This is a genomic window from Cedecea colo (assembly GCF_011808225.1).
Lineage (GTDB): Bacteria > Pseudomonadota > Gammaproteobacteria > Enterobacterales > Enterobacteriaceae > Dryocola > Dryocola colo.
Window position 1 is genome coordinate 57,125 of record NZ_SOYS01000007.1, and the last position, 177,955, is coordinate 235,079.

Annotated in this window: 157 protein-coding genes, 2 tRNA genes, 2 other RNA genes, 9 pseudogenes and 1 other annotated feature (1 of these 171 only partly in view); of the genes and pseudogenes, 97 read left to right on the forward strand and 73 right to left on the reverse strand. The window is 53.8% G+C overall.

Annotated elements, in window-relative coordinates:
* Positions 1–23, reverse strand: partial view of a YceK/YidQ family lipoprotein gene (locus E2L00_RS14885; RefSeq protein WP_201279448.1) — the 5' end (the start) only. The gene continues 298 nt to the left of window position 1, outside the view; only the first 23 of its 321 coding nucleotides appear in the window; the start codon lies at positions 21–23; the stop codon falls past the left edge of the window.
* 249 nt (positions 24–272) lie between these two features.
* Positions 273–347: a sequence feature (ROSE (Repression Of Heat Shock gene Expression) occurs in the 5'-region of heat shock genes and acts as an RNA thermometer to modulate expression.), on the forward strand.
* Between E2L00_RS14885 and ibpA the strand changes: the two genes are divergently transcribed.
* The 3 genes and pseudogenes from ibpA to E2L00_RS14900 all read left to right on the forward strand — a co-directional run.
* Positions 341–754 (forward strand): small heat shock chaperone IbpA, encoded by a 414-nt coding sequence (ibpA, locus tag E2L00_RS14890; protein WP_167612972.1) that lies wholly within the window; start codon positions 341–343, stop codon positions 752–754. Its footprint overlaps the feature before it by 7 nt.
* A 108-nt stretch (positions 755–862) precedes the next feature.
* Positions 863–1,294, forward strand: coding sequence for a small heat shock chaperone IbpB (gene ibpB, locus E2L00_RS14895; RefSeq protein ID WP_167612974.1), 432 nt, complete (start codon positions 863–865; stop codon positions 1,292–1,294).
* Positions 1,295–1,492: 198 nt separating this feature from the next.
* Positions 1,493–1,685, forward strand: a pseudogene (locus tag E2L00_RS14900) (aspartate-alanine antiporter-like transporter); the annotation flags it as partial.
* Positions 1,686–1,712: 27 nt separating this feature from the next.
* Here E2L00_RS14900 and E2L00_RS14905 read toward each other — a convergent pair.
* Positions 1,713–2,567, reverse strand: a complete 855-nt coding sequence (locus tag E2L00_RS14905) for an AraC family transcriptional regulator (RefSeq protein WP_167612976.1) — start codon at positions 2,565–2,567, stop codon at positions 1,713–1,715.
* Between the two features lie 168 nt (positions 2,568–2,735).
* On the opposite strand from E2L00_RS14905, the gene E2L00_RS14910 reads away from it, so the two are divergent.
* The 8 genes from E2L00_RS14910 (at position 2,736) to E2L00_RS14945 (ending at position 10,379) form a co-directional block, all read left to right on the forward strand.
* The gene (locus E2L00_RS14910; RefSeq protein WP_167612978.1) at positions 2,736–4,448 is read left to right on the forward strand and encodes a solute:sodium symporter family transporter; all 1,713 of its coding nucleotides are present in this window, start codon (positions 2,736–2,738) and stop codon (positions 4,446–4,448) included.
* On the forward strand, positions 4,448–5,947 hold the full coding sequence (locus tag E2L00_RS14915; RefSeq protein ID WP_167612980.1) for a sulfatase-like hydrolase/transferase: 1,500 nt from the start codon (positions 4,448–4,450) through the stop codon (positions 5,945–5,947). Before E2L00_RS14910 ends, E2L00_RS14915 begins: the two co-directional genes overlap by 1 nt.
* 202 nt (positions 5,948–6,149) lie before the next feature.
* A complete protein-coding gene (locus E2L00_RS14920; protein WP_167612982.1) occupies positions 6,150–6,497 on the forward strand; it encodes a YidH family protein in 348 nt (115 codons plus the stop codon).
* Complete coding sequence (locus E2L00_RS14925; protein WP_167612984.1) at positions 6,487–6,846, forward strand: DUF202 domain-containing protein; 360 nt, start codon at positions 6,487–6,489, stop codon at positions 6,844–6,846. The genes E2L00_RS14920 and E2L00_RS14925 overlap by 11 nt, the downstream gene beginning before the upstream one ends.
* A gap of 211 nt (positions 6,847–7,057) precedes the next feature.
* Positions 7,058–7,990 (forward strand): cellulase family glycosylhydrolase, encoded by a 933-nt coding sequence (locus E2L00_RS14930; RefSeq protein WP_167612986.1) that lies wholly within the window; start codon positions 7,058–7,060, stop codon positions 7,988–7,990.
* Between the two features lie 134 nt (positions 7,991–8,124).
* The gene (locus E2L00_RS14935) at positions 8,125–8,862 is read left to right on the forward strand and encodes a basic amino acid ABC transporter substrate-binding protein (protein ID WP_167613267.1); all 738 of its coding nucleotides are present in this window, start codon (positions 8,125–8,127) and stop codon (positions 8,860–8,862) included.
* 43 nt (positions 8,863–8,905) lie between these two features.
* The gene (locus E2L00_RS14940; protein ID WP_167612988.1) at positions 8,906–9,670 is read left to right on the forward strand and encodes an amino acid ABC transporter permease; all 765 of its coding nucleotides are present in this window, start codon (positions 8,906–8,908) and stop codon (positions 9,668–9,670) included.
* On the forward strand, positions 9,657–10,379 hold the full coding sequence (locus E2L00_RS14945; protein WP_167613269.1) for an ATP-binding cassette domain-containing protein: 723 nt from the start codon (positions 9,657–9,659) through the stop codon (positions 10,377–10,379). Before E2L00_RS14940 ends, E2L00_RS14945 begins: the two co-directional genes overlap by 14 nt.
* Before the next feature lie 36 nt (positions 10,380–10,415).
* On the opposite strand, the gene emrD is transcribed toward E2L00_RS14945, so the two are convergent.
* A complete protein-coding gene (gene emrD, locus E2L00_RS14950) occupies positions 10,416–11,600 on the reverse strand; it encodes a multidrug efflux MFS transporter EmrD (RefSeq protein WP_167612990.1) in 1,185 nt (394 codons plus the stop codon).
* 243 nt (positions 11,601–11,843) lie between these two features.
* Entirely contained in the window at positions 11,844–11,933 is a 90-nt protein-coding gene (locus E2L00_RS14955) for a type I toxin-antitoxin system toxin TisB (protein ID WP_167612992.1), read from the reverse strand.
* A gap of 578 nt (positions 11,934–12,511) precedes the next feature.
* Between E2L00_RS14955 and E2L00_RS14960 the strand changes: the two genes are divergently transcribed.
* The gene (locus tag E2L00_RS14960) at positions 12,512–13,129 is read left to right on the forward strand and encodes a hypothetical protein (RefSeq protein WP_167612994.1); all 618 of its coding nucleotides are present in this window, start codon (positions 12,512–12,514) and stop codon (positions 13,127–13,129) included.
* A gap of 32 nt (positions 13,130–13,161) precedes the next feature.
* On the opposite strand, the gene E2L00_RS14965 is transcribed toward E2L00_RS14960, so the two are convergent.
* The 3 genes from E2L00_RS14965 to E2L00_RS14975 form a co-directional block, all read right to left on the reverse strand.
* Entirely contained in the window at positions 13,162–13,461 is a 300-nt protein-coding gene (locus tag E2L00_RS14965; RefSeq protein WP_167612996.1) for a hypothetical protein, read from the reverse strand.
* Positions 13,462–13,598: 137 nt separating this feature from the next.
* Positions 13,599–14,036, reverse strand: a complete 438-nt coding sequence (locus tag E2L00_RS14970) for a hypothetical protein (protein WP_167612998.1) — start codon at positions 14,034–14,036, stop codon at positions 13,599–13,601.
* 167 nt (positions 14,037–14,203) lie between these two features.
* Positions 14,204–14,734 carry a hypothetical protein gene (locus E2L00_RS14975; RefSeq protein WP_167613000.1) on the reverse strand — a complete coding sequence of 177 codons (531 nt, stop codon included), beginning with the start codon at positions 14,732–14,734 and terminating at the stop codon, positions 14,204–14,206.
* A gap of 133 nt (positions 14,735–14,867) precedes the next feature.
* On the opposite strand from E2L00_RS14975, the gene E2L00_RS14980 reads away from it, so the two are divergent.
* The 4 genes from E2L00_RS14980 to E2L00_RS14995 all read left to right on the forward strand — a co-directional run bounded on the left by E2L00_RS14980 (position 14,868) and on the right by E2L00_RS14995 (position 18,011).
* Positions 14,868–15,059: a toxin-antitoxin system HicB family antitoxin gene (locus tag E2L00_RS14980; protein WP_167613002.1), complete on the forward strand. Its 192-nt coding sequence runs from the start codon at positions 14,868–14,870 to the stop codon at positions 15,057–15,059.
* A gap of 103 nt (positions 15,060–15,162) precedes the next feature.
* Complete coding sequence (locus tag E2L00_RS14985; RefSeq protein WP_167613004.1) at positions 15,163–16,050, forward strand: sce7726 family protein; 888 nt, start codon at positions 15,163–15,165, stop codon at positions 16,048–16,050.
* Between the two features lie 3 nt (positions 16,051–16,053).
* On the forward strand, positions 16,054–16,986 hold the full coding sequence (locus E2L00_RS14990; protein WP_167613006.1) for a sce7725 family protein: 933 nt from the start codon (positions 16,054–16,056) through the stop codon (positions 16,984–16,986).
* A 2-nt stretch (positions 16,987–16,988) separates the two neighbouring features.
* Positions 16,989–18,011, forward strand: a complete 1,023-nt coding sequence (locus E2L00_RS14995) for an RES family NAD+ phosphorylase (protein WP_167613007.1) — start codon at positions 16,989–16,991, stop codon at positions 18,009–18,011.
* Between the two features lie 34 nt (positions 18,012–18,045).
* On the opposite strand, the gene E2L00_RS15000 is transcribed toward E2L00_RS14995, so the two are convergent.
* Positions 18,046–18,140, reverse strand: a tRNA-Sec gene (locus E2L00_RS15000).
* Positions 18,141–18,429: 289 nt separating this feature from the next.
* Between E2L00_RS15000 and E2L00_RS15005 the strand changes: the two genes are divergently transcribed.
* The 7 genes and pseudogenes from E2L00_RS15005 (at position 18,430) to E2L00_RS15025 (ending at position 24,909) form a co-directional block, all read left to right on the forward strand.
* Positions 18,430–19,824, forward strand: coding sequence for a glycoside-pentoside-hexuronide family transporter (locus E2L00_RS15005; protein ID WP_167613009.1), 1,395 nt, complete (start codon positions 18,430–18,432; stop codon positions 19,822–19,824).
* Between the two features lie 11 nt (positions 19,825–19,835).
* A complete protein-coding gene (yicI, locus tag E2L00_RS15010) occupies positions 19,836–22,160 on the forward strand; it encodes an alpha-xylosidase (protein WP_167613011.1) in 2,325 nt (774 codons plus the stop codon).
* A gap of 338 nt (positions 22,161–22,498) precedes the next feature.
* A pseudogene (locus E2L00_RS21690) lies at positions 22,499–22,744 on the forward strand (hypothetical protein); the annotation flags it as partial.
* A gap of 71 nt (positions 22,745–22,815) precedes the next feature.
* A pseudogene (locus E2L00_RS21695) lies at positions 22,816–23,149 on the forward strand (RNA polymerase sigma factor); the annotation flags it as partial.
* A gap of 345 nt (positions 23,150–23,494) precedes the next feature.
* Positions 23,495–23,740: a hypothetical protein gene (locus tag E2L00_RS15020; protein ID WP_167613015.1), complete on the forward strand. Its 246-nt coding sequence runs from the start codon at positions 23,495–23,497 to the stop codon at positions 23,738–23,740.
* 79 nt (positions 23,741–23,819) lie between these two features.
* Positions 23,820–23,941 (forward strand): annotated as a pseudogene (locus tag E2L00_RS21700) (IS5/IS1182 family transposase); the annotation flags it as partial.
* 284 nt (positions 23,942–24,225) lie between these two features.
* Entirely contained in the window at positions 24,226–24,909 is a 684-nt protein-coding gene (locus tag E2L00_RS15025) for a GntR family transcriptional regulator (RefSeq protein WP_167613017.1), read from the forward strand.
* A gap of 136 nt (positions 24,910–25,045) precedes the next feature.
* Here E2L00_RS15025 and E2L00_RS15030 read toward each other — a convergent pair whose 3' ends face one another.
* From E2L00_RS15030 to E2L00_RS15055, 6 genes and pseudogenes are all read right to left on the reverse strand, one after another.
* Positions 25,046–25,501, reverse strand: a complete 456-nt coding sequence (locus tag E2L00_RS15030) for a nuclear transport factor 2 family protein (RefSeq protein WP_167613019.1) — start codon at positions 25,499–25,501, stop codon at positions 25,046–25,048.
* Positions 25,498–26,532: a zinc-binding dehydrogenase gene (locus E2L00_RS15035; protein ID WP_167613021.1), complete on the reverse strand. Its 1,035-nt coding sequence runs from the start codon at positions 26,530–26,532 to the stop codon at positions 25,498–25,500. The genes E2L00_RS15030 and E2L00_RS15035 overlap by 4 nt, the downstream gene beginning before the upstream one ends.
* 15 nt (positions 26,533–26,547) lie before the next feature.
* Complete coding sequence (locus E2L00_RS15040) at positions 26,548–27,348, reverse strand: HpcH/HpaI aldolase family protein (RefSeq protein WP_167613023.1); 801 nt, start codon at positions 27,346–27,348, stop codon at positions 26,548–26,550.
* A gap of 108 nt (positions 27,349–27,456) precedes the next feature.
* Positions 27,457–28,662 (reverse strand): cytochrome P450, encoded by a 1,206-nt coding sequence (locus E2L00_RS15045; RefSeq protein ID WP_236127764.1) that lies wholly within the window; start codon positions 28,660–28,662, stop codon positions 27,457–27,459.
* 70 nt (positions 28,663–28,732) lie between these two features.
* Positions 28,733–29,695 (reverse strand): PDR/VanB family oxidoreductase, encoded by a 963-nt coding sequence (locus E2L00_RS15050; RefSeq protein WP_201279443.1) that lies wholly within the window; start codon positions 29,693–29,695, stop codon positions 28,733–28,735.
* Between the two features lie 489 nt (positions 29,696–30,184).
* Positions 30,185–30,685: pseudogene (locus E2L00_RS15055) on the reverse strand (DUF4158 domain-containing protein); the annotation flags it as partial.
* Between the two features lie 37 nt (positions 30,686–30,722).
* Here E2L00_RS15055 and E2L00_RS15060 point away from each other — a divergent pair.
* A pseudogene (locus E2L00_RS15060) lies at positions 30,723–31,252 on the forward strand (recombinase family protein); the annotation flags it as partial.
* 27 nt (positions 31,253–31,279) lie between these two features.
* On the opposite strand, the gene E2L00_RS15065 reads toward E2L00_RS15060, so the two are convergent.
* Together E2L00_RS15065 and fdhE are read right to left on the reverse strand one after the other, a co-directional pair.
* Positions 31,280–31,465, reverse strand: coding sequence for a DUF6500 family protein (locus E2L00_RS15065; RefSeq protein WP_167613027.1), 186 nt, complete (start codon positions 31,463–31,465; stop codon positions 31,280–31,282).
* 129 nt (positions 31,466–31,594) lie between these two features.
* Positions 31,595–32,524: a formate dehydrogenase accessory protein FdhE gene (fdhE, locus tag E2L00_RS15070; RefSeq protein WP_167613029.1), complete on the reverse strand. Its 930-nt coding sequence runs from the start codon at positions 32,522–32,524 to the stop codon at positions 31,595–31,597.
* 522 nt (positions 32,525–33,046) lie between these two features.
* Here fdhE and E2L00_RS15075 point away from each other — a divergent pair.
* Together E2L00_RS15075 and E2L00_RS15080 are read left to right on the forward strand one after the other, a co-directional pair.
* A complete protein-coding gene (locus E2L00_RS15075; protein ID WP_167613031.1) occupies positions 33,047–34,438 on the forward strand; it encodes an OprD family outer membrane porin in 1,392 nt (463 codons plus the stop codon).
* A gap of 28 nt (positions 34,439–34,466) precedes the next feature.
* Positions 34,467–35,231, forward strand: coding sequence for a histidine phosphatase family protein (locus tag E2L00_RS15080; protein WP_167613033.1), 765 nt, complete (start codon positions 34,467–34,469; stop codon positions 35,229–35,231).
* A 51-nt stretch (positions 35,232–35,282) separates the two neighbouring features.
* Here the strand turns inward: E2L00_RS15080 and fdoI are convergent, their stop codons facing one another.
* The 3 genes from fdoI to fdnG are packed head-to-tail and all read right to left on the reverse strand — an operon-like array spanning position 35,283 to position 39,883.
* Positions 35,283–35,918: a formate dehydrogenase cytochrome b556 subunit gene (gene fdoI, locus E2L00_RS15085; protein WP_167613035.1), complete on the reverse strand. Its 636-nt coding sequence runs from the start codon at positions 35,916–35,918 to the stop codon at positions 35,283–35,285.
* Entirely contained in the window at positions 35,915–36,820 is a 906-nt protein-coding gene (fdxH, locus tag E2L00_RS15090) for a formate dehydrogenase subunit beta (protein WP_167613037.1), read from the reverse strand. The genes fdoI and fdxH overlap by 4 nt, the downstream gene beginning before the upstream one ends.
* Before the next feature lie 12 nt (positions 36,821–36,832).
* Positions 36,833–39,883 (reverse strand): formate dehydrogenase-N subunit alpha, encoded by a 3,051-nt coding sequence (gene fdnG, locus E2L00_RS15095; RefSeq protein WP_167613039.1) that lies wholly within the window; start codon positions 39,881–39,883, stop codon positions 36,833–36,835.
* A gap of 208 nt (positions 39,884–40,091) precedes the next feature.
* On the opposite strand from fdnG, the gene fdhD reads away from it, so the two are divergent.
* The 9 genes from fdhD (at position 40,092) to E2L00_RS15140 (ending at position 47,431) form a co-directional block, all read left to right on the forward strand.
* The gene (fdhD, locus tag E2L00_RS15100) at positions 40,092–40,880 is read left to right on the forward strand and encodes a formate dehydrogenase accessory sulfurtransferase FdhD (protein WP_201279449.1); all 789 of its coding nucleotides are present in this window, start codon (positions 40,092–40,094) and stop codon (positions 40,878–40,880) included.
* Between the two features lie 584 nt (positions 40,881–41,464).
* Entirely contained in the window at positions 41,465–42,445 is a 981-nt protein-coding gene (locus E2L00_RS15105) for a 6-phosphofructokinase (protein ID WP_167613041.1), read from the forward strand.
* A gap of 11 nt (positions 42,446–42,456) precedes the next feature.
* Positions 42,457–42,771, forward strand: coding sequence for a PTS sugar transporter subunit IIB (locus E2L00_RS15110; RefSeq protein WP_167613043.1), 315 nt, complete (start codon positions 42,457–42,459; stop codon positions 42,769–42,771).
* Positions 42,764–44,131 carry a PTS sugar transporter subunit IIC gene (locus E2L00_RS15115; protein WP_167613045.1) on the forward strand — a complete coding sequence of 456 codons (1,368 nt, stop codon included), beginning with the start codon at positions 42,764–42,766 and terminating at the stop codon, positions 44,129–44,131. The genes E2L00_RS15110 and E2L00_RS15115 overlap by 8 nt, the downstream gene beginning before the upstream one ends.
* Positions 44,118–44,960 (forward strand): class II fructose-bisphosphate aldolase, encoded by an 843-nt coding sequence (locus tag E2L00_RS15120; RefSeq protein ID WP_167613047.1) that lies wholly within the window; start codon positions 44,118–44,120, stop codon positions 44,958–44,960. Before E2L00_RS15115 ends, E2L00_RS15120 begins: the two co-directional genes overlap by 14 nt.
* 69 nt (positions 44,961–45,029) lie before the next feature.
* On the forward strand, positions 45,030–45,299 hold the full coding sequence (locus tag E2L00_RS15125; protein ID WP_167613049.1) for a hypothetical protein: 270 nt from the start codon (positions 45,030–45,032) through the stop codon (positions 45,297–45,299).
* A 9-nt stretch (positions 45,300–45,308) separates the two neighbouring features.
* Positions 45,309–45,746: a PTS sugar transporter subunit IIA gene (locus E2L00_RS15130; protein WP_167613051.1), complete on the forward strand. Its 438-nt coding sequence runs from the start codon at positions 45,309–45,311 to the stop codon at positions 45,744–45,746.
* Positions 45,743–46,324: a P-loop nucleotide/nucleoside kinase family protein gene (locus E2L00_RS15135; protein ID WP_167613053.1), complete on the forward strand. Its 582-nt coding sequence runs from the start codon at positions 45,743–45,745 to the stop codon at positions 46,322–46,324. The genes E2L00_RS15130 and E2L00_RS15135 overlap by 4 nt, the downstream gene beginning before the upstream one ends.
* 141 nt (positions 46,325–46,465) lie before the next feature.
* Positions 46,466–47,431: a chemotaxis protein gene (locus E2L00_RS15140; protein WP_167613055.1), complete on the forward strand. Its 966-nt coding sequence runs from the start codon at positions 46,466–46,468 to the stop codon at positions 47,429–47,431.
* Between the two features lie 69 nt (positions 47,432–47,500).
* Here the strand turns inward: E2L00_RS15140 and rhaM are convergent, their stop codons facing one another.
* The 9 genes from rhaM to rhaB form a co-directional block, all read right to left on the reverse strand.
* Positions 47,501–47,815: an L-rhamnose mutarotase gene (gene rhaM, locus E2L00_RS15145; protein ID WP_167613057.1), complete on the reverse strand. Its 315-nt coding sequence runs from the start codon at positions 47,813–47,815 to the stop codon at positions 47,501–47,503.
* A complete protein-coding gene (fucO, locus tag E2L00_RS15150) occupies positions 47,812–48,960 on the reverse strand; it encodes a lactaldehyde reductase (protein ID WP_167613059.1) in 1,149 nt (382 codons plus the stop codon). Before fucO ends, rhaM begins: the two co-directional genes overlap by 4 nt.
* 340 nt (positions 48,961–49,300) lie before the next feature.
* Positions 49,301–50,305 carry an ABC transporter permease gene (locus E2L00_RS15155; protein WP_167613061.1) on the reverse strand — a complete coding sequence of 335 codons (1,005 nt, stop codon included), beginning with the start codon at positions 50,303–50,305 and terminating at the stop codon, positions 49,301–49,303.
* Positions 50,302–51,306: an ABC transporter permease gene (locus E2L00_RS15160; RefSeq protein ID WP_167613063.1), complete on the reverse strand. Its 1,005-nt coding sequence runs from the start codon at positions 51,304–51,306 to the stop codon at positions 50,302–50,304. Before E2L00_RS15160 ends, E2L00_RS15155 begins: the two co-directional genes overlap by 4 nt.
* Positions 51,306–52,817: a sugar ABC transporter ATP-binding protein gene (locus E2L00_RS15165; RefSeq protein ID WP_167613065.1), complete on the reverse strand. Its 1,512-nt coding sequence runs from the start codon at positions 52,815–52,817 to the stop codon at positions 51,306–51,308. The genes E2L00_RS15160 and E2L00_RS15165 overlap by 1 nt, the downstream gene beginning before the upstream one ends.
* Before the next feature lie 111 nt (positions 52,818–52,928).
* On the reverse strand, positions 52,929–53,921 hold the full coding sequence (gene rhaS / locus E2L00_RS15170; RefSeq protein ID WP_167613067.1) for a rhamnose ABC transporter substrate-binding protein: 993 nt from the start codon (positions 53,919–53,921) through the stop codon (positions 52,929–52,931).
* 77 nt (positions 53,922–53,998) lie between these two features.
* A complete protein-coding gene (gene rhaD / locus E2L00_RS15175; protein ID WP_167613069.1) occupies positions 53,999–54,823 on the reverse strand; it encodes a rhamnulose-1-phosphate aldolase in 825 nt (274 codons plus the stop codon).
* Between the two features lie 111 nt (positions 54,824–54,934).
* The gene (gene rhaA / locus E2L00_RS15180) at positions 54,935–56,194 is read right to left on the reverse strand and encodes an L-rhamnose isomerase (RefSeq protein ID WP_167613071.1); all 1,260 of its coding nucleotides are present in this window, start codon (positions 56,192–56,194) and stop codon (positions 54,935–54,937) included.
* A complete protein-coding gene (gene rhaB, locus E2L00_RS15185; RefSeq protein ID WP_167613073.1) occupies positions 56,191–57,663 on the reverse strand; it encodes a rhamnulokinase in 1,473 nt (490 codons plus the stop codon). The genes rhaA and rhaB overlap by 4 nt, the downstream gene beginning before the upstream one ends.
* Before the next feature lie 302 nt (positions 57,664–57,965).
* Between rhaB and rhaS (E2L00_RS15190) the strand changes: the two genes are divergently transcribed.
* Both rhaS (E2L00_RS15190) and rhaR read left to right on the forward strand, forming a co-directional pair.
* Positions 57,966–58,802 (forward strand): HTH-type transcriptional activator RhaS, encoded by an 837-nt coding sequence (gene rhaS / locus E2L00_RS15190; protein WP_167613075.1) that lies wholly within the window; start codon positions 57,966–57,968, stop codon positions 58,800–58,802.
* Positions 58,803–58,877: 75 nt separating this feature from the next.
* Complete coding sequence (rhaR, locus tag E2L00_RS15195) at positions 58,878–59,726, forward strand: HTH-type transcriptional activator RhaR (protein WP_167613076.1); 849 nt, start codon at positions 58,878–58,880, stop codon at positions 59,724–59,726.
* Here the strand turns inward: rhaR and rhaT are convergent, their stop codons facing one another.
* Positions 59,727–60,761, reverse strand: coding sequence for an L-rhamnose/proton symporter RhaT (gene rhaT, locus E2L00_RS15200; RefSeq protein WP_167613078.1), 1,035 nt, complete (start codon positions 60,759–60,761; stop codon positions 59,727–59,729).
* Between the two features lie 392 nt (positions 60,762–61,153).
* On the opposite strand from rhaT, the gene sodA reads away from it, so the two are divergent.
* Together sodA and yiiM are read left to right on the forward strand one after the other, a co-directional pair.
* Positions 61,154–61,774, forward strand: coding sequence for a superoxide dismutase [Mn] (gene sodA / locus E2L00_RS15205; protein WP_167613080.1), 621 nt, complete (start codon positions 61,154–61,156; stop codon positions 61,772–61,774).
* A gap of 75 nt (positions 61,775–61,849) precedes the next feature.
* Positions 61,850–62,524 carry a 6-hydroxyaminopurine reductase gene (yiiM, locus tag E2L00_RS15210; RefSeq protein ID WP_167613081.1) on the forward strand — a complete coding sequence of 225 codons (675 nt, stop codon included), beginning with the start codon at positions 61,850–61,852 and terminating at the stop codon, positions 62,522–62,524.
* A 75-nt stretch (positions 62,525–62,599) separates the two neighbouring features.
* Here yiiM and cspE read toward each other — a convergent pair whose 3' ends face one another.
* A complete protein-coding gene (gene cspE, locus E2L00_RS15215; RefSeq protein ID WP_121264842.1) occupies positions 62,600–62,812 on the reverse strand; it encodes a transcription antiterminator/RNA stability regulator CspE in 213 nt (70 codons plus the stop codon).
* A gap of 250 nt (positions 62,813–63,062) precedes the next feature.
* On the reverse strand, positions 63,063–63,773 hold the full coding sequence (locus E2L00_RS15220) for a DUF3053 domain-containing protein (RefSeq protein WP_167613083.1): 711 nt from the start codon (positions 63,771–63,773) through the stop codon (positions 63,063–63,065).
* 409 nt (positions 63,774–64,182) lie between these two features.
* Between E2L00_RS15220 and E2L00_RS15225 the strand changes: the two genes are divergently transcribed.
* Together E2L00_RS15225 and uspF are read left to right on the forward strand one after the other, a co-directional pair.
* Positions 64,183–64,473, forward strand: a complete 291-nt coding sequence (locus E2L00_RS15225; protein WP_167613085.1) for an HTH-type transcriptional regulator — start codon at positions 64,183–64,185, stop codon at positions 64,471–64,473.
* A gap of 200 nt (positions 64,474–64,673) precedes the next feature.
* Complete coding sequence (uspF, locus tag E2L00_RS15230; protein ID WP_167613087.1) at positions 64,674–65,108, forward strand: universal stress protein UspF; 435 nt, start codon at positions 64,674–64,676, stop codon at positions 65,106–65,108.
* A gap of 67 nt (positions 65,109–65,175) precedes the next feature.
* Here the strand turns inward: uspF and glyS are convergent, their stop codons facing one another.
* From glyS to E2L00_RS15245, 3 genes are all read right to left on the reverse strand, one after another.
* Positions 65,176–67,245 (reverse strand): glycine--tRNA ligase subunit beta, encoded by a 2,070-nt coding sequence (gene glyS / locus E2L00_RS15235; protein ID WP_167613089.1) that lies wholly within the window; start codon positions 67,243–67,245, stop codon positions 65,176–65,178.
* Positions 67,246–67,255: 10 nt separating this feature from the next.
* The gene (glyQ, locus tag E2L00_RS15240; protein WP_167613091.1) at positions 67,256–68,167 is read right to left on the reverse strand and encodes a glycine--tRNA ligase subunit alpha; all 912 of its coding nucleotides are present in this window, start codon (positions 68,165–68,167) and stop codon (positions 67,256–67,258) included.
* 118 nt (positions 68,168–68,285) lie between these two features.
* Complete coding sequence (locus E2L00_RS15245) at positions 68,286–68,597, reverse strand: YsaB family lipoprotein (RefSeq protein ID WP_167613093.1); 312 nt, start codon at positions 68,595–68,597, stop codon at positions 68,286–68,288.
* Between the two features lie 116 nt (positions 68,598–68,713).
* On the opposite strand from E2L00_RS15245, the gene E2L00_RS15250 reads away from it, so the two are divergent.
* Entirely contained in the window at positions 68,714–69,709 is a 996-nt protein-coding gene (locus tag E2L00_RS15250) for an acyltransferase (RefSeq protein ID WP_167613095.1), read from the forward strand.
* On the opposite strand, the gene E2L00_RS15255 is transcribed toward E2L00_RS15250, so the two are convergent.
* The 4 genes from E2L00_RS15255 to xylA all read right to left on the reverse strand — a co-directional run bounded on the left by E2L00_RS15255 (position 69,706) and on the right by xylA (position 74,201).
* A complete protein-coding gene (locus E2L00_RS15255; RefSeq protein WP_167613096.1) occupies positions 69,706–70,623 on the reverse strand; it encodes a helix-turn-helix domain-containing protein in 918 nt (305 codons plus the stop codon). The two genes, E2L00_RS15250 and E2L00_RS15255, sit on opposite strands and share 4 nt — an antisense overlap.
* Positions 70,620–71,162, reverse strand: a complete 543-nt coding sequence (locus E2L00_RS15260) for an isochorismatase family protein (protein ID WP_167613097.1) — start codon at positions 71,160–71,162, stop codon at positions 70,620–70,622. Before E2L00_RS15260 ends, E2L00_RS15255 begins: the two co-directional genes overlap by 4 nt.
* Positions 71,163–71,351: 189 nt before the next feature.
* Complete coding sequence (xylB, locus tag E2L00_RS15265; RefSeq protein ID WP_167613098.1) at positions 71,352–72,806, reverse strand: xylulokinase; 1,455 nt, start codon at positions 72,804–72,806, stop codon at positions 71,352–71,354.
* 72 nt (positions 72,807–72,878) lie between these two features.
* Positions 72,879–74,201: a xylose isomerase gene (xylA, locus tag E2L00_RS15270; RefSeq protein WP_167613099.1), complete on the reverse strand. Its 1,323-nt coding sequence runs from the start codon at positions 74,199–74,201 to the stop codon at positions 72,879–72,881.
* A gap of 372 nt (positions 74,202–74,573) precedes the next feature.
* Here xylA and xylF point away from each other — a divergent pair, with 372 nt between their 5' ends.
* From xylF to xylR, 4 genes are all read left to right on the forward strand, one after another.
* Positions 74,574–75,566: a D-xylose ABC transporter substrate-binding protein gene (xylF, locus tag E2L00_RS15275; protein WP_167613100.1), complete on the forward strand. Its 993-nt coding sequence runs from the start codon at positions 74,574–74,576 to the stop codon at positions 75,564–75,566.
* Positions 75,567–75,624: 58 nt separating this feature from the next.
* Positions 75,625–77,166: a xylose ABC transporter ATP-binding protein gene (locus tag E2L00_RS15280; RefSeq protein ID WP_167613101.1), complete on the forward strand. Its 1,542-nt coding sequence runs from the start codon at positions 75,625–75,627 to the stop codon at positions 77,164–77,166.
* Positions 77,144–78,325 carry a xylose ABC transporter permease XylH gene (gene xylH, locus E2L00_RS15285; protein ID WP_167613102.1) on the forward strand — a complete coding sequence of 394 codons (1,182 nt, stop codon included), beginning with the start codon at positions 77,144–77,146 and terminating at the stop codon, positions 78,323–78,325. Before E2L00_RS15280 ends, xylH begins: the two co-directional genes overlap by 23 nt.
* Before the next feature lie 93 nt (positions 78,326–78,418).
* Positions 78,419–79,597 carry a D-xylose utilization transcriptional activator XylR gene (gene xylR / locus E2L00_RS15290; protein WP_167613103.1) on the forward strand — a complete coding sequence of 393 codons (1,179 nt, stop codon included), beginning with the start codon at positions 78,419–78,421 and terminating at the stop codon, positions 79,595–79,597.
* Positions 79,598–79,672: 75 nt separating this feature from the next.
* Here xylR and E2L00_RS15295 read toward each other — a convergent pair whose 3' ends face one another.
* Complete coding sequence (locus E2L00_RS15295) at positions 79,673–80,536, reverse strand: protein bax (RefSeq protein WP_167613105.1); 864 nt, start codon at positions 80,534–80,536, stop codon at positions 79,673–79,675.
* Between the two features lie 313 nt (positions 80,537–80,849).
* On the opposite strand from E2L00_RS15295, the gene E2L00_RS15300 reads away from it, so the two are divergent.
* The 3 genes from E2L00_RS15300 (at position 80,850) to yajD (ending at position 84,730) form a co-directional block, all read left to right on the forward strand.
* Complete coding sequence (locus tag E2L00_RS15300; protein WP_167613107.1) at positions 80,850–82,871, forward strand: alpha-amylase; 2,022 nt, start codon at positions 80,850–80,852, stop codon at positions 82,869–82,871.
* Between the two features lie 166 nt (positions 82,872–83,037).
* A complete protein-coding gene (gene avtA, locus E2L00_RS15305; RefSeq protein ID WP_167613109.1) occupies positions 83,038–84,288 on the forward strand; it encodes a valine--pyruvate transaminase in 1,251 nt (416 codons plus the stop codon).
* A 97-nt stretch (positions 84,289–84,385) separates the two neighbouring features.
* Complete coding sequence (yajD, locus tag E2L00_RS15310; protein WP_167613111.1) at positions 84,386–84,730, forward strand: HNH nuclease YajD; 345 nt, start codon at positions 84,386–84,388, stop codon at positions 84,728–84,730.
* A 56-nt stretch (positions 84,731–84,786) separates the two neighbouring features.
* Here the strand turns inward: yajD and E2L00_RS15315 are convergent, their stop codons facing one another.
* Positions 84,787–85,611 (reverse strand): AraC family transcriptional regulator, encoded by an 825-nt coding sequence (locus E2L00_RS15315; RefSeq protein WP_167613113.1) that lies wholly within the window; start codon positions 85,609–85,611, stop codon positions 84,787–84,789.
* Positions 85,612–85,853: 242 nt separating this feature from the next.
* On the opposite strand from E2L00_RS15315, the gene E2L00_RS15320 reads away from it, so the two are divergent.
* The 3 genes from E2L00_RS15320 to E2L00_RS15330 all read left to right on the forward strand — a co-directional run bounded on the left by E2L00_RS15320 (position 85,854) and on the right by E2L00_RS15330 (position 90,183).
* Positions 85,854–87,257, forward strand: a complete 1,404-nt coding sequence (locus E2L00_RS15320) for an MFS transporter (protein WP_167613115.1) — start codon at positions 85,854–85,856, stop codon at positions 87,255–87,257.
* 9 nt (positions 87,258–87,266) lie between these two features.
* Positions 87,267–89,234 (forward strand): glycoside hydrolase family 127 protein, encoded by a 1,968-nt coding sequence (locus tag E2L00_RS15325; RefSeq protein ID WP_167613117.1) that lies wholly within the window; start codon positions 87,267–87,269, stop codon positions 89,232–89,234.
* 94 nt (positions 89,235–89,328) lie between these two features.
* Positions 89,329–90,183 (forward strand): restriction endonuclease, encoded by an 855-nt coding sequence (locus tag E2L00_RS15330; RefSeq protein WP_420808857.1) that lies wholly within the window; start codon positions 89,329–89,331, stop codon positions 90,181–90,183.
* Between the two features lie 126 nt (positions 90,184–90,309).
* Here the strand turns inward: E2L00_RS15330 and exaC are convergent, their stop codons facing one another.
* On the reverse strand, positions 90,310–91,848 hold the full coding sequence (exaC, locus tag E2L00_RS15335; protein WP_167613119.1) for an acetaldehyde dehydrogenase ExaC: 1,539 nt from the start codon (positions 91,846–91,848) through the stop codon (positions 90,310–90,312).
* Positions 91,849–92,037: 189 nt separating this feature from the next.
* Between exaC and E2L00_RS15340 the strand changes: the two genes are divergently transcribed.
* Complete coding sequence (locus tag E2L00_RS15340; protein WP_167613121.1) at positions 92,038–92,910, forward strand: ROK family protein; 873 nt, start codon at positions 92,038–92,040, stop codon at positions 92,908–92,910.
* A gap of 80 nt (positions 92,911–92,990) precedes the next feature.
* Here E2L00_RS15340 and selB read toward each other — a convergent pair whose 3' ends face one another.
* The 3 genes from selB to E2L00_RS15355 all read right to left on the reverse strand — a co-directional run bounded on the left by selB (position 92,991) and on the right by E2L00_RS15355 (position 97,043).
* Positions 92,991–94,841, reverse strand: coding sequence for a selenocysteine-specific translation elongation factor (gene selB, locus E2L00_RS15345; protein WP_167613123.1), 1,851 nt, complete (start codon positions 94,839–94,841; stop codon positions 92,991–92,993).
* Entirely contained in the window at positions 94,838–96,229 is a 1,392-nt protein-coding gene (selA, locus tag E2L00_RS15350) for an L-seryl-tRNA(Sec) selenium transferase (RefSeq protein ID WP_167613125.1), read from the reverse strand. Before selA ends, selB begins: the two co-directional genes overlap by 4 nt.
* A 205-nt stretch (positions 96,230–96,434) precedes the next feature.
* Complete coding sequence (locus E2L00_RS15355; RefSeq protein WP_167613127.1) at positions 96,435–97,043, reverse strand: glutathione S-transferase; 609 nt, start codon at positions 97,041–97,043, stop codon at positions 96,435–96,437.
* A gap of 474 nt (positions 97,044–97,517) precedes the next feature.
* On the opposite strand from E2L00_RS15355, the gene E2L00_RS15360 reads away from it, so the two are divergent.
* The 6 genes from E2L00_RS15360 (at position 97,518) to E2L00_RS15385 (ending at position 102,608) form a co-directional block, all read left to right on the forward strand.
* Positions 97,518–99,437 carry a PTS mannitol transporter subunit IICBA gene (locus tag E2L00_RS15360; RefSeq protein ID WP_167613129.1) on the forward strand — a complete coding sequence of 640 codons (1,920 nt, stop codon included), beginning with the start codon at positions 97,518–97,520 and terminating at the stop codon, positions 99,435–99,437.
* A gap of 181 nt (positions 99,438–99,618) precedes the next feature.
* On the forward strand, positions 99,619–100,767 hold the full coding sequence (mtlD, locus tag E2L00_RS15365) for a mannitol-1-phosphate 5-dehydrogenase (RefSeq protein WP_167613131.1): 1,149 nt from the start codon (positions 99,619–99,621) through the stop codon (positions 100,765–100,767).
* A gap of 47 nt (positions 100,768–100,814) precedes the next feature.
* Positions 100,815–101,354 carry a mannitol operon repressor MtlR gene (gene mtlR, locus E2L00_RS15370; protein WP_167613273.1) on the forward strand — a complete coding sequence of 180 codons (540 nt, stop codon included), beginning with the start codon at positions 100,815–100,817 and terminating at the stop codon, positions 101,352–101,354.
* Between the two features lie 81 nt (positions 101,355–101,435).
* On the forward strand, positions 101,436–101,798 hold the full coding sequence (locus tag E2L00_RS15375; RefSeq protein WP_167613133.1) for a YibL family ribosome-associated protein: 363 nt from the start codon (positions 101,436–101,438) through the stop codon (positions 101,796–101,798).
* A gap of 217 nt (positions 101,799–102,015) precedes the next feature.
* Positions 102,016–102,294, forward strand: coding sequence for a type II toxin-antitoxin system RelE/ParE family toxin (locus tag E2L00_RS15380; RefSeq protein WP_167613135.1), 279 nt, complete (start codon positions 102,016–102,018; stop codon positions 102,292–102,294).
* Complete coding sequence (locus E2L00_RS15385; protein WP_167613137.1) at positions 102,294–102,608, forward strand: HigA family addiction module antitoxin; 315 nt, start codon at positions 102,294–102,296, stop codon at positions 102,606–102,608. Before E2L00_RS15380 ends, E2L00_RS15385 begins: the two co-directional genes overlap by 1 nt.
* A 35-nt stretch (positions 102,609–102,643) precedes the next feature.
* Here E2L00_RS15385 and ghrB read toward each other — a convergent pair whose 3' ends face one another.
* The 6 genes from ghrB to E2L00_RS15415 all read right to left on the reverse strand — a co-directional run bounded on the left by ghrB (position 102,644) and on the right by E2L00_RS15415 (position 108,651).
* Positions 102,644–103,618 carry a glyoxylate/hydroxypyruvate reductase GhrB gene (gene ghrB / locus E2L00_RS15390; protein ID WP_167613139.1) on the reverse strand — a complete coding sequence of 325 codons (975 nt, stop codon included), beginning with the start codon at positions 103,616–103,618 and terminating at the stop codon, positions 102,644–102,646.
* Between the two features lie 61 nt (positions 103,619–103,679).
* Positions 103,680–104,963: an MFS transporter gene (locus tag E2L00_RS15395; protein WP_167613141.1), complete on the reverse strand. Its 1,284-nt coding sequence runs from the start codon at positions 104,961–104,963 to the stop codon at positions 103,680–103,682.
* A 69-nt stretch (positions 104,964–105,032) separates the two neighbouring features.
* Positions 105,033–105,971 (reverse strand): sugar kinase, encoded by a 939-nt coding sequence (locus E2L00_RS15400; RefSeq protein WP_167613143.1) that lies wholly within the window; start codon positions 105,969–105,971, stop codon positions 105,033–105,035.
* 3 nt (positions 105,972–105,974) lie between these two features.
* Complete coding sequence (locus E2L00_RS15405; RefSeq protein ID WP_167613145.1) at positions 105,975–106,724, reverse strand: sugar phosphate isomerase/epimerase family protein; 750 nt, start codon at positions 106,722–106,724, stop codon at positions 105,975–105,977.
* A gap of 112 nt (positions 106,725–106,836) precedes the next feature.
* Positions 106,837–107,856: a LacI family DNA-binding transcriptional regulator gene (locus E2L00_RS15410; protein WP_167613147.1), complete on the reverse strand. Its 1,020-nt coding sequence runs from the start codon at positions 107,854–107,856 to the stop codon at positions 106,837–106,839.
* Positions 107,857–107,991: 135 nt separating this feature from the next.
* Positions 107,992–108,651, reverse strand: coding sequence for an OmpA family lipoprotein (locus tag E2L00_RS15415; RefSeq protein WP_167613149.1), 660 nt, complete (start codon positions 108,649–108,651; stop codon positions 107,992–107,994).
* A 153-nt stretch (positions 108,652–108,804) separates the two neighbouring features.
* Between E2L00_RS15415 and E2L00_RS15420 the strand changes: the two genes are divergently transcribed.
* Positions 108,805–111,135 carry a molybdopterin guanine dinucleotide-containing S/N-oxide reductase gene (locus E2L00_RS15420; RefSeq protein WP_167613151.1) on the forward strand — a complete coding sequence of 777 codons (2,331 nt, stop codon included), beginning with the start codon at positions 108,805–108,807 and terminating at the stop codon, positions 111,133–111,135.
* Here the strand turns inward: E2L00_RS15420 and E2L00_RS15425 are convergent.
* Both E2L00_RS15425 and tag read right to left on the reverse strand, forming a co-directional pair.
* Positions 111,104–111,544 (reverse strand): N-acetyltransferase, encoded by a 441-nt coding sequence (locus tag E2L00_RS15425; RefSeq protein WP_167613153.1) that lies wholly within the window; start codon positions 111,542–111,544, stop codon positions 111,104–111,106. The genes E2L00_RS15420 and E2L00_RS15425 overlap by 32 nt on opposite strands.
* The gene (tag, locus tag E2L00_RS15430) at positions 111,541–112,104 is read right to left on the reverse strand and encodes a DNA-3-methyladenine glycosylase I (RefSeq protein ID WP_167613155.1); all 564 of its coding nucleotides are present in this window, start codon (positions 112,102–112,104) and stop codon (positions 111,541–111,543) included. Before tag ends, E2L00_RS15425 begins: the two co-directional genes overlap by 4 nt.
* Positions 112,105–112,246: 142 nt before the next feature.
* Here tag and E2L00_RS15435 point away from each other — a divergent pair, with 142 nt between their 5' ends.
* The 14 genes and pseudogenes from E2L00_RS15435 to dppF all read left to right on the forward strand — a co-directional run bounded on the left by E2L00_RS15435 (position 112,247) and on the right by dppF (position 125,773).
* Positions 112,247–112,963, forward strand: coding sequence for an autotransporter domain-containing protein (locus tag E2L00_RS15435; protein WP_167613158.1), 717 nt, complete (start codon positions 112,247–112,249; stop codon positions 112,961–112,963).
* 11 nt (positions 112,964–112,974) lie between these two features.
* Positions 112,975–113,229, forward strand: a pseudogene (locus tag E2L00_RS21705) (ethanolamine permease); the annotation flags it as partial.
* A 42-nt stretch (positions 113,230–113,271) separates the two neighbouring features.
* The gene (locus E2L00_RS15440; protein WP_167613160.1) at positions 113,272–114,645 is read left to right on the forward strand and encodes an ethanolamine ammonia-lyase subunit EutB; all 1,374 of its coding nucleotides are present in this window, start codon (positions 113,272–113,274) and stop codon (positions 114,643–114,645) included.
* An 11-nt stretch (positions 114,646–114,656) separates the two neighbouring features.
* Positions 114,657–115,433, forward strand: coding sequence for an ethanolamine ammonia-lyase subunit EutC (gene eutC / locus E2L00_RS15445; RefSeq protein ID WP_167613162.1), 777 nt, complete (start codon positions 114,657–114,659; stop codon positions 115,431–115,433).
* Positions 115,434–115,680: 247 nt separating this feature from the next.
* Positions 115,681–116,889 carry an L-lactate MFS transporter gene (locus E2L00_RS15450; protein WP_167613164.1) on the forward strand — a complete coding sequence of 403 codons (1,209 nt, stop codon included), beginning with the start codon at positions 115,681–115,683 and terminating at the stop codon, positions 116,887–116,889.
* 257 nt (positions 116,890–117,146) lie between these two features.
* On the forward strand, positions 117,147–118,829 hold the full coding sequence (eptB, locus tag E2L00_RS15455; RefSeq protein WP_167613166.1) for a kdo(2)-lipid A phosphoethanolamine 7''-transferase: 1,683 nt from the start codon (positions 117,147–117,149) through the stop codon (positions 118,827–118,829).
* 100 nt (positions 118,830–118,929) lie between these two features.
* Positions 118,930–119,006: transfer RNA gene (locus E2L00_RS15460), tRNA-Pro, on the forward strand.
* 32 nt (positions 119,007–119,038) lie between these two features.
* Positions 119,039–119,156, forward strand: a non-coding RNA gene (locus tag E2L00_RS15465) — RtT sRNA.
* Positions 119,157–119,188: 32 nt separating this feature from the next.
* Positions 119,189–119,320, forward strand: a non-coding RNA gene (locus E2L00_RS15470) — RtT sRNA.
* Between the two features lie 810 nt (positions 119,321–120,130).
* Entirely contained in the window at positions 120,131–121,738 is a 1,608-nt protein-coding gene (dppA, locus tag E2L00_RS15475) for a dipeptide ABC transporter periplasmic-binding protein DppA (RefSeq protein ID WP_167613168.1), read from the forward strand.
* 109 nt (positions 121,739–121,847) lie between these two features.
* Positions 121,848–122,867 (forward strand): dipeptide ABC transporter permease DppB, encoded by a 1,020-nt coding sequence (gene dppB, locus E2L00_RS15480; protein WP_167613170.1) that lies wholly within the window; start codon positions 121,848–121,850, stop codon positions 122,865–122,867.
* Between the two features lie 9 nt (positions 122,868–122,876).
* Positions 122,877–123,776 carry a dipeptide ABC transporter permease DppC gene (gene dppC, locus E2L00_RS15485; protein WP_167613171.1) on the forward strand — a complete coding sequence of 300 codons (900 nt, stop codon included), beginning with the start codon at positions 122,877–122,879 and terminating at the stop codon, positions 123,774–123,776.
* 10 nt (positions 123,777–123,786) lie between these two features.
* Complete coding sequence (gene dppD, locus E2L00_RS15490; protein ID WP_167613173.1) at positions 123,787–124,779, forward strand: dipeptide ABC transporter ATP-binding protein; 993 nt, start codon at positions 123,787–123,789, stop codon at positions 124,777–124,779.
* Entirely contained in the window at positions 124,766–125,773 is a 1,008-nt protein-coding gene (gene dppF / locus E2L00_RS15495) for a dipeptide ABC transporter ATP-binding subunit DppF (RefSeq protein WP_167613175.1), read from the forward strand. The genes dppD and dppF overlap by 14 nt, the downstream gene beginning before the upstream one ends.
* A 74-nt stretch (positions 125,774–125,847) precedes the next feature.
* Here the strand turns inward: dppF and E2L00_RS15500 are convergent, their stop codons facing one another.
* Positions 125,848–126,162 carry a type II toxin-antitoxin system RelE/ParE family toxin gene (locus E2L00_RS15500; RefSeq protein ID WP_167613177.1) on the reverse strand — a complete coding sequence of 105 codons (315 nt, stop codon included), beginning with the start codon at positions 126,160–126,162 and terminating at the stop codon, positions 125,848–125,850.
* On the reverse strand, positions 126,150–126,428 hold the full coding sequence (locus tag E2L00_RS15505; RefSeq protein WP_167613179.1) for a CopG family ribbon-helix-helix protein: 279 nt from the start codon (positions 126,426–126,428) through the stop codon (positions 126,150–126,152). The genes E2L00_RS15500 and E2L00_RS15505 overlap by 13 nt, the downstream gene beginning before the upstream one ends.
* A gap of 602 nt (positions 126,429–127,030) precedes the next feature.
* Between E2L00_RS15505 and bcsO the strand changes: the two genes are divergently transcribed.
* From bcsO to E2L00_RS15555, 10 genes are all read left to right on the forward strand, one after another.
* Positions 127,031–127,579, forward strand: a complete 549-nt coding sequence (gene bcsO, locus E2L00_RS15510) for a cellulose biosynthesis protein BcsO (protein WP_167613181.1) — start codon at positions 127,031–127,033, stop codon at positions 127,577–127,579.
* Positions 127,570–128,376 carry a cellulose biosynthesis protein BcsQ gene (gene bcsQ, locus E2L00_RS15515; RefSeq protein ID WP_167613183.1) on the forward strand — a complete coding sequence of 269 codons (807 nt, stop codon included), beginning with the start codon at positions 127,570–127,572 and terminating at the stop codon, positions 128,374–128,376. Before bcsO ends, bcsQ begins: the two co-directional genes overlap by 10 nt.
* Positions 128,377–128,394: 18 nt before the next feature.
* Complete coding sequence (gene bcsA, locus E2L00_RS15520) at positions 128,395–130,515, forward strand: UDP-forming cellulose synthase catalytic subunit (protein WP_167613185.1); 2,121 nt, start codon at positions 128,395–128,397, stop codon at positions 130,513–130,515.
* Positions 130,516–130,520: 5 nt separating this feature from the next.
* Complete coding sequence (bcsB, locus tag E2L00_RS15525; protein WP_420808859.1) at positions 130,521–132,848, forward strand: cellulose biosynthesis cyclic di-GMP-binding regulatory protein BcsB; 2,328 nt, start codon at positions 130,521–130,523, stop codon at positions 132,846–132,848.
* A gap of 13 nt (positions 132,849–132,861) precedes the next feature.
* Complete coding sequence (locus E2L00_RS15530; RefSeq protein ID WP_167613189.1) at positions 132,862–136,722, forward strand: cellulose biosynthesis protein BcsC; 3,861 nt, start codon at positions 132,862–132,864, stop codon at positions 136,720–136,722.
* Positions 136,722–137,189: a cellulose biosynthesis protein BcsD gene (bcsD, locus tag E2L00_RS15535; protein ID WP_167613191.1), complete on the forward strand. Its 468-nt coding sequence runs from the start codon at positions 136,722–136,724 to the stop codon at positions 137,187–137,189. The genes E2L00_RS15530 and bcsD overlap by 1 nt, the downstream gene beginning before the upstream one ends.
* 10 nt (positions 137,190–137,199) lie before the next feature.
* On the forward strand, positions 137,200–138,192 hold the full coding sequence (locus E2L00_RS15540; protein WP_167613193.1) for a family 8 glycosyl hydrolase: 993 nt from the start codon (positions 137,200–137,202) through the stop codon (positions 138,190–138,192).
* Between the two features lie 325 nt (positions 138,193–138,517).
* On the forward strand, positions 138,518–140,512 hold the full coding sequence (gene hmsP / locus E2L00_RS15545) for a biofilm formation regulator HmsP (protein ID WP_167613201.1): 1,995 nt from the start codon (positions 138,518–138,520) through the stop codon (positions 140,510–140,512).
* Between the two features lie 176 nt (positions 140,513–140,688).
* Positions 140,689–141,975, forward strand: coding sequence for a dicarboxylate/amino acid:cation symporter (locus tag E2L00_RS15550; protein ID WP_167613202.1), 1,287 nt, complete (start codon positions 140,689–140,691; stop codon positions 141,973–141,975).
* A 215-nt stretch (positions 141,976–142,190) separates the two neighbouring features.
* Positions 142,191–143,672, forward strand: a complete 1,482-nt coding sequence (locus E2L00_RS15555; protein WP_167613203.1) for a M16 family metallopeptidase — start codon at positions 142,191–142,193, stop codon at positions 143,670–143,672.
* 155 nt (positions 143,673–143,827) lie between these two features.
* On the opposite strand, the gene kdgK is transcribed toward E2L00_RS15555, so the two are convergent.
* Entirely contained in the window at positions 143,828–144,760 is a 933-nt protein-coding gene (kdgK, locus tag E2L00_RS15560; RefSeq protein WP_167613204.1) for a 2-dehydro-3-deoxygluconokinase, read from the reverse strand.
* 232 nt (positions 144,761–144,992) lie between these two features.
* Here kdgK and pdeH point away from each other — a divergent pair, with 232 nt between their 5' ends.
* The 4 genes from pdeH to E2L00_RS15580 all read left to right on the forward strand — a co-directional run bounded on the left by pdeH (position 144,993) and on the right by E2L00_RS15580 (position 148,528).
* Positions 144,993–145,766 (forward strand): cyclic-guanylate-specific phosphodiesterase, encoded by a 774-nt coding sequence (gene pdeH / locus E2L00_RS15565; RefSeq protein WP_167613205.1) that lies wholly within the window; start codon positions 144,993–144,995, stop codon positions 145,764–145,766.
* A gap of 64 nt (positions 145,767–145,830) precedes the next feature.
* Positions 145,831–147,897, forward strand: a complete 2,067-nt coding sequence (locus E2L00_RS15570; protein WP_167613207.1) for an AsmA family protein — start codon at positions 145,831–145,833, stop codon at positions 147,895–147,897.
* Between the two features lie 80 nt (positions 147,898–147,977).
* A complete protein-coding gene (locus tag E2L00_RS15575; RefSeq protein WP_167613209.1) occupies positions 147,978–148,217 on the forward strand; it encodes a type II toxin-antitoxin system CcdA family antitoxin in 240 nt (79 codons plus the stop codon).
* A gap of 2 nt (positions 148,218–148,219) precedes the next feature.
* Positions 148,220–148,528, forward strand: a complete 309-nt coding sequence (locus tag E2L00_RS15580) for a CcdB family protein (protein WP_167613210.1) — start codon at positions 148,220–148,222, stop codon at positions 148,526–148,528.
* Positions 148,529–148,712: 184 nt separating this feature from the next.
* Here the strand turns inward: E2L00_RS15580 and E2L00_RS15585 are convergent, their stop codons facing one another.
* The 3 genes from E2L00_RS15585 to E2L00_RS15595 all read right to left on the reverse strand — a co-directional run bounded on the left by E2L00_RS15585 (position 148,713) and on the right by E2L00_RS15595 (position 152,313).
* Positions 148,713–150,038, reverse strand: a complete 1,326-nt coding sequence (locus E2L00_RS15585) for an MFS transporter (RefSeq protein ID WP_167613212.1) — start codon at positions 150,036–150,038, stop codon at positions 148,713–148,715.
* A 262-nt stretch (positions 150,039–150,300) separates the two neighbouring features.
* Positions 150,301–151,362 (reverse strand): inner membrane protein YhjD, encoded by a 1,062-nt coding sequence (gene yhjD / locus E2L00_RS15590; protein ID WP_167613214.1) that lies wholly within the window; start codon positions 151,360–151,362, stop codon positions 150,301–150,303.
* A gap of 51 nt (positions 151,363–151,413) precedes the next feature.
* Positions 151,414–152,313: a LysR substrate-binding domain-containing protein gene (locus E2L00_RS15595; protein ID WP_167613216.1), complete on the reverse strand. Its 900-nt coding sequence runs from the start codon at positions 152,311–152,313 to the stop codon at positions 151,414–151,416.
* A 119-nt stretch (positions 152,314–152,432) separates the two neighbouring features.
* Here E2L00_RS15595 and E2L00_RS15600 point away from each other — a divergent pair, with 119 nt between their 5' ends.
* Positions 152,433–153,191: an SDR family NAD(P)-dependent oxidoreductase gene (locus E2L00_RS15600; RefSeq protein ID WP_167613218.1), complete on the forward strand. Its 759-nt coding sequence runs from the start codon at positions 152,433–152,435 to the stop codon at positions 153,189–153,191.
* A gap of 41 nt (positions 153,192–153,232) precedes the next feature.
* Here the strand turns inward: E2L00_RS15600 and E2L00_RS15605 are convergent, their stop codons facing one another.
* From E2L00_RS15605 to E2L00_RS15615, 3 genes are all read right to left on the reverse strand, one after another.
* Positions 153,233–153,631: a YdeI family stress tolerance OB fold protein gene (locus tag E2L00_RS15605; protein ID WP_167613220.1), complete on the reverse strand. Its 399-nt coding sequence runs from the start codon at positions 153,629–153,631 to the stop codon at positions 153,233–153,235.
* A gap of 81 nt (positions 153,632–153,712) precedes the next feature.
* Positions 153,713–154,042, reverse strand: coding sequence for a DHCW motif cupin fold protein (locus E2L00_RS15610; RefSeq protein WP_167613221.1), 330 nt, complete (start codon positions 154,040–154,042; stop codon positions 153,713–153,715).
* Positions 154,043–154,134: 92 nt separating this feature from the next.
* Positions 154,135–154,308 (reverse strand): DUF1127 domain-containing protein, encoded by a 174-nt coding sequence (locus E2L00_RS15615; RefSeq protein WP_167613223.1) that lies wholly within the window; start codon positions 154,306–154,308, stop codon positions 154,135–154,137.
* Positions 154,309–154,484: 176 nt separating this feature from the next.
* Here E2L00_RS15615 and E2L00_RS15620 point away from each other — a divergent pair, with 176 nt between their 5' ends.
* Both E2L00_RS15620 and E2L00_RS15625 read left to right on the forward strand, forming a co-directional pair.
* On the forward strand, positions 154,485–155,903 hold the full coding sequence (locus E2L00_RS15620) for an aminotransferase-like domain-containing protein (RefSeq protein ID WP_167613225.1): 1,419 nt from the start codon (positions 154,485–154,487) through the stop codon (positions 155,901–155,903).
* A gap of 174 nt (positions 155,904–156,077) precedes the next feature.
* Positions 156,078–157,718 carry an STY4199 family HEPN domain-containing protein gene (locus tag E2L00_RS15625; protein ID WP_167613227.1) on the forward strand — a complete coding sequence of 547 codons (1,641 nt, stop codon included), beginning with the start codon at positions 156,078–156,080 and terminating at the stop codon, positions 157,716–157,718.
* An 87-nt stretch (positions 157,719–157,805) separates the two neighbouring features.
* Here E2L00_RS15625 and E2L00_RS22010 read toward each other — a convergent pair.
* The 5 genes and pseudogenes from E2L00_RS22010 to E2L00_RS15650 all read right to left on the reverse strand — a co-directional run.
* Positions 157,806–157,934, reverse strand: a pseudogene (locus E2L00_RS22010) (Tn3 family transposase); the annotation flags it as partial.
* A gap of 137 nt (positions 157,935–158,071) precedes the next feature.
* Positions 158,072–158,839 (reverse strand): ABC transporter ATP-binding protein, encoded by a 768-nt coding sequence (locus tag E2L00_RS15635; RefSeq protein ID WP_167613231.1) that lies wholly within the window; start codon positions 158,837–158,839, stop codon positions 158,072–158,074.
* Entirely contained in the window at positions 158,836–159,894 is a 1,059-nt protein-coding gene (locus E2L00_RS15640) for a FecCD family ABC transporter permease (protein ID WP_167613233.1), read from the reverse strand. Before E2L00_RS15640 ends, E2L00_RS15635 begins: the two co-directional genes overlap by 4 nt.
* A gap of 18 nt (positions 159,895–159,912) precedes the next feature.
* On the reverse strand, positions 159,913–160,902 hold the full coding sequence (locus E2L00_RS15645) for an ABC transporter substrate-binding protein (RefSeq protein WP_167613235.1): 990 nt from the start codon (positions 160,900–160,902) through the stop codon (positions 159,913–159,915).
* A 10-nt stretch (positions 160,903–160,912) separates the two neighbouring features.
* Positions 160,913–163,084, reverse strand: a complete 2,172-nt coding sequence (locus E2L00_RS15650) for a TonB-dependent receptor (protein ID WP_167613237.1) — start codon at positions 163,082–163,084, stop codon at positions 160,913–160,915.
* Positions 163,085–163,324: 240 nt separating this feature from the next.
* On the opposite strand from E2L00_RS15650, the pseudogene E2L00_RS15655 reads away from it, so the two are divergent.
* A pseudogene (locus tag E2L00_RS15655) lies at positions 163,325–163,863 on the forward strand (transposase); the annotation flags it as partial.
* A gap of 28 nt (positions 163,864–163,891) precedes the next feature.
* On the opposite strand, the gene gorA reads toward E2L00_RS15655, so the two are convergent.
* Positions 163,892–165,247, reverse strand: a complete 1,356-nt coding sequence (gene gorA, locus E2L00_RS15660; RefSeq protein ID WP_167613239.1) for a glutathione-disulfide reductase — start codon at positions 165,245–165,247, stop codon at positions 163,892–163,894.
* Between the two features lie 485 nt (positions 165,248–165,732).
* Between gorA and E2L00_RS15665 the strand changes: the two genes are divergently transcribed.
* Positions 165,733–166,242 (forward strand): bactofilin family protein, encoded by a 510-nt coding sequence (locus E2L00_RS15665; protein ID WP_167613240.1) that lies wholly within the window; start codon positions 165,733–165,735, stop codon positions 166,240–166,242.
* 20 nt (positions 166,243–166,262) lie between these two features.
* Here E2L00_RS15665 and E2L00_RS15670 read toward each other — a convergent pair whose 3' ends face one another.
* A complete protein-coding gene (locus E2L00_RS15670) occupies positions 166,263–167,105 on the reverse strand; it encodes a 23S rRNA (adenine(2030)-N(6))-methyltransferase RlmJ (RefSeq protein WP_167613242.1) in 843 nt (280 codons plus the stop codon).
* Between the two features lie 169 nt (positions 167,106–167,274).
* On the opposite strand from E2L00_RS15670, the gene prlC reads away from it, so the two are divergent.
* Both prlC and rsmJ read left to right on the forward strand, forming a co-directional pair.
* Positions 167,275–169,317 carry an oligopeptidase A gene (gene prlC, locus E2L00_RS15675; RefSeq protein ID WP_167613243.1) on the forward strand — a complete coding sequence of 681 codons (2,043 nt, stop codon included), beginning with the start codon at positions 167,275–167,277 and terminating at the stop codon, positions 169,315–169,317.
* An 8-nt stretch (positions 169,318–169,325) separates the two neighbouring features.
* Positions 169,326–170,090: a 16S rRNA (guanine(1516)-N(2))-methyltransferase RsmJ gene (gene rsmJ, locus E2L00_RS15680; RefSeq protein WP_167613245.1), complete on the forward strand. Its 765-nt coding sequence runs from the start codon at positions 169,326–169,328 to the stop codon at positions 170,088–170,090.
* Positions 170,091–170,206: 116 nt separating this feature from the next.
* Here rsmJ and uspA read toward each other — a convergent pair whose 3' ends face one another.
* A complete protein-coding gene (uspA, locus tag E2L00_RS15685; RefSeq protein WP_167613247.1) occupies positions 170,207–170,644 on the reverse strand; it encodes a universal stress protein UspA in 438 nt (145 codons plus the stop codon).
* Positions 170,645–170,972: 328 nt separating this feature from the next.
* Between uspA and uspB the strand changes: the two genes are divergently transcribed.
* The gene (gene uspB / locus E2L00_RS15690) at positions 170,973–171,308 is read left to right on the forward strand and encodes a universal stress protein UspB (RefSeq protein ID WP_167613249.1); all 336 of its coding nucleotides are present in this window, start codon (positions 170,973–170,975) and stop codon (positions 171,306–171,308) included.
* Between the two features lie 69 nt (positions 171,309–171,377).
* On the opposite strand, the gene pitA is transcribed toward uspB, so the two are convergent.
* Positions 171,378–172,880, reverse strand: coding sequence for an inorganic phosphate transporter PitA (gene pitA / locus E2L00_RS15695; protein ID WP_167613251.1), 1,503 nt, complete (start codon positions 172,878–172,880; stop codon positions 171,378–171,380).
* A 229-nt stretch (positions 172,881–173,109) separates the two neighbouring features.
* Here pitA and E2L00_RS15700 point away from each other — a divergent pair, with 229 nt between their 5' ends.
* Positions 173,110–174,306: an aminoacetone oxidase family FAD-binding enzyme gene (locus E2L00_RS15700; protein ID WP_167613253.1), complete on the forward strand. Its 1,197-nt coding sequence runs from the start codon at positions 173,110–173,112 to the stop codon at positions 174,304–174,306.
* A gap of 247 nt (positions 174,307–174,553) precedes the next feature.
* Here the strand turns inward: E2L00_RS15700 and E2L00_RS15705 are convergent, their stop codons facing one another.
* From E2L00_RS15705 to E2L00_RS15715, 3 genes are all read right to left on the reverse strand, one after another.
* Positions 174,554–175,387 (reverse strand): PRD domain-containing protein, encoded by an 834-nt coding sequence (locus E2L00_RS15705; RefSeq protein ID WP_167613255.1) that lies wholly within the window; start codon positions 175,385–175,387, stop codon positions 174,554–174,556.
* Positions 175,388–175,415: 28 nt separating this feature from the next.
* Complete coding sequence (locus E2L00_RS15710; protein ID WP_167613257.1) at positions 175,416–176,867, reverse strand: glycoside hydrolase family 1 protein; 1,452 nt, start codon at positions 176,865–176,867, stop codon at positions 175,416–175,418.
* The coding region (locus E2L00_RS15715) for a glucose PTS transporter subunit IIA (RefSeq protein ID WP_167613259.1) at positions 176,864–177,955 on the reverse strand (1,092 nt) is incomplete at its 5' end. The genes E2L00_RS15715 and E2L00_RS15710, both read right to left, overlap by 4 nt.

The following is a 177,955-nucleotide window of genomic DNA, read 5'->3' on the forward strand; positions in this document are numbered from 1 at the left end:
TTTGGAAGATAGCTTTTCATCATCACGGCCATGTTCATTTTAAACGACCCTCTTTGGGCCAGGCTGCACGGTGGTTATAGCACTGATGCAGAGAAAAAATATGCTGAACTCACCGCTCTGTGGCGGCTGTCGCAGATAACTCTGATTTATTTTCTTCTTCAGTCTATGTACTGACCACAAAAGCCGCAAAAAATTTCCTTTTGTTCACCTTGAAAAAGAAGGCTTCGACTCCATTTTAAGAACGTGACCAAAAGAGTATGCCGGAAGGGTGCTCTGCAATCCCGGCCTGTCCATGATGGAAGGCTAATATAATCCTCGCTGATTTCAGGAGTTTTTATTTATGCGTAATTTCGATTTATCCCCGCTTTATCGTTCAGCCATTGGTTTCGACCGCCTGTTCAATTTGCTCGAAAATAATCAAAGCCAAAGCAACGGCGGCTATCCTCCGTATAACGTTGAACTGGTCGACGAAAATAACTATCGCATTGCGATTGCCGTTGCGGGTTTCGCCCAAAGCGAGCTGGAGATTACCGGCCAGGATAATTTACTGGTGGTGAAAGGCGCCCATGCAGGAGAGCCGCCAGAACGCACTTACCTTTATCAGGGTATTGCCGAGCGTAATTTTGAACGCAAATTCCAGCTGGCTGAAAATATCCATATTCGTGGTGCCAACCTGGTTAATGGCCTGCTTTATATCGATCTTGAGCGCGTCATTCCCGAGTCGATGAAACCACGCCGCATCGAAATAAACTAATTATCTTCGGGCCGTTTACGCGGCCCTGACATCCGGCTCGCCGACCGGGAGCCAATGGCAATCCGCATATTGCCAGGTATTAACTCGCTTCAAAGAAGGAGAAGACTTATGCGTAACTACGATTTATCACCTCTGCTGCGTCAATGGATTGGTTTTGACAAACTGGCCAACGCCCTGCAAACCGCCAACGAGAGCCAGAGCTTCCCGCCTTATAATATTGAAAAAGGCGACGACAATCATTATCGCATCACCCTTGCGCTGGCAGGCTTTCGTCAGGAAGACCTGGATATTGAACTGGAAGGCACTCGCCTCGTCGTAAAAGGCACGCCGGTGAAGCCAGAGAAAGAAATTAACTGGCTCCATCAGGGGCTTGTCACCCAACCCTTCAGTTTGAGTTTCACTCTGGCTGAGCATATGCGCGTTTCCGGCGCGAGCTTCACCAATGGGCTGCTGCATATTGATTTAGTGCGCGAAATCCCGGAAGAGATAGCGCCGCAGCGTATCGCGATTAATGTGGAACGCCCTGCGTTAGAAGGCTAAGTTTACTTCCTTCCCTGAGCCCCCAAAAATGGGGGCTTTTTTGTGGTGTGCCGGGCATGATCAGCAGCTCGGGGGTGAAAGTCCCCGTCCAGCCTGATGGTGGCGAAGGACCAGCGAAGCGCAAGGGCGTCGTCGCGAGGCGGGGTCTGAAGGAAGCGCGTAGCAAAACCATGACCTGAAGAACAGAAATCCTCTATCAGGATGAACTACCTGACGCTGTGCGGCATGCTGGCCGGATCGATGACCGATTCCCCGGCGCTGGCCTCGCCCATGGCTTACGTACCACAAACGGCGCTGCGGCGCTTTCCTGCGCCACCGTTTATCCGCTGGTGATGTTCCTGAGTATTATCACGCCGCAATTGTGGCGGTGATGTTCTGGGGTGTAATGTGATTATCCGCCCTGCGGTTTTCAGAGGGCTTATCTGCCTACCGCAGAAGGCGCATAGCCAAACTTCTGCTTAAACGCCTTGCTGAAGTGAAACGAATCGAAGAAGTTCAACGTATCCGCCACCTGGCTCACGCTATAATTCCCCTGCCTTAACAAGGACAACGCCAGTTCCAGGCGTGCGTCAAGATAATACTCTTTCGGCGTTTTTCCCGTGTATTTCAGAAATAATCGCCGCAGATACTGCTCGCTGCACTGCATCCAGTCGGCCATTTCGCTGACCGTCCAGCGTTTCTGGATATCGGTATGGATCAGCGAAAGCAGTTTTTCTATCTGCATCAGCTGCTTGTCTTTGGTGCCGGTTTGCACAATCAGGCAAACCCACTGGTAAATAAGTTTGGTAATAAACGCGACGGCGAGATTTTTACTTAATGCTTCATCACTGGTGATCAGCGCTGTAATTTCGCCCAATTCTTTGTTAAAAGTATCACCGTTATAAATTATAGCCTGTTGCGATAACGGAATTTCCATTGCACCGGTAGGAATAAATTCCATCCAGTATTGCTCCCAAAGTAAACCTTCACAGTGATAAGATTTTATATCCGTTGGTTTTAAGAATATAACGCAATTGCCATTCAGGGTGATTTTTGAATTATCTCTCAGGATTATCTTTCCGCAGCCCTGTAGCGTATATACCACTATCCATGAATTTTCAATCAGCGGTTTCTTTTTATCACGCGGCCAGACAACCTGGTAGCTTTCATCGGCCAGCGTATGCCATAGCGAGATAAGCGATATCCCGCTTGAGATCACATTTTCGTCAATAACCAGCGGAATATTGTAAGTTGTTTCGTTTTTTACATCGCAGAGATCGGTTTTTCCATTCATTTATATTCTCCGCCAGCGTTAGATGCTCATTTCGGGCGGTGTAAATGTATCAGAGTTTTGCCGCGACGGTTAACAATGCATATCTTAAACAGCCTATGACCCGTATCAGGCGTAATTACCCTACAGATAACAGCGCGCCGGGACATAATCATAAATAAGGGCAGTGAGATGAATATTCAACAAATTATGAGCTTCTTCGCTTTTACCATTCTGGTGGCGTTAATTACCTGGTGGAAGTTGCGTAAAGCGGATACGGGGTCACAACAAGGTTATTTTCTTGCCGGGCGTTCTCTGAAAGCTCCGGTGATTGCCGCATCCCTGATGCTGACCAACCTCTCCACCGAACAACTGGTGGGGCTGAGCGGGCAGGCGTATCGCAGCGGGATGTCGGTGATGGCGTGGGAAGTCATCTCGGCCATTCCGCTTATCTTCCTGGCGCTGATTTTCCTGCCGAAGTATCTGCAACGCGGCATTGCCACTATTCCGGACTTTATCGAGGAGCGCTATGACAAAACCACGCGCATCATCGTTGACTGCTGCTTCCTGATTGCCACCGGCATCTGCTTTCTGCCGATTGTGCTGTACTCCGGCGCGCTGGCGCTAAACAGCCTGTTCCACGTGGGTGAATCGCTGGGTATTTCCCAGGGTGCGGCTATCTGGGTGATGGTTGTCCTGTTGGGGCTGGCGGGCATCGCTTATGCCGTGGTGGGCGGTCTGCGCGCCATCGCAGTTGCGGATGTGATCAACGGCATCGGACTGGTTGTCGGCGGCCTGATGGTGCCGGTTTTTGGCCTGATGGCGATGGGCGGCGGCAACGTGCTGCGCGGTATTGAGCAACTCACTACGGTGCACAGCGAAAAGCTTAACTCTATCGGCGGCAGCAACGACCCCGTTCCCATTGGCGCGGCGCTCACCGGCCTGATTCTGGTGAATACCTTCTACTGGTGTACTAATCAGGGAATTGTACAGCGCACGCTGGCTTCAAAAAGCCTCGCCGAAGGGCAGAAAGGCGCGCTGCTAACGGCGGTACTGAAAATGCTCGACCCGCTGATTCTGGTGCTGCCGGGGCTAATTGCTTTCCATCTGTTCCAGGATTTACCGAAGCACGATATGGCGTATCCGGCGCTGGTGAACAAAGTGATGCCGCTGCCGCTGGTGGGCTTCTTCGGCGCGGTGCTGTTTGGTGCCATCATCAGCACGTTTAACGGCTTTCTGAACAGCGCCAGCACGTTATTCAGCCTCGGCATTTATAACCGCACCATTAATCAGACTGCATCATCTGAACAACTGGTGAGCGTCGGGCGTAAGTTTGGGCTGGCGATTGCGCTGGTTTCCGTGCTGGTTGCGCCGTGGATCGCCTACGCGCCGGAAGGGCTATATAGCTGGATGAAACAACTCAACGGTATCTACAACGTGCCGCTGGTAACTATCGTGATTATGGGCTTCTTCTTCCCGCGCATTCCGGCAATTGCCGCGAAAGCCGCGCTAATGTTCGGGATTTGCAGCTATATCGTCATCAACTATCTGGTGTCGTTTAACTTCCACTTCCTGTACGTGCTGTTCTTCACCTTCTGCGTCAACGTGTTGTTAATGCTGGCTATTGGCTTTGTGAAGCCTCGCGCCACCCCGTTCAAATTTCACGATGCCTTCGCCGTGGATATGGTGCCGTGGCGCAACGCTAAAATCGCATCGGTGGGCGTATTGTTCGCCATGATTGGCGTTTATGCGGGCCTTGCGCAGTTTGGCGGCTATCAAACGCAATTCATCACCATCGCAAGCTACGTGATTGTCGCAGCGGTGGTGGCTTATCTCATCTACAGTAGCTGGCGGCAGCGCCAGGCTTCCCGTGTTGTCTATTCTTCCGCACCTGAGGATAAGTAATGGAACGCCCTAATATCCTGTTTATTATGACCGATACCCAGGCCACTAATATGGTGGGCTGCTACAGCGGTAAGCCGCTTAATACCAATAATATCGACAGTCTGGCCGAAGAAGGTATCCGCTTTAACTCGGCCTATACCTGCGCTCCGGTTTGTACGCCAGCGCGTGCCGGGCTGTTCACCGGTATCTATTCGAACCAGTCCGGGCCGTGGACGAACAACGTCGCACCGGGCAAAAACATCTCCACCATGGGGCGTTACTTCAAGGATGCGGGCTATAAAACCTGTTACATCGGTAAATGGCATCTGGATGGACATGATTACTTCGGCACCGGCGTTTGCCCGCCGGAGTGGGATAAGGATTACTGGTTTGACGGGGCGAACTACCTCGCAGAATTAACAGAAAAAGAGATCGGTCTGTGGCGCAACGGTTTAAACAGCGTGGAAGATCTGGTGGAGAACGCTATCGATAAAACCTTCACCTGGGCGCACCGTATCAGCAATCGCGCCATCGATTTTCTCGCCCAGCCGCAGCGCCAGGATGCGCCTTTCCTGATGGTCATCTCCTATGATGAGCCGCACCATCCGTTTACCTGTCCGGTTGAGTATCTTGAAAAATATAAAGATTTTCATTACGACCTCGGCGAGAAGGCGTTTGATAATTTAGCCAACAAGCCGGTGCATCATCGCTTATGGTCTGAGGCGATGCCGTCCCCGGTTGGGGCCGACGGGCGCTACCACCATCCGCTCTATTTTGCGTGCAATGATTTTGTCGATGATGAAATTGGCCGCGTGGTGAATTCGCTTACGCCGGAACAGCGGGAAAATACCTGGGTGGTTTATACCTCCGATCATGGTGAGATGATGGGCGCGCACAGGCTTATCAGCAAAGGGGCGGCGATGTATGATGACATCACGCGTATCCCGCTGATTTTCCGTCCGCCAACCGGACAGGCACAGCCCATGCAGGTTGATACACCGGTCAGCCATGTCGACGTGCTGCCAACGCTAATGAAGCTGGCAGGTATTCATCAGCCGGACATCCTGGCTGGAGAAAATATTCTTGATGTCGAGGATGAGCGCGGCGTGATGGTGGAGTTTAACCGCTATGAAATTGAGCATGACAGCTTCGGCGGTTTTATCCCGGTGCGCGGCTGGGTGACCAACCGTTTCAAACTGGTGCTCAACCTGTTTACCAGCGACGAGCTGTACGACAGGCAAAACGACCCGGACGAAATGCACAACCTGATAGACGATCTGCGCTACGCTGAAAAGCGTGACAGGCTGCACGATGAGCTTATGGATTATATGGATAAAATCCGCGATCCTTTCCGCACCTATCAGTGGTCGTGCCGCCCGTGGCGCAAAGAAGCGAAACCGCGCTGGATGGGCGCATTCCGCCCGCGACCGGCAGACGATTATTCGCCAGTGGTGCGGGATTACGACACCGGTATGCCGACTCAGGGTGTTAAGGTGGAAGAGAAGAAGCAGAAGTTTTAATGGCTTTTACCCTCTCTCTGGAAGGGAGAGGGTACAAAGAGATGGTCCGGTTTTCTTCCTCAGCCCTTTGGGAGAGGGAATAAAAAGCCAGCCCAATTTTTTCTCTCAGCCCTTTGGGAGAGGGAACAAAAAGCCAGCCCGATTTTCTCTCTCGGCCTTTTGAGAGAGGGCCGGGATGAGGGGCAATGAAAAAGGATGTTAAATGAAAATAGCCAAAGTAGGCGAAGCGCCAGACTACCGTTTCTCGCTTGCTAACGAACGTACCTTCCTGGCGTGGATCCGCACCGCGCTGGGCTTTCTGGCCGCGGGTGTCGGGCTTGATCAGTTCGCGCCCGATCTCGCCACGCCGCTTATTCGCGAAACCATTGCGCTGCTGCTGTGTATGTTTGCCGGCATGCTGGCGATTTACGGCTACCTGCGCTGGCTGCGCAATGAAAAAGCGATGCGTCTGAAACAGGATCTGCCCTATACCCGCAGCCTGCAGGTTATCAGCCTGGTGATGGTTATTATTGCCGCTGTCGTGATGCTGATGGTGGTGTATGCCGGATAGCCGTATGCAACGGCGCAGCGTCGATCCGGGCCTGCAGCCCGAGCGCACGTCTCTGGCATGGTTTCGTACGCTGCTGGGATATGGCGCATTGCTCGCTCTTGCGCTACGTCATAGCTGGCATCATGCCGGTATGTTTTTCTGGATGGCCTTTATCTTGCTGGCCGCCGTGGCGGTGGTTATCTATCGCTATGCCCGCGAGCGTAACCTGATGGATATCGCTATCAGTGATTTTGCTGATAAACGTACCATGCGCGCCAAATTGCTTATTGCACTGGCGGTCTGCTGCCTCGCTTTGCTGTTTGCGACGGCGCATGTGCAGCAAATTGTGGCGCTGACGGGAGGCCTGTAATGCGTGGCTGTCATGTTATGACTAAACCCACCCGTTCACGCTGCAACATCCAGTGCCGGTACTGTTTTTATCTCGAAAAACCACAGCAGCGCTGATGGGGCTGTTATCAGTGAGGTCCGAACGGTTACTTTTTATTGCAATCCGCATTCCCCGCGTTGCGTAAACCATGCTAAATATTAGGTTTTCCCCTTCATCAGAAAGTTACAGGACAATGCTGAAGCCGATCGTTGTTGTGGCAGCGCTGAGCATAAGCATCAGTGCCCTGGCGTCAACGCCGCCCGCGTTAACGCCGCAAACCTTGTCCAGCAAGTTAGGCGTGGGGATGATCGTCGACTGGGCGATTACCGAACGCGGCATTCGTGAGTTCGATCCGCTGGCGGTGAAGGATTTTCAGCAGCGCGGCATCGGGCACGTTCGCATTCGCGTGGCGGGCGAGCCTACGCACCAGCGGCTGGTTCATCTGCAAAAAATCGTTGAGGCCTGTCAGCAATATCACGTTGTGCCGATTATCAGCTATCAGGCGGGGACGGAAAACGAAGGTAAAATCGTAGCCTGGTGGACCACCGTGGCGCGCTATTTTGCGCAAAGCAGCCCGCTGCTCGGGTTTGATATTCTCTATGAGCCTTCCGAAAAACTGACCCACGCGCAGCTCAACGCGCTTTATGAGAAAGCCGCAAAGGCCATTCATAAAATAAGCCCGCAGCGCACGATCTTTATCGCTCCGCACGTGCATGCCCAGCCCGACAGCCTGAAATGGCCGGAGCAAAGCCACGCGCCGGTGCTGGTTGACTGGCATTTGTTCCCTTACGGGCCGGTGGCGGTCAACGGCAAACGAGGCTGGACGACGGGGACGCCTGCGGAAAAGGCCGCAATTCGTGCACGTATCAATAGCGTTCTGCGCTGGCAGCAAAAATCCGGGCACAGTAGCTGGGTGGGCGCGTGGTCGGTGGGCGAAATCGATAAAAATATGCCCGCAGCGCAGCAAATTGCTTTCGCCACTTTTGTCGCCTGTGAACTACAGAAAAGCCATCTTCCTTACGCGGTGAATAAAGACAGCAAATTTTACGACGGCGAAGAAGGAGCTTGGCGGCCGGAAATGCAGCTGCTGCTGGAAGCGATCCTTAAACCGCAGTGTAAAAGCTGACCCTGTGCATAATTTTAAGTTGCTGCACTTCGTCAAATTATGTATTTTTATGCAAATTAAATGCATAAATACGGAATATATCGGAGCGCAATATGATCAGAACGTTAGCTAAAACAGTTATTCTCGCCGGGTGTATGGCCTGCTCCGTTTTCTCCTCTGCTTATGCCGCACAGCAAACCTACGTGGTCGGCTCCGGCGGCACCTATCGTCCGTTTGAATTTGAAAACAGCCAGAAGCAGCTTGAAGGGTTTGATATCGATATCATTAAAGCCGTCGCTAAAGCGGAAGGGTTTGACATCAAGCTGGTGAACACGCCGTGGGAAGGAATTTTCGCCACGCTGAATTCCGGCGATCGCGACATCATTATCTCTGGTATTACCATCACCGATAAGCGTAAAGCGATGGTTGATTTCTCCGTGCCTTATTTCCCGGCGGAGCAGTCCATTGTGGTATCAACAGACTCTAAAGTAGATTCCATTAACGCCCTGAAAGGCAAAAAGGTTGGCGTGGTTAACTCCAGCGCGGGCGATATTGTGGTTTCCGACACGCTGGGCAAAAACAGCACCGATATTAAGCGTTTTGATAACACGCCGCTGATGCTTCAGGAGCTGGCCGAAGACGGTATCGACGCCGCCGTGGGCGATGTAGGCGTCATTAAGTACTACATCAAATCCCATCCTGAAAAAGCGCTGAAAACGGTATCCGATGCCAAATTTGAGCGCCAGTATTTCGGTATCGCCGTCGCGAAAGACAACCAGGAGCTGCTGGGTAAAATCAATGCAGGCCTGAAGAAAATCATTGCGGACGGGACCTACGCGAAGATCTATACCACCTGGTTTGACAGCAACGTTCCAACGCTCCCCGCTGAATAATTTTGTATGACTCGGGGCCGCCCCGGCCCCAACAAGGACAGGTATGACCGGATTTCGCTGGGAGATAATCTCAGAATACGCGCCGCTGTTTATGCAGGGTGCGCTCATGACCATCAAATGCACCATCATCTGCGTAATTTTAGGCACCACCTGGGGCCTGCTGCTGGGGCTTGGCCGTATGGCGCATGCCGAAGACGGCCCGTGGAAACACGTGCTGCGCTATGCCGTCCAGTGGCCGGTGCGGGTTTACGTCAGCGCTTTCCGCGGTACGCCGTTGTTTGTGCAGATCATGGTCGTACACTTTGCGCTGGTGCCTCTTTTCATCAATCCGCGTGACGGCATACTGGTTACCAGCGGCCTGATGTCGATGGATTTTGCCCGCGAACTGCGTTCCGAATACGGCGCGTTTCTCTCGTGTGTGGTTGCCATCACGCTTAACGCCGGGGCTTACGTTTCCGAGATTTTCCGGGCGGGTATTCAGTCCATCGACAAAGGTCAGATGGAGGCCTCGCGCGCGCTGGGCATGGGCTGGGGTAAAACGATGCGCAAAGTGATTTTGCCGCAGGCGTTCCGCCGCATCCTGCCGCCGCTGGGCAATAACGCCATCGCGATCGTGAAAGATTCCTCGCTGGCTTCGGCGATTGGCCTGGCCGATCTGGCTTATGCCGCGCGTACCGTTTCCGGCGCTTACGCCACCTACTGGGAACCCTACCTGACTATCTCGCTGGTTTACTGGGTGCTGACGTTCCTGCTCTCGCTGCTGGTGCAACACATGGAAAAGAGGTTTGGCAAAAGTGATTCACGTTAAGAATTTACAGAAAAATTTTGGCAAAACTCATGTGCTGCGCGGCATCTCCTGCGATATCGCGCCGCAGGAAGTGGTGTGCGTTATTGGGCCATCTGGCTCGGGGAAAAGTACCTTTCTGCGCTGCCTGAACGCGCTCGAAAAGCCCGACGGCGGCGAAGTTTTGGTGAACGGTTTTGCGGTCCACAATCCTAAAACCAATCTGAACAAGCTACGCGAAGGCGTGGGCATGGTATTTCAGCGCTTTAATCTTTTCCCGCATATGACAGTGCTAGAAAATCTGATTATGGCGCCGATGTCGCTCAAAGGGCTGTCGAAAGCCGATGCGGTATCGCGTGCGGAAAAGCTGCTGCACAAAGTTGGGCTGACGGACAAAACCAACGCCTGGCCAGCAAGCCTTTCCGGCGGGCAGCAGCAGCGCGTGGCAATCGCGCGAGCGCTGGCGATGGAACCTTCTATCATCCTCTTTGATGAGCCAACCTCCGCGCTGGATCCGGAGCTGGTGGGTGAAGTGCTGGCGGTGATGAAACAGCTGGCGCTGGAAGGCATGACGATGGTTATCGTCACCCATGAAATGGGCTTTGCCCGTGAAGTGGCAGACCGGGTGGTGTTTATCGATCAGGGCGTGATTCAGGAGCAGGGCCCGCCTTCGCAGTTGTTTACCGCGCCGACTAACCCGCGTACGAAAGAGTTTTTGAGCAAGGTGCTTTAAATTATCCCTTTCCCTTTCAGGGAGAGGGTAAAAACATCACACCGCTTCACCATGCCGCTGGAATTTATGCGCAAGCGGCAGCCAGCAGAACAGAATCAGCACGCCCATCGCCGTCATCAACATCCCGAGGCTGAACTGTCCGGTTTGCGGCAGCAGGGCAGAAAACCATGCCATCGCGCCGGAACCGATGTTTTGCAGCCCGCCAACCAGAGCCCCGGCCGTGCCTACGAGAAACGGAAACGGCTCCATCGCGCCGCTGGTTGCCAGCGGAAACAGCATCCCGGCTCCAAAGAAAAACAGGGCGGCGGGCACGATCAGCGTCCAGATATTCATCACGCCAAACCAGCCCGGCAGCCACATCAAAATCCCTGCAAACAGACAGCTCAGCACCGCCTGCCACATAAGCGCCGAGAAGCGCGCGTTCTGACGGCCCGCGTACCAGGAGCCAAAAAAGGCCGCCGGGATCGGCAGAATAAACAGAATGCTGACCACTACACCGTTCAGTCCCAGTACGCCGCCCATCAGCACGCCGGAGCAGGCTTCAAATACCGCAACGCCCGCAAGACCGCCTGTTAGCATCAGCAGATAGCAGTTAAACGAACCGCTGCCGAGCAGCGTTTTATAACTTGCGGCTAAACGTTGGGGCGCGGCCTGAACCGGACGTGTTTCCGGCAGCCAGCGCAGCATACAGAATGCGACAAGAGTGCAAAGTACAAGCAGGAAGCCATAGCAGGCTCGCCAGCCCCAAACGGAATCGAGCATGCCGCCAATAACCGGCGCCAGCAGCGGACTGACCAGAATCCCCATATTCAACAGGCTGTTGGCATGACGTAAATCACGGCCTTCATAAAGATCGCGCGGCATGGTTCGCGCCATCACCCCTGCAACACCCGTTCCCATCCCTTGTAAGGCGCTGGCAATCACCAGCACGGACAGGCTGGTAGTAAATAACGCCCAGAGCGTGGCGAGAATAAATATCGCCATCCCTGCAAGGATCACCGGACGGCGGCCAATACGATCTGAAATGGGCCCATAGAAAAGTTGAGATATGCCATAGGTCAGCAGATAGGCAGCCATCACCTGCTGAACCGCACCATTACGCACGCCAAGCGTGTGCGCCATATCCGGGATCGAGGGAATATAGATGGTCTGGGTCATCTGCCCGACGGCAACCAATAGAATTAACATTATCAGCAGGTGGGTATTGGCTAACTTTTTCATCTTCTCAGCGTGTGACAGAGGTTATATGACGTTTTATCAGTACAGGTATCTAAATGATGTTGAAAAATGAGAATAATCTACCATATAAGGACGTTATTTCCTTATGTTGTAAGAATTATTCCGGGAGGAAAAAAGAGGTGGATTGTAAAGGCCGGGCGGCAATTTTTATTGCCAGGTTGAGGGGAGCCTGTTTATTAAAGGGAGACGGTTACCCGCCTCCCTTTGGTGCGACTTGAACATGAACTACCGAATGTACTTCATGACGACTTCAAGCAGTTGCAGTAACGCAACTATGAGTTTCAGAACCTGAGCGATCAGCTCCATCCAGCCCATACGCTTCTCCTGTGGCCAGGAGCACTTCAGCCAGCGTACCTTTCCGCTGCCTGTAACTGGCTGATTTTGTTGAGACTACATGGTGTGCCCTCAGAGGTTAAGGCGCTGACGGCACCACCCGTTTCAGCCAGGACTTGTATTCCGCGGCGGATTGCGGCCTCAGAGCACATCACCATCAACACAAAGAGTATATCAATTTTACTGTATATATAAACAGTTGTTTGTGGCAAAAGCGAACGGCTTCACAGAATGAAAATTTATTTTTTGCTTAAAATAGCAGCAATAATTTGCGCCACTACAGCTTTTCGTCGTATATTACGAGGGTTGAGATTACGTGGTGTGCGAAGTTAAAAGGCATGACGTAGTAAAGACAAAAAACCTCGCCTCACCAGCGGGGTTTTTTGTTTTCGGGCCTTGCTTACGGACGGATGGCTCCAGTCTCTGCGTAATATCCGGCCCAGACAGCGACACGAAACGTTTAAACACACTCTTTCCCGCCAGATTTCTCCCGAGCTTTCTACCCTTAATATTCCGGCTAATTATTTATTGCCTGCAGCCTGTGAGCGTTGGAGAGAAACATGATTAAGTCTCGATTTTCTGTGTTGTTACTGAGTGCGCTGTTACTGAGCGTCAGCGCGGGCGCTGCGCCAGCAGAAAATGTGATTAAACCTGTGCGCGGTACCATTGATGCGGTGAACGGAAACTCGTTGCAAATCACCACGCGGCAGGGTGAAAAATTCTCGGTCGGGCTGACGGATAAAACGAAAGTAAACGGCGTCAGCCAGGCAAAAATGAGCGATATCAAGCCCGACAGTTTTATTGGCACCGCCGCGGTGCAGCAGGCTGACGGTTCGCTGAAAGCGCTGGAAGTCCATGTCTTTGCGCCCGATCTGCGTGGCTCCGGTGAAGGATTTAACCCCTTTGAATCCGCTAATGGTCAGGTGAACACTATGACCAACGGCACGGTCGGCAAACTGGTGGAAAGCAATGGCCGCACGATGACGGTGAAGTATCACGACAAAGAAAAAACGATAACCGTGCCGGATGACGTGCCGGTGGTACTGATAGCCCCCGGCGACAGATCGCTATTAAAGCCCGGCACTAAAGTGGTGCTGTTTGCGATGAAAGATGATAAAGGCCAGCCCGTGGCGCGTGGTATTTCAGCGGGCAAAGATGGGCTGACGCCGCCGATGTAACTGCCTGGCTTGATTCAGGTGCTGCAAGGCTATTAATTAAAATAGCCGCGCGGCACCGCCTGCCCGAATCCGTCGCCGCTATCGGTGCTGTTATCCCTTCTTCCTCTTGCTTCAAGCCTGTCTGCACGAAGCCGTTCGCTTATTGCCCGGCGTTGATCCTGGCTCAGATATTCTTTGTTGTAGTACGGGTCGGGATACGGCGTGCGTATGAAGGTATCCTCGGCACCCGGTGAGTTCAGGGCGCGATGTCCTTCGTGGTCTGAGTTATCCAGCGAGGAGCAACCGGCAAGCATGAGCGGGACGAACAATGCGATAGCGTGTTTGTAAGCCATAATTCTTCCTGAGAGGGCACAAAACAACGGGCCAGGGGAGCGTCATTATCACCCATCAACTTATTGATGTGCTTTATGAATAACGGATATTGCGTAGCGTATCACGGATAATTACTGGCGAATGTCGGCCCTGGTTATTACCAACAAATATAATTAAACGGCCCGCGCTCACAAGGGCACATCCACGTATTGATTCTGTCCGCCTTAAACGTATACATGCCGCCAAAGAACGGATCGACTACCAGCCAGCCCGGCACGCCGAAGAAAATAATATTTCCGAAGGTGTACCAGTGGCTGAGACGGTATTCGAGCGGCAAGCTCGTCGAATAATAACCTTCTTTCTTTAGCGTCAGCGTATCGATCACTTTGCCAAAATAGCTGCCGTCCGCTTTCGTCAGGGTGATGGATTGCGGCGTGAAGCTCGCCACGGCGATTTGGCCGGAGCCGTCAGTAATCACAAAGGGCACGTTCGCAGGCGCGCTGTCGATATAAACCGTTTCTTCATTATTGCCCACGATATTAGCGCAGCCCGTCAGCAAAAACGGCAATAAAAGCAGCAACATTAAATTTTTCATCCTGAGCGCCCCGGCTCTTCCTGTATGTAGCGAACAAGAGCGACACGGGCGGCGGTGAACTTTAGATCGCGGAGACACAATATCGTAAGCCGCTTTTCTTTTCCCTGAAGAATATTGCCAGAATGAGGGCGTGTAGCCTTAAATATTCTCGCCGCCCTCAGCTTTCCTCAGTGGATCTCGCGCGTCGCATCTCCACCGATCATCATTAATCCAGCATCCGTCTTAATAAATCGCGGAGCCTTTAAATCGTCGGCCAGCACGGTCACTATCTCGAACAATAAGCCGGTGATATGTTCTTCCTGCTCAATCGACGGCTGGCCCTGCAAAAGCAGCATCGTTAACGCCGCGCAATATTCGCGTAACGTTTCAGAGTCCGTAGTAAGCGGGCAGCGGTAATTGTCTGGTTCCGCCGCGTCTACCGTCAGACGCTTAATTAAATGCTTGGGCAGCGGCGCTTTAAGCACGACCCTTAATAACTCCAGCCCGGCACATAAGCGGCCACACAGCGCCATGCGTTCGGTATGGTCGTCATTCTCTGTCAGGCTGTCGGCAAAATACTGGCAGTAGTCCAGCACCTGAAACAAATCCAGTGCGTTATGCAGCGGGGTTTTTAACAGCGTAGTGATAGCCGACTCACGAACCGGCAGCGGGAGGGTGATTTCAGCGGTAGGGGTTGTGGTACTATTCGTGTTAGCCATGGCGTTAGTCTCTGTTAACGTTGTGGTTAGCCCTCGTCTGGTACTCGCAATACCTTTCGGGGGCGTTCTTTTTCAGGTAACCCTATGCTAGGGTGTGTACCTTGTCTGCCACACTAATTCTAAGGGTACATACATGTCAACGGTCAAATATGATGCTAAGCAGTCCAATTCCGGTAAAAATCCAGCATTTCAGATCCGGATCTCACCAGAACTGAAAGCTCAGTTTGAAGTTGCAGCGAAAGATGCGGGAATGAGTCTTGGAAATTGGTTAAAGACGCTTGGGCGGAAAGAATTAGAGAGATTAAGGATTGAGATTAATAGATAATGGTAATAAATTAGTTAGTTGTGCCATAGTTAGTATTACTAGTTTTTTATGATTTATATTGTTGAAACTGTTGTTGGATGCAGGTTCTAACGTGAGGATCAGAATGTTAAATCCTACACAAATCTCAGCATTGTCGAGAATTTTTTCGGCAGCTGTATTCAGTGAGATGGCTCTGAAAGGGTATTCGGCTCTCTTTACCCGTTTGTTATGGGAATCAGAATTACTCCCTGATTTTAGCCGAAGCGAAACCACAATAGGCGATGCATTTGATAGTGCATTTACGTTATTAAGGAAGTCTGGGATACGTAATGAATACGTATATCGCGCGGCATTAACTCATAATTTACTTTTGGGGAAGCACTCTTTACGCACAGCGAGCCTATTAACAGAGTTTAGGATTGGTTCTTGTAAAGCGGATATGATCATCCTCAATGGTACAGGAACAGTATATGAAATAAAATCAGATCGGGACTCGTTGGTACGATTAGATAATCAAATAATTAATTATAAGAAAGCATTTTCAAAAATATATGTGATCGCCGGTTCTGCGCATATAGATGAGATATTGGATAAAACTCCAAAAGATATCGGTGTGTTAAAATTAGTTAGGTGGAATAGAATAAGTACTATTCGAGAGGCCATTGAAAATACAGAATCTATTTGTTCTTCAACAATATGTGAGTCTTTACGCTTGCAAGAATCGTTGGAAGTTCTTAATGACTTAGGAATAGATATTCCACAAGTTTCAAATATTAAGATTAGAGGAGTGATAAAAGATTTATTTGCAGACCTAGATCCCAAAGTAGTGCACCAATCTATGATAAAAACACTAAAAAGGACGCGTAACTTGGCCCCTTTGAGAGAGCTATTGGCTCAATTGCCAAAAGCACTTCAACCAGCAGCATTGTCAGCTCAGTTACGCACAAAGGATCATGAACGCTTGATCAAGACATTAAACCAACCTCTTGATGAAGCTTTAAAATGGGTTTAAATTATGTATCATCCATATTTTAGAGGTAAGCAGTTTGATTTAATTACTATTAGAGAAACTGCTAATTTAATGGCTTCTTCTAACTTCGTTCCTATTATTGAACCTGTACGAGAAACACTTAATGGTCTAGAAAAAACACTTGATGCGATATGTGATGCGAAGGGTAAGGCAATAGTGATAATTAACCCTTTATACGGGGACCACTCAAATGATGGGCAGTGTATTTCTCAGTTGCTTCGAGAGAAATACCTTAGTAGAATTAATATTTCAGCAGGTATTTTATTACATGAAGGACTAAGCGTTGCGGAATCATTAGATTATCTTAATGAGCACAAAGATCATAACCCATGTCTCGTGCATGCAGGATTTGCGGAACCTAAGTTACTTTCAGAAAAAATAGACGTTAAAATTAATAAGAATATATTTTTAGAGCAGCATTGCGGAAAACTATATCGTAAGCATTTTAAAGGCTGTGAAAGAGTATTAATCCGTGACGGCTTTAAAAAACGGCGAAATGCTGATTATCCTGAGTTAGAGGAGTTTTCGGATTTACATATCACATTTTCTGAAGAAGATATGGATGGTTTCGGGGATTTTCTGATCGTTGGTGATGATTATAGTATAGGTGGTGGTCCAGCATATGCCGTAGCTATACATATTACTTTTATCGATGAAAATAAAGATGATGTTATGTATATATATCATTTTGTTTCAACGACTAAAGATACTCCTACAGACCCAGCTGGTAAATTTGGACAAGCTTTAGATAAACTAATAAATAAATTAGATAACTCTAATTCACATGTTTACGAAACAAGAGCTATTTTAGAGTTTCGAGCATTACATAACAAAGGGCATTTTCCTGGGCTGGGAACAGTGAAAAAGCTTTCAATGATTCATCATATAGAAACTTTATCTATCTATCTTCAGGGGTAATCATGGACGAAAAATGCTGCCCAGAATGTTTTAATGATAATGGACTCAGAAGAAGCATTATACCAAGCCTAGAACCGATTAAAGGGACATGTTCATACTGTAAAAGTGAAAATGTCGACATAATCGAACCATCTAAGTTAGCAATTTTTTTTGAAATGCTTATAAATGTGTACGAACCTAATGAAGATGGTAAGGGGTTAGTTGAGTGGATGCGTGATGATTGGGGACTCTTTACTCATCATCATATGGATAATGCTCATGCTAAAGAACTGCTTAGTGAAATACTTGATGACGGAGAGATCGTTAGGAAAAATTATATTCCATCGAGTGCTTATAAAAGTGAAGCATTAGCTCAGTGGGATACTCTTAAAGATGAATTACTTTACAAAAATCGCTATTTTTTGGATCAACAATTTGATACAGAACGGCTTACAGAGCTTTTGGGTCATTTGAAAGCTTACGAAATTCCTGAAGAGTGGTTTCGTGCAAGAATAATGTTAAGTGATAAGTCATATGATATTGCAGAAATGGGGGCTCCTCCCAAAAGATTAGCAAGCCACGGCCGGGCTAATCCAACAGGCATTCCTTATTTATATTTGGGATCATTTCCTGAAACGGCGATTGCTGAAATAAGGCCACATACCGGAGAAAAGGCAACTGTTGCTAAGTTTAAAATTCCCGAAGGATTAATTGCAATTGATCTTCGTAATCCACGTGAACATGTTTCACCTTTTCTTTTATCAGACGCAAGTGAAATAGGAAAAATGAGATCAGATATACCTTTCTTAGAGCGACTCGGGGAGGAGTTAACACGACCTGTTTTGCCCCGAAGTGCTGCAATTGACTATATTCCAAGCCAATATTTGTGTGAGTTTATAAAAAAGAAAGGTTTCCAAGGTGTTATATATAGAAGCTCAGTTAGCCATGGTATAAATCTTGCTTTATTTGACCCAACACAAGGAAAACCTATTTCAATTACTCAATATAATGTTAATTGTGTAAGTGTTGAGGTAAGTTTAGGTTAAGGAGTTTTGGGATTAAATTTAAAATTAAAAAACTTGGCGGAAGATCACAGGAGTCGAACCTGCCCGGCACCGCTGGCGGCACCAACTGGAGTTGAAGTCCAGCCGCCTCACCGGAGACGACGATCTTCCCAGCCTCGATTGCTACATGGAGGCGGGGCGGATTATACCGGGTTTTTACCAACCGCCAAACAATGCTTTCCCCTTTCCTCAATCATTCCGCTATAACCCTTAGCTAAATCAATTATTTCACACATAAACCAGTCGCTTCCCGTTTCTTAGCCTGCTAAGAGAGCGACCCGGCTCACAGATATCAAGAAACGTAACCTGATAACCAGAAAACAGAATTCCCGCTCCTTGCCCAATGCACTAAAACGGAAGATATCAAAAAGTTAACGCCGCAAGGTAGAGGAACGTAAAGATGACAAGTCAGGTACTTTCCGCGAAGGAAAAGTTTGGCTATGGCCTCGGCGACGCCGCCAGCCATATCGTTTTCGATAACGTCATGATGTACATGATGTTCTTTTACACCGACATCTTCGGCATTCCAGCCGGATTCGTCGGCACCATGTTCCTGCTGGCCCGCGCGCTGGATGCGATTTCCGACCCGTGCATGGGGCTGATTGCCGACCGCACCCGCAGCCGCTGGGGAAAATTCCGGCCGTGGCTTTTCTTTGGCGCTGTTCCATTCGGTATCGTCTGCGTGTTTGCTTACAGCACGCCTGATTTCAGCCTGCACGGCAAAATGATTTACGCAGCCATCACCTACACGCTGCTGACTCTAATGTATACCGTGGTCAACATTCCTTACTGCGCGCTGGGCGGCGTAATCACCAATGACCCAACGCAGCGCATCTCCCTGCAATCCTGGCGCTTTGTGCTGGCGACGGCGGGCGGCATGCTCTCCACCGTGCTGATGATGCCGCTGGTTAATCTGCTGGGCGGCGAAGACAAAGCCTTTGGTTTCCAGGCCGGTATTGGCGTGCTGTCGGTGGTGGCGTTCATTATGCTGGCGACCTGCTTCTTCACCACCAAAGAGCGCGTTGAAGCGCCGCCGAGCACCACCTCCGCCCGTGAAGACCTGCGCGATATCTGGCAGAACGATCAGTGGCGCATCGTTGGCATCCTCACCATCCTGAACATCATGGCAGTCTGTATTCGCGGCGGTGCGATGATGTATTACGTCACCTGGATTATGGGCTCCCCGCTGCTGTTCACCGCGTTCCTCACCACCTACTGCGTCGGCAATCTTATCGGCAGCGCCGCCGCCAAGCCGCTCACCGACTGGAAATGCAAAGTCAGCGTATTCTGGTGGACCAACGCCGCGCTGGCGGTGCTCAGCGTTGCCATGTTCTTCGTGCCGATGAGTTCCGTCGTCACCATGTTTATTTTCATCTTTGCGATTGGCGTACTGCATCAGTTAGTGACGCCAATCCAGTGGGTAATGATGTCCGACACCGTGGACTACGGCGAGTGGACCAACGGTAAGCGCCTCACTGGCATCAGCTTTGCGGGTACGCTGTTCGTGCTGAAGCTCGGCCTGGCTATCGGCGGCGCGCTGATTGGCTGGATGCTGGCAGGCGGCGGCTACGATGCCGGTGCCGCTACGCAAAACAGCGCCACCATCAGCATTATCATCGCGCTGTTCACCGTTGTGCCGGGTATCTGCTACCTGATTAGCGCCGTGGTCGCCAAACGCTACTACACCCTGAATACGCCGTTCCTGAAGAAGATCCTCGGCGAACTGGCGGCAGGCGTGCGTCGCAATCAGCAAGAATTTGAAAAAACTCCCGTATCGAAAGAATTTCAGCAGTAGAGGATTAGGTAATGAAAATTAGTGACGGTAACTGGCTGATTCAGCCTGGCCTTGCGTTGATTCACCCGATTCAGGTGTTTGACGTGGAACAGCAGGGCAGCGAGATGATTGTCTACGCAGGGACGAAGGACGTGAGTGAGCGCGCAGGCCAGCTTGATACGCCTCTGTTTACGCTGCGCTTCTTCTCCCCGCAGGAAGGCATTGTCGGCGTGCGAATTGAGCACTTCCAGGGCGCGGTTAACAACGGCCCGCACTATCCGCTGAACGTGCTGCACGATGTGAAAGTGCAGATGCAGAACACCGCCGAGTTTGCCGAGCTGAAAAGCGGCAATCTGAGCGTGCGCGTTACCAAAGGCGATGCCTGGGCGCTGGATTTTCTGCGCGACGGCGTGCGCATCACCGGCAGCGCTTTCAAAAATAACGGCTATGTTCAGGATGCGAATACGGGCCGCACGCACGTGTTTGAGCGCCTTGATTTGGGCGTGGGCGAGGCGGTTTACGGCCTCGGTGAGCGCTTTACCGCGCTGGTGAAAAATGGCCAGACGGTAGAAACCTGGAACCGCGACGGCGGCACCAGCACCGAGCAGTCCTACAAAAACATCCCGTTTTACCTCACCAATCGCGGCTACGGCGTGCTGGTTAACCATCCGGAATGCGTTTCTTTTGAAGTGGGTTCGGAGAAAGTTTCGAAGGTGCAGTTCAGCGTCGAGGGCGAATATCTCGAATACTTCGTGATCGACGGCCCAACGCCAAAAGCGGTGCTAGATAAATACACCCGCTTCACCGGCCGCCCGGCGCTGCCGCCCGCATGGTCGTTTGGCCTGTGGCTAACGACTTCGTTCACCACCAATTACGACGAGGCGACGGTCAACAGCTTTATCGACGGCATGGCGGAGCGCAGGCTGCCGCTGCACGTTTTCCACTTTGACTGCTTCTGGATGAAGGCCTTCCAGTGGTGCGATTTTGAGTGGGACCCGGCGACCTTCCCGGACCCGGAAGGCATGCTCAAACGCCTGAAAGCGCGCGGCCTGAAAATCTGCGTGTGGATCAACCCATACATCGGCCAAAAATCCCCGCTGTTCCGTGAGGGGATGGAGAAAGGTTATCTGCTTAAGCGCCCGAACGGTGCGGTGTGGCAGTGGGATAAATGGCAGCCGGGGCAGGCGATTGTCGATTTCACCAACCCGCAGGCTTGTGAGTGGTATGCCGGACACCTGAAACGTCTGGTGCGCATGGGCGTGGACTGCTTCAAAACCGACTTCGGCGAGCGCATTCCGACGGACGTGGTGTGGCACGACGGCAGCGATCCGCAGAAAATGCACAACCACTATGCCTTCATCTACAACGAACTGGTATGGAACGTGCTCAAACAGGAGCTGGGCGAAGAAGAGGCGGTGCTGTTTGCCCGCTCGGCGTCCGTGGGGGCGCAACAGTTCCCGGTGCACTGGGGCGGCGACTGCTACGCCAACTACGAATCAATGGCGGAAAGCCTGCGCGGCGGCCTGTCGCTGGGCATGTCCGGTTTCGGGTTCTGGAGCCACGACATCGGCGGCTTCGAAAACACCGCGCCCGCACATGTCTACAAGCGCTGGTGCGCGTTTGGGCTGCTCTCCAGCCACAGCCGTCTGCACGGTAGCAAATCTTACCGCGTGCCGTGGGCGTACGACGATGAAGCCTGCGACGTGGTGCGCCACTTCACGCAGTGGAAGTCGCGCCTGATGCCTTATCTGTATCGCCAGGCGGCGCTGGCAGCCGAGTTTGGCACGCCGATGATGCGCGCCATGATGCTGGAGTTTCCGGACGATCCGGGCTGCGACTATCTTGACCGTCAGTACATGCTGGGTGAGTCAGTCATGGTGGCACCGGTGTTCAGCGAGGCGGGCGACGTGCAGTTCTACCTGCCGGAAGGCCGCTGGACACACCTGTTCACCAATCACGAAGCGCAGGGCAGCCGCTGGCATAAACAGCAGCACGACTTCATGAGCCTGCCGGTCTATGTGTGTGACAACACGCTGCTGGCGCTGGGCAACAACGACCAGAAGCCAGACTATGCGTGGCACGAAGGCACCGCCTTCCAGCTGTTCAACCTGGACGATGGCAATGAAGCGCGGTGCGAAGTCCCGGCGGCGAACGGCACGGTTATCTTCACGCTGAAGGTGAAGCGCGAAAGCAGCACGTTGACGGTGCACGGAGAAGGCCAGGCGAAAGACTGGACGCTGTGCCTGCGGAATGTCAGCGGCGTGAAGAGCGTACAGCAGGGCCGCAGCACGGCAGGCGAACAGGGCGTGGTAATTTCGCCGGATTCAGCCGAGTCCGGGCTGGTTATCGAGCTTTAACCTTGACAGTCTCCTCTCTCATCAGAGAGGAGACTGTTGCGCTATACATTCTGGCTATTAGCGGCTTTGGTTGCGGATCGTAACCCAGCGAATTTCTTAGATAGCTCAGCAGCTCTTCTTTCGTGAGGTGCCGGGCGTTATTTTGTCTTACTTGCTGGCGTAGAAATCAGCGCTGCACTACCGCTAAACAAAAATTTTTCGCTTTTCTGGCAATATTCCGTTCCTTATTCGTCTGCCTCACCAGAAGTAATAATCAGGTAATCTGGCGATGAGTAAAAACGATGAGAGATTTTGATATGCGTGGAGATGGACGCGGCCATGGATTTGGCAGATAACGGCTGGCTAAGCCACTGCTGCCAGGCGTTGTGCTGATTGCGGTGCTGGGTCTGCCGGTCATGTCCCTGTGGAATGCGCTGCTGCCTGCGATTAACGGTTTGAAAAGCATTGGTTTCTGGTAAGCGCTGTGCCGTATTTTGTTCGGCGGCCCGGGCTTTTGTCCGGGCATCTCCGGTATGGGCCATGAGCGTTGCTGCATGCATGAACGCTGGATGCAAATGATGCCGGAGGAGCGCGAGCAGTTCGTTTAGCTGCGTCGAGGAGAGTTCTGGCGTCACGGCCACGGGCATTGCCATCGTCACGATGAGCTCCACGGTGAAAACACGAGCTGCTGCTTTCCGATTACTATGCTGACGATGAGAATAGCGATTTTCCGCAAGACGAACTGGCAGAAACCCTGTTTGGCGTGCCGCAATCTCTGGAAGATGGATATCTGCGTGAGCTGGTCTGGAGTGAACTGGGGGACGTGCTGTGGAGCTTCCTGCGGTGCAGCATGAAGCGTCCGAAAAAATCGAACTACACGGCTACAGTTTTAAAGAACTAGCGGAAGAACCGGCGTCAGGGTGCAGGCGTTGCTTTCCCGTAAGCACAAGGCTGTATTTTATCTCCGGACGCGTCTTCGCCATCTTCATGATGAGCTGACGGAAGGCTGAGGGGACGGAAGTTGACCAGGAAGTAAGGTGGATGAGCGCAAGCGCCCTCCACCGCTAACAGGGGTCAGTTTGGATATAGAAAGTTATTGTACGGAAGGACTGTTTTTTGCACAGGCTTACCTATAGCAATAGGTCTCTTATTGGTGTGGTACTTCCCATTCATCAAAGCATTTCAGCATGGACTGATATGGTGAAAGATTCGCTGGGGTGAAAAAACTGGAAGGACCAAACCGGCCAGTGCAGGCCTGAGACGCAGACAAGACGGGCGTCCGGTCCAGAAGAAGGCTCTCACCTCCGGGGAGTGCCTGAGGGTATTCTGGGACCGGCTGAGCACACGGATCCAGAATGCGAGGGCACGAAATAGATCATGTGCTGCTCAACCGACAACGAGTAGATATTCTCTCCCAGTTCTGCCCGGTGCGTATCGACGTCGTGGCTGGCCAGAACGCCGAACACTGCAGCCAGCCTGCCGATATACGCATCTACTTTTTCCAGTCCAAACTGCCGGAAGCTGTAGTTGCAGATGGCCTCCATATCCGCTTCTGCTTTCGGGGTCAGCTTAATCTCTTTCATTTGCTACTCTGGCCCTGACCTTCTTCAGGAAGGCATCCTGCTCCCAGGGCACCGTGTCATCCGTCTGCCCCGCGATCTGGATTTTGAAGGGGTGAGTATCTGCGCTGACCTGTCCCTGAACAACGTGACAGATGCAGAGGCATTCCCGGACTTATACGCCAGAGGCACAGGAAAATCAGAGCACCGTTCCCGCCGCGAAAACGCGCCGGTTACTGTCCGGTTCCAATAGTCTCGACATGTGCAACGTGGTACAATCCAGACCTCTCGGGGTGAGGGATGAGGGCTGGGGAAATCATCCGCTTTCGCTGTGCCGGCGAGCCCATCCTACCTACAGATGGCCGGATGAGATCCCAGCTTGCAAGTGCGCCATTTCCCACGCGAACGATTCACAGTTGCCGGTGCCTTCGCCGCCCCACGCGGTTTTCCGTCCGGACGCCCAGGCTCCGAATCACGAACTGCCGACACGCACCCCGGGAATGCAACGAGATCAAAGGAGATCACACTTGAGCAACACCAGCAATCGCCCTCAGCTTCGCACGGTCACCGTCGTCCAGGCGACTGCAGAGCATCTTCGCGGTCAGATCCTCGACGGTTCCTACAACAGCGGCGATCGCCTCCGCGACTCTCGCCTTGCAGAGGAGCTGGGCGTCTCACGCAACACTGTCCGCGCATCGTGCTCGATTCTCGAGAACGAGGGGCTGCTGATTCATCGTGACAATCGAGGATGGGCGATACCGGAGTTCGAGCACGCAGAGGTCGAAGACGTCTTCTTCATGCGAACAGCGATAGCTCGCACTGCCTATTCGACTCTCATCGAACGTGGCATCACGCCGACCTCTGATACCGACGTCCTCCTCAACAAGATCCTGGAGGTGACCGAAGATATCGAATGGAGCGACAGGCTTCGGCTGGTCGACAGGCTGCACGAAAATCTCGTCAGCCTCGTCGGTAGCCGCCGTCTGGCAAAGGCCTACCACGCGAATGCACTAGAGTATCGCCTCGCCAGGCTCCAGATGCGGTCATGGTTGGCTCCCATTGCTCTGCGCGATTTCAAGCTCATCCACATTCAGCTCGTCGACTGCATCCGGAAGCGCGATCGCGAGCTGCTTGAGGACACTCTTAAAAGCCTCTACGTCACTCCGTGGGAGAACGGTGCCGGCGAGGTGTGGATGGTCGACAAGGCCTGACACCCTTCGGCAGTCGCTGCCGAACCGCCCCACCACACAGGCTGGAAGCGACAGAGTCCTGTCAGCTTCCCAGCCTCTCAAGGCCGCCGTGCGGTGTGAGTTCTCAGCGAGCTGCAATTCGGTCGACAGCCGTCGACTATCTGGTCGGCAGCAGAGGCGAGTCCCTCACGAGGAATCGCAGTCCCCTGTGCGCAAACCTCCATCCATCCGACGTCAGCACTATCTCATCACGGTAGGTACCCAACATCGTCACCGCGGGGGCACCGTTCGACTCGTCGACGTCGACTACCATCAGGTAGGCCGTGCCGATGACGAGGTCAGGAGATTCGCGGGTGAGGACGATGTTGTTGTTCCAGTGCTGTCGTCGTCCAGAGAGACTCCCAGCGGTTCTGCGGGCAATAAGATCCTCTCTTCCGCGTGAGATCACCTCACCATCTACGCACAAATCGCCATCAGAAGTGAAGCAGTCTGCCCACGCCTCGGCCGCATCAGCGTCAGCAGACTGGCAGTACCGGGCGTACAGCTCAACAATCTCCTGATGCGCGACCGGTTCGACGACGGACGTCGCTCGTTTCTGAGCTCTATCCATCATGGGGCAACCCCTCCCTTCGCTGACGGCGCTTGAGCGCTGTCGTCGCCTGTGCCATTAAAGCCCGGGCGGGTGAAGTATCTCTGACCATTGGATGTCCGGCTTTTCAACCGATCCAATGCGTCGTTAAGCTCAGTCAACGGGACCTCGGTCACATTGGGCGCGAGGTACCCGTCCTGCAGGGCCGTGAACACTTCGCTGAGCGTCCCAGGACTGCCGCCATGCGAACCGACGACCGTCTTTTCACCAAGGATCAGATCATACGTATCCAGGCTCGCGCTCTTCGTCTCCATACCGACGATGACCAGTCTGCCGCCGAATCCCAACGCCAGAGCAGCCTCGTACGATGTGGTTCCCGCACCCGCGAAATCGACGATCACATCCGGCTGCACCTTCCCGAGCTCGGCAATTGTCGTGAAGCACTCACGCGCACCGATCCGTCGGGCTGAGGCGAAAGTTCCCGGGTTAACGTCGACCCCGTATGTCTGAGCGCCGAGATAGCAGGCGGTCGCGAGACCGCTGAGACCGAGCCCGCCCAATCCTACGATCCCCACCTTGAGGCCGGAAGTGACCTGTCCGGCTACTTTGACGGCAGAATAGCTCGTGTTGATCGCATCTGTCGCCACGGCCGCCACTTCGAAGGGCAGCCCGTCGGGGATCGGCATGAGGCGCTGAGCAGGAATCGCGCAGTACTCCGCGAAACCCCCGTCAACGGTGTTTCCAGGGGCACCGAGTGTCAGCCCGGGCGGCATCGGTCCGGACACGACTCTGTCGCCTACGTACCAGCCCTCGACATCGGAACCGATTTCAGTGATGACCCCAGCGACTTCATGACCGAGGGTCAGCGGAGGCGTACTGGCAAGAGAGGCACCGTTCGACGAGGCGAACTGGGCACCTGCGAGGATATGATTGTCCGTATGGCAGATCCCTGCCGCCTCGACTCTGATGACCACCCATCCAGGCTGTGCAGTCGGAATCGGGACCTCCTGGAGTTGCAATGGTGCCCCGATTTCGACGAAACGCATCGCTTTCATCTTCTCTGTCTCCTCTCAGTTAGCGTTATTCGACTGGGCAACGGGCTTTCCGTACGCCGGGTACTTCTCGCGTAGAGCTGTGAGCGCATCGAACATGATCATGTAATCCATGTTCAGGCACATCGCATCTCCTCCTTCAGGTGTGAAGAGAGTAACCATGAGTTGCTTGCCGGCATCGCGCACGGCCTTCTCCACCTTCGCCTGTGCTTCGAAGACAGAAGGGTGATCAACGGGAACACCCATCTCACTCGACAGATCGCCGGGACCGAACAGCACCATGTCGATTCCATCGACAGCGACGATCTCTGCAATGTTTTCGACCGCCTTCGGAGATTCGATGATCGGAATGACGATGGCACCGTCGTTGATAGTGCCCGCATGAGCGCCCTGATCGCGCCAGTTGAACAGTGAGGCGCGCGCATTCGGGCACATTCCCCGTGATCCGACAGGGGCAAAATGGGTTGCCCGCACCGCTCGCTCGGCATCACCAGCCGTGTCGATGTGAGGAACGAGGAAGCCGGAAGCGCCGATGTCGAGGAACGATTGAAGCGTTGCATCGTCATTCTTTCGGACCCTGACAAGCGCGAAGATTCCGGTTGCCTCGGCTGCTCGAATATGATTGCTGATTGACTGCAGGTCGTTCGTGGCGTGTTCTTCGTCAACGGCGACGAAGTCCATACCGGCAGCCGCGGCGACTTCGGTCATTGCCGGATCGATCGATCCGACGAATATGCCGACCGGACGATGCCCGCGTGAAATAGGTCCACTCATGCGCTCGCGCATGGGGATCTGGTTGGGAAGAATGGATGTTGACATGCTTGTTCTCCTGGTATGATTGGTTTTCATGGGCATAGGCGCGGATGAGTCTGCGAGACGCGCAAACTGCTTGTCTCGCTGCTATTGACCGCTGCACTCGGGACAAAATCAGGTTGCGGGCGTGAGAACGACCGGGACTGTGGTGTGGGCAAATCCCTGCATGTTGTCCGCGATCTCCGACACTCCTGTCGGGCGCATGGTGTCGACGTGACGCAGGAGCGCTCCGATGACGGCTTTGGCTTCCATCCGTGCGATATGCTGGCCCAGGCAGGAGTGGATGCCGACGCCGAAGGTCATATGTCCGTTCGCATTTTTGCGGGTGATGTCGAATTCGTCCGGCCTGTCCCAGAATCTCGGATCGCGGCCACCGCTGAGCCACATGGTCATCACAAGGCCGCCCTCGCGAATAAGATGACCGTCGACCTCGACATCTCTGGTGGCCATTCGGCCCGTGTAACGCACGGGAGGATACAGTCGAAGCACCTCGTCGAAAGCGTTGTCGATTATCGAAGGATCTGACTTGAGCAGGGCCCACTGATGCGGGTTATCGGCGAAGGCCTTGACCGAGTTGGAGATCGAAGCCACGGTGGTGTCAAAGCCGGCGGTGAAAATCATCTTGATGAGCTGCTCGCCGTCTTCTTCGCTCAGACGACCCTCGTCAACCATGGTATAAACGTCTCTGCCCCAGCCGCGCTGCCCAGCCGTTTCACGTTTCATGTTCTTCTCAACCCACTCGAGAGCGGGTGCGCCGATCTCCATTTTCTTATGGAAGTGCTCATTCTTCGGTGCGCTGGAGTTGAGCGCAGCATCGGCATAGTACTTGAGCAATTCGCGTCCTTCTCTCGGAGCGCCCACCGCATCGAGGAAGACTGTGGAGATGAATGGAGTCGCAAGCGAAGACACCGCTTCGATCTCCACCTCGCCGTTGCTCATCAGTTCTGAGATCCGGCGTTCGGCCTCATCGTTGAATGCCGCTTCCAGGTACTCGAGGTTTGCCTTCGAAAAGAGTTCGAGTGCAAGTTTCTTCACTTGCGTATGCTCGGGCGGGTCCTGCAGCTGCAGGAGCGCCGGTTTGTACGCAGAGTTGGGATCCGCGAATGGTCGGCTCTTGTTTGAGAATGTCTTCCTGTCGCGCCCGACTTGATGCAGCTGCTCCTGTCTCGTGATGGCGTAGACGTCGTACTTCTCGAGGTAGGCGACGGAAGAGAATTCGCGCAGCTCACCGTCGTAGTGAAAGGGATCGGCGAGTGCTTCAGGGGCGAAAGGGTCATAATCGGTTGATGGGGCATGATTGCCCGCGAAAGTTGTGGTCATGGTATTCACTGCTTTCCTCCTGGTTATTGTTTTTGCTCGGTTGTCTCAATAGCTGCCTGATTTTCACAACTCAAAGTTCGAGAACAAGCCGAGGGCATGCAGCCCGCGAGACACAGATCATCATCGATTTGTTCGCCGCCTTCTCCTCTGCCGAGAGAACCGAGTCCCTGTGTTCGACTTCGCCCGAGACGATATAGGTCTCACAGGTTCCGCACGTTCCTTCAGCACACGAGGACAGCACATCAATTCCTGCCTCGTCAGCAACCTGAAGAATGGACTTATCAGCCGGCACCTCAAGCACAACCCCACTGACGGCGAATTCGACTTCGAACGCTTCGTTTGGCTTCGCGTCACCGGTCTCGAATGGGACGAATCGTTCGAAGTGCATAGCTCCTGCAGGCCATTCCTCACTGGCACGCTCGACGGCGTTGAGAAGCGGCTCTGGCCCGCAGCAATAGATGAGAGTGTTCTGGTCTGGCTTTTCGAGTAGCGTCTTGAAGTCGATGAAGCCGCGCTCGTCTTCCGGAACGATATCAACGCGGTCGCCGAACTGTCCTTCAAGGCAATCGGCGAAAGCCATTGACGATCGCGACCGTCCTCCATAGGCCAACGTCCACGGGACCCCGCGACGTTCTGCCTCAACGATCATCCCTGTGATCGGCGTGATGCCGATGCCGCCGGCGATGAAGATGTACTTCTGCGCGGGCTCGAGCGCGAAGTGGTTACGCGGTCCGCGAGCTCGCACGATGGTTCCTATTGTTAAGGACTCGTGAATCCGACGGGACCCTCCGCGCCCATCATGCACATTGAGCACTCCGATACGCCAGCAGGTCTCGTTATTGCCGAGTTCCACGAGTGAGTACTGGCGTACCACGTCCTCATCAAGTACTAAGTCGATATGCGCACCCGCGGTCCAATCCGGCAATGGCGCACCGTCTGGACGCTGCAAGTCGAGAGCGACCACTCCGTCAGCGGATTCCTCACGAGCGACGACTTCAAGTTCGTACTCTGTGTGCAATTGTTTATTCATCATTCACTCCCGTTCTGTCGTTTTCACGAGTCTTCAGACCGCGCTGAGGAGACGAGTGCTCCGGCCAGCTATGCACTGTGATCGGATCCACCTACGTTGATCGGTGCTACCGGAGCCTTTCAACGTTCTGTTGATCTGTTCAACAGTTCCAATGTAGAACATAAGAAAAGATTGTCAAGACTCTCCAGTTCAGAGCAATGGGCACGACGTCTGCGTGATCGAATTGTGTCCCGCCCGGATTGGAGATCGCCGTTGAATAGGGATCTGCAATAGGGAAGCGATAGTGAGCCAACCGTAACGGCGACACATGTTCGACGGGGCGACGGCTGCTTCGGCAGCGTCAAGGATTTTGTCTATTCGGAGCACGAGACAGGGTTACAGGTAACGGCGGCTCTCTTTGATAGCGCCCTTCTGCTCATTGCGTCTCGACGGGAGTCCAGGCGCCCGGGGGAATGAGTCATATGAGCGAGGATCGCGATGTGCAGGGTTCTATAACGGGGCACTCAGCCTCTGAAACACGATTTTATCGCCGCCAGCCATGGCCTCCGCACAGGTACGCTCCAAACATCAATCGCGGGGATCGTCACGTTGTTCTGCCGGAGGTAGAGCAGAAGTTCTTCAGCCAGGAGAATGCCTTTATCGGTGCGCGTCCGCCATCGGCAACGGGTATATAATACGATCCTATTGTATTTTGTTGGTGAACGCTTTTACGCCAGGATAGCGGTACAATTCGGTTAAATGCTCGCGCCGGGTAGGAAAGATAATCAGGCCAGAGATCTCCGGTGAGTTTTATTCTCCTGGCGATATGCTTCAGCAGTGTGTCAGAGGGGGAGATTTTTTATCCAAAGCAAAACCGACATTTTTCAGATAGCAAAGAAGGACGGCAAAACCAAAACGGCTGGCGGGTTTACGGTGAGCACTGATAAATGCCAGATCATGTTTACTGAAATACGCCATTTGGGTCAGTGTTAACTCATCGTCTGGTAATACCAGTAATGACTCTCTTTACGACGACGAAAGAATCTGGCTCTACCGGGAGAATATCAGCGGTATGAAACTTGACCGCCCGGAGCTGGGACGTTTACTGATGGACAGTCACCGCAATGATATTTTGCTGGCCGAGCAGATAGAGCGCCTGACACGTCTTAGCAACAGCGACTGGATGACGTTAAAAAAGTAGATAGAACAACAAGAGCTGCGGATTGTAAGCCTGGATGTTCCCACGTCATGGCAGGCGCTATCAGATAAAGCCCCTTCACAGGCTGGCCCGATCACCCGTGCCGTGATAACCGCCATCAATAACATGCTTATCGATCTGATGGCCACAACGTCGCATAAGGGCTGGTTGAGTCGCCGCCAGCGTCAAAAACAGGGAATTGAACGCGCGCATAATCTGGAGAAATATCGGGGTAAACAGGCTGACCAGGAGCGGCACCAGAAAGTACTGTATTACCGTCAGGTAAAAAAGCTGACTATCCGCGAAACAGCCGATGCCACAGTCCCTCTCAGATATATCGAATTCAGGCGCCGCACCGGAAAATCCAGTCAGAAGTGGAATAGCTACGTTACGACTATGCTATACAAGGGTTATGATTTTGCTGGCTTTTCAAAGTGATCCAGCTTCATCTCCATGATCCACCATTGGGCTACTTCCATAAGTAATTCCGGGTCATCATTCTTGTTGGCAAAAAAAGCATAAAATGACACGCCAGCCTCCTCCCCTTTAGCCGCAATCCTGGCTTCACATACCTTCACTCGCATGCTGGCTCTCATTATCTATCCCTGATGGTTGCTGAGGGCCCGTACTATCACACAGCGGCGAACGAGAAGAACCGGTCAAGATTTAGCCTTAACGCATAATAATTTTCGATATCCAAACTGACCGCTAACAGGCCCGAAAAACTATTCCCCTTCACCAGGAAACAGGAAAGGGTTGATCGAGCTACGGGCAAAGCCTTCCTGCTCCATACGCGCATCCAGCACCAGCGAGGCTAGATCGTCCGCTACCGCTTCCACTTTGGCATCTTTTTCCTGATAGAGGATTTTCAGGTAGGTGCCGCAGTCGCCGCAGCTTTCCGCTTTAATCGCCGACTGTTCGCTGTCCAGTGACCAGTAGTTCAAATCGCGGGTTTGTTCGCAGTTGCTGCATTTCACGCGCACCACGTGCCACTCGGTTTCGCACAGGTTGCAGTGCAGATAGCGCAGCCCGCTGGTGCCGCCGATCTGTACGATGCTGGAAACCGGCATCGAGCCGCAAACCGGACAGAACTGGCGCTGTTCGCCGTATTCCGCTTTCGCTTTGCCGGGGATGAGGCTTGCCATTTGCGCCCAGTAGAGTGACAGCGCGGCCCAGATAAACGGCGCTTTATCGCTGGGAACCAGCGCAAAATCTGCGTTGAACAGCGCGGCTGCCATCTCTTCAAGCTCTTGTGTTGACGCTTTTTCCAGATTCTCGATAACCGCCAGCGCCTGGCCGCTCATTTCCGGCTTCAGTTCGGCAATCAGCGAATTCAGCAGGCGCTGCCAGTGCGGATCGCGCGGCAGCACGTGGATATCCAGCGGCGGCTTGCCGGTTTCGGCGGATTTTTGAATCAACGCCGTTAAATCCATCTGCAGCGGGTGATCGTACAGCACTACTTCCTGCGCATGGGCTATCAGGGCCGCAAAGCGCAGGTAGTCACCCAGCGGATTATTGGTGGCCAGTTCGCGCAGGCGTTCGGCGCGGCGATTGTAGAGGTTCTTTAATCTGGGGAACAATAACGGCGGGATCGTTTCTGCCGTGCGTTTATCGCTCTTCTCCAGCTGGTCCTGCGGGATTATGCGAATACTCATTCCGATCGGTTTTCCTGTTACGACGGTATGCGAGCCCGTCTGGTCATAGAATTATCCTGCCGGAGCGTGTCAGACAGGTACTGCGCAGCGTAAAGCAAGCAGTGTGAGTAAGGGTATGATAACCGCAATTCCTCTGTGGGCGGTAAAAAATGCGTTACTTATATGTCGGCCTGCTCGCCGCACTTGAAAAGATGCGCCCGTGGGTTGCCTGCCCTGGCCGGGTGCCAGCGTAAAGCTTCAGCGGATATTTACCTCGCAGCTAATAAGCGTGAAATATCTTATTTTTTCACAATAAGTAACGTTTCTTTTTACAGTTTCATTAAGTAATTCCCTGATGGTTAATTAATTTGCGTAACAGATCACAAAGAGCATTGTTTATTATTTCATCATGTGCCGATATTAGATATAGTCTGCCTCGATAAAAGGATTGTAACCCCTCAGGGCAAAACCTAAATCATTGCAACTGCTGTAGCAGCGTTGCCGTGGTTTAGGTTTTTTTTGTTTTTAAGACAAGGAAAGATAATGAAATGGATAAAATTCATCGTTCCATTAACGAATGGAGACGAAAAGTCTATTACATACGGTAAACATCACTGCTCCACGGCTTTTACATTGCGCGGAATAGTTCTGATAGCAATTCTTGGTTCATTTAATGCGGCAGCACAGAACAGCAGCGCATTTTATAATGACTTTATCGCTCCTTCGCACATGGATTTGTCGTTACGCAATCAGTGGAAATATTTAAAAGAAAATGCCGCTCAGCCTAAAGCCGTACACAATGCCTGGGGCCAGGGCACAACGCTGAACTTTAAATCCGGTTATCTCTGGGACGCTATAGGTTTTGATGCAGGCTATAGCAAAGTCTTTAAGCTTGCGGCCAGCGACTACTTCTCCACACGCGCTTTACTTTACAACGACGGACAGGGGATGGATAAAAATAACGCTAAGGGGTTCGACAGATTCGGACAGCGCTACATTAAGGTAAAATTTGGCGAGAAGTCTCTGGGGATGGAGGCGAAAGGCGGGTGGCAGGAGATGAAAAATTTCGGCGTGCTGACAACGTCCTCAAGGCTGGCTAAAAACAGCTACTTAGGATACAGCGGCTCGTTTGTATTTGATGATGTTGTCCTGCAACTTGGCAGGGTTACCCAGGCCATTAACCGGGATTCGCCAGAAAAAACGCATTTTCAGACCGCAGATAAAAAGAATATCGCCAGTATATTTACAGGCGGGCTGGGTTGGAAAAACGACAAGGTCAGTTTCTCTTATGGCTATGGCGAAGCAAAAAATTACCAGCGTCGTCACGTGACTGAAGTAGCCTGGTATCCCGTCCCGCAATGGACTTTTGCATCACAAATATACGGAAGCCAGGCGCTGGATAAGTATGAACGTATGCCAACCAGCAAAAAGGATTTTGACAACCAGGCCTGGCACTACGTGGGTGAGACGCAATGGAAGAATGCTGACTGGTTATTCAGACTAGCCGCCGGGTATACCCATGCCCGCAAAGAAGGAGGCGTAGGGACTTATAACCGCCATATCGCCAAAAATACTCGCGGGCGTTTTAATGCCTTAACCTCTGCGGGCACGGACTATATGCGACATGGTGAAGCGGCACTGGTGCTTTATAGTCATTACCAGGTAACCCGCAATTTTACCAGCGGCATGCAATGGAATTATGGTCAGTTTAAATATAAAGATAACCTTGTGCGTTCAGGCGAGGCGACGTTAATAAACATCTGGGCGCCGGATAGCGCACTGCTTAAAGACCTGTCGGTGTTTTTCAACCTTGGTTACGGGTGGAGCTATAAGAATGTTCATGCCACCCCTACGTTAACCAACGCCGGGAAATATATGCGTTCGCCGAGCTTATCTTCCGAAATTATCATTGATTATAAATTTTCCCTGTTTTAATCGTTTATTTAAATAGAGGTTTCCGATAATGAAAAAAATATATAGCTGGCTGGCCGGCTTATGTCTGGTCCTGAGCGTTACCCAGAGCTTTGCCGCCGACGTCACCATCTATCTTACGCGCCATGGCAAAACTATGTTTAATACGGTGCATCGCGCGCAGGGCTGGGCCGACACGCCGCTGACAGCACCCGGCATTGAAGTTGCCCGTCACCTGGGTAAGGGGCTGAAAGACGTAAAATTTTACTCGGTATATTCCAGCGATGCCGGACGGGCAAGGGAAACAGCACGGTTAATCATGGATGCTAAAGCGACGCCCTTCACCTTAAATGAAAGACCGGAACTGAGAGAAGTTTGCTTTGGTATCTTCGAGGGTGATTTAGATCCCAATATGTGGGGAGCGGCAGCAAAACAGGCTGGCTTTAAATCTGAGGCCGCGATGATGAAAAGTTTCGCCGCGCGTAAAATTAGTATTGCAGACATGATAGATGCTATCGCAGGGGCAGACTCCAGCGGCGGCGCAGAAAAATACAGCACGGTCGCAGAACGAATGGAGCAGGGCATTTTAAATATCGCACGACACGCGCATGGCAATGAGGCAAGGAATGTGCTGGTTGTTTCTCATGGGACGGCGATTATGGCGCTGCTTAATAAACTTGGTTATCAAGAGTTAACCGGCCCGCTCGAAAATGCCAGCGTGACGAAAATACGCTTCACCGATGAAGGGAAATTAGTCATCGATTCGGTAGGTGATATGAGCTACGTGGCGCAGGGAAAAGCGTGGCTCAAGCCTTAAGAGAAAGCCCTGGAGAATCGGGCAGATGCCGTTTCTCCAGGGCAGAAGAGATCAGTCGAGCTTATTCTCTTCTTTCTGACGCACTTCACGATACCATTTCGGGTGGTGTTTCTTTGCCCAAACGATCGTGACCCAGCCTTCCACCATTGCGGTGATCGAACCTTTTACCCACAGCGCGGCGTAGATATGCACCATAATCACCACAATCAGCGCCACTGCGGCAAAGGAATGCACCATTAACGCTACGCGAATCACCGGAATTGAGAAAACGGGTGCAAAGTAAGGACGCCAGATCACCACGCCGCTTACCAACAGCAGCAGCAGCAGAATAATTGCCGCCCAGAACACGCCTTTCTGGCCGAAATTATAACGTCCGGTATCGCCCACTTCCTCGTTTACCATCACCTTGCGAATATTCTTCGCCCAGAAGATATCGTCGCGATTGATGAGATTATGGTGCCAGTAACGGAAAAACATAATGATAAACGAGGCAAACATCACCACCCCGACAAAGGGGTGAAGGATACGCGCCAGCTGCGGCGTGCCCAGAATATGCATCAGCCAGTTGAAGGACGGGAAGAAAAAACCTAACCCGCTCACCGCCGCCAGCACGAAGCAGAAGGCGGTGACCCAGTGGTTGATGCGTTCAGGCGCGCTGTAGCGCTCAATGGTCACTTGTTTTTTCATGGTTTGCGCACCTCGTCATCCTCATGGTGCAGGTTATCGTCTTCTTCTTCGGCACGGTTCGGGCCGACCCCAACGTAGTGGAACACGCTGGCGGCGAAGGTTGCTGCGAAGCTAATGGCGGCCAGCGGCTTCCAGACGCCTTTCCAGAATTTCACCGTTGGGCTGATGGACGGATTTTCCGGCAGGCCGTGATACAGCGTCGGCTTGTCGGCGTGGTGCAGCACATACATCACGTGAGTGCCGCCAACGCCTGATGGATCGTACAGCCCGGCGTTGTCGTAACCGCGGGTTTTCAGCTCCGCCACGCGTTCGCCTGCCAGGGTTTTCATGTCGTCTTTCGAGCCGAAATGAATCGCCCCTGTCGGGCAGGTTTTTACGCATGCCGGCTCCTGGCCCACAACGACACGGTCTACGCATAGCGTACATTTATAGACACGGTTGTCCTCAGGGTTCAGGCGCGGTACGTCGAACGGGCAGCCCGCAATGCAGTAGCCGCAGCCGATGCACTGTTCAGACTGGAAGTCGACGATGCCGTTGGCGTACTGAATGATCGCGCCCTCTGCCGGACAAGCCTTCAGGCAGCCTGGGTCCGCACAGTGCATGCAGCCATCTTTGCGGATAAGCCACTCCAGCTTGTCGTTCTGTTCCACTTCAGAGAAGCGCATCACGGTCCAGGATTTGGCGGTCAGGTCAGCCGGGTTGTCATACACGCCGACGTTGTGCCCCACCTCATCACGAATGTCGTTCCATTCTGAACACGCCACCTGGCAAGCCTTACAGCCGATGCAGGTGGTGACGTCGATAAGCTTGGCGACCTCTTCCTGATGCTCCCGCGCCTGAGGCGCGGGTGTGAAACCGTTAGTCGCGGAACGACGAATAATGTCCTGCGATTGATAAGCCATAGGTCGTCTCCGTTACACCTTTTCCACATTGACCAGGAACGCCTTGAACTCCGGCGTTTGCGTGTTGGCGTCGCCGACAAACGGCGTCAGGGTGTTGGCGATAAAGCCTTTTTTCGCCACGCCCTCGTAGCCCCAGTGGATCGGTATTCCAATGGTGTCCACTTTCTTGCCGTCAACGTCAAGCTGGCGGATACGCTTGGTCACTACCGCTTTGGCCTTGATAAAGCCGCGGTTAGAAGAGACCTTCACCGTATCGCCCTGAACAATGCCGAGCGAGTTGGCAAGCTTCTCGCCAATCTCCACAAACTGCTCCGGCTGCGCGATGGCGTTTAGCAGCGCGTGCTTGGTCCAGTAGTGGAAATGCTCCGTCAGACGATAGGTAGTGCCGACATAGGGGAATTTGTCAGCCTTACCCATCGCCGCCAGGTCATCCTTAAAGACGCGGGCGGCCGGGTTGGAAACCACGTTCGGGTGCAGCGGGTTGGTGCCCAGCGGCGTTTCAAACGGCTCGTAGTGTTCCGGGAACGGCCCTTCTGCCATTTTGTCGATAGCAAACAGACGACCCAGCCCTTCCGGCTGCATGATAAACGGCCCGACATCGGAACCCGGGGCGGCGGTGCTGTAGTCCGCAATATCTGCGCCACCCCACTTCGCGCCATCCCAGGAAATCAGGCGGCGTTTTTCATCCCACGGTTTGCCCTGCGGGTCTGCGGAAGCGCGGTTATACAGAATGCGGCGGTTAAGCGGCCACGCCCAGGCCCAGCCCAGCGTATTGCCCAGACCGGACGGATCGGCGTTATCACGGCGTGCCATCTGGTTGCCGTCCGGCGTCCAGCTACCGGCGAAGATCCAGCAGCCGCTCGAGGTGGTGCCGTCATCGCGTAGCTGAGCAAACGAGCTGAGCTGCTGACCTTTTTTCACCAGCACCGCGCCGGTGGCCGGATCAAGCACATCTTCCAGCGCCTTACCGTTACTTTCCATAGCCACTTCTTCCGGCACCGGGTTATCTGGCGTCAGGAAATTCCAGGTCATGTTCAGCACCGGTTCCGGCACCGTGCCGCCTTCGCGCAGGTACATATGGCGCATACGGGTGAAGATACCGGCAAGAATTTCGCCGTCGTTCAGCGCCTCTCCCGGAGCATCCGCGCCCTTCCAGTGCCACTGTAGCCAGCGGCCGGAGTTGACGATGGAGCCGTTCTCTTCCGCAAAGCAGGTGGAAGGCAGACGGAACACCTCGGTCTGGATTTGCGACGGATCGACATCGTTCATCTCGCCGTGGTTCTGCCAGAAGTTCGAGGTTTCGGTGTTCAGCGGATCAACGGTGACGAGGAACTTCAGCTTCGACAGGGAAGCTATCACCTTATTTTTGTTCGGGAACGACGCCACCGGGTTAAAGCCCTGGCAGATATAGCCGTTCACCTTGCCCTGGCTCATCATTTCGAAATATTGCAGGACGTCGTAGCCCTTATCCCATTTCGGCAGCCAGTCATAACCCCAACTGTTCTCCGCCGTCGCCTTGTCGCCATAGAAGGCTTTCATCATCGAGACGAAGAATTTCGGATAGTTGCTCCAGTAGTTTACCTGGCCTTCCAGCAGCGGTTTCGGCGTATTGGCTTCCAGGTAGGTCTGGATGTCTGCCTGGCCATCGTTCGGCAGGTTCATATAACCCGTCAGGCTCTGGGACAGCAGGCCCAGATCGGTCAGCCCCTGGATATTGGAGTGGCCGCGCAGGGCGTTCACGCCGCCGCCCGCCATGCCCATGTTACCGAGCAGGAGCTGAATCATCGCCATGGTGCGGATGTTCTGTGCGCCCACGGAGTGCTGCGTCCAGCCCAACGCATAGAGGAACGACGCGGTTTTGTCTTTTACGCTGGTTTCGGCGATGTATTCGCAGACCTTCAGGAAGTCCGCCTGCGGGGTGCCGCAAACGTTCGATACCACTTCCGGCGTATAGCGGGAGACGTGCTTTTTAAGCAGATTCCATACGCAGCGCGGATGTTGCAGCGTCAGGTCGCGTTTAGCGAAGCCGCGATCGTCCAGCTCGTAGTGCCAGGACGTTTTATCGTATTTACGGGTTTGTGCGTCGTAGCCGGAGAACAGGCCGTCGTCAAAGTTGAAGTCCTCCCGCACAATCAGAGTGGAGTTTGTGTAGGCCTCGACGTACTCGCGGTTAAATTTATTGTTGTTGATGAGGTACAGCAGCACGCCCGACAGGAAGGCAATGTCGGTACCGGAACGAATCGGGGTATAGAAATCCGCCACCGAAGCGGTTCGCGTAAAGCGGGGATCGATAACAATCAGCTTCGCGCCGTTATGGATTTTGGCTTCCATCGCCCAGCGGAATCCCACCGGATGCGCTTCTGCCGCGTTCCCACCCATCACCACGACGAGATTGGCGTTTTTAATATCAACCCAGTGGTTGGTCATCGCACCGCGACCAAATGTTGGAGCAAGACTTGCTACCGTTGGTCCGTGTCAGACACGCGCCTGGTTATCCACGGCTAACATGCCCAGCGCGCGGGAAAATTTCTGGGTTAAATAGCCGGTTTCGTTACTGGATGCGGATGCGCACAACATGCCGGTGGAGAGCCAACGGTTAACCGTGGTTCCCTGGTCGTTTCGGGCAATGAAGTTGGCGTCGCGGTCTTCTTTCATCAGCTTAGCGATGCGGTCAAACGCCGTTTCCCAACTGATTTGTTCCCACTTATCTGAGCCGGGGGCGCGGTAAGACGGGAATTTAAGGCGGCTTTCGCTGTGGATGAAGTCCACCAGGCCTGCGCCTTTAGGACAAAGTGCGCCACGGTTAACCGGGTGGTCCGGGTCACCTTCGATATGAAAGATTGATGCTTTGGCATTTTTCGCGCCGTCGCCAAGGCTATACATCAATAGCCCGCAACCAACGGAACAGTATGTACAGGTATTACGAGTTTCACGGGTGCGCAGCAATTTATATTGCCGTGTTTCCGCAAGCGCAACGCCCGGGGCAAAACCCAGTGCCGCTGCCGTGGTTCCTGCCATACCGCCAGCACAAATCTTAAAGAATTGCCTTCTGCTGACCTGCATGAATTGCTCCTGTTTCGACATTTTTCACATGACTTATAGGATTATTTTGCGGCGCTCGCCGCAAAGGTTCACAATCGAACCCTTAAACTGGTTATCACCCTCCTTCCCGGAGGGATAATGCGGTAAGGATACCACATTGGTATTAAGGTTGTTCTTATCCGGTTAATACAAAGTGAATAAATCTGACCAAACTAACGAAAAAATTGTTATGAGCAGCGCGGGTTCACGTTCTGTCAATCTGTGGCAGCGTGGCGATCTGACGACGGCCAGAACGGACTGGATTGCTGAAGAGGTGCCGGTCGCGCTGGTTTATAACGGCATTTCTCACGTCGTGATGATGGCGACGCCTGACAATCTGGCGCTTTTCGCCATCGGCTTCTCCTTATCCGAAGGGATTATTAACTCCCCTGCGGACATTTTCGGCATTGATGTGGTGCCGGTATGCAACGGCATGGAAGTACAGATTGAGCTGTCCAGCCGTCGCTTTGCGGGGTTAAAAGAGCGCCGCCGTTCACTTGCAGGGCGCACCGGCTGCGGCGTTTGCGGCGTTGAGCAACTCAACGATGTGGGTCGTCCGGTTTCACCGCTACCTTTTACCCAATCCTTTGATCTGACTTTTCTGGATGCGGCCCTTGGACAGATGCGCCAGTATCAGCCCATCGGCGAACTCACCGGCTGTACGCACGCGGCGCTCTGGCTGAACGAGCAGGGCGAGATTATGGATGGCAAAGAAGACATTGGCCGCCACGTGGCGCTGGACAAAATGCTGGGCGCTCGTGCGCGGCAGGGCTGGCATACAGGTGCAGCGCTGGTTTCAAGCCGTGCCAGCTATGAAATGGTGCAAAAATCCGCCCAGTGCGGCGTTGAGATTTTATTCGCCGTATCAGCGGCAACGTCGCTGGCGGTTGAAGTGGCGCACCGTTGTAATCTGACGCTGGTAGGCTTTAGTCGCCCTGGCCGCGCGACCGTGTATACACATCCGAGGCGGTTGCTGTAGCCTCCTCGCATTCACTCCGCCTGGCAAGGAACCTTACGTCGCTTACACAGCCACCGCCAAACACGCGTTCTTTCTGTTCTGTTAATACCGTCAACTGCGCGTTGAGCGGCTATGACGATATGTCGCAGAAAACCAGGGCACAGCGGCCCGGACAAATTAATGAGGCGGATAAATCAGCTTTCACAAAATAGTTATCCGCAACACCAATAAAGGATGGGGAGCGCCAGATCCTGTCCACCTGACAAATGTTAAATTTAAAGTCGCATCCCTGCTGTTCGTAGAAAAATGCGCGAACAGTCACATTTTTGAAAGCCCGATTTTCCTCATTAACACCCTGAATGCAGTGGCAAATATTATTTTTTAGCCATTCAGATTAATCGCTTGAAATATAAGACATTTTCTTGGTTTATTTTCAGGTTATATTAACTGTTGTTATGTGATTTAATTCACAGATTTCAACAGTAAAATATCTGTGTCAATAATCTCCTCCGCCTTACTAATCCCATTTTTGTGACCTTGCTTGCAAATTTAAGTCTTGTTTAAAGGGAAAAATACCTGCAAGGAAAATAAACGGGGCAAGGGTCATGAGAATCGGCATGATAATTAGTGGCGGCGATGTCGCAGGAATAAATAACTTCGTTTTTCAGGTTTCCAGACTGACTCAGGCGGAAATCGTGTTGTTTAACGGTGGCATTCCGGGATTATTGCAAAATAAACATCAGACTATTTCCCTGCGCGACTTAGTAGATTTTTCCGTCGCCGCTATCCCAATCATGTCTTCGGGACGAACCAACCGTAAATTAACCGGCGGGGAATATGAAGCTATCGCGAAGCAGCTAAAAGCCCTGCGTATCGATGTGGTTATTATGGCCGGTGGCGATGGCTCTTTACAGTTTCTGAATAACCTTAGCGAATATGGTGTGAATTGTTTCGGTGTGGGCATGACTATCGACAATGACGTTTATGGCAGCGACTATACCATCGGATTTTCCACCGCCTGCGAGCAGGTTATTAAAGAGGTCGCCAAGCTGCGTAATACTGGGCGTGCGCTGCCGGGTCGCGTATTTATGGTGGAATTACTGGGCGGCTACTGCGGTGAATTAACGCTGCAATCTGCCATTAAAAGTAACGCTGACTTTGCGTTGTTTCCGGAATGTCAGCAGGAATTAAATGAACTTGCAAGCAAAGTTAGCGCCCGGCTTGAAAAGCAAAACAGCGTCGTCATACTTTGTTCCGAAGGCTATACCAGAGAATATTCCCCCGGTTTCCAGGGGGCGATAGATACCATGATTAAACAGCTTGAACCAAAAATTGGCGTACGTATCCGTAAATCGATTATTGGTTACAGCCTGCGTAATGGCGATCCAACCTGCGAGGAAATCTATCAGGGAACTATTATGGCAGGCGAAGTCGTACGTTGTATCCAGTCAGGCATGAGAAATAAAGCAATTATTATTAATTCAAGCAACAAACCGATCCCTATAGATTTAATCAGTATGCAAAAACGCCTCGTCGACACTGAAGGGCACCATTATAAATTAGCGAAGCAGCTCAATATTATTTGAGGAGATTTTCAATGCTTAAAATTCTTTGTGTATGTGGCTGCGGTTTAGGTTCCAGTTTTGCCATCGAAATGACAGCGAAAGCGGTACTTAAAAAATTAGAAATTCCGGCAGAAATAGACCATACCACGGTCTCTGAAGCGGGTGCTTTTAAATCGGATATCATATTAACCCAAAAAACCTTTGCTGATATTTTGACCGCTGATGCCAGCGAAGAGGAAATTAAACGGGTCATTGTGCTGCATAAACTCACTGATAAAGACGAAATCGAAAAAAAGATTGTCGCCTTTTTAAAAGCCAGTAACGTGAAGGTATTTGACCATGAATAGCATCGTTAACTTTATTGTTAAAGATCTGCTGGGGCAGGCGTCGATACTGATCGCCTTTATTGCCATGCTTGGTCTTTTACTGCAAAAAAAATCGAAGGGCAAAGTAGCTGAAGGGACGTTTAAAACGCTACTGGGCTTTTTAATTATGATGGCGGGGATCAACATTATTGTTGATACGCTCACTTTCCTGAACGATATCTTTACTCACGGCTTCGGTATGAAGGGCTACATCACCGACGTGGCGGCAATTGCCGGACTGGCAAACCGCGAGCTGGGTTCCGAAGTGGCGCTCACGCTGATGGTAATATTTATCGTCAACATCATTATTGCCCGCCTCACGCCGTTCAAATACATTTTTCTTACCGGACAGGCGCTGCTGTGGATGGCGACCATTGGCGCGGTTATTGGCTACAAAGCCGGGCTTACCGGGCTGCCGTTGATTCTGACCGGCGGAATTTTCGGTGGAATTATGGCGGTGCTAATGCCTGCGCTCGCTCAGCCCGTGGTGCGCCGTATTACCGGCTCCGATGACGTTGCGCTGGGTCACTTCTGTACCATTGGGTATCTGGTGCAGGCGGCAGTGGCGAAGGTGGTGGGTAAAGGTTCGAAATCCACCGAAGATCTGGTGTTGCCGGATAACTTTAAGTTTCTACAGGACACCTACCTCTCCATGGCGGTGGTGATGGTTCCGATGTATCTCATCCCGGCGCTGGCGGCTGGTCCTGAATACATTGCTCAGTACTCCAACGGATTGAATTACCTTATGTTTGCCTTTATGCAGGCCATTCAGTTTGTCGCCGGGGTATTCGTGCTTTACAGCGGCGTACGTCTGCTGCTTAACGAACTGGTGCCCGCTTTTCGTGGTATTGCGATGCGCATTGTGCCGGATGCGAAGCCGGCGCTGGACTGTCCGGTGCTCTTCCCGTACGCCCCGAATGCCGTGATTGTTGGCTTCCTTGCCACTACCGCAGGCTCCATCATCGGCATGATTGTCTTCCCGATGTTTGGCCTGGCGATGATTTTGCCTGGCCTGTTAACCAACTTCTTTGCCGGCGGCACCGCAGGAATTTTTGGTAACGCGATGGGCGGCAGACGCGGTGCGATTATCGGCGGCGTGGTACATGGCCTGTTTATCACCTTCCTGCCCGCCATCCTTGTGCCGATGCTGGAAAGCTATGGCTTCACCGGCGTGACTTTCAGCGATTCTGATGTAATCAGCAGCGGGCTGATTTTAGGACACGTTTTCCAGAATAACTGGACGTTTGTCGGCGTATTCATTTTGTTCGTGGCGCTTATCGCCTGGTTCGTGAACGGAAAATCAACCAAACCTCAAGAGGAAAAAGCACATGAGTCTGTATAACTTCCCGGCGTTATTGCAGGTAGCAAAAGAACGTAATTTTAAAGCGTTAGGATCCTTTAATTTACATTGTCTGGAAATGCTGCCCGCTTATTTTAAAGCAGCGAAAGCCACCAACAGCCCATTAATGATTCAGATTTCAACCGGGACGGCGGAATATCTAGGATACCGTTTGCTGGTGGACTCCATTCGTTCTTTATCCGAAAGCCAACAAATACCGACCTGCTTGCATCTGGATCATTGCTCGAATATTGAATCGATTAAAACGGCAATCGACGCCGGGTTTAGCTCGGTAATGTATGACGGCTCGCATCTGGATATGGCTGAGAATATCGCTAATACGCGTAAAGTTATTGATATCGCCCGTCCGCGAAATGTTTCCGTAGAAGCAGAATTGGGTGCGATTGGCGGCTCGGAAGACGGCAAAGCGGTGGCGATGGAAGATATCTGCTTTACCACAACGGAAGATGCCAAACGCTTTGTTGATGAAACCGGCGTGGACATGCTGGCGGTATCCGTTGGTACGGTACACGGCCTGTATACCGGTAAAGCGCAAATCCAGCATCAGCGTCTGGCAGATATCAGCGAGGTTACCAAAACCCCGTTGGTGCTGCATGGCGGCACGGGGGTTAGCGATGAAGACATGCGTCGTGCCGTAGCGGGAGGCATCGACAAAGTGAACGTCGGCACCGAAATGAATGTGCAATGGGTCGGGCACTGCAAAGAAACCTTTGGTAAAGGTAAAGTAAACGATAGCGTGCGCAAATTTTTAATTCCGGCAAATGACGCGGTAGCTGCTGTATTAGCCGAAAAGATCGCTTTATTTAAATAACCACAGCGTTATTCTTTATTCTTTAATGTAACCCTGGTTGCGTGGCAATCGTCGGGGCGGGAGATAGCTATGTTTGGATCTTTAAAACGACTTTTCCACCAGGATAATTCAGATGCGGCGCAATACGATATTCAGGCCGTGGAACTTGAAGCTGAATTAACAGCGCTGGAAAAGTCGCTGACGGAAAATCCCTGTAACGGTGAAATACAGAAGGCTTTAATGTTGCGCTATAACCAGGCGTTACAGGTTTATGCGAAGAGTAAAACGCACCGCCAGCATATAGATAATTTATTTGTCAAAATTGATGAATTGCGAAATACCATTCGCAGGACTATTTAAGGAGCCATTATGGCCATTAAAGAGTTATTAATTGAAGCGCAGGCGATTCAGGTCGGCGTGCGCGAAACGGACTGGCAGAAAGTAATTCAACTGGCGGCGCAGCCGCTGGTTGATAACGGCTATATTTTGCCCTCCTATTACCAGGCGGTGATTAATAACACTCTGGAGCATGGCGCGTATTACGTTTTTGAAGAGGGTATCGCCATGCCCCATGCCCGCCCGGAATGCGGAGTCATTAAAAATTGTTTCAGCCTGGTCTTGCTTGATGAGCCAATTGTATTTGCCGATAGCGGCAAGGCCGATATCGTCATTATGTTTGCGGCTAGCGACAGCAACGGCCACATCGAAGAGGGCATTCGCGCCATTGTGAATTTGTTAGGCGATAACGACGTGATGGCGAAGCTGCGCCTGGCAAAAGCTAAGGAAGAGGTGATCGCAATATTATGAGCCAGAATTCGCGAATACAGGGCAAAACGGTGGTACTTGTAAACGGCGTCCCGGCCTCAGGTAAGAGCACTGTCGCTCGTCTTTTGTCCGAATATTTTGCTTTACCGGTGCTGGCGATTGACGGCATCAAAGAACCGTTTATGGCGCAGTTCGATGAAATAGACAGGCCGTTTAATCGCCGTCTGGGCTGCGCTGCCTACGAGGTAATTTGGACGATAGTGGCAGAAAGTCCGGCTCAGTGCGTATTTCTTATTGATGCCTGGTTTGGCTTCCAGCCGAAAGAAACGCTTGAGCGCTATCTCGAACAGGCGAATATCTCGAAGGTACTGGAAGTATGGAACCGAATCCCCGGCAGCCTTGCGGCAGCTCGCTATGCGCAAAGGTTTGATGTAAGACAGCCAGGCCATCCTGGTGAAGAATATCTGCCGGAGCTGGTGCAGCTTGCCGACAGCGCTCAGCCCATGGCGCTGGGGCCGGTTTATACTCTCGACCAGAGCTGCCCGCTGGATACGCAAAGCTTGCTGAAATGGTTAGAGGATAAGCTAGAAGTCTCCCAACGCGCGCTGCGCATCGCCTGATCTTTTAATCGGGGGGTTAATCCCCCTAATCCAAATCATTTAGCCCAAGCACTCTACTTTTTGCCCGTACTGCCGATAACTTATACAGGGCACCCGTAAAACGGGGCGACATGACCCGCCGGGTTATCATTCGAGGTTAAAATGGATAGTTTTCAAAAAGATATCGATGAGAGGTCTAACCTCGCTTTATCCAATAAGTTTGAACTGTTGTTGTTCCGGTTAGGAAAAGGGCAGCACGCCGATAAGTCTGAGCTGTATGGCATTAACGTCTTTAAGCTGCGCGAAATCGTGCCGATGCCGAAAATCAATCGCGCGGCTGGCATGGAATCGCCATTGTTAGGCATGGCGAATATTCGTGACCAGATTATCCCGGTCATCGACCTGCCAGCGGTTACCGGCTGTACTCCTGAAACGGGCCTGAATCTTTTATTAATCACCGAATACGCCCGCAGCATTCAGGCTTTTGCAGTGGAGTCGGTGGAAAATATTATTCGTCTGGACTGGAGCCAGGTTCACGCTGCTGAAGCGGGAGTCAACAGCCGTAACATCACCAGCATTGCCTCGCTGGACAGCGACGAATATAAAGACGAGCTGGCGCTGGTGCTCGACGTTGAACAAATCCTCTACGACATCATCCCTGCCAGCCGCGACGTGAATATCGCGGATATTGAAAAGAAAAACTATACCCTGAAACCGGGCGCGGTGGCGATTGTTGCGGAAGACTCAAAAGTCGCTCGCCTGATGCTGGAACAAGGCCTGAAAGGCATGGGTATCCCGGCTATCATGCATTCAACGGGGCTTGAGGCCTGGGAAAAAATCAAAGCCATTGCCGCAGAATCCAAAGCCGCAGACCAGCCCATCACCGACCGCATTGGTATAGTTTTAACCGATATTGAAATGCCGGAAATGGACGGTTTTACCCTGACGCGTAATATTAAAACCGACGCGACGTTAAAACAGATCCCGGTGGTGATTCACTCTTCTTTATCGGGCAGTGCGAACGAAGATCACGTGCGCAAAGTCGGTGCGAACGGCTACGTTGCGAAGTTTGATGTGAAGGAACTTTCGATGGTAATTCACAAGGCGCTGGAGGATGCGGCGCCTTAACCGGTTTGCTAAGCGGTGGGAGACGCTACGTTTTCCCACCCTACAAATTATGCGTAGCGTCTTTTGATATTAGGCTAAATAAAATACCTCTTTAAGCTCCGCGCTCACCGGGCTGTTATCCGGATTGCTCGGCATGATGTCGCTCATATACTTCCACCAGCGCTGGCAGATTTCCGTTTGCGCCACCGCTTCCCAGCGGGCTTCGGACTCAATCTCTACCGTAGCGAAAAGCAGATGGCGTTTAGCATCGAGGTAAATAGCATAGTGATGAGCGCCGTGCTGCTTAAGTACCGCCTCCAGCTCCGGCCAGATTGGCGTATGGCGGCGCTGATACTCTTCATGCGCATTGGGATTCACCTGCATTACAAAAGCTTTGCGGATCATAATGCCTCCAGATAAAGCTCGCGTACTTCTTCGCGAGTTGCGGTACGCGGATTACAGGGTGCGCAAGGATCGGCGAGGGCTTTATCAAGCCAGCCTTCGATATCCGAGGTTTTCACGCCAAGCTGGCTGAAGCCAGACGGAATACCAACGCGGGCCGATAACAAACGGATCGCTTCGATCGCCTTCAGGCTGGCCCGATCCTCGCTCATGCCCTGGATATCCACACCCATCGCCACGGCGACTTTTGCAAAGCGCGCCACGGCCTGCGGACGGTTAAAAGCCTCGATAACCGGCAGCAGAATGGCATTGCACACGCCGTGCGGCAGGTTGTGCGTTGCGCCCGGCTGGTGCGCCAGAGCATGCACCAGGCCTAAGCCCGCGCTGTTAAACGCCATGCCCGCCAGATATTGTCCGTAGGCCATCATTTCACGTGCTTCGAGGTTGTGCCCGTCATCGACGGCTTCTGGCAGCCACTGGCTAATCAGGCGGATGGCCTCCAGCGCACTGGCGTCGGTCAGCGGATGCGCGCCTGTAGAAACATAGGCTTCGATGGCATGCGTCAGCGCATCCATGCCGGTGGCGGCGGTAACGTCAGCCGGGATGTCGAGCATGACGCTTGCATCGTCTACGGCGATGTCCGGAATGAGGTTTGCATCGATAATGACTTCTTTGACCTGGCGCTGTGAGTCAATAATCACGGCGTTGCTGGTCATTTCCGCCGCGGTGCCTGCCGTGGTGTTAATTGCCACCAGCGGGACACCCGCGTTTACGACTTTGCCCACGCCAGAATAGGCGGTTGAAGGGCCGGGGTTTGCGGTAAGGATTTTAATCGCTTTGGCGGTATCAATCGGGCTGCCGCCGCCGAAGGCGATAATGAAGTCGCAATCTGCCGCCCGATAGGCGGCAAAACCTTTCTGCACCAGCTCCTCGGTCGGGTTCGGAAAGACGTTGTCAAACAGCTCATACGAGAGTTGATGTGCGTCCAGGGCAGTAAACAGGCTGTCCAGCAGGCCCATTTTCATCAGCTGTCCATCGGTAACGACCAGCGCTTTGCCCCAGTTTTTTCCGGCGATCAGCTTAACCATATCGCCGATTGCCCCCGCGCCATGAAGGCTGATTTTTGGTAAGGCCAACGTAAAGCTCATTGTTATTTTCCTTAATATTAAATTTACTTTTGCCCCTCACCCCGACCCTCTCCCCGAAGGGAAGAGGAAGCAAACCGGAGCTCGATTTATTGCTCTCCCAAAGTGAAGGAAGCAAACCGGAGCTCGATTTATTGCTCTCCCAAAGGGGAGGAAGTAAACCGGAATTCGATTTATTGCTCTCCCAAAGTGAAGGAAGCAAACCGGAGCTCGATTTATTGCTCTCCCAAAGGGGAGGAAGCAAACCGGAGCTCGATTTATTGCTCTCCCAAAGGGGAGGAAGCAAACAGGAGTTCGATTTATCCCCTCTCCCTTCCAGGGAGAGGGTTAGGGCGAGGGTGGATCAGTTCCGCCGTCGCTGCATCAGACGGCGCGTAATAATCGGCAGCGAAATCACGGTGATAAGCATCAGGCCTACGATGATCGACATCACGATGCCCGGCACGTTCAGCAGGCTCAGGCCAAACGTCACCAGCCCCATCAGGAACGCGGCGATGATCACGCCGGTCATGCTGCCGGAGCCGCCAAGAATGTTTACGCCGCCCAGTACCGCCATGGTAACCACGCTCAGCTCCCAGCCCATCGCAATTGTCGGACGCGTACTGCCTAAGCGCGACGTCAGCAGCACCGACGCAAGCCCTGCCATGACGCCAACCAGCACAAATAAAGTCATGTTATGGCGCTTCACGTTGATGCCGGAATACCACGCGCCGGTCGGGTTGTTGCCGATGGCATAGGTGCGGCGGCCAAAGTTGGTTTTATGCAGCAGGAAGGCGAACACGCCCGCCAGCACGATAAACAGCGTAAACTCGAACGACAGCGCACCCCACACGTAGCCCTGGCCGAACCAGGCAAAGCTCTCAGGCCAGGCGTTGAGCGCCTGGTCGCCAAGCAGAATGTAAGTTATGCCGCGATAAAGGCTCATGGTGCCGATAGTGATGACGATGGAAGAGAGGTTAAAGCGCGTCACCAGCCAGCCGTTGAATAACCCGCACAGCAGGCCTACGCCCAGCCCCACGCAAACCAGCAACGGCGTATCGATGCCCGCCTGCGCGCAGAATCCCATCACCGTTGAGCTGAGCGCGATGGTTGATGCGACGGACAAGTCGATTTCCCGGGCGATAATCAGCATTGCCATCGGCAACACGATGATTGCTTTCTCGGTGAAGTTGAACGTGGCGTCCGACAGGTTCCAGATATTAAGGAAGTAAGGCGAAGCCAGCGCGTTGGCGACAAATACCGCAAGCGTCACCGCAAGCAGGAAAGTTTCCCAGCACAGCAGGCGCTTAAACAGCGGCTCCGGCTGGGCCGCGGCGGGCCTGTGCTCAGAGATCAGCGTCTTATTCATGGTTTCACCGCTTCTTTTTGTACAGAAAGCGCCGTATCGCGCAGTATTAGCCGTCCTTTGCGTTTATTGCCGCGTTCGTTCAGCAGCACGGCGATGACAATTACGGCGCCGGAAATGGCCATCTGCCAGAACGGCGAGACGCCAATCACCGGCAGCGCGTTGTTAATCACGCCGAGGAACAGCGCGCCCAGCAAACAACCCAGCACGCGGCCGATGCCGCCCATGGTGCTTATCCCGCCAATCACGCATGCGGCGACGATTTGCAATTCAAAACCGTTAGCCACATCCACATAGGCAACGGCAAAACGCGAAATCCACAGATAGCCGCAGAACCCTGCCAGCGCGCCGCTCAGGCTGAAGCTGATGAACTGCATTTTTCCGGCGTTGATGCCGGTGTAATACGCGGCTGTCGCGTTGCCGCCCGCGGTGTACATAGCGCGACCGGTGCGGCTGTAGAGCAGGAAATAACCCACAAGCAACAGTGCTGCAACGGCGCACCAGCTTAACAGCGGCATACCCAGCAGGACGGTGCGCGGCAGCGCAAGAAAGTCACCGCTCATCTGGTGGGCGTTAATCCAGCCACCGTTTGAGAGCAGGAAAATGATGCCGCGGTAGATGCTCATAGTACCCAGCGTCACCACAATCGCCGGAATGCCGAGTTTCCAGACCAGTAGTCCGTTAATGATGCCCATCAGCAGGCCGAGCAGGGTGGCGATAACCAGCAGAATGCCGACGGAAATTTCTGGGTGATGGAAGTTAAGCAGGGCGACAATCATCCCGGTCAGCGCAAGGTTAGCCGCCATCGAAAGATCAATGCCTTTGGTTAGCAGCACCATCATCTGGCCGAGCGCCAGAATAATAAGAATGGAGGTATCGTTAAAAATCTCCACCAGGTTGCCAGGCGCCAGAAACGAAGGCACGCGGCTGCCGATAGCCAGCACCATCAACAAAATAACCCCGGCGAGCAGGGCTTCACGGTGTTTAAGTACTCTTTGTAACATTATGCCGCCTCCTCGCCCGCGCCGCTGGCGGCGCTGACAATCATCTCCGCGCTGGCTTCTCCGGCGTTGTATTCCGCCACTATTAGCCCCTCATGCATGACGATGATTCTGTCGGCCATGCCCATGACTTCCGGCAGCTCTGAAGAGACCATAATCACCGCCAGCCCCTGGCTCACCAGCTCGGACATAAACTGATGCACCGCAGCCTTGGAGCCGATATCAATGCCTTTGGTCGGCTCATCAAGAATGATGACGTTGGGCTGGGTCGCCAGCCATTTGCCGATCACCACTTTCTGCTGATTGCCGCCGGAAAGCGTTTCAACTTTCTGTCGCCAGCTAAACGCCTTCACCTGCAATCGCTTAGCGTATTCATCCGCAAGCGCCCACTCGCGGGCTTCGTTAAGCACGCCGTTCGGATTAAGGCGACCAAGCTGCGGCAGGCTAATGTTCTGGCTGATGGGCAGTTCGATAATCGCCCCCTGCTTTTGCCGCTCTTCCGGCACGCAAACGATCCCGGCTTTGATGGCGTCGGCGGGCTGGCTGAACTGCACGGTTTTGCCGTTTAAGCGGATTTCGCCCAGCCCTGGACGCGAGACGCCGGACAGCGCCTGCATCAGTTCGGTTCGCCCGGCGCCCACCAGGCCGTAAAAACCGAGGATTTCCCCTTTGCGAAGGGTGAAGTTGATATGGGCGAATTCCGTTGGATGACAGAGATCTTTCACTGCCAGCACGATTTCGCCCGGTTCGCAGGCGGTTTTCGGCCAGGCGTGGCTGATTTCACGCCCGACCATCATGGTCACCATGCGGTCTTCGGTGATGTCGCTGATTTGCCCGGAGCCGATATAAACGCCGTCGCGCAGCACGGTATAGTGATCGGCAATCGCAAAGATTTCATCGAACTTATGGGAGATAAACAGAATGGCTTTGCCTTCGCCTTTGAGGCGTTCGACGATTTGGTAAAATTCGATAATCTCGTGCTGCGACAGCGCGGCGGTGGGCTCATCCAGAATTACCACCTGGGCTTCAAAAGATAACGCGCGGGCAATGGCAACCATATGGCGCTGGGCGATGCTCAGCGTTTTTAGCGTGGCGCGCGGGTCGATTTGCACTTCAAGGCGGGTGAGGATCTCCCGGGCCTGCTGATGCATGGCGGGCCAGTCGAGCTTTTTGAACGGGCCGCGGCAAAGATAATGGCCAACGAAAATATTTTCGGTCACCGTCAGCTCGTCGAACAGCACCGTTTCCTGATGAATCGCCGTGATACCGACCTTGTGCGCCGCTTCGGGATTCGGCAGCGTTATCGGGATCGCCTTATAAAGCAGTTCGCCTTCTTCAGGCTGATAAATGCCGGTCATAACTTTAACCAGCGTGGATTTTCCCGCCCCGTTTTCGCCAATCAGCGCCGTGACTTTGCCCGGCCAGAGGTCGAGGTGAACATTTTCGAGGGCGCGCACGCCCGGGAATATTTTGGTGATTCCCTTGAGCGACAGCAGTGGTGTAGAGGCAGTCATCGTTAAATTCCTCATCCAAAATGCAAAAAGTGGTGGATGGCGCGAAGGCTTATCCACCCTACAATTTGGTACGCAGGGCGGGTAAGCAAAGCGTCACCCGCCGGACATTGCTCAGAAGATCTTAGAGAATTTGTCGATGTTACTGGCGTCATAAACAAACGGCTCGGCCATCGCGCCGCTGCCGTCGGAGTCCAGTTTTACTTTGCCTAATTTGCCCATGCTGGCTTCGGTTTTGGTGGCGCTGCCTTTGACTAAGTCATCCGCCAGATAAGTGGCCGCGTAGCCCAGATCGATAGGGTTCCAGATGGCGAAGCTTTTCGACGCGCCGGATTTGATTGCGCCCGCCATTTCAGACGGCAGGCCCAGCCCGGTTACGTAAACCTTGCCGATTTTGCCCTGATCTTTCACCGCCTGAGCGGCGGCAACGATGCCAACGGAGGACGGAGAAACGATAACTTTCAGGTCAGGGTACGACTTCAGCAGGCCCACGGTTTCGCGGTAGCTTTTATCGGAGAGATCGTCGCCGTAAGCCACGGTCACCAGATTGACGGAAGGGTATTTCGGCAGCACCTTTTTCATCTCCGCAATCCAGATGTTCTGGTTGGTGGAGGTCGGCGTTGCGCTAAGAATGGCGACGTCGCCTTTCTCAACGTTCATTGCTTTGAGCGCGTCGGCGGCGAGCTTAACGTTAGTTTCGCCAATCAGCGCGTTATTAGACGGATTGAGGTGGATCTGACGACCGTCTTTGGCGACGCCGGAATCCCAGGACACGACTTTTATGCCGCGCTGCATGGCTTTTTTGAGCACCGGCACCACGGCGTCCGGATCGTTGGCGGAAATAGCGATGGCGTCCACGCCCTGAGCGATCAGTCCATTCAGCACTTCAATCTGCGCTTCGGCGGTGGTGGTGGTTGGGCCGGTATAAATGACTTTGACATCGCCCAGCTCTTTGGCGGCCTCCTGAGCCCCCACGTTTGCTGCTTCAAAGAAACCATTACCAAGCGATTTTGCCACCAGGGCAATTTTCACTTCGGCAAGGGCTGAGCTGGATAACGCCAGCGCTGCAACGGTGAGTGTACAACCTAATATTGCTTTAATTTTCATTGCTTGTACTCCGCATGTAGGGTCAGTTTGCAGGTGTTTTTATTATTCGTAGGGCGGTTTTGCCCTACGTTTGCGACTTAAAGTTCTAAAGCACTGGCTAATGGGGTAACGCCAAAACGTTTACCAAGCGCGATAAGCTCATCGCGGGTGATGGTCTGCTTCATGCCACCCATCGAGATAACTTTGACCAGCACTTCAGCAGACTTTTCGGCGGTATCGATAAGGCCAAAGGTTTCGTCGAGGGTCGGGCCGCTGCCGAATACGCCGTGGAACGGCCACAGCACAAGCGAGTGTTTTTGCATTTCGCCTGCGGTCGCTGTTCCAATTTCATCGGTGCCCGGCACCATCCATGGCAGAATGCCCACGCCGTCCGGGAACACGACCAGACACTCGGTGCTGCCTTCCCACAACTTGCGGGTGATGATGTCGGTGTCGTTTTCCAGCACGTAAGTCAGGGCAATCAGGTTAGTGGCATGGCAGTGCATAATTACGCGATCTTTGCCGTCGGTCACTTTCATGCGCACGCAGTGTGACTGGAAATGCGATGCAAGTTCAGAAGTCGGTATCGCTTCGTTTTCCAGCCCCCACAAAATGTGGTAGCCCATTCCGCGGTTGTCCACTTTTACCACGCCAACATTTGCGGCCGGATCGAGCTGTACGTTGCGGAAGAATTTGCCGGAACCGGTGACGATAAACGGCGTATTGGCGAGTTCCGGCATCTGCTGGCTCAGTTCGATATAGCGCGGTTCGGCGTGAAAATCAGCCTGGAAAGGCGCGATGTCAGCTTCGCTCAGACGCATTGTGATGTTGCCACCGTTGCGCTCGTCCCAGCCTTTCAGCCAGGCGTCGCTGGTTGCTTTGATCATGCCTTCGACAAACCAGGCGTTAAGGATGTTCTGCATAGTTTTGTGCTTCCTGTTCTTTATCTGGCGGATGGCGCTGAGGCTCATCCGCCCTACGTTTGTTAGGTGTTTGTAGGGTGGATAAGCGAAGCGTCATCCACCGGTAATCAACTAGCCGCGTTTAGCCAGCACGTCTTTCTCGTAGCCGCGCACGTTATTCAGCCACTGCGCATCCGCAGGCGTGTCATGACGCTGACAGTACATTTCCCAGACGGCCTGCCACGGCAGGCATTTTTGCTCTTCGAGAAGCGCCAGACGCGCGGTGTAATCACCTTCGTTTTCAAGCTGGCGCAGGGTTTCGGTTGGCTCCAGCAGGGCGCGCAGCAGGGCTTTCTTCATGTTGCGGGTGCCGATAACCCATGCCGCGATGCGGTTGATAGACGCATCAAAGAAGTCGAGGCCGATGTGCACGCGGTCGAACAAATCGTGGCGGATGATTTCGCTGGCAATCGCCTGGGTTTCATCATCCAGCAGCACCACATGATCGCTGTCCCAGCGCACCGGACGGCTGACGTGCAGCAGCAGACGCGGCACGTAGAGCATGGCGCTGGAGATTTTGTCGGAGATGACTTCGGTCGGATGGAAATGGCCCGCATCCAGGCACAGCGCGGTCTGGCGGCTGGTGGCGTAGCCAAAATAGAATTCGTTAGAGCCCACGGTGTAGCTTTCGGCGCCAATGCCGAACAGTTTGCTTTCCACGGCGTCGATGTGGTGCGCCGGATTGAGCTTTTCGCTGATGACTTCGTCGAGCGCTTCCAGCAGGCGCTGGCGCGGGGCCAGGCGGTCAACGGTGACATCTTTCATGCCATCCGGGATCCAGATATTCATGACCGACGGCGTGCCGAGCTGCTCGCCAAAGTACGCGGAGACTTTGCGGCTGGCCTTCACGTGGTCAATCCAGAACTGGCGGGTTTTATCATCCGCGTGGGAGAGGGTAAAACCGTCTTCGCTTAGCGGATGTGAGAAACAGGATGGATTGAAGTCCAGGCCCAGACCGTTGGCTTTTGCCCATTCAACCCAGTTTTTAAAGTGCTCCGGTTTGATTTGGTCGCGGGAAACCGGCGTATCGGATTCAAGATAAATAGCGTGCAGATTCAGCCGCTTTGGTCCGGGGATCAGGCTTAACGCCTGCTCAAGGTCGGCGCGGAGTTCACGGGCATTGCGCGCTTTACCTGGATAATTACCGGTCGCCTGGATGCCGCCGCTCAGCGCGCCTTCCGGATTTTCAAACCCGGCAACGTCATCGCCCTGCCAGCAGTGCATGGAAACCGGCAGACGGTCCAGCTGGCGCAGCGCGGTTTCTGCGTCAACGCCGACGGCAGCAAAGCGCTGCTTAGCCAGTTCCCAGGCTTGATCGATAGAGGTGGTCATGCGCAAAACTCCTTACAGGTTTGACGGTTGTGCGGAAACTGCGCCACGTAGCGGGCAATTTCACTGTCTGTTTGAGGGGAAAAAGATTTGAGTTGATAGCTGGCGGCGACGATGGTTCGGAAGTCGTCGACGTCGGTGATTTCGTCCAGCGCCATTAGCTGGCAGCCGATATTGCCGAGCGTGGAAGCTTCCACCGGCCCGGCCAGCACCGGCACGCCGCAGGCGTCGGCACAAAGCTGATTCAGCAGTTCGTTCTGGCTGCCGCCGCCTACGATGTGCAGACAGCTAACAGGGCGACCGCGTAATCCGGCCAGTTCCTGAAGCGTCTGTGCGTAGAGCAGCGCCAGGCTATCGAAGATACAGCGCGCCAGCTCGCTGTCCGTCAGCGGAACTGGTTGATGGCTTTCCCGGCAGGCGGCCTGAATTTCGCGGCTCATGCTTTCCGGGTTAATAAAGCGATCGTCGTTGGGATTTATCACGAACTTGCAGGCGGGGATTTGTCTGGCACGGGCAATCAAATCTGCCAGATCGGTAATCGCCAGTTCTTTTGTGACGCGCTGCAGCAGCCACAGCCCCATAATATTTTTCAACACCCGATAGCGGCCTTCCGCCCCGCCTTCATTGGTGATATTGGCGGCCAGCGCTTTGCTCGTCGCATAAGGCGTCTTGCTTTCAAAGCCCATCAAAGACCAGGTACCAGATGACAGGTAAGCGGCATCGTTGTCTTTTAACGGCGCGCCTAATACTGCGCTTGCGGTGTCGTGGGTTGCGACGGAAACAACCGGGATTTTGTTGCCTTCCCGGCAAGTCCACTCACCGATGACGTTGCCCGGATGCGTCGGCGTGCCAAACCATTTGCGCGGCACGCCAGCCCAGTTGAGCAGCGTTTCATCCCAGCTATCGCTATTGATATTGATAAGCTGCGTAGTGGTGGCGTTGGTATATTCCCAGTTCAGCACGCCGGTTAAGCGGTAGCAGAAGTAGTCCGGGATCAGCAGCGCATGTTCGACTTTATCGAGCAGGTCTGGCTGCTGTTCGCTGAGCGCACGCAGCTGGTAAAGCGTATTGAAAGGCAGAAACTGAATGCCGGTACGGCGATAAATTTCTTCCCGACCTAACTCACCGAGCGCGCTTTCCATTACGCCATCGGTGCGGCTGTCGCGATAGGAAACGGGCAGGCCGACGCGGTTGCCGTCGCGGTCAATCAGCACAAAATCCACGCCCCAGGTATCAATGCCGATGCTGTCGATAGCGATGCCTTCATCGCAGGCTTTTTGCAGGCCGGTGCGGATTTCCTGCTCCAGCGCGTCCAGATCCCAGACGGCAGAGCCGGCTATCTGCTGTAGGCAGTTGGTGAAACGGTGAATTTCACGCAGGCAAATACTGCGGGTATCACGTTCAAAGCGCGCCAGCATGACACGGCCACTTGAAGCGCCCAGGTCAACTGCAACACTATGGCGAAGAGTCATTGTCAGGGTCCTTGCGAAATAATTGACCCCACTGTAGAAAGTAACGCCCGCGTTCACCTTCTTGCTACTGACAATGCTTATCCCGCGCTGGCAAAGAAGCAAAGGTGAGCGTGAGTGATATCACAAATTCTCTTTTGCGCCCGTCATATGCGGCCTGTGATGCTTCCCGCATTTCCGGATAATTTCCTCGGTTTCTTAAAAAACGGACGGTATTTAACGGATTTCGTGTCGAAAGTTTAAGGTGCGGCTGAGGATCGTTATCTACTATCAGGCAACTGTTCATAAGGGTGGTGGGTGCGAGAATGACAATATTGCATGGCTTTGATTTCTTCCCGTCAGGAAAAGCGTCGGTGGCGATTGAGCCCCGCCTGCCGCAGGCGGCGTTTCCAGAACATCACCACGATTTTTATGAAATAGTGATTGTGGAACACGGCACCGGCACCCACGTTTTTAACGGCCAGCCTTACACGCTGAGCGGCGGTTCAGTGTGCTTCGTGCGCGATCACGATCGCCATTTGTATGAGCACACCGAAAATCTCTGTCTGACCAATATCCTGTACCGCGCGCCGGATGCGTTTTGCTTTCTGTCAGGGCTGGATAAGCTGCTACCGCAGGAGCAGGACGGCAATTATCCCTCGCACTGGCGGGTGAACCAGCCGGTATTGCAGCAGGTGCGCGGGCTGATAGAACAGTTTGAAAAAGTCGGTGAGAGCATGGATACCCACGCCGTTGCTAACCGCGAGATTCTGTTTATGCAGCTGCTGGTGCTGCTGCGCAAAGGCAGCATGATGGAAGGGGCGACGCATGCGGAAGGCCGGCTGAATCAGCTGATGGCCTGGCTCGAAGACCATTACGCCGAGGAGATTTGCTGGGATCGGCTGGCCTCGCAGTTCACGCTTTCTCTGCGCACGCTGCATCGCCAGCTAAAACAACAAACCGGCTTAACGCCGCAGCGCTATCTCAATCGTTTACGCCTGATGAAAGCGCGCCATCTGCTGCGCCACGGCGAAGAAAGCGTTACGGCAATCGCCTTCCAGTGCGGATTTGGCGACAGTAACCACTTCTCAACGCTGTTTAAACGCGAGTTTTCCTGGTCGCCACGCGAAATTCGTCAGGGGCGGGACACGCAAATTCAGTAATCGCGAAGGCAATCACCGTTTTTTGCGCCAAAAAAGCCAATACTTTCCGGCTGTTCTGGTAAAGAGGCGCATGCGGTGGGCAGTCATCTGGTGTTAAAAAAGGCGGATTTTTTTGCTTCTACCTCCCAGCCCGTGGCGGTGGCGGACCGCTATCCGCAAAATGTCTTTGCTGAACATTCTCATGATTTCTGCGAGCTGGTGCTGGTCTGGCGCGGCAACGGGCTGCACGTGCTTAACGGCCGGTCCTGGCGCATCACCTGCGGCGATCTGTTTTATATCCGCGCTGAAGACCGTCATAGTTATGAGTCGGTTAACGATCTCGTCCTGCATAACATTATCTACTGCCCGGAAAGGCTGAAGCTCAACGTCGACTGGGACGATTTGCTGCACCGGCAAACGGTCGCAGGCAACGATCCGCGCTGGCGACTCAGCAGCTACGGTATGGCGCAGGCGCGGCAGATCATTGGCCAACTGGAACATGAAAGCCCGAAGCAGGACGCGCTCTCGCTTTGCCTGACGGAAAGCCTGTTTCTGCAGCTTTGTATTTTGCTGCGTCGCCATCGTTATCAGTCGCGGGATGCCGCTGGGCCAGACAGCGGTGAAACGCTGGATTTGTTGATGGCGGCCCTTGGTTCAAGCCTGGAAACCCCGTTTGAACTTCAGCAGTTTTGCCAGCAGCATCAGGTAGCGGAGCGACATTTGCGCCAGCTTTTCCGCCAGCAAACCGGGATGACCATCAGCCAGTATTTGCGCCAGCTACGCATCTGCCAGGCGCAGGATTTGCTGCGTCATAGTGAGATGCTGATTAGTGAGATCGCCACGCGCTGCGGCTTTGAGGACAGTAATTACTTTTCGGTGGTATTTACCAAAGAGACGGGTTTGACGCCACGGATGTGGCGTCAAAGATACTGCGCAGAAGCTTAATCAGTTTGCCATACCCAGGCCGACGATATTGGCCGCGAGAATAATCACGACGCAGCCTACGCTAAGCACGCCAACCGGGCGGCGTCCCGCCGATTTCCACTCTTTCATAATCAGGCCAACCAGCCCGCCGCACAGCACGTAGAAGCTCATGTGCAGCATCCAGCTCATATAGTCATACTGCGCCGGGATGCTGGCGTGGCCCCAGGCGTAAAAGAAAAATTGCAGATACCACATCAGCCCGCCGAGCGCGGCAAAGAGCACGTTGGCGACGATCAGCGGTTTTCCAATCGAGAAGTCGGCTTTTATCGACAGATCCTTAACTTTTGCCAGACGAATCAAACAGAAGCCGAGGTTAATCACCGCGCCGCCGCCCATAATAATTACATAGCTTGGCAGCGCTACGTATAGCGGATCGACGCCCAGCGCTGCTGCGGCTTCGTGCATAGGTTTGGCAGCATTCATCGCAAAAGACATACCGGCAGAGAAAATGCCGCACATGATCGCCAGGGTTAACCCTTTTTTCAGGTTGAACTCTTCGGCCCTGATACCCATCTGGCGCTCTTTAAGCTGCCCGGCACGGGTCACAATACCCACGCCAATGAGCGCGACCAGCACGCCCAATAGCGTCATACGCCCACCGGGCGTACCAATCAGCACGTCGAATTTACCGGCAATAATTGGCGTCATTAGCGTGCCGACGATCAGCGTGATGCCAATAGCAATACCAATGCCCATCGACATGCCGAGATAGCGCATCGTCAGGCCGTAATTTATATTTCCGATGCCCCACATCGCACCAAAAAGGAAGATGGGCAGCAGCGTAGAAATGCTGAAGGAGCCGTAGTAAGCCCGGAAGTCAGGCAGCAGAATTGCACCGACCAGCCAGGGCAAAACTATCCAGGAGACGAAGCCGCCGATGGCCCACATGGTTTCCCAGGACCAGCGCTGCACTTTCTTGAAGGGGGCGTAGAAACAGGCGGCGCTTGCCGCACCCACCAGATGCCAAAGTATGCCCATCGTTATCGCGTTACTCATTCTCTTTCCCTTTAGTTTTATTAAAACGCAGGGGTGACCGCACGCTACCCCAACGTTGTGAATTCTATCGGGCGAGCAACGGACTGACCTTTAGCGTGCTGCCGTGGTGGCAGCGATTCTGGCAAAATTCAGCGAGTGGAAACGATGCCGGTCACAGTTTTTTATTTTTTTCTAACAGGCATGCGGACAGAAAAGGCGTGAGACGAGCTGGCGCTGCGTTTTATTAAGCTGACAAGTCTCGTTTTTTCTTATATTTGCCAAAAAGTTATAACCTTATAGAAACTACGGCATTGATAAACATTTTCAATATCATTTAATTAACTATAATGAACCAACTGATTACGCGGCAATAACAGATCTTAAGCCGCCCAACAATAGTGGAGAAGATGAACATGAGTTATACATTGCCATCCCTGCCTTACGCTTACGACGCTCTGGAACCACACTTCGACAAACAAACGATGGAAATCCATCACACTAAACACCACCAGACCTACGTCAACAACGCTAACGCAGCGCTTGAGTCTCTGCCAGAATTCGCAAACCTGCCGGTTGAAGAGCTGATCGCTAAGCTTGATCAGCTGCCGGCAGATAAGAAAACCGTACTGCGTAACAACGCGGGCGGCCACGCTAACCACAGCTTCTTCTGGAAGGGCCTGAAAACCGGCACCACCCTGCAGGGCGATCTGAAAGCGGCCATCGAGCGCGATTTCGGTAGCGTTGATAAATTCAAAGAAGAGTTTGAAAAAGCTGCGGCTACCCGTTTCGGCTCCGGCTGGGCGTGGCTGGTTCTTAAAGGTGACAAACTGGCCGTGGTTTCTACCGCAAACCAGGACAGCCCGCTGATGGGTGAAGCGATTTCTGGCGCATCCGGCTTCCCGATTGTGGGTCTGGACGTGTGGGAACACGCTTACTACCTGAAGTATCAGAACAAACGTCCTGATTACATCAAAGCGTTCTGGGAAGTTGTGAACTGGGACGAAGCGGCCGCGCGTTTTGCTGCTAAAAAATAAGTTGCTTTGCAGCTGATGAGAGGCGAGCCTGATGGCTCGCTTTTTTTATATCCGTTGTACAACAGGGAGGAGCAGATGCACTATCCGCTACAGGTTTATATCGGCAAAGTTCGTCAGTATGAAGGCAGCCGGGCGAGTGCAATTGCAAAATATCAGGTCGACGGCGAGCTACGGCTGACCGAACTGGGGCTGGAAGGCGATCAGCAGGCCGAGAAAGTGATTCACGGTGGGCCTGACCGCGCCCTGTGTCATTATCCTCGCGAACATTATCTCCACTGGGCGCGGGAGTTTCCTGAGCAGGCAGAGCAGTTTAACGCTCCGGCTTTTGGAGAAAACCTTTCAACTAACGGCCTGGCGGAAAAAAACGTCTACATCGGCGATATCTTCCGCTGGGGCGATGCCCTGATTCAGGTCACACAGCCGCGTTCGCCGTGTTTTAAGCTTAACTACCATTTTGGTATCAGCGATATGGCGGCTTTGCTGCAAAAATCGGGCTACTGCGGCTGGTTGTACAGGGTGGTGATGGCAGGAAATGTCTCTACAGAATCGCCGCTGGAGCTGGTTTCCCGCGTGAGTGAGGTAAGCGTCGCTGAAGCGATAGCTATCGCCTGGCATATGCCGTTTGATGATGAGCAATATCACCGCCTGCTGTCAGCGGCAGGGCTTTCCACCAGCTGGACACGCACCATGCAAAAACGACGTATTTCAGGGAAGATTGAGAATAATTCGCGGCGACTGGTCGGGAAGTAACGGGGTTATTGAACGCCGGAAACGAAAAAACCCGCCAGAGGCGGGTTTTAGAATTTTTGCTAGTAAGCGAAAAACTTACAGGCTGGTTACGTTACCAGCTGCTGGGCCTTTAGCACCACTTTCGATGGTGAAAGACACTTTCTGGCCTTCGTCCAGGGACTTGTAGCCATCGTTCTGGATAGCAGAGAAGTGTACGAACACATCTTTAGAGCCATCGTCAGGAGTGATGAAGCCGAAGCCTTTGTCAGAGTTGAACCACTTAACCAGACCAGTCATTTTAGCAGACATTGATATTACCTTTTAAATAGAGTTTGCCTTGCGGCGCATTGGTATGCTTTACAGATTTTTGAAGCGATAAAGGAGAAACTCACTTTGAAGGGTATCTACGATAACTTCTGGAGGACTGCTTTGCTTGAAAGGTCTGTGCGTCAAACCGATGCAGGCATTAACGCACATTTAACCGGGTGATGACAAGAATTATTTCAGCCGTCTACAGGGCTGAAGCTGAAAATCCCCGCCTTGCGACGGGGAGTGCGCATCATTGCATTGCGTTTTGCGCGCTTGAATAAGCCTGCATAAACGCCTGATGTTGCGACGCCAGCGGGCCGATCAGTGAATTGTACTGGCTGGCCTGTTGAGAGGTAGGGAACTGGATACCGCCTGCGGTAAAGCTAACCTGCGTACCCTGCTGTTGGATAAAATCACCCACCTGAACCAGCTGCTGGGTAAAGGTTTGTGCCGCAGGGATCAGCGGAGCCATAGCATCTGCCGGCGCGGTAACCACTTTCTGATAGACCCGATCGTACACGGCTTTCAGGTCGTCTGGCTGTTTCAGGGTGGAGCGAGCGCTGTCCGCCTGCATTTTGGCGTTCTGCACCTGCTGACCCAGCACGTTCAGGGAGCCGTTCGCCTGACGCAGGGCGTCACGCTGGTTCATATAATCCTGTGGAACACGAATGCTGTTCACGCTGTCGACTACCGGCTTCATGCCGTCGTCCATCGCCTGGCTTACCTGCTGAGAAAAGCCATACAGAACGGCGTAGTCAGACACCAGTGGACCGAACTGTTTTTTCTGATCGGCAGTCAGCGCGGGCAGACGTTCACCGCTACGCATGGCCGTATTTTGCAGGAAATCGATAAATGCCTTACGTTGATCGCCTTCTTTATCAAAACAACCGCTCAGACTCACCACCATTAATAACGCCGCAAGCGACGCAAACCAGCGAGAGCAGGACTTACCTGTCGCCATCTTTTCTACTCCTTTTACCAAACAATGCAAATGCGCGCACGCGTACGCGCTAATGTAGCTAATGATAGTCCAGGCCGTCCGCGCAAGATACCTTTTCACAACAATGGGCGGGTTTAATTCCGGCTGGATAAAAGGACACAAAAAGTCGGATGAGGCGACCTTTATCAGCGCTGGGTTTATACCCATCGCTGGCGCAATAAATGCATAACCATTTACAAAATTATACTTAGATTCCTTTATGCCGTGTTTTTCAACCGATTACGACGCTTAACTTTTCACCTGAAACGCATAAAAAACGCGGCTTGTAAAAATAGTTACCCTGGGAATCATCAGCACGCTTTTTTCAGACTACGCTTAAGAAGCTTCTTAACCTTCACGAGGTCAATGTGTGATTTATGAGGAGTCCTCAATGCAATATAAAGATCCAATGATTGAATTGCTTAGCAGTCTCGAGCAGATAGTTTTTAAAAGCGAACAACAGACGGTAACCCTGAAACAAAAACCCAGCGCGTTTTCTGAATTCGAGCAACTCCGTAAGAGTACAGGACTAAAAATCGATGATTTTGCTCGCGTGATGGGTGTCAGTGTCTCGATGGTGCAGGAGTGGGAATCAAAACGAATCAGACCCTCCAGTACCGAACTGAAGCTGATGCGCCTGATCCAGGCGAATCCTATGCTCAGTAAGCAGTTGATGGAATAATTTTGTACTTTGTACCCTGAATTGCCTTAATCAAAACCCCGCTCAATGACGCGGGGTTTGTTGTTTCTGGTTGTCGACCAACGTTATTTGCCGAAAAGCGAAACCGCAATGTCCGGAAACCGGAGCTGTATCGCGACTAAAACCACCAATCTTAACCATAATTAAAAGAAGGTTATAACAGGCAAGTATAAGGAGGCTGTATGGCTAAGAAAATCCTGGTTCCTGTCGATATTTCGGAAATGGAACTGACGCAGCAGGTTATCCCTCATGTAGAAGCATACGCCAGGCAGGAGGATGCTACGATCCACTTTCTCGCGGTTATTCCCGATTACACCTATTTTGCCTCTTACGGTCTGGGTTACTCTTCGGTCGTGCCGGATATCAAAGGGAGGGAGACGGTCGCCATGGAATCGCTGGGCGATATCGTCGCTAAATTCAGCCTGCCGGGCCGCCGGGTTGAAAAGCACGTGCTGAGCGGTACGCCAAAAGATCATATTCTCCAGCTGGCCGATGACATTGATGCTGATGTGATTATTCTGGCTTCGCACCGGCCCAGTATGTCGACCTATCTGCTTGGTTCAAACGCCGCGGCGGTGGTTCGGCATGCGAAATGCTCGGTGCTGGTTGTACGCTAACAGGTGTAGCGGGTAGATATAAAAAAACCCCGCCTGGCGCGGGGTTTATTGTTAGCGCGGCTGTTGCTTATTGCAGCAGAGAGATATCTGCTACCTGCAGGAACAGTTCACGCAGTTTAGACAGCAGCGTCAGGCGGTTGATGCGCAGCTCTTTGTCTTCTGCATTCACCATCACCTTGTCGAAGAACTCATCTACCGGCTCGCGCAGGTTAGCCAGCTCTTCCAGCGCTTCCTGGTAGCGACCTTCCGCGAAGAACGGCTGGAGCTTGTCGCGCAGCACAACGAGGTTGGTCGCCAGACGGATCTCTTCGGCTTCTTTGAGTACCGAAGCGTGCACGGTGTCGTTTAGCTGCTCGTCAGACTTCGCCAGGATGTTGGATACGCGTTTGTTAGCCGCCGCCAGGGCCGCCGCCGCTTCCAGAGTACGGAAGTGGGAAACGGCCTTCATACGCGCATCGAAATCTGCCGGTTTGGTCGGACGACGCGCCAGCACGGCCTGGATAGTATCCACGCTGTGTCCTTCTTCCTGATACCAGGCGCGGAAACGGCCCAGCATAAAGTCGATAACGTCATCCACAACCTTTTCGTTGGTCAGCTTGCTGCCGTAGAGGCGCACGGCTTCTTCGGTCAGGGTTTGCAGATCCAGCGGCAGGTTTTTCTCAACGATGATACGCAGCACGCCAAGAGCGGCACGACGCAGAGCAAACGGATCTTTATCGCCTTTTGGATGCTGGCCGATACCGAAGATGCCCGCGAGAGTATCCATCTTATCGGCAATCGCTACCGCGCACGCAACAAGGTTAGACGGCAGCTCATCGCCCGCGAAACGCGGCTGATACTGTTCGTTCAGCGCAACGGCCACGTCTTCGGCTTCGCCGTCGTGACGCGCATAATGCATGCCCATCACGCCCTGGGTGTCGGTGAATTCGAACACCATGTTGGTCATCAGGTCGCATTTGGACAGCAGGCCAGCGCGGGTTGCGTGATTCACGTCGGCGCCAATCTGCCCGGCAATCCAGCCGGAAAGCGCTTCGATGCGGTTGGTTTTATCGCGCAGCGTGCCGAGCTCTTTCTGGAACAGCACGGTTTCCAGACGCGGCAGGTTATCTTCCAGACGCTTTTTGCGGTCGGTATTAAAGAAGAACTCGGCATCTGCCAGACGCGGACGCACCACCTTCTCGTTACCGGAGATAATCTGCTGCGGATCTTTCGATTCGATATTCGCCACGAAGATAAAGTTTGGCAGCAGCTTGCCGTCGTTCGCGTAAACCGGGAAGTACTTCTGGTCGCCCTTCATGGTGTGAACCAGCGCTTCCGCAGGGACCGCGAGGAACTTCTCTTCGAACTTAGCGGTGAGCACCACCGGCCATTCAACCAGGGAAGTCACTTCTTCAAGCAGGCTTTCGCTCAGGTCGGCATTGCCGCCGATTTTGCGGGCCGCTTCTTCAGCGCCTTGTTTAATGACGGCTTTACGCTGTTCGTAGTCGGCGATAACTTTGCCGCGCTCCAGCAGAATCTGCGGATACTGGTCGGCGTTATCGATGGTGAACTCCGGCTCGCCCATAAAGCGGTGGCCGCGAATTACGCGATCGGACTGAATACCCAGAATGGTTGCCGGAATGACTTCTTCGCCCAGCAGCAGGGTGACGGTATGGACCGGACGCACGAAGTGCGTGTCGTTGGCTCCCCAGCGCATCAGTTTTGGAATCGGCAGTTTGCTCAGCGCCGTTGCGATCATCGCAGGCAGCAGCGCCTGCACGCTTTCGCCCTTAACGTGCGCGCGGTACATCAGCCATTCGCCTTTATCGGTTGCCAGACGCTCTGCCTGATCTACGGTGATGCCGCAGCCGCGAGCCCAGCCTTCAGCGGCCTTGCTCGGCTTGCCTTCGGCATCAAAGGCGGCAGAAATTGCCGGGCCGCGTTTTTCAACTTCGCGGTCAGGCTGAGAAGCGGCCAGATTGGCGATTTTCAGGGCCAGGCGGCGCGGTGCCGCAAACCATTTCACTTCGCCGTGTGCGACGTTCGCCGCATCCAGTTCCGCCGTTACGTTCGCAGCAAAGGATTCCGCCAGGCTGCGCAGGGCTTTTGGTGGCAGCTCTTCAGTGCCGATCTCCACCAGAAAAGTTTTTTCAGACATGCCAGCCTCGTTATTTATTCTTATTGCACATCGGGAAGCCAAGCGCTTCACGAGAAGCGTAATAGGCTTCGGCCACGGCTTTGGTCAGAGTACGAATACGCAGAATGTAGCGCTGACGTTCGGTAACCGAGATGGCTTTACGCGCATCCAACAGGTTAAAGCTGTGCGCCGCTTTCAGAATGCGTTCGTAAGCGGGCAGCGGCAGCGGGTTTTCCAGCGCCAGCAGGTGCTGCGCCTCTTTCTCATACTGCTCGAAGCAGGAGAACAGGAAATCCACATCGGCGTATTCGAAGTTATAGGTTGATTGCTCAACTTCGTTCTGATGGAACACGTCGCCGTAGGTGGTTTTACCCAGTGGACCGTCGCTCCAGACCAGATCGTAAACGCTGTCCACGCCCTGGATATACATCGCCAGACGCTCTAAACCGTAGGTAATTTCCCCGGTAACAGGCTTACATTCCAGGCCGCCAACCTGCTGGAAGTAGGTGAACTGCGTCACTTCCATGCCGTTGAGCCACACTTCCCAACCCAGACCCCAGGCGCCCAGCGTCGGGTTTTCCCAGTTGTCTTCTACGAAGCGAATATCATGGATAGTCGGATCCATACCCAGCTCTTTAAGCGACCCGAGGTACAGCTCCTGAATGTTGTCCGGAGAGGGCTTAATCACCACCTGGAACTGATAATAGTGCTGTAAGCGGTTCGGGTTCTCACCGTAGCGGCCATCCGTTGGACGGCGGGACGGCTGCACATAGGCGGTGGCCATCGGTTCTGGCCCCAAAGCCCGCAGGCAGGTCATTGGATGAGAGGTGCCGGCGCCGACTTCCATGTCCAGAGGTTGAACAATGGTGCAGCCCTGGCGGGCCCAGTAATCCTGTAAAGTCAGGATCAGGCCTTGAAAGGTCCTGGTGTCAAACTTTTGCATGTTGATTTCGCACGCGTTCGAGTGGGTTTAAAGTGAAGCGGCCAGTATACCCGTTGACCGCAAGATATACAGCCCGAATCCGCGCGCTTTAACGGGCTGTTTGCCAGCGGCTGCGGCTTTATAGCGTCGAAAGGTGTAAGAATTGACCGCTTTCGTCAAAGGAGCAGGTAAAACCTTCCTGGCGCGTGGTGCTGCCCTTTATCTCAAAACTTCCCTGATATTGCTTAAGATCGATAACGCTGATTCGCTGAACGCGGGTGTTATAGCGATACGCCGCCTCTTGTTTACAGGTTTCCACCATTGCGGCGTTTTGCACCACTGGCGGGTGCGCCTGCTGGGCGAACTGGGGTTGCGGTTCGGCGCTGCATGCGTTTAACAGTAAAGCGGTGAGGGCCAGCGCCCAGCAGCAATTTTTCTTTTCTGGCATCATCGTAGGTTATCGGTACGTTAAAATTATTGTTGTTATTCACTATTTACGAGCGACAGGCTTTCTGCAAACGCGAAAAAGCTGCTGGTTTATATTTTAAGATTTTTACAGGGGAACGAATGCAGCAAAAAATTAACTGGATTGATAACCTGCGCGGCATCGCATGCCTGATGGTGGTGATGATCCATACCACAACCTGGTATATTACTAATGCGAGCGTGGTCACTCCTTTTAGTTGGGATTTGTCGAACGTGCTGAATTCGGCCTCGCGGGTCAGCGTCCCGTTATTTTTTATGATCTCCGGCTATCTGTTTTTTGGCGAACGTAGCGCCCGGCAGCGTCACTTCCTGCGCATCGGGCTGTGTTTACTTTTTTATAGTGTGATTGCGCTGATTTATATCCACTTCTTCACGCCGATTAGCGCCGGGCTTTCACTGCGCTATATCCTGCAAAAACCGGTGTTTTATCATCTGTGGTTTTTCTTCGCGATAATGGTTATTTACCTGCTTTCGCCGCTGATCGAGGTTAAAAAAGCCAATGCGATGACGATCCTCGGGCTGATGGTGTTGCTGGGTGTCGTCGCTAATCCCAACACCGTGCCGCAAACTCTGGCGGGCGTGAAATGGCTGCCAATCAACCTCTACATTCGCGGCGATACGTTTTATTACGTGCTTTATGGCCTGTTAGGCAGGGCCATCGGCATGCTGGAAACGGAAAAGGGCTGGATAAGCGCGCTGGCGGGAGGGCTGTTCGCACTTTGTGTGATGTCGATTTCTCTGGGTACGCGTAACCAGCTGGAAGTAAACGGTAACTTTGCGGATACCTTCTACGTTTACTGCGGGCCGCTGGTGTTTATCGCCGCTATCAGCCTGCTGGTTCTGGCGAAGAACTGCCTCAACTCACGGCCGCTGCCGGGCCTGGCATTTATCTCGCGTCACTCGCTGGGGATTTATGGTTTTCACGCGCTGATAATCCATTTCCTGCGCACGCATGGCTATCAGCTAACCAGCTCGCCCGTACTGGATATTCTGTGGATTTTCGGCGCAACGCTGGTCTGTAGCTTACTGCTATCGATGGGATTGCGGCGCATTGATACCCGCAAGCTGGTGAGCTAAGCGTTACGAGCGCGGGCCCGGTGGAGCTGGCGTGGCGAGGAAAATCCTGCTGCCACGGCAGCCTGCTCCATGCGGCTACCCTGTAATAAACGCTGCTCGGCAACCGCAAGCCGCAGCTGTTCCAGATAATCCCGCACCGATATGCCCAGATACTGCTGAAAAAGCCGCGATAAATGGCGCGGGCTGACGTGTACTTTATCGGCGATAGCCTGTACGCTCCAGGCGTATTCGGGCGCTGCTGACAGTAAATCCTGAGCGCGATGTACGGCAGGATGAATATGATTACGGTAGCGCAGCCAGGGTGAAAGTTGCGGATCGTCGCCCGAACGGCGGAACCACACAACCATCTCGCGAGCCACGTCTAACGCGGCCTTCGGCCCGCAATAGCGATTAATCAGATGCAGAGTCAGATCGATTCCTGAGGTGATCCCGGCACTTGTCCAGATGCCCCGGTCTTCGACAAAAATACGGTTATCTTTTACCTGAGCGGCGGGAGCGGCGGCGCGTAACCTTGCCAGCACATCGTGATGCGTGGTGCATTGCACGCCGTTCATCAGCCCGGCCTTTGCGGCCAGCAGCGAACCAGAACAAACGCACATCAGATTGAACCGCTGGCTGTGAATCTGCGGTTGCAGCCGGGTAAGCCAGCGGCGCACCGCTTCGGCCTGCGGCGTATCGAAAAAGCGGCTGGAATCATAAACGCCCGGCAGCACCAGAAGGCTGCCGGGCGGCAAGCTCTCCGGCAGCGGTTCAATGCCGCCAAAGCTCAGGCCGATTGAGGTTATCACCTGCGGGTCCGGGCCGATGAAATGCAATTGAAAGGCCTCTCCGGCAAGCGCCAGCGTTTCCGCAGGCCCCGTGAGATCGAGCGACAGCACGCCAGGCAGGACAACGAACCAGACCCCAATACTCACGATAAAGACTCCAGGCATTCGGCAACGGTTTGAATTTCCGCAAAACGCCCGGCAAGCACGGTTTCAGTCCGGTGACGCAGGGTTGCGGCATCCAGCGTAACGCCTTTCCACTCCATCGGGAAGGTCAGCATGGCCTCGCTGACAAAAGAAACGCGATAGCCCAGATCCGACGCTACACGCGTGGTGGTTTCGCAACACTGCTCGGTGCGAATGCCGCAGATAATCAGATGATTGATATTACGCGTGCGCAGCCAGTGGTCCAGGCCAGTATCGGTGAACGCATTATGGACATGTTTCTCAAAAGTTGCCGCCGCTTTATGGGTCAGAAAAGGCATCGGTTTTACAAAGCCAGAAGCACGCGCAAACGGGCCGTCGCCGTCCTCGTGAAAAATATCCACGACGGGCATATGCAAATCCTGACAGCCGGAAATTAGCCGGGTAATGTCCCGCTGAAAAGCGGGTAAGTATTCTTCGTTCCAGTAATCGCGATGGAAAAAGGATTGCTGCGTGTCGATATTAATGAGTGCGGAACGGGACATTTTCGGACTCCTCGTCGGTAGGTGTGAAGCCATTGTGACAAGGGTTGATGCGGTTGCTAATACCAAAAACGGACAGGGTGATGATGAATCGGGACCTGTTATAAAGCTTGCATATGTCGGATGGCGCTGCGCCGAGCGGTGTCTTGTAGGGTGGATAAGCGCAAGCGCCATCCACCGCTACAGAAAATATCACGACATCAGCGGCAAAAGCTGCTGATAAATCTGGTTAAACACCTGCCGACGCCCGGCATAACGCTGATGACGCGCCATATCAGGCTGATGCTGCTGTTCCAGCTTAAGCTGTGGAAGCAGCGATTGCAGCGACTGTCCGGGCGACACGGCAATTTGCGCCAGCCTTGCTGCGCCAAGCGCCGGGCCGACATCACCGCCGGTGCGATAATCCAGCGTTTGCCCGCTGATATCCGCCAGCATTTGTCGCCAGTAAGGGCTGCGCGCGCCGCCGCCGATAAGGGTAACGCTTTTTGGCGTGATGCCGCATGCATGTACCACATCCATGCCGTCCGCCAGCGCGTAGCCCACGCCTTCCAGCACGGCGCGAGCCAGTTCCGCCGGGCCATGCTGATGCGTTAAGCCAAAGAAAACGCCTTTCGCCTGCGGGTTGTTATGCGGCGTGCGCTCGCCGGAAAGATAGGGCAGAAACCAGATTACGCCCGCGTCTTCATCTGCCTGTTCAGCGGCGGACAGCAACGCCGGAACGGTGCCTAAGCCGGTAAGTCTTGCCGCCCAGTCCAGACAGGAGGCGGCGCTGAGCATCACCGACATTAAATGCCAGCGGTTTGGCAGCGCATGGCAGAAGCTGTGTACCGCGCTTTCTGGCCTGCTGCGGAACCCGTCGCTGACGGCAAAATAAACGCCTGACGTTCCAAGCGATAACATGGCTTGCCCGGCATCCACCATACCCACGCCGACAGCGCCTGCAGCATTATCGCCGCCGCCTGCCACCACCGGGACGGCAGACATTTTCCATGCCTGCGCGACATCGGCTTTCAACACGCCGGTAATTTCACTGCCTTCAAATAATTCCGGCATATGCTGGCGGCTTAGGCGACAGGCGTCGAGCATCGTGTCGCTCCAGTCGCGTTTGGCGACATCGAGCCACATCGTGCCTGCCGCATCGGACATATCGCTTGCGAGTTCGCCCGTCATGCGCAGGCGCAGGTAATCTTTCGGCAGCAGCACCTTGTGGATTTGCGCAAAAATATCCGGCTCGTGGCGTTCGACCCACAGCAGTTTTGGCGCGGTAAACCCTGGCATCATTAGATTGCCGGTAATGCCACGAGAATCCTCAACGTTGGCTTCCAGCAGGGCGCACTCTTCACCGCTGCGGCCGTCGTTCCATAAAATAGCCGGACGAAGCACGCGCTGTTTGCTGTCCAGCAGCGTAGCGCCGTGCATTTGTCCGGCGATCCCCAGCGCCTTAACGCCCGTGAGAGAATGTTGTTCGCCCAGCGCTTTCATCGCCCGGTCCGTTGCCTGCCACCAGTGCTCTGGATCCTGTTCCGACCACAGCGGATGAGGGCGTGAGACGCTTAGCGGTTCAGTGCGTGACGCCAGCACCTCGCCCTGCTCGCTAAGCAGAATCGCTTTTACACCCGACGTACCAAGATCGATTCCGATGTACATAGTGACCACTCCTTATAACCGCGCCACGAGAGTCGTGGCGCGGGCATGATGACGATTTATATAACGACTGGCTTATTTGTCGAACAGGTAGTAGTTCACCAGGTTTTCCAGCAGTTCCTGATGGCCGCTCTGATGCTGCGGCGCCAGATTGTGCTGTTCAGCGTACTGCGCAATTTGCGCCAGCGACATCTGCCCTTTCAGAATTTGCTGGCCCAGTTCACCATTCCAGCCGGCATAGCGTTTCGCCACGCGCTTATCCAGCTCGCCGTCTTCAATCATGCGCGCCGCGATTTTCAGCGACAGCGCCATGACGTCCATCGCGCCGATGTGGCCGTAGAACAGGTCATATTTGTCGGTACTCTGGCGACGTACCTTGGCGTCAAAGTTTAGCCCGCCGGTAGAGAAGCCGCCCGCTTTGAGGATTTCGTACATCACCAGCGCGTTTTCTTCCACGCTGTTCGGGAACTGGTCGGTATCCCAACCCAGCTGCGGATCGCCGCGGTTAGCATCCACCGAACCGAAGATACCAAGCGCAATGGCGCTGGCGATTTCGTGATGGAAGGAATGACCGGCAAGCGTGGCGTGGTTTGCTTCGATGTTTACTTTGATCTCTTTTTCCAGACCAAACTGTTTCAGGAAGCCGTAAACCGTCGCCACATCGTAATCGTACTGGTGTTTGGTTGGTTCCTGCGGTTTTGGCTCGATCAGCAGCGTACCGCGGAAGCCAATTTTGTGTTTGTGCTCAACCACCATTTGCATGAAGCGGCCAATCTGCTCGCGCTCCTGGCGCAGGTCGGTATTTAACAGGGATTCATAACCTTCGCGCCCGCCCCACAGCACATAGTTTTCACCGCCCAGCTGATGGGTAGCACCCATCGCTGAAACAACCTGCGAGGCCGCCCAGGAGAAGACTTCCGGGTCCGGGTTGGTGGCGGCGCCCGCACCATAGCGAGGATGGGTAAAGCAGTTCGCCGTGCCCCACAGCAGTTTCACGCCGGTTTCCTGCTGTTTCTGCGCCAGCAGTTCGGTCATCTGCGCGAAATTATTTTTGTACTCTTTAAGCGAAGCGCCTTCCGGGGAGACATCCACATCATGGAAGCAGTAATAAGGCACGTTCAGCTTATGGAAAAACTCAAAGGCGACGTCGGCTTTACGTTTTGCCAGCGCAAGGGCATCTCCCGCCTGCTGCCACGGCCGTTCAAAGGCGCCTGTGCCGAACATATCCGAGCCGTTCCAGCAGAAAGTGTGCCAATAACAGGCGGCGAAGCGCAGATGCTCTTCCATACGTTTGCCAAGCACCAGTTCATCTGGATTGTAATGGCGAAACGCCAGGGGATTGGTGGTTTTAGGGCCTTCGAAACGTACGCGATCTAGTTGGTCGAAATAAGCTTGCATAATGAACTCCGTAATCAGGAAAACGAGCGGCCAGGCAAATATGTACTTATCCTGGGTTTTCCCTGACGGATGCTCAATTACGTTATTTCACACTGCGCTTCCGAGAATACCCAAACGTGCGCCACCTCGCAAAAACTCCTGAAAAATATACAAGAAAAGCGTTTGCGGTCTATTCCATAAATTATGTAAATTGACGATCGAACTAATTTAAAAGCAGATCTCCGTCATAAATTGACAATTAAACCAAAAATCATAACGAGAAGATAAAAATCTGTAATTGCCGCAATTTAAAACTGCGTCAACAATTCCCCCGTCTGCAAATGTAACCCATTCTTTAATCCGAATAATCACCACCCTACAGGTAACAATAATATGAAGATTAAGAACCTCTTACTGACATTATGCGCCTCGCTCGTTCTCACCAGCATGAGCGGCATCGCTAAAGAAGTAAAAATCGGTATGGCCATCGACGACCTGCGCCTTGAGCGCTGGCAGAAAGACCGCGACATTTTTGTTAAGAAAGCCGAATCGCTTGGCGCGAAGGTATTTGTCCAGTCCGCCAACGGCAATGAAGAAACGCAGATGGCGCAAATTGAAAACATGATCAACCGCGGTGTGGATGTGCTGGTTATTATTCCTTACAACGGCCAGGTGTTAAGTAATGTGGTCGCTGAGGCGAAACGCGAAGGCATTAAAGTATTAGCCTACGATCGTATGATTAATAACGCAGATATTGATTTTTATATCTCTTTTGATAATGAAAAAGTCGGTGAGTTACAGGCGCAGAGCATTGTCGATAAAGTCCCTACGGGGAATTATTTCTTAATGGGCGGCTCACCTGTTGATAATAATGCAAAATTATTCCGCGCCGGACAGATGAAAGTTTTAAAACCCTATATCGATAGCGGAAAAATAAAAGTGGTGGGCGATCAGTGGGCGGACGGCTGGCTGCCAGAAAACGCGCTGAAAATTATGGAAAACGCTCTGACGGCGAACAACAACAAAATTGATGCCGTGGTGGCTTCCAACGATGCCACCGCAGGCGGCGCTATCCAGGCATTAAGCGCACAGGGGCTGGCAGGAAAAGTCGCCATTTCCGGCCAGGACGCAGACCTTGCGGGCGTGAAACGTATTATTGCCGGTACGCAAACCATGACGGTCTATAAACCGATTACCAAATTGGCAAATACCGCCGCTGAAATCGCGGTGGAATTAGGCGAAGGCAAACAGCCAGCCTCCGACGCCACGCTTAATAACGGCCTGAAAGATATTCCATCCCGCCTGCTGACGCCAATCGGAGTGGATAAAACCAATATCGACAGCACCGTAGTGGCCGACGGCTTCCACAAAAAGAGCGAGCTCTGACCCATATCGCCCGTAGCCTGCTGCGGGCGGCAACCTTAGGCCAGACGGGGGAAGAGTTATGCCTTACTTGCTGGAAATGAAAAACATCACCAAGGCTTTTGGCGTGGTGAAGGCGGTGGACAACGTCAGCCTGTCGGTCAACGCCGGGGAAGTGATGTCGCTATGTGGCGAAAACGGCTCCGGAAAATCGACGCTGATGAAAGTGCTGTGCGGTATCTACCCCTGGGGCAGCTATGAAGGTGAAATCTGGTTTGCGGGTGAAAAACTCCAGGCAAGCCACATTCGCGACACCGAACGTAAAGGCATCGCCATTATTCACCAGGAGCTGGCGCTGGTGAAGCACCTCACCATTCTGGAGAATATATTCCTCGGCGCTGAGATATCGCGCCGCGGCGTGCTGGACTACGACAGCATGACGATTCGCTGCCAGAAACTGCTGGCGCAGGTGAACCTGAACATCTCACCGGATACGCGGGTAGGCGATCTGGGGCTTGGGCAACAGCAGCTGGTTGAGATAGCAAAAGCGCTGAATAAACAGGTGCGGCTGCTGGTTCTGGATGAGCCAACGGCCTCTCTCACCGAGCAAGAGACAGCGGTGCTGCTGGGGATCATTCGCGATTTGCAGGATCACGGCATCGCCTGTATCTACATCTCGCACAAGCTTAACGAAGTAAAAGCCATCTCCGATTCCATCTGCGTTATCCGCGACGGGCAGCCCATCGGCACGCGCGACGCCGAACAGATGAGCGAAGACGACATTATCACCATGATGGTGGGCCGCGAGCTTACGGCGCTGTATCCGAGTGAGCCGCATCAAACCGGCGAGGAGATTCTGCGCGTTGAACACCTCACCGCCTGGCATCCGGTCAACCGGCATATTAAACGCGTTAACGACATTTCGTTTTCACTGCGCAAAGGGGAAATTCTCGGCATTGCCGGGCTGGTGGGCGCCGGTCGTACCGAGGCCGTTCAGTGTCTGTTCGGCGTCTGGCCTGGCAAATCGGAAGGCGAGATTTTTATCGACAACAAACCGGTAAAAATCACCCGCTGCCAGCAGGCCATTGCTCAGGGTATCGCCATGGTGCCGGAAGACCGTAAAAGAGACGGTATCGTGCCGGTAATGGCGGTGGGGCAGAACATCACGCTGGCGTCGCTCGGCCAGTTCGCCGGGGCGTTATCCAGCCTGGACGAGGCCGCAGAACAAAACTGCATTTTGCAGTCTATTCAACGCCTGAAGGTTAAAACGTCGTCGCCGGGGCTGGCAATTGGCCGTCTGAGCGGCGGCAATCAGCAAAAGGCGATTCTCGCCCGCTGCCTGCTGCTTAACCCGCGCATTCTCATTCTTGATGAACCAACGCGCGGCATTGATATTGGCGCCAAATACGAGATCTACAAACTCATTAATCAACTGGTACAACAGGGGATTGCGGTGATTGTAATCTCCTCTGAATTACCCGAGGTGCTGGGTCTGAGCGACCGGATACTGGTGATGCACGAGGGGCGTATCAAAGCCAACCTGATTAACCACAACCTGACGCAGGAGCAGGTCATGGAAGCTGCACTGAGGAGCGACCGTCATGTCGAAAAGCAACCCGTCTGAAATGAAACTTGCCCCGCCGCTTGCCTCTCCCGTCGGGGGCCTGAAGGCGCTGAACCTGCAAGTTTTTGTCATGATTGCCGCCATTGTAGCGATCGTATTGTTTTTTACCTGGACGACGGACGGCGCATATATAAGCGCGCGAAACGTTTCCAACCTGCTGCGCCAGACGGCCATCACCGGCATTCTGGCGGTGGGCATGGTGTTTGTAATTATCTCGGCGGAAATTGACCTCTCCGTTGGCTCCATGATGGGGCTATTGGGCGGCGTGGCGGCGATCTTTGATGTCTGGCTGGGCTGGCCGCTGCCGCTCACTATTGTCGTTACGCTCGCGCTCGGTCTGGTGCTTGGCGCCTGGAACGGCTGGTGGGTAGCCTATCGCAAAGTGCCGTCGTTTATCGTGACGCTGGCGGGCATGCTCGCATTTCGCGGCGTGCTGATCGGTATCACCAATGGCACAACGGTTTCACCAACCAGCGCGGCCATGTCGCAAATCGGCCAAAGTTATCTGCCGGATGGCATTGGTTTTGGCGTCGGCGTGCTGGGGCTGATGGCATTTGTGGCCTGGCAATGGCGGCTGCGCGTACGCCGTCAGGCGCTTGGGCTGGTGGCGGCTTCTTCCACCGGCGCTGTAGGGCGGCAGGCTATTACCGCGGTGATTGTGCTGGGCGCCGTCTGGCTGCTCAATGATTACCGTGGCGTTCCTACGCCGGTACTGATTCTGACGCTGCTGTTGCTCGCCGGTATGTTTATGGCAACCCGCACCGCGTTTGGTCGGCGTATTTATGCCATTGGCGGCAACATCGAAGCGGCGCGCCTTTCTGGTATTAACGTGGAACGCACCAAGCTTGCCGTATTTGCCATTAACGGGCTGATGGTGGCGATTGCCGGGCTGATCCTCAGCTCACGCCTTGGAGCCGGCTCCCCTTCCGCCGGCAACATTGCCGAGCTGGATGCCATCGCCGCGTGCGTTATTGGCGGCACCAGCCTTGCGGGCGGCATCGGTAGCGTAGCCGGGGCGGTGATGGGCGCATTTATCATGGCTTCGCTCGATAACGGCATGAGTATGATGGACGTTCCGACATTCTGGCAGTACATCGTCAAAGGAGCCATTTTGCTGTTAGCGGTGTGGATGGACTCGGCAACAAAACGTCGGGCTTGATAATGTGCAAGCGATCACAATGCCGGGGTAAGGTTCCCCGGCTTTGTCGTAGCTATGGTATTCAAATACAGGGTGATTTTGGGAATCTTTAGCATGTTTGAGAAACGTCATCGCATTACGTTGTTATTCAATGCCAATAAAGCCTACGACCGGCAGGTCGTTGAAGGCGTTGGCGAATATTTGCAGGCGTCTCAATCAGAATGGGATATTTTTATTGAAGAAGATTTTCGCGCCCGTATCGATAACATCAAGGAGTGGCTGGGGGACGGCGTTATTGCGGATTTCGACGATACGGAAATTGAAAGCTTGCTCAACGGGGCCGGGGTACCAATTGTTGGCGTGGGCGGCTCGTATCATCGGCCTGAGCATTATCCGCCGGTGCACTACATCGCAACGGATAATTATGCCCTCGTGCAGAGCGCATTTTTGCATTTGAAAGAGAAAGGCGTGCATCGTTTTGCTTTTTACGGCCTGCCCGGCTCCAGCAATAAACGCTGGGCGGTAGAGCGTGAGCATGCCTTCCGCGAACTGGTTGCGGAAGAAAAATATCGTGGTGTGGTGTATCAGGGGATCGAAACCGCCCCGGAGAACTGGCAGCATGCGCAAAACAGGCTGGCAGATTGGGTGCAAACTTTGCCGCCGCAGACGGGGATTATTGCGGTTACCGATGCAAGAGCGCGCCATCTGCTACAGGTTTGCGAACATTTGCATATTCCGGTGCCGGAAAAGCTGTGCGTGATTGGAATCGATAACGAAGAGCTGACGCGCTATCTGTCCCGCGTTGCGCTGTCTTCCGTGGCGCAGGGCACAAGACAGATGGGATACCAGGCAGCAAAACTGTTGCACCGCCTGCTGGATAACGAAGCGTTACCGCTGCAACGGATTCTGGTGCCGCCGATGCGCGTCGTGGAACGGCGCTCAACGGATTACCGTTCCCTGCATGACCCGGCGGTGATTCAGGCGATGCACTACATCCGCAATCATGCCTGCAAGGGCATTAAGGTGGAGCAGGTGCTGGATGCCGTGGGCATTTCGCGCTCTAACCTTGAAAAACGCTTTAAAGAAGAAGTAGGCGAAACCATCCATGCGGTTATCCATGCGGAAAAGCTGGAGAAAGCGCGCAGCCTGTTGGTCTCTACCTCGCTGTCGATAAATGAAATTTCGCAGATGTGCGGCTATCCTTCGCTGCAGTATTTTTATTCGGTATTTAAGAAAGAGTATGACGCCACGCCAAAAGAGCACCGTGAACGCTACAGTGGGATGCTGGTTTAAATAAAAAAACGCCTTCAGATTGAAGGCGTGTAATGTTTTTAGTTAACTTTGTTTTAACAATGCTGTTTTAATTATTCAATTCGCCAGCATAAAGCGCTGGTTGCTCTGGTACATCGCAAACAGATAATTGTTATAGCTCTTACCTTTCGTCGAATACCCTTTCAGCTTATGGATCATATTGCTGGCCGTGACTTCCTGGTCGGCTTTACGCAACTGCGCGCGCGATTTACGGAAAGATTTGTAAGCCGGGTGCGTGTTCAGGTTGAAGACGTAAGCGTTAACGCCTTCTTTCACCGAATCGTAGTGCTGATAGCCTCGCACCTTCCCGGATCCGCTGTTGCAATGGCTTTTGCTGCATTTCATACCGAACAGGTTATTGTTGCTGCGGGCGAGTTTAGATGTGCCCCAGCCGCTCTCAGCCGCCGCCATCGTTGCCACCATATTGGTTGGGATGATGTCGACTTTTTCCATTAGCTGATTCCACGGTACGCGATTAATGTTGCCGTTCCACGAAATCTTATAGCGCTGAGTGATGCTTTTCAGACGTGCGCGCTCAGACGGCGACCAGCGTTTTTCGTACTGCCTGGAAACAAGCCAGTTACGGTCAGCGGTAATCGCAGCATTTTGACTGGTAATATATGGCATGACCGTCCGGAGAAACGCTTTTTTCCTTGATGTTCCGGAAGGGTATTTTCGCAAATCAGGGAGAGATGCCAGTTCACTATTGCGAGAATACTCTTTCTTACTGCTTGCCAGATTCTTACTTGCTGTCTTATTGCTGTGTAGCGTCTTGCTTTTTGTTTTAACCGTTTTAGCGTTAACGGCGTGGGCTTTATGCGATTTTGGCTCATGTTTACTTGCTATTACTCCAGTTGAAAAACTGAAGGTCAGCAACATAAGTATCGCAGCCCCAAATCGTCGGATTGGGGTTGATATCATTGGATCTCCTGGGCGGATCGATGCGTCTCGTGTGCCTTAATTGTCAAAGGAATCGATTAAAGTAAACGCGAATACTACCAAAAATAAGGTTCCAGGGCACCTAAAGAAATAATCCGATTCCGAAACGATGTCACGAACGATTTTCTTATGAAGGCGAAAAGTGTCGTGATATGCGAGAGTTATCGCAAATTTTGGCAAAATGATACTTCGATCACTCACCCTCCTTTCTCCTCCCTCGCAACGTCCTTGTGGGGATGAATAACACCTGTGAAAACAATGCCACACTGGTCAAAAGATGCCCAAGGATAAAAAAATGAAAAAAATTCCTCTGCTGTTTTTACTTTTCCCGGGACTCGCATTGGCAAACTGGTCGGCAACGGGGCTGAATGTTTTTAAAGAACAAAGGCCTGGCCTGTTTGTAAGCGATTCTGAGCTGGCGAAAGGCACGTTGCCGCTAAATCTGAAGCAGGACCAGGTCTGCTGGCAGCCCGCCGAAACTATCATGCTGAACCAGATGCTCTCGCTTAAGCACTGTGAAGGAGAAGCTCCGCAATGGAAGCTTTTCCGCGCAGGGAATTATCAGGTGCAAATCGATATGCGCAGCGGCACGCCGACGCTTATGCTGAGCGTGAAAAGTACCGCGACCGCCGCGCCTGTCGATGTGGCCCGCCAGTGTCCGAAATGGAACGGTAAGCCGCTGACCGTAGAGGTAAGCAAAACCTTCCCGGAAGGCAGTGAAGTGCGCGATTTTTACAGCGGGCAAACGGCGACGGTTAAGCAAGGGCAGATAACCATGATGCCGGCGGCAAACAGCAATGGCTTGCTGTTGCTTGAAAGCGCGGCTACAGAAAAAGCCGCGCCGTTTAGCTGGCACAACGCGACGGTTTATTTTGTCTTAACTGACCGCTTTGAGAACGGCAACCCCGCAAACGACGGCAGCTATGGTCGCCACAAAGATGGCATGGAAGAGATAGCCACTTTCCACGGCGGCGATCTTGCCGGTTTAACCGGTAAACTCGACTACCTGCAAAACCTTGGCGTTAATGCGTTGTGGATTAGTTCTCCGCTGGAACAAATCCACGGCTGGGTCGGCGGCGGCACGAAAGGGGATTTCCCGCATTACGCCTATCACGGCTACTACACCATGGACTGGACGAAGCTCGACGCCAACATGGGCACCGAAGACGATCTGCGTAAACTGGTGGACGAAGCCCACAAGCGCGGCATCCGTATCCTGTTTGATATCGTTATGAACCACGCCGGCTACGCGACGCTTGCGGATATGCAGGAATACCAGTTTGGCGCGCTGTATCTGAAAGGCGACGAGCTGACAAAAACGCTCGGCAAGAAATGGACCGACTGGAAGCCCGGCCCCGGCCAGAGCTGGCACACCTTTAATGACTACATCAATTTCAGTGACAAAACAGCCTGGCAAAGCTGGTGGGGTAAGAACTGGATCCGCACGGATATCGGTGATTACGACAATCCGGGTTTTGACGATCTCACCATGTCGCTTGCCTTCCTGCCGGATTTGAAAACCGAGTCAACGCAGCCCGCCGGCCTGCCGGTGTTCTACCGCCACAAGCCTGACACTAACGCCAAAGAAATTGCGGGTTACACGGTGCGGGATTACATGACGCACTGGCTTAGTCAATGGGTGCGCGATTACGGCATTGACGGCTTCCGGGTCGATACCGCTAAACACGTTGAAAAAGCTGCCTGGAAACAGCTAAAAGCCCAGTCGGTGGAAGCGCTGGCCGCCTGGAAACAGGCTAACCCGGACAAAAAAATGGACGATGCGCCGTTCTGGATGACGGGGGAATCCTGGGGACACGGTGTAATGAAAAGCGACTACTACAGCAGCGGCTTTGACGCGATGATCAACTTTGATTATCAGGAACAGGCCGCGAAAGCCACAGACTGCCTGTCGAACATAGATATCACCTGGCAGCAGATGGCTGAAAAATTGCAGGATTTCAACGTGCTGAGCTACCTATCCTCCCATGATACTCGCCTGTTCCGCGAAGGCGGCCAGCGCGCTGCAGAGTTGCTTCTGCTGGCTCCCGGCGCGGTGCAAATTTTTTACGGCGATGAAACCGAGCGCCCGTTCGGCCCGACGGGTTCCGATCCGTTACAGGGCACGCGTTCAGATATGAACTGGGGCCAGAACGCCGCTACGCTCGCGCACTGGGAAAAAATCAGCCAGTTCCGCGCTCGCCATCCGGCGATAGGTGCAGGCAAGCAGAACACGTTGAGCATGCGGGAAGGGTACGGATTTAGCCGTGAGACAGGAAATGACAAAGTGATGGTGGTGTGGGCGGGTAATCCGCAGTAAGCGATAGCGCCATTCGCCTGCGCACCCAGCGTAGCAGCATTTAATGCTATTCATTTTATTCTGGTCAGCATATTGACGATGACAGGCTATCCATAATGCGTTTGCACCGCGACTTCTGCGGCGCTATGGTTAGCCTCTTTTTGACAGTAAGCGACAGATCTTCGTTATGACGTTTTCACTTTTCGGCGACAAATTTACCCGCCATGCAGGCATTACACGCCTGATGGAGGACCTCAACGACGGTTTACGCACGCCGGGCGCCATTATGCTCGGCGGCGGTAACCCGGCACAGATACCTGCGATGAACGAATATTTCCAGAACCTGCTGGCAGATATGCTGGCGAGCGGGAAAATGGCTGACGCGCTGTGCAATTACGATGGTCCGCAGGGGAAAAGTGAGTTTCTCGACGCGCTTGCTACCCTGCTCCGCACCGAATTAGGTTGGGCTATTGAGCCGCAGAATATTGCACTGACAAATGGCAGTCAGAGCGCATTTTTCTACTTGTTTAATCTGTTTGCCGGTCGACACGCCGACGGCAGCAGCAAAAAAGTGCTCTTCCCGTTGGCGCCTGAATATATCGGCTACGGTGATTCTGGCCTCGAAGAAGATCTGTTCGTCTCGGCGCGGCCGAACATCGAACTGCTGCCGGAAGGGCAGTTTAAATACCACGTCGATTTCGAACATCTGCACATCGGTGAAGATACCGGGATGATTTGCGTCTCGCGTCCGACCAACCCGACGGGCAACGTTATCACCGATGAAGAGCTGATTAAACTTGATGCGCTGGCGCACCAGCACGGCATTCCGCTGGTGATTGATAACGCTTATGGCGTGCCGTTCCCCGGCATTATTTTCAGCGAAGCGCGTCCGCTGTGGAACCCGAACATTGTGCTGTGCATGAGCCTGTCGAAGCTCGGCCTGCCGGGCAGCCGCTGCGGCATTATTATCGCCAATGAAAAAATCATCTCCGCTATCAGCAATATGAACGGCATTATCAGCCTGGCGCCGGGCGGTATCGGGCCTGCGATGGCGGCGGAGATGATCAAACGCAACGACCTGCTGCGCCTGTCTGAAACCATTATCAAACCGTTCTATTACCAGCGCGTGCAGCAAACCATCGCGGTTATTCGCCGTTATTTGTCGCCGGAACGCTGCCTGATTCATAAGCCGGAAGGGGCGATTTTCCTCTGGCTGTGGTTTAAAGATTTGCCGATAACGACCGAGCTGCTTTATCAGCGCCTGAAAAAGCGTGGCGTGTTGATGGTGCCGGGCGACTATTTCTTCCCGGGGCTGGATAAACCCTGGCCGCATACGCACCAGTGCATGCGTATGAACTACGTGCCGGAGCCGGAAAAAATTGAGGCGGGCGTGAAGGTTCTGGCTGAAGAGATTGAGCGCGCCTGGGCGGAAGCGTAGTAGAATTAACGGAACCTTCCTCCGATGGGGGAAGGCTATCAGAAGGATTTAGCCGGACGCTGGCTTTCAACCTTACATATTCTATCAGGTATCAATTATGGCCATCATCCCGAAAAACTATACGCGGCTGGAAAGCGGCTACCGCGAAAAAGCGCTGAAACTCTTCCCGTGGGTCTGCGGGCGCTGCTCCCGTGAGTTCGTCTATTCAAATCTGCGCGAGCTTACCGTTCACCATATGGATCACGACCATACCAACAACCCGGAAGACGGCAGTAACTGGGAGCTGCTGTGCCTGTATTGCCACGACCACGAGCACTCAAAATATACCGAAGCGGATCAATACGGTTCGACCGTGATCGCTGGCGAAGATGCGCAGAAAGACGTCGGCGAAGCGACGTACAATCCTTTTGCGGATTTGAAGGCGATGCTAAATAAGAAATAAGAAGCCCTGCGTGCCCGGTACGGCAAAGAAAACCGTAACCAGAAGCCAGGCTAGCTTCAATCTGAATTAATATGCTCCTTACAGTATCGACGCTTCCAGGCGGCAGGAGTTAGCCCTACCGCCTTACGAAATATCTGCCGAAAATAACCCACGTCCTGAAAGCCACAGCGCTCTGCCACTTCGCTTAGCGAACACGAATCCGTCAGCAGCAGTTTTTCCGCGCTCAGTACGCGCTGGCGGTGAATCGCTTCCGTAATCGTCAGGTGAAACGCGCGTCGATAAACGCGGCCCAAATAATCCGCATTACAATGGAGCTGTCCGGCAAGCGTTGAGGTGGTGATAGCTAAATGATACTGGGTGCGAATCAGCTGCCGGGCTTTGTAAGCCAACGCCACGCCGCTGTTTTCCTTCTGTGGAATATCGCCTGCGGCCATGGAAAGCTGCTGCATTATCAGCAGCAGAATTAATTCCAGTGCCGTACTCCGGGTTAATGCTTCCTGCTCGCTTAAAAACTGGCGGAATAAAGAAATAACGTACTGAGGATCGCGGACTTTTCCATGCTGCGGCAGAGATAATAGCGAAGCGGGAAAATTACTTTGCTTTTGAGTTTGCGGATGCAGTTCAAAGTGAAGCCAGTAAAATTTTAAATCTTCCGGAAAAGTGCCGACGCCTACGTGTTTGCGATGAGGCCAAAGTAATAAACTTTCCCCCGCATTGACGCTGAATAACGTGTCGTTCTCTTTGATCGTAAGCGTCCCTTTTTCGATAAAAATCAGTTCCCAGGAATCCAGCTCGCGCTGTGGATGACTGCCCACTCCACGTGAAATAAATAGCCCGCCGTTCTGCACGGTTATCGGCAAAGAAATATTTAAATCAAGCATTTAAAGTATTCTCTTTTCGCTTTCCTTCCTGCAGTGTAGAGACAATGTGCAGTACAGGAGAAGGATTAGCCCTGTTTGTCGATCTTCTTCACAGTTTTCTCATCAGGTCGGAATCGTCACCTTTTTATACTTTTTCATCGCCTTGTTGATGTTTGAATTGCGTGCAGAATTATCCGGGTACGTTGCCAAAGTCAAAAATAACAAATCCAGGTTCCTAAACCCGATGACGCGAGGCGTTAACCATGACCTCTACCCCTATAAATAATACTGATATTGCAACATCGGCTGTAAACGACAAACTCTCGGTCCGTGAAAAAATAGGTTACGGACTGGGGGATGCGGGCGGTACGGTAATTACCTGCCTGATTATGAATTTCCTTACCTTTTTCTATACCGATGTTTTTGGTTTAACCCCGGCGATTGTCGGGACATTATTTATTGCCCTGCGAGTTTTTGATGCTATTTCCGATCCGTTAATGGGAATTATCGCCGATCGCACGCAGAGCCGTTATGGCCGTTTTCGCCCCTGGCAGCTCTGGGTGGCGGTGCCGATTGGCATTATCGGCGTGTTGACCTTCACGGTGCCCGATCTCAGCGCCAACATGAAAATTCTCTGGGCTTTCGGGACCTATCTTTTACTTTCAGTAAGTTATACCGCCATCAACGTGCCTTACTGCGCGCTTATTAACACCATGACTACCCGCCACGATGAGGTGATTTCCTGCCAGTCCTGGCGATTTGTACTGTGCGGTGTGGCAGGATTTTTGGTTTCCGTTGGCCTGCCGTGGCTGGTTGAAGTCATCGGCCAGGGTAATGCAGCGCAAGGTTATCAAATGGGCGTTGGCATTCTGTGCGCCGTCGCCGTGGTGATGTTTTTATGCTGTTTCTTCTGGGTTCGGGAACGGGTGCCGCTGGCGCTGATGGGCAAATTCACCCTGCGTGAGCACCTCGCCGGGCTGCGTAAAAACGACCAGCTATTGCTGAGTCTGGTGATGTCTTTTCTACTGATTAACGTATTCAACCTGCGCGGTGGCGGCTACATGTATTTCATCACCTATGTGTTGCAGGGGAGCGCGGCTTTCGCCTCGCTGTTCTTTACCATGGTGACGTTCGCCGCCATTCTGGGTGCGGTAATCGTTAATCCGCTGTCCCGCCGCTTTGATACGGTCAAACTCTACTATTACACCAACCTGGTGCTGGCAGCGCTTGCGGTGGGAATGTGGATGCTGCCCGCCGGGCCCGCTTATCAAACGCTGTGGCTGGCGGTTATTCTCGGCAACGGCATTATTCTGGGGTTCACGCTGCCGCTGCATTTTTCCATCATGGCCTTTGCCGATGACTACGGCGAATGGAAAACCGGGGTGCGCTCTTCGGGCATGAACTTCGCGTTTAATCTGTTCTTTATCAAGCTCGCATGGGCCGCCAGCGCAGGCATTCTCAGCCTGGTGTTTATCTTCGTGGCCTATCAGCCAGGGCTTGAAAACCAGACCCCGGCATCCCTTTCCGGCATAACCGCGCTGGAAAGCCTGTTACCTGCCGCCTTCCATCTGCTACTGGCTCTGGCTATTCGCTGGTGCCGCCTGAATAATCCGAGGATGGCGCTTATTGCTACCGACCTGCGCCAGCGCCATATCCAGAACGCCTGAGGAGTTGAAATGAATCAGCCAGATGTTTTACAGGAAGTTGATCTGCATAAACTGAAAGTAACCGATGCCTTTCTGGGGCAATACCAGCGCCTGGTGCGTGACGTGGTTATTCCGTATCAGTGGGACGCGCTTAACGATCGCATTGCAGAGGCTGACCCAAGCCACGCTATCGAAAACTTTGAGATTGCGGCAGGCCGTAAAGACGGCGAGTTCTACGGCATGGTGTTCCAGGACAGCGACGTGGCGAAATGGCTGGAGGCGGTCGCCTGGTCGCTGTGTCAGAAACCGGACGCGGAGCTTGAAAAAACCGCCGATGAAGTTATTGAGCTGATTGAAGCGGCGCAGTGTGAAGATGGTTATCTCAATACTTATTTCACCGTCAAAGAGCCGGGGCAGCGCTGGACGAACCTTGCTGAATGCCACGAGCTTTACTGCGCCGGCCACATGATTGAGGCGGGGGTGGCGTTCTTCCAGGCGACCGGGAAACGCCGCCTGCTGGAGGTGGTCTGCCGTTTTGCCGATCATATCGACAGCGTGTTTGGCCCCGGTGAAAATCAGCTGCATGGCTATCCCGGCCACCCGGAAATCGAACTGGCGCTGATGCGTCTGTATGAAGTGACGGATAACCCGCGCTATCTGAACCTGGTGAATTACTTTGTTGAAGAGCGTGGCGCCCAGCCGCATTTCTACGATATCGAATATGAAAAACGTGGACGCACTTCGCACTGGAACATTCACGGCCCGGCCTGGATGGTGAAAGACAAAGCCTATAGCCAGGCACACGAACCGCTGGCGTTGCAGCAAACGGCCATCGGCCATGCGGTGCGCTTTGTTTACCTGATGGCGGGCGTGGCTCACCTGGCGCGGCTGCATAAAGATGAGGAAAAACGGCAGTCCTGCCTGCGTCTGTGGGACAACATGGTGCAGCGCCAGATGTACATCACCGGCGGGATTGGTTCGCAAAGCAGCGGTGAGGCGTTCAGTTCGGACTACGATTTACCGAACGACACGGTGTACGCAGAAAGCTGTGCGTCCATCGGGCTGATGATGTTTGCCCGCCGTATGCTGCAAATGGAGGCGGACAGCCGCTTTGCGGACGTAATGGAACGCGCGCTGTACAACACGGTGCTGGGCGGTATGGCGCTGGATGGTAAACATTTCTTTTATGTGAATCCGCTGGAAGTACACCCTAAATCGCTATCGTTCAACCATATTTACGATCACGTGAAGCCGGTTCGCCAGCGTTGGTTTGGCTGCGCCTGTTGTCCGCCGAATATTGCCCGCGTGCTGACGTCGCTCGGTCACTATCTCTACACTCCACGGCCGGATGCGCTCTATGTCCATTTGTATGTCGGCAACGAAATGGAGGTGGCGGTGGGCGATAAGGCGCTGCGGCTGAAAATCAGCGGCGACTATCCGTGGCACGAACAGATAGAGATCGGTGTGGCTTCGCCTGAGCCGGTGCAGCATACCATTGCGTTACGCCTGCCGGACTGGTGTGATAATCCACACGTAGCGCTCAACGGTGAAACCTGCGAAGGGGACATTCGCAAAGGGTATTTGCATCTGAATCGTATCTGGCAGGAAGGCGACCGCATTGCGCTGACGCTGCCGATGCCCGTACGTCGGGTGTATGGCAATCCACTGCTGCGTCACGTCGCGGGTAAAGTTGCCTTGCAGCGCGGGCCGCTGGTTTATTGTCTGGAAGAGGCGGATAACGGCGCGGAACTGCATAACCTGAAGCTGCCGAAAGATAGCGCGTTCAGCCTGATTCAGGGCAAAGGGATCTTCGCGCATAAGTTTTTGATTCAGGCCGAGGGGATTCGCATGGAAAGCCAGCAGGCCGGGCAGCAGGCGCTCTATCACTATGATAAAGCACCGGTTGCCGCACAGCCGCAAAAACTCACCTTCATCCCGTGGTTTAGCTGGGCCAATCGTGGGGAAGGGGAAATGCGTATCTGGGTAAACGGCGACTGAGTTCGTGGGCCCCTCGAAGCTGGGGCCTTGCTTATTTACTGCTTTTCAATATACGTCGTGCTGCTTCTGCCAGAAATGCGCTGCGGCTGGCGAGGTGCAGATACCGATCGAGTGTAAGAAAATCGGCGATGTTCTTAATTTGAACCATGCATCGCAATTATTCAGATATTTTCACGTCACCAATGCTCGTATTTCGATATTAACTAATGGTCAGGTTGATAAATTTTTCACCGATCTGGATTCACCCAACAGAATGGATGAAAAACCCTTCCTTGAGTTCGATCTATTAGATATTGATGAATATGTTTTGCCTGAGTTACGCAAACTCACCAAATCAGCGTTTGACGTTGAATCGATTATTAACGCCGCAGGAGAGCTAAAATATGTCAGTCAGATTAAAAGATTGATCGGGGCTCAGTTCAATTCTCCGGATGATGATTTTGTAAAATCATTTGCCTCGCGTGTTTATGATGGAATCATTACGCAAAAAGTCAGAGATTCGTTCACTGAACTGACCAAAAAAGCTGCCAGCCAGTTTTTAAACGATCGGATCAACGAACGTTTAAAATCGGCGATGAGCGGCGCGCAAATTTCAACTGTTCCGGCGGAGGCTTCAAGTGAAGCAGGGAAGGATGAACAGGAGCTTACTGACGAGAATGTGATCCAAACCACCCTTGACGAGTTGGAGGGTTACCACATTGTGAAAGCGATTGTGCGTACCGTTGTCGATGCAACACGTATCAGCCAGCGGGACACAAAAAGTTATTTCGGCATCCTGTTGGATGACAATAATCGTAAGCCTATATGCCGCCTCCATTTTAATCGCAGCCAAAAATATATCGGCATATTTGACAGTGATAAAAATGAGACTCGCCACCCGATAGCTACGCTGGATGAAATTTACCAGCACGCAGATATATTAAAATCAACGGCGTGTTTATACGATTAATTTCCCTCTCTCCCGGACCGTCTCTTAAGCAGTAGAGCTGTGCAGGTGACGGTTCCAGCAGGAGAAATACCGTGTTGTCGATTATCCAGCCTTCTTCGCCTGATGACGAAGAAGGCTGGATTTGTATCAGAACAGCCCTAACGGTTTATCGGAATAGCTCACCAGCAGGCATTTGGTCTGTTGATAGTGCTCCAGCATCATCTTATGGGTTTCGCGTCCGATGCCGGACTGTTTGTAACCGCCAAACGCGGCGTGGGCCGGATAGGCGTGATAGCAGTTGGTCCAGACTCGTCCCGCCTGGATGCCGCGGCCCATTTTGTAGGCCAGGTTACCGTTGCGGCTCCAGACGCCCGCGCCCAGGCCGTACTCGGTATCGTTCGCCAGCTCCAGCGCTTCTTCCATGGTTTTAAAAGTGGTCACGGCCAGCACCGGGCCAAAAATTTCTTCCTGGAAAACGCGCATGTTGTTTTTACCAAACAGGATTGTCGGCTCCAGGTAATAACCGGATTTCAGGTCGCCTTCAAACGCTTTACGACGCCCGCCGGTCAGCACGTCAGCCCCTTCTTTTTTACCGATATCGATGTAATTGAGGATGGTTTCCATCTGGCCCTGGGAAACCTGGGCGCCCATTTGCGTGCTGGCGTCGAGCGGGTTGCCGCTGCGGATGGATTCCACGCGGCGAATGGCGCGTTCCATAAAGCGTTCATAGATGGATTCCTGCACCAGCGCGCGGCTTGGGCAGGTACAGACTTCACCCTGGTTAAAGGCAAACAGCGCAAAGCCTTCCAGCGCCTTGTCGAAGAACGCGTCCTCTTCGTCCATCACGTCGGCAAAGAAGATGTTCGGGGATTTACCGCCCAGCTCAAGCGTTACCGGAATAATATTCTGCGTCGCATACTGCATGATTTGCTGGCCCACTTCGGTGGAACCGGTAAAAGCAACTTTGGCGATACGTTTTGAGGTTGCCAGATATTCGCCGATTTCACCGCCCGCACCGTTTACCACGTTGATAACGCCCGGCGGCAGCAGATCGCCGACCAGTTCCATCAGCAGCAGCACGGATAGCGGCGTGAGGCGCGCCGGTTTAAGCACGATGCAGTTACCTGCGGCCAGCGCCGGAGCCATTTTCCAGCTCGCCATCAGCAGCGGGAAGTTCCAGGGGATTATCTGGGCGACAACGCCCAGCGGCTCGTGGAAGTGATACGCCACGGTTTCACCGTCAACTTCGCTGATCCCACCCTCTTGCGCACGTATACAGGAAGCAAAATAGCGGAAATGGTCGATGGCCAGCGGAACGTCGGCGCCGCTGGTTTCACGGATAGGTTTGCCGTTATCCCAGGTTTCGGCGGCGGCGAGCAGATCGATGTTCTGCTCCATGCGATCGGCAATTTTTAGCAGGATATTCGCTCTGTCCTGCACGGACATGCCGCCCCAGCCCGCTTTCGCCTCGTGGGCCGCGTCCAGCGCCAGGTCGATATCGCCTTTACTGGAACTGGCAATTTCACACAAAGGCTGGCCGGTGACCGGGGTGAGGTTTGCATAATATTTGCCGTCTACTGGCGCTACCCATTCGCCGCCAATATAGTTGTCGTAACGCGGTTTCAGTTTCAGCGGAAAGCCATACTCGCCGGGGATAATTCGGGTATCGGGAGGATTAGTTGTCATGGTGTTCTCCTTGTCGCGGTTGCCTATCAAGATTAGACGTCAGCGGTGATTTCTTCGTCAGAGTTTGAAGGGTTTACGACGCGGCTCACGGATTAAATTTTTTTGATTCAGAGTATTCAGCCAGCAGGTTAACTGATTTGATTCATACTAAAAGATTACCTTTTTCCCGTTTCGTCACAAGGATTGCTCATGCGCCTGTTTATTGGTTTTGATGTAGGCGGTACCCATGTAAAACATGGTCTTTTCACCGAAGAGGGGGAGGTGCTGATCGCTGAAGAATATGATACCCACTACGACCGCCAGCTTTTTCTTAGCGCCTGGCAAAGCGTGGTGGCGGGCTACCGGCAACATAATGAAATCGCCGGTATTGCCATTAGTTTTCCGGGATATATCAATCCGTATACCGGGCAGGTGCCCAAGGCGGGGTCGTTGACGTTTCTGGACGGCTGCAACCTGTTGGAAATGTTTGGCGAGCTGACCGATTTGCCGATCACCGTCGAAAACGATGCGAACTGTGCCGCGCTGGGTGAGATGTGGCTGGGCGCGGGCCATGATTATGATTCGCTGGTGTGCGTAACCATAGGGACAGGCATCGGCGGCGGCATTATCGTTAATCGCGAACTCATGCGCGGCTCGCACTTCCGGGCCGGGGAGTTCGGCGTGCTGCCCGTGGGACAATACGGGGAGGATATGCACCAGTTGGCCTCCGCCAAAGGGCTGATGGACGCCTGTCGCAGGGAGATGAATATCCCGGCGGATGAGAAAATTCACGGCCAGGATATTTTTGCCCGCGCCGAGACGGATTTACATATTCAGGGCGTGATTGATAACTGGGTGAAATATCTGGCGCGCGGAATTTATAGCGTGGTGTCGCTATTCGATCCGCAGGCGATTCTGCTCGGCGGCGGCGTGAGTACGCAGCCGATGCTGTATCCGATGCTGGAGCGCCATCTCGAAGGATTTAAGTTCTGGGACGTGCTGAAGGTGCCGATTCGTCCCTGCAAGCTGGGTAATAAAGCCGGGATGCTGGGCGCGGTTTGGCTGGCTAAGCAGAAAGATTGATGACGGATTGTATCGGATGGCGCTTATCCGACCCGGAGGTTGTGTAAGGTGGGTAAGCGCAGCGCCGCCCACCATTTTCTTTAGGGACTTTCCTGCCCGAACAGCGCCTTATCCCGCAATAAATGTTCGTTTCCGCGACGGCGAGTGAAGCCAGTCCGGTCGAAATATTCAAGGATTTGCACCGCCAGCTTGCGGCCTATGCCGAGACGGTCACGGAAATCTGCCGCGCTGGCGGCGCCCCGGGTTTGATCCAGCTCGCGGATCAAACCGGCAAACGCCTGAATCCGATCGTTGCGGTAATAACGATCTTTTAAGATCGCCGTTACCAGGCCAAGCTGAGCGGCAAAGCGCAGCAGCTGGCGCACGCTTTGTTCATCCTGCTTAATCGCCGCTGCCAGGTCGCGCACCCACCACGGCTCGTCCCCAAACAGGCCGTCGATTTTCTCCCATAGCACCTGCTGCTGCGCTGAAAAACCGGGAGCATTATCGGGCAGGTGCAGCCAGCCCTGACGGCTGACAAGCGCGCCTTCGTGACGCATTTTCTCAATTAATGCCAGCACCAGAGGTTCGTCTTCACCCGGCAGCGCCATGCGTCTGAGGCGGTCGCGGCCAGGGCCTGGCTGATCGTCATGCTGCTGATGGTAGCGGGCAAGCGTATCGAGCAGTTTTTGCTGCCAGCGGGCGGCGATATCAATGCTCAGCAGATTATCGCCCGCCTGCATAGAACCCGGCTTCGCCAGCAGCGCCGCCAGGCCGCCGCTGGCGAGCTGGCGTGCCCAGGCAAAGGCGCTTAATGAGACGGTGCCGCGCTGCAAAAGGGCGTCCAGCTTTTGCCGGTCATCCTGCGCCTGTTTTAACTGATGCAGCCACGCAAGGTACGCGGGCTGGCGTTTGCCGCGGCGTGGGGCGTGCAGAAGAAGAGTTCGCGCCCCGGCAAGCGTGGTACGTGCGGCTATGTCACGCAGCACAAGGCGGTCGTTTTCTGCCAGCCACAGGGGTACATCCAGCACCAGTTCCGCCAGATCATCCTCCAGCAGCGACACGCGCCCGGTGACGTGGCTTGCGGCGTGATGAATATGCAGCGGCTGCCATTGTTGCAGCGGCGCGTGAACCTGAAGCTCGACGATAACGCGTTCAACGGGCAGCAGCGGCTTTTCCGCCAGCAGCCAGTCGCCACGGCTGATATCTGCTTTTTCAGCGTCGCCGCTGACGTTAAGCGCGATACGCTGCCCGGCAAAGGCGGCGTCCATCGGCTGGTTTTGCGCATGCAGACCGCGCACGCGCATCGGTTTATCTGCCCCTGTTAGCCATAAGGTATCGCCGACTTTTACTTCGCCGCTAAGCGCGGTGCCCGTTACCACCAGGCCTGCGCCTTTTACGGTGAAAGCACGGTCAATCGCCAGCCGGAAACGGTGCTGACGAGGATGCGCGCGTTCCGGAATTTGCTGTAAATGCTCGCGCAGTTCAGCTATGCCAGTACCCGCTGTGGCGGCGGTAACAAAGATTTTTGCCTCCTGCCAGCCCGCTTCGCTGAGCATAGCTTTAACGTCTTCCCGAACTTCTTCAATGCGCGTTTCGCTGACGCGGTCGGCTTTGGTCAGCGCGACGGTAACGGCAGGTTTACCCGTCAGTTGCAGGATGGCGAGGTGTTCGCGGGTTTGCGGCATCACGCCATCGTCGCAGGCCACAACCAGCAGAGCGTGATCGATACCCCCTACGCCCGCCAGCATATTGGTGAGGAATTTTTCGTGCCCCGGCACATCGATAAAGCCGATAACTCGTCCGTCCGGCTGCGGCCAGTAGGCGTAGCCGAGGTCGATGGTCATGCCGCGCTTTTTCTCTTCCGGCAGGCGATCCGCATTTACGCCTGTCAGGGCCTGTAATAGCGTCGTTTTGCCGTGGTCCACGTGCCCGGCGGTGGCGATAATCATTGGGTCAGCATCTCCATTAAGCCCGCCTCATCTTCCAGGCAGCGTAAATCCAGCCACAGACGCCCGTCGCTGATGCGGCCAATAACCGGCTTTGGCTGCTCGCGCAGGCGTTGGGTTAACGTACTTAGCGTGGTGCCGCGTCCGTCCTTTGGCGTAAAGGTGATGGCGACGCTCGGCAGCCTGTCGACCGGCAGCGAACCGCTGCCAATCTGCGATAAACAAGGCTCCACGCGCACCTCGAACCGTTCGCCAAAACGCGTTTGTATCGCCGGAGCAAGACGCCGGGCCTGCTCGCTGATAGCTGTGGCATCACGGGTTAACAGGCGCAGCGTTGGCAGCCTTTCAACCAGGGTTTCGGGATGCTGATACAGACGCAACGTGGCTTCCAGCGCCGCCAGCGTCATTTTATCGGCACGCAGGGCGCGTTTGAGGGGATGCTGTTGAAGGCGGGCAATAAGATCTTTTTTGCCGACGATAATTCCCGCCTGCGGGCCGCCGAGCAGTTTATCCCCTGAGAAACTCACCAGGCTCACGCCCGCCGCGATTAATTGCTTCGGCATAGGTTCTGCGGGCAGCCCCCACTGGCTGAGATCGACCAGTGAGCCGCTGCCTAAGTCGCTGACCACGGGAATATTTAGTTCGCTACCCAGCGCGGCCAGCTCCGCCTCGGACACGGATTTGGTGAAGCCTTCAATTTGATAATTGCTGGCGTGGACTTTCATCAGCAGCGCGGCGTTTCCGCCGCTGGCCGCCTGCCGATAGTCTTTCAGATGCGTGCGATTGGTTGTGCCAACTTCCACTAGCTGGCAACCCGCCTGCCGCATGACGTCCGGGATACGGAACGCACCGCCGATTTCCACCAACTCGCCGCGCGAAACAACGACTTCGCCGCCATCCGCACAGGCGGCCAGCATCAGCAGCACTGCCGCCGCATTATTGTTCACGATACAGGCGTCTTCCGCGCCGGTTAGCTCACACAGTAGCTCCGCCAGCGCCCGGTCGCGGTGGCCGCGTGCTGCGCCATCCAGATCGTATTCCAGCGTGATCGGGGAACGCATCACCTGGGTTACCGCTGCAACAGCCGCTTCAGCCTGTAAAGCACGGCCCAGGTTGGTGTGCAGCACGGTGCCGGTCAGGTTAAACACCGGCAGGAATGCGCTTTGCTGGCCCGCCTCAAGCCTTTTCTTCGCCTGAGCCGCCCAGTCCGCGTGCCAGGCGGGTAATGCTTCCCGGAAACGGATGTACTCGCGCGCCTCATCAAGCATCTCCCGCAGGGCGTTAACCACGCGGGTATGGCCGAACTCATGCAGCAGGGCGCTGAACGCTGCGTCACGTAACAGGCGGTCTGTCGCCGGCAGTTGGCTATACAAAGTACGATGGGAGGTCATGGCAAACCGTGGGTTGAGAAATTTTGCGTCATTTTACATCAGACTGACGATAAAGCTCATACTGTTAACAGGGCTATGTTCACTTTGAAACAGACAGAAAAATCTATTTATGGATTTTCATCTGCTAAACAAAAAGAAGGAAAAACCACACTTTTTCCTTCTTTTTTAGCCACTTGACGGAGGCGTTAGTTCCCTGTCAGGGAGATCATGCCGTTGGCGGTTCGGTGCGGGCAAAGCTTTCGCGCTGGAAAAGGGCTTCAACCAGTTTGACGAGGTGCGGGCGATCGACACACCAGCCGGGAGAAACGCGGCGGAAGTTGATATAGCCCACGGCGCAGGCCACGGCAATATTCGCAACGGTTAGCGGTTCGGCGGATAGCGTTTTGTCCGCGGCGAACTTCTCAAGCATGTCCATCCCACGGCTGATTTTTTCACGCTGGCGCAGCAGCTCGATTTCGGACTGCTGAGCGGGCGGGCGCTGCTGTTCACGCACTGAAACGAGCGCTGCGTCCATAATTCCGTCCGCAAGCGCTTCTATCTGACGCATTTTCAGCGCGGCTTTTGGCTCACGCGGGATAAGCGCGGGGGCAATATCGAGAAGCTCCAGATATTCCGCGATAACCGGCGAGTCAAACCAGTATTCGTCTTCGCCGGTTACCAGAGCCGGGACCTTGCCCAACGGATTGTAATGCGGCGTGGCGCTTTCAGCCGTCCATGGATTGTCATTCACAAACTCAAAGGTGATGCCTTTTTCCAGCAGGATGACCGAAATTTTGCGCACGTACGGGCTGGTGTAATTGCCGATCAGTTTCATCACATCGTCCATTTTTAACTAACAAAAGATAAGTATGGATCAGGATGTATAAAAAGGCAGCGTCGAAAAAATATGTAAGAAAGCTACATCAGGCGTTCGGTGAAGCGGCGCCGTGCGTCCTGGATTACGCCAGGAAAATTCTGATGAATATATTTTGTGATTCAAGTCACAAAATACAAACAAATGTGCAACGTAAAAATGTGACAAACATCACAAAATATCGCGTTATACGGTTAAAGAATTATCACTGTACTATATTTACACGTCGTTTTTGTGAGGTTAATCACGCTGCAATGCCCTTCACCCCTGGATTGGTGGTGATCTACTTCACATTATTTCCCGCCGACTGGACAGCTTAACGATCCCGTGCCAGATTCGCCTCACTTAAAGCATCTGGCAGGCTTCTCTGCCGCTACGTTAACAATAAACCTCGGGCTGCTTTCCCGGCGCGTAAACACAACAAGGGGTGTGCGTATGTCATCCGATATCAAGATCAGAGTGCAAAGCTTTGGTCGTTTCCTCAGCAATATGGTAATGCCTAACATCGGTGCATTTATTGCCTGGGGTATTATCACCGCGTTATTTATTCCCACTGGATGGTTGCCAAATGAGACGCTGGCGAAACTGGTAGGCCCGATGATCACCTATCTGCTGCCGCTGCTCATCGGTTATACCGGTGGCCGCTTAATCGGCGGCGATCGTGGTGGCGTGGTTGGTGCAATTACCACGATGGGCGTTATCGTCGGTGCGGATATGCCGATGTTCCTTGGCGCGATGATTGCTGGTCCTCTGGGCGGCTGGGCGATTAAACGTTTCGACCTCTGGGTAGACGGTAAGATTAAATCCGGCTTTGAAATGCTGGTAAACAACTTCTCCGCTGGCATCATCGGGATGATCCTGGCGATTCTGGCGTTCATGGGTATCGGCCCGGCCGTGGAAGTTCTCTCCAAAATTCTGGCGGCGGGCGTTAACTTCATGGTTATCCATGACATGCTGCCGCTGGCCTCTATCTTCGTAGAACCGGCGAAAATCCTGTTCCTGAACAACGCGATTAACCACGGTATCTTCTCGCCGCTGGGTATTCAGCAGTCTCACGAGCTGGGCAAATCAATCTTCTTCCTGATTGAAGCCAACCCGGGTCCGGGTATGGGCGTGCTGATGGCGTATATGTTCTTCGGCCGTGGTAATGCCAAGCAGTCTGCGGGTGGTGCGGCAATTATCCACTTCCTGGGCGGTATCCACGAGATCTACTTCCCGTATGTGCTGATGAATCCACGTCTGATCCTGGCCGTTATCCTCGGCGGTATGACCGGCGTGTTCACGCTGACTATCCTGAACGGCGGCCTGGTTTCCCCGGCGTCTCCGGGCTCTATCCTGGCGGTGCTGGCGATGACGCCAAAAGGCGCCTACTTCGCGAACATCGCGGCAATCGTTGCGGCGATGGCGGTCTCCTTCGTGATTTCTGCAATCCTGCTGAAAACCAGCAAGGTGAAAGAAGAAGACGATATCGAAGTCGCGGCTCGCCGTATGGCAGAGATGAAGGCCGAATCTAAAGGTGGCGCTGCACCGCTGGCTGTGGGCGCTGGCGCGTCTAACGACCTGAGCCACGTGCGTAAAATCATCGTTGCCTGCGATGCCGGCATGGGATCAAGCGCGATGGGCGCAGGCGTTCTGCGTAAGAAAGTGAACGATGCGGGGCTGAAAAATATCTCCGTCACCAACAGCGCTATCAACAGCCTGCCGGAAGACGTGGATCTGGTGATTACGCACCGTGACCTGACCGAGCGCGCTATGCGCCAGGTGCCGCAGGCGCAGCATATTTCGCTGACCAACTTCCTCGACAGCGGCCTGTATAGCGATCTGACCGAGCGTCTGGTTGCCGCACAGCGCCACACGGACAACGAAGTGAAGGTCCATGACAGCCTGAAAGACAGCTTCGATGAGGACAACAGCCAGCTGTTCAAACTGGGTGCGGAAAACATCTTCCTTGGCCTGAGCGCTGCCAGCAAAGAAGAAGCGATTCGCTTTGCCGGTGAGCAACTGGTGAGCGGCGGTTATGTTCAGCCGGAATATGTCGAGGCGATGTTTGAACGTGAGAAGCTGACCCCAACTTATCTGGGTGAAGGTATCGCCGTACCACACGGCACCGTTGAAGCGAAAGATCGCGTGCTGAAAACCGGCATCGTCTTCTGCCAGTACCCGGCGGGTGTGCATTTTGGTGAAGAGCCGGAGGATATGGCTCGTCTGGTTATCGGTATTGCTGCCCGCAATAACGAGCACATCCAGGTTATCACCAGCCTGACCAACGCGCTGGATGATGACACCGTGATTGAGCGTCTGGCGAATACCACCAGCGTTCAGGAAGTGCTCGATCTGTTGGCCGGTAAGAAGTAACCAACGGAAAATTGTAGGGCGGTTAAGCTTCGCGCCAGCCGGCGTAAAAGCGGTGGATGGCGCTGCGCTTATCCGCCCTGCAACGAAAAACAAACCTCTCCCGTATGGGAGAGGGCTTGGGTGAGAGGAAAAGCCTCACCCCAGCCCTCTCGGGTGATTCAAATTTAAGAAGGTGACACAGATGAAAGCATTACATTTTGGCGCAGGTAATATCGGACGTGGCTTTATCGGCAAACTCCTGGCAGACGCAGGCATACAGCTGACGTTTGCCGACGTAAACCAGGTTGTGCTGGACGCGCTGAACGCGCGCCGCAGTTATCAGGTACACGTGGTTGGCGAGCAAGAGCAGGTTGATACCGTCTCCAACGTGAATGCCGTCAGCAGCATCGGCGAGGAGGTTATCGACCTGATTGCCGAAGTGGATCTGGTAACCACCGCCGTAGGGCCAGTCGTGCTGGAGCGTATCGCTCCTTCCATTGCGAAGGGTCTGGTCCTGCGTCGCGCAAACGGCAACGTTAAGCCGCTCAATATCATCGCCTGTGAAAATATGGTACGTGGCACCTCACAGTTAAAAGCTCATGTGTTGAAAGCGCTCCCGGAAGACGACCAGACGTGGGTTGAGCAGCATATTGGCTTTGTGGACTCCGCCGTGGACCGCATCGTTCCCCCGTCTGAATCCGCTACCAACGACCCGCTGGAAGTCACGGTTGAAACCTTCAGCGAGTGGATTGTTGATAAAACGCAGTTTAAAGGCGATCTGCCAGACATTCCGGGTATGGAACTGACTGATAACCTGATGGCCTTTGTAGAGCGTAAACTCTTCACGCTGAACACCGGGCATGCTATAACCGCGTACCTCGGCCAGCTGGCCGGTCTCCAGACCATTCGTGATGCGATTCTGGATGAAAAAATTCGCACCGTGGTGAAAGGGGCGATGGATGAGAGCGGCGCGGTGCTGATCAAACGTTACGGCTTTGATGCTGATAAGCATGCGGCCTATATCCAGAAAATCCTCGGTCGTTTCGAAAACCCGTATCTGAAAGATGATGTGGAACGTGTGGGCCGCCAGCCGCTGCGTAAATTAAGCGCGGGCGACCGCCTGATTAAACCGCTGCTTGGTACTCTGGAATACGGCTTGCCGCACGCGAACCTCGTAGAAGGGATTGCCGCTGCCATGCATTATCGCAGCGAGCAGGATCCACAGGCCCAGGAACTGGCTGCGCTGCTGGCTGAGGCTGGCCCACAGGCAGCGCTTGCGCAGATTTCTGGCCTCGATGCAAACAGCGAAGCAGTCGCTCAGGCGGTGAAGGCCTATAACGCAAAAGCGTAATGGAGAACGGGCGCAGCAGATACTGCGCCCAACACTAATTTTCAGTGATGCAGGCAAAGATGGAAGAAACACAGGCCTTTGAAAATCGGGTGCTTGAGCGTCTGAATGCCGGCAAAACCGTCAGAAGCCTGCTTATTGCCGCCGTTGAGCTTCTCACCGAAGCGGTCAATATCCTGGTGCTTCAGGTATTCCGTAAAGACGATTATGCAGTGAAGTATGCCGTTGAGCCTTTGCTGGACGGCGATGGCCCGCTGGGCGAGCTCTCCGTGCGTATGAAGCTTATCTACGGGCTTGGCGTGATGAATCGCGCCGAATACGAAGATTGCGAACTGCTGATGGCGCTACGCGAAGAACTAAACCACGACGGCAGTGAATACAATTTCACCGACGATGAGATCCTCGGGCCGTTCGGCGAACTGCACTGCGTTACGGCTTTTCCGCCAGCGCCGACTTTTGTCGACGGGGGTGACCCTGAATTGCAGGCGATGCAGAGACAGCGCTACCAGCAAATCGTCCGTTCAACGATGGTGCTTTCCCTTACCGAGCTGATCTCACGGATCGGCTTAAAAAAAGCCTTCCAGAAATAACCTCACCCGCAGACCCTTTTCGCCCTCTTCCGCCGAATGGTGTATCCTTGCCGCAAAGCAATTTATTCACGGTTAAGTAAAATGAAAGAAATCGAAAAAGCAGAAATTAAACGTCTTAGCGATCGCCTGGACGCCATCCGCCACGAAATGCCTGAGCTGCATCTTATCAACGAAGCGGAAAAATACGCCGAGCTGGAAAAAGAGAAGGCGAAGCTTGAAATTGAAATCGCTCGCTTACAGGCGGTACGCAACCAGAAGCTGAGTAAAGAAGCGCAAAAGCTGATGGCGATGCCGTACAAACGTCCTATTACCAAAAAAGAGCAGGCGGACATGGGCAAGCTGAAGAAAGCCGTGCGCGGTCTGGTTATCGTGCATCCTATGACGGCGCTGGGCCGCGAAATGGATCTCGAGGTGATGACAGGGTTTTCTAAGACTGATTTCTGATTTCTTTCTTAGTGCTTCAAAACGGGGTGAGCCATTGGGCATCATCCCTTTTTTTGCTTAATTAATGAGGCATTTGCGAAGCTCCTCCAACCGTTTCCCTTTCCCCGTTCAAAGCCCTTTTGATGTCATTTATTCTTCGAAAATCAATTAGCGAATCAATGTTGCGTAGCAGGGAACATTGATGTTAATGTTCCTTTTGAGGGAACAGGACGTTAGAATGATCAGAAGTTTTAAACATAAGGGACTGAAAAACCTCTTTCTGAAGAACCAGACTCAGGGTTTATCCTGGGAACACGTCCCGCGTATTCGCAGTCGGTTAGCCATAATCAATGCGGCAGGAAAAATAGAAGATATTGATTTACCAGGTTATCGGCTTCATGCGCTGGCAGGAGACAAAGCGGATCTGTGGTCCGTTGCGGTAACGGGTAACTGGCGGATAACTTTTGAATTTTATCAGGGAGATGCCTGGATACTTAACTACGAGGATTATCACTAATGAAAATGAGCAATCCCCCGCATCCGGGAGTCGTTATTCAGGAAGCGCTTGATGAGCTTGACGTTAGCCTGCGTGAATTTGCCAGAGCGATGGATATTGCCCCTTCAACCGCCAGCCGCATATTGACCGGCAAGGCAGCTTTGACGCCTGAAATGGCGGTGAAGCTTGCCGCGGTCATTGGAAGTTCTGCCGAAGTGTGGTTGAAGCTGCAAAGTGCGTACAGCCTCGCAGAGGCGGAGAAATCGGTTGATGTGACCAGGCTTCACGATCTGCGCGGTAAGCTTGCGCGCCCTATGACTCAGGCAAATGAGTAGGGCGGATAAGCGTCAGCGCCATCCGCCATCACCGGCTAACTCAATACCTGCGGATTGACGCAGTTTTCCTTCACTTCGCCCGTCAGCGCGGCAATCAGGTTATCCACCGCGCAGGCTGCCATGTTATAGCGCGTTTCGTGCGTTGCAGAGCCGATATGCGGCAGGGCGACGACGTTTGGCATCTCCAGCAGCGGGGAATTAACCGGCAGCGGCTCCTGCTCAAATACGTCCAGCCCAGCGGCATGAAGAGTGCCGTTTTGCAGCGCCTGAATCAGGGCTTTTTCGTCAACGACCGGACCGCGCCCGGCGTTAATCAGAATTGCCGAAGACTTCATTTTCGCCAGCTGTTCCGCGCCAATCATATGGTGCGTTTCTTCAGTCAGCGGCAGGGAAATACAGACGAAGTCAGATTCCGCAAGCAGCGTATCCAGGTCGCAATAGCGTGCGTCGAAGCGATCTTCGGCCTCCTGATGATGGCGACGAGCGTTATACAGAATTGGCATGCTAAAACCAAAGTGCGCGCGTTGCGCCAGCGCAAGGCCGATGCGGCCCATGCCGAGAATGCCCAGCGTTTTGTGGTGTACGTCGATGCCAAACCAGTCCGGGCCGATGCTGCCTTGCCATTCACCCGCTTTCACTCGTTCGGCGACTTCTACCGCGCGGCGGGCGGTTGCCAGCACCAGCATCATCATGGTGTCCGCGACGGTTTCGGTCAGTACCGAAGGCGTGTGCATCAGCGCGATGCGGCGAGCGGTCAGCGCAGCAACGTCAAAATTGTCATAGCCGACAGAAACGGTGGAAGCCGCACGCAGCTTCGGCGTGTGCGTTAAAAACGTCTCGTCGACTTTCTCGCTGGAACCCAAAATACCTTCCGCTTCAGCAAAAGCTGCTGCGTTCTGCTTTACGGTTTGCGGACTTAAATCGTTGAGTTGAGTAACGTTAAAATGGCTTTCAAGGCGGGCGAGCAGGTCGTCGGGCAGCTTCTTGTAAAGGATAACGGACGGCTTCATGAGATTCTCCGTAATGATATTAAGCATATACCGGGCGATGCGAGCATCGCCCGGTCAATAGTCAGGCGTGGCGGGCACCCACCGGCAGTTGCTGGTTCGTTGCCGGTTTCACTATCAAAGTTAGCCACACTGAGGCGAGCAGCGCCACCCCCATAAATACATAGGACGCGGAAGGGCTACCGGTTGCCCCGTTCAGGTAACCTACAAACCAGGAGCCGACAAACGAGCCCAGCGCACCCATGCTGTTAATCAGCGCCATGGCGCCACCGGCCACGTTTCGTGGCAGCATTTCCGGGATGATGGCGAAGAACGGACCATAAGGCGCGTACATAGCGGCCCCGGCAATCACCAGCAGGGTGTAAGAAACCCAGAAGTGGTTAGCGCCAACCAGCCAGGAGCCGAGAAACGCCAGCGCGCCAATCAGCAGCAGCGGCCAGACGAACAGCTTACGGTTCTGCATTTTGTCCGACGCCCAGGAAACGGCGATCATCGCGATGGTTGCCGCCAGGTAAGGCACTGAAGAAAGCCAGCCCACTTCCACCATGCCCATTCCGGCGGTGCCTGCGCCGCGGATTATCGACGGCAGCCACAGGACGAAGCCGTATACCCCAATGCTCCAGCAGAAATATTGCATACACAGCAGCACGACGTTGCGGGAGCGGAACGCTTCGCCATAGTTACGTACGGCTTTAATGCCTTCCTGTTCTTTTTGCAGCTGTGCCTGCAGCGCGCCTTTCTCAGCGTCAGACAGCCAGCCAACCTGGGTTGGCTTATCTTTTACCAGCACCCACCAGGCAAACGCCCAGATAACCGCCGGGATACCTTCGAAGATAAACATCTCGCGCCAGCCGAACGCCTGAATGAGGTAGCCGGACACCACCGACATCCACAGCACCGTAACCGGGTTGCCGAGGATCAGGAAGGTGTTGGCGCGCGAGCGTTCAGATTTGGTAAACCAGTTGCTGATATAAATCAGCATCGCGGGCATCACCGCGGCTTCCACCACGCCGAGCACAAAGCGAATTGCCGCCAGCGCCGGAATGTTGCTGACCATACCGGTCAGGGAAGCGCAGGCGCCCCATAAAATCAGGCAGACGAAGATAAGTTTACGTACGCTGCGGCGTTCGGCGTACATGGCGCCGGGGATCTGGAAGAAGAAGTAGCCGAGGAAGAACAGAGCGCCAAGCAGGGACGAGATGCCTTTGGTGATGCCAAGGTCATCGTTGATACCGGCGGCGGACGCGAAACTAAAGTTGGCACGGTCGAGGTAGGCCAGGCTGTACGTGATAAACACGATAGGCATGATATACCACCAACGTTTTGGTGCGATTGTATTGGTTTTCATAAGGCTTGCCTCTGTGTTGAGGAGAGTCGCATCTTGCCGGATGTAGGGTACAGCCGATGCGATATTAATTTATTCGCCCAGTGCAGCTCGGGTTGGTAGCCCTTCGCTATCACCGATGACCTGTATCGCCAGTGAGCCGATTTTGTTACCGCGGCTGACGGCATGTGGTAAGGATTTCCCTTCCAGCAGGGCGCTTATCACTCCGACCGCAAAGCCGTCGCCCGCGCCCACGGTATCGACTACGTTATCGACTTTTATGGCTGCTACCGCGCCTTTTTCACCGGCAGCAGTTTTATACCAGGCGCCGTCAGCGCCGGTTTTCAGCACCACGGTTTTAACGCCCTGATTGAGGTAGAAATCGGCAATCCCTTCCGGGGTATTTTGGCCAGTGAGAATGATGCCTTCTTTCACGCCGGGCAGCACCCAGTCCGCCTGGAAAGCGAGCTGGTTTAGTTGCCTGACCATTTCGGCTTCGCTTTTCCACAGCACCGGGCGCAAATTTGGGTCAAAGGAGATAGTTTTCCCTTTTTCCTTCATCGCCTTAGCGGTGTGATTAAGCAGCTCGAGCGAGGTAGCAGAAAGCGCGGCTGCCACGCCGCTTAAGTGCAAATGCCGCGCGCTAAAAAAATACTCTTCGTTGAAATCTTCCACCGAGAGGTGGCTTGCTGCCGAGCCCTTACGGAAGTACTCCACGATGGGATCGGTTCCATCTTCAACTTTAGATTTGAGCTGGAAGCCCGTCGCGTAGCGTTCATCCGTGGTGACGCCGCGGCTGTCGATTTGTTCTTTCGCAAGTTGTTGCAGCACATAGCGGCCAAACGAGTCGTTGCCCACGCGGCTCACCCAGCCTACCTTCAGGCCAAGGCGCGCAAGGCCGGTAGCAACGTTCAGCTCGGCACCGGCCACGCGTTTTACAAACTGTCCGGCTGCGGCTAAATCACCGGTTTCGGTTGCCACAAACATCGCCATCGCTTCACCGATGGTTATCACATCAAGCTGACTGGGCATCGTTTACTCCTCGCGTAACAGGTTTACGTAATGGCGGGTGACGGCGGTCAGATCGCGGCCTTCCAGCGGGAATTCTATGCCGCGAGGCGCATCGCCCGGCAGGCTGTTAAGCAGTTCCATCCAGCGCGGTTCGGCGTCATCCAGCGCAACAGCGCGGTAGTGATAATGGTGTGGAACGGCAGCTTTGACGTGGATATAGCTGACGTTTGGCGCCAGCAGGCGGGCGGCCGCCTCCGGCGATTCCTCAACCCACAGCCAGTTGGCCATATCAAAGGTTAGTTTGACCGGCAGATTTAGCACGTTGCAGGCGGCCTGGAAGCGCTGCAGGGGCGCGAGTTTGCCATAGACGGTCTGATCGTTTTCCACGACCAGCGCGACGTTAGTTTGTTCCAGCCACTGCTGTAGCAACGGAAATTGCTGGCTGCTGCGAAAATGGCCAAGCGAAAGCTTCAGCCAGCCCGCATTAAGCTGGCGGGCTTCGAGCAACAGCGAAGGGATAAGCTGGTTGAGCTTACCATCTTCGGTGAACAGCGGTTCCGGCGCGGAATAACAGGCCTGTAACCTGTGGTCAGCGATTTGTTTTGCCAGCTCCGGCAGGGAATCCAGTTGGGTATTGCTCAGCAGTTCGCGGCGGATTTCTACGCCGTCCGCCCCTGCGTTGGCAATAACAGGTAACAGCGCCTGCTGGCCGCCGAGGGCGGCGATGCGGTCATGCCCGTAAGCGGCAGTGACGACAATAATTTTTCGCGACATGAACAGCTCCATCACGGTAACAGCTAAGTAACATAGTTATTACGCTAAATGGAACCGGTTCCAAAGAGAAGCCAGGCATGCTGAATTTATGATCGCTATCACGAAGAAAATTTTAGCGGGCGGTGGAGCCGCGCACGATTAATTCGCCGGAAAAGACCTGCTCATGCACGCTTTCAGCAGCGCCTTCAATACGTTTCACCACCTGCTCAAGCGCGGCATAGCCTATCTGCCAGGTCGGCTGTTTCAGGGTAGTAATGCCCACGCCTGCCAGCTCCGCCCATTCGAGTTCGTCGAAACCCAGCAGGCCTATATCGCTGCCCCAGTGCAGACCGATGCGGCGCATGGAACGAGCGATCTGGAGGGTGAGTGCGCCATTGGCGGACATCACCGCTTTGCGCATCCCGCGGTGCTGCGTGTGAAACTGGCGCAGAGTATTATCCATTAAATCCGCTTCGTGCAGCGGCAGCTCGGCGTTTTCCGCCACGATGCCGGGGTAACGATCGGTGGTGTGACGAAACGCGCGCAGGCGTTCGCGGCGGGTATTAACCATGCCGAGCGGTTCGCTGAGAAACAGAATCGCTTCAAAGCCTTGTTCGACGAGGTGCTCGGTGGCGGTGGTCGCGGCCTGAATGTTATCCAGCCCTACCACGTCGCAGGCGAAATCGGGGATTTTACGATCGATAAGTACCATCGGCAGCGCCGACTGTTGCAGGCGGTTCAGCCCTTCCTCACGCATCCCCACGGCGTTCACCACAATGCCTTCTACCTGATAGCTGCGCAGTAAATCGAGGTAATGCAGCTCCTGATTCACCTCGTTGTTGGTGTTGCAGACCAGAGGCGTGAAGCCCTTTTCCCGGCATGCGGCTTCGATACCGCTCAGCACGTCGACAGAATAAGGGTTGGTAATGTCGGCAATGATCAGGCCGATTAAGCGGGTTCGGCCGCGTTTCAGGCCGCGAGCCATCTGGCTTGGGCGATAATCAAGTTCAGCAATAGCGGTTTCAATGCGGGTTCGCAGGTCGTCGGAGAGAACATTTTGTTCGCCGTTGAGATAGCGGGAAACGCTGGTTTTACCGGTTTTCGCCGCTTTTGCGACGTCGCTTATCGTGGGGCGCGCAGCCTTGCCGTTCATGTCCGTCTCCTGGAAGGGGTAATTTTCTGGAGAGTAACATACATTTTGCGGGGCGGTGGATGGCGCTAACGCTTATCCAACCTGCGATCCGGGAACGCGTAGGGCGGATAAGTGCAGCGTCATCCGCCGTAGAGTTTAAGACAGAGGGCTTAACGTAATTTCTACGCGGCGGTTTTGCGCTTTGCCTTCTTCGGTGCTGTTGCTGGCGATTGGGTTCGCCGGGCCTACGCCCGTGGTGCGCACGCGGCTGGCATCCACGCCCTGGGTGATTAGCGCGCTGCCAACGCCGTCTGCACGCTGCTGAGAAAGTTTCATATTCAGCTCGTTGCTGCCGGTGCTGTCGGTGTAGCCCACCACGTTAACGGCGGTTTTTGGATATTCTTTCAGCACCATTGCCACGCCGGTGAGCGTATTGGCACCCGCCGGTTTAAGCGTGGCGCTGCTGCTGTCGAAGGTGACATTATTCGGCATATTCAGCACGATGTTATCGCCATTTCGCGTCACGCTTACGCCTGTTCCCTGCATTTTATCGCGCAGTTTGGCTTCCTGCACATCCATGTAATAACCGGCGCCGCCGCCCAGTGCTGCCCCGGCCGCTGCGCCAATCAGGGCGCCTTTGCCGCGATCTTTTTTCGATGAAGAGAGTACGCCGACGCCTGCGCCTACCAGCGAGCCTATCCCGGCGCCAATTCCGGATTTACCTGCTTCTTTTTCGCCTGTGTAGGGGTTGGTCGTACAGCCAGAAACTGCTAACGTGCCGCAAACCAGGGCGGCAATAATCACGCGATTTTTCATCTCATTTCCTTTGCGAATTATAAATCTGCGCTGCGGAAGGCAGCGGCGATTGATTATGACGTGAGAATGTGTAGAAAATTTCCCGGAGTCGTCTGAATTTGTAAACAATATTGAGTGGCCGCAGGCCGCCATCTGCAAACACCGGAGCCCGAATTGGCTAAAACATCCCCGACAAACAAACAGATTTTAACCGCCGCCCACTGGGGACCCATGCTGGTGGAAACCGATGGTGAAAATGTGCTTGCATCCCGTGGCGCGCTGGATACCGGACACGAAAACTCACTCCAGCAAGCCGTACCGGATCAGCTTCACAGCAAAGCGCGCGTGCAGTATCCGATGGCGCGAAAAGGCTTTCTGGCATCGCCTGCGGCACCACAGGGCGTGCGCGGCGAGGATGAATACGTGCGTATCAGTTGGGACGAAGCGCTGAAGCTGATTCATCAGCAGCATCAGCGTATTCGCGATGCTTACGGCGCCGCGTCAATTTTTGCGGGTTCCTATGGCTGGCGCTCTAACGGCGTACTGCACAAAGCCGCCACGCTGCTGCAACGTTATATGAGCCTTGCCGGCGGCTATACCGGCCATCTGGGGGATTATTCCACTGGCGCGGCGCAGGTAATCATGCCGTATGTCGTAGGCTCCAACGAAGTTTACCAGCAGCAAACCAGTTGGCCTTTGGTGCTTGAGCACAGCGATGTAGTGGTGCTGTGGAGCGCTAACCCGCTGAACACGTTAAAGATTGCCTGGAACGCCAGCGACGAGCAGGGCGTGAAGTATTTCGAACAGCTGAAAAACAGCGGTAAAACGGTGATCGCCATCGATCCGATGCGATCGGAGACGGTGGATTTCTTTGGCGATCGTATCCAGTGGATCGCGCCTGATATGGGCACTGACGTGGCGCTGATGCTCGGCATTGCCCATACGCTCGCCAGGCATGGCTGGCACGACACGGACTTCCTGGCTCGCTGTACATACGGCTACGAGCAGTTTTCCGCCTACCTGAAGGGCGAAATCGACGGCCAGCCGAAAAATGCGGAATGGGCGGCGAAGATTTGCGGCGTGCCGGTACAGACCATCGAATATCTGGCGCAGCTGTTCAGCAACAACCGCACCATGCTGATGGCCGGCTGGGGAATGCAGCGTCAGCAGTACGGCGAGCAGAAACACTGGATGTTGGTTACGCTGGCGGCCATGCTCGGCCAGATTGGCACGCCGGGCGGTGGTTTTGGGCTTTCTTACCATTTTGCAAACGGCGGCAACCCTACGCGCCGCGCCGCAGTGCCCGGTTCGCTGCAGGGTACGGTGGCTGGCGGTACGGATGCGGTAGAAAAAATCCCCGTCGCCCGCATCGTGGAAGCGCTGGAAAACCCGGGCGGTAGTTACCAGCACAACGGGATGGAGAAAACCTTCCCGGATATCCGCATGCTGTGGTGGGCGGGCGGCGGCAACTTTACCCATCATCAGGACACCAATCGCCTGATTAAAGCGTGGCAGAAGCCGGAGCTGGTAGTTATCTCCGAATGCTTCTGGACGGCGGCGGCGAAGCATGCCGATATCGTGCTGCCGATTACCACCTCGTTTGAACGCAACGACATGACCATGACCGGCGATTACAGCAATCAGCACCTTGTGCCGATGAAGCAGGTCGTCGCCCCGCGCGGCGAAGCGCGTAACGATTTTGACGTCTTTGCGGAGCTGAGCGAACTGTGGGAGCAGGGCGGGAAAGGACGTTTCACCGAAGAGAAAAATGAGCTGCAATGGCTGGAAACTTTCTATGAAATGGCGAGAAGCCGCGGCGCATCCCAGCAGGTCGCTCTGCCAGACTTCAGCGATTTCTGGCAGGCCAACCAGCTCATTGAAATGCCGGAAAGCGATAAAAATGCCGGGTTCGTGCGCTTTAGCGATTTCCGCGCCGATCCGCAGGCGAATCCGTTAAAAACGCCGAGTGGAAAAATTGAAATTTATTCACAGCGGATCGCCGCTTTTGGCTATGCAGATTGCCCACCGCATCCGACCTGGCTTGCGCCTGATGAATGGCAGGGCAACGCGGAAAAGGGCCAGCTTCAGCTGCTTTCGTCTCATCCGGCCCACCGTTTGCACAGCCAGCTCAACTATGCGGCTCTGCGTGATAAATATGCCGTTGCCGGGCGTGAGCCGCTGACGCTGCATCCGCAGGATGCCGCCGCGCGCGGCATTAACGATGGCGATCTGGTGCGCGTCTGGAATTATCGTGGGCAGGTATTGGTGGGTGCGCAGGTTACCGAAGGCATTAAGCCCGGCGTGGTCTGTATCCATGAAGGCGCCTGGCCGGATCTGGATAGCGACAGGCTGTGTAAAAACGGCGCGGTAAACGTGCTGACGCTGGATATTCCTACCTCACGCCTGGCCAACGGGTGTGCTGCGAACTCTTCACTGGTATGGGCTGAAAAATACCACGGCCCGGCGCCAAAGGTTACGGCGTTCGATCCGCCCGCCAGCTCATGATCCACGTAGGTTGGCGCGTTTCCGTCTGCCAGGCGCTTTCTTCAATGCGAAAGCCCTGGCGATGGTAGAAGTGCACCGCCCGCTGGTTTTTCTGATAAACCTCAAGGCTCAGTTCCGGGTAGCGCGCCTGCACGTGTTTTATTAATGCGCTGCCAATCCCTTTGCCGGAACAGGAGTCGGCGACAAACAGCGCACCGATAAAACGCTTATCAAGTATGCTGACAAAACCGACGATTTTTTCTTGCGCCACGTAAACCCAGGTGCGCGACTGCGGAATATAGACGTTGCGCACAATCGATTCGCTCTCAACCCAGTAGCTTCTGGCGATGAACGGATGCGCATCGATGGTGCTGGCAAGCCATAGCTCGATCAGCGCATCCATCTCACCGGGGAGCAGACGACGAATCATTTGCTGTTATCGGGATGGCAGAAACAGCCGGTGATATGATCGTTAACCAGCCCGCAGGCCTGCATAAATGAATAACAAATCGTTGAGCCAACGAATTTAAAGCCGCGTTTTTTTAGCGCCTTAGATAGCGCATCTGAAGCGGAAGTCATGGTAGCAATTTCTGCGTGCGTGGCGGCGTTGGATATCTGCGGTGCGTTATCCACAAACGACCAGACAAACTCCGGAAATTTTTCGCCGTTCGCTTCCATCGCCAGAAAGGCTTTGGCGTTATTGATGATTGCCTCGATTTTACCGCGATGGCGAATAATGCCCGCGTCCTGCAATAGCACCTCAACATCCTCCGGCTGGAGGAGCGCCACAAGCTGCGGATCAAAATCTTTAAAGCAGCGGCGATAGTTTTCGCGCTTTTTCAGCACGGTTATCCACGACAGGCCAGCCTGCTGCCCTTCAAGGCAGATCATTTCAAAAAGTTTTTTCCCTTCGGTAACCGGAACGCCCCATTCTTTGTCGTGGTATTCAAGATAGATCGGATCCTGAGTAACCCATCCGCAACGCTGCATAGTCTGCTCCCTCTGATGAAATAAATGCGTGTCAGCTTGACGTGTATGATAAAGAGACAATAGTTAATCCAGGGGTATCCGCAAGCCCGTCAAAAAACACAAAAAGCAACGCCGGATTTGGCTCTTTCCTGGGGTCGTTTTAATGATAAAAAATTCTATACGCAGTGGTCACCGTGTCACTTTTATCACGGCGCTGACCTCTTGGTGTTTGCTCCATGCTACGCATGCTTTTGCGTGGCAGCAGGAATATATTGCAGAAGGGCCAACGGGCGACGCCCGGGATCGTTATACCTGGGACAGCGAACGAGCGCCAGGCTATAACGAGATCCTTGCTGAGCGTATTTATTTATCCATGACTCCGCAAAGCCAGGCCGGGCTTAACTATTCTGTCGGCAATGATAGCACCAGCCGCGATAATTCACGGCTCGGTATCGGCTGGACGTTCCCCGTGATGGGAAACATTACTACTGGCCCAACCGCGGAATATAGCTGGGATGGCAGTTCTACGGGTATCTATAACGAATATGGCGATAGCGTGGTGGCTTCGCGCTTTAACGATCGGCTCTGGCATGCCAGCGTTTCCACCGTGGGCTGGCGGCTGGACTCGACGATGGACTTTATTCGTCCCTGGGCGCAGGTGAGCTATAACCACCAGTACGGCGATAATATCTGGAAAGCCCAGAGCGGCTCGCGCCCCCTTGCTGCGAGCGTCCAGGATACCAGCTGGATGGACGTGACGGTCGGTGCCGATGTGCCCATCGGTAAAAACGTGGCGGCATTCGCTTCTATGTCTCAGGCCGAGGGAGCTGCTACTGGCGAAGCGTATATGTACAACCTTGGCGTAAACGCACGCTTTTAAGCTTATGACCGGGCCTGTTCGGGCTGGTTGCCTCGTTTCACGGCATTATTATGGGTCGTTTCCGGCAGATTTTTTCGCTCGCCCGCGTCGTTTAGTTGTTTGCCAAAGTTATTCGTCGGACCCGGACGCCGCACCTGGCTATTCTTAATGCATAACATGATGACGGCGTCAGTTTTTGGCGCGGTGTGATGTACATCATCTCAATGGCCTCGCTGTTCAAACTGCGGCGCAGTGAACCTCTTGTGGTTCTTCCTTTTAAAGCGCCGCGGTAGATCCGCAGCTACGCGCCGTTTCCTGAGGGACTTAAAATGTACCAAACCAGCCTGGCACACCGTACCTGGCGGTTTGCCAGTTTAAAAGAGGTAATGGCTAAAGCGACTCCGGCCCGTTCCGGAGATGCGCTGGCAGGCGTGGCAGCAGGCAGCGCGGAAGAACGCATGGCGGCGAAGATGGCGCTGGCCGATATTCCTCTTAAAGAGATTCTGGAAAACCCGCTAATCCCCTACGAACAGGATGAAGTGACCCGGCTGATTATCGATACCCATGATCCGGCCGCTTTTGCCGCCATCTCGCATCTGACCGTGGGCGATTTTCGTGACTGGCTGCTTGCAGCAAGCACAACCACTGCGGTGTTGCAGCAGACGGCAAAAGGGATAACGCCTGAAATGGCTGCCGCCGTCAGTAAACTGATGCGCAACCAGGATTTGATCCTCGCCGCCAGTAAATGTCAGGTTACTACCCGCTTTCGCAACACCCTCGGTTTGCCCGGGCATCTCAGCGTCCGGCTTCAGCCTAATCATCCTACTGACGATCTGAAAGGGATTGCCGCCAGCATGTTAGACGGGCTGCTGTATGGCAGCGGCGATGCGGTGATTGGCATTAATCCGGCAAGCGACAGTTTGCCGGTGCTCGAACGTCTGGCCTGGATGCTGGATGATGTGATCCAGCGGTTCGATATCCCCGGCCAGTCCTGCATTTTGACGCACGTAACCAATACGATGCAGCTTATTGAACGCGGCGTGCCGGTAGATTTGGTTTTTCAGTCCGTTGCCGGAACCGAGGCGGCGAACAGCGGATTTGGTATCAGTCTCGCTATGCTGGAAGAGGCGCGTGAGGCGGCGCTGGGCCTTGGGCGCGGGACCATAGGCAATAACGTGATGTATTTTGAAACCGGCCAGGGAAGCTGTCTGTCATCAAATGCCCATCACGGCGTCGATCAGCAAACCTGTGAAGCCCGTGCCTATGCCGTAGCTCGCCAGTTCTCGCCGCTTCTGGTGAATACCGTGGTGGGCTTCATCGGGCCGGAATACCTGTATGACGGGAAGCAAATTATTCGCGCCGGCCTGGAAGATCACTTCTGCGGCAAGCTTATGGGCCTGCCGCTGGGCTGCGATGTCTGTTACACCAACCATGCTGAAGCCGATCAGGACGATATGGATACCCTGCTAACTTTACTTGGCGCGGCCGGTCTGACCTTTATGATGGGCGTGCCCGGCGCGGACGATATTATGCTTAACTATCAAAGCACTTCATTTCATGACGCCCTCTATATTCGCCGCCTGCTGGGGCTAAAACACGCGCCGGAATTTGGCGAATGGCTCATCCGCATGCAGATTATCGATGGTGACGGGCATCTGCGTCTGACAGGAGCCAATCATCCTCTGCTGGCGGCATTACCGTAAGGAGCTTCCCGATGAGCCAACCCGATGCCTGGTCTGCGCTACGTGCGTTCACCGATGCGCGAATCGCCCTGGGACGCAGCGGTGCCAGCCTGCCTACTCAGGAAGTGCTGAAACTCGGCCTGGCCCACGCCCAGGCGCGAGATGCTATCCATCAGCCTTTTGTCAGTGAGACGCTAAGCCAGCAATTACAGAAACTTGGGCTTGTAACCCTGAGCGTCCACAGTGCGGCCCCGGATCGGGATACTTTTCTGCATCGTCCTGATTTAGGTCGGCAGCTCAGCGAGGAAAGCCGAATGCTTCTCGGCGCCCGTTCTGATAAACCAGCGGATTTGCTGCTGGTCATTGGCGATGGGCTCTCTTCATACGCCGTTCACCGGCAGGCTCCGGCGCTGGTGGCCGCCTTGCTGCCTTATCTCTCAACGCTCGGCCTTTCCCTTGCCCCCGTCGTGCTGGCGCACCAGTCGCGGGTCGCGTTGGGCGATGAGATTGGTGAGTGCTTACGCAGTAAGGCGGTAGCGATATTAATTGGCGAGCGCCCCGGCTTGTCCTCTCCCGACAGTCTTGGTGTTTATCTGACCTGGGGACCCACGCGCCAGCGGCCTGATTCGGAACGCAATTGTATTTCCAATATCAGACCGCAAGGGCTTTCCTGCGAGGCGGCGGCCTTTAAGCTTGCCTGGCTGTTAGAACAGGCTTTCTTGCGGCGGCTTACCGGCATACGGCTGAAGGATGAGAGTGATAATCCTGCCCTGCATGACAACGTGCGGCCAGCGGACAAGTTGCGTTAACTAAACGCCCATTTTGTTAACCCCGTCACGGTATGATTTAACATTTTATATACAGGGCTGGCGGGGTATGCATCGATAGTGGTCACTTACATACGCCGTTCAGCATCGCCGTTTCAGGCCGTTCATTCCGGCTCAGATGCATTTCATTCCGTCCTGCGCGCACTTCATGCCTTTTTCTCCTGGAATAAAATGCGCTTCGTTATCTTAAGCGGCAGATAACTTCCCTCAGATTTGCAGGACATCTGCCATGAACACCGCTCAGTACAACCGCACACGTTGGTTAACCCTTATCGGGACGATTATTACCCAGTTCGCCCTGGGTTCCGTTTATACCTGGAGCCTGTTTAACAGCGCGCTGTCCGAAAAACTCAACGAACCCCTCAGCCGGGTGGCGCTTTCCTTCGGTTTGTTAAGCCTCGGCCTTGCTATCTCTTCTTCCGTTGCCGGTAAATTGCAGGAGCGCTTTGGCGTGCGTAAAGTCACGATGGCGGCGGGCGTGCTGCTGGGCATCGGCTTCTTTCTGACCGCGCATTCCAGTAATCTGGTAATGCTGTGGCTGAGCGCAGGCGTGCTGGTTGGCCTTGCTGACGGCGCAGGCTACCTGCTGACGCTGTCTAACTGCGTAAAATGGTTTCCGGAGCGCAAAGGGCTGATTTCCGCTGTCGCCATCGGCTCTTATGGCCTGGGCAGCCTCGGCTTCAAATATATCGATACGCATCTGCTGGCGACCTACGGCCTGGAAAATACTTTTATGATCTGGGGCGCGCTGGCAATGGTGATAATTCTCTTCGGTGCCTCGCTGATGAAAGATGCGCCAATACACGAAGCGCAAACCGTTAATGGCGTGACCGAGAAAGATTACACTCTGGCAGAATCCATGCGTAAACCGCAGTACTGGATGCTGGCGGTGATGTTCCTGACCGCCTGCATGAGCGGCCTGTATGTGATTGGCGTCGCGAAAGATATCGCGCAGGGCATGGTGCACTTAACCGCTGAATCTGCGGCGAACGCCGTTACGGTGATTGCGATTGCTAACCTGAGCGGCCGTCTGGTGCTTGGCATTCTGTCCGACAAAATGGCTCGTATCCGTGTGATTACGCTTGGCCAGATTATTTCTCTGGTGGGGATGGCGGCCCTGCTGTTTGCTCCTTTAAACGAAGCGACATTCTTTGCGGCGATTGCCTGCGTGGCCTTTAATTTCGGCGGCACCATCACCGTTTATCCATCTTTGGTCAGCGAATTCTTCGGCCTGAACAACCTGACTAAAAACTACGGCGTGATTTATCTGGGCTTCGGTATCGGCAGCATCTGTGGTTCGATTATCGCCTCGCTGTTTGGCGGTTTTTATGTGACCTTCTGCGTGATCTTTGCCCTGCTGATTTTATCTCTGGCGCTTTCTACCACGATTCGTCAGCCAGCGCGTGAAGTTATGCAGCATGAACATGCCCATGCCTGATAGCGCGCCAATAGCTGCGTAAAACATGCCGCCGTAACCCCATACGGCGGCATCATTAATTGTGCATCCTGGCCGCACTATTTAAATAAACGGAAGGCGCATATTTTTGCGCGATACTTTTTTACCTCTGTGGCTGAGCCCATAGCCTGAGAATTCTCCTCATTCCTCTGCAACGCTTCCTTTCCCAGAACTCTCTCAACCTTTAACGGTCTGATTAACGTTTTATACGTTTCCTTTTTTGCGCCAGGACGCCCTGAATGAATTATATTAAATCGATGACCCAGCAGAAATTATGTCTTCTGTTAGCGGCATACATCGGCCTGTTCTTAAATATCTCGGTTTTTTACCACCGTTTTGATGGATTAGCGCACGACTTCAACGCATGGAAAGCGTTTGCCGCTGTGGTTGAAGTGTGTGCCACGGTATTAGTGACCTTCTTCTTGCTGCGCGTGCTTTCGCTGTTCGGGCGTTTAGCCTGGCGGATCCTCACCACATTTATCGTGTTGTGCTCCGTCGGTGCCAGCTATTACATGACTTTCCTCAACGTCGTTATCGGCTATGGCATTATTGCCTCGGTGATGACCACGGATATCGATCTGTCGAAAGAGCTTGTCGGCTATCACTTTATTTTGTGGATGATACTGGTTAGCGCCATTCCGCTGCTGCTTATCTGGAGCAACACCTGCCGCTATACGCTGCTCAAACAGTTGCAAACCCGCGAGCATCGCGTGAAGAACGTAGCGATAATTCTGCTGGCTGGCCTGATGGTTTGGGCGCCGCTGCGTTATCTTGATAAACAGCAAAAGCGTATCGAAAAACGCTCGACGGTAGATATGGCAAGCTACGGCGGCGTGGTAGCCAACTCCTATCTGCCATCGAACTGGATCTCAGCGCTCGGCCTCTTCGCCTGGGCACAGGCGGATGAATCCAGCGATAACAGTTCGTTGATAAACCCGTTGAAAAAATTCACCTATGTGGCGCCAAAAAATATCGAAGATACTTATATGGTGTTTATCATCGGTGAAACGACGCGCTGGGATCACATGGGTATTCTGGGATATGACCGCGATACTACGCCGAAGCTGGCTCAGGAGAAAAACCTGGTCGCGTTCCGTGGTACGTCGTGCGATACCGCTACCAAGCTCTCTCTGCGCTGTATGTTTGTGCGTGAAGGTGGAGTGGAAGATAACCCGCAACGTACCTTAAAAGAGCAGAACGTCTTTGCTGTTCTAAAACAGCTGGGTTTCTCTTCAAACCTGTTCGCTATGCAAAGTGAAGTGTGGTTCTACGGCAACACTATGGCGGATAACTTCTCCTACCGTGAGCAAATTGCCGCCGAGCCGCGTAACAGCGGTAAACCAGTGGATGATATGCTGCTGGTAGAAGAGGTAAAACGCTTTGTTGGGCAAAATACGCAGGGCAAGCATCTGGTGATTCTGCATACCAAAGGCTCGCACTTCTCGTACGTGCAGCGTTATCCGCGTAGCTTTGCAAAATGGACGCCGGAGTGCGTGAGCATTGATAAAGAGTGTAGCAAAGAGCAGCTGATCAACGCCTTTGATAACTCCGTTCTGTACACGGATACGGTTATTACGGATGTGATTAATCAGCTACGCGACAAGCGCGCGATTATCTTTTATGCCGCGGATCACGGTGAGTCAATCAGTGAGCACAAGCACCTGCACGGTACGCCACGTAATATGGCGCCGCCGGAGCAGTTCCGCGTGCCGCTGCTGGTCTGGGCGTCTGACAAATATCTTGCAGACCCGGATCGCGCCCGTTCTTTCGAACATATGAAGGCGCAGGCGGCCATGAAAGTGCCGCATCGTCAGGTGGAACTGTATGACACCGTGCTGGGTTGTCTCGGCTACACCTCGCCAGACGGCGGGATTAACGAGAACAACGACTGGTGCCACGTGCAGCGGAAGGCTGCGCAGTAACATTTGCTCTACAAGCGCTTGCTTTTAAGCCAAACGATTTGGATTTTTAAGTTAAGGGATTGACGGCTAAAACGGTGCGCAGTAAGATGCGCTCCGCATTCGGCGAGTAGCGCAGCTTGGTAGCGCAACTGGTTTGGGACCAGTGGGTCGGAGGTTCGAATCCTCTCTCGCCGACCACATTCAAGAAAACCTGCTTCGGCAGGTTTTTTTACGTCTGTAGCTTAGAGAGGATGAGAAGCTCCGGGGCAGGGAGGTTTGAGCCGAGCGCAGCGAGACAACGTTGCTTATGCAACGGCCCGCAGGGGAATAATCCTCTCTCGCCGACCACATTCAAGAAAACCTGCTTCGGCAGGTTTTTTTACGTCTGTAGCTTAGAGAGGATGAGAAGCTCCGGGGCAGGGAGGTTTGAGCCGAGCGCAGCGAGACAACGTTGCTCATGCAACGGCCCGCAGGGCGTGTTTTGTAAAAAAGCCATCCTCTCTCGCCGACCACATTTAAGAAAACCTGCTTCGGCAGGTTTTTTTACGTCTGAAGCTTAGAGAGGATGAGAAGCTCCGGGGCAGGGTTTAAGAAACCCCGCTTTTTAGCGGGGTTTTTTGCATCGGTAGTTTATGAAGCCGTAGGTTGGATAAGCGCAGCGCCATCCAACGATTATCAAGAACAACGGCGGATGGCGCTACAAATTGGCATTTTGCATTTGTCATTAATGACGCAACGGCGCGCTGCTTATCACCGACAAAACATCCTTCCGTGCCGAAAATCCCCGCTTCATCGTCCAACGCGCGTTTTTATATGATTTTGTGACATATTCCATTGTATTTTGTTATGAAAAATCGTGGTTTTTTGCACCATTGCTTATGTTTGCTTGTAGCACGATTCGCTGTAAGAGACGCAGATCACAAAATAAATCGTTCATATAATCATCATTCGGCAAGAAATTTTTCAAAAAGCGCGCAGCCGATTACCGCTATCGGTTGCAAATTAGGCAGTTTAATATTCTGGTAACAAGCCCGTAGCATAATTTTCCCTGCTGGAAATAACCTCCGCGGCTTTTTTTTAACTTTGTTCGCTGTTTCTCACCCCGGTTGTAAATCCCCGACACCTGTATTGACGTTTTAACGATCTGTTGACAGATTGTAGGGCGTGAGGGGCAATTTATGGACAGTCCGCACTACCACACAGCTAGCCTGACGAAAGGAACCCCTGGCCTCACCAATGCCTGCGGGCATACCGGACAGACCGCACTCAAATAACAAAGGTCTAACGGATAAAAACAACACATCTCACATTGGAGCAGAAGAATGAGTATTTCCTTGAAGAAGTCAGGGATGCTGAAGTTTGGTCTGAGCCTGGTAGCTTTGACCGTTGCAGCCAGCGTTCAGGCTAAGACCCTGGTTTATTGTTCAGAAGGATCGCCTGAAGGTTTTAACCCTCAACTGTTCACTTCTGGTACGACTTACGACGCCAGCTCAGTGCCAATCTATAACCGTCTGGTCGAATTCAAAACCGGCACCACAGAAATCATTCCCGGCCTTGCTGAAAAGTGGGAAGTCAGCGAAGACGGTAAAACCTATACCTTCCATCTGCGTCAGGGCGTGAAGTGGCAGGACAGTAAAGATTTCAAACCAACGCGTGATTTTAACGCCGACGACGTGGTGTTCTCTTTCGATCGTCAGAAAAACAAAGACAACCCGTACCACAAAGTTTCTGGCGGCAGCTATGAATACTTCGAAGGCATGGGCCTGCCGGACCTGATAAGCGAAATCAAAAAAGTGGACGACAAAACCGTCCAGTTCGTGCTGACCCGTCCGGAAGCGCCATTCCTGGCTGATATGGCGATGGACTTCGCTTCCATCCTGTCCAAAGAATATGCGGACAACATGATGAAAGCCGGCACGCCGGAAAAAACTGACCTCAACCCAATCGGTACCGGTCCGTTCCAGCTGCTGCAATACCAGAAAGACTCACGCATTCTGTACAAAGCGTTCCCGGGCTTCTGGGGCACCAAGCCGCAGATCGACCGTCTGGTCTTCTCCATCACGCCTGACGCCTCCGTGCGTTACGCCAAGCTGCAAAAAAACGAGTGCCAGGTTATGCCGTACCCGAACCCGGCCGATATCGCTCGTATGAAGCAGGACAAAAACATCAACCTGATGGAGCAGGCTGGCCTGAACGTGGGTTACCTTTCCTTCAATACCGAGAAGAAACCGTTTGATGACGTGAAAGTACGTCAGGCGCTGACTTATGCGGTGAATAAAGAAGCGATCATCAAAGCTGTTTATCAGGGCGCGGGCACTGCTGCTAAAAACCTGATTCCACCAACCATGTGGAGCTACAACGATGACGTGAAGGATTACACCTACGATCCTGAGAAAGCGAAAGCGCTGCTGAAAGAAGCAGGCCAGGATAAAGGCTTCACCGTTGACCTGTGGGCAATGCCGGTACAGCGTCCGTACAACCCGAACGCTCGCCGTATGGCTGAGATGATTCAGGCTGACTGGGCGAAAGTCGGCGTGACCGCCAAAATCGTGACCTACGAGTGGGGCGAGTACCTCAAGCGCGCCAAGGCTGGCGAACACCAGGCCGTGATGATGGGCTGGACCGGGGACAATGGGGATCCGGATAACTTCTTCGCCACGCTGTTTAGCTGTGATGCGGCAAAAGACGGCTCTAACTACTCTCGCTGGTGCTACAAGCCGTTTGAAGATCTGATCCAGCCTGCGCGTGCGGCAGAAGACCACAACAAACGTATCGAGCTGTACAAACAGGCTCAGGTAGTGATGCATGACCAGGCTCCGGCGCTGATCGTCGCTCACTCCACCGTATACGAGCCTGTACGTAAAGAAGTTAAAGGCTATGTGGTTGATCCATTAGGCAAACACCACTTCGAAAACGTGTCTGTCGAATAATAAAAGCAAAGTGCTTTATTCCCTCTCCCTTCCCGGGAGAGGGGAATGATTTGTGAGCAATACAGACTGAGTGCCGCAGGGCCTTCAGTCATTACAGAGAATCCGGGATATGTTGCAGTTCATCCTCCGACGTCTGGGGCTAGTTATCCCCACGTTTATCGGTATTACCCTACTTACCTTCGCCTTCGTGCATATGATCCCCGGTGACCCGGTGATGATCATGGCCGGCGAGCGTGGTATCTCTCCTGAACGTCATGCCCAGCTGCTGGCCGAACTCGGTCTCGACAAGCCGATGTGGCAGCAGTACCTCCATTATATATGGGGCGTAATGCACGGTGATTTAGGCGTTTCGTTAAAAAGCCGCCTCCCTGTCTGGGATGAGTTCGTGCCTCGCTTTAAAGCGACGATGGAACTCGGCGTATGCGCCATGATTTTCGCCGTTGCCGTGGGGATCCCGGTTGGCGTGCTGGCCGCCGTTAAACGCGGTTCTATCTTCGATCATACGTCCGTTGGTCTGGCGCTGACTGGCTACTCGATGCCTATCTTCTGGTGGGGCATGATGCTGATCATGCTGGTTTCGGTGTACTGGAACCTGACCCCGGTTTCCGGGCGCGTCAGCGATACGGTGTTCCTTGACGACACCATGCCGCTCACCGGCTTTATGCTGATAGACACCGCTATCTGGGGCGAGCAGGGCGACTTTATCGACGCGCTTGCCCATATGGTGCTGCCTGCCGTGGTGCTCGGCACCATTCCGCTGGCGGTTATCGTGCGTATGACGCGCTCAGCAATGCTTGAAGTGCTTGGCGAAGACTACATCCGTACCGCGCGTGCGAAAGGCCTGACGCGTATGCGCGTTATCGTGGTTCATGCTCTGCGCAATGCCATGCTGCCCGTCGTCACGGTTATTGGGTTACAGGTGGGTACGCTGCTGGCCGGTGCGATTCTGACGGAAACTATCTTCTCCTGGCCGGGCCTTGGCCGCTGGCTTATCGATGCGCTTCAGCGTCGTGACTACCCGGTAGTACAGGGCGGCGTATTGCTGGTAGCGACGATGATTATCCTCGTTAACCTGCTCGTCGACTTACTGTACGGCGTGGTGAACCCGCGTATACGCCATAAGAAATAAGGGGCCATCATGACGCAAGTAACTGAAAGTAAGGTAGTGGCGCCAGTACCAATGACGCCTTTCCAGGAATTCTGGCACTACTTCAAACGTAATAAAGGCGCAGTCGTCGGCCTGGTGTACGTCACGGTGATGATTCTGATCGCCATTTTCGCTAATGTCCTCGCGCCGCACGGCCCGGCTGAACAGTTCCGCGATGCGCTGCTGCACCCGCCGGTGTGGCAGGAAGGCGGTAGCTGGCAATTCCTGCTTGGTACCGATGACGTAGGCCGCGATATCATGGCTCGTCTGATGTACGGCGCGCGCCTGTCGCTGCTGGTGGGCTGTCTGGTCGTTGTGCTGTCGCTGATTATGGGCGTGGTGCTCGGTCTGGTAGCCGGTTACTTTGGCGGCCTTATCGACAACATCATCATGCGCGTTGTCGACATCATGCTGGCGCTGCCAAGCCTGCTGCTGGCTCTGGTGCTGGTGGCTATCTTCGGCCCGTCGATTGTTAACGCCTCGCTTGCGCTGACCTTTGTTGCGCTGCCGCACTATGTGCGACTGACGCGCGGCGCGGTGCTGGTAGAAGTTAACCGCGACTACGTGACCGCTTCCCGCGTGGCGGGCGCAAGCCCCATGCGCCAGATGTTCATCAACATTTTACCGAACTGTCTTGCACCGCTTATCGTGCAGGCCTCTCTTGGCTTCTCTAACGCCATTCTCGATATGGCCGCCCTTGGCTTCCTTGGCATGGGTGCGCAGCCGCCAACACCGGAATGGGGCACCATGCTCTCCGACGTGTTGCAGTTCGCGCAAAGTGCCTGGTGGGTCGTCACCTTCCCGGGTGTCGCAATCCTGCTGACGGTGCTGGCATTTAACCTGATGGGTGACGGGCTGCGTGACGCGCTCGATCCTAAACTGAAGCAGTAAGAGGTTCGAGATGGCGTTATTGAATGTAGATAAATTATCGGTGCACTTCGGTGATGAAGGGACGCCGTTCCGTGCCGTAGACCGCGTAAGCTACAGCGTTAAGCAAGGTGAAGTCGTCGGTATCGTCGGTGAATCCGGCTCCGGTAAATCCGTCAGCTCGCTGGCGATTATGGGTCTGATCGATTATCCGGGCCGCGTGATGGCCGAAAAACTGGAGTTCAACGGCCAGGACCTGCAAAAGATTTCTGAGAAAGAACGTCGCAACCTGGTGGGCGCCGAAGTGGCGATGATCTTCCAGGACCCGATGACCAGCCTCAACCCTTGCTACACCGTTGGTTTCCAGATTATGGAAGCGATCAAGGTGCATCAGGGCGGCAATAAGAAAACTCGTCGTCAGCGCGCAATCGACCTGCTGAACCTGGTGGGCATTCCCGATCCGGCTTCGCGTCTGGATGTGTACCCGCACCAGCTTTCCGGCGGCATGAGTCAGCGTGTGATGATCGCGATGGCCATTGCCTGTCGTCCTAAGCTGCTGATTGCCGATGAACCGACCACCGCGCTGGATGTGACTATCCAGGCGCAAATCATCGAGCTGCTGCTGGAGCTACAGCAAAAAGAAAACATGGCGCTGATCCTCATCACCCATGACCTTGCGCTGGTTGCCGAAGCGGCCCATAAAATTATTGTGATGTATGCAGGTCAGGTGGTGGAAACCGGCGAAGCGAAAGATATCTTCCGCGCGCCGCGTCATCCGTACACGCAGGCTCTGCTGCGCGCGCTGCCGGAATTTGCGCAGGACAAAGCTCGCCTGGCGTCGCTGCCGGGCGTGGTGCCGGGCAAGTATGACCGCCCGAACGGCTGCCTGCTTAATCCGCGCTGCCCGTATGCCACGGATAAGTGCCGCGTTGATGAACCGGACCTGAATCTGGTGGATAACGGCCGCCAGTCTAAATGTCACTATCCACTCGATGATGCCGGGAGGCCAACCTATGATTACCGATAAGGCCACCGCCCAACAGCCCCTGTTGCAGGCCATCGACCTGAAAAAACACTACCCGGTGAAAAAGGGTATTTTCGGCCAGGAGCGCCTGGTAAAAGCGCTCGACGGCGTTTCCTTTAACCTTGAGCGCGGTAAAACGCTGGCGGTCGTAGGCGAATCCGGCTGTGGAAAATCCACCCTTGGCCGCCTGCTGACGATGATCGAAATTCCGACCGGCGGCGAGCTGTACTATCAGGGCCAGGATTTGCTTAAGCCAGACGAAACTTCGGAAAAGCTCAGGCGTCAGAAAATCCAGATCGTCTTCCAGAACCCGTACGGCTCCCTGAACCCGCGTAAAAAAGTGGGACAAATTCTGGAAGAGCCGCTGCAAATTAACAGCAAATTGAGCAAAGCCGAACGGCGTGAAAAAGCGCTGGCGATGATGGCGAAAGTCGGCCTGAAAACCGAACATTATGACCGCTATCCGCATATGTTTTCCGGCGGCCAGCGTCAGCGTATCGCCATCGCCCGCGGGCTGATGCTCGACCCGGATGTGGTCATCGCTGATGAACCTGTTTCTGCGCTGGACGTATCCGTGCGCGCGCAGGTGCTGAACCTGATGATGGATTTGCAGCAGGAAATGGGGCTGTCCTATGTGTTCATCTCTCACGACCTGTCGGTGGTGGAACACATCGCTGATGAAGTGATGGTGATGTACCTGGGCCGCTGCGTGGAGAAGGGCACCAAAGACCAGATCTTCTCTAACCCGCGTCATCCGTACACGCAAGCGCTGTTATCTGCAACGCCACGCCTGAACCCGGACGATCGCCGCGAGCGCATCAAGCTTACCGGCGAGCTACCAAGCCCGCTGAACCCGCCGCCGGGCTGTGCTTTCAACGCCCGCTGCCGCCGTCGTTTTGGGCCGTGCACGCAGTTACCGCCGCAGCTCAAAGATTACGGCGGCCAGCTGGTGGCGTGTTTCGCTGTCGATCAGGATGAGAACGGGGAAATTCGTTAGTTTGCTGATTAGATAGAAAACCGACGTGAAAGCGTCGGTTTTCTTTTAGGGTTAGTTAGTAAAGTTTCTGACATCTACTGCGATACCGATCGCTCAGTGGACCAGCCAATTTTCTTTTGATGCCTCACGGCCAGCATCGCGACAATATCAATTTCAATGCGGTACAGGACAACATATCCGCTATTTCCAAAACTTACCGGCCACTCTCTGAACTCAGGTTCCATCTCTTCGATGGGTCGCCCTAACGCTGGCTGAAGGCTAAGAATTTTTACTGCGGAGCGTATCTCACTGATGGCATTGCGGATGGAAGTGAGATCTTTATTAGCAAGAAAGCGATAAAGGCGCTGTATGTCGGTTAACGCCTGCGGTGTCCATATTAATCGTGACATTCCGGTGGCTCCACATCCATGCCCGCTTCAAGCTTCGCCATCCATGCGTCAGCTTCCTCAAGTGTCAAATGCCTGCCATTTTGCTGATATTTCTGCCGGGCCAGCATTGCTTCTTGCCGATAATTTTCTAATTGTTCTTCTCGTTCAACGTACTGTGCAATGGCTTCACGCATAATCCAGTGTGCAGAACGACGACGATTTGCGGCTAATTGTTGAATGCGGCTTTTCAGTTCATCATCAAGCTTGATTGATGTTGCTGTCGCCATAGCTCACCTCAGTAGTTACAGGTATTACCTTTTAATACTCCACACCACTTTTACAGCAATCACCAAAGAACACAGAAGGTAAAAATTAGCCCTTAGGCTCAATCCCTTTTGCCTTCAAAGCCGTGCAAGCGAGGCTTTACGCTTTGGTATTACCGTTATCAGGATCGCTGGTTCATTGCAAAAGGACAAAGGGTAGCAATTTTTCCGCCTGCCGCTTTCCGCGCGGATTAAATCCCAAATAAACACCGGTTCTTTTATGTAACCATTGTTTTTTTATGGATAAGGCTTTCCTGAATAAAATGTTAATTTTCGCTTTCAAATAAGCCCGGAAAGTTATGCTTTTTAAATTATAAAATCAGTTTAAAAAGCGTAAATTTACTTTAATGCAAAGTAGGAACTTGCTAATAGCCGGATGTCACTACTACTTTATACTGATGTTTCCTTAGTTAAAGAAGAAGATAGAGAAACGCTGATTCAATCGACTTTTGTTGTGGCATTGAGCACCGTTAACTGTCACCGAGCCGAGCCGTATTCAAAGCACCACTAGCCACAATAAAATCGCGTGTGGATAAAATATTTACTTGTAAATCATGAGCATTGAGATGAAAAGTTATGATGATTTGCAGCGTTTCAAGGACAAGACGCACACGGGTGCCATCGAATTCAAGGATATGTCGGCGCAAACCCAGCCGCTCAATACGAGCCACTGGGCGATCATTAAACAGCTAGCAGGTGAAAGTGACGATTCGATCCTGGCGCAGGGCGGCAGCGTCGCAGTGCCTGTGCCGCAGGCTGTTAAGCCCGGTGAATTTGACGCAGCCTTTTCTAAAACCATACCTGAACCAACGCCTGAACCGGCGAGGGCGCAATCATCTGTTCCCGGCAACCATGCTGCGGCTATGGCCGCAGAAAAAGTCGCAGAATTACCGCTTCCGGAAGAGAAAGCCGCAGCGTTTTCACTTTTTGAGCAGCTTGCTCCGGCCTCTGCTGCGGTCGCCCCTGAAACCGCGAAGCAGGTTGCAGCGCCGTCAAAAGCTGAAGCTGTGCGTTTCGAACAGCTGTTTGCGGCCAAAGGATCAACGACAACAAACCATCCTGCCAAAGACCTCCCATTACAACCGCTGTTGGAGATGATCGCTTCATGCCGTTAGTTTGTGTTTGTTCGCCAAAAGGTGGAGTAGGAAAAACCACCATCGCCGCTAATCTTACCTATGCCCTGGCACGTTCCGGCAGCAAAGTGCTGGCTATTGATTTTGACGTACAAAACGCGCTGCGTCTGCATTTTGGCGTGCCGTTGTCCGATGGACGCGGCTTTGTTGCCCGTGCCAGCGAGTCTGCCGACTGGAGCCAGTCCGTGCTCACCGCAGGCAGCAATATGTTTGTGCTGCCCTATGGCGACGTCACTGAAGAGCAACGCCTTGATTTCGAACGGCGACTTACCAACGACGGTCACTTTCTGACGCGCGGATTAAGCGCCCTGCTTAATTATCCCGGCCTGGTGATTCTGGCTGACTTCCCGCCGGGGCCAAACCCCGCGCTGAAGGCGATGTCTCCATTGGCCGATCTACATCTGGTTACCCTGCTTGCAGATACCGCCTCGCTGTCGCTTCTGCCGCAAATCGAAAGCCATCGGTTGACGGGCGGCGAGCCGCTAAACCACAAAAACGGATATTATTTCCTGTTAAACCAAAGCGATAGCCGTCGCCATGTCAGCCGGGACGTCACTGCTTTTATGCAGCAACGTCTCGGCGATCGCCTGCTTGGCATTATTAATCGCGATGAAAGCGTCGCTGAAGCCAATGCCTCACAGCAGTCAATATTTGATTTTAACGCTGCGTCAGCCGCCGCTTTTGATATCGAGCTGGTGAGCAAACGCGTGGCGGGCATTCTGGGAATAAAAATTGGTGACGGTGCAGTACACGCCGGTCTGAGAACGTCTAATTTCTGACCTACTTCAGGAAGCCCTATGAAAAAGGCCCTTTTTTATTTACTACTATTGGTGTTGGCGCCAGTAGCGGTACTGATCGTCATCACGCCTATGGACAGCCAAAAGCAGTATATTTTTGGTTTAATTACCATTGGCGTTTTGTTCCTCTCAGGCTTTAGCAAAAAGCACAGCATTTCTATCGTTATGATGGTGGTGGCGGTTTTAATGTCCACGCGCTATATCTATTTTCGCGCAACGCAAACGCTGCATTTTAATTCCGAAATAGAAGCCATACTCGGTATCGGCTTATTTTTAGCAGAGCTCTACATTTGGATAAGTATAATGTTGAGCCACCTGCAAAACCTCTTTCCGCTTCAGCGCAAGATTGTACCGCTGCCGGACGACGTAGCGAAATGGCCAACCGTTGACGTTTATATCCCGACCTATAACGAAAGCCTGGAGGTCGTTCGCGATACCGTGCTGGCCGCCCAGTGCCTTGATTATCCTGCTGATAAACTAAGAATTTATTTACTGGATGACGGCAAACGCAGCGAATTTGCGGTATTTGCCGCAAAGGTAGACGTGGGTTACATCACGCGTAATGAACATTCTCACGCCAAGGCGGGTAACCTCAACCACGCCATGAAGCTGACCAACGGCGAGCTTATTTGCGTGTTCGACTGCGACCACGTGGCGACGCGCATCTTCCTGCAGGCGACCATTGGGGCGTTTCTGGTTGACCCGGCTCTGGCGCTGATGCAGACACCGCATTACTTCTACTCGCCGGATCCGTTTGAGCGAAATCTCTCTGTCGGGCGCAATATCCCCAATGAAGGCCAGCTTTTCTATGGGCAAATTCAGCGCGGTAACGACAACTGGAACGCGACTTTCTTCTGCGGCTCCTGCGCGGTTATCCGTCGCAGCGCGCTGGAAGAGATCGGCGGCTTTGCCGTTGAAACCGTGACCGAAGATGCGCACACCGCCCTGAAAATGCAGCGTCTGGGCTGGAAATCAGCCTATCTGGCTATCCCTCTGGCGGCGGGCCTTGCTACCGAACGCCTGGTGCTGCACGTGATTCAGCGTACCCGCTGGGCGCGCGGCATGACCCAAATCATGCGTCTGGATAATCCGCTTTTCGGTCGCGGTCTGAAATGGCAGCAGCGTCTGTGTTACCTCAACGCCATGCTCTCGTTCCAGTTTGCTTTGCCGCGCGTGGCGTTTCTTACGGCACCGCTGGCTTATCTGCTGTTTAATCTAAATATCATTCATTCGTCGGCGAGTCTGATATTCGCCTACATGCTGCCGCACCTGTTCCTGTGTATTTACCTGAACTCGCGGTTAAACGGCCGGGTCCGCTACAGCTTCTGGGGCGAAATTTACGATCTGGTGCTGGCGTTCCACCTGATCCTGCCGACCCTCATTACGCTTATTTTCCCAAAACGCGGCAAGTTTAACGTAACGGATAAAGGTGCGTTGCTGGACGTCGGCTATTTCGATTTCAGCATTGTGCGTCCGCATATCGTCATCGCGGCGCTGCTCGCCGCCGGGGTGATTGCCGGGATTGTACGCGCCTGCGCCCATGACTACTTCGGCGTTGACCCACGAGTTATCGCTCTGAACGTGGGCTGGGGCTTGTACAGCCTGATTTTCCTGCTGGCGGCAATTGCCGTGGCACGCGAAACCCGTCAGACGCGCAAAACCATTCGAATCGACGTTAGCGTACCGGTCGTTATCCACTACGCCAGCGGTATCTCCTCGCGCAGCCATACGCTTGATTTGTCGATGGGCGGCTGCCGCATCGCGGTGGTGGACGAGCGCCACCTGACCGACGAAATAGAAGAAGTTGAGCTGCAGCTGCAGTCCGGCTCGATCGGCATTCCGGTTAACGTTATCGCCAGCGACGAAAAATCTATCCGCCTGATGTTCGATGAAATCCCGCTCGACCGCCGCCGTGAACTGGTGCGCGTGGTGCTGGCCCGTGCCGATGCGTGGATCCATCCACCTAAACCGCAGGACAACCCGTTCCGTTCGTTGTTGACCATCATCCGCAGCGTGTTCGATCTCTTCTGGCTGACCTGGAAATCGCGCGGAGAAAATCGCCGCCGACGTGAGGAAGCAGCCCGCCGTATGGATAACGCCAACGAGGACAGCGCAGTATGAAATGGATGACCCGTAAAGCCTGCCAGCTGTTTCTGGCTTTCAGCATCCTGGCGACACCGGTTATGGCGGAAGAGCCGACGGCCCCGGAACCCGTTCTGCCGGTGGATCTGCCGCCGCCAACCGTTGAGTCCATGCCAGCTGCGGATTCTGCACCCGCCGTGGCTGCACCTCCGGACTTCACGCCCGGCAACGTCAGCAGCGTTACCGTCGCGCAGATGGGGCAGCCCCAGGGCGTGGTATTAAGCGGGGGACAACTACAGGGCGGCATCGACTTTACTCTGTCTGCGGACCAGGTGGTTACTCATGCTCAACTGGCTCTGAATCTGAAAGTTTCCCCGGCGATGGCGGCGCGCAATACGACGCTACAGCTGATGCTCAACGGCCAGCCGCTCGGCATGGTGCCGCTGGGTTCTGCGGACAGCAACGTCTCAACCTACCAGCTGGAAATCCCGGCGGCGATGGTGGTTTCGCGCAATAATATCAGCTTCAAGATTAACGATGGCGACGCGCTGCTTTGTCAGCGGGATCTGTCAGATAAGTATCAGGTCACCATCATGCCGACCACCCGGCTGGACCTGGAGGCTCAGCAGCTTAATATCGGGGCTGATTTGAGCCACTTCCCGCGCCCGTTCTTTGACGAGATGCAGATGACGCCGGCTACCCTGGACTTTTCCTTCCCGGCGAAAACGCTGCCGGAGCAGGTGAGCGCGGCGGCGCAGGTTGCCTCCTGGCTGGGAATTCAGGCCGACTATCGCGGCATCTCCTTTGCGGCAATCCGGGATAAACTGCCGGAGAAAAACGGCATTCTGTTCGGCAAATCTGGCGACTCTATCGGTGGCCTGACGTTACCGGCGAGCAATGGCGCGATGCTGCAAATTATCGATAATCCGGGCAACCCGGTTTATAAGCTGTTGCTGGTGGTCGGTAATAACGATCGGCAGCTGCGCAGCGCCGTCTGGCGATTAACCCGCGAACAGTTCAAAACGCTGACTTCCAGCACGGCGGTTGAGCCGCAGACCATTCCGGTCAGCAAACCCTACGACGCGCCGCGCTGGATTTCCACCGAGCGTCCGGTACGCCTGAGCGAACTGAAACGTAAAGATCAGAGTCTGACCGCCACCGGTATTTGGCATGAACCACTGCGTCTTGCATTCCGTGCAGCGCCCGATCTGTTTATGTGGGACGGCGACACCATCCCGCTGAAGATCGGTTATCGCTTCCCGTCAGAACCCTGGATCGATGAAGATCGCTCCTGGCTGTCGATGACCTTCAACGGCACCTTCCTGCACAACCTGCCGGTCAACAAGCAGGGCGTGCTGGAAACGCTGTGGCACAAAGTGGGCGGCGACGCACGCCAGGAAAACTACCACATGCCGCTTGAGCCGTACCTGATTTATGGTGACAACCAGCTGGCGCTCTACTTCAGGATCGAAACCAAAGAAAACGCGCCGTGCAGCGTGCTGCTCAACAACAATATCAAGAGCCGTATCGATGACAACTCGTGGATCGATCTGAGCAAAACGCAGCACTTTGCGCTGCTACCGAACCTCTCCTATTTCGTGGGAGCCTCGTTCCCGTTCACTCGCCTGGCGGACTTTTCGCAAACCGTTCTGCTGCTGCCAGAAAACCCGAGTGAAAGTGAAATTGGCACCCTGCTGGATCTGGCTGCCCGCTCAGGGAATGCCACCGGCACCGCGTTAAACAATAACCGGGTGATGTTTGGTCTTCCTTCCGGCGGGGCGAACCAGCTGCGTCTCAGCGAAAGCGATGTGCTGGCGGTTTCCACGCTGGAACAAAGCGCGTTTAACCGCGCGCTGTTGGCTCAGTCCTCATTTACCAGCAACGAACATACTTTTGGCGTGCGCGAGCCTACGGCGTGGGAAAAAGTCCAGCGCTGGCTGGAAGGCGACTGGAGCGCGTCGGGTGTGGATGCCGACCGATACTTTTCCTCGAATGAAGCCTGGCGCGGATTCGTGAGCTTCCGCTCGCAGTGGAATCCGTCGCGGCTGGTGGTGATGGCGATTGGCAGCAACGACGAACAGCTTTCCCGTCTGCATAACGACCTCAGTTCGGCGCGCATCAATGCGGGAATTCGTGGCGACGCCGCCATCATCACCGATGAAAACGGCGTACGCAGCTTCCGCGTCGGTCCGCAGTTCCCGAGCGGCCAGATGCCCTGGTACATGATGATGGTGTGGTATGCCAACCAGCACTCGGCAATGCTGGCGATCTTCGGTCTGCTGTTTGCGACGATTATTGGTTTGAGCCTCTATGCCCTGCTGAAACAGCGTGCGCGCAAACGCCTTAACCCGCAGGGATCCGATCGTGAGTAAAGGTGGTAGCAAAATGAAGCATAAGAATAAAACCGCCGGAAATCTTTCCACGCTCTGCCTGTTTGGCGGTCTGGCGATGGGAACCTTTAATGGCGCTCAGGCGGCGGAAAATGACAATCCAGCGCTAAAAGCTTTGTTCGACCAGGCCAACTACTGGCATGAGAAGTCTCACGACAATCTGGCGATGGAGTCGCTAAAAAAAGTGTTGATGGTGGATGCCAGCAATGCTCAGGCGTTGTATCTGATGGCGCTGTGGTCGCAGCAGGCAGGCGATCTTAAAGGCGCTGCGCAGTGGCGTGAAAGGCTGGCGTCGGTTTCTCCGCAGGACAGCAATTTACAGGCGCTGGACAACGCCAGACAATTGCAGCAGGTGCCGCGTGGGCAGCTGGATCTGGCCCGTCAGCAGGCGCGCAGCGGCAACATTCCGGCAGCGCTGGCCACCTGGCGTTCGCTGTTTAACGGCGACCAGCCGCCGCCGAGCCTTGCCCCGGAATATTATCTGACGATGGCCGGCGACCAGGCTTTGTATCCGCAGGCGGTCAGCGGATTGCGCCAGCTAACCACCCAATATCCGCAGGATAACAGCGCTCGCGTCGCGCTGGGTAAGGTGCTGACCTATCAGGAAAGCACGCGTCGCGAAGGCATCGATTTGTTGCAAAGCATGGCGAGCGGCAGCCAGGAAGCGGATAAGTCCCTGCGCCAGGCATTGCTGTGGCTGGGGCCGCAGGCGGGCGACGAGCAGTATTATCAAACTTATTTACAGCGCCACCCGAAAGACAACGCCGTGCAGGACTATTTCCGTAAAAGTATTGGCGGAACGGCGAAAGGCGAGGGCTTCACCGCCCTTAACAGCGGCAATACCGACGCGGCGCGCAGCCAGTTTGAACAGGTATTGCAGACCAACCCGGAAGACGCCGATGCGCTGGCCGGGATGGGCTACGTTGCCCTGCGCAAAGGCGACTACGCCGCAGGTGCGCAATACCTGAACCGCGCGGCAAGCCAGGGCGGGGCAGCATCTGAAGAACGCAAACAGCAGGCTGCCGACGCCGAGTTTTACGGCCAGCTTGCCGGCGCGCAGGCGGCCTTTAAACAAGGCAACGTTAGCCAGGCGCTGGCGCTTAGCGCTCCGCTGGCGCAGCGGGCTGGCGAGCAGGGCACCGCAGCCAAACTGTTCCGCGCTGACGTGCAGCGTCACAACAAAGACTACACCGCCGCAGAGCAGACGCTGCGTGATGTGTTAACTGACCAGCCGAACAACGCTTCCGCGCGTGAAAACCTCTATTACGTCCTGCGCGAACAGAACAAAACGGCAGAAGCTCAGGCGATGTTACAAACGTTACCGACCAGCCTACAGGCGAAGCTTGCGCCGCGCCTGGAGGGTGGAAATCCTGCCGATCCGGTTCGTCGTCAGGCGCAGCAGGCGTCGGCAAACGGCGATCCGCAGCGGGCTATCGCCATCCTCCAGCAGGGCGTGGCGCAGTATCCGTCTGACCCGTGGCTGCGTCTGGACCTGGCCCGTCAGCTACAAAAACAGGGGCGCAGCGCCGAAGCGGCGAACGTTATGGCTCCGTCGTTTCGCAGCAATGCGAGCAATACCGAACTGTATGCCGCAGCCCTTTTTGCCAGCGAAAATGACGCCTGGCAGCAGTCGCAAACGCTGCTGTCGCGTATTCCGGCCTCCAGCCAGAACGGCGATATGCGCGAGCTGTCCCGCCGCGTGAACTACAACCTGCAAATGGTGGTTGCCGAACGCTATCTGGCACAGGGCGATACCACCGCGGCGGCGAATACGCTTAAAGCGCTGGCCGTGCGCCCACCGCAGAGCCCGGCAGACGCGGGGAAACTGGCGCGCATGCTGGCGCAAAGCGGTGATGTGAATACCGCCGTCAGCATCGTGCGGGACAACATGCGCCGTGGCGTGCAGGGCAGCGCCGGTGATTATGCGGACCAGATTAGCGTGCTAAACCAGGCGGGACTGGGACGTGAAGCGCAGGCGTGGCTTGCCAGCCCGGAACTGCAATCGCGCAGCACGACGACCCAGCTGGCGAACATTCGCAACGGCTATGTCATCAACGAAGCCGACCAGCTTCGTACCCAGGGCAATTACGCGGCGGCTTACGACAAGCTAATCCGCGCGATGCAGAGCGATCCGCAGAACACCGATCTGATGTTCGCCATGGCACGCCTGTATCAGTCCGGCAAAATGAATAAAGAAGCGGGCGTGGTTTACGACTATCTAATGACGCGCGATACGCCGGAGCAGGACGCTCGTACAGGCGCTATTGATGTGGCGTTAGCCAGCAACGATGTGGACAAGGCTAAGCAACTGGCGGCCGGGTTACGCAAAGACGACACGCCGCAGCGTTTGCTGCTGCTGGCTCGCGTCTCGGAAGCTGAAGGTAATCACCAGCAGGCGATGAGCTATCTGCGTACCGCCCGCGGCAGGCTGCTTGGCTTGCAGGATTCAGGGAGCGAGACGGCGCCAATGCTCGGCGGTCTGGCACTAGCGGATAATCCGTTTGTGGGTACTTCCAGCCGTAGCGCGCAGCCAACCTCTGCCTCGCTGTATGGCGAAGCGATGCCGTGGCAGGTAGCGCAGCTGACGCGTAATCCGCAAACCGCGCCTCCGGGCACAACGCGCACCGATCTGCCGGTCGAAAGCGCACAGGCCGGCACGTTACGCCAGGTGGACAATATGATGGAACAGCTGACCGACAAAACCGCCACCTGGGCGCGCGGCGCTGTTTCCGTACGCGGGCGCGACGGTGAAAGCGGCCTGAGCAAGCTGACTGAAATTAAATCGCCGCTGCAGTGGTCGACCGTGCCGTTTGGCGATTCGCGCTTTGATCTCAACGTCACGCCGGTCAGCCTGAACGCGGGAAGCTCATCCGAAGAGTCCAGCCGTCGCTTTGGCACCGGGGCGCTGATTCAGGGAGAGGTGGGCGAGGGGTTGTATAACGCTTCAACCACCACGCCGCCGACGCTGCCGGATATCGACAAAATCAAAGTCCCGTCGCAGGGCTCGCAGAACGCTTCTGGCGTGGAAGTAGGCATGGCGCTGACCGGGGACCAGTACAAAATTGACGTAGGTTCCACGCCGCTGGGCGCGGATCTCAATACCGTCGTGGGCGGCATTCAATGGTCACCGCAGCTGACGGATTACCTTAAGCTGGTGCTGACCGGCGAACGTCGCGCCGTAATAGACAGCCTGCTGTCGTATGTCGGCGTTAAAGACAAATACAGCGGCAAGAAATGGGGCCAGGTTACGAAAAATGGCGGCAGCGCCCAGCTCAGCTATGACAACGGCGACGCCGGCTTCTATGCCGGGTTCGGGCTGTATAACTACCTGGGCGAAAACGTGCCGAGCAACAGCAACGTAACCGGGTCGGCGGGCGTTTATCTGCGTCCGTTCCACTCAGAGGACCGCGAGCTGAAAACCGGCATCAGCATGAGCTACATGGATTTCTCCAAAAACCTCAGCTACTTCAGCTACGGCCAGGGCGGCTATTTCAGCCCGCAGGATTATGTCAGCGTCTCCTTCCCGGTGGATTACACCCAGAAGTTTGATAACTGGAAGCTGGGCGTGGGCGCATCGCTGGGTTATCAGTCCTACACTCAGGACGAAAGTCCGTACTTCCCGGGGGATGCGAAATTGCAGGGACAGCTCGAAGAGTATGTGGCTAATGGTTTCGCCAAAGAGGCGTACTACAGCGGCGGCAGCGAAAATGGCCTCGGCTATAACCTGCGCGCGACGGTTGACTATAAAATTAACAAAGACATGACCATGGGCGGCCAGGTGGGTTACGACACCTTTGGTGATTACAACGAGAGTACCGCGCAGGTCTACTTCCGTTACTTGCTGGGGAACAAATAATGAACGATCAACAACTGCTGCACTATTTCCAGAACCAGCAGGCGCAGCCGGGCTGGTTTTCGCTGATCCATATTATGATCGACGGCATGGTGACTAACGTAGGCGAGGCGCAAAGCCGTCCTTTCCTGGTGCAGATGGGCGAGACGCTGGGCACGCGCTTCCCGTTAACGCTTGCGCGAACCGTGGGTGAACTTGAGGCGCAGATAAATGTTCAGCTTGCCGCCTTCAACTGGGGCTATATTGATATTGAGGCCAGCGAAACGGCAATGCAGATTCGCCATATGGCGCTCCCCGTTCCCGCTGAAGAAGCGCAGCAGGCTGCCTGGAACAGCGCCTTTAGCGCCGTGCTGGAGGGGCTTTATGCCCGCTGGCTGCGTGACCAGGGCGGAAAGCCGCATGTTTCACTGTGGCGTGAGGCATCACCATCGGCCACGGTGGTGCATTTCAGATATCAAAACAGCAGGTAGAGGTGGGCGAATGTGGCAGCGATGCAGGGTGCTGATGGTGGCGATAATCGCGTTGGTTATCAGCCAGCAGGCGTTGGCGGGGCAGGCATGGGACAGCTATAAAAGCCGGTTTTTGATGGCGGACGGTCGGATTATCGACACCGGCAATAACGGCGTCAGCCATACCGAAGGCCAGGGATTCGCCATGATGATGGCGGTGATGAATAACGACCGTTCAGGCTTCGACAAAATCTGGCGCTGGACGGAAAAAAATCTGCGAAACCCGGCTAACGGCCTGTTTTACTGGCGCTATAACCCGGCGGCAGCGGACCCGATTGCCGATAAAAACAACGCGACGGATGGCGATACCTTTATCGCCTGGGCGCTGCTAAAAGCGGGCAATGCCTGGCATGATGATGGCTATCTACAAGCTTCGGATAGCATTGTCAAAGCGCTGGTGGAACATAACGTCGTTAACTTTGGCGGCTATCGCGTTATGCTGCCGGGCGCGAAAGGCTTTAATCTTAATAGCTACGTGAATCTTAACCCGTCCTACTTTGTCTTTCCGGCCTGGCAAGATTTTGCCAACCGCAGCCATTTAGTGGTCTGGCAGACGTTGATTAACGACGGGCAGAAGCTGCTGGGGAAAATGCGCTTCGGTAACACGCAGCTTCCGGCTGACTGGGTTTCGCTGTATGCAGACGGGCACGTCGCGCCAGCCAAAGAATGGCCTGCGCGTTTTAGCTACGACGCGATTCGCGTGCCGCTCTACGTGAAGTGGTTTAATCCGACAAGCCCGCTGCTGGAACCGTATAAAGCCTGGTGGGGACGTTTCTCGCGCACCCAGACGCCCGCCTGGGTCAACGTTACTACCGACGATCCCGCCTCTTACATGATGGACGGTGGTTTGTTGGCGGTACGCGATCTGACCATGGGGGATTTACCCGCGGGCGAACCGCAAATTACCTCTCAGGAAGACTATTATTCTGCGAGCCTCAAGATGCTGGCGGAACTGGCCCGCTAGTTCGTTCGGGGACGAGAGTCCCCGAACGGGAAACGCTTACTGCGAATAAGCGTAGCGCCATCCGCGCCGGGCGAATCTTGAGGAGCCAGATTTTCCCTATTCTCCCGCGCAGCACTGCCTTAAACCGTCGACAATGCAGTATACTCAGCCCGCATAAGATTATGCTTATACTCGTCATGCTTCGAGCTGCTGGAGCGTTGTCCGCACTCACTTATCCCCGACACTTACTTATAGTAAGCCTCCGGAGATTCATGAGCTTGCCGCCTGCCAGCAACGCGAATGATGCAGAGTATGTCAGGCGGGCCAGAAACAGCGGAGAGTAAGCTTGCGAGTCAGTCGTTCCTTAACGATTAAACAAATGGCGATGGTGTCAGCCGTCGCCGTGGTGTTTATTTTCATTTTTATCGTCGTGCAGCTTTTTCACTTTGTGCAGCAAAGCCGCTACGACACCGCAAGCCAGATGGAAAAAATTGCCCATTCGGTGCGTCTGCCTCTGTCTGAAGCCGTCCTGAAAGCTGATATTCCTCAGGCGGAGGCTATTCTTAATCAAATCCAGCCTTCCGGCATTATCAGCCGGGCGGATGTGGTGCTGCCTAACCAGTTCCAGGCCCTGCGCAAAAGCTTTGTGCCAGAACACGCGATTCCGGTCTGGATTGCGCGTCTGTTTGAGCTGCCGGTACAAATTTCCCTGCCGCTTTATTCATTAGAACGCCCGACAAACCCGCAGCCGCTGGCCTACCTGGTGCTACAGGCGGATTCCTGGCGAATGTACAAATTTATTATCAGCACCATATCCACGCTGCTAACCACTTATCTGCTGCTGGCGTTGATTTTATCCGTGGCGATCAGCTGGTCAATTAACCGTTTGATTATCCATCCGCTGCGTAAGATTGCCCGCGAGCTGGATGACCTTAGCCCGCAGGATGCAGGCGGGCATCAGCTTAAGCTGCCGCCGCTGCATCACGATGACGAGATAGGCATGCTGGTGCGCAGCTACAACCGTAATCAGCAAATGGCGCTGCGTCTGCATCAGGAAATGAACGTGACGAGCACCCGTCACGCGGTGACGGACCTGCCTAATAAAGCCCTGCTGCTGGCGCTGCTTGAGCAGCTGGTGGCGAGCGAGAAAAATAATGTGCTGATGGTAATCAGCAGCGAAACGCTGGGCGACGCCGCTGGCGTGCTTAACGAAGAACAGCGCGAAACGCTGCTGCTGACAATGGTGGGTAAAGTCAAAGCGTTGCTGCCGCCGCGGATGGTGCTGGCGCAGCTTAGCGTGAACGACTTCGGGATTATCGCCCACGGTATAAAAGACGCCTGGCATGCCATGGCGCTGGCCCAGCAGCTTATGGCGGCGCTTAATGAAAAGCTGCCGATTAACGGGCTACAGCTCAGGCCCACCGCCAGCATTGGCATCGCGATGTATCACGGTGGGCTTACGGCAGAGCAGCTTTATCGCCGTGCGGTGTCCGCCGCGTTTTCCGCTCGTCGTCATGGTAAGAACCAAATTCATTTCTTCGATCCGGAACAGATGGAGAATGCGCAGCGTCGGCTGACGGAAGAGCACGACATCCTGCATGCGCTTGAACAGCAGCAGCTGGCGATTTGGCTACAGCCGCAGGTGAATATGCGCAGCGGCGAGACGGTGAGCGCGGAAGTGCTGCTGCGTATGCAGCAACCCGACGGCTCCTGGGCTTTGCCGGAAGGGTTGATTGAGCGCATAGAAGCCTGCGGGCTGATGGTGACTATCGGCAGCTGGATACTCGAAGAGTCCTGCCGCACGCTTTCAGCCTGGCAAAAACGGGGCATCGCTATGCCGCTCTCCGTTAATCTGTCGGCGCTGCAACTGCTGCACGAGAAGACAGTGCCGTCGCTGCTGGAAATGCTTGCGCGTTACCGCATTCAGCCCGGCTCGCTGATTCTGGAAATCACGGAAAGTCGCCGCATTGATGACCCGGATGCCGCGGTGAAAATCCTGCGTCCGCTGCGTAAAGCGGGGGTGAGGATCGCGCTGGATGATTTTGGTATGGGCTACGCCAGCCTGCGCCATCTGCATCATATGAAGTCCCTGCCGATAGACGCGCTGAAAATCGATAAAAGCTTTGTCGATGGCCTGCCGGAAGATGGGGCGATGGTCGGCGTGATTGTCGCCATGGCTAAAACGCTCGGCCTGAAGCTGGTCGCTGAAGGCGTGGAGCTGGCCGCTCAGCGCGACTGGCTGCTGGCCGAAGAGGTGACCATAGCGCAAGGCTATCTGTTCTCTAAGGCCCTGACGCTTGAAGAGTTTGAATCCCGCTATTTATCTGCGCCGATTGAGTAACATCTTTGTTGTAAATGTTATTGGGCTGGCGCGTGCCAGCGCAATAATTTAACAATTTTGTTGCCAAATTAGCGCTGTATCACGTCCCGCATTTTTTCTGGGTGTTATTTTTTCAGCCGCGAGCCGTAAGGCAAATTAACGCGGCGTTACGGAAATTTTCCTCTCAAGGACACCCTATGAAAATCTCTCTCTTCAAAAGCCTTTATTTTCAGGTGCTGACCGCAATTGCCATAGGTATTTTGCTTGGGCACTTTTACCCGGAACTGGGCGCACAGATGAAACCGCTTGGCGATGCCTTCGTTAAGCTTATTAAAATGATCATCGCGCCCGTTATCTTCTGTACCGTGGTGACCGGTATTGCGGGTATGGAAAGCATGAAAGCCGTAGGGCGTACCGGTGCGGTAGCGCTGCTCTACTTCGAAGTGGTCAGCACCATCGCGCTGATTATCGGCCTGGTGGTGGTTAACGTGCTGCAACCGGGCGCCGGGATGAACGTTGATCCGGCGACGCTTGATGCCAAAGCCGTGGCTATGTATGCCGAACAGGCGCAGCAGCAGGGCGTGGTGGCATTTCTGTTAGATGTGATCCCCGGCAGCGTGATTGGCGCCTTTGCCAGCGGTAACATTTTGCAGGTGCTGATGTTTGCGGTGCTTTTTGGCTTTGCGCTGCATCGCCTGGGCCATAAGGGCCAGTTGATTTTTAACGTTATCGAAAGCTTCTCGCAGGTCATTTTCGGCATCATCAATATGATCATGCGCCTGGCGCCGATCGGTGCTTTCGGGGCGATGGCGTTTACCATCGGCAAATACGGCGTCGGCTCGCTGGTGCAGCTCGGTCAGCTCATTATCTGCTTCTATATTACCTGCATCCTGTTTGTGGTGGTGGTGTTGGGTACCATCGCCCGCTTTACCGGCTTTAACATCTTTAAGTTTATCCGCTATATCAGCGAAGAGCTGCTGATCGTGCTGGGCACGTCGTCCTCCGAGTCCGCGCTGCCGCGTATGCTCGACAAAATGGAGAAGCTTGGCTGCCGCAAATCGGTCGTGGGGCTGGTTATCCCGACGGGCTATTCCTTTAACCTGGACGGGACGTCGATCTACCTGACGATGGCGGCGGTGTTTATCGCCCAGGCGACCAACAGCCACATGGATATCTTCCATCAAATTACGCTGCTGGTGGTGCTGCTGCTCTCTTCCAAAGGGGCGGCGGGCGTGACGGGAAGCGGGTTTATCGTCCTCGCAGCGACCCTCTCCGCCGTGGGGCATTTACCGGTGGCGGGCCTGGCGCTGATTCTCGGCATCGACCGTTTTATGTCTGAAGCGCGTGCGCTGACTAACCTGGTCGGTAACGGCGTGGCGACGATTGTCGTGGCGAAATGGGTTAAGCAGTTGGATGAAAAGCAGCTTAAAGAAACGCTTAGTAATAAACATTCCGCCAAAAAAGTGACCGAAGTCTCTCCTTAATCCCCCCAATTACCCGCAGCGACTTGCCCTCGCTGCGGGTGGCTGCGCATAATTACCCCTCATTACGGTAGCTGCTGGCTATTTTTTTATTTTTACGTGACGTTTTCGCACAAATGCGGTCAAACGGAATGGTGAAACGTCACCAACGTCGGCTTGTCAGGTAAGTCTGCGCCGTCGTTATACTTTTTAACCAGGAATGTTTCTCAGGGGTTCACATGCAGGGCACCAAAATTCGACTCTTAGCTGGCGGATTGCTGTTGGTCGCCGCCGCCGGTAATGTGCAGGCAGAAACGCTACAGCCCGACCCGGCATGGCAGGAAGGCCAGCTTGCAAACGGTTTTCAGTGGCAGGTTCTTGCTACGCCGCAACGCCCCAGCGACCGTATAGAAGTTCGTCTGTTGGTCAAAACCGGCTCCTTAACTGAGAGCACCCAGCAGAGCGGCTACAGCCACTTTTTACCACGCCTGGCACTGACGCAACACGGCAGTCTGCAACCTTTGCAGGCTCGTTCTTTGTGGCAACAGAGTGTGGACCCAGCGCGTCCCCTGCCGCCAGCTATCGTCTCTTATGACTTCACGCTGTTTAATCTCAGCCTGCCGAATAACCGCAACGATTTGCTCAAAGAAGCGCTGACGTTTCTGGCAGACAGCAGCGGCAATATGGCGGTGAGCCCTGAAACCGTAGATACCGCTTTGCAAACGCAGGACATGGTCGCTACCTGGCCGATGGATACCCAGGATAGCTGGTGGCGCTATCGTCTGAAAGGCTCTACGCTGCTGGGCCACGATCCTGCCGAAGATTTAAAACAGCCGGTCGATGCCGCCCAGCTCAACGACTTCTACAAAAAATGGTATACCCCGGACGCCATGACCCTCATCGTGGTCGGAAACGTGGACAACCGCAGCGTTGCTGAACAGATCAATAAAATCTTTGGCGGACTGAAGGGCAAACGCGAAACGCCAGTCCCGGTGCCAACGCTTTCCCCGCTGAAGCCTGAGCCGGTCAGCCTGATGACCGGAAGCGTGCGTCACGATCGCCTGTCGCTGATGTGGGACAATCCGTGGCAGCCAATTCGTGATTCCGCAACGCTGCTGCGTTACTGGCGTGCCGACCTTGCTCGTGAGGCGCTGTTCTGGCACGTGCAGCAGAACCTCAGTAAAGGAAATGCCAAAGATCTCAATCTGAGCTTTGACTGCCGCGTGCTTTATCAGCGTGCGCAGTGCGGCATCAACCTGGAAACGCCTAACGATAAGCTTAATGGCAATCTGGCAGCCGTAGGGCGCGAGCTGGTGCGCGTGCGGGATAAGGGGTTGTCGCAGGAAGAGTTTGACGCGCTGATTGCGCAGAAGAACATGGAGCTGACGAAACTGTTTGCCACCTACGCCCGCACCGATACCGATGTGCTGATTAGCCAGCGCATGCGTTCGCTGCAAAATCAGGTCGTGGATATCGCGCCGGAGCAGTATCAGAAGCTGCGCCAGAATTTCCTCCATAGCCTGACGCTTACGATGCTTAACCAGGACCTGCGTCAGCAACTGTCGCAGGATATGTCGCTGGTGCTGCTGCAGCCGCAAGGTGAGGCGGAGTTTAATATGAAGGAGCTGCAGGCGACGTGGGAGAAAGTCATGATGCCTCCACATGCGCAGCCGCTGACGGATAACCCTAAGCAGGATGTATCGGATATTCCGCCCGCGTAGCGATCTTTACCCTCTCCCTGCAAGAGAGAAGGGTAAAGAGAGCGTCCTTCTCCCTTGCGAAGGAAGAGGGAAGAAAAAAGCGTTCTCTTTCCTTTATAAGGGAGAGGGTGAAAGAAAATACCCTCTTCCCTTTAAAAGGCGGAGGGAATGACGTATTAAGCTGGCATCGCCGCTTCGGGAATAATAGCCCCACGATACTGGATCACGGTGCTCGCCGTTAAGTGCCCGCGTTTTGCTGCCGCTTCGGCGTCCCCGCCGGTAAGCCGCACGGCCAGATACCCGGCGCTGAATGAATCTCCGGCCGCGGTTGTATCAATCACTTTTTCTTTCGGTAATTTTATGGCAGGCACTTCCAGGAGCGGTTCGCCCTGAATGGCAACCAGGCAAGACTCTGCGCCGCGTTTAATCACCACTTCGCGCACGCCTGCTGCCTGAGTGCGGGTAATGACTTCTTCCGCCGGTTTCTCGCCCCACAGTAGATCCTCATCATCCAGCGTCAGGAAGGCGATATCTGTATAGCTCAGCATCTGCTGATAAACCTTCTGCGTCTCTTCCTGGCTCGACCACAGGCGCGGGCGATAGTTATTGTCGAAAATTACCTTGCAGCCGTTAGCGCGCGCTTTGCCCAGCAGCGCCATTAATTTTTCCCGGCTGGCCGGATTAAGAATGGCAAGGCTAATACCGCTCAGATAGAGATAGTCGAATTGCGCCAGTTCAGCGCAGATCGCGTCGGCCTGCTCGCTTTCCAGCCAGAAACGGGCTGCCGCTTCGTTACGCCAGTAATAGAAGGTGCGTTCGCCGCTGGCATCCGTTTCGATGTAATACAGACCAGGCAGACGGTGTTCCAGACGCTGGGTGAACGTGGTGCGCACGTTCTCTTTTTGCCACGCATCCAGCATCTGCTGGCTGAAGTTATCTTCTCCCAGCGCGGTAACGTAGTGAACTTCAAGGTCGTTTTCCGCAACCTGACGGGCAATATAGACAGAGGTATTAAGGGTGTCGCCGCCAAAGCCGCGGTTAACTTCCGCACCTTTTTGCGACAGTTCAATCATACATTCGCCGATAACGGCAATTTTCCGGGTTGGCATAAGTTAATACCTGTGTAAGTGGGATGACGAATAGTGTGAGGCGTGCCCAAAAATGAGTCAACCGATTTAAAACGGCGTTTCGGAAAAACAAGAGCCGTGCCAGCTTGTTGATGAGGATATGGAAATTTACGCAGACCGCTTTGCGCTGATGATGAACATAAAGTTATCAATCGTAACGCCGATAACCTTTCGACGGGCCATCTGAGTTATCAAGTCAAACAGGACATGCAGGATGAAGTTGAAGCAGATCACTCACCGGCTTAATACGGCTGAAGCGAGTGTCGAAAGTTTGCAGGAAAGGCGGTTTTGGTTACAGTGCGAGCGGCACTATACCTTTCAGCCAATTTATAAAATTGACGGGACGTTGATGGCAGTGGAGCTGCTGACCGTTGTGACACATCCGAGTGAGAAAGAGGTCCGTATTCCTCCGGATCGTTATTTTTTGTCTATTTCTACACGTAGCCGATTAAATGTAATTGAAGAACAGTTGCAGCTGCTGGAAACGTGGCAATCCACTTTCCTTGAGCACGGTATTCTTGCCTCGGTAAACGTCGATGGTCCTACGCTGATGGCGATGAAACATCACCAGCCGATTCTGGCGTTTATCGATAAGCTTCCCTGGGTGCGTTTCGAACTGGTAGAACACATTACTCAACCGCAGGCAGCGACGCTTGCTCGTATGCAGGAGTTCGGCCCGCTGTGGCTTGATGACTTCGGCACCGGTATGGCGAATTTCTCAGCGCTTAGCGAAGTGCGATACGACTACATCAAAGTGGCGCGCGATCTGTTTATCATGCTGCGTAAAAGCGATGAAGGCCGCAATTTATTTACTATGTTGCTGCAATTGATGAACCGCTATTGCAAGGGCGTGATTGTCGAAGGAATTGAAACGTTAGATGAATGGCGTGATGTTCAGGCCTCACCGGCCTTTGCCGCCCAGGGCTATTATCTGTCCCGTCCCGTTCCGTTTGAAAATCTGAAAAACGTACTGATTCGCCTTCCCTGATGCCGTTTTGGCTACCCTAAACTATCTTTAGTTAAGGTAGGCCACGTCGGGAAGAGGGAAAGGCATGTCAAAAACCGGTAAAATTATCAGTGCAATAGTCGGAATTTTATTGTTGTTGGTGGTGATAGCTATCATCGTGATTGCTACGTTTGACTGGAATCGACTCAAACCGACCATCAACCAAAAAGTCTCGACGGAACTTAACCGTCCCTTTGCCATACGCGGTGATTTGGGCGTGGTCTGGGAGCGTAATAAAGAAGAAACCGGCTGGCGAAGCTGGGTGCCCTGGCCCCATGTTCATGCTGAAGATATTATCCTCGGAAATCCCCCTGATATTCCTGAAGTGACTATGGTGCACCTGCCGCGTGTGGATGCCACCCTTGCGCCTTTGGCACTGCTCACCAAAACCGTTTATATCCCGTGGATCAAGCTTGTAAAACCCGATGCGCGGCTGATTCGCCTGTCCGAAAAAAATAATAACTGGACGTTTAATCTGGCAGGTGACGAAAACAAAGACCAGAAACAGGCGCCGTCTGCGTGGTCGTTCCGCATGGATAATATTCTGTTTGATAAAGGCCGCGTTTCCGTTGATGACAAGGTGTCGAAAGCGGACATGGTGATCATCGTCGATCCGCTCGGTAAGCCGCTGCCGTTTAATGAAGTTTCGGGTAAAAAGCCAACCGGAAAAGACGCCGCAAAAGCGGGCGATTACGTGTTTGGTTTGAAGGTGGACGGACGCTATAACGGCGAGCCGATTGAAGGCACCGGTAAAATCGGCGGCGTGCTGGCGTTGCGTAGCGAAGGTGACACGGCCTTCCCTGTCCAGGCGGATGTCCATTCCGGCAACTCTCGCGTTGCGCTAATCGGCACCGTTAACGACCCGATGAAAATGGGCGGCGTCGATCTGCAACTGAAGTTCTCCGGCGATTCGCTGGGTAATCTCTACGATCTGACCGGCGTGCTGTTGCCGGATACGCCGCCGTTTGAAACCGACGGGCACCTGCTGGCGAAAATCGATACTGAAAAAGGCTCGGTTTACCGCTATCAGAACTTTAACGGCCGTATCGGCGACAGCGATATTCACGGCTCGCTGACGTACTCCCAGGGCAAGCCGCGTCCGAAGCTTGAAGGTGAACTGGAATCCAGACAGCTACGGCTGGCGGATTTAGGCCCGCTGATCGGCGTGGATTCCGGTAAAGGCGCGCAGCAGAGCAAAAAAGCCGAAGAGAAAAAAGGCGAAAAGACGGTTCAGCCTGCCGATAAAGTGCTGCCCTATGACCGCTTTGAAACGGACAAATGGGACGTGATGGATGCGGACGTGCGCTTTAAAGGCAAGCGTATCGAACACAGCGGTACGCTGCCGCTTAGCGATCTCAACACCCATATCATCCTCAACAATGCCGATCTGCGCCTGGATCCGCTCAAATTCGGTATGGCAGGCGGCACCATCGACGCCAATATCCACCTCGAAGGCGACAAAAAACCGATGCAGGGGCGGGCGGAAATTCAGGCGCGCCGCCTACAGTTAAAACAGTTAATGCCAAAAGTTGAGACGATGCAGAAAACGCTTGGCGAACTGAACGGCGATGCGGACATTCGCGGGCGCGGTAACTCGGTGGCAGCGCTGCTTGGCAGCAGCGACGGTAACCTCAAGCTGCTGATGAACGACGGGTTAATCAGTCGTAACCTGATGGAGATCGTTGGCCTCAACGTAGGCAACTATATCGTCGGGCAAATCTTTGGCGATGACGAAGTGCGGATTAACTGCGCCGCTGCGAACCTGGATTTACGCGGCGGGATAGCTACGCCACGCATCTTCGCGTTTGATACTGAAAACGCTCTGATTAACGTAACGGGCACCACCAATTTCGCCAACGAGCGGCTCGATTTAACCATCAACCCGGAAAGCAAAGGGATTCGTATTATTACCCTGCGCTCGCCGCTCTATGTACGCGGCACGTTTAAAAACCCGGATGCTGGCGTGAAAGCCGGGCCGCTGATTGCCCGTGGTGCAGTAGCCGCCGCGCTGGCAACGCTGGTCACGCCTGCCGCCGCGCTGTTGGCGTTAATCTCGCCGTCTGAGGGCAACGATAATCAGTGCCGGAACATCCTGGGGCAGATGAAGAAATAAAATTGCTCAAAGTATGACCCCGCTTATATAGTGCTAAAAGCACGTGTGTGCAGCACGTGCTTTTAGCAAGAGGTAATACAATGAGTGCCGCAATCAAAAGCCGAAAACGAACCGTAAGTGTCACCATAGACGATGAGCTTTACGCGCGCGCGCGCGCGCATGGTCTTAATTTGTCGCAGCGCCTGAGCGTTGTTATTGCTCAGGACCTTGAGGAAATCGAACGTCAGCAGTGGAAGCAGCGTAACCGTGAGGGACTGCTGGAACTCAATCGCATCACGGAGCAGTGTGGAAACTTTGCTGATGAACATCGGAAGTTCTGATCGTGCAATATTATATTTACCGCAACGGCAGTGCTAACAAGCGCTACTCTTATCTTATTGACGTACAAAGTGACCTGGTTGATTTACTCACTACAAGAATAGTCATTCCTTTGCTGCATTCCTCCTGTGCTCAGGCAAAACTGCCCGAACGGATTTGCCCTGTTGTGGAAGTTGAAGGCGAGCGTTTCATCGTAATGACCCATGAAATGGCCAGTGTCGATAAGGCTATCCTTCGGGAAGAAGCAGGAAGCGCGATGCCCTGGCGGGCAGAGATTAAGGGCGCAATGGATTTTATTTTTGATGGTTTTTGAAATAACAGCGCGGCTTTAAACCGCGCTCGGAACATTGGCAAAGTTTATCGTTTTTAAAGTACGTTAATTTGGATTAGTAAAAGCAGAGGATTATGTTTGCTGACCTACCTCAAACAGCCGAAAACCACGTTTTTCGGCTGTTTGTCATCAATCTGAGCGCGGCTTTAAACCGCGCTGTTTTGTATTACAAAGAATGGTGACGCGTCTCTTTAGTCAACAGCAGCGCAATCAGCGTTAGCGCTGCCATTGCGGCCAGATAGACGCCTACATAGAACAGGCCATAGTTTGCCTGTAGCCAGGTGGCGATATACGGCGCAACGGACGCCCCCAGAATTGAAGACATGTTGTAAGAGAAAGATGCGCCGGTATAACGCACTTCCGTTGGGAACAGCTCTGGCAGCAGCGCGCCCATCGGACCAAAGGTCAGCCCCATCAGGCTCAGGCCGATCAGCAGAAACGCCATTACCAGCGTTGAATTCCCCGAACCCAACAGCGGCTGGAAGAGACCCAGGGCAAAGATAATTATCAGGCTGGTGATTACAATCATGCACTTACGGCGGCCAAACATGTCGGCCAGATAGCCCGCAATCGGCACCATCACACCAAATCCAATCACCGCCATCATCAGCATCCACAGCACGTCGTTGCGCGAGAAGCCAAGGCCAACCGGTACGGCGGCGGTGCTGAAGGTCATGGAGTAGACCGTCATGATGTAGAACAGCGTGTAAGTGGCGAGCATGATAAACGTGCCCAGAATAGTCGCCTTCAGGTGTTTCGTCAGAAGCGTACCCATCGGCACTTTTACCTGCTTGCCCGCTTTGGCGATTTTGGCAAACACCGGCGTTTCATGCAGCGAGACGCGAACATACAGGCCGATGATGACCAGAATCGCAGACAGAATAAAAGGTACGCGCCAGCCCCAGGCCATAAATTGCTCGTCGGTCAGCAGCCAGGAGAGCAGCAGGAAGGTGCCGTTAGCAAAGAAGAAGCCAATCGGCGCGCCCAGCTGCGGGAAGGAACCGTAGAGTGCGCGTTTACGCGGCGGAGCGTTTTCCGTTGCCAGCAAGGCCGCACCGCCCCATTCGCCGCCCAGGCCCAGACCCTGTCCGAATCGCGCAAGCGCCAGCAGCAGCGGAGCCATAACGCCGATGGTGGCATAACTCGGCAGCAGGCCGATCACCACGGTAGAAATCCCCATCGTCAGCAGTGAAGCGACAAGCGTTACCTTGCGGCCTACGCGGTCACCAAAGTGGCCAAACAGCGCGGAGCCAATCGGGCGGGCAATAAAGGCGATAGCAAAGGTTGCCAGCGACTGTAGCGTTGCGGCTGTCGGATCGCCCTGCGGAAAGAAGATGTGCGGAAAGACAATCACTGCCGCAGTGGCATAAATGTAAAAGTCGAAGAACTCAATGGCCGTGCCGACCAGAGAGGCAACGACAACTTTTCCCCGTGAGTTAACCGGCGTGGCGTCAGCCTCGCTCTCGATAGTTGTGGCAATGGATGCTTGCATAATATTTTCTTATTTATTGGACGAACGAACGGCCATATTACGCATAGCAAAAGCCTTATTTCAATGCGGCTTCCGTGTCGGTTTTGCGCGAAATTTGTACATAAAGCGGATAATTTTCAGTCCCGCTGGGATGGTTCTATAATATGCTGGATAATGGCTATAAGTTAGCGCATAACACTGCTTCTTGGTTAAATAAAAGTTACAGCCTGGATTTATGTGCTGGTTTGCTTTTCCTCTCCCGAAGGAAGAGGAAAAGAGAAGCTTAATTGTGCGATTTTCCCGGCATACGCGGGTCGTCTTTATACTCGGCGGTGGCAATCCACGCCGCACAGAATAGCGTGAGCCGCGCGAAGAAATAGAAGAACGCCATTAGCCCTAATACAGAGCCAAAAGCCGCGCCGGACGGCGAACTGACCAGCTTAGGCAGGCTGTAGGTCATGATTATCTTGATTGCCTCAAAACCAATCGCCGCGATGAATGTACCGCGTATCAGCGCTTTTTTACGCGGGCGATGGCGCGGCAGCCGCCAGAATATCCAGAAGAAAAGAAGATAGTTGGCGAAAATGGAGATAGTAAGACCAACCAGATACCAGGCCGGTTTGAGCCAGTCAATGCCGTCCAGATGCAGGAAGCTGATGATTGTATCCTGCGCTGAGCCGGCAATAGAGGTAATCGAAAGGGTAACAATCAGCGCGATCAGCAGGCCAATCAGCGAGATAAAATCGCGCAGGTACTTCATCCAGAATTTCTCATTATCCTGCGGGTTGCGTTCCCATTTATCACGCGACTGGGCGCGTACGGCCTCGCGTAGGTTGCCCATCCAGTTAACGCCGGAATAAAGCGCAACCAGAAGACCCACCAGGCCGACCGCTGTGCGCTGCTGCACGGCGGTACTTATGGTGCTTTTCAGCGTAGTGGCAAGCGTCGGGTCGCTGACGTTTTCGAGGATTTTATTAAAGATATCCTGTAGCAGCGTAGGGTGCGAGGCGAGGATATAACCCCCGGCGGCAAAAGCCACCATCATGATGGGGATCAGGGATAAAAACGAAAAGTAGGTTATCGCCGCACCAAACTGGTTGCCGAGACGATCGTTAAACCGCTCGGTGGCACGCAAAAGATGCGCTACCATCGGACGCCGGGCTACTTTATTTACGGTGGCAATCGTTTCGTTTACCGTTTCGTTACCGGTGGTGATGTTGACCAGCGGTGCCGGCTCATCGGGTTGCCCGGCGGGGAGGCTTTCGGGCTTAGGCTCCGTCTGAAATTTGGCGACGGGTTCGTAATCGAGCGAGTCGGTAGGGCGGTTGTCCTGCTTGTCCGTCATTAAATTTTCCTTATGCATTGTCTACATCTTAAGAAAATTATAGCCGCAACGTTAATCAACATAGGCTTTCATTACGTCCGTTAGCCATTCCATAAAGAGATGTACGCGGCGCGAAAGGTTGCGGCGATGCGGATAAAGCAGCGAAACAGGCATCGGGGCGGCGCGATATTGCGGCAGAATTTCTACCAGCTTTTTGCTTTTCAGCAGTGCTTTGACGCCAGTACGCGGCACCTGAATAATCCCCAACCCGGCGAGGCAGGCCGCGCGATAGGTTTCGGCACTGTTTACGGTGATGACGCCTCCGGTTTTAATCCATTGCGTGGTTTTATCGGCCACAAACTCAAACCCTTGCGGACGCGTGCCGAGGTTTAATGCGTAATGCACCACGGCGTGAGAGGCGAGATCGTCGAGGTTCTCCGGGTAGCCAAAACGCGCCAGATAATCGGGGCTGGCACAGTTAATCTGCGTTAGTTGGCCAAGATTTCGTGCGACCAGGCCGGAATCTTTTAACTGGCCCACCCGCACCACGCAGTCAAAGCCTTCACGTACGACATCCACCAGCCTGTCGCTGCTGGAAAGCTCCAGTTCAATGCCGGGATACTGCTGTAAAAAGGCCGGTAATTTTGGCAGGACGAGATCCTTCGCCACCGATACCGGCATATCTACACGCAGCCGCCCGCTGATGCTCGAAGGATCGTGCAAAAAAAGACCGTCGAGTTCTTCGAGGTTCGCCAGTAAATCCCGGCAGCGTTCGTAGTAAACCATTCCATCCTGAGTAAGCTGAACGCGGCGCGTGGTGCGGTAGAGCAACCGCGTGCCAAGCAGGCTTTCCAGCGCCTGAATCTGTCGCGATACGCTACCTTTAGGAAGCCCAAGGGTGTCTGCGGCGCGGGAAAAACTCTCCAGCTCAGCTACTCTGAGGAACAGCTGCATTGCGTGTATTTTATCCACTTTAGCCACACATTGTTGTTTGTAGTGAAACAGTGATGCGTAATTGGCAACCTTTATTGATTTTGTAGCAGCTAATAAGCTTTATCTCAATCACCTGACAGCAACCATTGGGGCAAATCATGCAGCAATCTATCGCGTTAGTAACCGGCGGGAGCCGGGGATTAGGTAAAAATGCGGCGCTGAAGCTGGCGGAGAAAGGAACCAATATTATCCTGACCTATAACGGTAAACAGGCTGAAGCGCAGCAGGTAGTACGTGAAATCGAGCTAAAAGGCGTGAAAGCGGTGGCTCTTCAGCTGAACGTCGCCGAAAGCGCCGGTTTTGCAAACTTTGCAGCAGAGGTAAAACAGCAGTTACAACATGTCTGGCAACGCGACTCGTTTGATTATTTATTAAACAATGCGGGAATTGGCCTCGATGCTGCGTTTGAAAAAACAACGGAAGCGCAGTTTGATGAATTAATGAACATCCACCTGAAAGGGCCTTTCTTCCTGACGCAGCACCTGCTGCCGCTGATTAAAAACGGCGGACGCATTCTGAACGTATCAACCGGTCTGACCCGTTTTGCCCTGCCGGGCAAAGCGGCGTACGCCGCCATGAAAGGGGCGATGGAAGTGCTGACGCGTTACCAGGCGAAAGAACTAGGCGCGCGGGGCATTGCGGTAAATATTATTGCGCCTGGTGCTATAGCGACAGATTTCGGCGGAGGCGTGGTGCGTGATAATGAACAGGTCAGCAACGCTATCGCTGCGCAAACTGCTTTGGGTCGCGTCGGGCAGCCGGACGATATTGGAAGCGCGATGGCCGCCATTCTGAGCGATGAACTGGGCTGGGCGAACGCGCAGCGCATTGAAGTGTCAGGCGGGATGTTTTTATAGAGGTTAGGGTGGATAATGTTTTTCCACCCTACGTTCAGCCCTTACTGTTTCTGAAAATGATCCACTTTCATTACGACAGGCTTCTGTTTCTTATCCAGCGTGCCGTTAATGGCGACCAGTTCGTCCGGGCTAAGTTTTCGATCGCCGAACACGGCCTGCGGGATATGGACATCAAGGGTGCCAGTTTTATCTCTGAACTGGTATCTGTCTTCACCCGTTTTTTTAATAATGTTGCCGAGCAGCGAGATGGTTGCTCCGTCGTGCATCGCTTTCGCCTGTACGATCGTCATCCCTCTGGCGTCTTCCATGCCGCGATAGCCCTTATCCATGGCATGAGGTGATGGAGGAGCAGCATCGGTTTTAAAGCCACCCTGATCGTCTGCCATCACCGGCAGGCTAAGTACGGCGCTGAGGCCCGCTATTACCAGAACTTTCTTCATAGGTACTCCTTAAACTTAAGCTTCGGATTACACCCGTTAAGCCTGGCATAAGGTCAGCGAATCGTCTTATAACTGCGCGAGTTAATCGACAATAAACAACACCGCGCCGCTCGGCGTGGAGGAGCGGTGCGGCTCGGCATTGTCGGCAACCTGATAGCTCATACCCGGCGTGAGCCTAAACTGGCGGCCATCTTCAAGCTCCGTGTTCAGCTCCCCGCTCAGGCAGAAAAGCACATGTCCTTTCCGACACCAATGATTGGCCAGGTAACCAGCGGTATATTCCACCATCCGCACCCTGATTGGCCCGAACCGTTGCGTACGCCAGAATGCTTTACCGGTAATACCGGGATGTTCGGTTGCGGGCAGGCTGGCCCAGTCGGTGGTAGTAAAAGGTAACTCGTTGATTTGCATTTTTAAGCCTTGTTATCTGCCGATGGGGAATTTTCCATCATTATTATCAGCAAAAAAATAACGGCGCCAGAATCAGGCGCCGTCAGGGAAGGTTACTTCCAGCGTGACAGGTCATCCTGCGTGAGTCCGATGTCGCGTAATTGTTCCTTACTGAGCCCCTGTAAAGTCCGGGCGTGCTGGCGCTGCATCCATTTTTGCCGGAAGTAACGATAAATCATCACAAAGCCATAAAAGGGTTTATAGGGGCGATTTTCTTCATAACCCATGATGTTTCTCCTCTTGTCGCGTTGAGGTTCATCATGCGCCGTCATACAGATCGCAGACAGATTCAAAAATCACTTTTATTTAACATACACAAAGGCTAAAACATGATCTGAATGGTGTTTTTTCCACCGCTCTGTACTGGTTTGGGGATCTGTATGGTTAATCGTGAGGATACAGCATGACGCGTTATCAACATCTCGCCACTTTGCTGGCGGAACGCATCGAACAGGGGCTATATCGCAGCGGTGAGCGGCTACCCTCGGTGAGAAGCCTCAGCAGCGAGCACGGCGTCAGCATCAGTACCGTTCAGCAGGCCTATCATATCCTTGAGGACAGACAGCTTATTTCACCGCAGCCGCGTTCGGGCTATTTCGTTACGCAACGTAAAGCGCAGCCGCCGGTTCCGCAGCTAACCCGCCCGGTGCAGCGTCCGGTTGAAATTACCCAATGGGATGCGGTGCTGGAGCAACTGATCGCTCGTGAAGGAGGCGGTGTCGTCGCCTTCGGCGGCGGAACGCCGGATGTAACGCAACCCACCATCAAGCCTTTGTGGCGCGAGTTGAGCCGCATCGCGCAGTATCAGCAGGCTGAACTGCTCGGCTATGACAGTATTTACGGGATGCGCGCGCTGCGCGAGCAGATTTCCCGTCTGATGCTGGACAGCGGATGCATTGTTACGTCCGAAGATATTCTTATCACCACCGGCTGCCATGAAGCGCTGTCGATTGCCATTCGCGCCGTCTGCGAGCCGGGCGATATCGTGGCGGTGGAGTCGCCTTCATTTCACGGCACCCTGCATAAGCTGCGCGCGCTGGGCATAAAAGTGATTGAAATACCAACGGATTCCGTGACGGGCATCAGCATCGAAGCGCTGGAACTGGCGCTGGAGCAGTGGCCAGTCAAAGCGGTGATCCTGGTGTCGAACTGCAATAATCCGCTCGGTTTTATCATGCCGGAAGCGCGTAAAAAAGCGGTGCTTACTCTCGCGCAGCGCTTTGATATTGCGATAATTGAAGATGATGTTTATGGCGAGCTGGCCTTCGAATATCCTCGCCCGATGACGATAAAATCCCTTGATCTGGACGGTCGCGTGCTGCTGTGCAGCTCATTTTCTAAAACGCTTGCGCCGGGGCTGCGCATAGGCTGGATTGTGCCGGGGCGCTATCTCGATCGGGCGCTGCATATGAAATATATCATCACCGGTAGCACCAATACTTTTGCACAACTGGCGGTGGCGGAGTTTATTCGTAACGGTAATTACCACCGCCATCTTCGCCGTGTGCGCCAGCATTACCAGCGAAACCTCGACGTATTAACGAACCGGGTACGGCAGTATTTTCCGAGTGGCATCTGCGTCAGCCGTCCGCAGGGCGGTTTTTTAATGTGGGTCGAGCTGCCGGAAAATATCGATATTGTCTCAGTTTGCTGCGCTCTGCGGGAGGAGAATATTCATATTGCCGTCGGCTCGCTGCTTTCCGCATCGGGAAAGTATCGTAATTGTCTGCGCCTGAGCTATGCTTTGCCAGTAGATGATGCAATCGAAGCGGCGCTGCGTAAAACGGGTGAAGCGTTAAGCTATGCTCTGGAAAATGCTTAGCTTTTCCCCTCTTTTTACGGCATAGGCCCCAGGGCTGTCGCGTTAAAATTCGCTTTAATGGCGCACCTATACCCGCAGCCAATAACCATAAAAATTAACATCACTGATGAACGACGCGGTCAGATAGCGTCAGGCGCTTATGCGCCAGTTACCTTACTATAAATAAGGATAATTATGACCAGCAACGCACAGCTGCTGACACGGGATAAGTTTGAGACTTGCCTGAGTGTGATTCGTCAGGCGTCGTTACAAATCCTTCCATTACTTAAAATTCGCGCCGCGGATGGCAAAGATCCACAATGGTTTTTTCAACAGCTCGAACAGGCCCGGCAGGGTATGGGAAGCTGGGCCGCGGTGGCGCGTCGCCTTAACCTTAACGATGCGGAAATCTCGCAGTTCACGCTGTTGTTACGTCATCTGCAGCAGCTGGTGCCGCAGTATGAAAGCGGACAGGAGGTCAGCGATAACCAACTGATCTCCGCGCTGCGCTTTGTGAGTTATCTCGAACTTGTGCGCAGCAAGCAGCCGCTGTTGGGTTATGCCACCGATTTATCCGTCGGGGGCGAGGAGCAGCAGCTGGTGGCAAAGCGGCAAATCCGTGCGCTGGAGCTGATGCTTCGCGGGCTGATTAACAGCGCCTGGGGCAGCCAGTCGCAGCTGGTCAACCAGCTTAAAAGACAGTTTGGCGGCGATAAAGTCCGGCGCTGGCTCAAAAACGCCGAGCGTGGGGATATTCTCAGCGGCCTGCGTTTTAGCGAACTATCGCTTCTTGTGGTGGATAAAAAGGAGTTTGTCCGCCACTACGCGGCGCTCTATCAACATGCCCCTCAGCTTAGTTTTCTTATCGACAAGCGCAAAACCCTGCAAACCTTTCTGGATGATATTCGCCAAATCCGCAACGATCTGATGCATCAACGGCCTCTCACCTCGGTGCAAATTGCCTTACTGGATAGCTGTTACCGGGAAACCAGCGCGCCGGTTCAGCGTGCGTTTGATGAAGGGCGTACAAAGGTCAATCCTGCGGTTTTGCTGGCGGGAGAAGAGCCCGAGCTGCAGGAGTTTATCGCCCTGGCTCAGAAAAAACATGAGGCCAACGGCGGCGATAACGAAGAGGTCAGGGATACCATCGAAGGCCCGGAGTTGCGCAATGCCAACAGGCATCACGACGTTGCGGAGACAGCGTTCGTAGCGCTCTGGGGCATGGTCGGCGTGGCGATTATCGGGATAGTGGTTTTCGCGTTATTCATCTTCAGTGATACGACACCTTCCGCACAAAATGCTGCTACGCCGCAAATGGTGACGAAGGTGATGGCCGCTGACCATGTCACTGAAAAAAACAGCCCGCGCGACATGCTGGCAAATATGGGTATTAGCTGGGATGAAAACAGCCTGCATTTGGCCATTACGCGCGGAGATTCACGCGTTATCCGGCTGTTTATGCAAGGCGGGATGAACTGGAAAGCCTCTTACGCTGAGGCTGCTCTGGCCGCAGATTACCGCGACGCGCTGACGACGTTGCTGCAATATCGCAAGCAAATGGATGAGGTTCGTCCTTGCCGCAGGATAGTAACTACCACCAGCCAGGCGATGAAAGACGGGCAAAGCCTGACCTCAATGCGCAAAAATTTTCTGCAAACTTTTTGCAGCACGCCGGGCGTTGTAAAACGGCAGAAAGAAGAGCTTGAAAGAGCCTTGCTGCGCCAGGCGGCCCAAAAGAGGCGCTATGACGAAGCCAAAGCGCAGGGACTGCGGCCAGAACCGGTAAGCACGGATGAAGTGGATATCCAGCAGGCGATTTATAACGCGATGCGGTGAAGTCCGGCGCATTTTTTATCCACCCTGCACGTGTTGTGTAGGGTGGATAAGCGAAAGTGTAGTAGTCAAGTAATACTGGCCACGGTTTTACAGTAAGAGCGGTATCTGTTCTGCAAGTGTGAGTGTGTAGTGTCCCAGCATATTGATATGCGCATGCCTCAGAGGCGAAAGTCTGGCTTCATCCTCTTCATTAATGGTTTCACCTTCATTGTGCAACTTTGGTCATCCTCTGGGCGAGATGCGTCTGGTGAGCAGAGTTTTTGAAATGTAAGGCCTTTCAGTAAGATAAAAGGCTGCCTCATCGCGAACTTTGTAACGGTGCCGATGGACTACATCTGCCAGCAATATCCCGGTTATTTTTCAATCACCCCATCCAGAATCACCTGTGCTTTCCCTTGCGAACAATGTTCGATACGTCCGCGTACACCGTACACTTCCGCCAGACTTTCAGCGTTAATCACGGCTTCCGGCTTACCGCTGGCGACCAGTTTGCCCGCTTTCAGCATCAACACCTGAGCCGCATGACGCAGCGCGATATTGATGTCATGCACCACCACCAGCGTCACCATATTGCGCTGCCTCGTCTCGCGCGAGACAACATCCATTACGTGAAACTGATAGTTGAGATCCAGCGCGCTGAGCGGCTCATCAAGCAACAGTAATGCAGGTCGACGGATCAGCGACTGCGCAAGACCCACCAACTGTTTCTGCCCGCCAGAGAGTTGATCGAGATAATTCATCGCCAGATGAGCGATGCCCAGTTCTTCCAGCAGGGAGACCGCCTGAGCCGGGTTCTGATCTCCACCTAATGCTCGTTGAGCGACAATCACCGATTCCAGCACCTGCAAATGCACGCCCTGTGGCAGCGATTGCGGCAGAAACACGACTTTTTCAGCCCGACGAGCGAACGGCAACGCTAATAAATTGACGTCATCTAACCATGCATCACCACTGGCGCGATTAAGCCCGGCCAGCGCGCGCAATAGCGTCGATTTGCCACAGCCGTTGGGCCCCAGCAGCACCGTAACGTTGCCGCGCGAGAGGTTCGAAACATGCAAATTTTCAATAACTTGTCGTTTAGCGTAACCGGCATTCAGGCCGTTAATTGCCAGACCGCTCATGACATATTCCCCCGATGCCGCATGACAATGCTTAAAAAGAACGGTACGCCAACCAGTGAGGTGACGATGCCTACCGGCAGGATCACGCCGGGAATAATATTCTTCGAAGCAATAGATGCCAGCGACAGCACCAGTCCGCCCACCAGCACGCTTCCCGGCAGATAAAAGCGGTGGTCTTCCCCTAACAGCAGGCGTGAAATATGCGGCGCAACCAACCCGATAAAGCCAATTGGCCCGACAAACGCCACCGAGAGCGCGGCCAGCAGGCTAATGCGCAACAGCGATCCCAGACGCAAGCGACGTACATCAATGCCAAAACTCATCGCACGTTCTTCGCCAAGCCGTAGCGCCGTTAACTGCCAGGCACGACGCAACGACCACGGTAATACCACCACCATCGCCGCGACCAGCACCGCCAGTTTTTCCCACGATGCGCGGGCTAAACTGCCCATAGTCCAGAACACCAGCCCCTGCAGCGTATCTTCATCGGCGACAAACTGCATGATGGAAACCAGCGCATTAAAGGTGAAAACCAGCGCGATACCGAACAGCACGACGCCGGACGTCGGCACGCGTGTCCAGCGGGTCAGGCTGTCGAGTAACAGTGCGGAAAGCAGCGCAAACAGAAAAGCATTTGCCGGAATAAACCAGCTCTCCGGTACACCCGGAATTCCGATACCCAGCACAATCGCCAGCGCAGCGCCAAAGGCCGCTGCCGACGACACGCCCAGCGTAAACGGGCTGGCAAGCGGGTTATTCAGGATGGTTTGCATCTCTGCGCCCGCCAGCCCCAGCGCCATCCCCACCAGCAGCGCCATTAATGCGTATGGCAGACGGATATCCCAGACGATAACACGCATTCCGGTAGCGGCATCAGCAGGATTTATCAGCGTTTGCACAAGTGAATGGAGTGAGAGACCGGATGGGCCAAGGGTGAAATCGATCAGCAGCGAGGCGATAATAGCAAAAAATATAAATGCCAGAATCGCCAGACGCTGGCGAAGCACCTGTCGATAGCGATGCTCAACCGACTGGGGATTTTCCACAACAGACATCGTATTCCTTACCCTCTCTCAGCGCGGCGGATTCAGCACATCGCTCACCTGCGCCTCGCTTAGTGTCAGGCCAAAGAATCGCTGATAAAAATCGCGCGTTTCTTTACGCATATCCACATCCGAAAAGCGTTCAGGATAGAGGGTTTTCGCCAGCCACAGGAATTGCAGCGCCTCTTCGCTGGTTTCACGACACCACCAGAACATCCCTTTCGGATTAACGTACACGCGATGATGGCTCACCGCGTCAACGCTGGCCCACTGGGGAGAAGTCAGAATGGCATCGGCATCACGCTTGTTCATCGCCACAATCACCGCCGGGTTAGCGGTGACGATTTTCTCCAGCGCCACTTCGCCCGAACGATTTTGCTTAGCGCCGCCAAACCAGTTTTCGGCAATATTTTTACCCCCCGCGAGATCGATCCAGTCCTGATTAAGCGACGGCCTGCCCGTTGTGGTCAGCGGATTCCCCATGCTGTGGTAGAGCGATACGCGCTGCGATGCAGGGAGATCCTTCAGGCGCCCGGCTACCCGCGCAACATTGAGGTCAAAGTAGCGCTGATAAGCCTGTGCCTTTTGCTGCGCATCCGGCCCAAGCGCTGCCGCCGTCTGCTGCACTCGGTGAGTCAGCGCCTGCATGGAATTTGCCTCAAACGCCAGCACCTGTACACCCGCCTTTTTCAGCAATTCCTGCTGCGGCACCACCATGTTATGCGGCACAAACAGCATATCGACGCCGAGGGCGATTATCTGCTCCGGATTAATTTCGTGCCCACTGTTTACGCTCACTGCTGGCATATTTTCAATGCGTGGCAGGCTCTGGCGAAACAGAGGGATTTTTTTGGCGATTATTGACGTACCAACAATGTTATTGCCGTAACCGAGCATGGCGATAATAGTGTTTTGTGCAGGCCACGGTGAGGCAATACGCACCTCTTTGTGCGTATTTTCTGCGTGCAGGCTGGCAGCCAGAAACAGCGCCAGCACAGGAATTAAACGAGAAAGTTTCATCACCTATCCGTTAGAAATCGAAGGTCACGGAAGCGCGAACTTCGCGGCCACTGCCAATAAATGCGCTTGGGGAACCGTTATCGCCATCGGTGCCCGACGGGAAGATAGACGCCCAATAGTGTTTATCAAACACGTTGTTTACCACCACGCGGAAGGTCGTCGGCACGTTGCTCACTTTGGTGGTGTAACGCGTGCCCAGATCCCAGGTGGTATAGCTGCTGGCGTAAGACGTATTGGTGTCGTTCGCCGCGCGTTTACCGGTGTAGTGGACATTGGCGCTATAAACCCACTGCGGCATCGACGGCAAGCTGTACTCCGCCAGCAGGTTAGTCTGCACTTTCGGCACGCCGACCACTTGTTTGTTCTGAGTGGCGGAACTGGCGGTATCTTTCAGTTTCGGGTCGAGGAAGGTGACGCCGCTGTAAACGTTCAGCCCCTGCCACACGTTCCCGGAAGCGGTTAGTTCCAGGCCGTTATTAACTTGATTACCCTGCTCTTTATAAACGTTATCCGTGTCGAGATAGGCAAACGGGCGTTCCAGGCGGAACAGCGCCGCCCCCAGGTTCATTCCCGCAACGTCAGATTTCAGACCCACTTCATACTGTTTGCTGCGATACGGATCGAGCGTCTGGCCCGCATTTTTCACACTGTTATCCGTGGGCGCGGTACCGCCCTGCTCCAGCGAATCGGCATAGCTAACGTAAGCCATGGTGTTTGGCGTAATTTTGTACATCAGCGCGACATTCGGGCTTAAACCGTCTTCGTCCACCTGACTGGTTTCGTTGCCATGCTTATCGTAGTTTTTGGACTGCAACCAGCTCTGGCTCAGGTAGAACATCGCCGACCACTGCGGCGTAAAGGCGATCGTATCGCCGAGCGTAATGCTCTGCTGAGTGTTCACGCTGGAGCGGTAGCGCGAGCCGCCGGTGCGAATTTTGCCGTCGCCCAGTTCTTCCATCCCATCCGGGTTATACATATTGGTGGTACCCCAGCTGTAGCTGGAGCCCGTTCCTTTCGCACTGTACAGCGACCAGACATAGCCGGTGGTAGAAAGCGACAGGTCGTGACCGATGGGCCCGGTGTCAACATGGCCGTTCAGCCCGGCGGTATTGCTCAATACGCGAAAACGCCCGGCAGCGGTAGAATCTTTCATCGAACGTGAGATATCGCCCTGACCGTTAAGAATTTTGCTGGAAACGCTGCGCATCGCGCGGTCCGCCTGCTGCCAGCCCACCCCCGCATTCATTGACCAGTCATCGTTAAAGTAGTGGATCAAGCGCGTGCTGATGGTATCGGTGGTAAGGTTGTTTCCTGCCGTGCTGAGCGCCAGATTTTTATCTTTGGGGTTGGGCGCGGAAGGCAGTTTGACGTTCGGGCCATAGCTGAAACTGCCCACATACCCCTTTTGAATAAATTCGTAGTGGCTGGCATCCAGCTGTAACTGCGTACCCGGCTGAATGTTCCAGTCGAGTGCCACAGAAATCAGCTTACGGCGCAGAGTGCTGTCATCAACATTGCCTTCGCCTTCCTGATCCAGCAGGTTAATACGATAACCAAACCTTTTTTCATCATCAAAATGGCCGCCCAGGTCGGCGTGACCGGTGAATGCGCTACGGCTTTGATAACCGAGCGTCACCTTGCGCAATGTCTCTTCGGTTGGTCGTTTCGCCACGAAATTGAACTGCCCAGCCGGGCTTGCCGGGCCATACAGCGCCCCGGTCAAACTATTGAGCACATCCATACGTTCCAGCATTTCAACCGGAAACGCGGTGGTCGAAACGATGTTCAGCCCATCAAGACGACTGTTCGCGACCACACTGCCCTGCATCCCACGGCTTTGTGGGCGGCCAACGTCCATCCCGCCGCGCGCCTGCATTTGCGTGCTCGGAGAGTATTTCAGCATCTCGCTGACGCTCTGCGCCTGCTGATTCTCAATCATCTCTTTGGTAACGGTGTTACTGGAATAAGGCGTATCGACCCACGATTTTGTCCCCAGCGGGCCGACATCAATATTATTCGTTTTGAATCCCGCTCCGGCAGCAGAATCAGTCGTATCGGCAGCAGTATTACCAGTGACAACCATTTCATCTTCAGGAGTGGAACTGGACGCGGCATCCGCGTGAAGAGATGCTAAAGATGCTAATGCTGGCAGAAGCGCAGCGAGTATTATATGAGTTTTCATGCATCACTATTCGTTATATAAAACACTATATTACGATCGAGGTGAGCCAATACTCATGATCGAGATCAAACTGAAACAGAACAATTAGCTCACTAACCATTCATGGTTATATTATTTCGAGCGCAAAAAAACCGGCGCAAGTGAAGTGAATCCCATAGGTTGGACACTTTGCTTTAACTGGTGGAGTGCCCCCAAGCCTGTAGACAAATCTGCCCTATAGTTTGAGCACAGGAGAAGTCTATGGGCGTACCACGTTTTACCCCTGAATTTAAGGAAGAAGCTGTCCGCCAGATCGCCGGGCGGGGCTATTCCATCGCTGATGTATCTGAACGATTCGGCGTATCGACGCACAGCCTTTATAAATGGCTCCGGGATGTTAAGCCTGATAATAGCGGACAGCAGGCACAGGATTTACTGGATGCCAGAACAGAAATTCTCAGGCTGAAAGCGCAGCTTAAACGTACTGAGGAAGAACGGGATATTCTGATAAAGGCAGCGCGGTACTTTGCAAGGGAGCCCGACTGAAGTCCCGCTTCATTAACGATCACCGTGAGATCTGGTCGATCGCAGCAATGCGTCGGGTTCTGAAGGTTGCCCGCGCCGGGTTCTATGTCTGGCTTCATTGTCCTGTCTCTGCAGGAGAAAAGGATAATCAGCGGTTGCTGGCCCTAATTCGCGACTCATATTCCCTGAGCGGTGGCGTATATGGCTATCGGCGGGTCCATGGCGATCTACACGAAATCGGTGAAACCTGGCCTTTCAGCCAGATTTCCAGAGTTAAAAACGTGTGCAGATACGTTTCCAGCATTAACGTGTCATAGTGACAAATTCTTCGGCGCCGGTCGGGTGAATCGCTACGGTGTTATCGAAGTCTTTCTTGGTTGCGCCCATTTTCAGCGCGACCGCAAAGCCTTGCAGCATTTCGTCCATACCGTAGCCGATACCGTGGATACCAACGATTTTCTCATCCGCGCCCGCACATACCAGCTTCATGCGGCATGGCTGGCGGTGAGAGGTTACCGCTGTGTACATCGCGGTAAAGGAAGATTTATAAACCGTCACGTTATCGTCGCCGTACTGCTCGCGCGCCTGCGGCTCGGTTAATCCTACGGTGCCGATAGGCGGATGGCTAAAGACTACGGTAGGGACATTGCTGAAGTCCAGATGCTCGTCCGGCTTGTTATTAAACAGGCGCTCGGACAGGCGGCGGCCCGCAGCAACGGCAACCGGCGTCAGCTCTACCGCGCCGGTGTTATCGCCTACGGCATAAATACCCGCTACGCTGGTGTTCTGAAATTTATCGACTTCAATGTAGCCCCGGGCGTTGGTTTTCACGCCTGCGGCGGCCAGATTAACGTTGTCCGTTGCCGGTTCGCGGCCAATCGCCCAAATCAGGCAATCTACCGTTTCACAACGGCCATCTTCCAGATGCAGCGTCAGGCTGCCATCGGCATTTTTTTCAACTTTTTTTGGCACGGCCTGGGTGTGCAGCGTTGGGCCTTCGGTGTTGATCACCTCCAGCAGCGTTTCAACGATCAGCGGATCGAAGGTGCGCAGCGGCGCGTGTTTACGCACAAACAGATGGGTTTCAGCACCCAGCGCGTTAACCACGCCTGCGATTTCCACGGCGATATAACCCGCTCCAACCACGGCAACTCGTTTTGGCAACGCCGGCAGCGCAAAGAAACCGTCGGAATCAATGCCGAGTTCCACGCCCGGAATGTCCGGATGGCTTGGGCGACCGCCGGTGGCGATAAGAATATGGTCAGCGGTGATGGTTTCACCGTTTACTTCTACGGTGCGGGCATCAACAAAGCGGGCAAACCCACGGATAACTTCGACGTTGTTTTTGCCCAGCACGTTGTCGTAAGAGGTGTGGATGCGGTCGATGTATGCGGTGCGGCTGGCTATCAGTTTGTCCCAGTCGAAGTGGTTCACCGTGGTGTCAAAACCATAATCAGGGCCGTAGTGATGAATAGCTTCAGCGATTTGCGCCGCGTGCCACATGACCTTTTTCGGCACGCAACCTACGTTTACGCAGGTACCGCCCAGATCTTTTGCCTCAATCAGTGCGCACTTCTTCCCATACCTCGCCGCACGGTTGATAGAGGCGATACCGCCGCTGCCGCCGCCAATGGCGAGGTAGTCATAATGTCTGGTCATCTGCAGGTTTCCATCAGTAAGAAATTAATTGCCAGGATTGTAACGCGTTAGCTCATAAAGCCGCAAAGGGTGCTTCTATGGCTGTGATAGGGCAGAGCTATCCCGATGAATAGCTTCAGAAAATCCGTCTTATCACCTTATCGCATTAGTGTTCAAGCGCAGGGTAAACTGCTATTTTAGCGAGTAGCCACTGACACAGTAAGGAAAAGGATGCCTTATTTCACCTCTCTCATCTATACCCGTCTTGTTCCCAATAAGCAGGCATTTTTTCGAAAGCCGGCTTTCCGCAGTTTTTCTTTTTATTCCGTGAAACGATGACATCATCCCGTGCCAGAGCAGATGCCATCCTGTGGCTTATCTGGATGGGCTGGTTGCTTACGCTAATTTGCTATTTTTTTGCCTGGAAAAGGGAAGTTCTTGTTGCCGCCGTCGCGCTATTTTCCATTTTTATCCTGTACGCGTTCTTTAAAAAAAAAGGGTCCGCTATGTTCAGAAAAAAGTCACAAAAGGCGGCGGAAGTCGCTGAAAATATCCCGGCGTTGCCGGGTGTTACCGCGCCCGTGGAAATAACGCAGGTTGCCCAGGATGCACGCCGCTGCACTATTATTGCGCAAGATACCGTGTTCACTGGCAACACCGAGATAGAAGGCGACATTCAGGTTTACGGAATAATGCAGGGCCACATCAATCTGAAGGATGGCATTCTGTATGTGATGCGCGATGGCTTTATTGACGGAGAGTTTACGGCGCCCGGCATTATTATTAACGGGAGAGTGAAAGGAACCTGTATCAGTGAAAACATTGAGATTCACGAGCATGGCAGTATGGAGGGTATCAGCCGCAGCAACGCGTTTTCCATACGTCCCGGTGGCGCTTTTCTTGGGCAGGCAGAGCGGCGAGTCGCGGCGGAGAAAAAGCCTGAGGCTGAGCGCGTGATTAAAATTAAAAAGCAGCTGCTGGAAAAACCCGTGGAACACGCCACGGGTATCTCATAGATTCACAGTGGAAAGCCGATTTACTCGGGAACGATCCAGCTCAGCGTCGTAGAGCCGGTGCCAGCCGGAACCAGCGTTTTGTGCAGCCAGGGCAGCACGTTCGTCATTTGCTGCTCAAGCTTCCACGGTGGGTTGATAACGATCATGCCAGAAGCCGTCATGCCGCGCCGATCGCTGTCCGGGAGCACCGCGAGTTCAATTTGTAAAATGCGGCGAATGCCGGTTTCTTCCAGCTCGCGAATCATGCGTTTGATTTGCTGACGCATCACCACCGGATACCACAGAGCATAGGTGCCGGTGGCAAAACGTTTGTAGCCTTCATTGATGCCTTGCACCACGTCCTGATAGTCGGTTTTGATCTCATAGGGTGGATCGATAAGAATCAGGCCACGACGGGAAACCGGCGGCAGTTTGGATTTCAACTGAATATAGCCATCGGCGCGCTCAACGCGGGCGCGGTTATCTTTCTGAAACTCAGAACGCAGCAGCGGAAAGTCTGACGGATGCAGCTCGGTGAGTTGCAGGCTGTCTTGCTCACGCAGTAAATGGCGTGCAATCAGCGGAGAACCCGGATAGTAACGTAGCTGGCCGCTCTGATTATAAGCTTTAACGGCGCGGATATACGGCTCCAGCTCTTCCGGCAGGTCGTCCTGCTGCCAGATGCGGGCGATACCTTCAAGATATTCACCGGTGCGTTCGGCGTGTTCACCGCTCAGTTTGTATCGGCCTGCGCCTGCGTGGGTGTCGAGATAGAGGAACGGTTTCTCTTTCTCTTTTAAGGATTCAACGATCAGGCTTTGAACGGTGTGTTTCAGTACGTCGGCGTGGTTGCCGGCGTGAAAGCTGTGGCGATAACTGAGCATGGCTTGCAGGATTTCCAAAAGACTAAGAAGGACTACGTAATGTGTACAGTATACAGGCTTATGCTTATCACCCGGCATTGAAATTAACTACACTAAGCCTCATGTTAGTTAGATTGCCTTTGTAGCGCTAGCTGAGCGCTCTACTTATCGGATACCAGGAACCGCGCTTATGACCAATCCATTGTTGACTCCTTTCGATCTGCCTCCGTTTTCCGCTCTGCTTCCTGAACATGTTGTTCCTGCCGTGCAGCAAGCGCTGGATGACTGCCGTGAGAAGGTGGAAAGCGTTGTGGCGCAAGGCGCGCCTTACCGTTGGGATAATCTTTGCCAGCCGCTGGCAGAAGTGGACGATCGTCTGGGCCGCATTTTCTCCCCGGTAAGCCATCTGAATTCCGTGCAGAACAGCCCGGAGCTGCGTGAGGCCTACGAGCAAACGCTGCCGCTGCTGTCTGAATACAGCACCTGGGTTGGCCAGCATGAAGGTTTATACCAGGCATATCGCGATTTGCGCGACGGCGCGTACTATGCCGATCTGAGCGTGGCGGAGAAAAAAGCCGTTGCTAACGCGCTGCGTGATTTCAAGCTTTCCGGTATCGGCCTGCCAAAAGAAAAACAGAAGCGCTACGGTGAAATCGCCGCGCGTCTGTCCGAACTGGGCTCCACCTACAGTAACAACGTGCTCGACGCGACGATGGGCTGGAGCAAGCTCATCACCGATGAATCTGAGCTGGCCGGTATGCCGGAAAGCGCCCTGGCGGCGGCTCGCGCTCAGGCCGAAGCGAAAGAACAGGAAGGCTGGCTGTTAACGCTGGATATTCCAAGTTATTTACCTGTACTTACTTATTGCGAAAACCGCGCGCTGCGTGAAGAGATGTATCGCGCCTACGTCACTCGCGCCTCCGATCAGGGGCCAAACGCGGGCAAGTGGGACAACACGCCGGTAATGGAAGAAATTCTGGCGCTGCGCCACGAGCTGGCGCAGTTGTTGAGCTTTGGCAACTATGCGGAAAAATCGCTGGCCACCAAAATGGCAGAAAATCCGCAGCAGGTACTGGAGTTTCTGACCGATCTTGCAAAACGTGCGCGTCCGCAAGGCGAAGCTGAACTGGCGCAACTGCGTGCTTTCGCGAAGAAAGAATTCAACGTTGACGAGCTGGAACCATGGGACATCACCTGGTACAGCGAAAAACAGAAACAGCATCTGTACAGCATCAGCGATGAACAACTCCGCCCTTACTTCCCGGAAAACCGTGCCGTAGCGGGCCTGTTCGAGGTGGTGAAACGTATTTACGGTATTACCGCCAAAGAGCGCAAAGATATCGACGTCTGGCATCCGGACGTGCGTTTCTTCGAGCTGTATGACGAAAAAAACGAACTGCGCGGCAGCTTCTACCTAGACCTGTACGCCCGTGAAAACAAACGCGGCGGGGCGTGGATGGATGACTGCGTGGGCCAGTTGCGCAAAGCCGACGGCTCGCTGCAAAAACCGGTCGCTTACCTGACCTGTAACTTTAACCGTCCGGTGAAGGGCAAACCTGCGCTGTTTACCCACGACGAAGTGATCACCCTGTTCCATGAGTTCGGTCACGGTCTGCATCATATGCTGACTGAGGTTGAGACGGCGGGCGTTTCCGGTATCAACGGCGTGCCGTGGGATGCGGTCGAGCTGCCAAGCCAGTTTATGGAAAACTGGTGCTGGGAGCCGGACGCGCTGGCGTTTATCTCCGGCCATTTCGAAACCGGCGAACCGTTGCCAAAAGCGCTGCTGGATAAAATGCTGGCGGCGAAGAATTACCAGGCGGCGCTGTTTATCCTGCGTCAGCTTGAGTTCGGCCTGTTCGATTTCCGCCTGCATGCCGAATTTAACCCTGAGCAGGGGGCGAAAGTGCTGGATACGCTGGCAGAAATCAAGAAACAGGTCGCCGTGGTGCCAGGGCCGCAGTGGGGTCGCTTCCCGCACGCTTTCAGCCATATTTTTGCAGGCGGCTACGCTGCGGGTTACTACAGCTATCTGTGGGCTGACGTGCTGGCCGCGGACGCCTACTCCCGCTTCGAAGAAGAAGGTATTTTCAACCGCGAAACCGGGCAGGCTTTCCTTGATAACATTCTGACCCGCGGTGGATCTGAAGAGCCGATGGAATTATTCAAACGCTTCCGTGGCCGTGAGCCGCAGCTCGATGCCATGCTTGCGCATTACGGCATCAAGGGCTGAGCCATTTCGTGAAAATCTGTTTACTGACTGAATCAGGCGCCGACTCCGGCGCCTTATCTCTTTTGAGCGAGCGTTGGGGGCTGACGCACGACGAAGACGCCGTAATGGCGCTGGTTTTAACGGCGGAACATCTGGAGTTACGTAAGCGAGATGAGCCAAAACTTGGCGGTATTTTTGTCGATTTTGTCTCAGGTGCGATGGCGCATCGCCGTAAGTTTGGCGGCGGGCGAGGTGAGGCGGTAGCAAAAGCTGTCGGCATCAAAAGCGGTTATCTGCCCGGCGTGGTGGACGCTACTGCGGGATTAGGCCGCGATGCGTTTATACTGGCCTCTGTCGGCTGTCGTGTGCGAATGTTAGAACGTAACCCGGTAGTTGCCGCATTGCTTGATGATGGCCTGCGCCGTGGCTATCAGGATATGGAAATCGGCGGCTGGTTGCAGGAGCGTTTACAGCTTATCCACGCCTCAAGCCTTACCGCACTAAGCGATATCTCCCCGCGCCCGGAAGTGGTTTACCTCGACCCGATGTTTCCGCATAAGCAAAAAAGCGCGCTGGTGAAAAAAGAGATGCGTGTGTTCCAGTTGCTGGTGGGGCCGGATGAAGACGCAGACGGTTTGCTGGAACCTGCGCGGCGGCTGGCAACTAAACGCGTCGTGGTAAAACGGCCGGATTATGCGCCACCGCTTGGCGGCCTGGAAACCCACAACGCCGTGGTGACCAAAGGCCATCGTTTTGATATTTATTCCGGGACGGCGGAAACAGCGCTGGAGTAAAAAATAAGTAGGGCGGATAGGCTTGCGTCATCCGCCGCTACTTTAGTACTGCTATATCTTTTCAGGCGGATGGCGCTGACGCTTATCCACCCTGCCATTTAGCGAATTAATAATTCTTAATCTTCGTCTTCGTCACGCAGCGGCACGATCAGCATATCGATATGTACGGTGTTGATAAGCTGGCGTGCGGAAGACATCAGCTTGCTCCAGAAATCCTGATGATGTCCGCAAACCACCAGGTCCATATCGTATTTTTTAATAGCGTCTACCAGCACCTGGCCCAGATCGCCGCTGCCGCTCAGGGTTTCGGCAATGGGATAACCTGCGCCGTTAGAAAGCTCGCTCAGCGCGTGGTGCGTCTCCTCAGAGATGCGCTTTTGCATATCTCCCAGATTGACATCAATCAGGCCGGTGTAGAGATCGGAGTAATTTACATCGACGTGAATCAGGGAAACCTTCGCGTTGTAAGGGCGCGCCATAGAAACGGCTTTTTCTACCAGTATTTTGCTCTCCGGGGAGAGATCTACCGCGATCAGAATGTGTTTGTAAGCCATAATGTTACTCCTTCCGTAAGATGTTCCCGTGCGTCTTTGGATTACAGCGTAAAGACTTCATATTGTAGATGATATTTCTACCCTATCCCGAATGATAAAAACCGTCAATGCGCCATCCTTTTAAACATTCACGCGCAAAATAACGGTTGCCGTATTGATAATAATTAACGTAGTGGCGAAAAAAATAATGGATCTCCTACACTATTAAATAAGCCGTTCCGGAAACCTGTATGAACCGGTGGCTTTTGATTGCTGAACTGTCTGTCGAGATTGTCGGGGTGAGCGGTCGTCCTGGAGCGATGCTCTGTGGCTACGCCGGGAGGGGAACATGATCAGCACCGTTGCGCTATTTTGGGCGCTTTGTGTAGTTTGTCTGGTGAATATGGCGCGTTACTACTCATCATTGCGCGCTTTGTTAGTCGTGCTTCGTGGATGCGATCCGCTGCTGTATCAGTACGTCGACGGCGGGGGATTTTTTACAGCACATGGTCAACCCAGTAAACAGATTCGCCTGGTGCGTTATATTTACGCCCAGCGCTATCTGGATCATCACGACGATGAGTTTATCCGCCGCTGTGAAAGGCTCCGCCGCCAGTTTATGCTGACCAGCGCGCTGTGCGGCCTGGTGATTATCAGCCTTATCGGGTTGATGATTTGGCACTGAGTCTTTGAAAGCAACGTGAAAAAAAACGGGCCAGTAAACTGACCCGTTTTTTACTTTTAAACTACAGCGTTAGATTAAGTGCAGTGAAATCCAGTAAAGCCCGCCTGACAACAAAATCGAGACCGGCAGGGTGAAGACCCAGGCCATCAGAATATTTGTTACCGTCTTACGCTGCAGACCGCCACCGTCAACCACCATTGTCCCCGCAACGGAGGAGGAAAGAACGTGGGTGGTGGAAACCGGCATCCCGGTGTAGCTGGCAATACCGATGGAGACGGCGGCTGTCATCTGCGCGGACATACCCTGCGCATACGTCATGCCTTTCTTACCAATCTTCTCACCGATAGTGGTCGCCACGCGACGCCAGCCAATCATGGTACCGATGCCGAGCGCCAGAGCGACCGCCATGATAATCCAGATAGGGGCATACTCGATGGTATACAGCAGGTCTGTTTTCAGCTCTTTTAAGAAGCGCTTATCATCCGGTTTGGTTTCCGGAAGGCCAGCCGCTTTCTCTGCGGTATCAGAGATGCACAGCAGCAGACGGCGCATGTGGCTGCGCTGCTCCACGCTGAGCTTATCGTAGCTGTCGATATTACCCAGCAACTCTTTGGCGCGCTGTACGGCAACCGTGGCGCGGCTTGCATCGCAATGGAACTCTGTCGGTTTACCCTGGCTCTGAACCTCTTCCGGCCCGGGAATGGCCGGATTAAGCTCCACCACGTGCTTAATGACATCGCCGTGCTGCGCGTAATACTGCTCAAGGTGCGTAATGGCGTCGCGGGTGCGGGCAATATCGTAGCCGGAGGCGTTCATATTGACCACAAAGCCCGCAGGCGCCACGCCAATCAGTACCAGCATAATCAGGCCGATGCCTTTCTGACCGTCGTTTGCGCCGTGGGAGAAACTCACGCCGATGGCGGAAAGAATCAGGGCGATACGCGTCCAGAACGGCGGTTTTTTCTTGCCGTCCTTTTTCTCACGCTCGGCCGGAGTGAGGTGGATACGGCGACGCTTTTTGGTGCCGCTCCAGTAGCGACGTAGCAAAAAGATAAGTCCGCCCGCAATCACCAGACCCACAATCGGGGAGAGGATCAACGACATGAATATCCCAATCACCTTCGGGATATTGAGCGCATCGACTACGGAAGTCCCGGTCATCAACGCGTTGGTCAAACCAATGCCAATAATGGCACCGATAAGCGTATGGGAGCTGGAGGCCGGCAGACCACAATACCAGGTGCCGAGGTTCCAGATAATAGCGGCCAGTAACATAGAGAACACCATGGCCAGGCCATGAGCGGACCCTACGTTCAACAGCAGGTCCGTTGGCAACATATGCACGATCGCATACGCCACGCTCAACCCGCCGAGCAGAACGCCGAGGAAGTTAAATACCGCAGCCATTACCACCGCCAGTTGCGATCGCATAGCGCGGGTATAGATGACGGTTGCCACTGCGTTTGCAGTGTCATGGAAGCCGTTGATCGCTTCGTAGAAGAGAACAAATGCCAGAGCAAGTAATAACAAAAGCCCCGTATGCATATCGAGGCCAGCAAACAAATGTAGCATAGACGTTACGCCATTTTGAGGACATGAACGCGGCGCATTATGTAAGACAACGGCTTAATGCGCCAAGTGAAATATAGACTTTTCTTGATGTTTGTTGTGTCGAAGCTAAACAAAGAAAATATTTACATTTTGTTTTTCAACTACCTGCAATTGTTAACGCGCTTTAAGCTGGTGCGACCAGCATTCGATCTTTACAATTCCCACCCTTAAGCATAGTCGGGAGTCGGTCGTGGAAAAGTTTGATGCCGTTATTATTGGTGCGGGTGCAGCCGGAATGTTTTGTGCGGCGATGGCCGGTCAGGCGGGCAGCCGCGTGTTACTTATCGATAATGGTAAAAAACCAGGCCGCAAAATCCTTATGTCGGGCGGGGGACGCTGCAACTTTACTAACCTTTATACCGAACCTGCGTCCTATCTGAGCCAAAACCCGCATTTCTGTAAGTCTGCCCTGGCGCGTTATACCCAGTGGGATTTTATCGACATGGTCGGTAAACACGGCATCGCATGGCATGAAAAAACCCTCGGTCAGCTATTCTGCGATGACTCGGCGCAGCAGATTGTCGATATGCTGGTGGCCGAATGCGAGAAAGGCCGGGTCACGACGCGCCTGCGTAGCGAAGTGCTGGATATTGAGCAAGGCGAAGGCGGTTTTACTCTCCGGCTTAACGGCGACGACGTTCATGCGGGCAAACTGGTGATTGCTTCCGGCGGGCTTTCTATGCCCGGGCTGGGCGCTACGCCGTTCGGTTACAAGGTTGCGGAACAGTTTGGCCTGAAAGTGCTGCCAACCCGTGCGGGGCTTGTGCCGTTTACTTTGCATAAACCGCTTCTGGAACAATTACAGGTATTGTCGGGCGTATCGGTGCCTGCGGTCATTAGCGCAGAAAACAGCGTCAGCTTCCGCGAAAGCTTGCTGTTCACCCATCGCGGTCTTTCTGGTCCCGCCGTTTTACAACTTTCCAGCTACTGGCAGCCCGGTGAGTTTGTTAGCGTTAACTTACTGCCGGATACCGATCTGGATGCGTTTATCAATGAACAACGTGCCGCCCATCCGAATCAGAGTTTGAAAAATACGCTCGCCATAATGCTGCCAAAACGTCTGGTAGAATGCCTGCAAAAGCTGGAGCAAATTCCTGACGTCACGCTAAAACAGCTCAACGTGCGTCAGCAAAGCGAACTGGTTGCAACCCTGCAATCCTGGCGCGTACAGCCTAACGGCACGGAAGGTTACCGCACCGCAGAAGTTACCCTGGGCGGCGTGGATACGAACGAATTAAGCTCGCGCACGATGGAAGCCAAAAAAGTACCGGGCCTGTATTTCATCGGAGAGGTGGTAGACGTCACCGGCTGGCTGGGCGGTTATAACTTCCAGTGGGCCTGGAGCTCCGCCTGGGCCTGCGCTCAGGCGCTAAGCGTGTCCAATTAAATAAGACGGATACTTATTAATTAGCGGTGCCTGGCATGTTGATTGTCTTATTTTCTCGAAGAGATAATAGTGGTATTCGATTGGCTATACGTAAGTTTTGCATAAAAGCCATGTCTGCCGATATGGCTTTTTATAGAGCATTAGCTAAGCATTCAACACCCTGTTTTTTATGATATTGATAATGCACACTGCGGGTTAGCTGCCAGCATTCTGACTATTATTAGTCGGTAATGCCTGAGCGATATGATTATGATTCAGCAGCCAGGCGACTGATGTGTATACTTAACCAGGTAAGTTCACTTTTTGAAAGCGCAAGCGCATATTTTTCTGAAATATAATCCCGTATAGCCCAGGCCACGGACATTGCCGATGGATGAAATTTCAAAAGCTCTTCATAAAAATCATTATTTTCATCATAAACAATATTATTGCTGGTTACCCTTTCAGCAAAATAACGAAGGTGCGTAATAAAGCGATTATAGTTTATTGTGTCCGTATCAATACTCTTTTTAAATTTGTATCTGACTATTTCGCAAACTCTGTTTACTATTTGTACTTGTGCGTGAGCATCGCCTCCCTGGTTTTCAGAGGACGCATTGATAAGATGAAAGGCGATATGTACCGCTTCATCTTCTGGCAGTTCTGTATTGAACCTGGCCGCTATAATATCTCTGGCCATTACGCCAATTTCATACTCTTTCTTATAGTACCGTTTAACTTCCCAGCTTAATTTATTGACGATGTTGGTGCCTGAGCGACTTCTTTCAACAGCGTAATAAAGGTGCTCTGATAATGTAAAAAGCAGCACGCTATTCAACTTTGACGCGTAAGCTTTTTGCGCCATAACGATGATATCGTGTGTTGCTTCAAAAAAGGCTGCAGGTATATCGTCAGTAAGTGAAAGGAAATGCCGCGATTTCATGGTTTCCAGCGGAATGAAGACCTGCTCGATGTCAGCCAGCTCGACAGTTGTTCCTGCTCTGGTGTTGAATCCAATCCCTTTTCCAAACAAAATCATTTCACTGTTGTTGTTATCCACCAGTAACATGCTGTTGTTCAGGGTTTTTTTAACTTTAATCACGATACTATCCCGCAGCTATTATTTTCAGTTAGCTAAGATCCGCGCCGTTAGTCGCGATAACCTTCTTATACCAGTAGAACGAGTCTTTACGCAGGCGTTCAAGCGTCCCGTTACCCTCATCATCCTGATCGACATAGATAAAACCGTAACGTTTGGACATCTGGGACGTACCGGCACTAATGATATCGATAGTGCCCCAGCTAGTGTAGCCCAGCAGGTCAACGCCCTCATGAACGGCTGCAAGCATCTGCTCGAAGTGGGAACGGAAATAATCAATGCGATACTCATCATGGATCTTGCCGTCCACCACTACGTCCTTGGCTCCCATACCATTTTCGACAATGAAAAGCGGTTTCTGATAGCGGTCATAAAGCTCAAGCAGCGAAATTTTCAGCCCGACCGGGTCTACCTGCCAACCCCATTCGGACGCCGGAAGATAAGGGTTTTTTACGCCCAGAACGGTATTTCCTGGCGTGCGCTCTGCATCAGGTTGCACTGACTCCGTCATGGACATGTAATAACTGAACGAAACGAAATCGACCGTGTGCTGGCGCATGATAGCTAAATCGTTGGGCTGCATTTCGATGTTGATACCACGAAGCTCCAGGTCACGCTTAATCAGCGGTGGGTAATAGCCTTTTACCTGTACGTCAGCGTAAAAATAGTTTTCGAGGTTCTTCTTCAGTGTGGCCTCCACATCACCCGGATGGCAGGTGCGCGGATACGTGGTTAATTTAGTCAGCATGCAGCCAACCTGGCTCCCGGGGATTTTTTGATGGCAGTCGCGAGTTACCATCGCGGAGGCAACAAACTGATGATGTAACGCCTGATAAATATCTTCCGCGCTCTTTTCCTCGCGGATCCCTGCGGTTGTAAAAGGATGACGAATGATGCTGTCAATTTCATTAAAGGTCAGCCAGTAACGGACTAAATCTTTGTAGCGATCGAAACACACATTGCTGAACCGGACAAAGGCATCAACAACGTTACGGTGTACCCAGCCATTGTATTTCTCGCTTAATACAAGCGGCATCTCATAGTGCGACAATGTTACAAGCGGCTCTATGTTGTATTTCCGCATTTCAGTGAAGAGGTCCGCATAAAATTTCAGACCTGCTTCATTTGGAGATGCGTCTTCACCCGTGGGGAAAATACGAGTCCATGCAATCGATACACGCAGGGCTTTGATGCCCATTTCCGCGAATAATGCCAAATCGCCTTTGTAACGATGGTAGAAATCTATGCCACGGCGTTTGGGGTAGTCTATATCTTTCAGTCCGTTAAGCGCATCAGCGACATTCTGATCAGAGATAGCCATGTGTCCGGCATAGTCCTTCACGCTTAGTTTGGGTTTTGCCTGCACGGCATCGGCCACAGACGGCCCTTTACCATCAACATTCCATGCACCTTCGGCCTGGTTTGCGGCAATAGCGGCGCCCCAGAGAAAGTTGCCAGGAAATACAGGATTATGCGTGCTCATATGGCCTCCTTTAATGTCAATATACTGAATTGGTTATCAATTTCATTCGGTGATGTTTCCGCAATCATCTCAAAGCGTTCGCTATTGGTAACCACCATTACGACTACTGGGTCATAACCAGCTTTGACGATCTCACCGATGTCAAACTCAATCAGGAGATCGCCTTTCTTAACCGTCTGGTTATCATTTATCTTAGGGCTGAAGCCTTTACCGTTCATTTGGATGGTATCAATCCCTATATGGAAAATGATTTCAGCACCGTTATCCGTAAGCATGCTCGCCGCATGTCCACTCTCGAATACGTGGATTATTACCCCATCTGCTGGCGCATAAAGCGCCCCAACGGTTGGGATAACTGCGATGCCATCGCCCATAATCTTGCTTGAAAAAACATCATCATTGACCTCTTCGAGAGGAGTAACTTTTCCCTGAATTGGGCTACGCAGGACTGCTTCTTTAAGGGCTTCGGCAGCCGGCTTGTTCGTAGAGGTTTCTTCGGCAGCTACTTCTGCTTTGTCCTGCCAAAGCAGAAGAGTCCCAGCGAAAGTGAGCACGAAAGATATTGCTGCCCCGGCAAAAGCGTATATGAGGTTATTTGGGTTATCGGGAGCGGCGAAAATCGAAATACTTGCCAGGCTTGGCCCGACAAGAGCAAAGGCCGCGACAGCCATGTAACTTAAAAAACCGCCGCCTATCACGCTGCCGATAATCACTGCATACAGGACCTTTTTATTTAACAAGGTAATACCGTAGAGCGCGGGTTCCGTGATGCCGCAAAGAGCAGATAATCCGGATGAGAGCGCAGTGGATTTCATGCTTTTGTCTTTGCTTTTAATCGTAATGGCAAGGCAGGCACCGGCTTCGGCAATGTTATGAGCCAGCGATGCAGGCAGATATAACGTCTCGCGTCCGAACTGACCCATGGCAGCTACGGCATAGGGCAGCAAAGGCTTGTGCATCCCGGCTGCCACGATAAAAGGCAGAGCACCGGCAAGCACTGCTGTGGCAACAAAACCGAATTTGCCATACAGCCAGAGGATCGCTGTCGCGAGTGCTGATCCCAGCTCGTAACCTAACGGCCCGAGAAA

Coding starts and splice junctions, on each gene's coding strand:
- prlC (WP_167613243.1), top strand. CDS start 167,275: ATGACCAATCCATTGTTGACTCCTTTCGATCTGCCTCCGTTTTCCGCT.
- gorA (WP_167613239.1), bottom strand. CDS start 165,247: ATGACCAGACATTATGACTACCTCGCCATTGGCGGCGGCAGCGGCGGT.
- E2L00_RS14980 (WP_167613002.1), top strand. CDS start 14,868: ATGTCAACGGTCAAATATGATGCTAAGCAGTCCAATTCCGGTAAAAAT.
- E2L00_RS15040 (WP_167613023.1), bottom strand. CDS start 27,348: ATGTCAACATCCATTCTTCCCAACCAGATCCCCATGCGCGAGCGCATG.
- E2L00_RS14990 (WP_167613006.1), top strand. CDS start 16,054: ATGTATCATCCATATTTTAGAGGTAAGCAGTTTGATTTAATTACTATT.
- E2L00_RS15165 (WP_167613065.1), bottom strand. CDS start 52,817: ATGACTGCCTCTACACCACTGCTGTCGCTCAAGGGAATCACCAAAATA.
- E2L00_RS15280 (WP_167613101.1), top strand. CDS start 75,625: ATGCCTTACTTGCTGGAAATGAAAAACATCACCAAGGCTTTTGGCGTG.
- E2L00_RS15410 (WP_167613147.1), bottom strand. CDS start 107,856: ATGAACGGCAAGGCTGCGCGCCCCACGATAAGCGACGTCGCAAAAGCG.
- glyS (WP_167613089.1), bottom strand. CDS start 67,245: ATGTCTGAAAAAACTTTTCTGGTGGAGATCGGCACTGAAGAGCTGCCA.
- ibpA (WP_167612972.1), top strand. CDS start 341: ATGCGTAATTTCGATTTATCCCCGCTTTATCGTTCAGCCATTGGTTTC.
- E2L00_RS15295 (WP_167613105.1), bottom strand. CDS start 80,536: ATGATATCAACCCCAATCCGACGATTTGGGGCTGCGATACTTATGTTG.
- fdxH (WP_167613037.1), bottom strand. CDS start 36,820: ATGGCTTATCAATCGCAGGACATTATTCGTCGTTCCGCGACTAACGGT.
- ghrB (WP_167613139.1), bottom strand. CDS start 103,618: ATGAAGCCGTCCGTTATCCTTTACAAGAAGCTGCCCGACGACCTGCTC.
- dppA (WP_167613168.1), top strand. CDS start 120,131: ATGAGTATTTCCTTGAAGAAGTCAGGGATGCTGAAGTTTGGTCTGAGC.
- E2L00_RS15320 (WP_167613115.1), top strand. CDS start 85,854: ATGACCTCTACCCCTATAAATAATACTGATATTGCAACATCGGCTGTA.
- selA (WP_167613125.1), bottom strand. CDS start 96,229: ATGACCTCCCATCGTACTTTGTATAGCCAACTGCCGGCGACAGACCGC.
- dppD (WP_167613173.1), top strand. CDS start 123,787: ATGGCGTTATTGAATGTAGATAAATTATCGGTGCACTTCGGTGATGAA.
- E2L00_RS14985 (WP_167613004.1), top strand. CDS start 15,163: ATGTTAAATCCTACACAAATCTCAGCATTGTCGAGAATTTTTTCGGCA.
- E2L00_RS15415 (WP_167613149.1), bottom strand. CDS start 108,651: ATGAAAAATCGCGTGATTATTGCCGCCCTGGTTTGCGGCACGTTAGCA.
- E2L00_RS15155 (WP_167613061.1), bottom strand. CDS start 50,305: ATGAATAAGACGCTGATCTCTGAGCACAGGCCCGCCGCGGCCCAGCCG.
- E2L00_RS15620 (WP_167613225.1), top strand. CDS start 154,485: ATGACGCGTTATCAACATCTCGCCACTTTGCTGGCGGAACGCATCGAA.
- pdeH (WP_167613205.1), top strand. CDS start 144,993: ATGAAGTTGAAGCAGATCACTCACCGGCTTAATACGGCTGAAGCGAGT.
- bcsO (WP_167613181.1), top strand. CDS start 127,031: ATGAAAAGTTATGATGATTTGCAGCGTTTCAAGGACAAGACGCACACG.
- rhaA (WP_167613071.1), bottom strand. CDS start 56,194: ATGACCACCTCTATCGATCAAGCCTGGGAACTGGCTAAGCAGCGCTTT.
- E2L00_RS15135 (WP_167613053.1), top strand. CDS start 45,743: ATGAGCCAGAATTCGCGAATACAGGGCAAAACGGTGGTACTTGTAAAC.
- E2L00_RS15540 (WP_167613193.1), top strand. CDS start 137,200: ATGTGGCAGCGATGCAGGGTGCTGATGGTGGCGATAATCGCGTTGGTT.
- E2L00_RS15615 (WP_167613223.1), bottom strand. CDS start 154,308: ATGGGTTATGAAGAAAATCGCCCCTATAAACCCTTTTATGGCTTTGTG.
- dppF (WP_167613175.1), top strand. CDS start 124,766: ATGATTACCGATAAGGCCACCGCCCAACAGCCCCTGTTGCAGGCCATC.
- pitA (WP_167613251.1), bottom strand. CDS start 172,880: ATGCTACATTTGTTTGCTGGCCTCGATATGCATACGGGGCTTTTGTTA.
- E2L00_RS15075 (WP_167613031.1), top strand. CDS start 33,047: ATGAAATGGATAAAATTCATCGTTCCATTAACGAATGGAGACGAAAAG.
- cspE (WP_121264842.1), bottom strand. CDS start 62,812: ATGTCTGCTAAAATGACTGGTCTGGTTAAGTGGTTCAACTCTGACAAA.
- E2L00_RS15395 (WP_167613141.1), bottom strand. CDS start 104,963: ATGAAAACCAATACAATCGCACCAAAACGTTGGTGGTATATCATGCCT.
- E2L00_RS15260 (WP_167613097.1), bottom strand. CDS start 71,162: ATGTCCCGTTCCGCACTCATTAATATCGACACGCAGCAATCCTTTTTC.
- E2L00_RS15670 (WP_167613242.1), bottom strand. CDS start 167,105: ATGCTCAGTTATCGCCACAGCTTTCACGCCGGCAACCACGCCGACGTA.
- E2L00_RS14940 (WP_167612988.1), top strand. CDS start 8,906: ATGACCGGATTTCGCTGGGAGATAATCTCAGAATACGCGCCGCTGTTT.
- E2L00_RS15555 (WP_167613203.1), top strand. CDS start 142,191: ATGCAGGGCACCAAAATTCGACTCTTAGCTGGCGGATTGCTGTTGGTC.
- rhaB (WP_167613073.1), bottom strand. CDS start 57,663: ATGACTCTTCGCCATAGTGTTGCAGTTGACCTGGGCGCTTCAAGTGGC.
- bcsB (WP_420808859.1), top strand. CDS start 130,521: ATGACCCGTAAAGCCTGCCAGCTGTTTCTGGCTTTCAGCATCCTGGCG.
- E2L00_RS15400 (WP_167613143.1), bottom strand. CDS start 105,971: ATGCCCAGTCAGCTTGATGTGATAACCATCGGTGAAGCGATGGCGATG.
- mtlD (WP_167613131.1), top strand. CDS start 99,619: ATGAAAGCATTACATTTTGGCGCAGGTAATATCGGACGTGGCTTTATC.
- fdhD (WP_201279449.1), top strand. CDS start 40,092: ATGAGCAGCGCGGGTTCACGTTCTGTCAATCTGTGGCAGCGTGGCGAT.
- E2L00_RS14975 (WP_167613000.1), bottom strand. CDS start 14,734: ATGGCTAACACGAATAGTACCACAACCCCTACCGCTGAAATCACCCTC.
- E2L00_RS14960 (WP_167612994.1), top strand. CDS start 12,512: ATGATTAAGTCTCGATTTTCTGTGTTGTTACTGAGTGCGCTGTTACTG.
- yajD (WP_167613111.1), top strand. CDS start 84,386: ATGGCCATCATCCCGAAAAACTATACGCGGCTGGAAAGCGGCTACCGC.
- E2L00_RS15405 (WP_167613145.1), bottom strand. CDS start 106,724: ATGTCGCGAAAAATTATTGTCGTCACTGCCGCTTACGGGCATGACCGC.
- eutC (WP_167613162.1), top strand. CDS start 114,657: ATGAGCCAACCCGATGCCTGGTCTGCGCTACGTGCGTTCACCGATGCG.
- E2L00_RS14910 (WP_167612978.1), top strand. CDS start 2,736: ATGAATATTCAACAAATTATGAGCTTCTTCGCTTTTACCATTCTGGTG.
- E2L00_RS15220 (WP_167613083.1), bottom strand. CDS start 63,773: ATGGCGACAGGTAAGTCCTGCTCTCGCTGGTTTGCGTCGCTTGCGGCG.
- xylB (WP_167613098.1), bottom strand. CDS start 72,806: ATGTACATCGGAATCGATCTTGGTACGTCGGGTGTAAAAGCGATTCTG.
- avtA (WP_167613109.1), top strand. CDS start 83,038: ATGACGTTTTCACTTTTCGGCGACAAATTTACCCGCCATGCAGGCATT.
- bcsD (WP_167613191.1), top strand. CDS start 136,722: ATGAACGATCAACAACTGCTGCACTATTTCCAGAACCAGCAGGCGCAG.
- rhaD (WP_167613069.1), bottom strand. CDS start 54,823: ATGCAGAACATCCTTAACGCCTGGTTTGTCGAAGGCATGATCAAAGCA.
- E2L00_RS15035 (WP_167613021.1), bottom strand. CDS start 26,532: ATGAAAGCGATGCGTTTCGTCGAAATCGGGGCACCATTGCAACTCCAG.
- E2L00_RS15005 (WP_167613009.1), top strand. CDS start 18,430: ATGACAAGTCAGGTACTTTCCGCGAAGGAAAAGTTTGGCTATGGCCTC.
- E2L00_RS15645 (WP_167613235.1), bottom strand. CDS start 160,902: ATGAAACTTTCTCGTTTAATTCCTGTGCTGGCGCTGTTTCTGGCTGCC.
- E2L00_RS15385 (WP_167613137.1), top strand. CDS start 102,294: ATGAAAATGAGCAATCCCCCGCATCCGGGAGTCGTTATTCAGGAAGCG.
- dppC (WP_167613171.1), top strand. CDS start 122,877: ATGACGCAAGTAACTGAAAGTAAGGTAGTGGCGCCAGTACCAATGACG.
- uspB (WP_167613249.1), top strand. CDS start 170,973: ATGATCAGCACCGTTGCGCTATTTTGGGCGCTTTGTGTAGTTTGTCTG.
- xylA (WP_167613099.1), bottom strand. CDS start 74,201: ATGCAAGCTTATTTCGACCAACTAGATCGCGTACGTTTCGAAGGCCCT.
- E2L00_RS14970 (WP_167612998.1), bottom strand. CDS start 14,036: ATGAAAAATTTAATGTTGCTGCTTTTATTGCCGTTTTTGCTGACGGGC.
- E2L00_RS15640 (WP_167613233.1), bottom strand. CDS start 159,894: ATGTCTGTTGTGGAAAATCCCCAGTCGGTTGAGCATCGCTATCGACAG.
- E2L00_RS14965 (WP_167612996.1), bottom strand. CDS start 13,461: ATGGCTTACAAACACGCTATCGCATTGTTCGTCCCGCTCATGCTTGCC.
- E2L00_RS15045 (WP_236127764.1), bottom strand. CDS start 28,662: ATGACCACAACTTTCGCGGGCAATCATGCCCCATCAACCGATTATGAC.
- E2L00_RS14955 (WP_167612992.1), bottom strand. CDS start 11,933: ATGGGCTGGATGGAGCTGATCGCTCAGGTTCTGAAACTCATAGTTGCG.
- E2L00_RS15325 (WP_167613117.1), top strand. CDS start 87,267: ATGAATCAGCCAGATGTTTTACAGGAAGTTGATCTGCATAAACTGAAA.
- uspF (WP_167613087.1), top strand. CDS start 64,674: ATGGCTAAGAAAATCCTGGTTCCTGTCGATATTTCGGAAATGGAACTG.
- E2L00_RS14935 (WP_167613267.1), top strand. CDS start 8,125: ATGGCCTGCTCCGTTTTCTCCTCTGCTTATGCCGCACAGCAAACCTAC.
- E2L00_RS15125 (WP_167613049.1), top strand. CDS start 45,030: ATGTTTGGATCTTTAAAACGACTTTTCCACCAGGATAATTCAGATGCG.
- E2L00_RS14925 (WP_167612984.1), top strand. CDS start 6,487: ATGCCGGATAGCCGTATGCAACGGCGCAGCGTCGATCCGGGCCTGCAG.
- E2L00_RS15360 (WP_167613129.1), top strand. CDS start 97,518: ATGTCATCCGATATCAAGATCAGAGTGCAAAGCTTTGGTCGTTTCCTC.
- fucO (WP_167613059.1), bottom strand. CDS start 48,960: ATGAGCTTTACGTTGGCCTTACCAAAAATCAGCCTTCATGGCGCGGGG.
- E2L00_RS14905 (WP_167612976.1), bottom strand. CDS start 2,567: ATGAATGGAAAAACCGATCTCTGCGATGTAAAAAACGAAACAACTTAC.
- E2L00_RS15130 (WP_167613051.1), top strand. CDS start 45,309: ATGGCCATTAAAGAGTTATTAATTGAAGCGCAGGCGATTCAGGTCGGC.
- E2L00_RS15505 (WP_167613179.1), bottom strand. CDS start 126,428: ATGGCGACAGCAACATCAATCAAGCTTGATGATGAACTGAAAAGCCGC.
- glyQ (WP_167613091.1), bottom strand. CDS start 68,167: ATGCAAAAGTTTGACACCAGGACCTTTCAAGGCCTGATCCTGACTTTA.
- E2L00_RS15625 (WP_167613227.1), top strand. CDS start 156,078: ATGACCAGCAACGCACAGCTGCTGACACGGGATAAGTTTGAGACTTGC.
- E2L00_RS15160 (WP_167613063.1), bottom strand. CDS start 51,306: ATGTTACAAAGAGTACTTAAACACCGTGAAGCCCTGCTCGCCGGGGTT.
- rhaM (WP_167613057.1), bottom strand. CDS start 47,815: ATGATCCGCAAAGCTTTTGTAATGCAGGTGAATCCCAATGCGCATGAA.
- exaC (WP_167613119.1), bottom strand. CDS start 91,848: ATGACAACTAATCCTCCCGATACCCGAATTATCCCCGGCGAGTATGGC.
- fdoI (WP_167613035.1), bottom strand. CDS start 35,918: ATGAAAAAACAAGTGACCATTGAGCGCTACAGCGCGCCTGAACGCATC.
- E2L00_RS14915 (WP_167612980.1), top strand. CDS start 4,448: ATGGAACGCCCTAATATCCTGTTTATTATGACCGATACCCAGGCCACT.
- E2L00_RS15500 (WP_167613177.1), bottom strand. CDS start 126,162: ATGTCACGATTAATATGGACACCGCAGGCGTTAACCGACATACAGCGC.
- xylH (WP_167613102.1), top strand. CDS start 77,144: ATGTCGAAAAGCAACCCGTCTGAAATGAAACTTGCCCCGCCGCTTGCC.
- E2L00_RS14930 (WP_167612986.1), top strand. CDS start 7,058: ATGCTGAAGCCGATCGTTGTTGTGGCAGCGCTGAGCATAAGCATCAGT.
- E2L00_RS15340 (WP_167613121.1), top strand. CDS start 92,038: ATGCGCCTGTTTATTGGTTTTGATGTAGGCGGTACCCATGTAAAACAT.
- E2L00_RS15585 (WP_167613212.1), bottom strand. CDS start 150,038: ATGCAAGCATCCATTGCCACAACTATCGAGAGCGAGGCTGACGCCACG.
- dppB (WP_167613170.1), top strand. CDS start 121,848: ATGTTGCAGTTCATCCTCCGACGTCTGGGGCTAGTTATCCCCACGTTT.
- emrD (WP_167612990.1), bottom strand. CDS start 11,600: ATGAAAAAGTTAGCCAATACCCACCTGCTGATAATGTTAATTCTATTG.
- E2L00_RS15425 (WP_167613153.1), bottom strand. CDS start 111,544: ATGATTCGTCGTCTGCTCCCCGGTGAGATGGATGCGCTGATCGAGCTA.
- E2L00_RS15080 (WP_167613033.1), top strand. CDS start 34,467: ATGAAAAAAATATATAGCTGGCTGGCCGGCTTATGTCTGGTCCTGAGC.
- bcsA (WP_167613185.1), top strand. CDS start 128,395: ATGAAAAAGGCCCTTTTTTATTTACTACTATTGGTGTTGGCGCCAGTA.
- E2L00_RS15550 (WP_167613202.1), top strand. CDS start 140,689: ATGAAAATCTCTCTCTTCAAAAGCCTTTATTTTCAGGTGCTGACCGCA.
- rhaS (WP_167613067.1), bottom strand. CDS start 53,921: ATGAAAATTAAAGCAATATTAGGTTGTACACTCACCGTTGCAGCGCTG.
- E2L00_RS15605 (WP_167613220.1), bottom strand. CDS start 153,631: ATGAAGAAAGTTCTGGTAATAGCGGGCCTCAGCGCCGTACTTAGCCTG.
- E2L00_RS15115 (WP_167613045.1), top strand. CDS start 42,764: ATGAATAGCATCGTTAACTTTATTGTTAAAGATCTGCTGGGGCAGGCG.
- E2L00_RS15610 (WP_167613221.1), bottom strand. CDS start 154,042: ATGCAAATCAACGAGTTACCTTTTACTACCACCGACTGGGCCAGCCTG.
- E2L00_RS15300 (WP_167613107.1), top strand. CDS start 80,850: ATGAAAAAAATTCCTCTGCTGTTTTTACTTTTCCCGGGACTCGCATTG.
- sodA (WP_167613080.1), top strand. CDS start 61,154: ATGAGTTATACATTGCCATCCCTGCCTTACGCTTACGACGCTCTGGAA.
- yiiM (WP_167613081.1), top strand. CDS start 61,850: ATGCACTATCCGCTACAGGTTTATATCGGCAAAGTTCGTCAGTATGAA.
- selB (WP_167613123.1), bottom strand. CDS start 94,841: ATGATTATCGCCACCGCCGGGCACGTGGACCACGGCAAAACGACGCTA.
- kdgK (WP_167613204.1), bottom strand. CDS start 144,760: ATGCCAACCCGGAAAATTGCCGTTATCGGCGAATGTATGATTGAACTG.
- E2L00_RS15665 (WP_167613240.1), top strand. CDS start 165,733: ATGTTCAGAAAAAAGTCACAAAAGGCGGCGGAAGTCGCTGAAAATATC.
- E2L00_RS15020 (WP_167613015.1), top strand. CDS start 23,495: ATGCGAGGGCACGAAATAGATCATGTGCTGCTCAACCGACAACGAGTA.
- E2L00_RS15245 (WP_167613093.1), bottom strand. CDS start 68,597: ATGATGCCAGAAAAGAAAAATTGCTGCTGGGCGCTGGCCCTCACCGCT.
- rhaS (WP_167613075.1), top strand. CDS start 57,966: ATGACAATATTGCATGGCTTTGATTTCTTCCCGTCAGGAAAAGCGTCG.
- E2L00_RS15250 (WP_167613095.1), top strand. CDS start 68,714: ATGCAGCAAAAAATTAACTGGATTGATAACCTGCGCGGCATCGCATGC.
- rhaT (WP_167613078.1), bottom strand. CDS start 60,761: ATGAGTAACGCGATAACGATGGGCATACTTTGGCATCTGGTGGGTGCG.
- E2L00_RS15120 (WP_167613047.1), top strand. CDS start 44,118: ATGAGTCTGTATAACTTCCCGGCGTTATTGCAGGTAGCAAAAGAACGT.
- ibpB (WP_167612974.1), top strand. CDS start 863: ATGCGTAACTACGATTTATCACCTCTGCTGCGTCAATGGATTGGTTTT.
- E2L00_RS15225 (WP_167613085.1), top strand. CDS start 64,183: ATGCAATATAAAGATCCAATGATTGAATTGCTTAGCAGTCTCGAGCAG.
- yicI (WP_167613011.1), top strand. CDS start 19,836: ATGAAAATTAGTGACGGTAACTGGCTGATTCAGCCTGGCCTTGCGTTG.
- mtlR (WP_167613273.1), top strand. CDS start 100,815: ATGCAGGCAAAGATGGAAGAAACACAGGCCTTTGAAAATCGGGTGCTT.
- xylF (WP_167613100.1), top strand. CDS start 74,574: ATGAAGATTAAGAACCTCTTACTGACATTATGCGCCTCGCTCGTTCTC.
- E2L00_RS15710 (WP_167613257.1), bottom strand. CDS start 176,867: ATGAGCACGCATAATCCTGTATTTCCTGGCAACTTTCTCTGGGGCGCC.
- yhjD (WP_167613214.1), bottom strand. CDS start 151,362: ATGACGGACAAGCAGGACAACCGCCCTACCGACTCGCTCGATTACGAA.
- E2L00_RS15570 (WP_167613207.1), top strand. CDS start 145,831: ATGTCAAAAACCGGTAAAATTATCAGTGCAATAGTCGGAATTTTATTG.
- E2L00_RS15105 (WP_167613041.1), top strand. CDS start 41,465: ATGAGAATCGGCATGATAATTAGTGGCGGCGATGTCGCAGGAATAAAT.
- E2L00_RS15030 (WP_167613019.1), bottom strand. CDS start 25,501: ATGATGGATAGAGCTCAGAAACGAGCGACGTCCGTCGTCGAACCGGTC.
- E2L00_RS15440 (WP_167613160.1), top strand. CDS start 113,272: ATGTACCAAACCAGCCTGGCACACCGTACCTGGCGGTTTGCCAGTTTA.
- bcsQ (WP_167613183.1), top strand. CDS start 127,570: ATGCCGTTAGTTTGTGTTTGTTCGCCAAAAGGTGGAGTAGGAAAAACC.
- eptB (WP_167613166.1), top strand. CDS start 117,147: ATGAATTATATTAAATCGATGACCCAGCAGAAATTATGTCTTCTGTTA.
- E2L00_RS15375 (WP_167613133.1), top strand. CDS start 101,436: ATGAAAGAAATCGAAAAAGCAGAAATTAAACGTCTTAGCGATCGCCTG.
- E2L00_RS15355 (WP_167613127.1), bottom strand. CDS start 97,043: ATGAAACTGATCGGCAATTACACCAGCCCGTACGTGCGCAAAATTTCG.
- E2L00_RS15065 (WP_167613027.1), bottom strand. CDS start 31,465: ATGAGAGCCAGCATGCGAGTGAAGGTATGTGAAGCCAGGATTGCGGCT.
- E2L00_RS15435 (WP_167613158.1), top strand. CDS start 112,247: ATGATAAAAAATTCTATACGCAGTGGTCACCGTGTCACTTTTATCACG.
- tag (WP_167613155.1), bottom strand. CDS start 112,104: ATGCAGCGTTGCGGATGGGTTACTCAGGATCCGATCTATCTTGAATAC.
- E2L00_RS15530 (WP_167613189.1), top strand. CDS start 132,862: ATGAAGCATAAGAATAAAACCGCCGGAAATCTTTCCACGCTCTGCCTG.
- uspA (WP_167613247.1), bottom strand. CDS start 170,644: ATGGCTTACAAACACATTCTGATCGCGGTAGATCTCTCCCCGGAGAGC.
- E2L00_RS14920 (WP_167612982.1), top strand. CDS start 6,150: ATGAAAATAGCCAAAGTAGGCGAAGCGCCAGACTACCGTTTCTCGCTT.
- E2L00_RS15600 (WP_167613218.1), top strand. CDS start 152,433: ATGCAGCAATCTATCGCGTTAGTAACCGGCGGGAGCCGGGGATTAGGT.
- E2L00_RS15575 (WP_167613209.1), top strand. CDS start 147,978: ATGAGTGCCGCAATCAAAAGCCGAAAACGAACCGTAAGTGTCACCATA.
- E2L00_RS15050 (WP_201279443.1), bottom strand. CDS start 29,695: ATGATGAATAAACAATTGCACACAGAGTACGAACTTGAAGTCGTCGCT.
- fdhE (WP_167613029.1), bottom strand. CDS start 32,524: ATGAGTATTCGCATAATCCCGCAGGACCAGCTGGAGAAGAGCGATAAA.
- E2L00_RS15450 (WP_167613164.1), top strand. CDS start 115,681: ATGAACACCGCTCAGTACAACCGCACACGTTGGTTAACCCTTATCGGG.
- E2L00_RS15315 (WP_167613113.1), bottom strand. CDS start 85,611: ATGCTTGATTTAAATATTTCTTTGCCGATAACCGTGCAGAACGGCGGG.
- xylR (WP_167613103.1), top strand. CDS start 78,419: ATGTTTGAGAAACGTCATCGCATTACGTTGTTATTCAATGCCAATAAA.
- E2L00_RS15110 (WP_167613043.1), top strand. CDS start 42,457: ATGCTTAAAATTCTTTGTGTATGTGGCTGCGGTTTAGGTTCCAGTTTT.
- E2L00_RS15635 (WP_167613231.1), bottom strand. CDS start 158,839: ATGAGCGGTCTGGCAATTAACGGCCTGAATGCCGGTTACGCTAAACGA.
- E2L00_RS15140 (WP_167613055.1), top strand. CDS start 46,466: ATGGATAGTTTTCAAAAAGATATCGATGAGAGGTCTAACCTCGCTTTA.
- E2L00_RS15380 (WP_167613135.1), top strand. CDS start 102,016: ATGATCAGAAGTTTTAAACATAAGGGACTGAAAAACCTCTTTCTGAAG.
- E2L00_RS15650 (WP_167613237.1), bottom strand. CDS start 163,084: ATGAAAACTCATATAATACTCGCTGCGCTTCTGCCAGCATTAGCATCT.
- E2L00_RS14995 (WP_167613007.1), top strand. CDS start 16,989: ATGGACGAAAAATGCTGCCCAGAATGTTTTAATGATAATGGACTCAGA.